This is a genomic window from Deefgea piscis, assembly GCF_013284055.1.
Lineage (GTDB): Bacteria > Pseudomonadota > Gammaproteobacteria > Burkholderiales > Chitinibacteraceae > Deefgea > Deefgea piscis.
In genome coordinates this window covers 3,106,376-3,337,061 of record NZ_CP054143.1, presented here as the reverse complement: position 1 = coordinate 3,337,061, position 230,686 = coordinate 3,106,376, and the positions used below count along the sequence as shown (strand labels likewise).

The following is a 230,686-nucleotide window of genomic DNA, read 5'->3' as shown; positions in this document are numbered from 1 at the left end:
ATTTTGGTCTGGTGGCGCCGGGCTACAAAATGGCGCAAGTGGCGGTCGATCATTTATTGGGCCGTGACAATGCCTTTACCGGCGCCGATATGAGCGCCAAGTTAAAATTATTAGGTGTTTCAGTCGGCAGTATTGGTGACGCGCAAGGGCGCACACCCGGTTGCCACAGCTATGTATTCCAAGACGATCAAGCTGGGATTTATAAAAAAATCGTTGTCTCACAAGATGGCAGCACGCTATTGGGCGCGGTGCTGATTGGTGATGTGGACGATTACGGCCAATTATTGCAAATGATGCTCAATGCAATGCCGGTGCCCGAGCATCCAGACGCGTTGATTTTGCCAGCTTATGCTGGGGCCAAACCGGCTTTGGGCGTGGATGCCTTGCCGGCATCGGCAGTGATTTGCTCGTGCTTTGACGTGAGTAAACAAAAAATTGCCGATGCCGTCGCAGCGGGGCATCACACGCTAGCTGCGATTAAGGCTGAAACGGGGGCCGGTACCGGTTGTGGCGGCTGTGTGCCGTTGATTAGTCAGGTACTCAACGCTGAATTGGCGCGCAATGGCGTGGAAGTAAAAAATCATTTATGCGCGCATTTTCCGCATTCACGCCAAGATTTGTACCACCTGATTAAAGTTGCTGGCGTAAAAACCTTTGACGAGGCGATTGCTCAGTTTGGTCATGGCTACGGCTGTGAAACGTGTAAACCGACGATTGGCTCGATTTTGGCCAGTGCTTGGGGTGAGTATGTGCTTTCGCCAGCCAATACGCCGTTGCAAGACACCAATGATGTGTTTTTAGGCAATATGCAAAAAGACGGTACGTATTCGGTGATTCCGCGTATGGCCGGTGGCGAGGTGACGCCAGAAGGCTTGATGGCATTGGCGGCGGTGGCTAAAGATTATGGCTTGTATACCAAAGTAACCGGCGCGCAGCGCATTGGTTTGTTTGGCGCGCACAAAGGCGATTTGCCGGCGATTTGGGGCCGCTTAATTGATGCTGGGTTTGAAACTGGCCAAGCCTATGCCAAATCATTGCGGATGGTGAAAACCTGTGTCGGCAGCACTTGGTGCCGGTTTGGTGTGCAAGACAGCGTAGGTTTGGGCGTTGAACTTGAGCATCGTTACAAAGGGATACGCACGCCGCATAAAATGAAATTTGGCGTGTCCGGTTGCACTCGCGAATGCGCTGAAGCGCAGGGTAAAGACGTCGGCATTATCGCCACAGACGCCGGTTGGAATTTGTATGTGTGCGGTAATGGCGGTATGAAGCCGCGCCATGCCGATTTACTGGCGTCGGATTTAGACCGTGAGACTTTATTGCGTTATCTTGATCGCTTTATGATGTTTTACGTGACAACTGCCGATAAATTGCAACGCACGGCCAGCTGGTTATTAAGCATGGAAGGCGGCGTGGATTATCTGCGGTCGGTGATTGTGGACGATAAGCTTGGGATTGCCGAACAATTAGAAAACGATTTGGCGACTATCCGCAGCCAGTATCAGTGCGAATGGCAAACCACGTTGAGCGATGCCGATCAATTGGCGCGTTTTGCCCACTTTATTAATAGCGAAGCGCATGATCCGAATGTGCAATTTGTGCCGGCGCGCGACCAAGTTCGCCCAGCACAATTGGACGAGCGCAAGGTCATCGTGATTAAGCCGATTATTTAAGGTACATCTCGCGCAGCAGCGGGGCGTCGATGCCGAAGTTGGGGCGATGCCCTCGCCCTGATTGGCGAGCGTAAGGAGAGAATAATGAATTGGAATGCAGTCTGTGATTTGAAAGCCATTATCCCCGGTACTGGGGTGTGTGCCTTAGTGGGTGAGCGGCAGGTGGCGATTTTTCGGCCGTATGCCGATGAGCAAGTGTTTGCGCTGGATAATATTGACCCGTTTGCTGGGGCCAGTGTGTTATCGCGCGGTTTAATTGCCGAGCACGATGGCGAGCTATGGGTGGCCAGTCCATTAAAAAAACAGCGTTTTCGTTTACGTGATGGCGTTTGCTATGAAAGCACCGAGCGCTCGATTCAAAGCTATCCGGCCCGCGTGGTTGGCCAGCAGGTTGAAGTGCAAATCTAAATTTTAAGCCCCCTAAAAAACCGCCATGCGATTGATGTTGCATGGCGGTTTTTATTTAGGCGATCACTTGGTGGTAGGTTTCCACCTGATACGACTCCACCCATTGCGGCATGATGTGATGGAAATAATGTTGAATGGCCGGTTTGGCGCAATGCTGCTCAAAAGCGGCAAGGTCGACAAATTTTTCGACAAAAGTCATTCGCCGTGGCTCATCGCGGCTGATATTGAGCTCGTAACGAATGCAGCCCGCTTCGCGGCGCGTATCGGCAATCAGGTCAGCAAGGGCGGCCAGTAGCTCGGTTTGATGGCCTTCTTTGGCTAAAAAGCTCGCCACACAAACCAATTGCTGGGCGTTGACGACATAGTTCGATTCAGTTGAGTTAGACATGGTTTTTTATGCGGTGGATTTGAACCTACGCATTGTACGCACACGGTGCAATCACGGCCAATCTAGTGCGTTGTGGCTTGGGTATCTAGCGCTAGGCTTTATATCGAATCGATGTCATCGTTATACCCATCAAACTCATCCGCCTCACCCACGACTTGGTAAATTACGTTTAGGCTAAATCCTCGGCTAGCGAGGTAGCGTAGTTGTTTGCCGCGTGCTTGATGATCGATCGGTGCTGCTTTGAATTTTTTTTGCCACACTTGCCGTGCGGTGTCGATTTCATTATCGATAGCTTGTAGTAAAGCATCGGCAATCAGCTCGGAATTCACGCCTTTTTCTTGCAGTTCATGCCGTAATCTTTGTTGACCATAGCGCTGGCTGCGAAAGTAAACCCATTGTTCAGCAAAGCGTGCGTCCGATTGCCAGCCACGCTCAATAAAGTCATCCAGCACGGCGTTGATTTCTTCTGCGCTGCTTTCTGGATAAGCGATGGCTAATTTTTGCGCTAGCTCTTGTCGGGAGTGGTCGCGCCGGCCAAGGTATTGCAGCGCTTTATTGCGAATTGAAACCATGATGTACTCTTAAATCCTCTTTGCTGGCGCGCTAAAAACAACAGCCCCACCCAAGGGTGAGGCTGTATTGGCGTGCTTGCTGCGAGTTTATTCGCCTAGTTCGTCACCATTATCCATTTCGATGGGTAATGGTGCACCGTTAAGTTTTTCTCTGACTTTGCGGGCGATTTCATCGGCCACTTCAGGATTGTCTTTCAGGTATTGACGTGAGTTTTCTAGACCTTGACCAATTTTATTGCCGCCATAACTGTACCAAGCACCGGCTTTTTCGACGATTTTGTGCGTTACGCCTTGCTCGATAATTTCGCCTTCACGAGAAATCCCTTCGCCATACATGATGTCAAAGGTGATCACGCGAAATGGTGGCGCTACTTTGTTTTTAGCCACTTTAACTTTGGTTTGGTTGCCAATGATGTCTTCGCCTTTTTTGACTGCGCCAATGCGGCGGATGTCGAGACGAACTGAAGCATAAAATTTCAGTGCATTACCACCGGTGGTGGTTTCAGGGCTTTGGCCGGGCATCATATTGCCGATTTTCATGCGCAATTGGTTAATGAAAATAACCAAAGTATTGGTGCGCTTGATATTGCCGGTGAGTTTACGCAGTGCTTGGCTCATTAAGCGCGCTTGCAAGCCAACGTGTACATCGCCCATTTCGCCTTCGATTTCGGCTTTAGGGGTAAGAGCTGCCACTGAGTCGATGACAATGATGTCTACACCACCTGAGCGAACCAGCATGTCACAAATTTCTAGGCCTTGTTCGCCAGTGTCTGGCTGAGAGATCAGCATGTCAGAGACATTCACACCAAGTTTTTGGGCGTAGATAGGATCGAGCGCGTTTTCGGCATCGATATACGCAGCTACACCACCGAGTTTTTGTACTTCAGCCACGACATGTAAGCACAACGTGGTTTTACCAGATGATTCTGGGCCAAAAATTTCGACGATACGGCCACGGGGTAAACCACCGACACCCAATGCTAAGTCAAGACCGAGTGAGCCAGTTGAAACGACTTGCAGATCACTTTCAATTTGATTGTCGCCCATTTTCATGATGGCGCCTTTACCAAACTGACGTTCGATTTGCGCTAATGCGGCAGTGAGCGCTTTGCTTTTATTGTCGTCCATGAAGTGGTTCCCAGTGAATTAGATTGAGTTGGCTTATTATAGAACAATCGTTCTTTTTTGCAAGCGTTCTGTGCGTGATTTATGCCGACTGTGCATTGCGGCTGTCTGGCAAGGTAAAATAAAAGGTCGCGCCTTCGCCTAGATTGGACTTCACCCAAAGATGGCCATTATGGCGGCTGATAATGCGCTGCACGACAGTGAGGCCGATGCCCGAGCTGCGCGGCTCGTGTTGCGAGCGGAAAAACGGTGTGAATAATCGTTTCGATTGCTCAGGGTCTAAACCAAGACCTTGGTCGGCAATATAAAACACCGGCTGGCCGTTGATGGTATTGCAGGCAAATGTAATGTGAATCGCTTGCTCTGGCTTGGCAAATTGCCATGCATTTTCAAAAAAATTGTACAGCGCAATGCGCATTAAATGCCGATCAGCAAAGACCATCATTTCTGCTTGGATGTGAAGGCTGATTTCGCGCTCGGTTTGCAGCAAGCTGAGCTCTTCCATAATATCGTTGGCCATTTCACTTAGATTGATCTCGTCTTGCCGTAATTCATTGCGCGAGAGTTCTTGCAGCATCAGCAAATCATCGATGCGATTGCTCATGGTTTGGGTGCTGCTGCGAATGCGCAGCAGATAATTGCGGGCGTTGCCGTCGAGTTTTTCGCGGTAGTCATCAATCAAAACTTGGCTAAAGCCGTCTATGGTTTTTAGTGGTGAGCGTAAGTCTTGCGCGATCGAGGCCATTAAAATTTCTAGTTCATGATTAACGGTGACCAAGGCGCGAGAGCGGTTTTCAACGACTTCTTCTAAATGGTGGCGATATTGTTCTAGTTGTTGCTCATTGTGTTTACGGGCTTGGATGTCAAATAAAAAGCCCTGTAAGTGCGCTTGGCCATTTTGATCTTGGCTCACGGTGGCAAAAAAATGCACCCAAATGGCTTTGCCACTGGCCGAGAGTAATCGGCATTCAAATTCATAGGTTTGGCCTAGCATCATTTTGTCGGCAAATAGCGGATAGGCGAGGTGTCGATCATCAGGATGTAGATAGTTGCTTAAAAATGCTTCGCTATACCAAACCGCAATCGGAAAGCCTAGTAGTTGCTCGGCTTGCGGGCCAACATAGGTAAATCGCCATTCGTCTGGGCGCGCATCCCAAGGAATAATACGAGTGGATTCCACCAAGCGGCGAAAACGATCTTGGCTCACCCGCAGCGCGGATTCAATTTGTTTGCGGCTAATTAGGTCGGCTTCGAGCTGCACATTTTTTTGCTCTAATGTGCCAATTAAATCATGCAAGGCTTGCCGAGTGCTTTCTAAAGACTGGCCTAAATGCCCTAACTCATCATGGCGACGCCAGATAAATGCTTGATTGAGCTGACGATCTGCCAGTCGTTGCGATTGCTCGGTGAGTTTTTTGAGTGGCCGTAAAATGCGCGAGTTCAGTAAGAATAAAATCAAGCCCAAGCTCAAAACAACTTGCACGATGACCGCGAGTAAGTAAATTTGTAATTTACGCTTGATGTGCTGCGTGCTGATGCCATCAGAAAACTCAACGGTGGCGATGCCAATGGTAGTGCCTTGTTTAATGACTGGGCGCGAGAGCGAGGCGGTATGGCCCTTTTTACGCTCTGGCTGATTGGCCGATAAAAATGGCCCAAGTTTTTGATCGTTAATGGTGATGCTGACGGTGCGCTCGTCGCTCATTAAGGCGTCGAGCAATGGGCGCGCGGATTCTGGCGCGAGATTCCAAAGTGGTTCTTGCATGCCTAGCGCCAGTACGTCGGCGATACGTTGCTGGTCACGCGAGATTTGATTTTGGGCCGCTTGCTGTTCGTACTGCAACCCGATATAGCCGGTGATGGTGGCGGGTAAGCATAAACCCACCAAGATGGCGAGGATGACTGCGGAACGTAAAGGCAGATTCATTAATGCATTTTCTATGGGCGGCTTGCTAATGGCATACAGTTTAAAGCAGACCACTCAGATTACACATGCTTGCAGCATTTTTGCAGTGTGTGTCCAACACTTCTGGTTTTGATCTGCAACATTAAAAATGCACAATCTAACGCTGATGAACGGTAGTACAAGGCATAATGGCTGACAAATATATCGCCTTGGGAGGATGTTTGATGCGTGTCATTATTCTTGGTGCTGGTGTGATCGGTGTAACAACGGCGTGGTTTTTAGCGCAAGAAGGTCATGCGGTCACGGTGATCGAGCGCGCACAAGAGCCCGCGCGCGAAACGAGCTATGCCAATGGCGGACAAATTTCTGTTTGTCATGCCGAGCCGTGGGCCAATCCCAAGGCGCCGTGGAAAACCTTGCAATGGTTGGGAGAGGAAGACGCGCCGTTATTATTTCGTTTAAAACTCGATTGGAATCAATGGCGCTGGGGTTTACGTTTTCTTGAGCAATGTACCAAGGCTAAAGCGAAGGCCAATTTACAAAACTTAGTGCGATTGGGTTTATATAGTCGCGAAACCTTGCAATCGGTGCGGCTGGCCACAGGGGTGGCCTATGATCAACGCACCGAAGGGATTTTGCATTACTACACCGATACCGCTGAGTATGAATCGGCGATTCCGGCCGCAGCCTTAATGCGCGAAGTGGGCTTGGATCGGCAGGTGAAAACGGCGGCAGAGTGCTTGGCCATTGAGCCCGCACTAGCGCAATCTCGTTACCCGATTGTCGGTGGCACCTATACGCCCAGTGATGAATCAGGTGATGCGCGAGAATTTACCAATCAATTGGCCGAGCGCTGCATGGCGATGGGGGTTGAATTTCGCTATGACTGCAGCATTGAAGCCTTAGAGCGGGTAGGGGACGATGTGAAAGCGGTGCGCGTTTTGAGCGCAGAAAACGGCGCGGAACGCTTGGCGGCGGATGCAATTGTGGTGTGTTTGGGGAGTTATAGCCCGATTCATTTGCAGCCCTTGGGTATTACCTTAGATATTTATCCTGCCAAGGGGTATTCAGCCACGATCCCAGTGGTTGACCCGCAGTTTGCGCCGACGGTGAGCTTGACCGATGATGGCTATAAATTAGTTTTTTCTCGTTTGGGCGATCGTTTGCGGGTGGCAGGAACGGCTGAATTTAATGGGTATAACTTAGATTTAAACGCGATTCGTTGTAAAGCCTTGATTGATCGCACCAGTCAAATTTTTCCCGAAGGGATGGATTATCAAGCGGCCGAATTTTGGACCGGTTTACGCCCGGCAACACCGGGTAATCTGCCGTATATTGGCCAAACCCGATTCCCAAGTTTGTGGCTCAATACCGGCCACGGCACGCTGGGCTGGACTGAATGTTGTGGCTCGGCAAAAGCCATTGCCGATTTGATCGCTGGCCGCCAGCCGGAAGTGGATTACCCGTTTGTAAGGGGTATTTAACTCTGAGTATTGCTGCTTGAGGTATAGAGGAAAATACCCCCAACTATTCTGCAAGGTGATATAGCAACGTAAGAAAGTTTAGTTAAGCCAAGCTAAGCGCCGCTGGTTGAGCGCGTAAAAAAACCATCTCAGAATAATGAGATGGTTTTTTTATTACCGAATCAATTAAACCGCAACAGGCGCTTTAATCGCTGGGTGTGGATCGTAGCCTTCGAGGGTGAAGTCAGCAAACTCAAAGTCGAATAAATCGGTTTTAGCCGGATTGAGTTTCATCGTTGGCAGGCTACGAGGCGAGCGTGACAGCTGCTCTTTCACTTGTTCAAAATGGTTGCGATAAATATGGCAATCGCCGCCAGTCCAAACAAAATCACCCGGTTGCAAGTCACACACTTGCGCCAGCATCAACACCAAGGTGGCGTAAGACGCGATATTGAACGGCACGCCTAAAAATAAATCGGCGCTGCGCTGATACAGTTGGCAGGATAATTTGCCGCGCTGATCGGGGTCGTCTTTTTGCGCCGGGGCCACATAAAATTGGAAAAACGCATGGCAAGGCGGGAGCGCCATGTTTTCAATTTCACCGACATTCCATGCCGAAACAATAATTCGGCGTGAATCAGGATTGGTTTTTAATGCCTTGATAACGTCGGCGATTTGGTCGATATGGCGGCCATCACGCGTTGGCCAGCTGCGCCATTGATAGCCATAAATTGGCCCCAAATCACCTTCAGGACTCGCCCATTCGTCCCAGATTTTAACGCCATGCTCGTGCAACCATTTGATATTGGTGTCGCCACGTAAAAACCACAGCAATTCATTGATGATGGATTTGAGATGGGTTTTTTTGGTGGTGACTAAGGGAAAGCCTTCGGCCAAGTTAAAGCGCATTTGATGGCCAAAAACCGAAACGGTACCGGTGCCAGTGCGATCTTCTTTGGCTACGCCGTGATCGAGTACGTGTTGCAGTAAGTCTAAATATTGGCGCATCGCGGCAGCTCCAGCAATAAACCCTGCTGGCGCAGGGTTTTAGGGTAAGTAAATGAGGATGGATTTTACAGGACAGCGGCGTTGGTGTCTGCGTGATCGATTTCGATAAACATCGGTAAGGTAATAATAAAGCGCGCGCCGTGACCAAATTGGCTTTCGCAGCGGATTTCACCATTCATCGCTTCAATCAGTCGTTTTGAAATCGACAAACCTAATCCAGTCGTGTGTTCGCCGCCCGTGGGGCGTGCCGAAAGGCGGCTAAATTTTTTGAATAACAGCACCATTTCATGCGGCGCCACGCCCGGCCCTTGGTCGCTCACGCTGATTTCGATGAGATTGCCGATGCGTTCGGTACTAATGACAATGCTGCTTTCATGCGGGGCATATTTCACGGCATTCGAGATTAAATTATCTAAAACTTGCCACAGCGCCGAGCGGTCAGCGGTGAGTACCAAGTTATGCGCTTGGTAGTGACATTGTTGCTGTTTATGCGCGAGTCGTTCTTGCCATTCATTCATCACATCTTGAATCAAGGTGTCGATGGGGATAGGGGCGAAAACCAGTCGTACCGATCCGGTTTCCAGTGCATTGTGATCGATTAGATTGCCAATGATATTTTGAATTCGCCCTGCTAATTGATTAATGCCGCTCAAGCGATTTTGGATTTTCTCGCTTGGCCATTCGTGTAGTCGATCTTTGAGTAGCACCGACATCCCTTGAATGCTGGCGACGGGATTTTTTAAATCATGCGCGGCAATGGTGAGTAATTCATTTTTTTCATGATTGAGGTATTTGAGCGCTTCATTGGCCGCTTGTAGTTGCAAATTACGGCTGGCTAATTCTTGCGTTCTTTCATTGACCAGTTCTTCAAGATGATGGCGATGCGATTGCACCGTCTGCGCCATGGTGGCAAAACTGCGCGCCAGTTCACCGATTTCATCGTCGCGATGTGTGTCGAGCTCGGTTGAGGTTTTGCCGTTGGCTAAAGCTTGAATGGCATTTTTAAGGCGAGTGAGCGGTTTAATAATGTCGGTTTTGAGTACCCAAGCCAATAAACCCAGCTCTAAGGCGAGGGCGATCATGCCGAGTAATAAAATAATACTGGCTGATATCGCCGCTTTGGTTTGCAGGATTTTTTTGGGGTAGACCGTTACAAATATCCAATTGGTGCTTTTGATTGGCGCAATACCTAGCCAGCTTTCTTGATCTTGGCTTTCAATAAAGCGATCGAGTGGCTGGGCGGTTTTGATCGCCGCGAATAATTCTTTGAGCGGCGTTGTGCTATTGGCAACTTGGAATTTACCTTGTTGCTGCTGAATTTGCTGCATGTAATTGGGATGAGAAATCAGATGGCCATCACGGCTGATAATGAAATTATACGTGCCAGGAATATTCACGGTATTGGTGCGGGCAATTAATTGCGTTAATAACACGTCTTGGCCAACGCTACCGATGTATTTACCTAAATAATCAATCGGCGTAACAATGGAGACCATCCATTCTAAAGCTTGTTTGTCGTAATAAATGCCAGTCCATTGGCTGGTTCTTTGTGGATTCGCTGCCGGCGTCGCAATGATTTCGGGTTCAACGGTTTCGGCAAAATCGGCCACTGAGCCACTACGCGCATAATTGAGCTGCGGCAAATACATTAAATTGGCATCGGAAATATTCAGATCAATGAAGGTATCGTAATAATTGTTACTGAATGCCGGCCCATATTGTGAAAGCAAATCATAGGCTAAAACCACTTGGCGCTTAAATTCGGGGGTGCGTTTGGCGGTGGGTAAGATGGCAATGGTGGCGCGATGTTCAAAATCATCTAATTCATATTTAATGCGCCACATGCCATCTTGATCTTGGCGTAATAACTGATCGAATGCTGCGCTGGCATTGGTATTTTGTTCTAAGCCGTAGCGGCGAATGAATTCATCACGAACCAGCCGCGTATTGCCCTCGGCATTAATAAATAGACTACTTTCAATTTGGCTGCGCGCGTCGATATATTTAGCTAAATGAATCAGCGCTTCTTCTTGTAAACGCTGGTAGCTGTAGTAATAACTAATCGCTGAAATTGCAAACGCCGCTAAGGTGATGCGCAATGCCATATTGCGCAAAACACGACGAAATAAATGACCTGATGATGAATTGAATATCCGCATGGCGCGACAATACAATAGTCTTTTGCATGAGGGAAAACAATTAGAACAATGGCATTGGATATGTTGGTTTTTTACGTAAAAGCGGAGGTATCACACTGCGTCGATGTGCTGATGATGGGGTGTAATCACTTGCTTGCTTGGCATAGCAGCGGCCAATTTATTCTGGGCGGACAATCTCGATATAACGAATTTGAGTGACTTCAAGCTCTTCGACGCCGGCAGGGGTGCGTAATAGCACGACATCGCCTTCTCTGGCTTTGAGTAAAGCTCGGGCGACGGGCGCAGTCCAGCTGATGTGATTGAGGGTGAGATCGGTTTCATCCACGCCGACAATGCTGATGGTTTCGCTGTGACCATCTTCGCGCTCGTAGCTGACAGTGGCGCTAAAAAAGACTTGCTCGGTGTTTTCTCGGGTACAAGGGTCGACGACTTCGGCGATTTCTAAGCGTTTGGTTAAAAAGCGAATGCGGCGATCTATTTCGCGTAAGCGGCGTTTACCATATTGATAATCAGCATTTTCTGAACGGTCGCCATTACTCGCTGCCCAGTTGATGAGGTGGGTGAGCTCAGGGCGCTCTTTGGTCACGAGTTGGTAGAGTTCGTTTTTTAGGCGTTGCCAGCCATGCGGCGTGATGTAGTTTTTGCTGCCTGATGGGATGATTAAATCCGCAGGGATTACGTCATCATCATCGCCAGTGGATTCGGTAGTGAATGCTTTGCTCATAATTTATCTTGGGTATAGTTCGCTAGGCTTTGTAAATTAAAGCCTAGCGTTAAATACTTAGTCTTTTACCTGCCCCATGATTGTGAGGCCAGCCCATTTAGTTGCGGCCAATACTTCGGTTTCAGAGAGTTCATAAAACTCACCGCGCTTAAGGCGGCCCGGCAGACTAAACATACCAAAGCGGATCCGCGTTAGGCGGCTCACCATGATGTTGAAGTGTTCAAACATCCGGCGAACTTCGCGGTTACGGCCTTCTTTGATCACCACGTGGTACCAGTGATTACTGCCTTCGCCGCCACGATCTTCGATGCGAGTAAAGTGCGCTTCACCGTCATCAAGTTTCACGCCTTGGGTGAGCTCTTTCATCTGCTCTGGGGTGAGCTGGCCATGAACTCGAACTGCGTATTCGCGTTCAACTTGAAAGCTCGGATGTGTCATCCGGTTGGCCAATTCGCCCGAGGTGGTGAACAGCAAGAGACCGGTGGTGTTAAAGTCCAAACGACCAATGGCAATCCATTTGCTGGAATAAACGCGGCGTAAACGATCAAATACGGTGACGCGGCCTTCTGGATCATCACGGCTGACCAATTCGCCTTCTTGTTTGTGGTACATAATGATGCGCACCATGCGGTCTGGCCATTTAAGCGCCACACGCTTGCCATCAATACGTACTTCGTCACCAGGGCTGACTTTGCAACCCAGCGTGGCGATACGACCACCGATGGTGACGCGTTCGGCCTCGATGACTTCTTCCATATCACGGCGTGAACCTAGGCCGGAGTAAGCCAAAACTTTTTGTAAGCGATCGTCTTCGATTTCAGTGCTGGCAAGGCGTTTTTCACGCAAAATTTGCTGAAACGCCAGCTCTTGTTGTGAGCCTTGGCGTTGCTTCATGCGTTTGGCGCGTTTGACGTTTTTACCGCTTTTATCACCATGATGAACAACGGTGGTTTGCGTGGTTTCTACCACTTCAGCCGGTGTTTTGATGCCTTGAACTTCGCGAGCGCCAGTGGTTTTGGCGATGGCTTGGGCAATCATGCGGCTCATGCCAACGGTGGAATTGCCGCGTTTACGCGTACCGGTGGCAGGGGTAGAAGAGCGCCCAGTGTCGGGCAAGTTTTTGGCGCGATTACGCGCTGCTTCGCTCGCTGAGACAGGTTTCTTTTTGGTTGCGCCGGTTTTGGCAAAAGGCGTTTGCAACGGTTGAGCAGCGGGTTTACCACGACTGCCCGCCTTATTGGCGCTTCGTTGCTGGTCGGCAGCACGGCCTTCACGGATCGCGGGCTGCGGACGGCGGGCTTTAACTGTTTTCATCGGGCATTCTTTCTTTGTTCTATAAGCGTTAATTATAACTGGTTTACTTTATCGATGCTGATAAATGCCAATGGCCGCGCTAGGCGGCCATTTAACTGGGTTTGCTGCACTTAGTTGGCCGTTTTTAAAGTAAAAAACGCAATGCCGCCTAAGCTGGTTAAGCCAAAATTAAAGACTTGTTGGTCGAGGTTTTCGTCGCTCTCGGCTAATTCGATTTTTCTTTGAATCTCGAATAAAACTTCTAATTCTTTAAACCATTTTAGCAAGCGGGTATTTTGATTGAGGTAGCTTTCAATCTCGAGCTTGTGCGGATGGTCGCCAACGACTTGAATTTTTCCTTCGGCAGCGCTTTGCAGTTGAAAGGCTGGAGGAACTTTCACAGCGGTGTAGGCTTGTAAGTGGCTGGCTAAGTCCTCGCCAAAGCGCCGCACTTCGCTGGTCGCATTTTGGGTTAACTCTGAAAGCTGCATGCCGGTGTCGGCTTCTGGGCTGCTGCTTAGCTGCGCAATATCCAAAAGCGCAGTGCCGAGTTGGTCTCTCATTGCTTGGGGGGTCTCTATAGCCACAATACAATCCTCTCTGCTTAGAATAATTTTCATGCCGTTAATTTAGACGTTTTGCCGCTGCTCGTTAGGGTAAAAGTTTACATTTATTGATCTAAATGAGCGCTTGCAAACGATAAATCAAAGCCAGTGCGTCACGTGGGCTGAGTTCGTCCGCATTGATGTCTTGTAATGCTTCGACAGCGGGATGCAATTCTAGTTCCATTGCTTCGTCATAATGGTTGACGGCAAATAAATCAGCTTGAGGCCCATTTTGTAAGCTATTTTGTTCTAAGTCCAGTAATTTGCGTTTGGCTTGACGAACTACGTCACGCGGCACGCCCGCTAAGCTGGCAACGGCAATCCCATAGCTTTGTGAGGCGGGGCCTTCTTGGACCGCGTGTAAAAAGATGATTTTGTCTTTGTGTTCAACCGCATCCAAATGCACATTGCTCACTTGTGGGTAATCTTGGGCAAGTCGAGTTAGTTCAAAGTAGTGCGTGGCAAACAGGGTATAGCTGCGATTTTTTTCGATTAAGGCGCGAGCGATGGACCAAGCCAGCGCTAAACCATCAAAAGTCGATGTACCACGGCCAACTTCATCCATCAGCACCAAGCTGTATTCGTTGGCATTATTCAAAATATTGGCGGTTTCGGTCATTTCGACCATAAAGGTCGATCGGCCACCGGCTAAATCATCGCTCGCCCCAATGCGAGTAAAAATTCGATCTACTCGGCCGATCTTGGCGCTTTGTGCTGGCACGTAACTACCGATGTGCGCCAGTAAGACAATAAGGGCCACTTGCCGCATATACGTCGATTTACCGCCCATATTTGGGCCGGTAATCAGCAGTAATTTGCGCGCTAAATGAAACTCGGCGCTATTGGGAATGAAGTCGTCAATTTGCGCTTCAACCACAGGGTGGCGACCAGCTTCGATGTGTAAGACCGCATCGTCACAAAAGTGCGGGGCAATATAACCGCTCAGTTCGGCACGCTGCGCTAAACAGACGAGTACATCCAGTGTGGCCACTGCTTGGCCAGCGAGACGCAGCGTGCTCAGGTGAACTTGCAGCGCTTCGATGAGGCCTTCATAAAGTTGTTTTTCCAGCGCTAAAGCCCGTTCATTGGCAGACAGGGCTTTTTCTTCAAACTGCTTTAATTCTGGCGTGATATAACGCTCGGCATTTTTCATCGTTTGCCGACGGCGGTAGTCTTCTGGTACTTGGCTAAGGTATGAGTTGGTAACCTCAATAAAAAAGCCAGCTACGCGGTTATACTCCACTCGTAAACTGCTAATGCCGGTGCGTTCGCGTTCGCGTAATTCAAGCTGAGTAAGAAAGTCGCCGCAGTTGCTTTGAATATGACGTAATTCATCCAGATCGCGCGAATAGCCATCTGCAATCACGCCGCCTTCACGAATTAATACCCCCGGTTCGGCTTGAATTGCCGCTTGTAGCAAGCTGGCAATGGCAGGTTCCGCATTCAGAGCCGCCGCTAAGCCGCGAAATAATCCGTTGTGCGGGAGCTGCGCGGCCAATTGCGGCAATACCTGCAAACTGCTGCGTAAACTCGCCAGATCGCGGGGGCGGGCGCTGCGCAGTGCAATGCGGGAAACGATGCGCTCGATATCAGCGATTTCACGCAGGACTGGATATAGCGTTTCACCGCGCGCTTGCTCAATCAGCGTGCTAATTGCATCTTGTCGTTCGATGATTTTGTGGTGTTGGCGTAAGGGGTGGTGTAGCCAGTGCGCCAATAGTCGCGAGCCCATGCCAGTCGCACATTGATCAAGTAAAGAAAACAGCGTGGGTGCAGTTTCGCCACGAATGGTTTCGGTGATTTCAAGATTGCGCCGTGTGGCAGCATCGAGCTCAATGTATTGCGTGGTGCTTTCTACCCGTAGACCATCGAGTGCTGGCAGCGAGCCGCCTTGCGTGCTGCGAACATAATCGAGCAAGGCGCCGGCAGCGCCGAGTGCCAGCATGTCGTTATTTACGCCAAAGCCGCTTAAATCATGGACGCTAAAATGCCGGCTCAGATTGCGCTGGGCGCTGTCATTTTCAAATTGCCAGCTGGCAATTTTGCGTACTGGAATGCGTAGCTGATCAAGCAGTGCCAGCTCAGTGCCTTCGGGCACTAAGATTTCAGCAGGGCGCAGGCGCTCTAGTTCTGAGCCGATTTTTTCGACATCAGAATCCATCAAAGCAAAATCACCCGATGCCAGTGATAGCCAGGCCATGCCCAGTCGGCCTTTGACAAAACGCAGTGCCAACAGGCGGTTTTCTTGTTTGTCGTCCAGCAGCGCCGCGTCGGTTAGGGTGCCTGGTGTGACCACGCGCATGACTTTGCGCTCGACCGGTCCTTTGCTGGTGGCTGGATCACCAATTTGTTCACAAATGGCAATGGACTCGCCAAGTTTGACCAATTTAGCCAAGTACGGTTCAAGCGAGTGAAACGGAATGCCGCACATTTTGATCGGTTCACCGGCGCTACTGCCACGGGTAGTGAGCGTGATATCGAGCAAACGCGCCGCTTTGACTGCATCCTCATAAAATAACTCGTAAAAATCCCCCATGCGATAAAACACCAACTTGTCGGTGTGATCGGCCTTGAGCGAAAAATATTGCGCCATCATGGGCGTGTGGGTTGGGGCGGCGGACGTTTTGCTGCTTTTGGCCATGATGTGTTCCGTATTACGAGTATATGAGTGGGCGTCTTGCTGGTAATGCTTTAGCGGGCAATACCCTTGTTGGGGTGATTGGCTTGCCAAATCGGCAACCAGCCGATTTGATCGGCGGCAACTTGAAAGTCAGCGTGAACGCCAAGACCGGGAACGGCCGCCAATTGGCCGTTAAGGTAAATCAGCGGCGTGGTTTCGCGTAGCCATGGCGCAATCCCCAGTGCTTGGCAATGGGCTTTGAGCGAGCGCGTTGGGCGATTGGCTGCCAATCTGAGGCTTTCACCGCCAGAGCGACCGGCGATACGGTAACCCTGCTCTAAAAAGCGCGGATCGATGCCGTGTTCTGCTTCAATCCAGCGTAGTTCACCATGCCAATCGGCAATCTGAGGTGCGTCTTGCCATTGGCGATCTAATTGAGGCCCCGGGTTTAAGCTGGCGCGCGTGATATGCAATGCGCCACGATAACGGCGAATCGCAGCATTACGCCAAACGAGTGCTGGGCAAGTGTCGCTGGCCGCAGCAAAAGTGACCCGCAGTAATTCGTCAAATGCACGCAACTCGAGCGTAATGCCGTGGGTGTCTAGCCAATGGTGTAAGGCATTGCGTTGCCGTGCTGGGCTGAGCTGTTGAAATGGCTCGAGCTGCAAAGCCTGATCTTGCACACACCGCACGAGGTCTTCTTGGGCGCGCTCTAATAAAATCGCCGCAGCATCGCCTTGATGTATTGCGCTACGCGCAATAGTTGCTATGGCCTTGGGGTTAATACCCTCAAGTAAAGGGATGAGCTCATGGCGGATTTTATTGCGTTTAAAGGCGGTGTCTTGATTGCTTTCATCTTCCACCCAAGCCAACTGATGGGCATTGGCATAATCCAGCAAGGCCGAACGTGGCAACTGCAACAAAGGGCGTAACACATCGGTATTGGCGTTCAGCGCCCGCAAAGATTTCATTGCGGAGAGTCCCGCTGGGCCGCTGCCACGCAGCAAATTGATTAACAGCGTTTCGCTTTGATCGTTTTGGTGGTGGGCGAGCACGATGGCGTCGCAAGCTTGCTCAGTAAACGCACGATACCGCGCGGTGCGGGCATTGCTCTCAATGCCGAGTCCGGTATTTTGCGATACGTTAACCGGTGTGATCTGGCAAGGGATCTGGAGCGTTTGGCAAAAAGTGCGTGCATGTTCGGCCCAAGTATCGGCATTGGGTGATAAGCCATGATGAACATGAATGGCGCTTAAGCTAAAGCCCAGTTCAGCTTGTTGTTGACTGAGCCAGTGCAGCAGTACGCTTGAATCCAATCCTGCCGAGAAACCCACGCATAAGCGGATGGGGAGGCTGGATTGAAAACGGGGGCGTTGGCCCCCGTTGCAGCAAAAGTCACGAAGGGCGGCCGATGCGGCAAGCCAGCCCTCGTGATTGAACGTCGCTTTAGGCGACGGATTCTTCTTTAAATTTGCCATATTCCATTAGACGCTCAAAGCGATCATCGAGAAGTTGATCAATCGATTTGGCTTGTAAGTTTTTAAGCCCATCGGCAATTGATTTTTTCATTGCGCTCATCATGAGTTGATAGTCGCGATGTGCGCCGCCAACTGGCTCATTAATCACTTTATCGACCAAACCGAGGGTTTTTAAGCGCGTGGCGGTGATGCCAAGGGCTTCGGCGGCATCGGAAGCGCGTTCAGCGGTTTTCCACAAAATGGTGGCGCAGCCTTCCGGAGAAATCACTGAGTACGTTGAATATTGCAGCATTTGTACAATATCGCCGACGGCAATCGCCAGTGCGCCGCCAGAGCCGCCTTCACCGATAATGGTGCAGATGGTCGGTACGCGTAGTTTGGCCATTTCAAATAAATTGCGACCAATTGCTTCTGACTGTCCACGTTCTTCAGCACCGATACCAGGGTAAGCACCCGGGGTGTCGACAAAAGTGATGACAGGAATGTTGAATTTTTCGGCCAATTTCATCAAACGCAATGCTTTACGATAGCCTTCTGGACGTGGCATACCGAAGTTACGCATGATTTTTTCTTTGGTATCGCGCCCTTTTTGGTGGCCGATGACCATAACACTTTGACCATTAAAGCGGGCCAAACCACCCACAATCGCTAAGTCATCGGCAAAAGCGCGATCACCATGCAATTCTTGGAAGTCTGTAAAAATACCGGCGATATAGTCGTAGGTATACGGACGCTGCGGATGGCGCGCCACTTGAGAAATTTGCCACGGCGACAGTTTGGCGTAGATCGTTTTAGTGAGCTCTTGGCTCTTTTTTTCTAAATGCGAAATTTCAACTGAGATATCTACTGCCGAATCGTCCTGCACGTAGCGCAGTTCTTCGATCTTGTTTTCGAGTTCGGCTACAGATTGCTCGAAGTCGAGGAAGGTCGTTTTCATGCTCTTCATACTCCAGAAGCGCCACTTACAAATAGCGCACGCGCGCAACTAGCCAGTATGGCCAGCGCGTAAAATGGCGCAATCATACAGCAAGCACGGCCGCACTCCAAGATGCCAGCGGCTTTGTCACCATCAATTGCCGTGCTTGACAGGTGGTGTTAGGTGTTACGAAAAACAATGTCGGCTTTTACGTCGAGTTTTTGTAAGCCTTTGCGACTTTGCAAATTAATCACCAAAGGCGCATTGGTATTGGCGCTAATGGCTTGGCCTTCAGGGCGCGACAAAATCAAAAACAACTTGGCATCATTGGCCGTGGTTAAATCAATTTGCTGGCATTCCTCGTCCGACAAAGTCAGGGCATAATTGAGTCCCAACCGCTCGGTTTCTACTAAAGTAAATAACACGGCAGCATCGTCAAGTGATTGCAGCCACAGTACTTTAGGGTCGGGTTTTTCTTCGTGGAGTAGTTTGTAATTTTTGCAGTCTTCAAAGCCGGGAATGCCCAGCGGAAACTGAATAATGGTATCGGGATCGACTTCAATTTGGCCAAAACGGCTAGGATAAACTTGCATTTAACGGGCTCCGCCAAGAATATGAAAGGCTAGGGTCTGTTGATGCTGGGTTTGCCACCGCGCTAGAGCACTTTCGCGGCAAACTAAACATGAACTGACCCTAGAATAACGTATTCATTCTTAAAGTGGTTGGCTTGGGTCTATGCTGTTGTAATTTCAGGTGGCTTGTGTTTTAGCGTTTACTGATAAACAATTGAATTACTAAAGAATTTCAAACTTGCGTCGATAATTGGCATAATGGAAGAAATTGAGTGTGCGCCATTAAATTGGCATAGGAAGCAATCATGAAAATTGACAACTCTGGCAAGCCATTGGCGAGCGTGACCGCACGGCCATTAGAGGGGCGCACGGCCGCGAAAACGGAACAAGCTGCGGAAAAAAACAGCGTTAGCATTAATCCTTTGGCCGCCCAGCTCTCTAATGCTGCGGGTGTTGGTAAAAGCGATTCCCCTTTTGATTCAAAAAAAGTGGAAGAAATTCGTCAAGCGATTGCCGAAGGGCGCTTTGCAATCAAGCCTGAGGCGATTGCTGACGGTTTACTGTCTAGTGTGAAAGCTCTGCTTGCTCGCCCATGATGTCTATTTGTGATTTAAACCAAGCCATCACCATTGAGCTGCTCGAAGTTGAGCGGCTTGTGGCGTTAATGCAACGTGAGCAAGATATCCTGACGACACGTCAATTTGATCAAATCAATGATTTACTGATTTTAAAAACGCGTGCAGTTCAGCAATTAGAAATCGCAACGCAATCTCGTATGCAATGCGCGCGGCAATTGAATTTACATACTGCTTCGCAAATGAATGATTATTTGTCGGTAGATAGCAAAATCGCCCCGCAATGGCGGCATTTACAACAGCAAGCCAAGCTGGCGGAAGTGCTCAATCGCAGTAATGCTCAACTGGTGCAATGCCATGAAGATGCTAATCGTCATTTATTAAGCTTGCTATCGCAAGAAAAAAATCAGGAAATTGCCTATAGCGCCAATGGCCGATTACGCCATCAGCAAACTTTAGGCCGCCCACTCGATCGCGCTTAATTGCCGCTTGATTTACCGATGGATTTCATCCCATCTGCTGGTTGAATTCATCTCGGTCATATCCCCTGTTTTGCCAGCTAAAATCAAGCCGTCAGTGCTTGACGGTTTGATCATCACGATATTGTCTTTTGGTTTAACTATCCTGATATTTACGCCGCCCAATTTTTTTTGCGCACATTATCTGAGCGGATATTGCCCCATCAGCATTCATTATTACCATTAATAATTACTGAAATACAAAGTTAACGTAAGTATAAAGTCGTTGCATGCTTTTTGTTATTTTTGTTTTAGCTATTGGGTGGCTGTAAATAATATGCAGCGTGATAGCGCACACGTTCATCGATTTTAAAGTGGGTGTGATGCGGTGATAGCTATTTGATCAACATGGTCGATGATAAAACATCACTCACAATTGAAATAAGGGGTTGGTGATGACGATGACGCCGATGGCACCACGGGTGGCTTTATTTGTACCTTGTTTTATTGATTCGAGCTTTCCTGAAATCGGGGTGGCAACGCTGCAATTACTGGAGCGCTTGGGATGTATTGTTGAGTATCCATTCAACCAAACCTGCTGCGGTCAGCCGCTCGCCAATGAGGGCGATCAAAAAAATGCTGCCGCTTGTGAAGCTTTATTTGTGCAGAACTTTGCGGGCTACGACTATATCGTCGGTCCATCAGCCAGCTGTATTCACCATATTCGGCAACATTTAGACGCCATTGAACAAACCGCTGAAGTGACGCAAGTCAGAACGCATGCGTATGAATTGGTCGAATTTTTGCACGATATATTGCAAATACGCGATTTTCCTTGGGCATCATTCCCGCACAAAGTGGCCTTGCACAATAGTTGTACTTCATTACGCAGTTTGCAGCCACCACTGGCATCCATGTCAGAAATTCGTGGGCCGGTTTTTTCTAAACCGAAAGAATTATTGGCCAATGTACCTGGCATTGAGTGGGTTGAGTTAGAGCGAGCCGATGAATGCTGTGGTTTTGGTGGTTTGTTTTCTATTTTTGAAGAGGGCGTCTCGGCCAAAATGGGGTATGACAAGGTGGATGATCAACGACGAGCCGGGGCTGAATATATCGTTTCTGCCGATATGAGTTGCTTGATGCACCAAAAAGGCTGTGCGCAGCGCTTGGGTTATGGACAGAAGTACATTCATATTGCCCAGATATTGAATGGAGATACCGCATGAAACCTGTAGATCAGTCGGCCGCTGCGGATGAATTTATCGCCGATGTGCAGCATGAACGTTTTCATGACCATCATTTGTGGGACTTAAGAAAAGGGCGGGATCAGGCGCGAGATCACATTCCTGAATGGGAAATGCTGCGCCAGCTAGCGTCTGACATTAAAGCGCATACGCTGACGCATTTGGCGGATTATCTAGAAGAATTTGAACGCAAAGCAACGGCCAATGGGGTGCAGGTACATTGGGCGCAAGATGCCCAAGAGCATAATCGCATTGTTGGCGAGATTTTTGCGGCACGTCAGGTCAAAACCGTGATTAAAAGTAAATCGATGCTCACTGATGAATGTCAGATGCGACCGTATTTGGCCGAGCGCGGTATTACGGTAATTGAGTCGGATTTGGGCGAACGTATTCAGCAATTGGATGATGATCAACCGCCGAGTCATATTGTGGTGCCTGCAGTGCATAAGTTGCGGGGTGATGTTGCCAAATTGTTTGCTCGGACCATCGACTCTGATCCGAATAATGACGATCCTAAAGTTTTGAGTGAGGCAGGGCGACAAAGCCTGCGACCGCATTTTTTAGCTGCCGATGCGGGGATGACTGGTGCTAATTACTTGATTGCTGAAACGGGTAGCTTTGTGGTGTGTACCAATGAAGGCAACGCCGACATTAGCGCCAATTTACCGCCCTTGCATGTCGCGTCAGTAGGCATTGAAAAACTGATTCCGCGGATTGAGGATTTGGGGGTGTTTATACGTTTGTTATCGCGCAGTGCTTTAGGTTCGCCGATTACGCAATATACCTCGCATTTTCGTGCCCCACGTGATGGTGGTGAAATGCATATTGTGTTGGTCGATAACGGCCGTTCTGCGCGGTTGGGGATGGCTGATTTTTGGACTTCACTCAAGTGTATTCGCTGCGGGGCGTGCATGAATACTTGTCCAGTGTATCGGCGTAGTGGTGGTTTGAGTTATGGCAGTGTTTACCCGGGGCCCATTGGCGTGATTTTAAATCCTGCGATTGATTTGCATCGCTATCGTGCTTTGCCTTTTGCATCCACCATGAATGGCAGTTGTACCAGCGTGTGCCCAGTTAAAATCAATATTCACGAGCAAATTTATCAATGGCGGCGAATTATTAGTGAAAAACAAGAGCTGCCACTATTGCGTCGAACCGCGCTGGATGTTGCCGCTAAAGTCTTAGCGAGTCCGGCGTTGTTTCGTCGTGTCATTGCTGGGGTTGATCAAATTAGTCGTGAGTTTCCTCGGGCACTTATTTATAACCCGCTCAATGCTTGGGGTTTGCAGCGTGAAATTCCCGATGCGCCAAAAGCCACATTTCATCAATGGTGGGCTAAAAATCGAGGAGCAGATCATGAGTAGTCGCGATATTATTTTGGCGCAAGTACGCGTCAATCAGCCGCCGGCGAGTGATTTACCTAAAGTACCGTTGTTTGCTGCCGACTTGCCAAGCCCATGGCCGCAGTTTCAAGCGAGTTTGCGACGGATGGGCGGGCAAATATTGGATTGCCCTGATGGCGTGAATTTGAACGCTTTGCTCAGCCAGCATTTTCCGCAGGCTAAAATAATTGCTTCTGTCGTGCCCGAAGTGACGGGTAATTTTAGTGTGTTGCAAGGCGAAGATCCGCATCGCTTGGCCGAGGTCGATGTCGCTGTAGTGCGTGCACGTTTTGCGGTGGCTGAAACCGGCAGCGTTTGTTTTACTGAACAAGAATTGGTGGTGAATGCGCTGGCGTATCTTGCCCAGCATTTGGTGGTGCTGCTGGATGTGAATGAAATAGTTGGCAATTTGCACCAAGCATATCAACGTGCCGAGTTTCAAATGGCCCGATACACCGTGCTACATAGCGGCCCTTCGGCGACAGCGGATATTGAAGGTACTTTGGTGCATGGCGCACAAGGTGTTCGTTCATTGTCGGTGATCGCTTATCAACGCCTTCCCAATGTGGTGTGATTAAACTCTTCACCCAACATCAAAACTTATGCTGATCGCTGTGTTCAGTATTAAGCTGTAATGACGTTTTTATCTCAGCAGACTCTAGGGGACATCATGGATATTGCCAGCTTTTCCGATTTACTGACTGCCGCTCGTTCCCAGCCGACACCACAAAGGCTATTGTTTGTTTTTACTGGGGCGGGATTGCCTGAGGATGCGACTGCAGAGCAAATTGCTCAGTTTTCTGCCCAGCAAGCGGGTGAGTTAACGCCCTTGATGTATGTGGATAAATCGCCGCTGGAGCTAAGTACATTTGCAGCATTGACTGCTGAATCAGAACAGCTCGTCCCCGATTGGGATGTGGTATTTGTTGCTGGTTTAGGTGGCAAAGGATTGCTAGCGCCGACTCATGATGAAATTGAGAGCGCATTTCAACGGATGATGGCTGCAATTCAATCGGGCGCAGTACAGCCGTTTTTAGCCTTTCGCCGCGACGGAGAGATCGTGCAGTTAGTCGTTTAACGGGTGAATAAATGTCCGAAATCATTTCGGACATTCGTAAATCCACAGATTAGTTGCAAAATTGACTAGGAATGACCTAGAAAGTCCAATCTACGTCTTCTTCAATCGAGCAGCATTGTGTTGCGAACATCTGAATAAGTAAGTTTTCATGTGTAGTACTTATGCTTCATTCTGAGCGCCACATTCACTAAAGCAATGAGTACGGGTACTTCAACCAAGGGGCCAATCACGCCCGCAAAGGCTTGATCAGAACTCAAGCCAAACACGGCAATCGACACCGCAATCGCTAGCTCAAAATTATTGCCGGTCGATGTAAACGCTATCGACGCATTTTGATCGTACGGCAAGCCCATTTTCTTGCCGATGAAAAAACTCACAAAAAACATTAGCATGAAATAGATAACCAGCGGGATGGCGATTTGCAGCACGTCCATCGGTAGCTCAACTATCATTTCACCCTTCAGGCTAAACATCAACACGATGGTCGCGAGTAAAGCAATCAGCGTGATTGGCGAAATACGCGGGATAAACACCGTGTTGTACCAATCCTCGCCTTTGGCCGCCACCAACCATTTGCGGCTCAAAAATCCGGCTAGAAAAGGAATCCCAAGGTAAATCAGTACACTTTGTGCAATATCGAGAATCGTAATGTTCAACGTAAACCCTTGCAGGCCAAATAGGGGTGGCAACACAGTAATAAACAACCAAGCCATAACGCTGTAACTCATAATTTGGAACACACTATTGATCGCAACTAAGGCTGCGCCGTATTCCTTGCTGCCGCCGCTAAGGTCATTCCAAACCAGCACCATCGCAATACACCGCGCCAGCCCAATTAAAATCAGCCCGACCATATAGCCCGGCTGGTCACGCAGAAAGGTAATTGCCAGCACAAACATCAAAATCGGACCGACAATCCAATTCATCACCAAAGACAGCGTAAGCGCCTTTTTATCCCGAGTAACTTTACCCAAAAGTCTGTAATTCACTTTCGCCAGCGGCGGATACATCATCAAAATTAGGCCAATCGCTAGCGGAATATTGGTCGTGCCCACTGACATAGCATCATTGAGCTGCGCCACTTGCGGAAAAACCACGCCGATCCCAACACCCACTGCCATGGCTAAAAAAATCCACAATGTGAGGTTGCGATCCAAAAAACTCATTTTGTGTGCCGTTGATTCATCGGCGCAGGCTGTTACATTCATGCTGAATACTCTTTAGTTCGTTCTGTTAGAAAAAGGCTTTATTTCTGACTATGCTCGGCCAGCGCCAACAGCCGCGGCACACCAATCGGCTCGTCTTTCAGCAAGGGCACCACCGCATACCGTTGTGCATGTTGATTGACCACCAAGTCGATTTCGCGCAATTCATTCTGGGCGCGTTGCTGCAATAGTGGCGATTTGGCGCCTGCCATCGCGATACTGTTATTAATCACCCAAGCCCACGGGGTAATCCCCGCGCGTTGCAAATCAGCCTGTAAATTGGCGGCCTCCAGCACCGGCGTGGTTTCCGCCAAGGTCACCAGCAGCACTTTGGTTTGTTTCGGGTCTTGCAATTGCATCATCGGCGTCAGGTAATGCAGCTTGGCCTGATCCATTTTTTTTGCAACTTCACGGTGATATGCGCCCGTGGCATCAAGCAGCAACAGTGTGTGGCCAGTTGGTGCGGTATCCATCACAACAAACTTTTTGCCCGCTTCGCGAATAATCCGCGAGAAAGCCTGAAAGACGGCGATTTCCTCGGTGCATGGTGAGCGCAAGTCTTCTTCCAGTAAAGCTCTGCCTTGGGTATCGAGCTGTGCGCCTTTGCTAGTAAGTACTTGCTGCCGATACTGCTCAGTGACTTCATGTGGATCGATACGGCTCACGGTCAGATTGTCTAAACTGCCGACCAGCGTTTCGCTCAGATGCGCCGCGGGATCAGAAGTGGTCAAATGCACTGGCAACCCGCGATGCGCCAGCTCGACAGCGACAGCAGCAGCGATGGTGGTTTTGCCGACGCCACCTTTGCCCATTAGCATCACCAAACCATGGCCGTCGGCAGCGATTTGATCGACCAATGTCGATAAATTGGGCGCGGCAAAGTCGCTGGTGCTGGCATCAAGGCTCGGCGCAGCACTTTGGACATCGGTAAACAATTGCTGCAAAGCAGGCAAACCGACCAGATTAAAGGGTTTTAGTGCCAACAAATCAGTCGGCAAGTTTTTAAAAACCTCAGGAATATTCGCCAGCGCCGCCTGTTCGCGCTGCGCAATCGTAGCTGCTAGCGGGTCTTGGCGGGCTTCTGATTCTGGCAGCACGCCATTGATTACTAAATATTGCTGTGCCAAGCCAATATCGGCCAAATCTTCATGCGTTCGTGCCACTTCGCGCAAAGTGGCTTGCTGCGCACGCGCAACTAAAATCAGGCGGGTACGAATCGGGTCGGCCAAGGCGTCCACTGCGGCTTTGTACTGGGCGCGCTGTTTTTCCAGCCCGGCCAATGGGCCAAGGCAAGACGCGTCGCCTTTACCTTCAGCCAAAAAGCCACTCCACGCGCCCGGTAATTGCAGCAAGCGTATCGTGTGACCCGTCGGTGCGGTATCAAAAATAATGTGATCAAAATCGGCAGTTTGTTTCGAGTCGATCAGTAGCGCAGTGAACTCATCAAATGCCGCAATTTCCATCGTGCATGCGCCAGAGAGCTGCTCCTCAATACCGCGCACCACGTCATCGGGCAACACGCCACGTACCGGATCAACAATCCGATTGCGATAGACTTGTGCCGCCGCTTGCGGATCGATTTCGAGCGCGGATAAATTGGCCACCGCAGGAATATCGGTGATTTGATTGCCAATCGTAATGCCGAATACTTGGCCGACATTGGATGCCGGATCAGTACTCACCAATAAAATTCGCTTCCCAGAGGCCGCTAATTCAATTGCGCTGGCACAAGCAATCGACGTTTTACCAACGCCACCTTTGCCGGTAAAAAACAGAAAACGCGGTGGATTTTGCAAGAAGTTCATGGCCGTTCCTTAAAGGAATATGCACTAGAAAAAAAACGTCACCAAATAGCCCATCATGATCGCCATGCCTAAAATCACCGTCAGGAAGGCCACAATCATCGGTGTTTTAAACATCGACTTGAGCAGAATGACTTCGGTTAGGCTGGCTCCGGCACTGCCAATAATCAGCGCCATCACCGCCCCGACGCCCATGCCTTTACCTAGCAATGAAGCAGCCAACGGGATCACGGCTTCGGCCCGGATATACAATGGAATCCCAATTACCGCGCTCAACGGTACGGCAAATGGATTGTCTGAGCCTGCGTGTTTGGCAATCCATTCGGCAGGAACAAAACCGTAGATAACAGAACCGAGTAACACCCCAAGAGCAAGAAAAGGCAAGACTTCTTTAAATTGCGTCCATGCATCTAAACTGGCTTGGCGGTAATTCAGCGGCGTATTCGCCGCTTGTGCTTTGCCTTGATCATTGTGAGTGCTAGCTGTTGAGCATGATGAAACTGGCTTGGTGACATTGCAGCAGCTCGACTTGGCGGCGGGTATTTCTTCAATTACAGGGGCTGCGGTGCAGCATGCACTCTTGGTGACCAGCGTTTCTTGAGTGGGCATAGCCACTGCCGCTGCTTTATTGCAAGCGGTGCCCGACGTTTTGGCCTTAATTACATATCGCTCAAAGCCTAACTTATCGAGCAATAAGCTGGCCAGTAGCGACACACCGGCAGCAATAACGATGTAGGTGAGCGTAATTTGCCAGCCAAAACTCACCCACATTAGCCCAACGATAATCGGATTGAGTAAGGGTGATACAAATAGGAAAGTCAGTGTGGGGCCAAAACCGGCCTTGGCCGATAACAAACCGCGTAACATCGGAATCGTTGAGCAGCTACAAAACGGCGTCAGCGAACCCAGTGCCGTCGCAATTAAATAGCCTTTACCTTGGCGTTGTCCAAGTACCTGCTGAATTTTCGCATTCGAAAATTTTTGCCGGGCCAGGGCGACGCCCGCACTGATGATTAAGAATAAAACCGATAACTCGACGGCTAGAAATACAAACATGTTAGATGCGTCTGATAGCATCGTTGCCCACTCATTCATTTCACTTTACCTCTTTGCTGGCATCATCCATTTGCCAGCAATTTAATTCATTAACAACTTCGCGAACCGGAGCAGCATTTTTTTGCTGGCTGAGCAGTAGTCTCAAGTAAATCAAGACCTAAAAAGCGCGCCAATTCTGCCCGAGTCGGATAACGCCCCGCCAAAGCCATTTCGCCTTCCACCAGAACGACAGGGAGTGCTTCAGCGCCAGAGCGCACTAGAAATGCTTTCACAAGCTCATTTTCTGCAAACGCCATTGGCTGCTGCGCTAAATTAAAGCGTTCAATCGCTGCGCCTTGTTGCTTGGCCCAATCGATATCGGCTGAGGCATTCACCAAAGCTTGGTCCACATCTTCACCGCATACGCCAGAGCTACAGCACAGGGCGGGGTCAAAAATTTGTATTTTGCGCATGATTTTCTCCTAAGCGCATTTGTGAAACGCCGTCGACGGATTACTCTGTCTTCGGAGCAGGGCAGCACAGTGGTGGCAAAACAGCGGGTGAGCAGCTCGATTGCGCGCGTAAATCAGCACATTGTTCGGGCTGCCCTTCGCAACATTCCTCAGTCAGATAAGCGATTAAATCCAGCATCAAGCTGAGATTGGCGCGGTAACGCATATAGCGTCCCTCTTGCGCCACCGTCACCACATTGGCTTGCACCATGGCTTTCAGGTGAAACGACATATTGGTTGGCGGTAGTCCCAGTGCAGTCGCAATCTCTCCTGCCACCATGCCGACATGGCCTTGGCGTACTAATAAACGGTAGGCATCTAAACGGATGCCCGATGAAAGCGACTCAAAAATAGTCGTAGCGATTAATTTTTCCATAATTCAACTATACAACAATGTTTGAAATATTGTATTGTTAATATCAACAGTATCAATTTCAATCCGAGGACAGCACAAATGAGCATCAAAGTAGGCATTAACGGCTTTGGCCGCATGGGACGTTTAACACTGCGCGCAGCTTGGGGTTGGCCAGATGTTGAATTTGTGCAGATCAATGATCCAGCGGGTGATGCCGTAACCTTGGCGCATTTGCTGAACTTTGACTCAGTACATGGCCGTTGGGCGCATGAAGCCAGCACGGATGGAGATGACATTCTTATCGGCAATCAGCGTATCAAAACGACGCGCAATACTGCCATTGCAGATACAGATTGGTCGGGCTGTGATGTGGTCATCGAAGCCTCAGGCAAAATGCGTACCACAGCACTCCTGCAAGCTTACCTTGATCAAGGCGTAAAACGCGTCGTCGTTACCGCGCCCGTCAAAGAAGCTGGCGTACTCAATGTCGTGGTGGGGGTGAACGATCATTTGTTCGACCCAGCGATTCACCGCATCGTCACTGCCGCCAGCTGCACGACCAATTGCCTTGCGCCCGTGGTGAAAGTGATTCATGAGCAACTGGGTATACGTCACGGCAGCATGACGACAATCCACGATTTGACCAACACCCAAACCATCATCGATGCGCCGCACAAAGATCTACGCCGTGCGCGCTCCTGCGGCACCAGTTTGATTCCGACTTCGACTGGCTCGGCCACTGCGATCACCGAGATTTTCCCCGAGCTGAAAGGCCGTTTGAACGGCCACGCCGTGCGCGTGCCGCTCACCAATGCCTCGTTGACTGATTGCGTATTCGAGCTAGAACGCGCTACGACGGTGGACGAAGTGAACGGCCTACTGAAAGCCGCATCAGAAACGTATTTGAAAAACATCTTGGGCTTTGAGACACGCCCACTGGTGTCGATCGACTATCGCGGCGACGCACGTTCAAGCATCATCGACGCACTGTCGACGATGGTGATCAACGGTACGCAGTTGAAACTCTATGCTTGGTATGACAATGAATGGGGTTATGTAAACCGCACGGCTGAGCTGGTTCGCCAAGTTGGTTTAGTCGATCAATAAGTTGTAGCAAATACTCTACATGGTATTGCTCTGTATCTATTTAAAGTAAATGGCTACAGGGCAATACCTATCAATTGGACTTGGGTTTTCATCATGCTTTCCAGCCTTTCACCGGCTATTCGCCAATACCTGATCATCACCGGCAACTACTGGACGTTTACGTTAACCGATGGCGCTTTGCGGATGCTGGTGGTGCTGCATTTTCATCAACTCGGCTTTTCGCCACTCAATATTGCGCTGCTGTTTTTGTTTTACGAGCTATTTGGCGTGGTGACTAATCTCGTCGGTGGCTGGTTGGGCGCGCGGATTGGTCTGAATAAGACAATGAATATCGGCCTTGGCTTGCAAGTGATTGCGCTGCTGGCGTTGACGGTGCCGACTGCAATGCTCACTGTGCCGTGGGTGATGGCGGCGCAGGCATTGTCGGGCATTGCGAAAGACCTCAATAAAATGAGTGCCAAAAGCAGCATCAAGACGCTGGTTCCCGCTGGCGCGGAAGGGAAACTCTTTCAATGGGTGGCGGTGCTCACTGGCTCGAAAAATGCGCTGAAAGGCGTTGGGTTTTTCTTGGGCGGCGTGTTGCTGGCGACTTTAGGTTTTGCGGGCGCAATGTGGGCGATGGCGGGGGTGTTGCTTGTGGTGTGGATTGCCAGCTTGATTAGCCTGAAGTCGGACTTGGGCAAGGCAAAAAACAAGCCTAAATTTGGTGAGATTTTCTCCAGCAGTCGCGCGGTGAATATTCTATCCGCAGCGCGGTTGTTCTTGTTTGGCGCGCGCGATGTGTGGTTTGTGGTGGCGCTGCCGGTGTTTATGGCGACGACTTTGGGCTGGGTCGATTGGGCGGTGGGGACGTTTTTTGCTTGCTGGGTGATTGGTTACGGAATCGTGCAATCGCTTGCGCCCTATTTAACGGGCAAAAAATCAGGCAAAGTCCCCGATGGACGCGCCGCGATGTTGTGGGCAATTCCGCTTGCCGTATTAACCGCAGGTATTGCTATAGGGGTTAATCTAGATAATGGCTTAGAGGCGATACTGATTGGTGGGTTGTTGCTATTTGGTGTGCTGTTTGCGATTAATTCCTCATTACACAGCTATTTGATCGTCAGTTACGCCAAGGAAGACGGCGCATCACTTGATGTTGGTTTTTATTATATGGCCAACGCAATAGGGCGGCTGATTGGTACGGTATTGTCCGGCTGGGTCTACCAAACGGCGGGTTTGGCGGCCTGTTTGTGGATATCGGCGGCTTTTATTGCCTTAGCTGCGCTAATTTCATTGGGTTTACCTCGGCATGCAACAGTTTAAATGCTGAGCTGTGCTGCCAAATATGGACGCTAAAGCGAGGTGAAAAAATAGCACGGTAATCCCTTTTTATATGACCTCAATGCCCGAGTCGCTCGGGCCGCAACTCATTATCTCGCAAGCCGCAAACCATCAGGTTGCGGCTTGCGATATTTTGATGTTATGCCGCATTTGCTAGCTCAATCTCAGTTTGCGTAGATATGTCGAGCGCATCACCAACTTCAATACCAAGGTGACGATTTGTGTGCTTTCCGTCTTGGTATGTGCAAGCCACAATTGAATTGCGCGCAAGTTTTTTGTTCGTTTACAAATCAGAGTGACCTTGCTTCTTCGCGTGCTCTGAGTGACACATTCAGTCGGATCCAATCCGATTGGGCTGACCCCGCAATTTACAATGTCGCATATAGTCGAGTTGAAATATGTGCTGACACTTGGCGTAGTCTAATAGGAAGCAAATTCTGGTCAGAATGTCGTTTCGCATGTGAAACCCAAGCGGAAACAGTATCGCGTGTTAGCTTGGTCATTTCAAACTGCACGGGGCCTTGTGTTTTGCTTTGAAAGGTTGAAATTTGGCGGTGCGAGTTTTTGGGCTAAGGAGTGAATTGAATTGTGTCTGAAATAGTCGAATCAGAAACGTGAGGCAATCATGAAGTGCATAACAATAGCTTAAAATAAATGGTGGGAAGAGTGGTGAGGATATTGTTTTTGAATGTAAAAAAGCCCTGAATAATCAGGGCTTTTTTATTAAATGCTGGTGGAGGCGGGGGGAGTCGAACCCCCGTCCGGAAGCACTCTACGAAGAGTTCTACATGTTTAGCCTTATCTTTTGGGTTTTAACTCCCTTTCACGCCGATGGGCAGGCTTGAGGAGAGCGAGTTACCTAAATTTAACCCCAACCCAAGTAACCCGAGTTAAGGCGATTCCATCTTAATGACTCTACTGCTGGTTTGACCCAGCCCACCCGATGGACCCTGTGGTGTAGAGTCTAGCGCGATTAAGCGGCTAGAGCGTAAGTTTCGTCGTTTGCGACTATATAAATACAGTGTTTAACGGGAATCTGCGATCCCGACATGCCCTCACCCGCTTTGCAACCCCCGTCGAAACCATGGCGCCCCCGATCGGTAGTCTTCAAGTTGGACAAGAAGAAGGGCGATTATACCTGCTTATGCTTGCTTTGGGCTAGCAGTTCACGCGCTAACTTATTGGACTTAAGTCTAGGGGTGTTGATATCAAAGGTTTATTTCTTTGTTTGTGTGCATTGCATTGCGAATGAAGCCAAGGTTATATGCGTTTTGTTCGCATTTTTATTGGATTCTTACGTTAGTTTTGCTTTTGTTGACTCCGCCTTGTTGTATTGCTGCCTTTAAAAGTGACAAATTCTGACTACACTATTTAAGTGGTGGTGGTGCTATTCGCTTTGCCGTGTGATTTGATATTTGACATGCCATAGGTGGCTTATGAAGCAGAATATTTTGGCGCTTGAAAATGCGCTTGAGTTACTCGAGCATCTGAGTGTTTATCATGCCGATGGAAATTTTCATGGTGCGATTACTTTGGCGAATTTGCGCTTTAATGGCGATCGTTTAGTCGGTTTGATTGCGCCGCCAGCCTCGCGATCAGAGCTAATTAGTATTGAGGATTTATGTTTTGCATCGCCAGAGCAGGCTGGGCGGATGTGGGATAAAGTCAGTCCGCGCAGTGATTTATATTCAGTGGGTTGTTTGCTGTATACCTGGCTTAATGATTCCCCGCCCTTTGTTGCAAATGATTTACTGGCTTTGGTGCATGCCCATTTGGCGCTACCACCGGCAACCATGCCGAATGCTCAGCATATACCGCCAATATTGCGCCGTATTGTGCTCAAGTTGCTTGAAAAACCAACGATGGGGCGTTATGCCTCTGTTGCTGGATTAAGTGCAGATTTACGAGAGTGTTTGCAGCGTATGCAATCGGGGGTGGTTGAGGATTTTTTGCTGGGTACGCACGATGAATCTGGGCGTTTTATTATTTCCAATAAGTTATATGGACGTGATGCGGATGTGGCGCAGCTTCAGCAACTTTTTGAGCAAGCCTGCCAAGGCAAGGGGGTGTTGTGCACCATTGGCGGCTACTCGGGGATTGGTAAAACCACCTTGGTTCGTAGCTTGCGGACTGCTGTTGCTGCATCGCGCGGTGCTATGGTTGAAGGGAAACATGATCAATTTCGTCGGCAGGTGCCTTATTCCGCGTTAATTGAAACGTTTACCGCTTTACTGCGGCGAATTTTATCGGGAGATCGCGCACATTTAGCACGATGGGGTGAGGCTTTACGTGATGCGCTGGGTGAAAATAGCGCCGTGATTGCTGAGCTCATCCCCGATATTACGCGAATTATTGGTCCACAAGCCAAGCCCTGTGTATTGGAGGGACCTGCTGGTCAGCATCGCTTTAATATGGCATTTACCGCGCTATTAAAGGCATTTGCGCATGCAAATCATCCCTTGGTATTGTTTTTAGATGACGTGCAATGGGCTGATTTTGCCTCCTTAGCTTTAATTCAAAGCTGTCTATCTGAAGGCAATGTTGGTTATTTATTGGTCTTGTGTGCTTATCGCGATAACGAGGTCGATGAGCAGCATCCACTCGCTTTGATGTTTGCAGAGCTTAAAAAGAAAGGCGTGGCGATTCAAACCGTGAGCGTAGGACCTCTTGCTACGGTGCATTTGGCTGAGTTGGTTTGTGATAGTTTTCCTGGCCTAGATGATTTGCCATTGTTTTACGATATGTTAATGCGCAAAACGCAAGGTAATCCGTTCTTTTTACGGCAGTTTTTGCAGGAATTGTATGATGAAAAAATCTTATCATTTCATCCGCAGCGCCGTTGGTGGGTTTGGTCGAAAGAGCGCGCCTTAGCACTCACACACACTGAAAATGTCATTGATTTAATGGTTCGCCGTATTCGGCGTCTACCGCCAGAAACCCGCAATATCTTGAACATGGCGGCGAGTATTGGGAACCGATTTGATTTGGCAACGTTGTCCATGATTGGAGAACTCGATCAGGCGATGATTCTGACGATGTTGGCGCCAGCGTTGCAAGAAGAAATTGTTCTGCCGATTACCGATGGCAAAGATAAGCATGAATTTAAGTTTTTGCATGATCGAGTACAGCAAGGCGCTTATGTTTTAGAGTCAGATGAATACACCAACCAGCTGCATTTGCGGATTGGCCGTTTGATGCTCGAGCGGATGTTGGCGAGTGATATTGAACCTAAATTATTTGAAATTGTTGATCACCTTAATGCCGCACAGCATTTAATTAGTTTGCCCGATGAGCGTTTGCAGCTGGCAGATTTAAATTTCCAGGCTGGGCTTAAAGCTAGGCAAGCCATGGCTTATCAGGCTGCGCTTAATTATTTAGAAACGGGCATTGCTTTGCTGGGTGATGCGTTTTCGGCAAATAATTTTGAATTGTCATTTGCGTTGTATTTAAATGCGGCTCAAGTTTTTGAGCTGGCAGGGTCATTTGAGCGGTTTGCTGATTATATTCAATTGCTTGAGCAATATGCTCAAACTCCTTTGGAGCAAGTCGAGCTGTATTTCTTGCGCATTGCTCATTTAAATCACGATAGCCGCTTAGCAGAAATCAATGAGCTTGGTCGAGAAGCCTTGGCTTTATTTGGCATTGATATTCCGCCGCTCGATGATGCTGCGGCATTAATGAAAAGGTATCAGCAAGAGCTTGAGCAATTTGAAGCGACGATGCGTACGCAATCTTATTCATCACTTGATGATGTGCCGGTCAGTGATGATGCGGCGCATGATGCGATACTTAAAGTGTTATCGCAGGTTTCTGAACCCGCTATTTTTGTGAATTTCCCGTTCTTTTCGGTGATCGCGATTATTGGTGTTAATCGCTCAATACGCTATGGCTATACGCGGGTTTCACCGATGTTTTTTACTTTGCTGGGTATTGCATTAATTGCGCATCATCGCCGATACCAAGATGCCTGCAAAATTGCCGAAGTGGGCATTCGCTTACTCAATAGCAATAGTAAAACCTATGATTTGTATGGTTATGAGCGCTGCTTAGCCTATCACGGTTGGAATATTACGCATTGGGCCGAACCTGCTCAGCGAGCGGTTCCGCTGCTTAATGAAGGTTATAGCGTTGCATTACGTGCGCATGATCCGCTGTATGGTGGCTACATGCTGGTTGGCATACCTTGGGTTAGTTTGTTTTTATGCCGAGACGTGACAGATTTACAATCCACCGCCCAGCGAACACTTAATTTTTGTACCAGCAATGAGCTGCCTTTTGTGAGTAGCTTAAGCTTACCATTTGCTGCAACAGCGGCTGCTTTACATGGTGATACCGCGGGTTTAGGTGTCTTGGATCATAGTGATTTTTCGGAAGCGGCGTTTATTGAAGCATGGCAGGCGGTGCCCATTACCATCGCCGGCCTAAATATTTGTCGCATGATGCTGTATACCCTTGAGGGGCGCTTCGATGATGCGATTCGTTTATATGCCAGCGTGCAAACGGCGTGGCCGGCGACCTATTTATTGAGTTTGCACCATCCGTTTTGGCATGGTGTGGCGTTGGCAGGCAAGGCTAGAGCCGCTGAATCAAATAGTCGGGCAGAGTTGCTGTCTGAATTAAGGACTATTGAAGCCTTTTATCAGTCAGTCTATGTTGCCGGCTGCGCTGAAAATGTTGAAGATAAATTGTTTTTCTTGCGTGCATTATTGGCAGATTTAGATGGCGAAGAAGAGCAAGCCGTGTCGCTATGTCAGCAAGCCATTCACAGTGCACAGCATCATTGCTTTTTGCTGAATCTGGGCTTTTTCAATGAAACATTGGCGCAAATGCACCAGCGTCGGCGCAATGCTGCCGCTGCGACATTAGCTCTCGAGCAAGCGGTACAAGCTTATATTGAGTGCCAAGCTTTGGCATTAGCGCACAGAGTGAAATCTCGCTTGTCGCCAAAAATTGAATTAACGAGAGTCACTAGTACGGTGAGCAATGAATTTGGCTTGGACGCCATTGATGTCTTGGCTATTTTACGCGCAGTGCAGACCATCTCGAGTGAAAGCAAACTCGATGGCTTGTTGTCTCGGTTGTTAAAAATCATTTTGGAATCATCCGGCGCTGAACAAGGTTGCATTGTTTTAGATTTAGACAATCGCTTGTCTATCGAAGAATCTGCTGGCTCTATGCAGGCCGATACGGGCTTGGTCGAGTCGGTGATTCGCTTGGTTAACAACACACGTGAGGCGATTGTTTTAGAAGACGCCAGCCAAGCACTTGAGTTTGCCGATGATCCGCAGATTCATGCCCGAAAAATAAAATCTTTGCTTTGTATGCCGATTGGCCGGCAAGGGAAAACGCAGCGCGTCTTGTATTTAGAGCACGGCTCGGTTGAAGGCGTCTTCTCGGTGAAGCGCTTTCAAGCCATTAGCTGGTTGGCGGCGCAAGCCGCAATTTCGATTGAAAATCTAACCGCGTATGCAGAATTAGATGCGTATAAAAACCACCTAGAAGCCTTGGTTGAAGAACGTACCGGTGAGCTAGAAATTGCCAAAGATGCTGCCGAAGAAGCTACTCGCGCTAAAAGTGATTTTTTGGCCAATATGAGCCACGAAATTCGCACCCCAATGAATGCCATTATCGGCATGTCACATTTGGCTTTAGAGCTGCCGCTCGATACCAAGGCGCGTAATTACGTGGGTAAAGTGAATAAAGCGGCAGAAAATCTACTGGGCATTATTAATGATATTTTAGATTTTTCCAAAATCGAAGCGGGCAAGCTCGATATGGAATTGGCCGATTTTGGTTTAGAGGATGTATTAGACCATTTGGCTAATTTAGTGGCCGATAAGGCATCAGACAAAGGGCTGGAGTTGTTGTTTGAAGTGCCGATGGATTTGCCCATGTCCTTAGTGGGTGATTCATTACGGCTAGGGCAGATTTTAGTGAACTTGGGCAATAATGCGGTTAAGTTTACCGAAAAAGGGCAAATTGTCGTTGGCGTTGAAAAAATTAGCGCCGACAGTGAATTAATTGAACTGCATTTTTGGGTGCGCGATTCGGGTATCGGCATGAGTGCCGCTCAGTGCGACAAATTATTTCAATCGTTTAGTCAGGCCGATAGTTCAACCAGCCGAAAATATGGCGGTACGGGCTTGGGCTTGGCGATTTCCAAAAAACTGGTTGAATTAATGAATGGCCGGATCTGGGTAGAAAGCCAAGAAGGTGTCGGAACCACGTTTCACTTTCATGCCTTCTTTGGTCTACAAGCGAGCCAAAAAGTCCCTAAACGGATGTTTCTCGCCGAAGAATTATCTGGTTTACGCGTGTTAATTGCCGATGACAACCCCACTGCCAGAGAAATTTTAGCGCGTATGGTCGGTAGTTTTGGCATGCAAATTGATCAGGTGAGTAATGGGCATTTGGCGATAGGCATGATTGCCAACTCAATGAGTGGCGGTCAGCCTTATCATTTAGTGCTGATGGATTATAAGATGCCGATGCTCGATGGCTTGCAATGTATTGTGCAACTGCAATCGGCGTTTGCTAGCGGCTTGCCCCCGATGATTTTAATCTCTGCCTATGGCCAAGATGTGACTGCAATGGCCGAGCAGTGTGGGGCCCGAGTGCGCGGTGTAATGAGTAAGCCAGTATCAAGGTCATCTTTATTAGAGGTCATTGGTTTGGCTTTAGATAAAGGGCAGCTGGCTGAAACGCGCCTTGAGCAAAGAGCCGAAACACAAAGTGAGGCGATGCTAAAACTGCATGGCGCTCGGGTTTTATTGGTTGAAGACAATGAACTCAATCAAGAGCTGGCTATTGCGCTACTAGAAAAAGCCGGTATCGAGGTGCGCTTGGCAGAAAATGGTCAAATTGCTTTGGATATTTTGGCCGAACAGTCTGACTTTGATGGAATTTTAATGGATTGCCAAATGCCGATACTGGATGGCTACGCCACCACTAAAATCATTCGCAATCAACCCGCATGGGCGCATTTGCCGATTATTGCCATGACAGCCAATGCGATGGCGGGGGATCGCGACAAAGTGTTGGCCGCCGGAATGAATGACCATATTGCGAAACCACTCAATATTGGTGAAATGTTCGCAACCATTGCGCGCTGGATCAGTCCGCAAAAAAATCGCTTATTAGCAGATCCTGCCGGCGTGGACGACACTGCTGTTCCTACAGCAACTGAGCCACAACGCACCATTTATGATTTGCCTGGGATTGATGCGGTCAGTGGTTTGGCGTGTTGCATGTCCGATGAGGGCTTGTATATGAAGCTATTGCTGTTGTTTTCAAATAGCATTAGTCAATTTGCCACTGATTTTACGGCAGCTCAGGCTGCGAGCGATCCGAATGCGGCAATGCGCTGTGCCCACTCATTAAAAGGCATGGCCGTTAATTTAGGGGCTCGGCAGATTCAACAATTAGCGGGCGAGCTAGAGAAGGCCTGCCTTGAGAAACAGTCGGGAGAAGAGATCGCCGCGCAGTTAGCCATTGTGGTTGATGCTTTGCAACCGGTACTGGTCGGTTTGCGGCAATTACAGGCTACGCAGCAAGAGCGTGAGTTGATTCGCTAAATGGATTTCGCTTAGCGGTGGCGTTGATTCACCGCTAAGTCGAAAGTTATCGCGCTAATTGTAGTGGCGGTAAGTATTTCAGTAGTTCAAGCGGGTGTTCAATTTGAATATCGGCACCCCAGCTTTGCGGCTGATCAGACGCACGTATGTAGCCATAATTGGCCAGTACCGTTGTCATGCCCACATTGCGTCCCGCTTCAATGTCTCGTTCGGCATCGCCAACATACAGGCAATGGGCCGGATCAATGCCCAGTTCGGCCGCAGCGTGCAGCATGGGTTCAGGCGCTGGCTTGGGTATGCCTACCGTATCCCCAGAAATACAGGTTTCTGGCGCTATAGGCAGGGGGAGTAATTGAATCAATGGGTCGGTAAAACGCATTGGCTTATTGGTAATAATCCCCCACGCTAAACCTCGGGCGTTAATCTGCGTGATCAACTCGCTCATCCCATCAAATAACACCGTGTCTTGGCATACATAGTTCTGGTAATGATCGAAAAAACGCGCGAGCAAAGGCGCATATTCGGCATCATCCGGTGTAAAACCAAATCCCAATTCCAAAATGCCGCGAGCACCGTGGCTGGCTAAAGGGCGAATCGCCGCATAAGGCTGCGGCTCACGACCTTCTTCCAATAGTAGTCGATTGAGCGCGCCGGCTAAATCGGGCGCGGTATCGGCGACGGTGCCATCTAGGTCAAATAAAACGGCGCGGATCATGCGTTTTTCTGCGTGGCAACGATGTAATTAACATCGGTGTCATCGCTCAGTTTATAAATGTCAGTGATCGGGTTGTAGGTCATGCCGGTAATGGCGACCGTATTTAAGCCCACGGCGCGGGTCATCCGCGCTAATTCAGACGGTTTAATGAATTTTTTGTATTCATGCGTGCCGCGGGGCAGCATATTGAGTACATATTCGGCGCCAAGCACGGCGAGTAAATAGGATTTTGGATTGCGATTGAGCGTTGAAAAAAACACCCAGCCACCCGGTTTTACCAAGCGAGCGCACGCTTCGATAATGCTGGCGGGCGATGGCACATGCTCCAGCATTTCCATACAAGTGACCACATCAAAGCTTTCAGCTTGCTCGGCGGCAAGTTGTTCAACCGGAATGTTTTGATAGTTAACGCTTAAGCCCGACTCAAATAAATGCAGTTTTGCGACTTTGAGTGATTTTTCTGCCAAATCAATGCCAGTTACTGTGGCGCCGCGTTCAGCTAAGCCTTCAGATAAAATCCCGCCGCCACAACCCACGTCCAGCATGGAGAGCCCTTTGATGCCGGCATATTGCTCAATAAAGCCAATGCGCAATGGGTTGATTTCATGCAAGGGCTTGAATTCGCTGCTTTTGTCCCACCATTTATGCGCAAGAGCAGAAAATTTCTCGATCTCAGCTTGATCGACATTAATATGGGTATCGGTCACAACGGCATTCCTTATGAGGCTTAGATAGCAATACATACCAAAGCGATTTTAAATTGTCGGCAATCATACGGATCAAACACTGGCCGACAAGTTTAAATCGATTGGCGAAAACAAAAGATAGCGAATCGTAGCATGCCTAGGTACGCGCGTGCAGCTTGGCGCAGGGTGGCGAATGCGGTATTTCTTACGGACGTAAAAAAACCGACCTAAAGGTCGGTTTTTCTATACTGCGAAGAGCTAATTACTTAGCTTCAACAGCAGAAGCAACGTCAGAAGCTGCTTGAGCAACGTCAGAAGCTACAGCGTCAACAGCAGAAGCTGCAGTTGCTTCAACAGCAGAAGCTGCTTCAACAACAGCAGAAGCAGCATCAGCAGCTACTTCTTCTTTTTTACCGCAAGCAGACAAAGCAACAGCCAACAAAGCAGCAACGAGTAGAGTTTGTTTCATTTTTAAGACCTTTTAGCTAAAAAGTGAGGGTAATTTCAAAACAAAGCAGCAAAACATTTTGCTGACTTGATTCAAATAAATTTCTTAAGTTGTTCACACAACCGACAGAACGAATTCTAAGCACTGCCGAACAAAATGGCTAGTGCCCAAGCGACAAAAACAGGGGGTATTTAGATTGAATCTCGCTACTTCGTGTAACCGCGTGTACAGCCTTATAAATAAAGGCGTTGCAGGCTATCTGCGGGGCTAGCTTGCTCCCAGAGCAGGGCAAAATCGTGTTGCAGATTCGCTACGACGTGCGGGTTTTCCCCAGTCTCCCCTCGAAAACTCGAAAAATGATGTCTTTGCATAAAAAGTTGCCGGTCAGCAATGACAAAACCTTTTTCTTGTCCGTAAGAAAAAGTCGTGACCTGGCGAATTTCAATTAAATGCGAAAAACGATCACGCAATTGCAATAGGCGCGGGCAGCGCGTGGCTAAAAAGTCGGCGTTTTGCACCAAGATTTTTAATCGCCCGGGAGAGGGCGCGGTAAAAAAAGCCCACAGCGCATCATGGCAAGCGCGACTATCAATATCGCTTTCACAATAGTCGCGCTCACAAAGAATCAGCTCGCGCTGCGCTATCCGTAACACATTAAGCAGTGCGCTCTGATATTCCAGCTTGCGATCAAACGGCGTCAGCGCTGCTCGGTTTGAGGGTGATGTAGCCATATTCATAATAAGTGAACAAGGTTTCTATAAGACCTTCAGTATAAACACCAGCTTCAAGCTGTCTATTATTTGCGAGAGTTTGTAATTCATTGATTGCTTCAGTAGGACACTCTAGTAACTCACCATTAATAAACATGGCCTCGTCGCTGTAGAGCATTTGGCTTTTTAGGTCGAGCATCACGCCCGATGTCGCCACTGCGGCAGCAAAATCATCAAAATCGAGTAACTCTTCAGTTTGATCAAAAAACACATGCGGTGGTGGTTCAGTAAAGTAACGGCCGATGAAGTCTTTAACGCGCTCATCATTCCACTGAATGTTTTGCAGCATTTGGCTGATGCGATCGGTAAATTGCTCGTCAATCCGTGCTGGCACGCTGGTTACTGTGGCATCTGGGTCGGCATACATGCCATCAAGGCAGAGTTCGTCTTGCAGGTACTCTAAAAATTTGACGGCGATTTCTTGTGTTTTGGGCGCGCGAAAGCCAATTGAGTAAGTCATACCCGGCTCAAGTGCCACGCCGTAATGCGCGTATTGTGGCGGCAGATACAGCATATCGCCATGCTCTAAAATCCATTCTTGCTCAGGATTAAAATCTTTTAGTACGCGAATCGGCGCATCTTCGATAAAGCCGCTGGCATCATCGCTGGAAATTTGCCAGCGCTTTTTGCCGCCCACTTGCAATAAAAACACATCATACGAATCGTAATGTGGGCCAACCGTGCCGCCGGGCGGCGCATAAGAAATCATTAAGTCATCAAGACGCGTGTAAGGTAGGAAATTAAAGCGGTACAATAATTCAGAAATATGCGGAACTAAATGATTCACGCTTTGGACCAAAATAGTCCAATCGGTCTCGCCAAGTCGCTTTAGGCGAGACGGGGTAAATGGCCCGCTTTCGAGTTTCCATCGCTCATTTTTGTATTCGATTAGACGAGATTGCACATCGTCGCGCTCGGCCAGTTCGGCTAAACGAGCGTAGTCGATGATTTCAGGGAAATCAGTCCACGCTTGGCGAATGAGTAAAGGTTTTTTTTGCCAATATTCACGTAAAAATTCTTCGGGTGAGATGGCGCCTAATAGTGTTTTACGCATGGCTGATGACTATAACGGAAAATAAGAAGTCTAATTATCGCACTGACTGGAGCATTTATGCTGAATTCTGGAGATGTTGCACCACAGTTTGCTTTGCCGGACGCACAAATGAATACGGTACAACTGGCTGATTTTTTGGGTAAAAAAATTGTTATCCTGTATTTTTTTAATGGCGATAAAACGCCAGGCGGTATTTTAGAAGCGATTGAGTTTTCTGACCGTGTTGCCGCATTCGCGAAATATGGCGCTGTTATTCTCGGTGTGAGCCGAGATGACTGTATGGCACACGAGTCATTTATTGACGAGCACGGGCTTGAATTTGAGCTGCTCTCGGACGCCGAGAGCGAAGTGATTGCCTTGTATCATGCGCAACACCGATGGGAAGCAAAGGGCATGGTAAGATACGGTATTGATCGCTCGACGTTTGTGATTGATCAAACGGGCATCATTCGGCATGCTTTCTACCACGTGACCCCCAAAGGCCATGCGGCTGAAATACTAGAACTCGTCAAACAGATCGAGATTCATTAACTATCAGGACTAAATACAATGCAAATTGCAAAAAATTCCGCAGTGACCATTAACTATGAAATGTACAACGCAGAAGGCGTACAAATCGACAAAACCGAAGAGCCAATTGCTTACTTGCACGGTGGCTACGACAACATCTTGCCTTTGGTTGAAGAAGCTTTGCACGGTAAAGCCGTTGGCGACACTGTTGAAGTAACGATGTCAGCTGAAGACGCTTTTGGCGAATTCGAGCCAGAATTGGTGCGTGAAGAAGACAAAGACGTGTTCCCTCCAGAAGTTGAAGTCGGCATGATGTTTGAAGCTGATGATCCAATCTCTGGCGATGTGATCTTGTTCCGCGTAACTGAAATCAACGACGGCACTGTGACTGTAGATGGTAACCATCCATTTGCTGGCATGAGCATTCGCTTTGTGGCTTCAGTCGTTGATGTTCGTGATGCAACTAGCGAAGAATTGTCGCACGGTCACGTACACGGCGCGCATGGTCATCACCACTAAGATTTAAATGGTTTGGTGAATAATGAGAAAAGGCAGCTTTGGCTGTCTTTTTTTGTGCCTAGGGTGGCCTGAGTCCGGCTCGGTGGCTGAGTCGTTGCTGTTCGTGATGCAACTAGCGAAGCATTGTCGCATGGTCACGTACATGGCGCGCACGGTCATCACCACTAAGATTTAAATGGTTTGGTGAATAATGAGAAAAGGCAGCTTTGGCTGTCTTTTTTTGTGTCTAGCGGTTTGTGGATAGGCATGTCGGATTAGTCTTGTTGCAAACTTGCAACTCGCTGTCTGCATGCTTTTGGTTTGGCGCGTCAATCAGATCAAGGCGCACAAGGATTTTGCTTTTTAACGTCGCCATTGATCGACTAGCACAGAGCAGGCCACTTGCACCAGATCCCCTCTTTACCCTAGTATTTGTGTCTATAAGCAGAAGGCAACACAAGATGTAGTGTTTTCTGCACAAATAACCCACAAAATTATCCACAAGCAGCGTGGCGAGCTTTTTGGCCGCTAGCTGCACGACTGGTGAACGAATGACTGATACAGCGAAACTTTCTCACATCACACTTGATGCCGCGGCCTACGCAAATTATAAAATTATTCGCCGCAATGGCTCGGTGGTGGCGTTTGAGCCATCGAAAATCTCGGTAGCCTTAAGCAAAGCATTTATTGCTGTGCAAGGCAGCCATGCCGCGTCAAGCGCCGCCGTGCGCGATCAAGTGCATCTGCTGACGGATTCTGCCGTGTCGGCCTTGATGCGTCGCAAGCCAGAAGGTGGCGCGATTCATATTGAAGACATCCAAGACCAAGTTGAATTGGCTTTGATGCGCTCAGGCGAGCACGATGTTGCCCGCGCCTATGTGTTGTATCGCAGTGAACGTCAGCGTGAACGCGCCGCTGCCCGTCACGAGAGCGAGCCAGAACACCAGATTAATGTCTTGTTCGAAGACGGCAGCTTGCGCCCACTCGACTTAGACAAAGTAAAAGCCTTAATCGCCTCAGCGTGTACTGGCCTTGAGCAATACACCGACCAAGCCGTGATTTTGGCTGAAATGCTCAAAAACGTTTACGACGGTGTTTCTGCCGAAGAACTACGTAAATCAGCCGTATTGGCCGCGCGTACTTTCCTAGAAAACGACCCAGCCTATGGCTTGGTAACCGCGCGTTTATTGCTCAATACTATTCGCCGTGAAGTATTAGGCGCTGAAACCAGCCACGAAGAAATGGCTGAGCGCTACGCTACGTATTTCCCACAATTTATCAAAAAAGGGATTGCGGCTGAATTACTCGATGAAAAACTCGGCCAATACGATTTAAGCAAAATCGCTGCCGCGCTCGATCACAATCGCGATTACCAATTTGGCTATCTTGGCCTACAAACGCTGTACGATCGTTATTTCTTGCACATCAATGATCAACGCATTGAATTGCCGCAAGTGTTCTTTATGCGCGTGGCCATGGGCTTGGCGCTGAACGAAGTCAATCGTGAAGAGCGCGCCATTGAGTTTTACAACGTGTTGTCGAGCTTTGACTTTATGAGCTCAACGCCAACCTTGTTTAATTCGGGTACTCGCCACAGCCAAATGTCGAGCTGCTACTTAACCACAGTGCCAGACGATTTGGACGGTATTTTTGAAGCGCTAAAAGAAAACGCCTTGTTGTCTAAATTTGCCGGCGGTTTGGGCAATGACTGGACTTCAGTTCGCGCTATGAATAGCCACATCAAAGGCACCAATGGTAAATCGCAAGGTGTGGTGCCATTCCTAAAAGTGGTCAACGACACTGCTGTAGCCGTGAACCAAGGTGGTAAACGTAAAGGTGCCGTCTGCGCCTACCTCGAAACTTGGCACGCCGACATCGAAGAATTCCTCGAGTTGCGTAAAAATACCGGTGATGATCGTCGCCGCACGCACGATATGAATTCAGCCAACTGGATTCCTGACTTGTTTATGAAACGAGTGATGGATGGTGGCGAATGGACTTTGTTTAGCCCATCTGAAGTGCCTGATTTGCACGACAAAGTCGGTAAAGCCTTTGAAATCGCTTACACCGCCTACGAAGCCAAAGCCGCGCGCGGTGAAATGCGCGTTGCTAAAACGATTTCGGCGCTGGGCCTGTGGCGCAAAATGTTGACCATGTTGTTTGAAACAGGTCATCCGTGGATCACCTTTAAAGACCCGTGCAATATTCGTAGCCCGCAGCAGCACGTTGGCGTGGTGCACTCCAGTAATTTGTGTACTGAGATCACGCTCAACACCAACGAAGAAGAAATCGCCGTATGTAATCTTGGCTCGATTAACTTGTTCAATCACTTGAAAAACGGTCAGCTCGACGCCGAAAAACTCTCGCGCACCGTGAAAGTAGCGATGCGTATGCTGGACAACGTGATCGACATTAACTTCTACCCAGTGCGTAAAGCACGCACGTCGAATTTGAAGCACCGTCCAGTGGGCTTGGGCATTATGGGCTTCCAAAACTGCTTGCACGAATTGAGCATTCCATATGCTTCGCAAGCGGCGGTTGAATTTGCTGACGTATCAATGGAAACCGTGGCGTATCACGCTTACTGGGCTTCAACTGAATTGGCGCAAGAGCGCGGCATTTATGCTTCGTACAAAGGCAGTTTGTGGGATCGCGGCATCTTGCCACAAGACTCATTGCGCTTACTCGAAGAAGAGCGCGGCGGCTACTTAGAAGTGGATCGCAGCTCACGTCTGGATTGGACCATGTTGCGTGATCGCATCGCCGCCTACGGTATGCGTAATTCCAACTGCTTGGCGATTGCACCAACCGCAACGATTTCGAACATCGTTGGTGTGGATGCGTGTATCGAGCCGACTTACCAAAACTTATTCGTGAAATCGAATTTGTCGGGCGAATTCACCGTCATCAACGAGCATTTGGTGCGTGATTTGAAAGGCCTTGGTTTGTGGGACGAAGTGATGGTTTCTGACCTGAAATACTTCGACGGCTCAGTCGCGCAAATTGATCGTATTCCACAAGAATTCCGTGATTTATACGCAACTGCGTTTGAGATGGATCCAAAATGGTTGGTTGAAGCCGCAAGTCGCCGCCAAAAATGGATCGACCAAGCGCAATCGCTCAATATCTATATGGCCGGTGCATCGGGCAAGAAATTGGACGAATTGTATAAATTTGCATGGTTGCGCGGCCTGAAAACCACGTATTACCTCCGCACTTTGGCAGCGACATCGGCTGAGAAATCAACCGGTCGCGGTGGCGAATTAAACGCCGTCGCCGTGGATGGCACTAGCCACCCAACGCCAGTGACGCAAGCGGCGGAAGTGGTGGATAACACCCCAGCCACTGATGCGAAGTTCTGCTCGATTGATAATCCAGACTGCGAAGCTTGCCAATAAAACGGTAGGGTGGGTTAGGTCACCAAACCGCGTAACCCACCAGTTCGCGAATGTTAATTGGTGGGTATGTGTTTGTAGGTGAGTTTAAAACCGACTTCTAGTTGTATACCCTCGGCGCCGCTTTGCGGTGCCGATATTTAAATGGATTGATCAGTGCATTTAAATATCGGTCATCCCGAACTCTGTTTTGAAAGGTGTAATGAATGACTGAAACGCTGTCGCTTATTCGGGTGGTGACTTTGCTTTGTGTGCAGCAAGACCGTGTATTGCTGGTGCGTAAACAAGGGTCGGCGTATTGGATGCTGCCCGGTGGCAAGCCCGATGAAAATGAAGCGCCGCTCAAGACCTTGCAGCGTGAAATTCAAGAAGAATTAGGTGTCGATGTTGTTGAGTCTCGCTGGTTTGGGCGCTTTAGTGCGCCAGCGGCCAATGAGGCGGGGTTTACAGTGCAGGCAGAAGTGTATTGCGCTGCACTTACTGGACCAGCCCAAGCCAGTGCCGAAATTGCAGAGGTTTGCTGGTTCGATTTAAATCAGCTCGAATCAGCTAAACTGGCGCCTTTGTTGCGCGAGCATATTTTGCCCGCGCTGGTTTCAAAGCGTAGGGTGGGTTGGGTCGTTAGACCGCGTACCCACCAGCTCGCGGACCTTAATTGGTGGGTATCTGTTTGTAGGTGTCTTTAGAATTAGCATTGAGCAATATACCCTCGGCGCCGCTTTTGCGGTGTCGATATTTAAATGGATTGATGAGTGCATTTAAATATCGGCGATCCCGAATTGAGAATAAATAGGAATGATTGTGAACCAACACCCGCTCGACCAATTGATTATGGCGTTGCCAAAAACCGAACTGCATTTACATATCGAGGGCTCGCTTGAGCCGGAGATGATGTTTGCCTTGGCACAAAAAAACGGCGTGGCGCTGCCGTATGCTGATGTGGATGCGGTGCGGGCGGCGTATCAGTTTGATAGTTTGCAATCGTTTTTGGATTTGTATTACGCCGGGGCGTCGGTGTTGATCACTGAGCAAGATTTTTACGATCTGACTTGGGCGTATGTGCTGCGCGCTCATGCTGACAATATCGTGCACACCGAGATCTTTTATGATCCGCAAACGCATACTGCGCGCGGTATTGCTTTTGCTGTGCCGCTGGCGGGAATTCGCCGCGCTTTGGCCGATGCCTTAACGCAATTTGGCATGACGTCCAAATTGATTTTGTGCTTTTTGCGCCATCTAAGCGAAGCCGACGGCTTTGCCACGCTAGAACAAGCGCTGCCGTATTTGTCGCAAATCGACGGGGTGGGTTTGGATTCGAGCGAATTGGGTCATCCGCCAAGTAAATTTGCTGCGCTGTTTGCCCGTTGCGCTGAGCTCGGTTTGCCTGCGGTGGCGCATGCTGGCGAAGAAGGCCCGGCTGCGTATATTTGGGAAGCGCTGGATTTACTCAAATCAACGCGGATTGACCATGGCGTGCGCTGCACGGAAGACGCCGCTTTGGTGGCGCGTTTGGCCGCTGATCGCGTGCCGCTCACCGTTTGCCCCTTGTCGAATTTAAAGCTGTGTGTGGTGGATGATTTAGCGGCGCATAATCTACGTACACTACTGAATGCCGGTTTGTGCGCGATGGTCAATTCGGATGACCCTGCTTATTTTGGCGGTTATCTCAACACCAATTTGCTCGCTTGCCGCGCCGCGCTGGATTTAAACAAAGCTGAAATCGTGCAATTGATTTTAAATAGCTTTGAAGCCAGCTGGCTCAGCGCCGAGCAAAAAGCCGCTTGGCAGCAAAAAGTGTTGGCCATTGCCGATGCGGCGGTTGGTTGATGTTTTGCTGTTCGGCGGCGTTATAAGCGCACTGCGGTCTGCGGCTAATTCTACGTAGCGTATGCTTTACTGATTGATATCGCGATGCGCTCACGGATTGATCGCTCGCCATCACACTGCGACCCCAAAGGAGTTAAGCCATGCGCCGTCTATTTGCTCTATTTGTTTGTGTCTTATTCACCGCTTGCGCCAGCCCATTGCCATTGCAAGACGGGCGGTTAAATCCACCCGCAGGGCAGGGGATGGTGCTGCTGTCGTTAACCGGGCAAGCCAATTATTTAATGGGCGCGTCGCTGAGCCTTGATATCGCCGGCCCCGCGCCGCAGCAGCTCATTACTCGGCTGGGCACCGATATGATTCAAGCGCCCGGTAGCGAGGAAAACCCCGCCGGTAAACTGTTTGCGCTAACCCTGCCAGCGGGTGAATATCGCACCAGCCAAGTGCGCGGCAGCTTTATTGTGGTTGGCGTGCATTCGGGCGAAGCGCGTTATGTGACTTTGCCACTCAATACGGATTTTCGCGTAGTGGCTGGGCAAGTGGTGTATTTGGGTAATGTCAATGTGGCGCTCAATTTTGCTTCCACACTGCGCTTGAGCAACACCGCAGAGCGTGATTTTTATGATTTAAAACAGCGCGATGGCGTGACCGACACGCGCAATATTTTGATCGAACCTTTGCGCCTCGCGCAGTAAGGAGACGGCCATGTTCAAATCGTTTAAATCGTTCAAATCAATATTCAGTATCGTGCTGGTGCTGCTACTGAGCGCCTGCGCCAATCTGCAGTTGCCGGTGGTTAATGGCCAGCTCACGCCAGCGGCCGGGCAAGGCTTAGCGATTATTGGCCTCACGGCGCAATCGTTTAATAACGACACCGCCAGCGCCAATTTAACGCTGCAAGGCCCTAGTGGTAATATCAACCTGTATACACGGCTAGTCACTGATTTTATTCGTGCGCCGGGCGATACCCCCAATGCAACGGGCAGGTTGTTTGTCGTGCCTTTGCTGCCTGGCCAATATCGCGTCGTTGCGGCCGATGGTCAATGGCGGCGAGACAGTATGAATTTGATGAACATGTACCAATACGTGACCGTGCCGCTGAATCTGCCGTTTCAAGTGAAAGCCGGTGAAGTGGTGTATTTGGGCGACGTTCACCTGAATATGAATTATGACTCGAGCGTGAATTTGAGTAATGATCACGCCCGAGATTTTTTTGATCTGCAAGCCCGCCATGGTGTGAGCAATTTTAGCAATATCGCAATACAGCCGCTCAATCGCGGCCTGAGTCAATAAAGGAAAAGCAATGATTAATTTTGATGACGAAGTGATCGCCAGCCCTCGTGCAACGCCCGCCGCTACCCCAGCTGCGACGACTAAACGCATTAGCGCCGACGACAAACGCGTAATCAATGGCACCACCGACGTCAACCAATTGGTGCCATTCAAGCACAAATGGGCGTGGGAAAAATACCTCGCGCAATGCGCAAACCACTGGATGCCGCAAGAAGTCAACATGCAGCGCGACATCGAGCAATGGAAAACCGGCCAACTGTCGGAAGACGAAATGCGTCTGGTTAAGCGTAACCTCGGCTTTTTTGTTACTGCCGACAGCTTGGCCGCCAACAACATCGTGCTCGGTACGTATCGCCAAATCACCAGTCCAGAATGCCGCCAATTTTTGCTGCGCCAAGCGTTTGACGAAGCCATTCATACGCACGCATATCAATACATTGTGGAATCTTTGGGTTTGGACGAAGGCGAAGTATTTAATGCCTATAACGAAGTGGCCTCAATCAAAAATAAAGACGATTTTTTAATCCCATTTATTAATGTATTGACCAATCCAGAATTCAAAACCGGCACATTAGAAACCGACCAGCAATTATTGCGCTCGATTATTGTATTTGCCTGCATTATGGAAGGCTTGTTCTTCTACGTGGGCTTTGTGCAAATCTTGGCGCTTGGCCGTCAAAACAAAATGACCGGCGCCGCCGAGCAATATCAATACATCCTGCGCGATGAATCCATGCATTGCAATTTTGGTATCGATTTAATCAATACCATTAAAATGGAAAATCCCGAATTATGGACCGAAAGCTTTAAAGCTGAATTGGTCGGTCTATTCCAACGCGCGGTTGAGCTCGAATACGCCTACGCCGAAGACACCATGCCCCGCGGTGTATTGGGCCTAAATGCTGCGCAATTTAAAGAATACCTGCGCTTTATCGCCAACCGCCGCATGCAACAAATCGGCCTCAATGAATTATTCCCCGGCGTCACCAATCCATTCCCATGGATGAGTGAAATGATTGATTTGAAGAAAGAGAAAAACTTCTTTGAAACTCGGGTGACGGAATATCAGACGGGTGGGGCGTTGAGCTGGGATTGATTAATTTTTACAGGAGAGGTGGCGTAGCCCACCTTTTTTTATGAAAACAGATTACATATTTAAAAGAAATAGTTCGATTGGTGCTGCTGATGCAGAATCTGATTCTAAATTTCTTGTTAATTGTTTTGTTGATAATGGTGACTTAGAAGTATTGCAAGACTGTCAAAATCCTAAGCGAATTGTCGTTGGTCGAACTGGTGCTGGAAAAAGTGCTCTGCTGAGCTACCTAAAAGAAATTGAACCACATGTTATTGAACTGATGCCAGAGAGTTTAGCTCTGAACTATATTTCAAACTCAGATGTTATTAAGTTTTTTGAGAGTGCCGGGGTTAACTTAGATGTATTCTATCAATTGTTATGGAAACATGTTTTTACTGTTGAGCTTTTAAAAAAGCATTTCAAAATTTCTCAATATGGCAATGATAATTTTTTGAATTTTCTGGGTGGTATATTCAAAAAAGATAAGAAAAAAGAAAGAGGGATGATGTATTTGCAGCAGTGGGGGAGTGAGTTTTGGCAAGAAACAGAATATCGGATTAAAGAATTTACTACGAAGCTGGAAGCTGATTTAAAGTCATCGTTGGGCAGTGAATTCGGCGGAGTTAAATTTGGGGCAGATGCCGCAAGGAAAATGTCTGATGAGATGAAGGCCGAAGTAGTACATAAAGCACAGAAAGTTGTTAATCAAGTGCAGATACGTGAGTTGATGGAGGTGATTGCTTTACTTTCTGATGATGTTTTTAATGATCATCAAAAACGTTATTTTATTACTATTGATAGGCTTGACGAAAATTGGGTTGATGAGCGATTAAGGTATAAAGTAATTAGAGCTTTAATTGAGACGGTCCGCGTTTTTCAGAAAATAAAATCTGTAAAAATAGTAATATCTATACGCGAGGATTTATTGTTGCGTGTCTTTGAAAAAACGCGTGATTCAGGTTTTCAGGAAGAGAAATATGATGCAATGTTTTTGAGGGTTAGGTGGAAATCAGCGCAGCTTAAAAAACTAGTTGACTCCAGAGTTTCTTATTTGGTTCGTGAGCAATATACAAAGAGAGATGTTTTATTTGATGATGTCTTTCCGAGTGAAATTAGGAAAGTTAAGTCATTTGACTATATGGCAGAGCGAACCCTTTATCGTCCACGTGATATTATTGCATTTACTAATGAATGTTTAGAGCTTTGTGAAGGTAAAGCATCGGTTCCTCCGTCCATGGTACAAGATGCTGAAGCTAAGTATTCCCGTGGTCGATTAAATTCACTAGCTGATGAATGGTATTCTGATTTTCCCAATTTGAGTTCCTATGCTCAAATACTAAATGGTCGAAATTATAGCTTTAAGTTTTCTGATATATTGCAAGCAGATTTGGAAAGTTTATTGGTTGATAGTTGGGCAGATTTAGGTGGTAATGATGGGGTTTATAAATCTTGTCAAGATTGGTTAGATGGTAAGAAAAGCTTGAATAACATACTAGCCTCAATTTTGAAAATACTTTACAAGGTTTCATTAATTGGAATTAAACCCCAAGGTTATGATCGAGTTTTTTGGTCGTATAATGTTGGTGATGTGGTATCTGATGGTCAATATAAATCGTCTTCTATGCTTTATGTCCATCCAATGTTCTGGAGAGTGTTAGGTGTTATTCCTCCTGCAAGAGGCCAGTATAGCCATTGAAGATATTTTGGTTGGCTAAGCTTGCGCAGCCCAACGTTTACCGCGATGAATAAACCGCCAGATTGATGCTGGCGGTTTTGTTTTATGCGGCTGCGCCGCGTGGTTTTGGTGCGCGTTCCGCCGCGCGGGCAGGTTAGGGGATTTGCCTCGCACCCCACAAAGTTTGCAACTTTGCGGGGACCCCGCCATCTGCAAACCCCCTAACAACCCAAAGCAGCCCCGAGCGCGCATCGGTCCCCGATGCCCTCGATTGTCGCGAGCCAAACGATAAAACTGTTCGTCTCGCTCCTCACTCGGTGCGCTTGGACGGGATCACAAGCCCCAGACCCACGATTAAGACGATATAAAGATGTATTGCCATCAAGGCTTTGTAATATATTCGTTTGATGGCAATACCCCGAAGAAGTAGGGTGGAATAAGCAACGCGCATTCCACCGTTTCGTGATGCTCAAGGTGGAATGCACTGCGTTTATTCCACCCTACAACATCAACGTTTACCGCGATGAACAAACCGCCAGATTGATGTTGGCGGTTTTTTACGTCGGTTTGGCACTGGCTGCGGGGGGCAGGGTTGCAAGCAGTAAAAAGCCCACCGATCAGTCATGACGGTGGGCTGGGTTGGGCTTAAACAATCCGGTGATTATTTGCGCTTATCGGCTTCTGCCGGTTGCGCCGTTTCACTGGTCACCCAGAAGTCAGCATCGGCAATGCCGAGTTTAACTGGATCAAACGTTGGATCTAGCCCTTGCGCTTTTTGTGCTTCGTAGTCTTTGAGTGCAATTAGGGCCGGTTTTTGTAATAGCAAAATGGCAATAATATTGAGCCACGCCATCATGCCTACGCCAATGTCGCCTAAGCCCCAAGCCAAATCAGAGGTGCGTACCGCGCCGTAAACCACGGTGGTGAGCAGCATACATTTGAGCAAGAACAGCGCGGTGCCGCTACCACGGCGCTTTTGCAGTAGGTAGGTCACATTGCTTTCGGCGATGTAGTAGTAGGCAATAATGGTGGTGAAGGCAAAAAACAGCAGTGCCACACCGACAAACATCGCGCCAAAGCCCGGAAAAACGCTTTCCACTGCCGATTGCGTATAGCCCGTGCCAGCGGCGATATCCGGTAGACCGTTAAACAAAAATCCGCCTTCTTTGTTTGGATCAACCACATTGAATTTGCCGGTGATCAAAATCATAAACGCCGTGGCCGAGCACACGATCAAGGTGTCGATGTACACCGCAAACGCTTGCACAATCCCTTGTTTGGCGGGGTGAGAAACTTCTGCCGCCGCTGCCGCGTGGGGGCCAGAGCCTTGACCGGCTTCATTGGAATACACGCCGCGCTTCACGCCCCACATAATGGCCAAGCCAATCATGGCGCCAAAGCCAGCATGGAAACTCAATGCTGAGCTTACGATTAGCGTGATGACTTCGGGCAATAGGTGAATATTGAGCGCAATGATGACCAGCGCCATCAGGATGTAACCCAAGGCCATAAAAGGCACCACCACTTCAGCCACGCGGGCGATGCGTTTTACGCCGCCAAAAATGATGGTTGCCAACACCAGTACCACCCCAAAGGCGGTGGTTTCCGGTGGAATGCCAAAGCCGTTACTCAGTCCACTGGCGATGCCGTTGGCCTGCATGCCGGGCAGCAAAAGACCGCAGCCCAAGATGGTGGCCAAGGCAAAGGCAATGGCGTACCAGCGCATTTTTAGGCCGTGCTCGATATAGTAGGCGGGGCCACCACGGAATTGGCCGTCGATGCGTTGTTTGTAAATTTGCCCCAAGGTGCATTCTACATACGAGGTGCTGGCGCCCAAAAAGGCCATCATCCACATCCAAAACATCGCACCCGGGCCACCAAAGGCAATGGCGGTTGCCACCCCGGCGATATTACCAATGCCGACGCGGCCGGAGAGTGTCATCGATAAAGCTTGAAACGATGACACGCCTTCGCTTGAGGCTTTACCATCAAATAGCAAGCTGAACATATCGCGGATGAGTCGCAACTGCATAAATCGCGTGCGGATTGAAAAATACACGCCCACGCCAAGGCAGAGATAAATCAATGCCGGGCTCCAAACGTAACTGTTAATCAGGTTGACCCAATCTTGCATGTGTTTAATTCCCTAGACGGTTTTTTAGTCGTAGCACGATTGTGTGCATCTAACGTAAGTAAGACTATTGGGTATATCGGGTATATTACTTACAAACCGGCTCTGTTAAACGCGGCAATATCATTTGCGCCAGCATGGCTTAGGGTTGGCGCACACGGATAGGCTTTGGGAAGGTTTGCATCGCGACGCGGTGCGCAAACGCTGCAGGCTTTTGCACACCCTGCGGTGGTATTGCTTTTTAAGTATTTGATTTTAATGCTTTGATGAAGATACCTAGTGCTGTAGGGCGTAATCGCCGAAGGCATTACGCCGCATCAATGGGGTTGGTGTATTGCCGCTGCGCGTCGAATACACCCTACTCGTAAGCCATCATCAAGCCGGATTCGATGCAATCGTAGGGTGCAATGAGTGTGAGCGAATTGCGCCGTTTTTTGCGTGGATTGCACAAAAGGCCAGTTTTAAACCGCACACGCTGGTTGCTTCACGCTTGGTTTGGCGCAATTCGCTGCGCTCATTGACGCCCTACGGATTGCATTTCTTACTTTTTCTGAATTGATCGCGCCTTACTTGCTTGCACAAAGCCATAGCCCAAACGCTGGCGATTGGATAAAATCGCCGGCTTAAAAATAATTACATCACTTGAGATATTTATGAACGCATTACGCTGGATTGTCGGGCGGTTGATTTTGATTTTAAATGCCGTTTTTGCCCCGAAAAAAGCGCAGCATCCGGCCGAGCATCAAGCATGGTTGGATCAGCAAACCAAAACACTGGCGCTGTATGAATACGAGGCTTGCCCATTTTGTGTCAAGGTGCGCCGCACTTTGCGCCGCCAAGGCTTAAATATTCAAACCATCAATGCCAAACAAGCTGAGCATAAAGCCGAATTGGCAAAAATGGGTGGCAAGGTACAAGTGCCGTGTTTGCGCATTGAAGAAAACAACCAAGTGCAATGGTTGTATGAATCGAAAAGCATTATTCAATACTTAGAGCAACGCTTCGCCTAAGTGTTGCCGCCGCGCCCTTATTTGGCGCGGTCATACCGATGAGCTCAAAAACCGCCGTATTGATTTGTGGCGGTTTTTTTATGCGCCGCGTTTTAGGTTGGCGCAGCCGTGTTTTACGGCTCGCTTGGCCTAGCTTGCTTGGGTTATGCAAGGGTATTGCGCTGTTGCTGTTTATTGTTAAAGCCTTGAGGCCAATACCCAGTATGTAGATTTATTGTTGGCTGCTTGATTGGGCTGGCTGCTTTTGCCTTGAAATGCATGGCTTAGGCCTTAGAATAAGCCCACCTTATTTTTGTGCTTTGCTCGGTGTTGGCGCTGGTAGGCCAAGCAAAGCATGGCGTGATGCGGTTTTGGACTTAGGTGTTTGATTTATTTTGTTTTAAGTCAGTTAATTATTATTGTATGCACAGGCAAAACCACTATTGTTAGTAATGTTAATGACAATTTGGAGTGGGTAAAATGTCGGCTTTTCAAAGGAATTTATTAGGCTCGGTGTTGGGCTTGATTACTTTGGCTTTGTTGTTTGCCTTTTATGTGATGGCGCAAAACAAAGTCGATCGTGAGAATGAGCTGCGCTACCAATCGTATTTGCTGGCTGATGAGTTGCGGCAATCATCCGATGATTTAACGCGCTTGGCGCGAACGTATGTAGTGAGCCGCGATCCGAATTATGAAAAGCAATATATGGATATTTTGGCGATTCGCAATGGCGATAAAGCCCGCCCCGAGGCGTATAACCGGATTTATTGGGATTTTGTGGCCGCCAATAATAAAGCGCCACGCCCAGATTCATCGGTGAAAGTGCCATTGCTGGACATGATGAAAGCGCTGGGCTTTACCGAGGCTGAATTTGCCAAGCTCAATGAAGCGAAGAAAAACTCCGATGGTTTGGTCAATACCGAAGTTGAAGCCATGGGCTTGGTGAAAAAAACCGGTGAGGGTGCCGAAGAAGGCTATGCCAAGGCGCGAGCGATGATGCACGACGCGACGTACCACAGCAATAAAGCCAAAATCATGCAGCCGATTGATGACTTTTATCAGTTATTTGAGCAGCGCACCCAACAAGCGGTGGCCGATGCGGCTTTTGTGGCGTTGATGATTGAGGTGGGCTTTTTGGCGGTAGGGTTGGTGACGTTGTTGATGCTGTGGCTCACGTATCGCAGCTTGATTAATCTGATTGGTGGCTCGGTGAGCGAGGCCAAAAAACACATTGGCTATTTGTCTGAAGGCGATTTCACCCATCCAATTATTCCAGAGGGCACCGCTAGCGATAGCTTTATGGCCTTAATGGCGGTGATGCAGCAAAAACTCAGCCGCATTGTGTTGCAAGTGACCATGACAGCGCGTGAAATTGAGCAAGGCGCGGTGGATATTAGTTCGGCCTCCAGCGAAGCCGAGCATTTGGTGCAAGGGCAAACCGATTCGATGTCGAGCATGAGCGCGGCAATTGAGCAAATGGTGGTCAGTATTAACCATGTGTCGAGTAATGCCAACAGCGCTTCAGAGCGAACTCGCTCGTCTAATCAAGCGTTAGATCACGGTGAGCGGGTGATTAGCGATACGGTGGATAGTATTCGGGTGATTGCCACCTCGGTGCAAGATGCATCCAATAGCGTCGCCACGCTGACTGGGCAAACGCAGCAGATTTCGCAAATTGTGCAAGTGATTCGCGATATTGCTGATCAAACTAATTTGCTGGCGCTTAATGCGGCGATTGAGGCAGCGCGCGCCGGTGAGCAAGGGCGGGGCTTTGCGGTGGTGGCCGATGAGGTGCGTAAATTGGCCGAGCGCACGGCACTTTCCACGCAAGAAATCACCGAGAAAATCCGCAGCATTCAATCCGGTACCGAGTCGACGGCGGTGTTTATGAATACCGGTGTGAGTAAAGTGGCGGTAGGGGTGGATTTAGCCAGCCAAGCGGGCGGCGCATTTGGCTCAATCCGGCAAGACGCCAATGATGTAATGGGCGTGATTGATGAAATTAGCAGCTCTTTACATGAGCAATCACAAACCGCGAATCAAGTGGCCAATAATATTGAGCAAGTCACGCAAATGGCCAGCGCCAGCTGTACCGCGGTTGAGCGGGCGGCGAGCATTTCGCGGCGCATGGGCGAATTGTCAAAATCATTGACTATGGAAATGAAAAACTTCCAGTTGTCTTAATCGCTTTGCCTGATCGTGAGCCTGCTTGGGTTAACTCAAGCAGGCTTTTTTGCGCTTGTAGCGGCGGATTAAACTCAAAGCTTGCGTGTTGTTGATGGCGGGCTTGCGGTAAAATTCAGCACCTTTTTTGCTGATGGCTGCAATGACACTTCTGCATTTCTTGCCTTTTGCCGCGCTGTTTGCGGCGTCTTTGCTGGCGATTTTGGGCTTTGCTACCCGATATTACCTGCCGATATTGCTCGTCGCCTATGGTGCGGCGGCGCAGCTCGGATTGATCACTGCTTGGGCCGTATTGCCCATGGCTTTGCTGGTTTTAGCGGGCTGGGGGATGTGCGCGCAGCGGCGATCTGTGCGGCTGTTGGCGCATCTGGGTTTTGTAGGTACGGCGTTAGCTTTGATGCTGCATCGCTTTGCTGGCTTTAACAATCCAATGGTATTTGCTCCGCAAGCTTTGTCGGCCGATGCGCTACCCTTTGCGCTGTATTTAAACTTAGATAAGCCGCTGATAGGTTTTAGTTTGTTGTTAATTTTTCCGCTGTTGGCGCAGCGGATGAGCATCCAGAAAACACTGGGCGCGGCGATGGTTCCACTGATTGCGGCCATGGCGGTAATGGTGCCGTTGGCAATCAGTTGGCATGTTGTGGCATGGCAGCCCAAGTGGCCAGAGATGACTGCGCTATGGCTGTTAAATAATTTTTTGCTGGTGTGTATGGCCGAAGAAGTGTTTTTTCGCGCGTATATACAAGGCCATTTAAGTCGCTGGCTGGCACATTGGCCTTATGGCGCGGCGATTGCTGTGTGTTTGGCGGCATTATTGTTTGGCTTGGCGCATATGGCGGGTGGTTGGCTTTGGGTGGTATTGGCCACAATCGCCGGTGTGGCGTATGGCGTGGCTTATCGTTATGGCGGTTTGCTGGCGGCGATGCTAGCGCATTTTGGCCTCAATGCGCTGCATTTTACTTTGCTGACTTATCCGATGCTGCGCAATTAAAACTCATCCCTAGGCCATGATGCGCAGTAGATGTACCAGCATGGTGGCGCTTTGCTCCAGCGCGGCAACGCACCAGTTGCTGACTGCCATGTGGGCAGGGCGAATCCATAGATCGCCCGGTCTTTGTAGCGCCACCCATAAAAAATATCCGACACCGATCCAGCAGCCACGATAAATAAAATGCTCCATTGGGCCGTCAGCTTTGAAAATATTCAAAGAGAATTTTTTGCGGATGGGCCAGAGCAATGGCACGCCCGATGGGGTGAGTAAGTCGCCAATAATGTGCGAAAAATAGCCGATGACCAAGGGCAAAACCGGGATGTTTTGCTGCTCGCGATAGGTCAGCAACAGCCAAATAATCAGCGCGACCATCAAAAAAGAATGCGTAAAGCCGCGATGACCAAACACTTTGGCAATCGGTATCGATATATACGGCACGATACGGCCAAAAGTCGATTTGGGATGATCCAAATCGGGCAGTAGGCCGGCTGCGCCAGCGAGGGCGACTTCATGCACTTGCGGCATCCGCTGCAAAATGCCAACACTGCAGGCCACCATCATCAAGGCGGCAAATGCAATGTGGGTCCGGGCCATCATGGGTAATACCTTGCAGAGCAAACGATGGGTGCCATACCGATATATGGTATTGGCATGAAACCCTTGTAAACAAAGGGGGCTGTGAAGATACCAGAAAAACTCAGCGTTGGTATAAGAAAATGCAAGGGGTTTAACCTTCGGCTTACCGCGCTTACAAATGGCTTTCTATCGCTAGACTGCTTGACTGATTAATCCGCCGATTTGACTGCCTTGTGTGAGCAAAGTTCGCGGTGAAAGAGGCGTTTTTTGTGCTGCAATGGCCCATTGGGCGGCGCTTGCGGCCGATTGGCTGCCCCGCGTCATTTTGGGCGCGCCATTTAATCCAAAAATTCGGCATTTCAAGCGCCAAAACTTCGTTTTATCGCAAATTTACGCAGCACTACCCAAACGGCATACAGTGTAAATCTCTGTCTTTAATTGAGAACGACCATGTTGCCAGTCACCTTACAGCAAGTGAATAAACGCTATCAGCTCGACAGTGTGGCAGTGCCCGCTTTGGCCGATATTAATTTAGAGATTTTGCCGCAGCGGTTTACGGTGCTCTCAGGCCCGTCAGGTAGCGGTAAAACCACCTTGCTGAATTTAGTTGGTTGCATTGATTTGCCCGATAGCGGCCAGATTACGGTGGCCGGCGAAAACGTGCAGCAACTGAGCGATTCGGCCTTGGCCGATTTTCGTTTGCGCCATATTGGTTTTGTGTTTCAAAACTTTAATTTATTGCCGGTGTTATCGGCGTTTGAAAACATCGAATACCCTTTGCTGCTGGCTAAAGTGGCGCGGCCAGCGCGGCATAAACGGGTAAAAATGCTGCTCGACGCTGTCGGTTTAAGCGAAAAAAGCCAGCATTTACCCGGCCAGCTTTCAGGCGGGCAACGGCAAAGGGTGGCGATTGCGCGCGCTTTGGCGACGCAGCCGCAATGGGTGCTGGCCGATGAGCCAACGGCCAATTTAGATAGCCATACTGGTGCGTCGATTATTGCGCTAATGCGGCAAATGCAGCGCGAGTTGGCGGTGTCGTTTATTTTTTCTTCGCATGACCCACAAGTTTTGGCCGCCGCGGATGACGCGGTGCTGATTCGGGATGGTCGTATTGTGGCGATTGAACGCAAAATGGCGGTGGCATGATGAGTGTTGCAACGTTAGCGCTGAGAAATCTATTACGCAATCGCCGCCGCTCTTTAACCACCTTATTGGCGATGATGATTGGCGCGGTGGCGATTTTGTTGTTTGGCGGGTATAGCGGCAATATCAATTTGGGTTTGCAAACCAATTTTGTGCGTAGCGCCGGGCATTTGCAGATTCAGCATCAAGATTATTTTTTATACGGCAGCGGCAATCCAGCGGCGTATGGCATCAAAAACTACGCCAGTTTGATTGAAGTGCTACGCCATGATCCAGAACTCAAGCCACTGCTCACCGTGGTGACGCCAACGCTCAGCCTAGGGGGTATTGCCGGCAACTTTAGCGCTGGCGTGTCGCGCACGGTGATCGGTACTGGGGTATGGGTGAGCGATCAAAATCAAATGCGCCGTTGGAATGAATTTGATTTTCCCGGCGAGCCCAAAACGCTGGCCTTAACCGGCACGGCGGGCAATGCGGTGGTGATTGGCCATGGCGTAGCGCGGGTGTTGCAATTATGCGCGCCGTTGCAGCTTAAAAATTGTCCAGCCAGCCAAGCCAAAGTCAATGCTGGCCCGGCGGCACCCGATGATATTAGCGCCTTGTCGCAGCAAGCCCATGCCGAAAACCCCAAACAGCAAACCAGCGCTTGGCCGCAGATTGAGCTGTTAGCCGCCAATGTGCACGGCGCGCCCAATGTGGCAACTTTGGCGGTGGTGAAAGCGCAAGGCTTTGGGGTCAAAGAGCTGGATGATATTTCAATGATGCTGCATTTACCGCAGGCGCAGCAATTGGTGTACGGCCAAGAAACGCCGCAAGTGACGGCGATTGTGTTGCAGCTTAAACACAGCGCTGATTTAGCTAAAGCGCAAGCGCGCATCAATACGCTATTGACGAGCACACTCAAAGATCAGCCTTTGGCGGTGTATGACTTTGCCACGCTCAATCCATCCTACGGCCAAATTACTGGCATGTTTACCGCGATTTTTAGTTTTATTTCGCTGCTGATCGGGGCGATTGTGCTGTTTACCGTTGGCAATACCATGAGCATGGCGGTGATGGAGCGCACGGTGGAAATCGGCACGCTGCGGGCAATGGGCGTGCGGCGTAATGGCATTTGGCGCCTGTTTGTTTGCGAGGGCGCTTTGCTGGGGGTGATTGGCGCGATTTTTGGGGTGCTGCTGGCGCTGTTATTGGCCTGGGGCATCAATCACGCCGGATTAACTTGGTTGCCGCCGGGCAATACTGAACCGGTGCCACTGACAGTGCGGGTGTGGGGCGAAACGCGAATGCTGCTTAGCACTGGATTGATGTTGGTGGTGTTGGCGGCCATCTCGGCTTGGTGGCCAGCGCGCCGTGCTGCCAGAATGAATATTGTCGATGCACTGCGCCATGTGTAAGTCGCCATGGGTAAACCGGTATGCGTCAATGTCAGAAGGAGAGAATGATGCGACACAAGTATTTTTCTGCGCTGTTATTGGTTGCGCTCGGGCTGTTGTTTTTGGCGCATAACTTTGGCTTTTTACCCAGCTTTGGCCAAATGTGGGCGCTGTGGTGGCCCTTGGTGCTGATTATTGTTGGGGTGAATTTATTGTTTCGCCGCCCGAAAAACAAGGACGACAAAGATGAATAAAGCGATGGAGCAAAGCTTAGGGGCGAAGCCCGCGGTTTGGCGTACCGATCATCACGCGGCCCAGCGCGCTCTTAAAACGCGCTGCCGAGTGTGGGGGGCGAGTCTGTTGCTGGCCTGTTGCGCCGCAGTGGGCGCGGCACCGAGTGCGCAGCAAATTTTAAGTGCTAGCGACGCGATTCGAAATCCTGAGCAACCCTTTGGCGTCACCAGCACTTTGATTGAATATCGCAACGGCAAGCAAGTGCAAACCAGCACCTTGGCGGTGTATGCGCGCGCTGATGCGCAGAGCGGGCAGTTTCGTAATTTAATTCGCTTTGTCGCGCCGCAGCGCGATGCCGGTAAATTGCTGCTGAAAAATGGCAATGATTTATGGTTATATGATCCATCCAGCAAAGCCAGTATTCGCATTTCGCCGCAGCAGCGTTTGCTGGGCCAAGCGGCCAATGGCGACGTGGTCACGGTGAATTTGGCGGTGGATTACACCGCCAGCTTGGTCGGTGAAGAAACAATTGCCGATGGCGAGCGGCAAAATCGCGATACGTATTTGCTCAAACTCAATGCCAAAACACCGGATGTGACGTATCACCGCATCGATTACTGGATTGATCGCCATAATAATCAGCCAGTGAAAGCCAAGTTTTATTCCAGCAGCGAGCATTTATTAAAAACGGCGTATTACCGCCGCTTTCAAAAGCAGCTTGGCGTGTCGCGCCCCACCGAAACCGTGATTATTGATGGGCTCGATCCGCAGTGGGTGACGGTGCTGCGTAGCAGTGATTTTGCCTTTCGCGACGTGCCCGAGAGCTGGCTGCAGCGGGATTTTTTGCCCCGCTTTAAGGCCGAATGATGGCGCATTGGCAAATGGGGCGTGGCACTCGCATGATGCAGTCGACGCTGGGCCGCGAAGCGCTGGCGCCACAGCAATGTAGCGTGGCGGGGATGGTGCTGATCGTGCTACTCGCTAGCCCCGTGTGCTGGGGTGATGATGCCGATGCACTGGCTTTGGCCGATCAAGCGCTAGAGCCAGCGGTGGCGAGATCGGATTGGCAGATTTTTACTGAGGGTATGCTGGGGCATGTCAATCAGCGTGCGCCTTTGGACGATATACGCATTAGTCGTGCCTCGGTGGATGTGTTGCTCGATACGGCGATCAATCCCGAATGGCGCTTTACACTGGCCAACCGCGCGGATTGGCTGGGGCAAGATGGGCAGTATGAGGTGGTGAATACCTTAAAAGAAGTGTATGTCAGCTGGCAGGCGCAGCCCAATGCTGCGCTCGATCTGGGGCGAATTAATCAGCGCAATGGCGTCGCCTTGGGCTACAACCCAAGCGATTATTTTAAAGTCGGTGCTTTGCGCTCGGTGGTGTCGATTGCGCCAGCGAGTTTGCGCGAAAACCGTCTTGGCGTGGGTATGTTGCGCGGGCAATGGGTGTGGGAGGGCGGTGCAGTCAATGCCGTGTTCGCGCCCAAATTGGCAAATCAGCGGCAAAGCGCGGCGTTTTCGCCCGATTGGGGCGCGAGTAATCCGGTGTCCCGCTATTTGTTGACCAGTAGTGTGCAAGTATTGCCGGGCTTTGCGCCGCAGTTTTTACTCTTGGGCGAGCAAGGGCAGTCGCCACAGGTGGGGATGAATGCGTCGATTTTGGCGGGTGACGCTTTAACCCTCTACGCCGAATACAGTGGCGGGCGCAGCGCGGCCTTGTTGCCCGCTGCGCCAGTGGCGTGGCATTCGCGCTTGGCCTCTGGTGGTACGTATACCTTTGCTAATAATCTCTCGCTGAGTTTGGAATACCACTACGATGGCGCAGCACTCAATCAAAGCCAATGGCGCGCTTTGTGGCTTAATCCTGCCGATTATTGGGCGTATCGCAGTGCGGTGTTTAATGCGCAAAGCCTGCCTACGCAACAGGCGGCCATGAGTTTTATTACCTGGCGCGATGCTGGATTCAAGGCGCTGGATTTGAATTGGATGCTGCGACGCGACTTAGTTGATCAAAGCTGGCAAAGCTGGTTAGAAGCGCGTTACCATTTTGAGCGCATGGATTGGGCGTTGCAATGGCAGTATCAAAACGGCGCACCGGGCAGTCAATACGGCGCGTTGCCACAACGGCATAGCCTACAAGCTGTGGTGAAATACTTTTTTTGAGTGATCGATTGATGCAGCCACAACCCCAAACAATGACGTGCCGCTACCAAAAGGATTTGCCGATTTTACTCTTGGTGAATGCGCTGATTGCGGTGCTACTGACCTTGATCGACGAGCGCACTGCGCTGATCGATAATCTAGTGATTTCCAACTGCATCGGTTTTTGTATTTGGCTGTGTAATTGGGCGATGGATCGCATTACGGGTGAGGCTTGGCCACGGCCTTGGCGAATGTTGATCAGTACGCCGGTCGGTTTGCTGGCAGGCTTTACGCTGGCCGCGGCATTCGGCGCGTCCAATGTGATTGCCATCTTGCTGGATGCGCCCAGCCAAGCTTGGCGCTGGGTGGCGATTGCGGTACTGATTTCAGGGTTTGCCAGTGCCTTTTTTTGGCTGTTGTTTCGCGCCCAGCGTGATCGGGCCGAATTAGAAGTGCAGCGCCGTCACGCCGCCGAGGCGCAGCAAGCGCAAACCGCCGCGCAATTGGCGATGCTGCAAGCGCAAATTGAACCGCATTTTTTATTTAATACGCTGGCCAATTTACACAGCCTGATTGCGCGTGACCCCGCTTTGGCGCAAACCATGCTCGAGCATCTGAATGATTATTTGCGCGCCAGCCTCAAGCGCACTCGGCAATCGGCAACCAGCTTGGCCGAGGAGCTTGATTTAGTGGGCGCGCTGCTGGCGATTAATCAAATCCGTTTGGGCGAGCGCTTAAGCTATCAAATTCGCGTGCCCGCTACTTTACGCGGGGCGCAGTTGCCGCCGTTACTATTGCAACCCTTGGTGGAAAACGCCTTGCAACATGGCATTGAACCTGCCATTGCTGGCGGCGTGATTGAGATTGAAGCCGAGCAAATCGGCACGCAATTGTGCCTACGGGTGATCGATAGTGGTTTGGGTTTGAATCTGAATACGCCAACTAAAAGCGGTATCGGTTTAGCCAATGTACGCGATAGGCTGATGTATTTATATGGTAGCCAAGCTACACTGAGTGTCGCTGGCAATACCCCTTGTGGTGTGGTGGCCGAATTGCGGATTCCTTTTGCGCAATCGCAATAATTAGGCCAATCGCCCAGCCGTGCTGTATTGATGCCCGATAAGCATGAATGATGAATATAAAGGTAAAAATCGATGCCTACCGCCCTGATTGCCGATGACGAGCCGCTATTGATGGCGGCATTTGCCAGCCGCCTGGCCGTGGTGTGGCCGCAATTACAGATTGTGGCGCAGGCCAAAAATGGTGTTGAAGCGGTGGCGCTACTGAGCCAATGGCAGCCGGATTTTGCTTTTTTGGATATTCGGATGCCGGGGCTGAATGGCTTGCAAGTGGCGGCCACTTGGCGCGATACGCGGGTGATTTTTGTCACCGCGTATGACGAATACGCGGTAGCTGCTTTTGAGCAATCGGCGGTGGATTATTTATTAAAACCAGTGAGCGAAGCGCGGTTGGCGCAATGCGTGCTGCGCTTGCAGCGCGAGGTTAAGCCCAATGTTGATTGGAGTCAGCTCAGTCGTGAACTGATCGCGCCCGCGCTACCGAGCTATTTGCAATGGCTTACTGCCAGCCTAGGCGACAGCACTCGGCTGATTGCGGTGGATGAGGTGCGCTATTTTCAGGCGACCGATAAATACACCGAAGTGGTGACGGAGAGCGGGCGGTTTTTGATTCGCACGTCGCTGAAAGACTTATTACCGCAACTCAATCCGCAGTATTTTGCCCAAATTCACCGCAGTTATTTGGTGAGTTTGCCCGCCATCGCCAAAATCGAAAAAGACCTACTGGGCCGCCAGCAAATCTATCTAAAAAACAATTTTGCCATCTTGCCACTCAGCCGCAGCCACGCCGCACAGTTTAAACAAATGTAGGGGTATGGCTTGCTAGCTTTTTGAGGGTGTCTTGTCTAGGGCAATACCTGCTTATAAAAAGCGAGTCCTGTAGGGTGGAATAAGCAACGCGCATTCCACCGGCTTCGTGCACAAATTGTTGATCGCAATAGTTCGGCGACCTCTTCTGAGGTGTCTGGTGGAATGCACTTCGTTTATTCCACCCTACGTTTGGGCTTGTCGGGTATGGCTTGCGGGTTGTTTATGAGTGTCGTTCCTAGGGCAATACCTGCTTACAAAAATCGCGAAAGTAAGCGATCGACTCGGATTCGCGATAGGCGAGTGAGGAGTTTTTTTACTTTTTCTGGGTAGTCCGCCAAGGTTTCTAGCTCGGTATAACTCGCGATGCGGCGGGTGTGTTGGCGGATTTGTTGCAGCTCGGCCGCTTTGCTGGTGCTGAGCTCGCCTTGTGGATCGTGAATTAAAAGTGCGTTTTCTAAATCTAAATTAAACGCCCGTGGGTTGAGATTATTGCCGGTGAGCAATTGATAATCATCGTCCACCCAAATGCCTTTAAGGTGAAAGCTATGGCCGATGTCGTGCCACAGTAAAATATTTAATTGCCCAGCTTGCATGGCTTTTTGCTGCACTTTGGCAAAGCGGCGCAAATTGGCTTCGTATAAATACGGTAGCGCGCCGATGGTTTTAAATGGCTCGCTCGGCGGAATGTAAAAATCGTTCGCCGTTTTGTCGCCAATGATTAAATCAATTTGCACGCCTTTTTTGATTAGGCTATTGAGCGCCTTGGTGACGCTGCGTGGCAAATTAAAATACGGCGTGCAAATGACGATTTTGCGCTCGCTGGCACTGATCAATTTTAAAATCAAACGATTAAGCGGATTACGCTGGCCAACGCCAACCCAAGGCGTGATTGCCAGCCCTGTTTCGGTATTGCTGCTGCCTTGCAGTGAGTAGCGCGCTGCTTTTAAGTGCTGGCGGAAGTGGCGAATTTCGCCGCGAATGGCTTTGGTGCTGGGGATGTTGGGCCGATCAAGTCGATGCACTGCGGTTTGGCTCAGTAGTGCCGTTTGAAAAAAATGCACCATGCTCTCAGCGAGCGCAGGGTTGTGTAGCACATGGTAGCGATCGTAACGATAGCGATCGCCAACGTGTAAATACACATTATTCAGGCTGGCGCCGCTATAAATTACCTTGTCGTCAATCACAAAGCCTTTTAGATGCAACACGCCAAGTAATTCACGGCTTTGCACCGGCACGCCATAAATCGGCACTTCGAGATGGTGTTGCTGCGCACGCTGTTGATACCAAGCGGCGTTGCCCGATTCGGCCTTGGCGCCAATCAGGCCGCGCTGTGCGCGATGCCAATCGACAAAAACGGCGATCTCCAGTTGCGGTTGCCGCGCTTTGGCGGCGTATAGCGCCGACAAAATCAGATCTCCCGCTGCGTCATTTTGTAAATACAAGGCGGCAATGTAGATGCGTCGTTGTGCTTTGGCGATGTGCTCGAGCAATTGCTCACGAAATTGAGCGCTCGAGGCTAAAGCTTCAAAGGCGTGAGCGGATTGGGCAAAGCGCGGTAAGGCACTTAAAAATGCGCGAGGAGATTCAAACAAAATGCGAGCCTAAATTTAAAGCGATATTGCTGCAATATGGGGCTAAAGACCGTTAATTCAAGATATCGATCAGCGGTGGTGTTTAAAAGGACGGCTTTAACTTTGCCAGACCTGCAGTGCAATGATCAAGGGTTGTTGACGATTTGTCGATTTTAATTAGCGTTGTACGCTGGTTTTGGTGCGGCTACGGTGCTGTTGTTTTGTTTGTAAGTGTAATTCATGTAATCAATTGGTCAGAAGGTATTTGTTTTAAAGAAAGCAGTAGTGATTTATTGGTCGGCATGTGCTTAAATTTCAACGACAGAAAGGAGTTTGTTGATGCCACCGACGGATCCAATGCAGCAAATATTGCTGGTCGATGATAGCGCTGTACAGCGTCAGTTGATGCGTGCTATTTGTGGCGAATTATCCAATCTACAAATTTTTGAGGCCGCCGATGGCCGGCAGGCGCTGAATCTGATTTATAAGCTGGGCAATATTGATCTGGTGGTGGTTGATTTAAATATGCCGGGCATGGACGGTATCGAGTTGTTGCAGCATTTGGCAAAGCATGCCCAGATTCCTGCGGTGATTTTAATCAGTGGCTACGCGCCCGAATTGCTCGAGAACTGTGGACGTGCCGCCAAAGCGCTGGGTATCGCGTTAATTGCGTATCTGGTCAAGCCGATTAAGCCCGAAGAATTACAGCGTTTGGTGACGGAGCTATTACTATCCAGCAAGCTAGAAACCCATCATCAAGTGAGTGATGCCGTGGTGCCGCTGATTGAGATGGTTGGCGGTTTGGCGCAAAACCAATTTACCGCGTATTTTCAGCCAATTTTTAGTCTAAAAACCGGTGCAATTGTGCAATGTGAGGCGCTGGCGCGCTGGGTGCATCCACAGCGCGGTCTACTCGCTCCTGGGACTTTTATTGATCGGCTAGATCAAGAGGGCTATTTAACGTTGCTCACGCGGCGTGTGGCACAAGCCAGTTTTGATATGATGCAGCGCGCTAAGTTTTCGTCTGAGATGCGCTTGTCGATTAATTTGTCGCGCAATCAATTAGAAGACGCCGAGCTACTCGATTGGATACATAGCCAATTATTGATGCGGCATTTGTCGCCACAGCAGGTGGTGCTTGAGATTACTGAAAATTCGGCATTTGCGAATCTCGGGCATACCATGACGACCTTGCTGCGCTTACGTTTGCGCGGGTTTGGTTTAGCGATTGATGATTTTGGCGTTGGCCATACCACGATGGATATGATCAAAGATTTGCCGATGACCGAGCTTAAATTCGATATGAGCTTGATTAAAAACATTCATCGCGAGCCGCGTTGCCAAAGTATTATCGATGGCATGGTGCGGATTGCCCAAGAGCTCAATTTACGCATGGTGGCCGAAGGCATTGATAATTTGGATGATTTAAATTATTTGCGCCAGCGCTACGCTGGGTTTGATCTAAATTTGCAAGGCTTTTTATTGAGTAAGCCCGTGCCAGCCGATCAACTGGTGTTGCAAATGCAACAAGCCCCAGGTTTGCCAAGCTAAGTGGCGATATCGCGATGAATATAAAAAACGCAGCCATGGCTGCGTTTTTTATATGGCTAAGAATAAAACGCGGCTGATTTAGTCTTTGTCTTGGCGCTGCAAGTCGCTCAGTGCGCCCGCTTGCCCGATTTTTGCGCTGAGCTCAGCCAGCTCTTGCTCAATATCGATGCCGTGTTGACTCAGCCATTGTGGGTTGTAGTAAGAGTGCGCGTAGCGATCACCGCTGTCGCACAACACGCTGACAATACTGCCCGCTTCGCCACGCGCTTGCATTTGGTGGGCCAGCGCTAACACGCCGATCCAGTTGCAACCGGTCGATCCGCCAACACGGCGCCCCAGATAATTCGATAACCAATGTGTTGCCGCCAAGCTCATCCGGTCGGGCACTTTAAACATGGTATCAATCACGTGCGGCATAAATGACGCTTCAACACGCGGGCGGCCAATGCCTTCGATTTTAGAGCCTTGCTGCAAGGTGTGGTCTTTGCGGCCACTGCAAAAAGCATCAAAAAACACCGAGTTTTCTGGGTCAACGCAAGCAATTTGCGTGGCATAACGGCGATAGCGCACAAAGCGGCCCAAGGTGGCGCTAGTGCCGCCAGTACCCGCGCTGGCAACGATCCAGCGTGGAATCGGATGACGCTCTAAGCTCATCTGCGAAAAAATCGATTCGGCAATATTGTTATTCGCGCGCCAATCGGTAGCCCGCTCGGCATAGGTAAATTGGTCGAGAAAATGCCCTTGTGTTTCGTGAGCCAGGCGCTGCGATTCGGCAATCAATTGCGTTGGGTCGGCCACTAAGTGGCAGCGGCCACCATAAAAAGTAATTGCCGCGATTTTCTCTGGGCTGGTGGTGGCCGGCATTACCGCAATAAACGGCAATTTTAGCAAACGAGCGAAATACGCTTCAGAAACGGCGGTCGATCCGCTCGACGCCTCGATCACCGTGCTACCGGCATGCAGCCAGCCATTGGTGAGCGCATACAAAAACAAAGAGCGCGCTAAACGATGTTTTAGGCTGCCGGTAGGGTGGCTCGATTCGTCTTTGAGGTAGAAATCAATATTGGGGTAGGCGGCCAAATGAATCGGGATTAAATGTGTGTCGGCGGAGCGATTAAAATCAGCTTCAATGGTGCGGATGGCTTGGTGTACCCAATCGCGATTACTGGTCATGACGAACCTCAAAAAACAAAAATAGTGCCGTGGATTGTAGCGGCAGTTGTGTATGCCAGCATCGGGGTATTTGCTTAGCTCGTTTGTTCTGGCGCAAGGATTGTGCTGCAAGCTTTGGGGTATTAAGCCCTAGCAATCATATGGCATGGCGCTGGATTAAATACCCCTGTTTAATGGCTGATGCTCAGCTTACGTGTTAAGGGTTTGAAGTGTCTGCCGCACAATTGTTTACAGCAGTATTTGGTTACGGGACACGTTACACCTCAGCCTAGTCTGTTGCCGCATTAAGGCTCGTCCCAAAAACAATCGTTGTCTGACTCTTAGCAACATAGCAAGTAATGCAAAGTATTGAACAAGCATCCTCCAATAGAATTCGTTCGCCGTTGCGCGCGTCATGATGTGCTGACCGCACCGCACCCAGCTGCTACGGACCTCGCTACGCCAGCTTAGTGCTGGGCGATATGGCCTAGGGATGAGCGCAATGCCAAGGCAATGTGATCGCCACAATAAAGATCAAATCAAAGAGGCAAATACCAATGAACCTTGAGCAGAGTACCCACGTTGAACGCGAGCTTATCGATGATAAATTGGTTCACTTTAATTCAAACAATGTCTCTTTTAATCAAAAAGAAGCATTTATAGACTTGTCGTTTTCACTCAAGAATGAGGCCGGTGAGCTGGTTGGCGGGATCAATAGTGTGCTGTATTGCTGGCAGGTTTTATATGTTGATATTTTATTCGTTGATGAGTCTCATCGAGGAAAAGGCTATGGCAAGTTACTGCTGCAGCATGCCGAAAACGCAGCAAGACAGCAAGGTGGTTACATGGCTCATCTGGATACATTTGATTGGCAAGCCAAATCGTTTTATACCAATGCCGGTTACGAGGTCTTTGGTGAGCTGGAGAATTGCCCGCCCGGCCACACTCGATTTTATATGAAGAAAACGCTTCAGCCATAAATGCCCACGCTCAATAAGAATCGGTGAGACATGTTGACCAAGGCCCAGCATGTAATCGAGAAAAAGTGAAAATTGAACGCTAAGCTGATGGATTAATTGCATAAGGAGCTACTCGTGAATGAGATATCTGCAATAGCAACGGTAGCGGCAATTTCTGCTGTGGGGATTTTAAGCCCAGGGCCGGATTTTATTGCCGTTTCCTACACAGCGGTGACCGGCAACCGAAAATTAGCCGCATTGGTGGCCGCAGGCGTCGTGCTCGGAAATGGTATTTGGGCGGGAGCCGCGCTGCTTGGGGTTGGGCTGTTATTTGAATTATTTCCGTCGATGTTCTTGGCAATCAAATTCGCTGGTGCTGTTTATCTGATGTGGCTGGGCTATAAACTGTTGAAAAATGCGCGCACGCCATTGCCAGAAGGGATCAGCACCGAGAACGTTCATTTGCTGGCCGCATTCACTAAAGGTCTATCCACCACAATGGCCAATCCTAAAGCGGCAATTTACTATGCGTCTGCATTATCTACTGCTGCGCCGTCTGGTGCTGGCTGGCCATTGCTTTTTGGCATGCTACTTGCGGTTGTCGTTGTCGCAACACTGTGGTTTTCTATTGTGGTATTTGTTCTTTCCAACCAAAGAGCGTCGTTAATTTTTAGAAAAATGAAGTTGTATTTTGAATCATTCTTTGGGGTGTTATTGCTGTTTTTTGGTTTAAGGCAATTGTTGAAATAGGTCGTCGTGATTTTGCCGGCGCTCAACTGCTTGGTGTAAAGCCTTGTGGAGACATCAATTTAAATTTAGCTTCCGTGCGTGCACGGTTTCTTGATGGCCTCACTTCACCAGCGGTGCGTTTGCGCGAGGTTTTAGCTTCGGCTTGACGCGCACAGCGCATCCGCACCAAGCCACCATTAAATGGGCAACTCTTTTTGCTCAACCACACCTTGGTTAACGTTGACGCTGATTTTTTCGTCGGCAAATTGCACATTGAGTGTGTCACCGGCGCGTACTTCGTTGGCTTGGCGAACGAGGGTGCCATCGGTTCGGCTCACCAGTGCGTAGCCGCGCGCTAACACCGTTTGCGGATTCCATGGGGCGAGTTTGAGCGTGGCTTGCTCGATTTGCTGGCGCTGGCTTTGAATTTGCCCGTGCATGGCGCGCTGCAAGGCTGCGCGCAATTGCGCCAGCCGCAGTTGTTGGCGCTGCAGATCGGGCGCTTGATGCTTCAGGCGCAACGACAGGCGGCTGAGCGCTTCTTGCCGCTCAATCAGTTGGCTGTGAAAACGATGCGTAAATCGGCTGCGTAGTAATTGCAGCTGTGCTTGCTGGCGGGCGAGTTTTTGTCCCGGATGCTGTAGGCGGCGACCGAGCTGATCGACTTGCAGCATTTTATTGTGTAGCTCGCGCTCAAATGCCCGAACTAGCCGTTGCTGCTGGTGATGTAATAAATTGAGTAATTCTTGCCGATTGCGGCTCACCAGTTCAGCGGCCGCAGTTGGGGTAGGGGCGCGCAAATCGGCGGCAAAATCGCAAATGGTAAAGTCGGTTTCATGGCCAACGCCGCTCACCACCGGCATATTGCACGCGGCGATGGCGCGGGCGACGACCTCTTCATTAAACGACCATAAGTCTTCTAAGCTACCGCCACCGCGACACACAATCAGTACGTCGACTTCATCGCGCTGGCTGGCGGTGCGAATGGCATTGGCAATTTGCGGTGCGGCATCCAGCCCTTGCACGGGGGTGGGATATAAAATTACCGGCGTATTGGGTGTGCGGCGCGCCAGCGTCGCCAGCACATCGCGCAGCGCTGCGGCCGCCGGCGAGGTAACAATGCCGATGGCCTTGGGGTATTGCGGTAGTGGGCGTTTATTGTCTTGATCGAATAAGCCTTCGCCAGCGAGTTGCTTTTTAAGGGCTTCAAAGCGCTCAAACAAGGCGCCTAGGCCAGCTGGGCGCATCGCTTCGATGGTGAGCTGAAAATCGCCGCGCGCTTCGTACAAAGTCACAATCGCCCGTGCTTCAACTTGCAAGCCTTCGCGCGGTTGAAAATCGAGTAAACCAGCCCGATTGCGAAACATCACGCAGCGCACCTGCGCGCCCGCATCTTTAAGGCTGAAGTAGCAATGCCCTGAATCGTAACGCTTAAAATTAGAAATCTCGCCAACCACCCAAAGCTGCGGCAGACCAGTCTCTAAAAGCGTGCGTACTTTTCTATTCAGCTGCGTGACAGAAAATACAGCACTTTGTGCTATTGACAAATCAGTTTTCACGCGAATCCAGCCTTAATTAATCCACAAAATCGCCAATCTAAGCCATTTGGCATAATATTTTAAAGTTGTAGTTCATTTGTTGGTGTTAAGTTGTTGATTTGTATGTGTTTATTGTTTTTGCCTAAAATCTAGGCAAACTAAACAAATCAAACCAAAACCACGCTTTTGGCCCCGTTTTTAGCACTTCCCCACAAAATTGTCCACAGAAATTGAGGATTAAAAACGGACTACATTTTGTCAATAAAGTGGTTGCTGAACCGAATCTTTCAGCTGATTCTGATGGCTGCCTTGGTATTTTTGCAACAGCTCCTCGCGGGCATATCAATCTGTGGTGCTAAAAATTGCCCGCGTGGTTTGTTCGTTCTCTCGCTTTTGGCTGAGTCGCTTTGTTAATCAGCAAGAAATTTAGAATATCTATTGTTGGTTGTTTTTCAATTAATCCTAAATTAGGTTACTAAAACGGTAAAAATACCGTTCGTCGGGTATGATTGCTCAATATTGAATTGACATAATTAACTTAGAGCCCCCATTTAAATGACTGACTCCTCAGAACACACTATCTTCTTGCCGATTAATCAGGGCGAACAAGCCAAGCAAAAAAATCGAAATACCCTGCTTGCCCGTGATGTATTTCAAAAAATCGCTGAGCTACTCAAAAACAGTGTTGCGAAGCTAGAGGGGGCAACTAAGTGCGGCGAATTCGATGATCTAGATGAACATCGTGCCCATGAAGCCATTTTGATAGATGGTGGTCGCGGTACCGGTAAAAGCTCCGTGTTGGTTAATTTGCAGATGTATATGGATGGGGAAGACGGCCTCAAAAACAAATTATTGATTTTAAAGCCTGTTGATCCAACGCTGCTGGAAAATGGTGATGATTTATTTCTAAATATTATCGTTGCTGCATTAATTCGGGATACGCAAATTAAAAAGGCCTTAAATAAAGGCGACAGAAAGTCAGAAGAATTTTATGAGCAATTGCAAAAACTAGGCAATGCACTAGAAGGTGTGCAAACACAAAAAGAAAAACATGGTTTAGATAAATTACGGGCTTTTATTGGTAATCATGGTATTGCCGATGAAGTGCATCAGTTATTTAAGTGTGCGCTTGATCTGACAGATAAGAAACTCATTGTATTGCCAATTGATGATGTAGATACTTCTTTGCAGCATGCTTTTGAAAATATGGAGGTAGTGCGTAAATATTTGGCGTCTCCCTTTGTTGTGCCGATTATTAGTGGTGATTTAGATCTTTATCATGATGTAACGTGGCGTGATTTTTATGGACGAATTGTCAAAGATCATAAGGTAGAGTTGATAGATGCAAAAGAACGTTCAAAAGATCTAGCAAATGAATATCAACGAAAAGTTTTGCCGTTTGCTCGACGGATTGATGTTCCAAATATTAATGATTATTTAAATAATAAAGAAATTGGATTGATTGCTGGTGGTGGCAATTCTGTTTTTATGGGTTTGCCAAAGTTAAAGTGTTGGCTTGATGCGCTACTCAATGAAAGGGTTAACGGCGTTGAAAATAGTGCATTTTATTTGCCAATTTTCTCAATTCGAGAGTTGGTGCAACTGATTAGTCAAGTGAAAGATTTGCTTGTAAATCTTGATATAGAGAAATGTAGTGAGAAAGAAATAATAAGAAAGTTGATTTGCGGTGCTGATGTTTTTGTAAAGGATAATGCAGAAAAGTCAAACTTGATGAGTTGGTATAAGGAATTACGAGACTACTTTAATTGTCATGAAGATGGTGCGGCGGCTTATTTGGTGATGAGCACTAATGTTGAGTGGTTAGGCTTAAGTGAAAAATCAGAAATTGGAGAGGTTTTATATGGTGATTTATTTAAACCCCTAAATCATGGACTTCTAAAGTATGGCAGATTTAATTTAATCGATGGTATTCGCGAAACATGGGGCGCGCACGTCGCTGATATACTGCCTAGTAAACAGTGGCGAAGCAAGTTACCTGAACAATGTGCTCTTCCTTACCCACTTTTAGAAAAGGGTGTTTCAAGTGGTGATTTTAATAAAAAAGATTATTTGTTTAATAGTAATGAGCAAATTGAATTTGTTAGACAGCTAATGTTTTATTCTGGATTTTACAATCGAAGTCAAGAAGTTGACTTGATTTTGACGGGGCGTGTTTTTGAGCTTTTGATTGCTAGCTTAATTAAAGATATAACAGAAAAAGATATTAGAGATTTGCTGCTTAGGGCACCTTTTTATTCTGTTTTGGAATTGGCAGGAACTAAAACATTTAACCTGTACGATGAAGAGATCAATGAAAAAAAGGCTGGGGCCACTAAATATCCTAATTTTGATTTAGATGGTGTGATACTCAGTTTAGTCAAAGCTATTAATTTATGGCGCAAAGAGCATTTCTTGTTGTCACGGGAAGTGAAACCGCACGCTTGGTTGATTTACAATGTGATGAACAAGTATTTTAATCAGGTTAGCGTGGGTGATTCTTGGATTTTAGATCAACACGGATATAAGTATGACAATTCAATATTGAAATACACTGCTGATGTGGCAATTCGATCGTTTGAGTCAATTTGCGCAATTTTTGGTAGCTTTGAAAAGAGCGATATATTTGGTGTTGGTAATAAAATTGCGTTTGTAAATGGGAGTGTGGCAAGTAAAGATTTTGAGAAAAATCAATTGTATTTGCAGAATATATATCCGTTTTTAAGGGAAATTGAAAACCCACTGGATTCAGTGGAATTTACTATTCTGAGTTCATTCACTCGTGCACTTTATAGCCATCCGTTGAAGGATTTGTTGAAATCGGCATTCGATGATCTTACTTTATCTGTTCCTGAAATTAAAAATGATAGAATAAATAAGAAAGCAAAATATAAGGAGGTGGAGATTTGGAAATATCTATCACGTGCAGTGTCAAAATTTTTAAAGAAAAAATATCCTGAATCTAAGAATGGAGATGCGATTAAATTATTGGCTATTAACAATGAAAATAATGTTGAATTCTATAATGAATTTGAAAGTTCACTTAATGGTTATGAGTCAATCATGTGGGAAAAAATTAAATCATTGGGTAAGCTTAGTAATACCTCAAATGTGGGTAAGTTCTTTAATCTAATGCCGAAAGATAATGCTTGAACAATCCTTATTTGAGCTAGCCATCGCCACCAGTTTTTCCAGTAAAAGCCTAGCCAATAAATTAAAAGCGCATCTGCTGCATTCGTCTGCCGCGGATTTAATGGATAGCACTCGCTTTGAGTCTGCTTGTTTGCAATTACTCAAAGAGGATCTGGATGCCGATTACGCGCGGCGATTTCGTTTGGGTGATATTGCGCATGCTTTAGAGGTGGTCTGGCCGCGAGGAATGTTTGTCACCGGCGATTTGCCCTGTCTTGAGCATTTGTTTAATACTTTGATGCAAGAGCATGGCGATTATTTGCAGTATCGGGATGGGGGTGAGCAGGCTTATGCCCGGATGAGCGCTCGCTTAGATCCCGCTTTGATGGCCACTTGGCGAATGGTACGGCGTGTGGCATCCAAGCCGGTGCTGGATGCGCATGATTTGCAGCGCATTGTTGCCAGTCAGCAGCCATTTTTTAGCCCCTTACCCAATACAAACGCTGCCGTAGCGGATAACCATGTGCATTTGGGTGGCGTGCAATACGATGGCCTGGTATTGATGGCTGGGATGCTGGATTTAAATGATTCCACAGGCAAACCCGATGTCGATCTTCAAGCCATCACTGAATTACAGCGCGTGGCCATTGCGCTATTGGCAAGGGGTAGTTGGTTGCCTTGCTGTACGGCGGATGAAACGACGCAGCAAGATTTGTCAGCACTACTGCGTAAAACGCTAGGTGGGCAATGGCAAACCAATACGGCGGAATTTTTAGATTGGCCGATGGTGGCGAGTGAATCGCTAGAGGCTAATCCAAAAAATCCGCGTTGGTTGCGTCAGCAAATTGCTCGTAGCATAGCTAAAGCCAATATGAGTCAGGCTTGGCATTGGTTTTTGATTTGGCTATGGACCCATTATCAGCATGAAGAATGCCCAAGGCGATTGCGAGTGGCGATTTTTTATCTGCTCAATTGTTTGATGACCTTACGCAGAAAACTCATTATGGATGGTCAAGGCTTAAGCCGTTTTGTTCAGTATTATGGCCGTCCGCTACGCAATAGTAATGGGCATATAAGTAGCATTAATGCTGCGGGTACTTTGTTTCAGGGGGCGGGGGATGTTGCTGAGCTGAAAGTGACTCAAAGTAAGTTCAGGCCTGAGGTGGTTGCGACTTGGTTGGGGCAATTGGCTCATGCTAGCGGAATTAAGGCGCCGAATGGATTGATGCCGCTAGCTGAAAAAGAGGCCGAAAAATATCGGGCCATGATGGAGCGCTGGCACTATTGCATCCATTTTGTGCGAACTTCCAGCTTTCAAAATAATCCGCAAGCGGTATGGAATGAAGCAAAAACGCTGCTCGACAATATGGATAAGCAAGCTGGTTGGGATAGACCCGAATTATTGGGGCCAAGCAGCAGGGCGCTGAATACAGATCATCCTCGGTTAATTCCTTCGCGATGGGTGCGGGGCTTAGATGTGGCAGGGGATGAAAACCTCGTCAAAACCGAAATCTATGCGCCAGCCTTGCGTTGGTTACGCCAAGGAATGCGGCGTAAATCAAGAGAAGAGCCAGCCAGCAAAGGCCTGCATTTAAGTGTGCATGCCGGTGAAGACTATGGTCATCCGCTATCGGGTATGCGGCACTTGGATGAAACCGTGCAATTTTGTGAGATGCAGGCGGGCGATCGGCTCGGTCATGCGCTGGCACTGGGCATTATTCCTGCTGATTGGTTGGCGCGGCAGGGTGAGATGGTTATTCCTGTTGATGAGCACGTCGATAATTTGGTTTGGGCTTGGCATTACGCCGGATTGATGAGTGAGCATTTGGCGCTTGCGGCGCAAGTGATGCCGATGTTGGAGCGCCGCATCCGGCGAATGCTCCCTTTTGTGCCTTGGGCTCATCCTGCGTGTATTGGTATGGCCTCAATTCATATGTTGCATAAAGGTAAAAAGAACTGTGCTTCTGCAGAGCGGATTGCTCAATTGCATCCTGATGTCTTGTTTAAGGCATGGCAACTACGTCGAAATTGCGCTTATCAGTTAAAACAATGGGATGCTAGTGAGGTGTTGGATGATTTAACGGTTGCTGCCTTGCCAGATAGAGAAATATTAAGCGAATTATGTGAGCGTGACTTATCCAAATTTAAGAAGCAATCAGAGTCTTTGCCCGAGGTGAAATTGTTTCGAACTCGTGCGGATTGGTTGTCATTGCAAAAAGAAGGAAAGCAAGCACCTCAGCTGGCTTGCGAGCACAAGGATGGCATTCGCAAAGTAAAAATTAGTTTAAATACCAGTGCACGTATGGATAGTGGATGGCAAAAAAAAGTCATTAATGAAATGGATTTGCTAGAAGATAATCATTCAATGCAAGAGCTGGAATTTATGCATGCATTGCAAGATTGGTTATTAGATAGTTATGATCAAAAAGGTTTGCTAATTGAGGCTAATCCAACGTCGAATGTTTATATCGCTAAACTCAATAAGCATGCAGATCACCCAATTTTTCGGTGGTATCCGATCGATGATGTCAGTCTAAAGTCTGGCGAAGTCAATAATAAATTTGGCTTGCGTCGTGGCCCAATTAAAGTTTGTATTAATACCGACGACCCCGGCATTATGCCCACCACTTTGCGCACGGAATACGCCTTGCTGCGCGAGGCTGCTATTGAACACCGTGCGACACGAACAGATGCAGAGGCTTGGCTGGAGCGAATACGGCAAGTGGGTTTAAATGAATTTCATCAAAAACATCAAGCCGTTTGGGCTGATTAAAAATAGGATTAATTAAAGTGTGTGAAAAAGCTAATGATTTGTGTAACCCAGCAGGGGTGGAAGAAATCAAAAATAATCTACTTAATGAATTGGATTGTGCAATTGCATGGTATGGTAAAAAGGCCGGTCAACGTGGCCGTTTTGCGAGATGGACACGTCGTGGAATGATTATCCTTGGGGGCGTTTCTGCGCTAATCCCCGTATTAACTCAAATTCCATCGCCGATTGATGTTGTCATTTCACCTTTATATGCTTCAGTGACCATGATTTTTATTGCCACACTTTTTGCCTTTGAGAAGTACGGCGGGAATGCCGAAGCATGGATGCGTTTTGTATTGGCGAAGCAAGACTTAGAAAAATTAAAAAATGAACTTTTAATTTCTTGGTGTAAATTTTCTCCGGCGAATAATTCATCAAACGATGTGAAAAGTGCGCTTGATGAATTACTGCGCATTGCGAATGAAAAGCATCGGATAGTTCAAAGTGAAACTAAGGATTGGATCAAAGAATTTAAAAGCGGTATGGCCTCAACCACACCAAGAACTAATTAAGTATTTATTAAATCTTGGCATTTACTCATCATGATTTCTCTACGAATCTCGGCTGTCGTTTTTCTGCTTTCTCTTGCAACGATCGCCAATGCACAAACGACCACTTTAGCAACGTCAGAGTCGCGGGATGCTTCAATTGCTTATATTGGCGTTGCCAATTTTGTCGTTGGGCGGGTGGGGCGGGACTGTCTGGCTTTGCTGGGGCGGTTAGAGGTACCCAAGGACTTTGTTGCTGTTTGGCAGCAGCGAAACGCAAAATATCTGCAAGCATCACAAAAATACATGGATGCCCGCATAAATGAGGCCGAGGTGAGTGGTGGTGTAGGCCAGCGCAACGCGATTATTGATGCGTTGACTAAGTCTGTTCGTGGTGTCGCCGAATCCACTGTTAAATCATGGCTTAACCAAGCGGATAAGACGGAGGCTTGCAAGCGCTCGGTGGCCATCATTGAGTCAGGTGCTTACGATTTTTCGCCATCCTCGCCCATGTATGGCGAGCTTGAAAGTCTAGCTGCTTGGGCGCAGCGGTAAATGTGGCTTGTTACTTAATGCGCTCTCACGCATGAAGCGCATTAAGTAACAAATGCATCAAACAAATCGACAAGCCCGATTTGGCGATTTTGGCCACCCGCTGCTGCGGGTTTGGCCAATTCATCGATTGAGTCGGGCGTTGTTAGCTGAAGTTGGGTTTGAATAATTTACTGTAGACATGCTGCAAATGCGTGCGCATGGCTTGGCGGGCGGCGGGGGCGTCGCGTTTGACTAGCGCTGCGGTGATGTTTTGATGGTCTAGCAGCATTACTTCCGATACATCATCGGCGCAAAGCGCTTCAAAGCGCGTAAATATCGCGCTGTAACGCTGATTCCATAAGTCTTTGAGTATTTTTTCTAAAATCGTATTGCCCGTGAGTTCGCCAATTAAAAAGTGAAACTTCATGTCTAAATCATGAAATTCACTGCTGTCTTTGGCGTTGTCTTGCATTTGCTGCATCACTTGCTGCAGCGCTAATAATTGCGCGTCACTGGCATTGATGGCGGCCAGTGCTGCGAGTTCACCTTCGATCAGCTCTCGGGCCTTGAGTAATTCTTCAACGCTGATTTCATCAAATTCATTCGGTTCGGCTTGGGCGGGTAGTAAATTTTTAACAAAAACGCCATTACCGGTTCGAATATCGACCCAGCCTAAGATCTCCAAAACGATTAAAGCTTCGCGTACCGATGAGCGACTCACGCCCAGTTGCTGGGATAAGTCTCGCTCGGCAGGTAGCGCTTGTCCGGCAATGAATTTGCCGTCTTTGATTTGTTGAATCAATAGCTTAGAGATTTTTTGGTACAGTCGTTCTGCTTTAATAATAGGTAATGGCATTTACTTCTCCGTCGCGCGAATGCTTTGGCTGCTCCTGGTGGAGTCGGCGCCACTGTATCGATAAAACAAGTGGGATCCACTAGAGGATATCCCTTACTTGCGGTGAGTGTTCGAATCATTATAATCGATTTCATTGAAAATTGGTCTGACCACTAGGCCATCAGGCTATTTAAAGGAGTGCAGTAATGAAGATGACTTTTCGTTGGTACGGTGCAAGTGATCCGGTTTCTTTGGAGTATATCCGTCAGATTCCTGGCATGGATGGCATTGTCTCTGCGGTGTACGACATTCCTGTTGGTGAAGTTTGGCCAGTCGAAAATATTCAAAAGCTCAAACAAACCATCGAGTCGCACGGCCTTAAATTTGAAGTGATCGAAAGCGTGCCGGTGCACGAAGACATTAAATTGGGTAAACCGAGCCGCGATCGTTTGATTGCCAATTACGCCCAAACATTACGCAATTTGGCGCAGTGCGGCTTAAAAGTGGTTTGCTACAACTTTATGCCGGTGTTTGATTGGACGCGCACTACGCTCAGCATGCCTTTGCCCGATGGTTCAAATACCTTGGCGTTTAGCGTGGCTGAAGTGGCCCAGATCGATCCAGATCAAGGGATTTCTTTGCCGGGTTGGGATAGCAGCTACACCCCAGCAGAACTCAAAGCGCTATTGGCTGAATACGCCCCCATTGATGAAGAAACCTTATGGGCGCATTTGAGCTACTTCTTGCACGGCATTATTCCGACGGCCAGCGAAGTGGGCATCAAAATGGCGATGCATCCAGATGATCCGCCGCGCCCAATTTTTGGCTTGCCACGCATTATTAAAAACCGCGCTGATTTGCAACGTTTATTGGCGATTATTGATACGCCAGCCAATGGCTTAACGTTGTGCTCAGGCTCTTTAGGCGCCGATTGCAATAACGATATTGTGGAATTGGTTCGCGAATTTGCCGGTCGTGGCCGAATTCATTTTGCGCATTTACGTAATGTCAAAGTTAATGCCGCTGGCGACTTTCACGAAACCAGCCACAAATCGAGCGATGGCTCTTTAGATATGGGGCAGATTGTTCGCGCTTATTTTGAGGCGGGTTTTGAAGGCTATGTGCGTCCAGACCATGGCCGAATGATTTGGGGTGAAACCGGCAAGCCTGGTTACGGTTTATATGATCGCGCCTTGGGTGCGGTGTATTTGAATGGCTTATGGGAAGGGATTGAAAAAGCCAAACAGGAGCAAGCACAATGAAATTGCCATTTGAAATTGATTTAAACAATAAAGTTGCGGTCGTAACCGGCGGCGCAGGGGTGTTATGCGCTGAATTGGCTGCGGCCTTGGCCAAAAATGGCGCAAAAATTGCCATTTTGGACTTGAATCTTGCTGCTGCAGAGGCCGCAGCGCAGCAAATGCGTGATTTGGGCGCAACGGCGATTGGCGTGGCGTGCAATGTGTTGCAGCGTGAGTCGCTTGATGCGGCAGCAGCGCGAGTGCTGGCTGAGTTGGGGTCTTGTGATTTATTACTCAATGGCGCTGGTGGCAATCACCCTAAAGGCACCACGGGGCAAGAGTATCTGGATGTAGATCGTTTAGACGACCCAGAGTTGACTAGCTTTTTTGATCTTGATCCTGCTGGCGTTGAGTTTGTGTTTAACCTCAATTTCCTCGGTACTTTGCTGCCAACGCAAGTGTTTGCGCGACAAATGCTTGGCCGTAGCGGTTGCAGCATTATCAATATTTCGTCGATGAGTGCGTTTTGCCCATTGACCAAAATCCCGGCGTATAGCGCTGCCAAAGCCGCGGTGAGTAACTTTACGCAATGGCTAGCGGTGCACTTTAGTAAAGCCGGTATTCGGGTGAATGCTTTGGCGCCGGGCTTTTTTTTGACGCAGCAAAATCACAAATTATTGATTGATGAACACAGTGGCGAATTCACCGCCCGCGCGCAAAAAATCATTCAGCAAACGCCGATGGGCCGCTTTGGCGAATCGCACGAATTGGTCGGCACTTTGCTCTGGCTTGCCAGCGAAGAAGCGTCTGGTTTTGTCAATGGCACGGTGATTGCCATTGATGGCGGCTTCTCGGCGTATTCCGGCGTTTAATTTGTTGCTCGGGGTATTTAGATGCAGCTCTTTTTAGAAAAGCCTCATATCTAAATACCCAGTGATTTAAGTTTGAAATTGTAATTATTATGGTTTTGTTGTGTGAGTAAGGTTTGAGATCATCGCTGTCAGCTTGGCGCAGAGCGCGCACGGCACGATGCAGCAACGATTCGCGTTGCGCTTACTTTATGGCAATAAACCCATGCAAGGCATTGATCTGGAATACAGCGGGTCAGTCGCAAAAGGAAAGCATGATGAAATCATTTATGGATCAGGATTTTTTGCTCGATACCGGCGTTGCCCAACAGCTCTATCACGACATCGCTGCCGATTTACCGATTATTGACTACCACTCACACCTACCCCCCGATGAAATCGCCAACCGAAAATCGTGGCGCAATATGACCGAGCTTTGGCTGGGTGGTGATCACTATAAATGGCGCTTAATGCGTAGTGCCGGGATTGATGAGTCGCTTATTACTGGCGACGCTGATGACGAAGCCAAATTTAATGCCTTTTGTTCTGCCTTACCGCAAGCGATTGGCAATCCAATTTATCACTGGTCGCATTTAGAACTACGCCGCATTTTTGGCATTGATACCATAATTAATGCCAAAAACGCACCGCAACTCTGGTCCGACATTAACGCTAAGTTAGCCCAGATGGATAGCTGGTCGATGCTTAAACAGGCCAATGTTGAAATCGCCTGTACCACCGATGATCCGGCGGATGATTTGCTTGACCATCAACGCATTGCCAATTCGTCTTTAACGACTCGAGTATTGCCGGCATTTCGCCCGGATAAAGCCATGCGCATTAATGACGCTGGATTTATCGATTATTTGGCCAAACTGAGCCAATGCAGCGGTGTTGAGATTCAATCGTTTAAGCAATTAATTTTGGCTCTAGCGCAGCGCATCGAGTTTTTCCATTTGCAAGGCGCGCGTATTAGTGATCATGCCGTTGATTTAGCTTTGCCGCCTCAAACTATGAGTGATGCTGAATTAGAAGTTGTTTTCCAGCAGCGCTTGGCTGGGCAATTGCTATCGCCAGCAGCGCAATCGCAATATCTATTTGCCATATTGTCGCAATTGGCACCGCATTATGCCGCCCACCAATGGACGATGTGTTTACACATTGGCGCGCAGCGCAATAATAACCAACGCCAACTCATTCGACTTGGTGCCGATACCGGTTATGACGCGATTTCTGGTATGGATGTTTCATTGGGTTTGGCACATTTACTCGATACGCTCGATGCCCAGCAATGCCTGCCTAAAACCATGCTGTTTTGTTTAAATCCGAATTTAAATGAAGTGCTATCAACTTTAATGGGTTGTTATCAAGATGGCTCGATTGCCGGCAAAGTGCAATTTGGCCCCGCTTGGTGGTTTAACGATCATAAAGAAGGCAATTTGCAGCAATTTATTACCTTGGCCAATCACGGGGTGTTTGGTGCATTTGTTGGTATGGTGACCGATTCGCGTAGTTTTGCTTCCTACCCACGGCATGATTATTTCCGCCGTTTATTGTGCCGCCAAGTCGGCGCGTGGGTGGAATCTGGTGAATATCCGCACGACGAAGCGGCATTAAGCCAAATTATTCGTGGTGTGTGTTATGACAACGCCAAAAAATATTTCTCTTTATAAAAAGTAATCAATCGCCTGCGTTATATCGCTGCGGCATAGTCAATGCATGGTCGATTGCTTATTTAGGGTTTGAGTTGTTTAGATAGTTGGAATGGTATTCTTTAATTAAGGGTGTAATTCAATCATGAAAAAAACATTATTAAGTAAAATGATCGCCTCTGCTGTAATTTTGGGTTTTGTTTCTACGCCAGCGATGTCGGCGGTGAGAATGAAATTAAGCCATAACCAAAGTGTTCAGCATCCAGTTCATATCTCAATGCAGTATTTTGCCGAACGCGCCAAAGTATTATCTAAAGGCGATGTGCTGATTCGGATTTATCCAGATGCTTCATTGGGTGATCAAAAAGATTCATTAGAGCAAGTGCAAAATGGTGCGATTGCTTTGGCTAAATCTAATGCCTCTGAGCTAGAAGTATTCCATAAGCCATACAGTGTATTTAACTACCCGTACATTTTTAATGATAGCAATCACTTTTACAAAACCTTGTTTAGCCCAATTGGTAAAGATATTTTAGCGTCTTCTGAATCCAAAGGCTTTATCGGGATTGCTTATTACGATGCTGGCGCACGCAGTTTCTATGCTAAAAAGCCAATTAAATCGCCAGCTGATTTAAAAGGCATGAAAATCCGCGTGCAGCCGAGTAAAACCGCGATTGAAATGCTGACTGTTATGGGGGCTAATCCAACGCCATTGTCGTTTGGTGAGTTGTATACCTCATTACAGCAAGGGGTGGTTGATGGCGCAGAAAATAATCCAACCGCATTAACATTAAATCGTCATGGCGAAGTGGCTAAATTTTATAGCTTAGACGAACACACCATGGTGCCTGATGTATTGGTGATGTCGACTAAGGTATGGAATAAATTATCGGATGCAAATAAAAAAGCCATTTTACAAGCGGCTGAAGAATCAACCAATAAAATGCGCACACTATGGACTGCCAGCGAAAAGGTTGAATTGGATAAGGCCAAAAAAATGGGCGTGAGTGTGGTGGCTGTAGATAAAAAACCATTCCAAGAAGCCGTGAAACCAATTTTTGATAAGCTCAAAGTGACAGAACCTGCAACTTATGAGCAAGTTGAAAAAATCCGTGCCTTAGGTCGTTAATTTAATAGCGAAGTCAATTAGGGGTAGAGCACAAATACTTTAAAGAATGGATTAAGTATTTGTGCTTTTTTTTCGTCCATTGCTAGATGTAATTAATTACATTTGGCGATCTAAAAATCTGATTAATTCTTTGCTTTATCGCAATTATTGCAACGCATAAATCGTTGATGATTGTGTATCGAGAATTAATTATCTCTTGATAAATTGTTTTGTCATTAAATCGTGCAAAGGTTATCTAAAAACGTGCGCGTTACGATGAGCTCGATACAGAGACGGGTAATGCCAAGATAAGGTTGTACGGTTAGTTGTAAATATATTTATAAGTGGTTAAGGATAATATTATGGAATTGATTAAACGCTGCTTGGATTTTGTTTTATCCAAATTGATTATTTTTTTGTTTTCAATGCTACTCATTTGTATTATTTGGCAAGTGTTGGCACGTTGGATGGGTGTGAACAGTACGTTTACTGATGAGGGCGCTCGGTTTATTTTTATTTGGGTGGGTTTATTTGGTGCTTCTTTGGCGCATGGACAAAAACGGCATTTGGCGATTGACTTATTAACCAGTCGTTTAAGTGGTCGTCGCAAAGTATGGTCTGATCGATTGATTCATTGCTTAGTGATTGTTTTTTCTGTTTCGGTGATGGTAATGGGCGGGTATATGGCCATGCTTAATACCCAAGGCCAAGTGTCTAGTGCGATGCATATCCCGATGTGGATTATCTATTTAGCGATTCCCCTCAATGGTTTAGCCATCACTTTTTATAGCTTGAATGATTTACTTCAAGACTTGAAAGCGCCACAGTTACAAGGAGCATAATCATGGATTGGTTTGCGCTGTCGGTTTTATTTGGTTTGTTTTTTGTTTTGATTTTCTTGGGTTTACCCGTTTCATTTGCCATTGGCTTATCGTCGATTGCCACTTTGGTGTTTGCTGCAGATATTCCGCTGACGTCGAGTTTGATGACCATGGCGCAAAAAATGGCGTCGGGATTAGATAGCTTTGGTTTATTAGCGATTCCATTTTTTATTCTGGCCGGCAATATTATGAATCGCGGTGGTTTGGCGATTCGCTTGATTAATTTTGCCAAAGTGCTGGGTGGCCGTTTGCCTGGTCCTTTACTGCATTGCAATGTGCTGGCCAATATGATGTTTGGTGCATTGTCTGGCTCGGCCGTTGCGTCGGCAGCGGCGGTCGGTGGGGTGATGGCGCCACTACAAAAAAAAGAAGGTTATGATCCGGCGTTTTCTGCGGCGGTAAATATTGCTTCTGCCCCTGTGGGCTTGCTGATTCCACCTTCCAATACCTTTATTGTGTATTCCTTGGTGTCTGGTGGCACATCAGTTGCGGCGCTCTTTTTAGCCGGTTATTTGCCAGGTATTTTGTGGGGCGGTGCTTTGATGGTGATTGCCGGTTTAATCGCGAGAAAACGCGGTTATGTGGCGGAGCAAAAACCAACATTAAAAGACTTCATTTTTTACGGCAAAGCCGCGATTCCATCGTTAATGCTGATTATCATCATTATGGGCGGTATTTTGTCGGGCCTTTGCACGCCGACTGAAGCTTCGGCCATTGCCGTGGTGTATTGCTTGGTGCTGACTTTCTTATATCGCGATTTAAGCCTTAAAGATTTGCCAAGCATTATTTTGGAATCGGCCTTGGTGACCTCGATTGTGATGCTATTGATTGGCGTTTCAATGGGGATGAGTTATGCGATGGTGTTTACTGATATTCCAGCGACCATTAGCGATGGTTTGTTGGCGATCTCGGATAATCCAATCATCATTTTATTAATTATCAATTTGGTGTTTTTGGTGGTCGGTTTCTTTATGGATATGACCCCCGCGATTTTGATTTTTACCCCGATTTTTTACCCGATTGCCGTGGTTGAATTGGGCATGAATCCGATTCATTTCGGGGTCATGATGACTTTTAATCTGTGTTTAGGGATTTGCACACCACCGGTGGGGAGCTCGCTGTTTATTGGTTGCTCGGTGGCTAAAGTGTCGATCGAAAAAGTCATTAAGCCTTTATTGCCTTTATACGGTGCCATTGTCTTGGCATTGTTGGCGGTGATTTTTGTGCCTGAAATTTCAATGTTTATTCCTAATTTGTTCGGTTACGAATAATTCAATTTTCGCTCTACTTCGGCGTGTGGCTGGCTACCGCCGAAGTAATTCAATACACGCTTTGATGGTTTTTTGCGCCAATCTGATCGCGCCAAGGGCAGGTATTGCCGGCAGATTGGTCGATTAACTTATTTTGCAAATAGGTGATGAAAATGAAAGCATTAAAATCTTGGGTTTTGCATCGGCAATTGGATTCGGGTATTGAGCTTTTAGTCGATCAGCAGCACGTATTTTGTATTTCGGTGTTAGAAGAAAAATTATTTCGCGTTTTAATTCAAAAAAATGGTCAATTAGCACTCAATCGTACTTGGTCGATTGCCCCCACTGGCGATGTACCTTGGGCTGGGCGCTCGCGGTTGAGTATGGATGGCTTTAGCCTGCCTGCTTTCCAATTGACACAGTCTGATACCAGTTTGTGTTTAAGTACTTCGCAGTTGCGCGTGACGATTGATCAGCCGTTGCGTTTGGTGTGGGAATACTGTGATGCGGCCGGAGAATGGCAGCATTTGGCCGAAGATCGTGCCCAGCATGCGTATCAAATCAGCCCACAAGGCTCGGGTGTGGCGCATTATCAGCGCCGTTTTGCTGCTGATGATTATTATGGTTTGGGTGAAAAAGCTGGGGACTTAAACCGTAAAGGTCGCCGCTTTGAAATGCGTAATCTCGATGCCATGGGGTATAACGCGGCATCGACCGACCCCTTATATAAACACTTGCCGTTGACGATTACTCGCCATGAAGGCGTGAGCTTTGGTTTGTTTTATGACAATTTGAGCACCACGCAGTTTGATTTGGGCAATGAGCTGGATAATTATCACTTGCCGTATCGCCGCTATCAGGCCGAGGCGGGCGATTTAGATTATTACCTGATGCTTGGGCCGCAAGTGCTGGATGTGACTAAAGCCTTTGTTCGTTTAACCGGTAAAACGCTGTTTGGCCCCAAATGGAGTTTGGGTTATAGCGGCTCGACCATGCAATACACTGATGCGCCTGATGCACAGCAGCAATTGTCGCAATTTATTAGCGGTTGCCAGCAGTATGCGATACCGTGCGATTCGTTCCAATTGTCTTCGGGCTATACCTCGATTGGCGGCAAACGGTATGTGTTTAATTGGAATCGCGACAAAATCCCCGACCCACAGCAAATGAGTGCGGATTTTCATGCCGCAGGAATGAAACTGGCGGCCAATATCAAACCGTGTTTATTACACGATCATCCGCAGTATCAAGACTTAACCGCGCAAGGCTTGTTTATTCAAGATTCAGTGCTCGATCAGCCCGAAATGTCGGTGTATTGGGATGATGAAGGCTCGCATTTGGACTTTACCAATCCAGCAACGATTGCGTGGTGGCAAGACAATGTCACCACGCAATTGCTAGAGCAAGGGATTGATGCCACTTGGAACGACAATAACGAGTACGAAATTTGGGATCGTGGCGCACGTTGTCATGGCTTTGGTCAGGCCATGACGATTGAGCAGATTCGCCCCTTAATGCCTTTATTAATGATGCGCGCCTCGTTTGAAGCACAGCAACGATTTGCGCCGAGCAAAAGGCCGTATCTGATTTCTCGTTCTGGTTGCGCGGGGATGCAGCGTTATGTGCAAACGTGGAGTGGCGACAATCGAACCAATTGGCAGACTTTGCGTTACAACATCCGCATGGGTGTGGGGATGAGTTTGTCGGGCTTATTTAATGTGGGCCATGATGTCGGCGGTTTTTCTGGTTTGCGTCCTGAGCCGGAACTGTTTGTTCGTTGGGTACAAAATGGCGTGATGCATCCGCGCTTTACGATTCATTCGTGGAATGACGACCAAACGGTGAATGAACCGTGGATGTATCCGGCGGTGAGCGCGATGATTCGCGATGTGATTGCACTGCGTTATCGCTTATTGCCGTATTTTTACACCTTGCTCTGGCAGGCGTGCCAAGATGATGAGCCCATGCTGAGGCCGACTTTCTTGGATCACGAGCACGATGCGAATACGTTTGCTGAGACGGATGACTTTATGCTCGGGCGCGATGTGTTAGTTGCCAGCGTGGTGGAGGCGGGGCAGCGCCGTCGTTCGGTGTATTTGCCAGACAATGGCCAAGGTTGGTATTGCTTTTATACCGGCCAATGGTTTGGTGGCGCGCAAACCATTGAGCTGGATGCACCATTAGAGCGTTTGCCGCTATTGGTGCGTGCGGGTGCGGCGTTGCCAATGTCGGCGCGTGAGGCTTTTGTGGCCGCAAAGCTCGATACTGAGCGCGAATTACGCTTGTTCCCGCTGCGTGGTATGGGTTGCAGTGTGGGCGTGGTGTTTGACGACGATGGTGAAAGCCATGCTTGGCAAGACGGCCATGCTCTGCAACTGAATTGGCAAATGCGGTGCGACACGCAATATATTGATGTGCGTATTACGGTGACCGGCGACTATCGACCGGCGTGGACGCAGTTAAATATGGTCCTGCCACAAGGCGAAAAGCGTACGCTACGAGTGAATGGCCAGCTCGCTGCTGCTTTTCAATTGCCGGTTTGATGGTGTGTAGAAAACGTGTTGCTGGTTTGGCTGTTTTCAGTTTTAGGCCGACGAGTGTGGTAGCGCATTTACACTAAAATTGAATGCAGTTATCTTGGGTATATTGATGTGGAACATTAAATATAAAAGGCCTATTGATATACCCACCCCTATATTTATAGCAAGACCTTAGGGTTTGGCTGCGGATTTTTTAAATCAAGTCAGCCTGACACTGCGTTGAAAAACGCTTGCATAGAATGACTATGCCACGCGTCTTTCTCCTTGTTTCAGGCCAAAAGCAGCACAAACGCGATCCGCAAACCAAACGTCAACAGACCCTAGTGCTTGCTTGATTAACGTAGCGTTTTGACGGTGTTTGTAGTGCCGTCGATTTGAATGGAAGTGATCTCATTATGAATAAAACAGCACAAGGTATCGCTTTAATCGGCGAATGTATGATCGAACTGCGCCGCGAGCCCGCGCATTTAAATTATCGCTTTGGTGGCGATACGCTGAATACGGCGATTTATTTGGCGCGTCAGCTCGATGCCGCGTTTGAAGTACGATATGTAACTGCTTTAGGCGTGGATGGCTTTAGTCATGAAATGATGCAAGCTTGGCAAGGCGAGCAAATTTGTACCGATTGGGTGCTGCAAGATCAATGCCGCTTGCCCGGTATGTATTTGATTGAAACCGAAGACAGTGGCGAGCGGCATTTTCATTACTGGCGCAGCGATTCGGCTGCCAAATATTGGCTGCAGCATCCAGCGGCACCTAGCGTGTTGGCTGGTTTGGCAGAGTGCCGGATGATTTATTTGTCAGGGATTAGTCTGGCGATTTTAAGCGCCGCTGATCGCGTGGTGTTATTGGCTGAGCTGCAAAAAGCCAAGGCCGCCGGCAGCCAGATTGTGTTTGATAATAACTACCGCCAGCGTTTGTGGGAAAGCCGCGAAGTGGCGCAAGCCAATTACCGCGCTATTTTGCAATTGGCCGATATTGCCTTGCTAACGCTAGACGATGAAGTGGCGCTGTATGGCGAAGAATCGGTCGCAGCGGTGATTGCGCGAGCTCAAGCGTGCGGCGTAACTGAGGTGGTGATTAAACGCGGTGGTAGCGCGTGTATTGTCGCCACTGCACAAATGCAAATTGAAATCTCGGCCGAGCCCGTCACTAAAGTGGTGGATACCACGGCGGCAGGGGACTCATTTGCTGCGGGCTATTTAGCCGCGCGTTTGCAAGGTATGGATTATTCAGCGGCAGCGATGCAGGCGCATCGTTTGGCTGGGATTGTGATTCAGCACCCGGGGGCGATTATTCCGCGTGAAAATATGCCGAGCGCGCAGGCGGTGGCAAAAGGTTAAACTGTTTGCTGATGTTTTTCGTTCAGAAAACCATGTTGTCGGGTCGGCTTTAGCCGACGATTTAAGGTGTGCGCTCGCTTGAACGTAGCCCCACAAAAATCGGCTAGCGCAGAGACACAAGCAAAAAAAAAGCCTTATCCCGATGGACTCGGGGTAAGGCTTTTTTTAAAGTGTGATCAGCGCTAAGGGCGATCACAACGCTTTAGTGTGCGTCGACCCAGAAAAACTTAAGCGCAAATAAACCCGCCACAATCCATGAGCAAGGGTGGATTTCACGCCAACGGCCAGTGCCGGTTTTCATCACGCAATAGGCAATAAAGCCCATCGCTACGCCCTCGGTAATCGAAAACGTAAACGGCATCATCACGGCCGCAATAAAAGACGGAACGGCTTCGGTGAGGTCTTCCCAATTGACTTTGGCCAGTTCAGAGCACATCAACACACCGACAAAAATCATTGCACCCGCAGCGGCATAGCCTGGCACCATGGCGGCCAGCGGCGAGAAAAACACCGCCAGCAAAAATAACACCCCAACCACAATCGCAGTTAAGCCGGTACGCCCGCCGACAGCAACGCCCGAGGTGCTTTCGATATACGCCGATGTGGCCGAAGTGCCGAGCACCGCGCCGCTGATTGAGCTTAAGCTATCCACCACCATCGCTTGCTTCATGCGTGGGAAACGGCCTTGATCATCGATCATTTTGGCGCGTGTCGTCACACCAATTAAGGTGCCTGATGAGTCAAACAAATTCACCAGCAAGAATGAAAAAATCACCCCCGCCAAAGCAATGTCGAGTGAGCCCATTAAGTCGAGCTGGCCCAATACCGGAGACATGCTCGGTGGTAACGCTACGACGCCTTTAAAGCTCACATCACCCAATAAAAACCCGAGTAGGGTGGTCACGGCGATTGAAAGTAATACCGCTGAATGAATGCCTTTTTGCGCGCAAATGCAAATAATAAAAAAGCCCAAAGCGCCCAAAATACAAGGGATCGACGCTAAATTACCCACGGCGACCATTGTTGCTGGATTAGCCACCACAATGCCGGTGTTTTGTAAGCCAATCAACGCAATCAATAAACCAATCCCGGCGGTAATCCCGACGCGCAAGCTATGTGGAATGTTGACCACCAGCCAGTAACGCACACGCAATAGCGTTAGGATCAGCATGCCCAGCGCGCCCCAGAAAATCGTACCCATACCGATTTGCCACGAATAGCCCATGCCAGTGACGACCACAAAAGCAAAAAAGGCATTCAGCCCCATCGCTGGTGCAATGGCAATGGGTAGGTTGGCAACGGCCCCCATTAAAATGCAGCTCAGCCCTGTCACCACGCAAGTGGCAACAAAAACGGCTTGTGGATCCATGCCGGCATTGGACAAGATTTGTGGATTGACAAAGATGATGTACACCATCGTCAAAAAGGTAGTGACCCCAGCGATGAACTCGGTTTTGGCATCAGAGCCATGGCGCTGTAGTTTAAAAAAACGCTCGAGTAGACTCGTAGACTCGGCGGGAGAGGGCGCTTGATTCATGGGGTTCTCAAAATAAAAACTAAAAATAAAATAAGTCGTTAATCGACTATTTCTTGCGTCGTGCTCCACCCTAACGCACCGGCGATACTGGCTTAAGTGTGTACGGGAACGATGGATTACAGACGTGTTTAATAGACAATTCTAAAGCAATCTGGCGCTAAAGGCTGTATTGAGCATTTACATCGAAGGGGCTTGCAATTTGTGAGTGAGGTTTTTTACGCGTTTTTTTGGGGCTTAATTTTTGACGATGCTAGGGTTTTTGATGTTTGGTTTGCGGATCGCGTTTGTGTGCGGTTTTTGGCCTGAGGCAAGGCACGAAGCGTGCAGCACGGCTGGGAAAATCGCAAATATTGACCTTGGAATCGCATTTCGTTTGCGCGCAGTGTGAATCTTATTTAAATCTTCAGCGCTAACCCTTCCCCTTACACCGTATTCGGGCTAAAGTTACGCGGTTTTTGCCATTCGTCTAATCAAGGTTTTTATTATGCTCGCTATCATCGAGGCCGCAGGCTGGCCCATCTGGCTGATTATCGCTGCTTCTATTGCAACGGTGACCATTATTATTGAGCGTTTGCTGTCCTTACGTAAAACATTGGTGTTGCCGCAAGGTACTTTGGCCAAAGTGGTACAAGAGTATCGTAGCCAAGGCGTGACGGCAGAAAGTTTGAATAAATTGTCAGCGTCTAGCCCCTTGGGCAAGGTGTTGGCGGCGGGCTTGAAAAACGTAAAAAGCTCGCGCGAAATCATGAAAGAATCAATCGAAGAAACCGGCAGCGCCGTTGCTCATGACTTAAATCGCTATTTGTCGACTTTAGGTACGCTGGCCGCGGTGACGCCACTATTGGGTTTGTTTGGTACCGTGATCGGGATGATTGAGATTTTTGGTTCGCAAGCCCCAAGTGGCGCCGGTAATCCAGCCGCTTTGGCGCACGGGATTTCGATTGCGCTGTATAACACCGCTTTCGGGATTATCGTTGCGGTGCCAGCGTTGATGTTTTATCGCTATTTTGCCAGCAAGGTCGATGACTTTATTGTTGAGATGGAGCAGCAAGCGATTAAGCTGGTTGAAATTGTCCACGGCGAACGCCACCAATAAAAAAACGGGCTGCGAAGCCCAAATACGGCTAGCTATGCACTTGCTACGCGGCGAAAAAGCGACTCAAAATCCTCATTTACCTATGTAAACTCCGGTTTTTCGTCGCTTTTTGCCTTGTCTTTGGACTTCTCGCTCCGTTTTGAGCATTGTTAGGGTGAATTGGCATACTGTGTGTGCATCAGTTCCTGCGCTCTTAGCGCCCACTCGAAACGGGCGCTCGCTACTTTAAAAAACGCTCTTTGCAGGCGGTATAAAACATGAAATTCAATAAAGGCCGTCGTGGCCGCATCGATCCGGAAATCAACTTTATTCCCTTGATCGACGTGCTGTTGGTGATTTTGATTTTCTTGATGGCAACGACCACGTATTCCAAGTTTGCCGAGCTGAAAATCAACCTGCCTACGGCCGATGCCGTGAAGCAAGAAGAACAACCGCAATCGATTCAAGTGGGCATTTCGGGTAATGGGCAGTTAATGATTAACGGCCAACCCGCCCAATTTAATAGCCCCGACGATTTCGCGGTACAACTACGCCGCGCTGCGGGCAGCAACGCCGAGCCGATGATCGTCATCAACGCCGACGCGCAAACTAGCCACCAAAACGTCGTCAACGTGATGGAAGCGGCAAGGGTCGCCGGCTACGGCAAGCTGACGTTTGCCACGCAGACTAGTGGGCAGAAGTGATTGGATTGATATTTGAAAACGGCGCTTATGCGCCGTTTTCTTTTTCGTTTCGGGATTATTTAGAGCGTAGTGCAATAGCAGTCAATCAATGGTGCGTTAATGGATAGAGATAAATTTAAGCCGGAGTTTGATTTTGTTTACCAAATCAATCGAGTCTGTCCCTTTGATTTTACCTTTGATTTTAAGATCCTGTTTTAAACCAATCGCACAAATACGAGTTGAAATAATGAAAAAGAAAAACCGATTTGATATTTTTAGTAGCCCATTATTGCGTGCTGTTGAATGCGATGATTTGCCCATGCTAGTTGAAGCGATTGACGCAGGTGAAAATATTGAAGTACTTGACCGAGCTGGCTGCACTCCGTTAATTAGAGCTGCGACTCTTGGTTTTGAGGAGTTAGTGAAATATCTTATTAAGTCGGGTGCTGCGATTAATGCTATGGATGACGACGGCTGGACTGCGCTGCATTATGTTGCGCAAAATGGGCATTCAGCTATTGCTCATTTTTTAATTGCTGAGGGGGCAGAAGTTGATGCAATTAATAAATATGGCAATACGCCGTTATTCAATGCAATTTTTAATTATACGAAAGATGGGAATGAATCGTACCGCGTGTTTCTTGAGGCTGGGGCATCTCTCGATGCTAAAAACAATGCGGGTGTCTCTCCCCGTGATTTAACTGAATGTGATGGAATGGAAGAGCTTGAAATTTATAAAATCAAAGGGGTCAGACTCGATTGATTTCTAGTTTTCCGTGGAATCAATCGAGTCTGACCCCTTTGATTGCTGAATTGGCGGGTTACGCCTTCGGCTAACCCGCCCTACGTGGGTGATGTATTTGCTTGTGGCGCATGTTTGACAAGGCTTAGCGGGCAATACGTCTGTTTTTTTTGTGATGTTCTGCTTGTGTGTTGATGCTGGTTATAGCATCGCAGCATTCCCTCTCCCTTGATGGGAGAGGGTTAGGGTGAGGGTGATACGACGGCGTGTAGCGCAACGCACCCATCCCAGCCTTCCCCCACAAGGCTGCGTCGCGTGACTCACGCCGTGTTGCGTGGCTTGGTTTTATAATCGACGTTGATGCGCTGATCCGCTGTTGTTCTGTCTGAATCCAATTGGCGGGTTACGCCTAAAGGCTAACCCGCCCTACGATGATGTGTTTATGAATATTGAATCCTTTCTCAACCGAATTTGGTATGGCCGCTTAACGATTTGGGCGATTTTACTGTGGCCGCTTTCCATGCTGTTTGCGCTACTCGCTAAGCTCAATGCGCTGCTGTTTCAACTCAAAATCAAACCATCAACGCGTTTGCCGGTGCCGGTGGTGGTGGTGGGCAATATCACTGTTGGCGGCACGGGTAAAACGCCGTTGACGATTTATTTGGCGCAGCAATTAACGCAGCTAGGTTGGCAAGTCGGGATTATTTCTCGCGGCTATGCCCGCAGCGGCGATGATCGCCATACGCCGCTGGCGGTGACGGTTGATAGCGATCCGGCGGTGGTGGGCGATGAGCCGCTGCTATTGGCGCGGGCAACTCAGGTGCCGGTGTTTGTCGCAAGGCAGCGCGCAAGTGCGGGGCAGGCGTTGCTGGCGGCACATCCGGCGGTGAATGTGCTTTTGTGTGACGATGGTTTGCAGCATTATGCTTTGGCGCGCGATATTGAGTTGTGTGTGATTGATGCCGCGCGCGGTTTAGGTAATGGTTTACGTTTGCCGGCTGGGCCGCTACGCGAGCCGCGTGGCCGCTTAGGGCAAGTTTCGGCGGTGGTATTGAATGGTAAGCCAGATTTAGACTTGCTTGGCAAGCCATACCCGCCGCAGTTTGTGATGCAATTGGCGGCAAGTGCTTGCTATCAATTACACCACCCAGAAATAAAGCGCCATGCGGTAGATTTTGCCGGTGAATCGCTGACGGCGATGGTGGGGATGGGCAATCCTGCGCGTTTTTTTGCCACGCTACGCGGTTTGAATTACCAGTTTATTGAGCAAGCAATGCCCGATCATCATGCTTTTTGCGCTGCCGATTTGCCCGCTAGCGGCGCGATGATCGTTACGGAAAAGGACGCGGTGAAGCTCGCTGCCTTAAATTTAATGGCAGACGGTGATAGAATCTGGGTCTTGCCAGTGACAGCGCAGATTGAACCGAATCTGGCGGACTGGCTGCAAGCTACTTTATCTGCAATTACGGAGTATCAAAATGGACGCTAAGCTACTGGAAATTCTAGTGAGCCCAGTTTCAAAAGGCCCTTTGATTTACGATAAGGCCAAGCAAGAGTTGATCTCCAAAGCAGATCGTTTGGCATTCCCAATTAAAGATGGCATCCCGGTGATGCTGGTGAGCGAAGCACGCGAACTTAGCCCAGAAGAGTTTGAATAATGAGCTTTGTGGCGATTATTCCGGCGCGACTTAATTCAACGCGCTTGCCCAATAAGCCTTTGGCCGACATTGGTGGCAAACCGATGGTGGTGCGGGTGGTTGAGCAAGCTTTGCGCTCAAATGCCTCTATGGTGGTGGTGGCTGCCGACGCGATGCCGATTCAAGACGCAGTGACCTCGGCGGGCTACGCCTCGTTGTTAACGCGAGCTGATCATGCGTCTGGTACCGATCGATTGGCCGAAGCGGTGGATCGTTTGGAACTGCCTGATGACGCCATTGTGGTCAACGTGCAAGGCGATGAGCCTTTGATTGATCCAGAACTCATCAATGCCGTAGCCGCAGCGCTGAGCGCTAATCCAAGTTGGGCGATGGCGACGGCCAGCCACCCGATTACTGATGCGGAAGAATTTTTTAATCCCAATGCGGTGAAAGTGGTCTGCGATGCACAGCAAAAAGCGCTGTTTTTTAGCCGCGCGCCGATGCCGTGGCACCGCGATGCTTTTGCTGCTGACAATGAAGATGCCGACTGGGTATTGCCCGCTAATCTAGGCGCGCAAAGACATATCGGCCTATACGCCTATAGAGCGGGCTTTTTACGCCAGTACCGTGATTTAGCCGTGTCACCGCTCGAGCAAGTTGAGGCGCTAGAGCAATTGCGCGTGCTGTGGCATGGCTTTGCTATTGGCGTGCATATTGCCAGTAGCGCGCCTGCCGCTGGGGTTGATACCCCTGAAGATCTAGCGCGAGTGCGCGCAATCGTTGCCCAGCAGGGCTAATCAGCGAGGTTGATATGCAAATTGTAGCTTTCTACGCCGCATTGCTGTGCCTGCTCTATTTGTATTTGACCTTTCGCGTGATTAAGCTGCGGCGTAAATTTAGCGCCGCTTTGGGGGATCAACAACAACCCGAGTTAAATCGGGCCATTCGGGCGCATGCTAATTTTGCCGAGTACGTGCCGTTTTGCTTGCTGTTGTTGTTTTTACTCGAAATGCAAAATGCGGCGCATTTATTATTACAAGGCTTGGGTTTGGCTTTATTATTAGGCCGAATCTTGCATGCTTATGCGATTAGTCAGCTTAAAGAGAAGCTTAAATTCCGTGTTGCTGGGATGGTGCTCACTTTGATGACCATGCTGATTGCTGCGCTGGCTTTGTTTTTTAATACCTTGTTTTAAATATAAGAAATATTCTATTTGCGTTGAGCACTACTGAGTATTCGTACTTTCAAACCACTAGGAAAACACCATGCGATTAATTCTTTTGGGCGCGCCAGGCGCTGGTAAAGGGACACAGGCGAACTTTATCCGCGAACAATTTGGCATTCCACAAATCTCGACTGGCGACATGCTGCGCGCTGCGGTTAAAGCAGGCACGCCCTTAGGGCTAGAAGCAAAAGCCATTATGGATGCCGGCGGTTTGGTGCGCGATGACATTATTATTGGTCTGGTTAAAGAGCGTATTGCACAAGCCGATTGCGCCAATGGTTTCTTGTTTGATGGCTTTCCACGCACGATTCCACAAGCTGAGGCGATGATCGCGGCGGGTGTTGATATTGATTACGTCGTTGAAATCGACGTGCCAGATGCCAACATCGTTGATCGTATGGCCGGCCGCCGTGTGCACGTGGCTTCGGGCCGTACTTTCCACATCAAATACAATCCACCAAAAGTGGAAGGCATTGATGATGAAACGGGCGAGCCTTTGGTGCAGCGTGATGACGATAAAGAAGACGTGGTCTTAAAGCGTTTGGGCGTTTATCACGAGCAAACCGAAGTCTTGGTTGATTTTTACGGTAAATTGGCGGCTTCTGGCCATGGCAATGCGCCGAAATACATCAAAATCGATGGCACGCAAGCGGTTGATGTGGTGCGTGAGCAAACGCTAAAAGCGTTGGGTGCATAAGCGGCGCTGAGCTTGCCGGTTTAAATGCAAAAAACCACTTCGCTAAGAAGTGGTTTTTTTACGTCTGAAAAAAATATTTTTTGAGGTTGCTGTTTTTTTTTGCAGATGCGCTTTAAGTACCGCGATACGCAATCACAATCGTACTGGCGTAGAGAAGGACAGTTAATCGTACTGGCGCGGGGCAAACTGAACCGTGAGGTCTTTGCTGGCTTTACGCGCTAAGCGACTATTTCTCCCCAGTAGTAATTTAAGCTGCCAGATTTTCTCGAGACGTAAGGCTTTGCTTGGCTTGAGGTGCATGGCATTGAGTACTTGCTTGCCGGCGTGCAAAGCGTCGGGCGATTTTTGACAAAAACGCTCTGCCATTGCAGTGGCCGCAATTAACGGCGTTTCATCGACTGCGCTAATTAATCCCAGCGCTTTGGCTTCGATGCCACTCAAAATGCGCCCAGTAAAGGTGAGTTCTTTGGCGACATCACTGGCGATTAATCCGCGCAGCGTTTGTGTAATACCCATATCGGGCACCAGCCCCCAGCGACTTTCCATAATGGATAGTTGACAATCTGGCGCGGCAATTCGAAAGTCAGCCGCTAAAGCGAGCTGCATACCGGCACCAAAACAATGACCATGCAAAACGGCGATCACCGGAAATGGCAGCGTTTGCCAAATTAAAAATGCTTTTTGAAACACGCTTTGCCCCGGCTTAATCAGTTGCCACATTGCAAACCAGCGATTTTTAGCTTGATTTAAGTCGTTCAAATCGATGCCCGCGCTAAAAGACTCTCCTTGCCCTAGAAGGATAACGCAGCGAATTTGCTTGTTTTTCTTTAATTGTTTGGCGGTTTCAATTAAATCCATTAGTAGCGAAAACGACATTGCATTGCGTTTTTCTGGGCGATTGAGTGCAACGTAGGCAATTGGGCCTTTGATCTCTAAGTGTAAATTTGGCATGCGATGACTCTTGGATAAGGGGCGCATTTGCGCCAAATTAGCGGGCCGGGTTGCGTGGCGTACTTGCGTTTTTTGTGTACAAAGATTGTGCCAGAGATCGGTAAAGGAGAAATAAAAACAACTGTTTGAAACGCGTTGGTGTTGTCATTTATGCGACGGTATGCCATCTAGGGTGAGATGGGCGCTCGCTGTCATATTTGCTTTAGGGTGTTAGTGCTGCAAGATGATAGTGAAGGGAATATCAGATATTTATTCGGGATAAATCAAATAAAAATTGAAATTGAATTTATTGCTAATCGTGCACTGAAGCTGAATTTAATGATTTGCTTATTTGTTTTCGTTCGAGGAAATTTGGGATTTTAAGTGAGTAAATAATTTATTTATTCAGCAGCTAGAAAGGATTTGTAAATATCTGGCTGCGGGCAATAAAAAACGGCATGAATGCCGTTTTTTATTGCCCGAAAACTTGAATTACTTCATATGCCGTGATTTGCGATGGCGAGCAGCGAGTAAACCGACCAAGCCAAGCCCCATTAGCGCATAGGTTTCTGGTTCTGGCACAGGTTGAGTGATACTTACCTCTGAGCCAAATCCTTTTAGGTTAGTGCCGGTGTAAGTGCCATAACGAGTTTGTCCGTCAGAGAATTTTGCTGATACTGTGGCGCCAATAAAACCCGCGCCATTAATGCCGTTGCAATCAATGCAGCTAGATAAGTCAGTATCAACACCAAAAATGAATTTTTTCCCGGCAGCGAATGTATTATCCGTAAAACCAAAAGTCACGGTTCGCTTGCCATCTAACGCAGCATTGCTGGGGGCGGTGGCTGAAACACCGCCAGTTGAAGTGTTAATCACTAAGCCTGAATAGCTATTGCCTGGGTTCGCTCCGGTGGTATCAAAAAAACCGCCAATGGGTGTTAAGTCCCAAGTTAATGAGGTGATGTATTCGCCAGCGGTGGAATCATTAAAAAATTGGAATGCATTATTGGTGCTAAATGTGGTGCCGTCGATAATTCGCCCACTTGCGGAGATCTGCGCAAAAGACGAAGTGCTTAGTAGGGCGGCAATAATTGCAAGTTTTTTAAGATGTTTCATAACATGCTCCGTACGCAGTTTAAAGTGGGCAAATCTCAAATCAAGCGATTGAGATAATGCATTAGCACTAGTTTTAAATTGATGTGCGTTACAAAGCAAGAATGAATGTTAATTTTATGGATAAGTGGTAATTAATTAATTCCTTATTTAAGGGTTTTATAATTTATTGTTTTTTACATTTTTTTATTTATTTGTAATTTTTTCTCTATTAATTCAATTGATTTTATTGCTGCATCATTTCTAACGCAGTCAATTAAGTCGCAGTCATCCATGCTACGTAACCACGTGAGTTGACGTTTGGCGAGTTGGCGGGTGGCGGCAATGCCTTTTTCGCGGCAGGTGGCTAAATCATATTCACCATCTAAATGACTCCATGCTTGTCGGTAGCCGACGCAGCGCATGGATGGTAAATCCAGATTGAGCGGGTATTTGGCGCGCAGCATTTGCACTTCGGCCAATAAGCCATCATTGAGCATTTGATCAAAACGCAGCGCAATCCGTTGGTGAAGCACGGAACGATCACTTGGCACTAAGGCAATTTTGAGTAAATCGTAGGGGAGTATCTCTTTGGCGGGCTCGGCTAATATGCTCGACATGGCTTTACCCGACAAAATGCAGACTTCTAACGCACGCTCGATTCTTTGTGTGTCATTGGGGTCAAGCCGAGCCGCGGTGATGGGGTCTAATGCGGCTAATCGTTGGTGCATCGCAGCCCAGCCGATAGCTTGAGCGTCTAAATGAATTTGGGCGCGCAGCTCGGCATCGGCCGTGGGTAGGTCGTGAATGCCTTGTTGCAAGGTGTTGAAATACAGCATAGTGCCGCCAACTAGCACCGGCACTTTGCCACGCGCGATAATGTCGTCCATCAAGGCGCGGGCATCGAGCCTAAATTGTGCGGCTGAATAGACCTCAGTCGGGTCGATGATGTCGATTAAATGGTGCGGCGCCGCCACAAGTTCGGCTTTGCTGGGTTTGGCGCTGCCAATATCCATGTCTTTAAACACGAGTGCCGAATCGACTGAAATGAGTTCAACCGGCAGCCCCAGCTCGATGAGCCGCATGGCCGTCGCCGTTTTGCCGCTGGCCGTAGGCCCCATGATGAAAATAGCAGGAGGAAGTGGATTCATGATTGGGCCGTGGCAAAAGTAGATCGATTAAGTTTGGAGTTGCAGCTTTGCGTCGTGGTCATACCGGATGCAGCACAAAATTCATTACTGCCCCCGCATAAACATTTTATCAAGGTCATTCATGGTGAGGCGAAACCACGTCGGTCGGCCGTGATTGCATTGGCCGGATCGCTCGGTGACTTCCATTTCTCGCAATAAAGCGTTCATTTCCGGTAGCGTGAGCTGACGGTTGGCGCGCACCGCGCCGTGGCAGGCCATGGTGGCCAATAGCTCGTTACGACGACCTGATAGCACTTGCGAGACGCCCACTTGGCGAATATCGCGCAGCATGGCTTGGGCTAATTCAACCGGATTGCTGTTTTGTAACAACATCGGCACGGCGCGAACTGAGAGCTGTGTGGGCGAGGTGACTGAGATTTCCAGTCCTAAATCGGCAAGGTGTTCACCAAAGTCTTCGACGGTGGCGATGTCAAATTTGTCGGCGTTAAATACATGCGGTATGAGCAAAGGCTGCATCGGCATATTGGCTAAGTCGAGTGCCGTTTTGAGTTTTTCATACACTACGCGTTCATGCGCAGCGTGCATATCGACGACGATCAGGCCTTCGTTGGTTTGGCTCAAAATATAAACGCCGTGCAATTGGCCGAGCGCAAAACCCAATGGCGGCGCGCCATTTTCCTCACTCGGTGGTAGCTTGGTGCGCGGTGTTGCAAGCCATGGCGCAGGCTGATCAATGCTAGCGCCGCCGATCTTCGGGCGGTGCTCTGGCTCGGGTGTGCTGCTGATTGTTGGCATAACTGGCGCAGGATCAATCGGTGCACGGTAAGCGGGTGAAGCATCGACGCTGGCGGCACTAGCGGCACTTTGGCGCAAATCGGCAAACATGGTTTCGTAAACTTGCAGCCCTTCACCTGCAATCGGAGCGAGCGGTATCGATTGTTGGCGATACGCCATTTTGGCGTAATCTTGCGGTTTGTAGTTGTTTTCTTGGGGTATTGCTACTGGGGTTTTTATTTCTCCAGTCTCGGTGTCTATACCCTCTGGTTGCTTACCGGCTTTTGTTTGGGCGAGGGCTTTAGATAAGCTGGTCAGCAAAAAGCGATAGATGGCTTGGCTTTCGCGAAAGCGCACTTCAATTTTGGTGGGGTGGACGTTGACATCCACGCCTTCGGGATCGAGCTCTAAAAACAGGCAAAATGACGCGTGCAGATTGTGGTGTAGTACATCGCGGTAGGCTTCTTTAAGCGCATGCATGACCACTTTGTCGCGAACAAAGCGCCCATTCACAAAAAAGTATTGTGCTTCGCGGCTGGTTTTTCCTAGTGTGGGGGAGCCGGTGATGCCATGCAGTCGCAAACTACCAAAACCTTCGTCAACCACAATCCCCGATTGCACAAACTCATCACCGATAATCGCTGCGGCGCGTTTGGCTAAATCACCCGCCAGCCAGCGCTGCTGCGCTTTGCCGTTATGCAACAAGGTGATTTGAATTTGCGGATTAGCCAGTGCCAAGCGCTCAACCATGCTCAGGCAGTGAGCGTATTCGGTGCTGTCGGATTTTAAGAATTTTTTCCGTGCCGGCACTTGCGTATACAGCTCGTGTACTTCGATGGTGGTGCCGCAGGCTAAAGCGGCGGGCTCGGGTTCTAGTAGATGACCATGATCGGCTTCAACCCGCCACGCATGGGCAGATAATTGATCGTTTTCAGTAAAGCGACTGGTTAAACTCAGCCGAGAGACGGAGGCAATCGAGGCCAAGCCTTCCCCGCGAAAACCCAAAGTACCAACCTTGGCTAAGTCATCCATGCTGCTGATTTTGCTGGTGGCATGGCGATGCAAAGCCAGACCGAGATCGTCTTTGGCGATGCCGCAGCCATCGTCAATCACTTTAATGAGCTTGCTGCCGCCGGCTTGCAGTTCAATTTGCAAGCTTGTGCTGCCGGCATCAATGCTGTTTTCTAATAGTTCTTTTAATGCCGACGCAGGGCGCTCAACCACCTCGCCAGCGGCGATTTGATTGACAAGGTGATCAGAAAGTCTTTGGATGCGTGGCATGAATTTGAACTATGGTGGTAAAAGCGAAAGAGGCAGAAGTATACCAGCCAGCCTGATGAGGAATGTAGCTGATGCACAAAAAACCAAGCTGTGTGGTCATTGATGATGATGGAATTTTAAGAAATCTAATGGCCAGTTTGATGCGTAGCCTTGAATTTGAAGTCGTTGGCGAAGCAAGTCATGCGCAAGATGGGTTTCGATTTTGCTTAGATTTACACCCTAAATTGGTGTTGCTGGATATTAATTTGCCCGAGTCAAACGGCATTGATTTACTCGGGCAAATTTTAAAGCTAGAGCCAGCACCGAAAGTCATTATGGTCACCGCCGAGCCCACCGCGGAAAGAGTAAGAACATCCCTCACCATGGGCGCGTCGGGGTTTTTGGTTAAGCCATTTACTGCCGCTAAGTTGATCGCTGCCGTTAATCATGCATTGGAGATGCACTTATAAGCATGTGATTAGTTTTGTGCGATGCGAGTTTTAGCGAGCGGTGGGTTTTTAGCAAAATAGCGTTTAATGCCTTTGTGTAAGGCTTGAGCCATTTTGTCTTGATACGTATCAGAAATGAGTTTTTGTTCTTCATCTGGATTTGAAATAAACGCAGTTTCAACCAAAATCGATGGAATATCTGGCGCTTTAAGCACCGCAAAATTGGCTTGTTCAACGCTCGGTTTATGTAAGCGATTGATCGTACCAATCTCACCGAGCATGGCTTTGCCCAGCTTCATGCTGTCGTTAATCGTTGCTGTCGTCGTTAAATCCATTAAAGTACGTGCCAAATACGGATTTTCAGTTTTGATTTTAATCCCACCAATTAAATCGGCATCATTTTGCGTTTGTGCCAACCAGCGCGCTTGGCTGCTGGTCGCGCCACCTTCGGATAGGGCAAAAACCGATGAGCCATTGGCACTAGGGCGCACAAAGGCATCGGCGTGAATGGAGACAAATAAATCGGCATTGACCGCGCGCGCCTTTTTAACGCGCACACCCAGCGGCACAAAATAATCACCATCGCGCGTGAGCACAACGCGCACATTGGCTTCGTTTTCGAGTAGCGCTTTGAGTTTTTTGGCAATTTGCAAAACGACGACTTTTTCATGCGTGCCAGATGGGCCTACCGCGCCCGGATCTTCACCACCATGGCCAGGATCGAGCACTACGGTAATTAAACGATCTACTTTTAGCTTATTGCGATCGACCGTGTTGTCATTGGCTTTGCTAGGTTCAACGGGCTTGGCGGCTTCGGCCACTTTGGGCTCAACCGGCTTGGCCTGCATCGCGCTGGCCGCAGCGGCGCTTGGATTGTCGTTGAGTAAGGCCAGTAATGGATCGTTTTGCTCGGTCGGATAAAGATCAATCACCAAACGATGCTTGTATTCTGAAAATGGCGCGAGGGTAAACACTTGCGGGCTGACTTGAGTTTTTAAGTCTAAAACCAAGCGCACTGTGCCGGGTTTATTGCGCGCAGCGCGCAGTAATTTGATATACGGATCATCGCCGCCGACCTTACCGGCCAAACTTTGTAATTCATTGTTTAAATCAATACCGTGCAGGTCAATGACCAGGCGATCTGGGTCTTTAATCATAAATTGATTAAAGGGGAGCGGTTCAGACGATTCAATCGTGACGCGGGTATACGCCGCCGAGGGCCAAACGCGAACCGCAACAACGCTGGCAGTACCAGCAAGACTGACTGGGCTTACCGATAAAATCAACGTCGCGGCCGCGGCCCGCAATACGTCGCGGCGATTTAAATTTAATTCGCAATTCATTGCGCTGATTGGACTGCTAAGGTCAAAGCGTTCTGGCATGTTTGGCCTAACTCACTGGTAGCGAACAATAAAATTTTTCGGCCTTCGCCTTCGGGTATTAATTGAATAATCCAATCGGGTGTGGGGAGTTGTCCGCTGGCTTTATCGGCCCATTCAATTAAGCACACTGATTCGGCATTAAAGTAATCCCTAAAGCCGGCGTCTTCCCATTCGCTTGGATCATTAAATCGATATAAATCAAAGTGATAAAAGTATAATTTAGAATCGGCTTTAAGTCCAAGCAAAGGGTAAGGTTCTACTAAGGTATAGGTTGGGCTTTTAACTCGCCCTGTAAAACCCGCTCCACGTAAAATACCGCGCGTTAGCGTGGTTTTTCCTGCCCCCAAATTGCCTTCTAAAAACACCACCATGCCAGCGTGTAATACCTGCGCAATTTGGCGGCCAAAATCCAGCGTAGCGGCTTCATCGTTTAAAAAAGCGCTGAACGCGGTATCATTTGCAATATGACTGAATTTATACATTTACCACTCAATGAACAGGTTATTGCGCAATCAATTAAAGATTGGGCGCACAAGCTTGGCTTTGCCGCTGCCGCTATTGCCAATATTGATTTAAGCCATGCCGAAGCGGGTTTAAGCCAATGGTTGGCCGCAGGGTATCACGGCGAAATGGATTATATGGCAAGGCATGGCTTAAAGCGCGCCAGAGCCGCCGAATTAGTGCCGGGCACTTTATCGGTGATTACCGTTTTTATGCCGTATCTTTCTGGTGGCGTTGACCCAGAAGAAGTCTTGGCCGATACCAATAGGGCGTATATCTCGCGTTACGCCTTAGGGCGTGATTATCACAAAGTTTTGCGTAATCGTCTGCAAGAATTGGCCGAAAAAATTACCGATTTAGTTGGCCCAATGGGGTATCGGGTGTTTGTTGATTCGGCCCCAGTCCTTGAAGTTGAATTAGCCAAACAAGCGGGCAATGGTTGGCGCGGCAAACATAGTTTATTAATTAATCGGCAATATGGTTCGTTCTTTTTTATTGGCGAACTGTTTTTAGATGTGGCCTTGCCTGCTGACCCACCGCTGCCCAAAGAGCATTGCGGTCAATGCACTGCATGCATCGACGCCTGCCCTACGCAGGCGATTGTGGCGCCGTATATCGTGGATGCCCGGCGGTGTATTTCGTACTTAACCATCGAATTAAAAGGCGCGATTCCAATCGAGTTTCGCGCGCAAATTGGCAACCGAGTGTATGGTTGCGATGATTGCCAATTGGTTTGTCCGTGGAATCGTTTTGCCAAAACCAGCCCTGAAACTGATTTTGTGATTCGCCATGGTTTAGATGATGTCAGTTTATTAACGTTGTTTTCATGGTCTGAAACCGACTTTCAACAAAAAATGGCGGGGAGCCCGATTTACCGAATTGGCTATTGGGCGTGGCTGAGAAATTTGGCGGTGGGCTTAGGCAATGCTAGCACCACGCCTGAAGTCGTCACCGCTTTACAAGCTCGGCGCGATATTGACCATGAAATGGTGCGTGAGCATGTGTTGTGGGCTTTGGCTCAGCACGGGGTATTTGATTGAAGTTTAATTAATACGCTGACTAGCGCTATATACCCTTATGGATATAGCCGAGTGCATTGTCGATAATCGGGAGCGCTTTGGCAATATCCAGTGGCTTGGTCAAATAAGCATCAAATCCGAGTTGGATGGCTTGATGAATATCTTCGGCCAAAGCGTCTCCCGATAGAGCAATCACCGGGATATGCCGTGTGGTTTCGTCCATTCTTAATTGCACCAGCAAACTAGCGCCAGTGGCGTCAGGCAGGTGGCGATCGAGCAAGATTAAATCGGGAATTTGCTGTTGCGCCAGCAATAAGCCTTCGGCGGCGGTGCTGGCTAGCGCTAAGGCATAATGGGCACGCTGTTGCTCGAGTATTCGGCTCATTAGTTTTTGTGATAGTTGATCGTCTTCAATGTATAAGATTTGCCGCTGTTTGGCCTCGGTTGAACCGCTGATGATGCTAGGGACCGCTGCTGGGGTGACTACAGGGAAGTCCACCCAAAAATCACTACCCACATTGAGCGTGCTCTTGACGCCGACAGTGCCTTGCATCAGCTGCGCCAGTTTGCGCGTAAAGGCCAGTCCGATGCCGGTGCCTTCAATTTCTTCTTGTTGCTCGCCAACCCGAGAAAAAGCCATAAAGAGTTGGGCTTGATCGCTCTCGCTAATGCCATAACCGGTATCTGAAACCATTAAGCGCCAATTGGCTGATTGGGTTTGGCTGATGCTGAGTGTGACCGAGCCCGCTGGCCGATTGTATTTAACGGCGTTGGAAGTGAAATTTAATAAAATTTGTTTAATTCGGCGCGCGTCACCTTCCACCCAGCAGCTGACGTTGGGGGGGAGATCAATAAAGAGTTGGATGTTTTTTTCTGCGGCTAAATTTTGCATTAATTCGCAGCAGTCGCGCACAATCGGCGCGAGGTCAATGGTTTCGTGGCGTAAGGTGAGTTTTCCGGCTTCGATACTGGCTAAGTCGAGCACTTCATTAATCATGTCGAGTAAATGCTGTCCGGCATTAATAATGTAATTACCCAGTAGGCGTTGCGGATTATCAGTGTCGATGAAAATGAGTTGGGCAAAGCCTAAAATGGCATTGAGCGGTGTCCTCAGTTCATGGCTCATATGCGATAAAAATTCTGATTTGGCATGACTGGCCGCCTGCGCTTTTTGGTGTGCAATACGCAGCGCCGCTTCGCTGGTTTTTATTGCGGTGCTGTCGTGAACGCTAAAAATCCGCCCCTCTGGTGCTTCCCCTAGGCGCTGTGCTTGGCTATTAAAGTCATAAAATCGACCGTCGTGTAAGTGAGCCGCAAATTGAGACTCCAGATAGGGGTCGCTATAGAGTAGATCTAGCCAATTTTGAAAATCTTCGGCATTTTTGAGTTGCGGTTTAATCCATTCAAATAAAGCTTCAGATTGGCGCGTATCCGACCATTGCCAAATTTGCATCATTGCGGCGTTGCAATGGCGAATGTGGCCGTCCAAATCGGTCACCACTATGCCATCGGCGGTGGATTCTAATGTGGCAAATAATAAAGAGGCCGTGAGCGCACTTTCCCGCTCAAGCCGTTTACTCTGGCTGATGTCATAAAAAGAAATCACGCATAGCGCTTGATCTTCCCAGGTGGTGCTGCGTACGCTTTTGCATACTGACAAAAAATAACCTTGTGCATGGCGATAGTCGGTTTCAAGTTGGCTGATGTGGGCATTGCCACCCTTTTGAACGTCATCCCAGAAAAAATGCTCTTGTATGCCGGTTTCAATCTCTAAAATCGACCGACCAATTAATTCCTGTTGGGTGTAACCGAGCAGCAAAGCACTGGCTTGATTGGCAGAGACAATGCGTAAATCATGCGGCGTGACAGCTAAAATCGCTGTGGTGCAGGCATCCAGCAGATTTTGGGCAAGTAAGGTCATGCTGATTCGCTGGCACTAAAAAAATAATTCATGCGTTTACTTGGACTTAAGGCGCGAGCCGCATCTGCGCTCAGTTGATTGGCTTTGATGGATTTGCTGATGTTGATGCCATTTTCGTACTCCAAATCTAAAATAATGGCGTTTTCGCTGCCCGACTCAATGCCACAGACTAAAACCTGCGGTCGTAAAGGGCGCGAAGCATTCACTGAGACCACTAAGCCATAACAGTCATTAGATAAAATAACTAAAGTCCCCGGCGGATAGACACCAAGGCATTTAATAAAGTGATTGAGTGGACCGGGGTCAAATTTGGCTTTGTGTTGTGTAAACATCAACGCCAGTCCTTCATGCGGCGTTAAAGACAACGCTGGATTATTGCGATTGCAGTGATTGTCGTAGGTATTGACCAAGGCCAGAATGCGCGCCAGTGGGTCAATTTGTGCCAATTGCAGGCGCTGTGGATAGCCTGAGCCATCACAGTATTCATGATGTTGGACAATCAGTTTTAAAACTCCCGCGCTTAAGCCGGCACGATGCGCCATCTCGGCACCCCATTTTGAGTGTTGCTCCATCAAGGCTTGCTCAGCACGATTTAAGGCTTCGGTTTTCAGTAAAATACGATCTGGGACTTCGCTTTTTCCGATGTCATGAAATAAGGCCGCCAAACCCAAAGTGCGGATATCATCGCGTGACAACTGCATCGCTCGACCGAGCATTAGGGCTAAAACGGCCACATTTAAAGTATGAAAATAAGTTTCATCGCCCAGCGTATTGCCATTCATTAGGTGAATCGCAATATCATCATCTATCAGCAGTGAATCGAGCATTTGATTAACGAGTTGATCGGCTGCGGCAACGGTTTTTTTGGCATCAATATGGATTTGACTATTTATGCTTCTAACGGTCTTTGCCGCTTTGCCGAATGCTTTTTCGCAGGCATCCAGTTGCGCTTGACGTTGTTCGTGTTGGGCTTGGCGTTGGCGTTTTGCGGCCAATAGCGCCAATACGGCCGGATCAGTCACTTCATTGTGGATTGCGATGGGGGTGGGCTCGGCAGTTGGCGTCAGGGCTGGCGAGGTTGGCGCCAAGGGCTGAATATCACTTTTATTGGGGATGTAGCGAATTTTAGTTAAGCCGAGTTTTTTTAACGTCTCGATTTGATCGATAGATTTGATTTTAAAACTACCAAAGCTAAATGGATGCGCCATCCAGTGCAAATCGAGTTGGATATAGACGCCCACCTGTAGCTGATCGGGGTGAACAAAATAATTGAACTCATTGGTCATGGCATACGCATCGGTTTCAAGCATGAACTTAATTATGGCTAATTTGTTGATAAAATCTGCCTTACCTAGCAACTATATTCAGAAATTTGAAATTTTAAATAATTATTAAATCGACTGTTGTAAATTTGACGTCAGAAATTGTTTGTACTGTTGCCCCTTAGTCGCGCTGAGCGCTGGTTGAGCGGGTTGGTTTTGTTTTTATCTACCACTGGCGAGGTTGCGCTAAAGCGCATCGTTGCCACAAAGGACATTGTTGTGATTGAGCCGGGCGAGTTTCTTGAGTTAAACGCTGATTTTGGTTGCGATCAGGATTTGGATTCGCTATGGATGCCACTGGTGTCTATGGCCAATATCGCTTGCGGCGGACATGCTGGGAGTGTTGATTCTATGCGTGCGGCGGTGCGTTTGGCGCAGCAATACGGGGTTCGTATTGGCGCGGCGCCGAGCTATCCCGATCGCTTGCATTTGGGGCAACGATCACTCTCGATGAATTCCTCGCAATTGGTGTTTAGTATCACCGCCCAATTATGGGCCATGAAGGCGGTCTGTATTGAAGTCGGGGTTGCGGTGGCTTACGTTAAATTGCATGGCGCTTTATATCGTGACGCAGCAAAAAATCCGGTATTGGCCGATCAAATCGCGCAATTGATTTTTGAAATTGATCCGGATTTATCGGTGATGGCGCCACTGGAAAGTGAGCTACTGCACGCTGCCGCAGCGCGTGGTTTGACGACAATTTCAGAAGGGACTATAGGGCATTGCGATGCAGGGTATGAGGCATCAGGTGTGGAGCTCGATACCTCGCAAGCGCTAGACTGGAGCGAGTCACAACAGCAAGCTTTAGCGCTGGTGGGGCAAGTCCAATCTTTGTCGGTGTTTGGTGATAATTACCTTGCCTTGGCGCAAACGCTTGCGATTCGTCAGTTTTTATTGAATTCAGGCGTCCGTCTGTGTGCTGAGTCTGGTCAAGAGGGCGACTGATGCGTTAAGGTAAACGCAAATCAATCATTGATAGCGTGCTTCTATGTCTGCAACACAAGCTCATCCTAAAGGACTGTATCTGCTTTTCGCTACCGAAATGTGGGAACGGTTCTCGTATTATGGCAATCGTGCTTTATTGGCTTTATTCATGATTTCCGCACTGTCGTTTGATAAACATTTCACTTCTGCTTTGTATGGGCAATACACCGGATTGGTTTTTTTAACGCCGCTCATTGGGGGTTATATTGCCGATCGTTACTGGGGTAATCAGCGCTCGATTTTAGTCGGCGGCTTATTGATGGCAGCAGGGCAGTTCTCTTTGTTTTTTGCCAGCACGTTTTACACCAATTTAACTTTAGCGCTGCCGTTCTTTTATTCCGGCTTGGGCTTGATTTGTTTGGGCAATGGCTTTTTTAAACCCAATATTTCCACCATGGTCGGGCAATTGTATGCGCCCAATGATGCACGCAAAGATGCGGCGTATACCATTTTTTATATGGGGATTAATTTAGGTTCATTTTGTGCGCCATTGATTTGCGGCACTTTGGGTGATACCGGTAATCCGGCTGATTTTCGCTGGGGCTTTTTAGCTGCCGGTGTTGGGATGCTGCTGTCGTTGGTGATTTTTCAAGCATTTAAAAATAAATACTTATTGTCGCCCGAAGGGCAAATCTTAGGTTTGCCGCCCAAGCAGTTGTCGGCACTTGAGAAAAGCAAGGTTGATACCTCGTTAAGCACCATTGATATTCAAAGAATGATTGTCATCGGCGTATTGGCCTTTTTTGTGGTGTTTTTCTGGTCGGCATTTGAGCAAGCTGGCGTATCACTCACCTTTTTTGCCCGCGAATCGACTGACCGTGTGATTTATGGTTTTGAAGTGCCGGCATCGTGGTTTCAATCGTTAAATCCGGTGTTTGTGTTGATCTTTGCGCCGATTATGGCGCGCTTGTGGATGAGCTTGTCGGCCAAAGGCAAAGAGCCATCGTCGCCAACCAAAATGGCTTGGGGTTTGATTTTATTGGGCTTGGGCTATGTGGTGATTGCTTTTGGTGTCGATGGCATTGATGCGGGAATGAAGGTGTCGATCTTGTGGTTGGTGTCGATGTATTGGCTGCATACCATGGGTGAATTGTGTTTGTCGCCAATTGGTCTGTCTTTGGTGAATAAATTAGCGCCGGCGCGATTTGCGTCGTTATTGATGGCGGTATGGTTTTTGGCCAATGCGGCCGCCAATTGGTTTGCCGGTATTTTGGCTGGGTTTTATCCCGAATCAGGCAAACCTTTTCCGTCTTTCTTGGGCTGGCAAGTGAGCAATTTGCACGACTTCTTTATGTTGTTTGTCGCTATGTCTTTCTTGGCGGGTGGCTTATTGCTATTTGCCAGCAAGCCATTGCAAAAAATGATGCACGGCATTCGCTAATCGCGGTGTGAGTCGCAAAAAAGCCCAGCTAATGCTGGGCTTTTTTTACATCAACCTGCAGCTTCAATATGGCGATTGGCCGGTTCTAGTCCGTCGGGGTGGCGCAAGGCGCGCTCGATTCGGCGCGCTAAGGCCGGTAGATCAACACTGTGCGTTTTGCTTAGCGCTTGTGCGCGTTGCATGATGGCGCGCGAGTTTGGCGGGAACTTGCCGCCGTTCATGGCTAAAACAATTCGATTGGCGCAACCATCGGCACCGATGGCGATGGCCGCACCATCAAACACGGTGCGAATTCGTTGATAGTAACTGTCAAAGCGCGCGTCGCTACCCCATAGATTGACCACCAACACCCCTTGATCAGCTAAAGCCGCGCGGCAATCGTCAAAAAATTGCGCCGTGGCCAGACTTTCTGGCATGCCGCTTTGGCTATAGGCATCCACCAAGAGCGAGTCAAAAGCCGATTGGCGTTTTAACCACGCCGCGCCGTCAACACAGTCAATTTTGAGTCGGGCACAGTCGTTTGGAATGGCAAAGCGATCGCGCAAGGCAATGACATCGGCGTCGATTTCTGCGACTTTGATGGTGCAGTCTGGCAGGTAATGATGGCAGTATTTGGCGAGCGAGCCGCCGCCGAGGCCAATCATGCCTATATGCTGGGTATTGGCTTGCAGTAGGCAAAATGCAATCATTGAGCGCGTATACCCTAGTATAAGGTCTTGCGGGGTTTGGCGCTTCATTCGGCTTTGGACGGTGGTGAGGTCAAACATGAGTGAGACTTCATCGCCTTCTTCATACACAAATGGTTTTCCGCTTAAGGTTTCGGCAAATAAATCGGCAAAAGATGGGCTGGGCTGCTTGGTCACGCTGGTGGGCACTATTGAAAATGAATCAGCCCGTCATCATCGCATGTTCAACAAATAAAGTAAGTAGTGATCTAGCGCATGAAAATATTACCGATGTAAGGCTACAATAAGAAACATGTTGATCTTCATAGGCCATACATCGTGATTGCTTTGATTGCCGCGCAAAAAGCAGGGCTGCTTGCGCCAAAGAATTGGTTGAGCAATATCGTAGCTGGGGCGATTGTGGGCGTGGTGGCTTTGCCACTCGGGATGGCGTTTGCCATCGCGTCTGGCGTCAAGCCCGAACAAGGGATTTATACCGCGATTGTGGCGGGCTTTATTGTGGCCGTTTGCGGCGGAAGTCGCGTTCAGATCGCCGGGCCAACGGGCGCGTTTATTGTTATTTTGTCCGGCATTACCGCGCAATACGGCGTCGCTGGCTTGCAAGTGGCCACCATGATGGCCGGCGCGATTTTGCTATTAATGGGTTTGGCCAAGCTCGGTGGGGTGATTAAATTTATTCCTGCGCCGGTGATTGTTGGCTTTACCGCTGGGATTGGGGTGATTATTTGGGTCGGGCAGTGGGGGGCTTTTTTTGGTCTACCTGCGGTGCAGGGCGAGCATTTTCATCAAAAATTTTGGCTCACTGTGCAGGCTTTACCCCATTTGCATTGGGCCACCACCGGCTTGGCGGTGTTGAGTTTAATCGTGCTGATTGTTGCGCCCAAATGGCGTTGGACGCAAAAAATCCCCGGGCCATTGCTGGCGATGGTGCTGGCAACAGGGTTGCAGTCGCAATTTCATTTTGCTGGCGTGGCGACCATCGGCTCAGCGTTTGGCGGTATTCCGCAAGGCTTGCCGGAGTTTTCGCTGCCGCAAGTGAGTACCGGGCAATTGATTAATTTGATTGGCCCAGCGTTTACCATTGCCATGCTGGGGGCGATTGAGTCATTGCTGTCTGCGGTGGTGGCCGATGGCATGACGGGTACGCGGCATGATTCAAATCAAGAGCTGGTCGGCCAAGGATTGGCCAATTTAGTCACGCCACTATTTGGTGGTTTTGCCGCCACTGGGGCGATTGCGCGTACGGCGACCAATATTCGCAACGGCGGCAATAGCCCCTTGGCGGGGATTGTGCATGGCATTACCCTTTTGGTTATTATTTTGTTTTTAGCGCCGCTGGCCGCGTCGATTCCTTTGGCGGCTTTGGCCGCGATCTTGTTTGTGGTGGCGTGGAATATGAGCGAAGTGAAGCATTTTCGCCATATGTTGACCCATGCCCCGCGTGCCGATGTGGCGATTTTACTGATTACTTTTGTGTTAACGGTGTTTGCCGACTTGGTGGTGGCGGTGAATATCGGGGTGATTTTGGCCACGCTGCATTTTTTACGCCGGATGTCGATGTCAGTGGAGGTAGTTACGCACAATGAGCAGCAAATCGGCGTGGAATTAATTCAGCAAGGTTTAATTCAACTGCCCGCAGGCGTGTTGGTGTATTCGATTGAAGGGCCGTTTTTCTTTGGTGCAGTAGAAAACTTTGAGCGCGCGCTGGCGGCAACGCATACCGACCCTAAGGTGCTGGTGATTCGATTATTACGCGTGCCGTTTATTGATATTACCGGTTTGCAGGCATTGGACGAGGCGATTGCGCAGTTGCAGCGCCGTGGCGTGCAGGTCTTGCTTTGCGAAGCCAATGTGCGCGTTTTGGCTAAATTAGAGCGTGCTGGCGTGATGGTCACTTTGGGGGCAACGTATTACTGCGCTGATTTGGCGAGTGCGATTGCCAGAGCCGATGTTTTATCGACTGAGTAAGCTGACTTTTTGTGCGCTTACGCTGTTTTCTGTTGGGCTTCAGAGTAGAATCCCGCCTTTGTGTGTTTTGTTGCTAGGCCGAATATGACTTCATTACCGTCGCACCCGATTGGCGTTTTTGATTCTGGGGTGGGTGGACTTACTGTAGTGCGGGCCTTAATGGACCGTTTACCCTTTGAAAACATCATTTATTTTGGCGATACGGCGCGGGTGCCGTATGGCGTGAAGTCCGTGGCGACCATTGAGCACTATACGCAGCAAATTGCGAATTTCTTGCAGCAGCAAGAAGTCAAAATGCTGATTATTGCCTGCAATACGATGGCGGCCGTGGCCGCTGATAAAGTGCGCGCGTCAGCCAATGTGCCAGTGCTGGACGTGATTGAAGCGGGTGCCAAAAACGCAGTGGCCCACACCAAAACCGGTGGGATTGGCGTGATTGGTACGCCGACCACGATTAATTCCAATGCCTATGCACGGGCGATTCACCAGCTCAACCCCGCTTGCCGCGTGTATTCACAAGCCTGCCCTTTATTTGTGCCTTTGGTAGAAGAAGGTTGGCTCGACCATGCGGTAACGCGTTTAACCGCGCAAGAATATCTCAAGCCGGTGTTTGTTGAGTCGATTGACACGCTGGTGCTGGGCTGTACGCATTACCCATTGATTAAGCCGCTGTTAATGGATATTTGTGGCGATCGAATGCAGCTAGTTGATTCGGCGCTGTCGATTGCAGCGCAAACCGCCGAGATTTTGCAATCGCGTGGCTTGGCAAATCCAGCGCATCAAATTCCAGATTATCGTTTCGTGGTTACCGATTTGCCGGTGAAGTTTCAAACCATTGGCGAGCGATTTTTGGGGCGTAGCTTAGGTAAGATTGAGCTGGCTCAGCTGTGATTGCGTTGTCGTTATTTGTCTGTAAAACCAACTGCCTCGACTGTTAAAAATCGAGGCAGTTTCTTTTAGTGCGCTAGGTTTTGATTGAGCTTAATCCATGCAAATGGTGTGCTACCCCGCATTCGATCAGCAAAAGTTTGTTTGGGCTTGGGCATGTGCGTATGTCCGAGTTCGGTAACGCGTACGGTGCTGACAGCAGGCTTATTGTGCATGATTTTGGCCTCTTTAAGGGTGAGAAAGAGATTTGAATTGCGATGAATGACGAATCACAATGATAATCCGATTTCACTTTGTGACCATTGTCACAATTTGATTTGGCGCAAGATTGGCGTTGAATTTAAAGGAATAATTTTTTTGCGTTGATTGGTCGCTGAAGGCGATGCGGCGCAGTATTTTGCTGACGCCGCATGCATTAGATTGTTGACGGTTTTAGCTTAAAACCTGCCATAGTCGGCTGCCGTAGTTGTTGGCATGGGGGTGGGTGAGTAGTAAGTACAGTGCGCCAGCGCTGGCTAATGCACTGATGGGCGTGCCGAAAGTAAACCAGCGATGCGGTGCGCTCAGCTTAAATAGGCGCCACAACATCCAGCCTGCGGTCAGTATCAGTGCCAGCGTCACCATCAATAGCGTTGGGAAATGCATTGCATTGCTTGCGCCAAGCCCGAGGGCCGCACCGGCTAAAATCCCGGGTAAAAAATACAATGGCGACCAAAGCACGCAGGCCAGTATACATGCCGGCATAAAGCGCTTCGGGGGCATGGAGAGCATACCTGCCACCATGGGTAGTACTGGTCGAGTCGGCCCTAAAAATCGACCAACAAAAATACCGATGGCGCCGTGATGGCGCAAAACATGTCGAGCTTGAATCAGTAGCCGGCGATGTTGACGAATCAGCTTGAGTCGTTGTAGTTGGCGGCGATAGCGATAACCGAGTGCGTAGGAAATCAGGTCACCCAAGAACGCGGCGACAAAACCAACGCTACACGCGAGCCAAAAATCCATTTTGCCGCTGCCAATCAATGTACCCATGGTGACCATTAAAATAGTACCGGGGATGATCAGGCCAATTAAGGCGGTGGATTCGGCCAATACAATAATGAATAACAGCGCGAGGGCCAATTCATTGGAATGGTTAATGGCGGTTTGAAGCAAGTCTTGCATGGTCGAGGGGCTTGGAGTGAACGTGCTCATTAGGGCGCGCTCGGCCGATTTAGTTCCTAGGGCTGGCGAACTTGATTAAAACCAGGCGCCGAAATTAACTTGCCAGCTTTCTAGGTTTTCGCCTTTGCTGTAGCTCACGCCGCCACGAAAATCGACATTGCTATTGTGTCCTGCGCGTTGCTGGCCAAAGCTCACGCCGATTTCATTTTGGTGGTTGCTAAATAATTTGGTGCCAGTGTATTGCGTATTAATAAGATAGATTTCCCAGGAGAGGGGATCACCGCTGACTTCCCATTGGCTGTCTAGCGAATAAAACAGCCCGTTTCTAAAAACGGTGTTGGCAATGTCGGGATTAAACGTGCTGTTATCAACGTGCATACTAAAAGCAGTGTAATAGCCGAGCATATTGCCCAGCGTGAGATGCCAGCCATCCCCTTCCCATACATAGCTCGAGCCAATGGCTGCCGAGCCAATCCAGGCCGAGGTGCCCAAATCGTTCGATCCAGTAAAGCGTGCCGAGCCGGTGGCGCCGAGTGTCCAGTTGCTGTTGACAGGGTAGCGATAGCTTAAGCCAAGATTGGCATCGTAGGATTTACTGCCTTCAGCGTCGGTGTAGCCTAGCGGTGCGCTGACAATTAATTCGTGATTAGCTTGGCCCAAGTTGTAGGCGTATGCCAACGGCAAGGTGATGCCGTCACTATTCATGGCTCTGACTTGTGCCGTGGCGCTCGACTGCATGTGCGTGTAATTGATGCCGACCGAAAAGCGCTGCTCATCAGGGGCTGCGTCGCTACCAAACCATAATGTTTGTGCGTCAAGACTTACCCCACGACTCATTAGGCTATTGCTGTTGCCAGCGATTAAGTCAATGGGCGACAGTTCGATCAAGTGCGTGCTCGGTTCGCTGAGTAAGTCTGGCGTGCTGCTGAAATATTTTAAAAACAGCGCTTGGCTTTGTTCTCTAGTGCGACCTTGAAAGGTTTTATTGAGTCCGGTGCTTGGAATGCTAAAAACCAGCTTACTGCCGCCATCGGGGTAAGCAATGATGATGGGTAGGCCGCGAAGGTTTAGCGTGCTGCTTACGGCTTCTTTGCCGGTGTAATTGCTAAATATACTGCCGGGTTTGAGGGCTTGTTTATAAAACAAATTTACGCTCTGGTCGGCGTCGGTATGGCTGCTAGATTGAGTCTGGCCGCCCATTTTGCTACTAATTTCGAAAGGCGCTGCATGCCCATAGGTGCTCAATGCGAGGGCAATTAAAGACAGGATGGGCTTGAAATTAGGCATGGTGCTTTCCGTTTGTCGCAGTCTCTTTTTTTGTAGATGTTGCGATTCGGAAAGCAAGAATTAAAAACAACAGTAAGCGTAAGAAAGCTTGACGTTAGTAATTATTCGTGGATGAACGGTAGGTCGCGCGATAAAGAGAGTAAATTATTTTCAATTAATTCATCTAGCAGAAAGCTAAAGTCAGTTGCGGCGTCAGAAGTGGGGGCAAAATCAAAGATGTTGCTGCCACAACCCACTGCGGCAGCCAGTGCTTCTTGCTCGCGGATTCTGGTTTTAAGCACCTCGCCGGGGAAGTGCTTGGTGAGTTGCCCCGCCACAGTTTCGGCGGTGATTTGATTGGGAATATAGCGGTTTAGAAGGTAGCGCCGCGGTGTTCTGGATTGAAATTTTTCGAGTCCGTATAGCGTTTGCGAAAGTTGCATTGCGCCGTTCAGCGCCAAGTATTCGGAGGCCACCGGTACGAGGATGATGTCAGCGGCAAATAGTGCCGAAAATGCAACAACCCCCAGCATTGGGGTGCAATCGATGATGATGGGTAAGCCACTTCCTGACAGCATTTCGGCGTGTAGGCCGAGTTTGAGGCGCCAAATATTGTCGCGATGCCGTGCTACTTGTGCGTCGATTTTGCCCAGCTCAAGGTGCGAAGCAATAAATTGCACGCCGCTAGGTAAGGGCATAGCAAGGTCAGAAAGTGAGCTTAAACCTTGATAAAACCGATAAATGCTTTTGCTGCTGGGGGTCTTGATGCCGTACATCGACGTTAAATGCGCTTGGGGGTCAAGGTCGATCAGCAAGGGTTCGACGCCATTTTTGGCGATCGCAGCGGCTAAATTGGCGGCAATCGTGGTTTTACCCACGCCTCCTTTCATATTAAAGACGGCGATTACGGTCATTGGACGTGTTCCTGATTGCAATGTCTCGGCGATGTGATGGCATGGCCTGACGTGGATGTGTTGTCAGCCTGTCATACCTTGTCCACTTCTGAAATCGCATTCTACCTGAAGCGGCTTTCTGGCTGGTGATCGATTTGTCGGTGCTGTTGGCTAAAGCCATGCTTTACAATGTGCAGCTTGACCCATTGCTTATGAATTAGGTTTTCTTGATGACATCGATATTTCAGCGTTTAGCGCAAGAATTGGCCTGCCGTGAGCCACAAGTTTTGGCAGCGGTCACTTTATTGGATGAAGGCGCGACCGTGCCGTTTATTTCGCGCTATCGCAAAGAGCTAACCGGTGGCTTGGACGATACGCAGTTGCGTCGCTTGGAAGAGCGCCTACGCTATTTGCGCGAGCTAGAAGATCGTCGAGCGAGTGTACTCAATACCATTCGCGAGCAAGGCCAGCTTACTGCAGATTTAGAGCGGGTATTGCTCGAGGCAGATAATAAACAAACGCTTGAAGACCTATACCTGCCGTTTAAGCAAAAACGTCGCACCAAGGCACAAATCGCTCGCGAAGCCGGTTTGGCCCCGCTGGGCGAAGCATTGCGACTCAATCCTAGCTTGGTACCAGAAACGGCGGCGTTGGATTTTTTGAGTGCTGAGCATGGCGTGAATGACGTGAAAGCGGCGCTGGACGGTGCGCGTGCGATTTTATTGGAAACATGGAGCGAAAACGCCACATTATTAGGCGCTTTGCGTGAGCTAGTGCAGCAAGAAGGGCAACTTAAAACCAGTGTGATCGCTGGGCAAGAAAGCGCCGGCGCAAAATTTAGCGATTATTTTGATTTTTCTGAACGGCTGATGGCAATGCCGTCGCATCGCCTGTTGGCGATTTTGCGCGCTCGCAACGAAGGCATTTTGGCGATTCATTTATTGCTGCCCGAAGAAATCGCTGCCGGTGGCCGCATGGGCGAGGCCAATCGCTGCGAACTGTTGATTGCACGCCATGCCGGCATTGCGGCGCAAAATCGCGCGGCGGATAAATGGTTGAATGACTCGGTGCGTTTAGCATGGCGAGCGAAAATCGCTTTGTCCTTAGAAAACGAATTACTGAGCGCCGCTCGTGAGCGCGCCGATTTGGAAGCGATTCGGGTATTTGCTTTGAACTTAAAAGACTTGCTGCTGGCCGCGCCCGCTGGCCCGCGCGCCACACTGGGTTTGGATCCTGGCTTACGCACTGGCGTGAAGGTGGCGGTGGTCGATGCAACGGGTAAATTTGTCGCGCATGAAACGATTTATCCGCACGAGCCACGTCGGGATTGGGCTGGCTCACTCGCTGTGCTAGAGCGCTTATGTGTCGCGCATCAGATTGAATTGATTGCCATTGGTAACGGCACGGCCAGCCGTGAAACCGATAAATTGGCCACTGAGTTGATTGCTCGATTAGATGGGCGAAAGCCGGCGAAAATCGTCGTTTCTGAAGCTGGCGCTTCGGTGTATTCGGCGTCGGAATTGGCGGCCAAAGAGTTTCCGGACTTGGATGTGTCGATTCGCGGCGCAGTGTCCATTGCGCGGCGCTTGCAAGATCCATTGGCAGAATTGGTGAAAATCGACCCTAAAGCGATTGGTGTTGGCCAGTATCAACATGATGTGAATCAGCATGAGTTGGCGCGGATGCTGGACGCGGTGGTTGAAGATTGTGTGAATGCCGTCGGCGTGGATGTGAATATCGCCTCGGCGGCGTTGTTGGCCAGGGTATCGGGTTTAAGCGCAACCATCGCCAACAACATCGTCACCTACCGTGATAGTCATGGCGTATTTGCCAATCGTAAAGCTTTGCTCAAAGTGCCGCGTTTGGGCGACAAAGCGTTTGAACTATCGGCGGGGTTTTTGCGAATTATGCAAGGCGACCATCCTTTGGATGCCTCCGCCGTTCACCCTGAAGCGTATCCATTGGTCGAGAAAATCTTGGCACGGGTGAATAAAAACATTCGCCAGTTGATTGGTGATCGCAGCGTGTTGCAGCAGTTAGACCCTGCTGGTTTGGTTGATGCGCAATTTGGTTTGCCAACGGTGAAAGACGTATTGGCCGAGCTAGAAAAACCCGGGCGTGACCCGCGGCCAGAGTTTAAAACTGCGACTTTTGCCGACGGTGTTGAGCGCATTCAAGATTTAAAAGTCGATATGGTGCTCGAAGGCGTAGTCAGTAATGTGACTAATTTTGGCGCTTTTGTGGATATTGGCGTGCATCAAGATGGTTTGGTGCATATATCGTGCTTGGCCGGACGCTTTGTGAAGGACCCACGCGAGGTGGTGAAGGCCGGCGACGTGGTGAAAGTGAAAGTCACCGAAGTCGATGTGCCGCGTAAACGCATCGCGCTGACCATGCGCTTAAATGACGCACCGCGCGAATCAGCAGCTACGCAAAGTGCGCCAGCACTGACTGCGCAACAAAGAAAGGCGGTCAAAACGCCGGCACCGCAATTAGGGGCGATGGCCGATCAGTTGGCGGCGTTAAAGCTAAAACACTCACGCTAAGTTGCTTTGTTTGCTGCGCTGCAATCTGGCTGTCACGCAGTAGCGACAGTCAGATTGTTGATGATTGGCTTACTTATTTAGATGGGACGGTCGGCCGTTCATTGGTGTAGCAGCGGCTCAGTAGTTGTTTTTGGTGTAGGCCGCACAAAACCGCGACTAGGCCAAGATTGGTCTTGTCCGTGTTAGGGGCGGCGCTCACAGGGGTTGGTGTTGCTGCGTAGGCATGGGTAAGCATAAGCGTTTTATTGATTAGGAAGTCTTAATTTACCTATCGACGCTTTTGCCTGCAGCTTGAGTGTGAATTGTGTAGAGACTTGAAATATTGGCTTATTTTGTTGGGGGATTGGAGCTGGCTATTCGTTGCTGCGTTTTTACTGCCAGCAAGGCGCGCTACCTAAGCCCACCCATTCGGGATAGTCGGTAATGATGCCATCTATGGCCAATTTACGACACCATTCATGTTCAATCTCATTGGCGGCGCCATAGACAAAATGAGCAAATCCCAGTCGCCTCGCTTCATCAATAAAACTGGGGTCTAGGATTTCAAAATTCCAAATTAAAGTTTTTATTTTGGGTGAGGCATTGCTGATCTCTAGTAGGGTATTGAGTGATAATGGTCGACTAGCAAAGAGTAGGCCAAGATACGTGCTAAGGGTATTTGCGGCTTCTTGAATCAGTGGGTGGTAAAATGAAGAAGCCAAGATGGGGGTTTTATCTTGGACTTTACTCAAAGTGCTCAAAATCGACGGTAAACCTGCCGGCGTTTTAAGTTCAATATTCCAAAATGCATCGGGAAAAGCGTCCAATGCTTCGCTTAAGCTGGGGACGATAAAGCCTGCTTGGTGCGATAATTCTTTACGGGTCAGTGCGGCGACAGCTTGGCCGCGAGGACTGAGCCGGTCGTGATACAAAATAGCCTCACCATCCAAAGACCAGCGTACATCGGTTTCAATGCCGGTAAAGCCCAATGCCAGTGCGCTAGCAAAAGCGGCGAGGGTGTTTTCTGGCTGCTGCCAAGTGCAGCCACGATGTGCGAGTAAATGCATGATGCGATCTTAAAGTGGGTGGAATGAATTTAAATTATAGGACGAAAATGACACGAAAATTGCGCTACCCCAGCCTCAAACAGGCGCTACTTTGCTGGTCTTTATTGGTGTTGACCTCGCCAGTTTGGGCGGAACGACCACGGATTGGTTTGGTGCTGGGTGGTGGCGGTGCGCGAGGCTTTGCCCACGTTGGCGTCATCAAAGTATTAGAGCAAAATCGCATTCCTGTCGATTGTGTGATTGGCACCAGTATTGGTTCATTGGTGGGGGCGGCGTATGCGGCTGGGCGCAATCCCAATGAAATGCAAACGCGGATTGTGCGCGCCAATTGGGATGACTTGATTAGCTCAACCTTGCCGCGTCAGCTCAATACCTTTCGCCGCAAACAAGATGATTTGTATTCATTAATCAATGTTGAGTTTGGTTTGAGTGATGGCGGCGATATCAAGCTACCCAGTGCAGCGATTAGCACGCAAAAAATTGAATTCTTTCTACGTGATCTGACTTTTGCTGGCACGGTCAAAGATTTTGATCAATTGGCCATTCCATACCGCGCTATTGCTACCGATATGGAAGACGGCAGTATGGTGGTACAAGACAGAGGCGATTTGGTCACAGCAATGCGCGCCAGTATGGCGGTGCCGGGGATTTTTCCAGCGGTGAATACCGAAAACCGCATGTTGGTCGATGGCGGCTTGGTGCGTAATTTGCCCGTCGATGTGGCTCGAGAGACGTGCGCGGATGTGGTGATTGCGGTCGATGTTGGCTCGCCGCCCTTAAAGCGCGATCAAATTAAAGACGTGTTTAGCGTGGCCGACCAATATACCCGGTTGATGATGATTCAAAACGTTGCGCCACAATTAAAAAGCTTAAGCAGCCAAGACGTGCTGATTACGCCGGAGTTTGGCGATATTTCGGCCAGTGATTTTAAAAAAGGCGTTGAACTCATTGACGCCGGTGAAGTAGCGGCCAATCGGGTGTTAACGCAATTGCAGCGGTATTCGGTGAGCCCGCAAGAATACGCAGCATGGCAGTCGCAAAGGAATGAATTGCGTTTGCAGCCTAAACCCGTGCAAAGAATTGATGTGGCGCCGACCAATGTCGTTAATCCCGAAGTGCTTAAAAATGCCTTGAATATTGATATCAATCAGCCATTGGCATCGAATGAATTTCATGATCATTTAATGCAGGTGTATGCCAAGGGCGATCATAGCCAATTAGATTATGAATTACGCCAAACCGGTGATGGGGAGGCGGTATCTATTTTACCCATTGAGAAAAGTTGGGGCCCCAATTACCTTAAATTTGGTTTAAGTTTTGCTACTGATTTTAGTGGCTCACAGCCGTGGAATATTAGCGCGCAATACCGCCGAACATGGCTTAATGATTTGGGCGCAGAATGGAAAACCACCGCGCAAATTGGTAGTTCGAGCATGATTAATACCGAATTTTACCAACCCTTGCTATTAAATGAAGCGATGTTTTTATCGACGTATTATCGCTATTTTACTGGGCCACTGTCGATTTGGCAGGGGGACCAGCAATTGGCTGAATATGAGTACAATAAATCATCGGTTGGTTTGGATTTTGGTTCGGTATTGTCAACGCATACTGAATTAAGAATTGGCCCAGTATTTAATGAATATAGCGGTAAGCGCTCGGTGGGGTCTTTGGTTTTTCCGGAGTCGTCTAATTATGATTACGGGATTCGATTTAATGCCTTTTACGATAATCTAGATCATTATTTCTTCCCCAAAAATGGCAGTTATTTTAATGCCTATGGTTATTACACTTTGGGGGTGGGCAAGCAGCAAGAAAATTATGCGCGTTATGGTTTTGTTTATCGCAAAGCGCTGCCGATTGATAGTGATGCCATTCATTTTACCCTCAAAGCGCAAAGCACCTATGGCGAGCAACCGCCATTTGCTGATGTGAAATGGCTGGGTGGGTTTTTGAATTTATCCAGTTATAACTACCAAGAATTGGTGGGGGAGCGCTTTGTTTATGGCTCTTTGCAGTACTTGCACGCGACGTCGTTTTTGTCGGGAAGTTATGTCGGGAGCGCATTAGAAGTCGGTGGGGTGTTTGATACGCAAGATCAGCGCCTTGACGATGCACTGCATTATTCGGCTTCGGTTTATCTGGCTTACGATAGCTTTTTAGGTCCGCTGTATTTTGGCGCGGCGTATGGCGATAATCGTCAGGCACGGTTTTATATGATGCTCGGTAAGCAATTTTAATCGTTGGTCATACACCTGATGGCTTGAAAAACGGCAGTTAAACCGCATCTTTGATGGGCCATCGGCCGTTTGCCCTTGGTCTTATCTTGAGATCTAAAATGACATTGTTTGATCGATTGCTCGGCCGTACGGCCGCAGCGCCTAGCCAAGGAAATCCTGTTGTGAGTGAAGCAAATCTTGAAATTTTACGCCAAACACTGGCCACGCTAATCGATCCGGATACCGGCAAAGATTATATCGCCAGTAAATGCGTTAAAAACTTGCAATGGCAGTCGGGTGTCGTCAGTTTTGACTTGGTTTTAGGCTATCCGGCGCAAAGTCAGTTTGCGGCTCGGCAAGCACAAGTGAGCGCCGCATTATTGCAATTGGCCGGCGTTGACGCGGTGAATGTAAATGTGAGTAGTGTGATTACCGCGCATGCAGTGGCACGTGGTTTGCCGTTGCAGCAAGGCATTAAAAATATTATCGCGGTCGCTTCCGGTAAGGGCGGCGTGGGCAAATCAACCACGGCGGTGAATTTGGCCTTGGCGCTGGCGGCCGAGGGGGCGCGAGTGGGGGTGTTGGATGCCGATATTTATGGCCCAAGCCTGCCAACGATGATGGGCGTTGCTGATCAACATCCAGAAACCAGCGACAATAAATACATCCAGCCGATTTTGCATTACGGCGTGCAAACCATGTCGATTGGCTTTTTGATTGATCCTGAGCAGCCCATGGTGTGGCGCGGCCCAATGGTAACGCAAGCGTTAACGCAGCTACTGAATGATACCCAGTGGGATGCATTGGATTATTTGGTTATCGATTTGCCGCCGGGTACTGGGGATATTCAACTGACGCTGTCGCAAAAAGTGCCGGTGACCGGTGCCGTTATCGTGACTACGCCACAAGACATTGCTTTGCTCGACGCGCGCAAAGGCTTAAAAATGTTTGAGAAAGTCGGTGTGCCGATTTTGGGGGTGGTGGAAAATATGAGCATGCATATTTGCAGTCAGTGCGGCCATATGGAAGCGATTTTTGGTGAAGGCGGCGGCCAAAAAATGGGTACAGAGTATGGTATTGATTTATTGGGTCAATTGCCGTTGGATTTGTCGATTCGTTTGAATGCCGATGCGGGTAAACCTAGCGTAGTGGCCGATCCGAACGGCGAAATTGCCGGTTTGTATAAGGCAATTGCGCGTAAAGTGGCGGTGAAAATCGCCGCCAAGTCGCAGGATTTTTCGAGTAAGTTCCCTAAGATTGTGATCCAAAATACCTAAGTGATTGTTAGCTTGTCAGCAAGTAAACCCAGGCGAGTCCTGGGTTTTTTGTTTGGGGGCGAGGGTCTGTTGACGTTTGGTTTTCGGTCGCTGCTTACGCGTTTTTCGCGGCAGATCAAGGCATTTTATGCGACCAATAACCCGTTATTCGAGCATGAAATAACGCCGAGATGCCGCGAAAAGCGCCCAGCCCTTCGGGTTTGGCTGCGGCTTTTTTAAATCAAGTCAGCCTGACACTGCGTTGAAAAACGCTTGCATAGAATGACTATGCCACGCGTCTTTCGCCTTGTTTCAGGCCAAAATCAGCACAAACGCGATCCGCAAACCAAACGTCAACAGCCCCTAGCGTAGTGGCTTTGATCTGTAAAGTGGACGTTTTACGACTAGGCGAATCCTGACATATATGACAATGTAGCGCGGACAATCAAATGGAGCGGGCAATGGCAAGAAGTGAATGGGGTTCAAAAATAGGGTTTATTCTTGCTGCATCAGGTTCGGCGGTCGGTTTGGGGGCGATTTGGAAGTTTCCTTACGTGGCCGGGCAAAATGGCGGTGGTGCATTTTTATTGGTGTATTTGGCGATTACGTTTTCGATCGGCGTGGCGATGCTATTGGCTGAAATGGTGATTGGCCGCGCCGCAGGGTTGTCGGCAGTCGGCGCGTTTCGGACTTTAGCCGGGCCAGCTTGGGCTTGGGTTGGTCGGATGGGCTTGCTGTGTATTTTTACGATTTTTTCTTTTTATAGCGTAATTGGCGGCTGGACCTTGATGTATATCGGTGAAGCCCTTTCTGGTGCTGCGCTAGCAAAAGATACCGCTTATTTAGGTCAGCACTTTACGTCCTTGATTGCCGATCCAGTGAATTCGATCGCGTATTTGATTGCCTTTGTCGGCCTGACCGCGGCGATTGTGGTTGGTGGCGTGCAAAAAGGCATTGAGTCGGTCAGTAAGGTATTGATGCCATTATTATTTGTATTGATGCTGGTGCTGATTGCTCGGGCACTGACTTTACCCGGCGCAATGGAAGGTGTGATGTGGTTTGTTACGCCCGATTGGAGCAAGGTCAATGACAGTATGTTTATTGATGCTTTGGGTTTGGCGTGTTTTTCTTTGTCAGTAGGCTGCGGAACGATGATTGCCTACGGCTCTTATCTAGGGCGCGATATTCAGCTTGGTGGCGCAGCAGTCTGGGTGGCAGCGTTGGCGGTGATTGCGTGCTTATTGGCGGGTTTGATGGTGTTGCCAGCGGTGTTTGCTTTCGGCATGGATCCTGCTGCTGGCCCTGGTTTGACGTTTATTACCATGCCAGCGGTGTTTGCCAGTATGCCCGGCGGGCAGTTTTTTGCCGTGGCTTTTTTCTGCTTATTGCTGGTTGCCGCACTGACTTCGTCGATTTCAATGCTAGAGCCGATCGTAAGCTTTTTGATTGATGAGTTTCATTGGTCACGCAAAACTGCAGTCATTGTTAGCCTGTGTGCGGTGATTTTGGCGGCGATTCCGGCGGCGTTGTCATTCGGGATTTGGTCTGATGCCAAATTATTTAATCGCACGACGTTTGAGTTGATGGATTATCTGGCGTCGAATTTATTGCTGCCTTTAGGTGGTATGGCCAGTGCAATTTGTGTCGGTTGGGTGATTTGGCAGCGCAGTAGTGCTGAGATTACGCAGCAGGACACGCGCGCACCGTGGTTGCCGGTATTTCGTTTAACCAGCGCCGTGGTGGCGCCCGCTTTGATTGCTTGGGTGTTTGTAAAAGGCTTGTAAACCATTTGCGCTGTTGATGTTTAAGTTCAGATTTCGCCCCAGCAATATGTTGGGGCGTTTTGCTATGCGGCGGTAGTTTGTTGCTGATTTTGGGCTGATGGGCTGTTTGAATGGGCTTGAGCAGGCCTTGATTGGATTTGCGTTGGATCTTTTGCCTCAAGCATTGGATGGCTGAGGTAAAATGCGCTCATTCTGTTGTTTGAAGCTATCGTGCGCCTGACTCATATTAAATTATCTGGTTTTAAGTCCTTCGTTGATCCAACGGCAATCCCTGTTCCGGGGCAGTTGGTGGCGGTGTGTGGCCCCAATGGTTGCGGCAAATCCAATGTGATTGATGCCGTGCGCTGGGTGCTGGGCGAATCATCGGCCAAGCAATTGCGTGGCGAATCGATGCAAGACGTGATTTTTAATGGCTCGACCACGCGTAAGGCGGTCAGTCGGGCGGCGGTGGAGTTGGTGTTTGATAATAGCGCGGGTCTGCTCACGGGGGCTTGGCAGGCGTATGCCGAAATCAGTATTAAGCGGGTGCTGACTCGGCAAGGTGATTCTTCGTATTTTATTAATCAGCAAGCCGTGCGCCGCCGCGATATTACCGAGCTCTTTATGGGGACTGGTGTCGGCAAGTCCGGTTACGCGATTATTGAGCAAGGCATGATTAACCGCATTATCGAGGCCAAGCCCGATGAATTGCGGCAATATCTGGAAGAAGCCGCGGGTGTCTCTAAATACAAAGAGCGTCGCCGCGAGACTGAAAGCCGCATCGCCGATACGCGGGATAATTTAGCGCGAGTGGCTGATATTCAACTTGAGCTACAACGGCAAATCGACACCTTGAGCCGCCAAGCTGGCGTTGCCCAGCAATATCAAACCTTGAGCCAACAAATCACGCAAGCCGAGCAATTGCAGGCTTTGCAAAGAAAACTCGACGCAGCGGTGGCTGCTGACGCCGCGCATATGGCTTTGCTGCAGGCGCAAACGCAATTAGAAGCCGCAGTGGCGCAGGTGACTGCGGCTGAAACTCAGCTTGAATACTTGCGTGAAAGTCATTTTATCGCCAGTGATGTGTTGCAAGCGGCGCAAGCGGATTTATATGCAGCTAATGCCGAAGTGGCGCGAATCGAGCAAACCTTGCTGCATTTAAAGCAAAGTCGTGAGCGGCTGGCGCAGCAAATTGCGCAGTGCGAACAGGACGAGCAGGCGCAGCAGCAATCGCTTAGCGATATTCAATTGGCTTTAGAGCAATGCCATGATCAGCAAGACGATTTGCAGTTGGCTGTCGAGGCCGCCAATATGGCCTTGGCCGAGGCCAGTTTAAGCTTGCCAGATCAAGAGCAAGAGCGACATTACGCCGAGCAGGCGTGGCAAACGCTCAAAGAGCAACTAGCGGCCCAGCACAGTGCTCAGCAGCTGCAGTTGCAAGAGCGGCAATTTGTTCAGCGCCAGATCGGCCAATTGCACAGCCAACAGCAGCAGCTGCAAGCAGAATTAAACCAGTTGGCTCCGGTGGCGCTGACTGAGGATTTGCCAGAACAAATCGACGATTATCGCTATGAATTGGCCGAATTAGAATTAACGCTCGCCGCGCACGCCGAATCACGCTTGGTATTAGACGCGCAGTTGGCGCAGCAGCTGAGTGCCGCGCAGCAGTTGCAAGACGAGGTCACCCAACTGGCCGCGCGCGAGCAAGCCTTGCGCGAAGTATTAACCGTCACCACCAGTGCGGCCTTGTCGCCGTGGTTGGCGCACAGTCAGTTGCAAGATGCGCCGCAGTTGAGTGAATTATTGCGAGTGGCTGCCGGTTGGGAACTGGCCGTTGAAGCGGTGTTGGGGCAAAAAATGCAAGGGATCTTGGGTCGCGTTGATTCGGCGCCGCCAAGTGCCTTATTTGTATTAAGCCCAGCGCCAGTGACGGGCCCAGTTCATCCGCAAAGCCTGTGGCAACATGTGGCTCAGAGTGACGCGCGCCTGCATGCGGGTTTGCAAGCGCTGCTGGGTACGGTGCTGTGCGTTGAGCATACGGCGCAGCTTTGGACGCAGCAATCAGAAATTCCAGAAGGGTATAGCTGGGTATCGATCGATGGCCATATCGCCACCCGATATACCCTCGATTTTTTTGCTGGACAATCGGCAGATGCCGGGCGATTGGCGCGGCAAGCCGAGTTGCGCAAAGTGTCTGCAGCGCTTGAAGTGGCGCAACTGGCGCAACAAAACCATGCGCCGCTATTGGCGTCAACCCAGCTCGAACACGCCGCCTTACTGCAAGCCCAGCAGCAAAGCCAAGCGCAATATGCCCAGCGCGCGCAAACCCTGCCAGCACTAGAAAATGAGTGGCGTCGCCAGCAAGAACAACAGGCGCAGCGGCAATCACGCCTTGAGGCCGTGCAGCAAACCTTGGCGCAAGTTAGTCAGCAATTAACGGAAGAAAATGCCCATTCGGTCGCGTTAGATACTGAGCTTGAGCGGCTTGCCACGTCTTTATTGCAATTGCAAACGCAAGAGCAGCAAGCGAGAGCGAGTAAGGAAGGATTTCAAGCGTCACAAAGCCAGCATAGTTTGCAGCTGCGTGAGCTGGAGCGCTCGGCGCAAAGTGCGCAATTTGCGGTGGTGAATCAGGCGCAGCAGATCCGTGGTTTACAACAACGCCAAAATGATCTTAATCAGCTGCGTGAGCAGCAAAGTCAGCGTAAACAGGCGCTCGAGCAAGAAGCGCAAACCATCCAGATCGATGAGATTGACGCGCAGTTTCAAGTCTTGCTGGCGCGGCGCGCTGAGCAAGAACAGGTCTTAACGCAAGCCAAAGAAGCACTCAATCAATGCGCGACGACCTTGCGTGAACAAGAATTAAACAAGCAAAACGCCGAAAAAGCCGCCGCCACCCAGCGGGATGCGTTGGGGCAAATGCGCTTGGCGGAGCAAGAAACTCGGTTAAATCTGGCGCGCTACGCCGATGAAATGCAGACTTTGGCGGTTGACGAGGCTGCGCTGCAACCTTTATTGGGGCGTAGTGTCAAAGCCTATGCGGCTGAAATCAGTCGATTAAATGGCCAGTTAAGCCAATTGGGTCCGGTGAATTTGGCTGCGATGCAAGAATTGGCGGCCAATGAAGAGCGGCAAAGTTATTTGGCCGAGCAGTCGCGCGACTTGGAGCAAGCCATGGCCACGCTGAGTGCAGCGATTACCCGTATTGATAAAGAAACCCGTAGTTTATTGCAGTCGACTTACGACAGTGTGAATGCCAATTTGCAAGAGTTATTCCCTGCGCTATTTGGTGGCGGTCATGCTGAGTTGACGTTGACTGGGGGTGAAATATTAGATTCGGGCATGAGTTTGATGGCGCAACCTCCGGGTAAGAAAAATGCAACCATTCACTTGTTGTCAGGTGGTGAAAAAGCACTGACAGCATTAAGTCTGGTATTCTCTCTATTCAAGCTCAATCCAGCGCCTTTTTGCCTATTGGATGAGGTGGATGCACCGCTCGATGATGCCAATACGCTGCGTTTTTGCGAATTAGTGAAAAAAATGGCACAGCACACGCAATTTTTGTACATTAGCCACAATAAATTAACCATGGAAATGGCGCAGCAATTGGTGGGGGTCACGATGCAAGAGCAAGGGGTGTCGCGGATTGTGGCGGTAGATATTGAAGCTGCGCTAAAAATGCGTGAGCCTGAATTTAATTAAGAGACGGCTTAATTCATCGTATGGCAGTGGGTGCTAAATCGTGATGGCGCACCGCTGATTTGCGGTGTTGATTTGAGCTAGATCGGTAATTTGCCTTGGTGCAAAATATAATTAACGCGTAAATTAATTACGCCTAAGTAGAGACCTAAATAAAACAATGACTGAGTTGCAGATTTATTCCTTAGTCGGTGCCGGTGGGATTGTCGCCGCAGTGTATGGATTTAATTGGTGGCAAGAATACCGCTTTCGCCAGCAAGCTAATAAGGCGTTTGCGCGCAATCAGCCCGATGTATTGCTCAATACGCCCAAAAATATGGTGCGTAAAGGCGATGGGCAGCGACTTGAGCCGATTTTAGAGCCAACGCTGGCTGCTGAGTCCGCGCCACTTTATGATGAAAATCGCTTGGATCAGGCCGAATACGATGTGCCCGATTTAAGTGAAGCGCAATTGAGCGCAACAGGCAAATCGACGTTAAGCGACGATATGCCCGATGATATTCCGGAAATGCCGCCTGCCTATCGCTCGATGTATACGCCGCCAGCGCCTGTAGAACCTATCGCGCCAGCTTATACCGAGCCAACTTTTTCGCCACCACCGCCGGTTGCCCCCGCTGCGCCGGTTGCGCCCGCCGTGGCCGCTGCGCAGGCGCAGCAGCAAGAAGTGGTCGATGAAGTGGTATTGGCCGGTAGTTTGCTCGACCCAGCTTTAGATTTTATTGCCGAAGTGCATGCGCCGGATGCGATTTCTGCGTCTGAAGTGCCGCCATTCCCAGCGAATAAGCGGATTCAGGTTTTAGGTTTAAACCAAAACAAACAATGGGAAATGCTCAATAGCACCACCCGAGGCCGCTTTAAAGAATTGCGCATTGGCTTACAAATGGCCGATCGACAAGGTGCGTTAACCCAAGAATCACTGAATGCGTTTTGTATGGGCGTGCAGCAGTTTGCCGATGCACTGGATGCTTCGGTGACCTTTCCGCAGCGCGCCGCCAAGCTTAATTTGGCCGCAGAGCTCGACGAATTTTGTGCTTCGGTCGATGTGTTGATTGGTTTGAATATTCCTGCTGGCAGTCGGCCATTGCCGATGGAAAAAGTGCGTATTTTGGCGGAACAAGCCGGATTGGTACGCAATCATGCTGATGGCACGTTCCAATATCGCAGTGATTCGGGCAAAACCTTGTTTGTATTGGCCAATCAAGATCAAACGCCGTTGATGTCGACTTCGCAAGGTTTAACCTTGCTGTTTGACGTGCCGCGCGTAGCGGGTGGTTTGGCGGTGTTTGATTATCTGGCCGATTTTGCACAGAACTTGGCGACGGCTTTGCATTGTGATTTGGTCGATGACAATCAAAAACCATTGAATGCCGCCAGTTTAGCCAATATCCGTAAGCAACTCAGTGGCCTGTATGCCAGCATGGATGATCGCGGCATTGCCCCTGGCTCGATGGCGGCACTGCGCTTGTTTGCTTAGGGACTGGGCGCTTTTCGCGGTGACTCTACGTTGTAGCAAGCTCACATAGAATGCTGTGTATCGCTTACTACGCCTTGATTCGCTGCGAAAATCGCTCCAGCGCGGCGGCAAACCAAGCGTCAACAGACCCTAGATGGTTAAGATGGGCCACGCTGTTGGCCTTGCCGATTTATTCGGTATAGAGTGAATAACGCCGCTTCGGCTGAAGCGGCGTTTGCTATTGAAGCCCCTTATTTGGAAATTGAATCATGCTTGAAACTGCACAGCGCGCCCAGCAATTGCGCGAAGAACTCAATCGGTATGGGTATGAGTACTATGTGCTCGATCAGCCAACGGTGCCAGACGCAGAGTACGACCGGTTGTTTCAGGCTTTGCAAGCGCTAGAAGTCGCGCATCCCGAATTAAAAACCGCTGATTCGCCCACGCAGCGCGTCGGTGGCGCGGTGTTGCCGCAGTTTTTGCCAGTGACGCACGTGGTGCCGATGCTGTCGATTCGCACCGAAACCGATGTTACGGCGCAAGGCGCGTTGGCGTTTGACGCCAGTGTGCGTAAAGAATTGGATTTAAACGCCAGCGAGCCCGCGATTGAATATGCGGCCGAATTAAAGTTTGACGGTTTGGCGATTAGTTTGCGCTATGAAGACGGCGTATTGGTGCAGGCGGCAACCCGTGGTGATGGTGCAACGGGGGAAGACGTAACGCAAAATATTCGCACGATTCAGCAAATCCCATTGCGTCTGCGTGCCAGCCAAGGCACTCAATCTTTGCCGCACTGGCCAAAAGTGCTCGAAGTGCGCGGTGAAGTGTATATGCGGCGCGATGATTTTGAAAAACTCAATGCGCGCCAAAGCGAGTTGGGCGAAAAGACCTTTGTGAATCCGCGCAATACCGCCGCCGGTGCCGTGCGCCAGTTAGACCCCAAAATTGCCGCCGAGCGTCCGTTATCGTTTTATGGGTATGGGCTGGGCGCAATTGAAGGCTGGGATCTGCAGCCCAATACCCATAGTGGGGTACTGGATGCTTTGGCTGAATTTGGCTTTCCGGTGTGCGATATTCGTGAAGTGGTGCACGGCGGTCAAGGCTTGGTGGCGTTCCATCAGCGCGTTGCGCAGCTGCGTGATACGCTGCCGTTTGATATCGACGGTGTGGTTTACAAAGTTAACTCATTAGAACTGCAGCGCCAATTGGGCTTTCGCACCCGCGAGCCGCGTTGGGCGGTGGCACATAAATATCCGGCGCAAGAAGCACTCACCGTCGTCGAGGCGATTGATGTGCAAGTAGGCCGTACTGGCGCGTTAACGCCGGTGGCGCGCTTGGCCCCGGTGTTTGTTGGTGGCGTCACTGTCACCAATGCCACGCTGCATAATCAAGATGAAATAGATCGTAAAGACGTACGCCTTGGCGATACCGTTGTCGTGCGCCGCGCTGGGGATGTGATTCCCGAGGTGGTGTCGGTGGTGATCGAGCGCCGACCGATGGTCGAGGTATCGGGTGCTGATCTATTTGATACGCAGCTTGCAGCAAAATACCCAGCCTATCGCTTGCCCGAGCAATGCCCGGTTTGTGGCTCGCACGCCGTGCGCGAAGCTGGTGAGGCGGTCACGCGCTGCACTGGCGGGCTGATTTGTGCTGCGCAGCGCAAAGAAGCGGTGCGGCATTTTGCTTCGCGCCGCATGATGGATATCGACGGCCTTGGCGAGCGCTATATCGATAACTTGGTGGATTTGGGCTATGTCACGAGCTTAGCTGATTTGTATCGCTTAACGCTGGACGACTTTTTAGCGATGAAGCGCCGCGCTGATGAGCGCGATGGCGTAACGCCGGAGAGTGTTAAAGCGGGGCAAGTCACCAGTAAATGGGCCGAAAACTTATTGGCAGGCATCGCAGCCAGTAAGCGCCCGCCGTTGGCGCGGTTTATTTTTGCGCTCGGCATTCGCCATGTGGGTGAGTCCACCGCCAAAACGCTGGCCGATTGGTTGGGCAGCCTAGCGCGAATTCGCCACGCCCCTGCGCCTTTGCTGCGCGTCTTGCCTGATATTGGCAGCACCGTCGCCGCCGCTTTGGCCGAATTTTTGGCCGAGCCGCATAACCAGCAAGTGATTGATGACTTTTTGGCTTTGGGTGTTGAGCCGCAAGGCGAGCATGCGCCGCATCCGGCTTTGCGCGAAAAACTCACACCAGCGGCGATGTTGGCGGCATTGGAAATCCCTAAATTAACTGCGGCGCGGTGTAATGCGCTGGCTCGATCGTTAACCGATTTGGCTGATTTGCATGGATTTAGCCTTGGCCGCTTGCAAGATGCGGGTTTGCCGCTGGATGTAGCCCAGTCTTTGATGGCTTGGCTGGCAACGCCGGCGGCGCAGGTGTTGGCGCAGCTCGATGCCCTGCGCACCGAATTATTGGCGGCACTGCCTGAGGCGGATGCGGTGGCGCAAGGCGTGTTAATGGGCAAAACGGTCGTGCTCACCGGCACATTGCCGACATTAAGTCGCGATGAAGCCAAGGCGATGGTCGAAGCGGCTGGCGGTAAAGTCTCGGGCAGTGTGTCGAAAAAAACTGACTTTGTCGTGGCGGGCGAGGCGGCAGGCAGCAAATTGCAAAAGGCCGAAGAATTAGGTGTGACGGTGTTGAGCGAGGAAGATCTGATTCAGTTATTAGGCTAAGGTAGAGCTGTGGGGTATCTGCTTGCAGCGCTTTTTTTGATCAAGCTTGCGCTCGTATACCTATTGGATATGTGGGCGGCTTGTGGGCTTATGGTTTGCCAGTAAAAGCAAGCGTATGTCGGCTTGAATCATTCGGCTCGCGCAGTTGTGACTTGAGCAAGTGCACGCAAATTGCCTTATATGGTGACCTTGCTGAGTTTGTCGCTTTATTTTCCGTGCCGGTTTTGTTTTGGTGTTTGAGTTTTGGGCGAATATTGGCTGTGGCACATTGTTCGACGGCAAATACAGCACCAAGCCAGCGGCATGTACATTTTGTTTAAAAAAATAAACAAATTTTAAGTCGATGTAAGTATTGACTTTGCTGTTTAAATGATTAAACATAACGCCATGCGTAAGTCTGAAGCTCTACAATTATTTGGTTCGCAAACCCGTCTCGCCGAAGCTTTGGGCTTGGGGCGTTCTGCGGTTTCGCAGTGGCCGGATGAACTCAATCAAAAACAATCCGATCAAGTGATGGGCGCTGCTTTGCGCCTAGGCTTGATCGCGCCACCTGTTCAACAAGGAAGTTCCATGCAAAAAATCCGCAAAGCCGTGTTCCCTGTCGCTGGCATGGGGACGCGTTTCTTGCCAGCCACCAAGGCCAGCCCCAAAGAAATGATGTCGATCGTCGATAAGCCGTTGATTCAATACGCGGTTGAAGAGGCATTGGCTGCGGGCATTACCGAAATGATTTTTATCACCGGTCGGCATAAACGCAGTATTGAAGATCACTTTGATAAAGCCGGTGAGTTAGAGGCGGATTTAGAAGCCAAACAAAAAACCAAATTGCTCGAGATTTTGCGCGGAATTATTCCTAAATCGGTAACGTGTATTTATATTCGTCAGCCCGAAGCCTTGGGTTTGGGGCACGCGGTATTGTGCGCGAAGCCAGTGGTGGGTGATGAGCCATTTGCGGTGATTTTGGCGGACGATTTAATCGACGGCAATGGCGTGTCTGAAATGAAACGCATGGTCGACGTATTTGACGACACGCATTGCTCGGTGCTCGGGGTGGAAAAAGTGGCAATGGAAGAAACCGGTAGCTACGGCATTGTTGAAGTGTCTGAGCACGCTGGCCGTTTGCGCATTGGCAATATCGTTGAAAAACCAAAACCGGAAGAAGCACCCTCAAATTTGGCCGTTGTTGGTCGATATATCCTTACCCCGCGGATTTTCCATCACTTGCAACACGTGCAGCCGGGCAAAGGTGGCGAGATCCAACTTACTGACGGCATTTTTGCCTTAATGCAAGAGCAACACATCCTCGCCCACAAACTCGAAGGCACCCGCTACGACTGCGGCAGTAAAATCGGCTTTTTAAAAGCGACGGTTGAATTGGGGATGAAACACCACGAAGTAGGTGAAGAATTTACGGCGTATTTGAAAGACTTTTGCCAAGCAAAGTAAATGTGAGTAATGAATGAAACAAAAGGGCGCTACTTCTGGTAGTGCCCTTTTTTATTTAATAAGATGGACTAAGTTTTTACTGGTAGCGATGCAAGTGCTGATTTAATTGGCACAATGCTATGCATGTCGCTATTTATAGGTTAAATGAGGTACTCATGTTTAATAATAAATCGATTCTAATTACTGGTGGTACTGGTTCATTTGGCAAGCAATTTATTCGGACATTACTTACAAATTACCGGCCTGCTCGCGTAGTGGTTTTTTCACGTGATGAATTGAAACAATTTGAAATGCAACAAGAATTAAACGCGCCGTGCATGCGCTATTTTCTTGGCGATGTTCGTGATGCAGAGCGGCTAAAACAGGCAATGCGTGGGGTAGACTTCGTAATTCATGCTGCAGCACTCAAACAAGTTCCAGCCGCAGAATATAACCCAACAGAATGTATACGCACGAATGTAAATGGCGCAGAAAATGTTATTAATGCAGCCATAGAAAATGGAGTGCAAAAAGTAATTGCTTTATCCACCGATAAAGCGTCAAGCCCTGTAAATCTATATGGAGCTACTAAGTTATTATCCGACAAACTTTTTGTAGCGGCTAATAATGTAACAGGAAATCACCCCACTCGATTTTCAGTTGTGCGTTATGGAAATGTTGTTGGCTCGCGTGGTTCAGTCGTTCCATTTTTTCGTAAATTGATTGCGGAGGGCGCTAAAGAATTACCAGTAACAGATGTATTAATGACTCGGTTTTGGATTACTTTAGATCAAGGTGTTGATTTTGTATTTAAAGGATTTGAACGTATGTATGGTGGTGAGCTATTTGTTCCAAAAATTCCATCAGTGCGGATTGTCGATTTGGTAAGTGCAATGGCGCCAAATTTACGTAATAGTATTATTGGTATCCGTCCTGGTGAAAAATTGCATGAAATGATGATTTCCAGAGATGATAGTTTACATACGATTGAATTTGATGATCACTATGTGATAACACCATCAATTCAATTTATCGTTCAAGGCGATTATCTGAAAAATGGAATGGGTGAGGTTGGTCAGCCTGCTATCCATGGTTTTAAGTATACATCAGATACGAATGCTTCATTTTTAACTATAGAGCAATTACGTGATTTGGATCGACAAATAAAATGATCGAATATATCCCTTATGGACGACAAGATATAAACAAGTCTGATATAGATGCGGTTATTGAAGTTTTGCGATCAGATTTTTTGACACAAGGTCCAGCAATTGAAGTTTTTGAGCAAGCTATTTGTGATCAAACAGGTGCGCGCTTTGCTGTTGCACTGTCAAGTGCTACGGCCGGGTTACATTTGGCTTGTTTGGGATTAGGTGTAGGTGTTGGTGATTATGTTTGGACTAGCCCAAATACTTTTGTTGCCAGTGCAAATTGTGCTAGATACTGTGGTGCAAATATCGATTTTATAGATATAGAGATAGACACTGGTAATCTCTGTATTGATTCGTTGAAAAAAAAATTGGAATCAGCCGAAAAAAATAATTGTTTACCAAAAATAATAATACCAGTGCATTATTCTGGGCGTAGTTGTGATATGCAAGCATTGAGTTTTTTGGCAGAAAAATATGGGTTTTTTATATTAGAAGATGCTGCTCATGCAATTGGCGCGACATATCAAGGACATGCAGTAGGTTTATGCAAATATAGCAAAGCTACAATATTTAGTTTTCATCCCGTCAAAATTATTACTACAGGTGAAGGCGGTGCTATTACCACAAATGACGAAGCGTTATACAGAAAATTGATACGGTTACGTAGCCATGGGATTACTCGCGCACAAACAGACATGACTCATGTTTCAGATGGTGGTTGGTATTATCAGCAGCTTGAGCTTGGATTTAATTATCGAATGACGGATATACAAGCAGCATTAGGTTGCTCTCAACTTTTAAGAATCAATGAATTTGTTGCTAAACGACGTGCGTTGGCTATTCGTTATCGTGTGGAGTTGGCAAATCTAAATGTTGATTTGATGCGTGCAGATGCAGATCAAGAGTCTGCTTGGCATTTATTTGTTATTCAAGTGGATGAGACAAAAAGAAAATTAATATATGAGCAATTACGTAGTGCTGGTATTGGAGTAAATGTTCACTATATTCCAGTGTATTTACAGCCGTATTATCTAAAATTAGGCTTTAATATTGGACACTGCCCTGTTGCAGAAAAATATTACCACCGGGTTTTGTCATTGCCAATTTTTCCATCATTAAATGATCAAGATTTTAATTATGTTATCCATAGTCTATCAAATGCACTAGTTAATTAGGAGATTGCTAAATGTCAGTATATATAGGGAAAAGAAAAGTAGGTGATGGTGAACCGTGTTTTATAACATTTGAAGCTGGTCCAACACATGATGGGCTTGAGTCGGCGAAACGTTTAGTTAAGTATGCGGCAGAATCAGGTGCTGATGCCGTTAAATTTCAAATTTTTGATCCTGATCGATTATGTGCAGATAAAAAACAGACATTTTCATATGATGTTCTGGTGGATCGAGAAACTGGAAAATTAGAAACAATAGAAGAATCACTTTATGAACTTTTATGCAGACGATGCTTGACTAATAATGAATGGCGAGTGCTAAAAAAATATTGTGATGATCTGGGGCTGGCTTTTTTTTCAACCGTATCATTCGATGAAGATATAGCACTATTAGAAGAACTTGGTTGTGATTCTATTAAAATTGCTTCAGCTGATATTAATCATTTTCCATTGATTAGAAAAGCTTCAAAAACAGGGATGTGTATTCAAATTGATACTGGAAGTGCATCTTTAGGTGAAGTAGAAGCTGCTGTAGATGTCATAAGGTCAGAAGGAAATGAAAATATTATCATTCATCAGTGCCCATCTGGTTATCCAGCAAGATTATCTAGTATAAACCTAAATATTATTAAAACTTTAAAGCAAATGTTTACATACCCTGTCGCATTTTCAGACCATACCCCTGGGTGTGATATGGACATTGCCGCGCTTGCATTGGGGGTAAATTTGCTAGAGAAGACAATAACAGAAAATAGAATGCAGCGTAGTGTTGAACATGTGTTTTCACTTGAACCATTTGAAATGAATTCTTTTATTCAGACTATTCGCGATGTTGAAACTGCTTTGGGTACTAAAAGAAGAATTTTACATAAAGAGGAGTTAACGCGAAGGCTAAGTGTTAGACGTTCGGTATATATTAAAGAATCAGCAGAAATGGGTCAGCGCCTCTGTGATGTAGCAGTTGAGTTTAGACGCCCTGGTTTTGGTATCTCGCCTGACGTATTCGAAAAAATAAAACACATGCGATTGAATAAAAATTTACATGCAGAACATGCAATAAATTATTCAGATTTGGAAGATTAAATCCTATGAAAAATATTGCGGTAATTCCTGCAAGAGGCGGATCAAAAAGGTTGCACAGAAAAAACATTATTGATTTTTGTGGTAAACCAATGTTGGTACATACAGTTGAAGCGGCATTATCAACTCAATTATTTCAGAAGGTGGTTGTTTCTACTGAGGATTGTGAAATCGCGGATATTGCATATCGAGCTGGGGCAGTGGTTGATATGCGAGCTGCTTATCTTTCATCTGATACTGCCACGGTAGCTGAGGTATGTTTAGATTATTTATCTCGAGAGGCCAGTGCTGGACATGAGTATGACGCGCTATGTTGTTGTTATGCGACGGCGCCAATGAGAACAGCAAAAGATATAGTAGAAACTATGTCACTGTTAGAAGTAGGAAAATGTGACTTTTCAGTTGCAATAACAAATTTTAGTCATTATCCACATCAAGCATTAAATAAAAATATAGATGGATATTTGGTGCCAGTATGGCCTGAAATTGTTCAAAGTCAGGCCAAAAGTATGGGTGAGATATACGCTGGAAATGGTAGCACATACGCAGTTAATGTGAACGCTTTTTTAAAATTCAGTGAATTTTATGGACCCTTAATGAAGGGGTATTTCATGCCATTTATGCGTTCTATTGATATAGATAGTTATGAAGATTATGAGCTTGCATTGGCAATTGCTAAATATACAGGTTTTTCTAAGTGAATATAATATTTCGAGTTAATGCTGGGGTTTTTAATGGTTTAGGTCATTTAATTCGCTGTATGGCTTTAGCTAAGGAATTTACTGATTTTGACGTTAAATGTGTATTTATTTGCAATAAAGAGAATGGATTTCCTTCTGGAATGATTGATGGTTTAGGTTTTGATGTATTTTATATAGATGAATCAATCAGTTTGAATGAAGATGCTCAATTCACAGTTGACTTAGTTGAAGCACTTTTTTGTGAAGTTGTTATAGTCGATTCTTATTTGATTGGGAGTGATTGGGAAACAAAAGTTAAGCATCAGGTTAGTAAATTAGTCGTGATTGATGATTTACCAAATAGGGTGCATGATTGTCATATCTTAATTGACCAGAATTTTAGACTAACATATGATTTTTTGTACTCAGATCTACTTCCTAAAAATGCTAGAAAATTACTTGGGCCTAGTTTTGCAATGCTTAGACCTGAGTTTGTAATTGAAAGAATTAAAGGTTGTGTAGCAAAAAAAAATATTAATCGAGTTTTTGTTTTTTTTAGCGGCGGAGATGATGCTGGTGAAACACTTAAAGCAATAAATGGTCTAAAGGATTGGGTGAATGATTTTAATGTTGCGATAGATGTTGATGTGGTAATTGGAGAGTCTAATTCAGATAAGAAAAAAATCGAAGAGATGTGTATTACAAACTCATGGAATCTTCACTGTAATGTCAGTAATATTTGTGAGTTAATGTATTTGTCTGATATTGCTATAGGATCTGGTGGATCGAATAGCTGGGAGCGTTGTTGTTTAGGTATACCTGCTATCGTATCAATTTTAGCAAGCAATCAAGAAGAGTTGATTAACAATTTATCAATCTATGGCGTAGTCTATTCTTTAGGGTGGGCATCAAAATTAACAAGCAATGATTATTACACGGCATTAGAAAACTTTGACAACGATATTGTTGAGAAAATGTCGAATTTGGCATTGAATTTAGTCGATGGGTTGGGCGCAATGCGATGCTGTAGATCAATTCTTGATATTGAAGAAAGGTAAAGATGATAAGTGAAAAAAACACAATCAAAATTGGAGAGCGCGAAGTAGGTCCTAACTGTCCTCCATTTTGCATAGCAGAAGTTGGTATTAACCACAATGGAAACATAGATTTAGCAAAGGCAATGATTGTTGCTGCAAAAGAAGCTGGCGCTGATGCTGTTAAATTTCAAACATTTCGTGCGGAAGAATTTTGTGGTGATCCTTATCAAATGTTTACTTACCAGTCACAAGGAGAAAATATCACTGAGCCAATGCTCGATATGTTTAAACGACATGAATTTAGTGATGTTCAATGGCTTGAAATAAAAAAATACTGTGATGAAGTTGGAATTACATTTTTTTCAACACCGCAAAATCATTCTGATTTAATGTTGTTATTAGATATTGGTGTGCCTGCTATTAAAATTGGTTCAGATGATCTTACGAATTTACAATTATTAAGAAAATATGCTGAATCAAAAAAACCAATAATTCTATCTTGTGGGATGAGTGACATCGCAGAAGTTCATCAAGCATTAGATGCTATCGGGTGGTTTGCTGGCTACCCATTAGCACTACTTGTTTGTACTTCTCAATATCCAACACCATCAGAAGATGTAAATGCACGTAGATTGATTGCTCTGAAGCATGCATTTCCAAATATAATTCTAGGATTTTCAGATCATACTCAGGGAGTATTAGCCTCTGTAGTGGCCCTTACTTTAGGCGCTTGCATTTTTGAAAAGCATTTCACATTGAGTCATGATTTTGTAGGGCCTGATCATTGGTTTTCTGAAGAGCCAAGTGAATTAAAATGTTGGATTGAATCAATTCACACGGCATACATAATGCAAGGAGAGCAGTTTGTTCGACCCTCCGCAGCTGAGTTAATAATGAGAACTCAAGCTCGTCGAAGTATTGTTGCATTGGAAAATATTCAAGCAGGCACGATTTTGGATGAAAAAAATATTGGCTTACGGCGTCCTGGCGATGGTTTACCTCCGAATTTTCTAGAGTTGGTTATTGGAAAGAAGGCGAGAAAATCAATTCAACTAGGAAATAAAATAAATATTGATGATTTACTATTATGAGTATTAACTTTTCAAAAGAAAGTGCTTCGGAAATATTTTCAGAGCTGACCTCCTTTAAAATCAATCGTTTTCATCCTTTAGTTTGGATAAATGGAGATCCTGAGATTGGTGATGGTACTTTTATAGGTGCAATGTCTGAAGTGAATGCAAAAGGAGCCATGATTAAAATTGGCAATAACTGCGATATCGCTTCTTTTGTTTCAATCAATTGTGCTGATTCGCATAAGCGTTGTCTCGGACTATCTAATGAAATAGATAGAAAAAACATAACTATTGAAAATAATGTATTTATCGGTAGCCATTCAGTAGTTAAAGGTGGTGCAGTAATAGGTGCTTACACCGTGATTGCTGCTGGTACTGTTGTTGATGCGTGTAACATTCCTCCGTATTCTCTTGTATATGGTAATCCAATGAATGTGCGTTCTGGATATTATATTGATAAATTTGCAGAATTAAATGGTGTAGTTGAGTGAAAATTAATAATATCTCACTTTCAGCTCATCAACCGGCTTATCTACCTTGGCTTGGATATTTTGAAAAAATTGCTGCAGTTGATGTATTTATTTTTTTGGACTCAGTTCAGTTTGAAAAAAATAGTTATATAAATAGAAATAAAATTAAAACACCGACTGGATCTCAATGGCTTTCATTGCCGGTATCCAGCCGAGGACATTTTTCTCAGACGTTGAAAGAGACGGTTATTGAGAATAGAGAATTTTGGGTAAATAAGCATTTAAAGTCGATTTATTCAAACTATAGAAAATCGTATTATTTTGATTATTGTTACCCGAGGTTGGAAAATTTATTTAGTAATTCGGATTTAAAATTGTCTGATTTTTGTTTTCGGCAATTAAATTTTTGGTTGAGTGAGTTAGGTATTGATACCAAGGTGGTTAGGTCGAGTACATTAGATTTGCAATCAAAAAAGTCTGACTTAATTATTGATCTTTGTAATGTCCATGGTGCAAATAGTTATTACTCAGGTTGTCTCGGACGTCAGTATATAGATGAGGGATCTTTTACTTCATCAAATATTTTAATTAAGTATCAAAATTATATTCCAATAAAATACCCGCAGTTATGGGGTGATTTTGTGCCAAATTTGAGTGTTGTCGATCTTTGGATGAATTGTGGTCCTGATTCACGTGATATATTTATGGGGGATGTATGAGTTTCTCTGAAGAGTGGGAGTTTTGCTTTAATAAACAAACGCATCAATCAATATGGCCATGGACTGATTTAGTCAGTTTGGTGCATCGTCACATGGATTTGAAGTTAAAAGGGTGTCGTGTACTAGAGTTTGGTTGTGGGGTTGGAGCAAATATTCCATTTTTTCTTCATAATGGTATCGAATATTTTGCAATTGAAGGTAGCGAAAGTGCCATTCAAACAGTAGTAAAAAAATTCCCCAGTTTAATAAATAATATTGTACTCGGTGATTTCACAAAAGATAACAATTTGTTCAAAGATTTAGATTTGATAGTTGATCGTGCTGCAATGACGCATAATACTACTTCAGCTATTTCATGTGGGTTGAAAAATGCCTACAAATACTTAAAGCCAGGTGGTATTTACATTGGCGTAGATTGGTTTTCAACTAAGCACTCAGATTTCAAAAATGGTTTTAAGTTGGCAGATGACTTTACGCGAAATAATTATTCCAGTGGTCCTTTTTATGGAGTAGGGAATGTTCATTTTTCAGATGAAAATCATTTGGAAATGCTTTTTAGCCAGTTTGAAATCTTAAGCCTTGAATACAAGACATATAATTCATACATACCAAGTAAAGCAGGGAATGAAGATATGTCGTTTTGGAATATTGTGGCAAGGAAACCTCATGAAAAATAAAGTACTTGTGATTGCCGCACATCCAGATGATGAAATATTGGGCTGCGGAGCGACAATTGCAAAACATATCTCAGATGGCGATGAAGTCCATGTTGCTATTTTAGCTCAGGGACTTTTAAGTCGAGAGGATGAAGAGAACATTTCTTTATCTGTTTTATATGAAGCGGCGCATAAAGCAAACTTAATTTTAGGTGTTTCTAGTCTGCATTTACATGATTTTCCAGATAATCAAATGGATAGTATTCCTCGTTTGCAGGTAGCAAAAAAAATAGAAGGTTTACTTAATTTAGTTAAACCGAATATGGTTTATACGCATTGGGTTGGTGATGTAAATATCGATCATCAGCGAATTCATGAGGCTGCAATAATTGCATGCCGTCCCTACCCAGGACAATCCGTTAAAAAATTGTTATTTTTTGAAATTGCATCTTCAACAGAATGGCAATTACCTTCTTCTGCTCCTATGTTTAATCCTAATTGGTTTGTTGATTCAACATTACATCTAAAAACAAAAATAGAAGCTTTAGAATGCTATTTTTCTGAGTTAAGAGAATGGCCGCATCCTAGATCGGTTAAAGCGATCACACACATGGCACATTGGCGTGGTGCTACAGTCGGAGTTGACTCTGCAGAAGCATTTATACTCGGAAGGGGTATTCACTAATTAAAGGAGTTATTAATGGCTGAAGATAATTTAATTGAATGGAAAACGGATGCCTGGAAAGACAACGAAATGGTCGCTTGGTATTCTTTACGAATGCGCGAAAATTTTGGAACGAATCGATTAAAAAATAAAATTGAGACTGATATATGTGAAAATTATGTAAGTGGAAAAAAAATTCTCGATGTAGGTATAGGGACAGGCAGGGCAAGCATCCCTTTGCTGAGTAAAGGTTATGATTTGACTGGTGTAGATAGTTCGCAAGCTATGCTTGATGAGTGTCGGCGACAGGCTGGTAACTATAATATTGAACTTAAAGTCGGCGATGTAACTGCATTGCCATTTGATACTGAATCATTTGATAGTTTAATTTCTTTAAATGTAATGACACATTTTCCACATGTCGAAGAGGTTCTTAAGGAGTGGAAACGTGTAACAAAAAAAAATGGAAAAATTATATTTGATCTGTATTCATTAGATCATTTATCTTATGCACGAAATACTGAAGTATGTCTGAATGATTTGTTAAAGCTAGGTCACCAGTCATTCAACATGCATATAAAAGTTGATGAGCTTGTTGAAATATGCAATAAGCTTGGCCTTACCATTAATACAATAATTCCATATGGAAGTTTGTTTAGTGGCGAGTATGTCAGATCAACGTTTAAAAAAACGTTACAGCAGACTAACTGGTGGAGTCGTCAGCTATCTTGGATTTCAATTGATGATGATGTTTTTGACTTTTGCTATTTTTTAGATAGGCATTTATTTGGTTGTTTGCCAGTGGCATACACTGGTCGTTTTATGGTTGTACTAGAAAATAAAAAATCACAAGATAGTAATGTTTTTGTATTTAAATCAATGTCGAATACGATAGTGAGCCGTAACGCTGAAGAAAAAAAGCTGCAGCTAAAAGATATTGAAAGTCGCTTAATGATGCCTTTGAATGAGTGGCGAGATAAATTTAATACATATTTATATAACATAAAAAATAAAACGATAGCATATTTCTTATTGACTTCATGTTTTGGGCGTATAGATGCTGTTGACTGGATGGATTTTTCTCCGACTTTTGGTGCTGAAATTGAAGGTTGGCTTCAAGGGGAGCTGATGGATCAACGAGCAATTGGATTTGCAAGGGGTTGGCATTTTCCATTTTTAAATGATGCTCCATTTTATAATAACGGAGTTAATCTTGCCTCAGGATTAAATTATGAAATGCAAAAAGAAATAATTACAAGCTATAAATTAAATATTGAGGTTGGTAAATGAATAATAAATTGGCTGTTTTTTATTGTCTGTGGGGGAAAAATACCTCTTTTTTAAAGACTTATCTTGAACGAAATCGCCGAGTGATAATTATCCCTGACTATTCTTATTCGGAAGAATTGCGTGATTTAGTTGTGGCACATGGTTCAGAGTTGCTAGTGTTGCCTTTTAGTAATTCTGGTTGTGAAGATGTTGTAATTAAAAAACAAGTTGATAATGCGATTGATTTAATTGTTGGTTACCAATTTCCGGCTATGAATTTGTCGAGTTCTTTAGGCGGAGAAACTGAGAATCAAATAATAAAAAAAATAATAGAACGAGATTTTGGCTTGCTATATTCATGGTTTGAAAAGATGGATAATTGGTTGGCTGGTTATGATTTGGAAATAATCTTATTAAATGAGGATGTGCTGTGTAATAGCAAAATCCTAGCTTTATGGGCACGAAGTAAATCAATACCTGTGCTTCAGCTTGTGCATGGCACTGGGATTGGTAGGGATTACATATTTGAAGAGTATGCGTCTGATTTTTTCGCTGTATATGGCCAGCGTAGTGCGGAATATTATTTAGATGTAGGTATTGATGAAGCCAATATCATTTTGGTTGGAAATCCCGCATGGGATGATAACTCTAATATGATTAAAAACAAGGTTGAATTTAAAAAATATTTTTATAGTAAACATTCAATCGACATATCAAAGCCAATTGTATTGTTTGCAACAACATGGAATGCGAATCTTAGTTTTCTTGATGATAGAGATTTTGTTAAACAAATAGAAATGTTTTTTAATTCAATCTCTAGTTATTTTGGTGCTCGAAGCCAGAGTTTTTGTTTGGTAATCAAAGACAGATTGATTGGCGAAGATTTTTCGGTTAAGCAAAATATCATTAATCAGATGGCTAAAAAATATGATGTACATTCAGACATTATTTATGATGTTGGTGATGCTCGATCTTTAGTATCTATTTCTGATTTGGTGGTGTCTTTTGATTCAAATATTTCAATTGAGGCTGTGTTATTAGAGGTTCCGGCTATTAATGTTTTAACTGAATTTGGGTGTGTTGCTGGTGGTGGATTCGGAGCTAATGACGGAGTCTTGTGTGCTAGTTGGCATGAATTAGCATCTACTATTGATCAGTTGTTATCTAATGATAACTTGCGTTCTTTAATCGTAGAAAATGCAAATAAAAAGAAAGATTATTTTAATTATAAAGATGATGGGCAAGCCGCTGTTCGCCTTGTCGATCTGATACAAGAAAAGTCACGTAGATATGCATCAACAAAAAATGAGTTTTTGTGGCGGAAATGTCTCGATATCGAACATATAGATTCAACTGTATATCATGAGGGGGCACGTGCTGATGTTATCGCAATGTTTAATTCTGAGCCTAGCCATGTTCTTGATATAGGATGTGCAGCAGGTGGTAATGGTGCGCTGCTTAAATCACATTTTCATGGTGCTAAAGTTTGGGGTATTGAAGTTAATGAGGCGGCTGCAGAGATTGCAAAAGAAAAATTAGATCATGTCTTTGTTGGAAAATTTGAAGATATTGATTTCTTAGCTGGCGGGGTTAGTTATAACTTTTTCGATGCTGTAATTCTTGCTGACGTTCTCGAGCATACATACAATCCATGGAAAATCATGGTTGATTTAAAGCCCTATTTAAAGCCAAATGCACAAATAATAATTAGTATTCCTAATGTGCGTAATCTTTGGTTGATGGATTCTTTGGCTGCTGGCAGATGGAAGTATGAAGAGGCTGGTTTGTTGGATATTACTCATATTCGATTTTTTGCTAAAAAAGACTTTGAACAACTAATCTTTGAAACTGGATATGAAATAAGCCATATGAAGTTCGCAATTGATCAAAGATTGCAGGATGTCTTAGCATTGAATTCAGACAAAGAGAATACTGATCTTGAGTTTGGTAAAATAAAAATATCTAATTTAAACCGAGAAGACGTTTATGAGCTTTGTTCACTTCAGTTTTATTACAATTTAAATCCTTCTTATTTGGGTAATGATTCAGATGCCTCATGTGTGAACACTGTAAATAATGGCTTGATTAATGGCCCTAAGATTGCAATTGTACTTCATTTGTTTTACTTGGATCAGTGGCGATTTTTTTGTAACCAATTCAAAGCCTTGCAGTTTTCTTTTGATTTGTTTATTACTACCACAATTAAACTAAAAAGCGTTGTTGTTGACTTAATTAAAATGGATTTCCCTTTTGCAAATGTTTATGCATTTGATAATCGAGGGCGTGATTTTTCTCCATTGGTGCAGCTAATTCAGCTAGTGGATTTTAATAATTATGATTTTGTGTGTAAGCTCCATACTAAAAAGTCACCTCATTTGGATGCAGATTTTGTCGATGATTGGCGAAATGAAATCCTGAGAGGGATTATTCCTGTTCGTAATGAAATATTTAATATATTTTCAATTTTTGATAAGTTTCCAGATGTTGGTGTTATTTCATCTCAAGGTACGCTTGTTTTTGCAGATGCTTATATCCATAATCGTGCTTATCTTGAGAAACTGTCGTTACGTCTTGGATTTGAATTTTCAGAATTAAAGTATGAATACCCTGCAGGAAGTATGTTTTGGTGCCGTGGTATTGTTCTTGATTCCTTTAAAAATTTAAATATTAACATTGAAGATTTTGAAATTGAGCAAGGGCAACTTGATGGTACATTGGCACATGCACTAGAACGACTTGTACCATTGGTTGCTTTTAAGTCTGGCTTAATAACAGTTGATTCAGGTTATCAAGGTGCTATAAAGAATCCTAGATATGTTGTGGAAAAAGACAATTATTTGAAATGGAAAGAAAAAAGGGTTCTCTCTGCTTCAAATGCGTTGTGGTATGAAAATGAGCTAATGAATAAGGCTCATGCAATGTTTTCTATTTGCATAATAGACCGAAATTCAGATTTGAAATTGGTAATTGCTACTATTAAATCAATAACGCAACAGTTGTATAGAAATGTAAATATTTTAGTTATATCTCCATTAAATAATCCTCAGCCTTCGAGTGATATTCAATGGCTTCAAGTCAATTCTAATTTTTATTCTTCTATATTTTCGGTTCAGGGTTTGATTTTAGCCGATTGGGCTGTATTTGTAGATGCTGGTGATTTGCTTTCTATTAATGGTTTGTTGTTAACAAGTGCATATATAGAAAGTAACAAGAGTTTATTGGGTGTTTATACTGATGATGACTTTTTGGATATTCAGGGGCTTGCCGTCAATCCAAGATTTAAGCCAAATTTTAACATTGATATGATGCGTAGTTTTCCATATGCAGATGGATGTTTATTCATTAGGAATTGCCAGGAAGTTAAAGTCATCTTACAAAGTGATGTTGTTGATTCTGCTGAGCAGGTTGATATCTTGCTAAAACTGTATGATTTTTATGGCGCTAATTCAATTGGTCATGTGCCCGAATTGGTCTGCAGTATTAATTTGCCTCAAACTCAAAAAAATATCAGTGAATTAAAATATAAATCTTTTGTTTTGGCTGTTGAATCTCACCTAAATCGAAATAACATCATTCATTCTCTAAGTGAAGGTTTGATTGAAGGTAGTCTTCGAGTTAATTATTTGCATGCGGCATGCCCGTTGGTAAGCATTATTATTCCAACGAAAAATCAGCTAGTGCTCTTGAAGCGTTGTGTCGAGTCTGTTCTAGAAAAAACTCAATACGCTAATTATGAAATTATCATCGTTGATAATCAGAGCGATGAGGCTGATGCCTTGGCATATTTGCAAGGATTGGAATCACTTGGATCGACAAAAATTAGAGTTATACGTTATTCAAAACCGTTTAATTTTTCGGCTATTAATAATGAAGCTGTTAAGCATTCAAATGGTGAGTACTTAGTGCTTTTGAATAATGACACGATGGTTATACAAGGAGATTGGCTCTCTGCCTTGCTTAATCATGCACAGCGTAATGATGTTGGTGTCGTTGGCGCTAAATTGCTGTATCCAAATGGTAGTATTCAGCATGCCGGTGTTGTGCTTGGTTTACGCGGTCCTGCTGATCATCCTCTAATTGGCGCGTCGCCACAATCGACGGGATATATGCATCGTTTGCAATTGGATCAAAATTATTCAGTAGTTACTGCTGCTTGTTTGATGATTCGAAAATCGACTTATATTCGTGTTGGGGGTATGGACGAAGAAGCGTTTAAAGTTTCATATAATGATGTCGATCTTTGTTTGAAAGTAGGTCAATTGGGTTTGCTGGTGGTTTGGACTCCATATTCGGTCTTAATTCATGAAGGTAGTGTCAGTCAAGCAACTGTTGATGCTACCAAGCACGCTGAAAAATTATTGCGTTTCCAGTCTGAACAAAAGCAAATGTATTCGCGCTGGTTTAAGCAAATTGGTAATGATCCTTCCTATAATAAAAATCTGACTCTGAGTGGCAATGGTTTTGAATTAGAGGAAAGACCGCTATTGTCGTGGAATCCGGTTTCATGGGTTGTTGCTCCAAAGATTTTATGTCATCCAGCAGACCAAATGGGCTGCGGTAATTATCGGTTAATTCAGCCATTTTTTGCCCTTGAGAGTGCTTTAAAAATTACCGGTGGATTAACCTTTGAATTGTTACCTGCATTTGAATTGGCAAAATTCAATCCTGATGTAATGGTATTTCAGCGGCAAATTACTGATCAGCAAATTGAATTTATGAATCTAGCTAGAAATTGCAATCCATCATTTAAGATATATGAGCTAGATGATTATCTTCCCAACTTGCCAATGAAGAGCGCGCATCGTGATCAAATGCCAAAAGATATATTACGTACTTTACGTAAGGCATTAACGATGGTGGATCGCTTTGTGGTTTCTACCGATGAGTTGGCAGTGGCTTATTCAGGCTTGCATTCAAATATCCACGTAGTCAGAAATTATCTCTCGCCTAATATTTGGGGTGGGGTATCGTCATCTAGGCGTTGCTCAGAAAAGCCTAGAGTTGGATGGGCAGGGGGTGTAAGTCATACGGGCGATTTAGAGCTCATTGCTGGGGTCGTTAAGGAATTGGCAAATGAGGTGGAGTGGGTATTTTTTGGGATGTGTCCTGATAAATTAAAGCCTTATGTTCATGAGTTTCATACTGGCGTGCCAATAGATCAATATCCTGCCAAGTTAGCAAGTTTAAATTTAGACTTGGCCTTGGCGCCACTTGAGCTTAATTTATTTAATCGCTGCAAAAGCAATTTGCGTTTGTTGGAATATGGTATCTGCGGCTACCCCGTTATATGTACTGATATTGAGCCGTATGCTGGTAATTTACCCGTGGTTCGAGTCAAAAATAAACATAAGGATTGGGTGGATGCGATTCGGGCATGTTGCAAAGATTTAGATTCGACAGCTAAGGCAGGAGATGCTCTAAAACGTGCGGTACAGTCAGATTGGATGTTGCAAGATGGAAACCTTGATCTTTGGTTGAAGGCATGGACGCCGACATAAGTAGACCGATGCCTGTTGCATGAACTTTATGATTATTTGATTAAAGTTCCTCGGTTCTTAACCGATATCTAGAGCAAGGGTGGGTTCTAGAACTGACCTGAAACTCTAGATATTTGAATAGAACTTAAAGTTAGGCGCGCAAGGAGATTTATCATGCAAGTCATTAATACTAACGTACCTTCGCTAACGGCCCAAAATAACTTAGCAAAGTCGTCATCAAGCCTGAATACCTCTTTGGAGCGTCTTTCTTCGGGTTTACGCATTAATAGTGCAAAAGATGATGCTGCCGGTTTAGCGATTTCAGAGCGTTTCACGTCGCAAATTCGCGGTATGGATCAAGCGAAACGTAATGCCAACGATGGCGTTTCATTGGCGCAAACGGGTGAGGGCGCGCTATCGCAAATGGGTAACATTTTGCAACGCGTTCGTGAATTGGCCGTTCAGTCTGGTAATGCAACGAATTCAAACTCAGACCGTGCTGCATTGAATGCTGAGGTTTCGCAGCTGGTTTCTGAGTTGGATCGTTTTTCAACTTCGACCGAATTTAACGGTCAAAAATTGTTTGACGGTAGTTTTTCTGCATCGACTTTCCAAGTTGGTGCCAATGCCAACCAAACCATTACTGCAAATACTGCGAATTTGCGCACCAATCAATATGGTACTTACCAATTGGGTGTAGGTAATGGGACTGGCACAATTGCAACGACTAATAGTGTTTCTGGTACTGCGACAGTAACTGCTGGTGCTACTGGTACAGTGAACGTTGCGGGTGCTTCAGTTGCCTCTTCGGGTACATTTAGTATTAATGGTACAAGTATCACAGTGTCGGGCACTGATATGGCGCGTGATATCGCATCAAAAATTAATGCTGCTGGCACTGGTGTGACCGCATCAGCGCGTACGGAAGTGAACTTAGGCTTGGGTTCGGGCTCTTTTAGCTTAACTGTTGCCTCAAAAAGTAGTACGTTTGAGGCGGTCGCCTTTAATGTGACCGATTCTGATAGTGATGGCACTGTAGAGGCAGATGATTATGCACAAGCAGTAGCTGCATTTAATGCAAAATCATCAAAAACTGGCGTAACAGCCCAATTGGCTCAGTTTCAAGATTCTACTAATACCACAAAATATGCACTGAAACTTGTTGCTGATGATGGCTCTAATATTTCGATGAGCTCTGTTGGTGCCAGTGGTTTCGGTGCTGGCGTAACGTTATATAGCCGCGACAATACAAACTCAACAGGCAACACGCAGTATGTTTCAAGTGGTGCTGCTGGCGCCATTTCATCGACTGCCGCAGGTTCGGGTGTAGTAACGTTTGGTGGTCAAGTTACATTGAATTCATCAAGCTCATACTCGGTTTCAACTAGTGGTGCCTCATTTACTTCGGGTACTATGGCATTGGGTGGGTCTTCGTCGACTGTCGCTTTGGCTTCAGGCTCATCTTATTCTTCAACACTTAAAACAGTTGAAAAACTAGATATTTCTACTGTCGAAGGCTCTGTCCAAGCATTGCGGGTCGTTGATGATGCTTTGGCTGCGGTGAATGATCAACGTGCTAAATTCGGTGCATTGCAAAGCCGCTTCCAAGCTACGATTAATAACCTATCTACTACATCAGAGAATATGAGTGCGGCACGTAGTCGAATTCGAGATGCGGATTTTGCGACTGAAACCGCTTCGCTGACTCGAGCACAAGTATTGCAACAAGCGGGTACTGCGATGTTGGGTCAGGCTAATGCTCTTCCAAATCAAGTACTTAGCTTGCTAAGGGGTTAATAGGTAATTAGATTGGCACAATGAAATATAAATTGTGTAGCCCCAGTGATTATGTGATTGCTGGGGCATTTCTACAGGAGTGATGATCATGCAAATTCAATCCAATTTAGCCGCTCAGTCCTTGATCGTACCGGCGATGAAAGTAGCCGCAACAGATGCTGCGGTTGTTCAGTCGACTCAGCAAACCACAGTTGCAAACTCTGCTGCATCGACCACTATGACGAGTTCAACGTCATCTGATCCTCAGTTGTTGAATCAATCGGTTGATAAACTCAATAAGATGGTTCAGGGGCTAGCCAATGGTTTGCAATTCTCGGTTGATGAAGAATCAAAAGTGCCGGTGGTTAAACTTGTCGATTTAGATACCAAAGAAGTTATTCGACAAATTCCAACAGAAGAGGCAATATCTATTGCACAAGCTATTGATCGTTTTCAAGGGCTATTAGTAAAAGAAAAAGCATAACAACGGTGGTTATTTGTTTAAAAGGGGATTGCCATGCCATCAATTACATCGTCGGGATCTGGTTCAGGTATTGATATTAATGGTTTAATTACCCAATTAATGACTGCTGAAAAAATGCCGCTGCAAGTCTTGGATAAAAAAGAATTAACATTTCAAGCTAAGATTACAGCACTTGGTACTTTAAAAGGTGCTATGTCAACATTCCAGACCGCTGTTCGTGGTCTGTCGGATGTTAATAAGTTTAAAAGCACCAATGTCTCAATTGCAGATGCAACCATTGGTACCGCCAGCTCCAGCACTATTGCTCAAGCAGGGACATCAACCCTTGAAGTGAGTCAATTAGCTCAGAACCAAAAATTAACAACGGGTGTATACACATCAGTTAATTCGCCGGTTGGTACCGGCAAAATTACTTTGCAATTTGGTACTGTAGATTCAAAAGATACGCCATCAAATACCGATGATACGTTTACAGTTAATTCAGCAAAAGCCTCGATTACTATTGATATTACAGCGTCGAATAATTCGCTTGCCGGTGTTCGCGACGCAGTGAATGCTGCTAATGCTGGCGTAACGGCTAGTATTTTAAATGACGGCTCTGGAAATCGTTTGGTTTTAACCAGCAAAGACTCGGGTGCTGCCAATTCAATGCGATTAGTGGTTGAGGATACTGATGGTAATCAAACAGACACCAATGGTCTGTCGGGGCTTAGCTATGATCCAACGGGTACACGCAATTTACTTGAAACGCAAACGGCAAAAGACGCCAAGCTAAAAATTGATGGGATTAGTGTATCTAAGCCTTCAAATACAATTAATGATGCAATTCAAGGTGTTACGCTTAATTTATTGAAAGTCACCACAACGCCAACAACCATCACGATTGGTAATGATGCGAGTGGCATTAAAACTTCGGTGCAAAGTTTTGTTAAAGCATTTAATGAGCTCAATAAATCACTCAGTGATCTATCAAGCTATGATCCTAAAACGGGTAAGGCTGGTATTCTGAATGGAGAAACAGCCATTCGTTCGGTACAACAAGAACTGCGCGCGGTATTAAATCGTCCTTTGGGCTCGGGGAGCTTTTTTCAATCTTTATCTGAAGTTGGGATTAGTTTAGATAAAGCCGGAGCAATGACTTTAAATGAAACTAAGCTTCAGCAAGCGATTACCTCCAATCCCGGAGCCGTTGCGAACCTATTTACCGTCAATGGTATTTCCAGTGATCCGAATATAAAATATATTTCATCGACAAATCAAACGGTTGCCGGTAAATATCCGGTATCAATTACTTCGCCAGCAACGCAGGCTAAATTTTCGGGTAGTGCGTTGCCTTTTATGAAGATCGATGGCGCCAATCAATCTGCGTCAATTAGTTTGGCAGGCGCTTCGTCGAGTATTTCGATTGATACTGGCAATTACACCTCGCAGCAACTTGCGGATCAAATAAAATCTAAAATCACGGCCAACACTGATTTGTACACGAGTGGTGATACAGTTAGTGTTGATTATAATGCCTCCACCAAATTATTCGATATCAAGCATGTTCGAGCGGGTACGCCTACCCCAACGACTACCTCAATGTCATTAAATGTTGCCAATACAAGCCAGCCTTTAACCATTGACGCAAACAACGACTCGATCATGGTGGCGATTGATGATATTTCTAGCTCAAGTATCAAACTTAAGCAGGGGGCATATGCTAATCCTGCTGATTTAGCTGCAGAATTGCAGTCGAAAATCAATGGCGATGCCAGTTTAGTAAAATCAGGTAAATCAGTGATTGTTAACTTTAACGAGAAAACAAGCAGCTTTGAAATTTTATCTTCAAGTTATGGTTCTAAATCAAATGTGCAAATTAGCAGCGTAGGCACCTCTTCATTGGCAACATTGGGTATTAATATTGCAGGAATAGCTTCTGGCCGTGATGTAGTGGGTACCATTGGTGGCGAAGCTGCTACTGGAGATGGTCAGCTATTAACTGGTACAGGTAAGGCTAGCGGCATGGTGGTAAATGCGAGTGCGAGTACGGCGGGTGATTTTGGATCTATTAGTTTTAGTCGTGGTTTTGCATTTAATTTAGATAAAGCATTGGATGCGATGCTATCGAATCAAGGTGCAATCGCCAGCCGTGTTACTGGGGTGAATAAATCAGTCGAGGGAATTACTGAGCAACGTATTCGCCTGAATCGACAATATGAAATGACTGAAAAATTGTATCGTCAGCAGTTTACGGCGATGGATATCGCAATTTCAAATATGAAAAATATTAGTAATGGTTTGACTTCACAATTGGCAAATTTACCAAAGTAAGATAGCGCAGTTTGAGGTTAAGATAATGAGTATGATGAAAAAAGCAATTTCTGCGTATGGACAGGCGAGTATTGATTTAGTTGTTGAGAGTGCTAGCCCACATCAGTTAATTGTTATGCTGTATGAAGGTGCAATTAAGTCTGTTGTCACTGCCCGGTTTCAAATGGAACAAGGAAAAATCGCAGAAAAAGGTGCTGCAATTTCAAAAGCAATTGCTATTCTTGATGATGGTTTGCGTTTGGCTTTAGATCATGAGCAAGGCGGGGAGTTGGTTGAAAATCTAGATCGGCTGTATGAGTATTTAAGCTTTCAGTTATTAACTGCAAATATTAATAATGATGTTAACGCATTGGTTCATGTGATCGAAATCTTAACACAGCTAAAAGATGCTTGGCAGTCCATTGGGCCGAATCAATTAAATGCGGGTTTAGCTGTTTCGCAAGAAAAAGGAGAGGTTGCTCGCGATGCTGCAAGCTATGGAAAAGCCTGATTTAGCGGTATATCAACAGCTGTGCCAGCTTTCGAACGAGGTATTACTTGCTGCTGAAGAAGAGGATTGGGATAAATCATTGTTAATTCAGCAACAATTGCATGATGCCTATCAAAAATTACCTGCCTTAGATTTGAATTTGATACCTGAAGAATCACGTGATGATTTGCTGGCATTGTTGGGTCGAGTGAATGATAATTTAAAGCGGCTCGATGCTCTGTATATTGAGCGCCGAGCATTTCTAGCTGAGTTTTTACAAGGTGCAAGTAACTTACACAAAGTAAATAAAGCTTATTTTAGTGGGTGATAGAATAGGGGCGGCGTTATGTTGGTGATTACATGGCCTCAATTATTATATGTTAGTTTAATTGTTGTATTGTTTTATATTGGTGAATTGGTTTTTTTCTTTTTTAAGCAAAAGAAAATAAACGCCAGTTTTTTGCTTAAAAATCAAAGTGCTGAGATTTTAGGGCTAAAGCAAGAGCTTGAACTGATTAAAATTCGATTGGCGGCGTTCGCTGCTTCGCTACCCGCTGAGCCCCCGCTAGTCAATGCTGAACCGAGTCATCTCGCGAGTGAATCCCCCTACGCGCACGCGATTCGGTTAGCGCAGACCGGTGCGGATGCGCCAGAGGTGGCGGCTTCTTGTGGCATTTCTCGCGGTGAAGCCGATTTGATTGTCGCGATTTATCGTAGCGCGGAACGCAACTAATGCTGCCGGGCAATATGGCCACGACCTTGTTGTCGCAATATTTGCGGGGGCAGCAAGGTGTTTTAGAAGCGGTCAAACTCTCCCCTGATGATATCCGCTTGACGGTAGGGGAAAAAGTTCAAGCGACGGTGACTAATCTGTTACCCAATGGCCGCTTTGCCGTACTGATTAAAGATCAATTGCTGGATCTTAACTTACCTCGCAATACCCAACCGGGTGAAACGCTGGATTTAACGGTGTTGGCTAAAACGCCAACGTTAACGTTTAGTCTGGCTCAAGCTGAAGCCAAGCCGACTTTAGCACCGCCACCCAATGTGGCATTAAGTAAAGGTGCTGCGATGCTTAGCGCCGTATTAAATGCACCAACTGATGGTAAAACGGCGGTGTTGCAACAGGCGCAGCCTTTGTTTGTGGGATCGCCAAATTCGGCACAATTGGCAGGCCAATTGGCGGGGCGTTTAGCAGAAAGTGGTTTGTTTTATGAATCGCATCAAGCCGAATGGGTCAGTGGACAGCGGCCTTTACAGGCCTTGTTGAAAGAACCTCAAGCGCAATTTAATTTAGCCGCAGACAATGAGCAGAGACTAAAGAGCGATCAGCCTTTAGCGCGTCAAACCACGGCCATGGCGGCAGATGCCTTGTTGTTGAATAAAAAAAATGATGATATACCGCCCGAGCAAGCGATGCGTCAACTGGTGCGCCAGCAAGTCGATTTACTTGAGCAGCGGCCTTTGATTTGGCAAGGGGCGGCGTGGCCCGATCAGCCATTGCGTTGGGAGTTAGAGTTAAAAAACGAGGGCGAGGCGCATAGCGAGCACAATCTTGCGCAGCAGCAATGGCAAACCAAGCTGGATTTGACTTTACCTAAGCTGGGCGAGTTGGGCGTTGTTGCTAGCTTGCAACATGGACAGTTTCATTTGCGATTTAATGCGCTGAACGCTGAAACCGCTGATTTACTCAAGCAGCAGCAAGCAAGTTTACTCGAGCGCTTTGCGGCAGCCGGCCTCAATGTCGTGCAATATCAGGTCAGCAATGAGCCATAAACCGTTATCACGCGCGGTGGCGTTGGCTTATCGAGAAGGCAGTAGTGCGCCGCGCGTGGTGGCCAAAGGGCAGGGTTTGCTGGCCGAACGCATTATTGAAAAAGCCAAAGAGGCCGGTATCTTTGTGCATGATTCGCCAGAAATGGTGTCTTTACTAATGCAAGTTGATTTAGATAGCCAGATTCCCGCGCAGCTGTATCGTGCTGTGGCAGAATTGCTGGCGTTTATTTATATGCTCGAGCGAGGTGATGCCGTCACCGCGCCTGATTTTAGTCATTTATCTGCTTTAAGCGAGCCGCAGGCTGCGCCTTTAGTTATTGATCCGACGGATTCCTTGTGATTATTTCTTCAGTTTCTTTACGCCGCAGTCAGCTGGCGGTGGCCTCTTTATTTCTGGTTTTGGGGTTTAATTTTGGCACTTGGGCTTCTCGCATTCCTACGCTGAAAATGCAATTGAATTTAAGCGCCGCTGAGGTGGGGATTTTATTGTTGGCCAGCGGCCTAGGTGCGGTGTTTTCTTTTCCAATTACCGCCACTTTGCTGCATAAACTTGGGTCGAGAAAACTCTGTCTGCTTGCTGGTGCATTGATTCCTTTGATTTTGATTGCTTTGTCTTTGGCGCCGACCTTTCCGTTGGCGATGGCGGTGATGGCGCTGGAAGGTATCGCCGTGGCGTGCCTGAATGTTGCGATGAATTCACAAGGTGTGGAGGTCGAGCTGGCGGGTAAGCAGGCCATTATGTCGCGTTTACACGCCGTGTTTAGTTTGGGCGGTTTGTTGGCGGCATTGTTTGCTTCTGCGTTGACCTTGGTGACCGACACCTTATGGATTCATTTTGTTTTAGCCGCCGCTTTATTGTGGTTAGGTGTCGCTTTTGCCAGCAAGGGCTTATTGCCCGAGCGAATTAAAGATGCGCAGCCGTCGCAGGGGCGGCGCTTTGTGATGCCCACAGGTGTGGCGCTGTGGTTGGGCTTGATTGCGTTGTGCGGCACGGTGGTTGAAGGCTCGATGTCGGATTGGTCGGCACTGTATTTAAAAGAAATGGCTGGCGCTTCACCGCAATTGGCACCGCTAGGGATTGCCTGTGTCTCCGGTACGATGCTGATCGCGCGTTGGCTGGGCGATGGTTGGCGCACGCGCTGGGGCGCTGAGCGCTTGTTAACCGTTGGTGGTTTATTGGCTGGGCTGGGTTTGGCGATGGCGCTATTGGTTGGCGGCATTGTTCCGGCATTAATTGGTTTTGCTTTAGTTGGTTTGGGTGTTGCCGCAGTTTCGCCTTGCGTGTACGCCGCAGCGGCTCAGCACGGCGCTGTTGCTTTGGCTGCCGTGACCACGATGGGCTCGATCGGTGCGTTAATGGGGCCGCCTTTGATTGGTTTTATTGCGCATGCGAGCAATTTAGCGTGGGGTATGGCGGTGATTGCGCTGGCGGCTGCGCTGATTTCAGTGGTGACTCGGCAGCTTGATTGGCGCTGATAGGTGCAGCACAAAATGCATTGCTGCACTGAATATACTTTTGCCTGCTTCGGTGTATGGTTTTGTATGCTTAGTTGGCTAAAAGTGTCGCTTAATCGAGACTGGGTGATTAACCCTAATAGTCTTGCGATGGCGATCTAAGCTAATGTCATTCAAACGATCGTTTGGAGACCGCAGTGCCTTTATATCCGCATTTATTTACCCCGCTTGATCTTGGTTTTACCACGCTAAAAAATCGAGCCTTAATGGGCTCGATGCATACCGGTTTAGAAGAGCATGAGGATGCGCCTGAACGATTGGCGGCTTTTTATGCCGAACGTGCTGCGGGTGGGGTGAGCTTGATCGTCACTGGCGGTATTTCGCCCAATCCGGCAGGTTGCATGTATGTTGGCTCATCGATGCTCAATGATGCTAGTCAACTGGCCCGGCATATTCCAATCACCCGTGCGGTGCATGCCAATGGCGGTAAGATTGCACTACAAATTTTGCATACCGGTCGCTATGGCTATCATGCTGATGCGGTCGCGCCTTCGGCGATTGCATCGCCCATTTCTGCTTTTACCCCACGTGAACTCAGCGCCGCTGAAATCGAGCAAACCATTGCCGATTTTGCCAATACCGCCAGTTTGGCGCAGCGCGCTGGCTATGATGGCGTTGAGATCATGGGCTCTGAAGGCTATCTGATTAATCAATTTTTGGTTGAACGCAGTAATGTCCGCCAAGATGCATGGGGTGGCAGTGTTGCCAATCGGCAGCGTTTTGCGATTGAAATCGCTAAAGCGGTGCGTGCGGCCTTGGGCCCTAATTCAATCGTCATTTTCCGCATCTCCTTGCTCGATTTAGTCGAGCAAGGCGGTACATTGGCTGAAGCCATTGAATTAGCGCAAGCGCTGGAATTGGCTGGGGTGACCTTACTGAATACCGGTATTGGTTGGCATGAAGCCAGAATTCCAACCATTGCCGCCACCGTACCGCGTGGGGCGTATAGCTGGGTAACGCGGGCGCTAAAACCGCATGTAGGTATTCCCTTAATTGCGGTGAATCGGATTAGCACGCCAGAAATCGCCGAGGCTATTTTGGCGCGTGGCGATGCCGATATGGTGTCCTTGGCGCGCCCTTTATTGGCCGATCCAGAGTATCTGCTTAAAGCCCAAGATGGACGTGCGCTAGAGATCAATACCTGCATAGCCTGTAATCAAGCTTGTCTTGATCATGTGTTTGAAGGGAAGCCTGCATCTTGCTTGGTGAATCCGCGCGCGTGTAATGAGACTGAACTGAATGTCGTCACAAGCCAACAGCCGAAAACCATCGCCGTCGTTGGTGCTGGGCCGGCTGGATTGATGGCGGCGTTAACTGCCGCGCAAGCTGGGCATTACGTAACGCTATTTGAAGCTGGCCCAGAAATGGGTGGGCAGTTTGGCTTGGCACAAAATATTCCAGCCAAAGCCGAGTTTAGCGAAACATTGCGCTACTTTACGGTGATGCTGGCCAAGTTTAACGTTGAAATTCAACTCAATCAGCGTGTGACTGCTGCGCAATTAGCGGGCAAGTTTGCTGAGGTGATTGTTGCGACTGGCGTCGTGCCTCGTGTGGCAAAGATCGAAGGGATTGATCACGCTAGTGTGGTGAGTTATCCCGATTTAATCTCCGGCAAAGTGCCGCCAAAACAAAAAATCGCCGTCATTGGGGCTGGGGGTATTGGCGTCGATGTCGCTGATTTCTTAGTTAATGGCATGCATACTGAACGGGAGTATTTGGCTGAGTGGGGGGTTGATACTACATTAAGCCACCAAGGTGGTTTAGTTGCACCGCAAGTACACGATAGTGGGCGTGAAGTTTGGCTACTTAAACGCAGCAAAGGTAAACCTGGCGCAGGGCCCGGCCGCACCACCGGTTGGATTCACCGTATTGGTTTGCAGCGCAGCGGCGTGCATTTATGGGGCGGCGTTGAATATTTAAAAATCGATGACGCCGGTTTGCATGTGCGCCATGATGGCGTTGAAAAATGCTTGCCAGTCGAGCAAATTGTGTTGTGCGCCGGGCAAGAGTCAGTCAGTGATTTATATACTCAGCTGCAAGCTTTACAGCAATCCGTGCATTTGATTGGCGGTGCGCTTGAGGCGGGAGAGCTCGATGCCAAGCGGGCGATTGAACAGGGCTTTAAACTCGCGTTAACGCTGTAGTTATCGGTTTGGCGTATAAAAAAACAGCCTAGTTAGCGTCATGCCGTTCACTCAACAAAAACCTTTTGACGCAGAGACGCAAAGGCGCAGAGAAAAGCCAATTCAGAACTAAATTCCAGTAAAAACGACGATTTAAGCGGTTATTTACTGATGTTTTGCGCTGGTTTTCTCCGCGTCTCTGCGCCTCTGCGTTGGCTTTTCAAGTCTTAGTCAAAGTAAAACCGCCTTTGCTTCGCTGAAGGCGGTTTTACTTTGTGGCGTCGGCGAATAAATGGCTTAGGCTTTTTGTGTTTCGCCGCCTAGTGCTTCAACCAATTCAGGAATAAATCCACGTAGCTCGCCAATCAACAGCGCCATTTGCGACTCGAATAGCGCGTCTTGCGTTTCGGCGTCCATGTCTTTGACTTCGTCTTTGAGCACGTCAAGCATCGCCAGTGATTTGATTTCGAGCGCTTCGGTGAGTGTAAACGTTAAGCGTTCGCCAAAGGCCAAAGCCAAGCGTGTGGCAATTTTGCCGGCTTCTAAATGTTGGCGAACTTCTTCGCAGTCCATGACTTGGCGTTTAAAGCGGGCAATTGAGCCTTCGTCGCCCGGTACTTTAAGCTCGGCATCTTGGCCGATGGTAAACGCTTGCGGCGGTTCGCTGGCTAGCCAATCGGTCATCGCCATTGCTGGGCTGATTTCAGTGTCAATCAAGCGCGTTGGCAAGCTGCCCAGTGTTTCGCGCAGGGTTGAGAGTAGGTATTCGGCTTTGGCGGCTGATGCTGCATCGACAATGACTAAGCCATTGGCTAAATCAAGCAAAGCGCGATTGGTGCGGCTGCGGGTAAAGGCGCGTGGCAATAGCTCGTCGGTGATGCGCTCTTTCATTTCGCGCTGTTCTTTACGGCCCACTTTGCGGTTTTCTTCTTGCTCAATGTGTAAAACGCGCTGATCGAGCTCGTCTTTAATCACGGCAGCAGGCAGTACTTTTTCTTCGGTTTTTAGACTGATCAATACGGCATCTTGACGTGCTAGCGCGAATTCTTCTGGCGCATGACGGGCGGGTGCAACCCAGCCGCAACTTTGCATATCCATGCTGCCGCAAGGTACAAACGGGCGTTTGGCCAACTCGGAGCCAATAGATTCGCTGGTGAGCGCATGATCTGCGCTCAGGCGATAAATTTGTAAGTTACGAAACCAAAGCATAGGGCATTCCTTTATCTGGGTGGCCGATTGTAGCGCTGCTAGCGGCAGACGCAAAATATAAGCGCAAAAGAGTCGGTTTGCTTGGTATATGATATTGAGAATGATTGCTATTGTGTGCTAAAGTGAGTCAACTTTACTTACTTTTTGGCATGATCATGATGAAACGCATCGCACTCTCTGCTCTTACTTTGTCTTTGCTGTCGGGTTTTGCCCAGGCTGAAACGGTGACTGTGTATAGCGCCCGCAACGAGCAATTGATTAAGCCTTTGTTTGATGCGTATACGCAGCAAACTGGCGTTGAAGTCAAAGTGTTGACCGATAAAGAAGGCCCATTGATGGCGCGTTTACAAGCCGAAGGCAGCAATACGCCAGCGGACATGCTGATTACGGTGGATGCGGGTAATCTTTGGCAAGCATCGAATTTGGGTTTGTTGAAAACAGTGAACTCAAAAGTACTCGATGCCAATATTCCAGCGCATTTGCGTGATCAAAAAGGGCAATGGTATGGCTTGTCAGTGCGCGCACGCACCATGTTTTACAATCCAGAATTAGTCAGCGCCGATCAACTCTCGACGTATGAAGATTTGGCCGATCCAAAATGGAAAGGCAAATTATGCTTACGCACCAGTAAAAAAGTCTACAACCAATCGCTCGTTGCGATGATGATTGCGCAGTATGGTGAAGCCAAGACCGAAAAAATCGTTCGTGGTTGGGTGGCGAATTTAGCAACCAATGTGTTCCCTGATGACACTAAATTGCTTGAAGCCATTGCTGCTGGTCAATGCGGAGTTGGGATTGCCAATACCTACTATTACGGCCGAATTGTAGAAAAAAATCCGAAATTTAACGCCAAGCTCTTCTGGGCTAATCAAAAAGCCGAAGGCGTGCATGTGAATGTCTCGGGTGCGGGCGTGACGCGTTACGCTAAAAACGAAGCCGGTGCGTTGAAATTGATCGAATGGTTGTCGTCGCCAAAAGCGCAAAATATCTACGCGGATAAAGACATGGAATTCCCGGTTAATCCAGCGGTTAAACCGGATCAATTGGTCGCTTCTTGGGGTCCATTCAAGCAAAACTTAATCAATATGAGTAAAGCCGGTGAATTGCAATCACAAGCAGTTAAATTGATGGATCGCGCAGGGTATAAATAATTACAGCGGCAGTACGCGTCCTTAGGCAGCAAAACACGATGTGGTTTTCGTTTTAGTGTGTTTTGATGTTTTTTGATAAAATTGGGATGTCGTACTTCGCTATCATTTTATTGTAATCAAAACGTGGCATATCGCTCGCGCCCGATTACAATCGATAGGCAGCCGTTAATCGGCTGCCTTTTTCATATTTTTGGATCTTTATGCGCTTGATGTCTCCACGCGGTGCGGTATTGCTATTGCCAATAGCCTTGCTGACACTGATTCCGCTGTTGGTGGTTATGGGCTCTTTTTTGCATCCCGAGCCTGAAATTTGGCAACATTTATCTGAATATGTGCTGCCGGATGTACTCAAAAATACCCTGATCTTAATCGTGGGGGTGGGGGTGGGGGTATTGTTCTTAGGGGTGCCGCTCGCTTGGCTCACCGCCGTATGCCAGTTCCCTGGAAGAAAATTCTTTGCTTGGGCTTTAATGCTGCCTTTGGCCATGCCAGCCTATGTACTGGCTTTTGTGATGGTGGGATTTTTAGATTTTACAGGGCCAGTGCAAACGCTATTGCGTGAATGGACGGGCTCATCAGCGTGGTTTCCGCGCATTCGCAGTACCGGTGGCGTGATTTTGGTGATGTCATTGGCGTTTTATCCTTATGTGTATTTGCTCGCCAGAAATGCATTTTTAACCCAAGGTAAGCGCGCACTCGAGGCGGCGCAGATGTTGGGCATGTCACGACCTCGGGCGTTTTTTGCTGTGGCTTTGCCCATGGCGCGCCCTTGGCTCATTGCCGGTGTGACGTTGGCGCTGATGGAAACACTGGCTGACTTTGGTACTGTGTCGATTTTTAATTTTGATACCTTTACCACCGCAATTTATAAATCGTGGTTTTCATTATTTAATCTGACTGCCGCGTCGCAATTAGCGTCTTTACTGGTGTTGTTGGTGCTGCTGATGCTCGGGCTTGAGCGTTGGGGGCGGGGTGCTCGCCGGTATCATGGCCGCATTGTGGCGCGGGAGCGGATTATTTTGACGCCGTCGCAAGGTCGTTGGGCCACCGTGGCTTGTACCTTGGTGTTGTTGCTGGCGTTTTTAATTCCGATGGCGCAATTGCTGGTTTGGTGTGCCGAGGTTTGGCGTGAGGATTTTGATTCACGCTATCCGGGGTTTATTTTGCGCTCGATTGGCATCTCTTTACTGGCTGCGTTGATTGTTACTGTGTTGGCATTGCTGATGGTGTATGTGCAGCGCCGCTACCCCGCAAAAATCACCTCAGCCTTGGTACGAATCGCTACCGTGGGCTATGCCGTGCCGGGGACGGTGCTGGCCGTTGGCGTGTTTATACCGATTGCGTGGTTAGACAACCAATTGCTGCCCATTGCCCATGCTTTGGGCTTTACCACGTTTCAGATTTTAAAAGGTTCAGTCGCGGTGATGCTGCTGGCTTTGGCGGCGCGCTTTATGGCGGTGGGCTTTCAGCCGATTGATAGTGCCATGCAAAGGATTAGTCGTAATCAAGAAGACGCGGCGCGAACCTTAGGTGTGAGCGAGCGTGGCTTATTATGGCGTTTACACCTGCCTTTGCTGCAAGGTGGCGTATTGACGGCGATGTTGATGGTGTTTGTTGATGTGATGAAAGAAATGCCGATCACCTTGATGACGCGCCCATTTGGCTGGGATACCTTGGCGGTGCGGGTGTTTGAAATGACATCTGAAGGCATGTGGCAAAACGCGGCCTTGCCAAGTTTATTAATTGTAATCAGTGGCTTATTGCCAGTGATTTTGTTGGTTAGAAAATCAGAGAGTGAATAATGGCATTGCTACAAGTTGCTGCGCTGGCAGTTTCGTTTGCCGGGCGTAAAGTCGTTGAGGATTTGTCGTTTGAGCTACTCGAAGGTGAAATTGGCTGTTTGCTCGGCGCTTCAGGCTGCGGCAAAACCACGGTTTTACGCGCGATTGCAGGCTTTGAATCCTTGCTTGGCGGACAAATTGTTTTGGCTGGACGGCAAGTGGGCTCGGCGCAAGGGCAAACGCCGGTGCAAGAACGCGGCATCGGCATGGTGTTTCAAGATTATGCCTTGTTTCCGCATCTGACCGTGTCGGCCAATATTGCGTTTGGTTTGCCGAATAAAGACGCCAAAAAAATCGCTGAACTGCTGGAATTGGTCGGTTTAAGCCATGTGGAAGATCGCTATCCGCATCAATTGTCGGGTGGGCAACAGCAACGGGTGGCTTTGGCACGCGCATTAGCACCTAAGCCGCGGTTGCTCTTGCTTGACGAGCCGTTTTCAAATCTAGATGTTGAATTGCGTGAGCGTTTAGGCCAAGAGGTTAGGGCGATTTTAAAAGCCAGCGGTACCACCGCGATTTTAGTGACGCATGATCAGCGCGAGGCTTTTGCGATGGCCGATCGCGTGGGGGTGATGCACGACGGGGCATTGCGGCAATGGGCTGCGCCTTATGATCTTTACCATGAGCCTGCGGATCGTTTTGTCGCCAATTTTATTGGTGAAGGCGTGATGCTGCCCGCACGTTTAAGTGGACCCAATTGTATTGAGTTTGAACTCGGTGAAATTTGCCGTACGGTGCCAATTGAATGCGGTATTGGTGCAGAGATGGAAGTGCTAATCCGGCCAGACGATATTGTTCATGTTGATCACAGTCCGCTCAAAGCCGAAGTGGTCTCGAAAGTGTTTCGTGGGGCGCATTTTTTATACACTTTGGCACTACCTTCAGGGCATAAGGTGCTGTCTTTGGTGCCGAGTCATCACAATCATGCCATTGGTGAAGCCATTGGTATTGAGGTGGAGTGCGAGCACGTGATTTACTTTAAAGCCGAATAGTGTTCGATTTGTTGTTGCTGGCGATTTGTCTAGGTGAATAGTGCCGTATTAGTTAAAATTAATATAACTATTTAATCTTTTTGCTGGATCTCAAATGTTGCACTTAAGCCGGATGAGTTTAAGAACAAAAATCTTGTTGTTTACCACTGTCGCCATTGTGATTGGTTTTTCGGCGATGATTTTAATTATTGCCAGCAATGCGTATCAATCGGCTAAGGCGCAAGGCTTATTGCGGTTGCAAGAACAAGCGCGTGCTTATGCTGATCAAGTTGAAGGTCAGTTTACTGCCGCATATCAATTGCCCATCAATTTAGCGCTGGCAATGACCGGGATGCAAGCGACTGGTGTTCCTGAGCGTAAAGTACTCGATAACGTTATGATGAGTATGTTGGCCTCGCAGCCCTTGGCTTCCGGTTTGTATATGGTGTGGGAGCCCAATGCGCTAGATGGTAAAGATGATGGGTATCGGCAAGACTGGCCCAAGCATGATCCTACAGGACGATATACCCCCTATATTGTTCGTAGTGAAGGCAAGATTATTCAAGACACATTATTGGGCTCGACACAAAAAGCTGCCGCTGAGCCATTCCGAAATAACCCCCAGCAATATACCGCGCCATATGAAAGTGCCGGTTGGGGTGACTTTTATTATGTTCCTAAGCAGCGCCAGCAAGACACGGTGACTGAGCCAACGTCGTACGATGTAAATGGCCAGCAAGTGTTGCTGTCTTCCTTGGTGGTGGCGATTAAAAATGCCGCCGGACAATTTTTAGGCGTTGCCGCCGTTGATTTGCCTTTGGCCTCTTTGCAGGCCAGCATCGGTCAAGCCAAGCCTTTTGGTGTGGGGCATGTGAGTTTGATTTCAAACGCGGGCCTGTATGTGGTTGCGCCAGACGCGGCAAACGCCGGTAAAAAACTCAACGAGGCTGATTTTCCGGCTGGATTTATGACCGATTTACGTGCCGGTAAAGCGGTGCATTTTGAACGTGATGGTTTGTTGTATGAATATCAGCCGATCAAAATGGGCAATAGCCAGCAACCATGGTCTGTGGGTGTGGTCGTACCTGAGTCGGTGGTGGTGGCCGAAGCAGTTTCGGTGCGTAATTGGGCGATCGTGGTGGGCTTGATTGCCATTATTTTGATTGTTGCGGTATTGAGCGTGGTGCTTAATGTCTTGATTGCCCCACTGCGTCGTTTAGCCGTGGCGATGGAAGAAGTCTCCAGCGGTCAGGGCGATTTAACACGGCAATTGCCGATTCATGGCCAAGATGAAATTGGCCGTACTGCGCAAGCGTTTAACCAATTTGTCGTTACGCTGCGCGGGATGTTTTTAGATGTTCGCTCGCAAAGTGAAGCAGTGAGCCATGCCAGCCAGCAATTGGCGGGGCCGGCTGAAACGGTGAAAACCTCGTCAATTCATCAGGCTGAAGCGGCTACCTCAACCGCTGCAAGCGTCGAGGAAGTCACTGTTAGTATTCAGCACATTGCCGATTCAGCGCATGATTTTGAACAAACAGCACGTGAGACCGGTAAAGAAACCTCGGCCAGTCAGTTTAAAGTTGACGAAGTAGCGAAAGAAATCGCGCAAATTCACGAAACAATGGCGCACTTAGTGGCGTCGATGCAAAGCTTGAATACACAGTCTTTGCAAGTGAATCAGATTGTACAAACGATTAAAGAAATTGCCGATCAAACCAATTTACTGGCACTGAACGCAGCGATTGAAGCGGCTCGCGCTGGGGATATGGGGCGCGGCTTTGCGGTGGTGGCCGATGAAGTGCGAAAACTAGCAGGGCGCTCGGGCGAAGCAACGATTGAGATTTCTAAAATCGTGAACACGATTCAAGGCGAGATCCATAAAGCGGGCGATCATATGCAAGTGACCCAGCAGCAGGTGGGGGCGAGCGTGCAGTTGTCGCGCCAAGCTGCCGAATCAATGAATACGGTTCGAGCTGGTACAGAGCAGATGCTGGTCAATATTGGCGACATTGCCAATGCCACGCGTGAACAAGCGGCGGCCAGTACCGACATCGCGCAAAACATCGAAACCATCAGCAATATGTCGCAACGCAATAGTGATGCAATGTCTGAAGTGGGGGCGTCGGTGAAAGATCTGGAGCAAATGGCCTTACATCTAAAAACCATTGTGTCTGGATTTAAGCTCTAGTCTCGATGGTAAGTTGTCGATGCTAAGTACAAAAAAGCCGTTCAGTATTTGAACGGCTTTTTTGTTTGGCCTATTGGAATTACTGGGTATCTCTCTATGGGGTTTTATTGGCTTGTCCTGCAGTTAAATACCCAATTAATAATGGCAATGTTCCCATTACGTGTTGATGGTTTTAAGTGCCTGCGGCACGGTTAATTACAGTCGCAGTCAGTGTCACCCCTCTTTCTTTGACTCGCCAAAGAAAGAGGGGGAAAGAAAGGCGCTTTTGATCACGCCCAGCTCCGCTGTGCCCTCGATCGTCGTGAGCCAAACAATATAGCTGTTTGTCTCTGACTCACTCGGTGCGCTTAGACGGGTTTTTAAGCCCCTGCTCGATGAGCGCGGCAAAGCATCCATACCAAATCTGAACATTGCCTTAATTAATGCTTAGACATCTGACTGGCTGTTGATGTCATGCCACAGCCACAGAATGCCATTCGCATCTTGTTTGAATAAACCCTCAATTAAATACTGAAATCTTCCTCTGCGGGCTCGCTCAGCGTTTTGACGGCGATGTGGGTGGAGAGGAAAATCGGTCGGGCTAGTTCCTTCAGCAATGCGCTGTGTTGCAAGGTGTTTTGTACCTGACGTTTAACTTCGGCTAGATGCAGGGTGATGCCTTTTTGTGCCAAGGCCTTACGAAAATCTCGCAAAGCTTCGATTGCGCTCACATCGACTGAATTGACCGCCGATAACACCAAAATTAAATCTTTAGCGCGTGGGTAATCCAATAAATAGCGCTCACATTGCTCAACGACTTGATTGCAATTACCAAAGTACAGACTCTCATCAATTCGAATCGCCACAATCTTTGCGGGCATTTCCACTTTAAAAAAACGTGTATTACGAAAGTGCTCGCTGCCCGCAATGCGACCAATCACCGCCAGATGCGGCTTGCTGGTGCGTAAAATAAACAGCAATAAAGAAACGCCCACGCCAATGGCGATGCCATTGATGGGGCCAACCAGTAGAACGCAGCAAAAAGTCAGTAGCCATGCCGCACCATCGCGGCGATCAATTCGCCATGCAGCGCGTAAAGAGGCTGGGCTGAGCATACGCAATGTGGCTAAGACAATAGTCGCTGCCAATAAAGGCAGCGGTAAGAGGGCGATCACGTCTTTAAGAAAAAACAGGCCCAATAACATCCAAATGGCGGTCATTACACCGGCCAGTGGCGTGTGGGCCCCTGCGCTGGCATTGACCGCAGTGCGAGAAAACCCACCGCTCACGGGCATGCCGCCGACAAACGCCGCCGCAATATTGCCGCCACCGAGGGCGATAAATTCTTGATCGACTGAGATTTTCTCATTGCGCTCAGCGGCAATGGTTTGTGCGATGGTGATGCTTTGTAAAAATCCAGCTAAACCAATTAACAGCGCGGGCAGCCAAAGCTGTTCCAGCGCATTGAGTGTGATTTGTGGGGCAACGGTGCTAAAACCAGCGCTTGGTAGCGTACCAATAATATGAATTTGGGGCTGATCAGATAGGCCAAATTGCAATACTAAACCCGCCAAAATAAGCACAAACAAAGGTAAAACTCGGCTAATCAGTTGCGCTATTTTGAAGCTTATTCCCCAGCGTTGCAGTAATGAAATCGTTGGGGTTCCACTGGCCCACAATAAGGCCAAACCCATCAGGCCAAATAATGTCGGGATTACGCTGAGTTGTTGTAATGCCGCTGGTGCGGCAATCAGCCAGTCAATGAGATTGCTGCTGTGCCATGAAACGCTCAGTAAGGCGCCAATTTGTGTCAGCGCAATCAATAGTGCCGTCCCCGCACTAAAGCCTTGAATCACCGGAATCGATAAAATCCGCGTGAGTTTGCCAAGTTTAAAGCTGCCAAAAGACAGCATAAATAAACCCGAAATTAAGGTTAAAGTGCTGGCCAGCGCGATATAACTGGCGCTGCCGGCTGGCGCGAGTGGGAGCAGCGCAGTGGCCGCCATTGCGGAAGTGATCGCCATTGGCCCTACTGATTGGGTCATGCTGCTGCCCAATAAGGCATAGATCAAGACGGGGGCAATGCTGGCATAAATACCCGCTAGCGCGGGTAAACCGGCGAGTTGCGCATAGGCCAAACCTTGCGGGATCAGTAGTAAAGCCACAATAATGCTGGCGCCAAAATCGCCGTAAGCTAACTCACGGCGATAATTGGGTAGCCACTGCAAGATGGGTAATTTCATCTCGCTTGCAGCCGATCAAACAGCAGCATGCCCGCCCACATGGCCGCAAAGAAAATTATCCCGCCGATTGAGCCTGCGCCGACGGCCACCAAGGCGGGGCCGGGGCAAATGCCGGCTATGCCCCAGCCGGCGCCAAAAGCGACGCTGCCAAGTATCAGTCGAGCATCAATGGTTTGGTTATTGGGTAATTTCATTGCCTCATGCGTGACGAGGGTGGTTTGACGTTTTTTGGCTAGCGTAAAAAAAATCACCGCTACGCTAATGCCGCCCGCCATGACGAAGGCCAAACTTGGGTCCCATAGCCCGGTAATATCGAGAAAACCCTGTACTTTTGCTGGGCTGGCCATGCCAGCCAATAACAGGCCCAATCCAAAAATAAGGCCAGTAAGCAGGCCGATTACATTTAATTTCATCTTTAATGCCTAAAGAATGTGTTTGATCAGGTAAACGCTCACAAAGCCGCTACTCATAAAGGCCAGCACCGCAATCAATGAGCGCAATGAAAACCGTGATAGTCCACAAATACCATGGCCGCTAGTGCAACCATTGGCATATCGGGTGCCGATGCCGACCAGTAATCCGGCCATGATGAGGCCTGGGATTGAGCTCACCATCGTCAACGACGGTAGTGGGGCAAATATTTGCCAAATCCAAGGCGAAATCAGTAGACCCAGCACAAATAAGGCGCGCCAAGTGCGATCTGGCGAATGGTTCACTAAACCGCCCAAAATACCCGCAATACCAGCGATTTTGCCAGCGAGTAAAATGAGCAGCCCTGCTGATAAACCAATCAAGGCGCCGCCAGCGAATGAAGCCAGCGGGGTAAAATTTGCATAATCAATCTGCATGCAATTGCTCCGAAGTGTTGCTACTGAGGTCGATAGGACAATACAGCTCGTACAAAACGCTGATTAAATGCCGAACTTCGTCACTGGCCAGCGAGTAATAAATTCGTTTGCCGTCGCGGCGTGTATTTACCAGCCCCGCATTACGCAGTACGGTCAGTTGCTGCGATAAAGTCGGCTGGCGTATGTCGAGTAGCTCTTCAAAATCAGAGACGCATTTCTCTCCGGTACCCATTTGGCACAGTAATAAGAGCCGATCTACATTGCCCATGATTTTTAAAGTTTGCGTTGCTTGATGGGCGGCAAGGCGCATGGCATTCATTGCTTGTGGGTCCATTGTGTCACGCGAGGAATATTGTTTGACTTTATGATATATAAAATAATATTATATGTAAATAAATTTTATTGGGGCGTGGCTATGTCGCAATCATTGGCGCAGGTTTTACCTTTTTTTGATCCGAACAGTTTTACATTGAGCTATCTGGTCTACGATGTGGCCGGTGGACATGCGGCGGTGATTGATCCGGTGCTCGATTTTGATGCTAAATCGGGAAGAACGGCGAGCACTCAGGCGCAAAAGATTGTCTCTGCCGTTCAGTCGCTGGACCTCACGGTTGATTGGATTTTGGAAACGCATGCGCATGCCGATCATTTATCTGCAGCAGTTTGGTTGCAACAGCAGTTGGGCGGCAAAATCGCCATCGGCCAGGGTATTGAAAAGGTTCAGCAAATATTTAAACCGATTTTTGGTTTCGAGCCGGAGTTTGTGACCGATGGTCGGCAATTTGATTATTTATTTGCTGCCGATGAAGAGTGGCGTATTGGTCATCTAAGCGCTAAAGCCGTGTTTGTGCCGGGGCATACCCCTGCAGATATGGCTTACTTAATCGGCGATGCGGTATTTGTGGGGGATACCATTTTTATGCCCGACGTGGGTACCGCGCGCTGTGATTTTCCGGGTGGTGACGCGGCAACGCTCTACGATTCGGTGCAAAAATTGTATCAATTGCCTGATGCGACGCGCGTGTTTGTTTGTCATGATTACCTGCCTGCAGAACGTGAGCAATATCAGTGGCAAAGCAGTATTGCGGAACAAAAAGCGCACAATATTCATCTGCCATTGTCCTGTACTCGTGATGAGTTTGTCGCACTACGTCAAGCGCGTGATGCCACGTTGGCAGTGCCCAATTTAATTTTGCCTTCAATTCAGGTCAATATTCGCGCTGGGCATTTGCCGCCAGCAGATGAGCAGGGACGACAATTTTTAAAAATACCGTTGAATATGATTTAGGGAATCAAAATGAGCCTCATCCTAGCGTGCCCACATTGCCAAACTCAAAATAAACTGCCCGTTGCGCGGTTGAGTGAGCAGCCACAGTGCGGCGCTTGTCATCAGCCTTTGTTGTCCGGTGCGCCAATTTCGGCAAGCAGTGACAATTTAAGCCTTCTTTTAAAACACAGTCCTTGGCCAGTGGTGATTGATTTTTGGGCGCCGTGGTGCGGACCTTGCCAGAGTTTTGGGCCTACTTTTGCCGCTAGTGCGGCAGCGATGGCGGGGCAGTTATTGTTTGTGAAGGTCAATACCGAAGCGTATCCCGCACTGGGGCAGCAATATCGTGTACGCAGTATTCCGACGCTGTTGGTAACAGAAGGTGGAACTGAACTTGAGCGAGTGTCTGGTGCTTTATCGGCCGGACAGTTTAAGGCGTGGTTGCAGCAGTTTTTATAAACTGAAGGAGAAGAATCATGAATGTCGGTGGTTTGGATCGTACTCTGCGGGTGCTTGTTGGTGGCGTATTAATTTTGGCGACACTATTGGGCTGGATCGGTGTGTGGGGTTGGATTGGCGTTGTGCCTTTGGCGACGGGGATATTTAGGTATTGTCCTTTGTATCGACTCTTTGGCTTTAATTCTTGCCCACTAAAGCAAAAATAATTGGGCGTTAGCTTTGAGCCGCTAGATCTATTTTTGCGTTACAAAATAAAAAGCACCAATATAAATTGGTGCTTTTTATTTTAAAAATTTAAATTATCCCGCGCGTAATTTGGCCAACGGGCTGGTTTCAATCCATTTACGAATACGCTGGGCATCGCCAATTCGGGTGTATTTACCACTCGAATCCATCAGTACAATCACCACGGGTTTACCATTAATCATAGCCTGCATCACAATGCAGCGGCCCGCTTCATTAATAAACCCAGTTTTAGAAACGCCAATATCCCAATCGCTATCTTTAACTAAAGGGTTGGTGTTGCGAAAAGTCATCATGCTGCCATTTTTATTGGAAACAAAGGTGTATTCGCTGGAGGTTGAAAATTGATGAATTTCAGGATAACGCTGCGCGGCTTTAACCATTAAGGCCAATTCCCGCGCCGAAGACACATTGCTTGGTGTCAGGCCGGTTGAGTCATAAAAGCGCGAGTTGCGCATACCCAACTGCTGGGCTTTTTCATTCATTTTGCGAATAAATGCATCTTTGCCACCAGGGAAGTGATGGCTCAGTGTCGATGCGGCACGATTTTCTGATGACATTAGTGCTAATAACAGCATTTCGCCACGGGTCAGTGTGGTGCCTACCGAGAGTCGTGATGTGGTATTTTTGAGCGTATCGATGTCCGCTTCGGTAATACTAATTAATTCATTGAGTGGTAAACGCGCATCAAGCACGACCATTGCTGTCATTAATTTGGTAATAGAGGCGATAGGAATGATGCTATCGGCGTTTTTTTCGTACAACACTTCACCAGATTGCTGATTTAATACCAGTACACCACTGGATTGAACGCCAGGATTATCGGCATCCATACGTGCGGCAATGGTGCGGGTGACTTGAACATCTTGCCGCGCATTGGCAATCGCTAATTTTGAAACATTGGATTTGCGACTGGTGTAGGTGACTTTGGATTTGTTCGTTTTATTAGATTTAGCGCTGTTGGTTTTGGTGGTTTTTTTGTTAGAAGCTGTTGTTTTTGATGGTTTTTTTTGGGTGCTAGCGGTGGTTTTTTTTGTGGTCTTTTTTGCGCTGCTCGAAGGGGTTTCTTTGGTTTTTTCTGCGCTATGAGCAAGCGGGGTGTAGGCAATTACACTGGCACTAATCAGCACACATAATGATTTTATAAGCTTAGACATCAATCTTCCCCAACCTATTCGGGTTGTGCATTAGTAATCGGTAATTTATTTTACTGAATAGAATGAAAAATGTCATGTTAAATCAAGTAGTAGTCGTGTTTTTTCAAAGCAACAACTGAGGAGTAGCAAAGCTTGCAAACTTTGTTAGACTACGATAATGTTGCATTGCAATAAAATAGACCGTGTCAATTAATCTGCAGAATAAATTCGGAGCAATACACTGTGTTAAATAACCCCGCTATGGACACTTTTTTTCAGCAAATTACTGAAGCACATCGCCAGTGGACCCAAAACTGGGTGAATTCGCAGCCGAATGCCGAGACGATTGATCCGATGCATGCGATGAATGATTTGGCGCAAAAAATGAGCCCAGTGCATAGCGCATGGTTGGGCACGCAATCACAGTTTTATCAACAACAGCTTGATTTATGGCTGGGTTTAATTGGCGCTAAGCCGGTAGCTAAGGTCGCGGAACTGGAAAAAAATGATCGTCGCTTTAATTCGCCAGAATGGGATGCGCCATTATTTGACTATATCCGCCAAAATTACTTAGTAACGTCTAAATGGTTGCTGGAAATGGTCGGTGCCGCCAATAGCGATGAGGCCAGTAAAGAGAAAGCCGCATTTTTTACTCGGCAGTATTTAGATGCCATGAGCCCGGCTAATTTTGCCTTTACTAATCCAGAAGTGATGAAGCTGGCGCTCGAAACGAAAGGTGAAAGTTTGCAAGAAGGCATGAAAAAACTCATGGCGGATATGCAAAAAGGCGCTATTACCATGACCGATGAAAGTCAATTTGCCATTGGTGAAAATTTAGCCATGACACCAGGTGAAGTGATTTTTGAAAATGAATTATTTCAACTGATCCAATATACCCCCACCACAGCTAAAGTTTATAGCCGTCCTTTGTTGGTGATTCCGCCGTGCGTTAATAAATACTACATTATGGATTTGCAACCGGCTAATTCGATGATGGCTTATATTGTGAGCCAAGGCTATAGCACGTTTTTAATGTCTTGGAAATCGATTGAAGCCAATCAAGGGTATTTGCAATGGGATGATTATATTGAGTCGGGCGTTATTAAAGCCACCGAGGTGGTGCGAGCCATTAGTAAAGCTGAAAAAATCAATGCCTTGTCATTTTGTATTGGTGGCGAATTATTGACCACGGCGATGCCGGTATTGCAAGCACGTGGCCTAGATTGGTTTGAGTCGATTACTTTGATGACCGTAATGCTCGATCATACTGATCCGGGTGAAATTAAACACTTTATTGATTGGAATTTAATCCGTCAGCGAGAGTCTCAAGTTGAAGGCGTGATTGATGGTAAAGAATTGGCGAAAACATTTTCGGCGCTGCGCTCAAATGATTTGATTTGGAATTATGTGGTGAACAATTACTTGAAAGGTAAAAACCCACCGCCATTTGATTTATTGTACTGGAACAGTGATTCGGCCAATCTATCATTGCCGATGCATACTTTCTTTTTACGCAATATGTATTTAGAGAATAATTTAACTAAACCTAATTCATTTAGTCTGTGTGGCACACCGATTGATTTAACAACCATTAAAGTGCCAGCATATATTTTTGCTGCGCGTGAAGATCATATCGTGCCTTGGCATTCTGCTTTTTTAAGTACTCGTATTTTGCAAGGGCCAAAGCGTTTTGTGTTAGGTGCATCAGGGCATATTGCCGGTGCGATTAATCCCGTTTCTACCAATAAGCGCAATTATTGGGTGAATGAAAATACCGATCAAGATGCCGATGCGTGGTTAGAGCAAGCCGAATCTCGTCCGGGCAGCTGGTGGCAAGATTGGGCTGCTTGGTTAGCACCACAATCGGGCACACAAGTCGCCGCGCCTAAAAAATTGGGGAACACTCAATATAAAATGATTGAAGCTGCGCCTGGCCGTTATGTGAAGGCACGTGTGGTATAAATTTGATTTTTCTAACGAGCAAGGCGGTTCGTCTTGCTTTTTTATTGCATATTGCCTTACAAACTTACTTGCAGATAATCTAAATTAACGAGGTTTTTATGACAGAGGTTGTTATTGTTGCTGCCTATCGCACTGCGCTAGGCAATTTTTCGGGTTCTTTAGCAAAAGTGTCGGCTCCCGAATTGGGCGCAACTGTGATTCGGGGTCTACTGGCCAAAACCGGTTTGGCTGCTGAGCAAGTAAGTGAAGTGATTTTGGGGAATGTATTAACCGCTGGGTTGGGACAAAATCCTGCGCGTCAGTCGGTGCGTCTTGCTGGTTTGCCCGATGCAGTGCCGGGGTTGACGATTAATCAAGTGTGCGGCTCTGGTTTGAAAGCGGTGGCTTTAGCGGTGCAAGCGATTTTGGCCGGTGACAGTGAAATCGTGATCGCTGGTGGTCAAGAAAATATGAGTGCAACGCCGCATTTACTGAACGGTAGCCGAGATGGCTTTCGGATGGGCAATGCCAACTTAATCGATAGTATGGTGTATGACGGTTTGACCGATGTTTACAACCAATACCATATGGGCGTAACCGCGGAAAATATTGCTAAAAAATACGCAATTAGCCGTGAAGAGCAAGACGCGTTGGCGTTAACCTCGCAACAACGTGCTGCTGCAGCGCAAGCCGCGGGCCGTTTTGCCGATGAAATCCTACCGGTGAGCATTCCACAACGTAAGGGCGATCCGGTTATTTTTGATCAAGATGAATTTATTAAACCGGCGACTACGGCCGATTCTTTGGCTAAATTGCGTGCCGCTTTTGATAAAGCCGGTACGGTCACTGCGGGCAATGCATCTGGCATTAACGACGGCGCAGCTGCGGTAATGCTGATGACGCGTGAACGTGCTGATGCTTTGGGCTTAAAGCCAATGGCAGCGATCCGTGCTTCGGCTAGCACTGGCGTTGATCCAACGATTATGGGTATGGGGCCGGTTTTGGCGAGCCAAACTGCACTCAAGCGTGCCGGTTGGGATTTAGATAGCGTTGACTTGATTGAAGCCAATGAAGCATTTGCAGCGCAAGCTTTAGGCGTGGCGCGTGAAATGAAATGGGATATGAGTAAAGTCAATGTCAACGGCGGTGCAATTGCGCTGGGGCATCCTGTTGGTGCTTCAGGTTGCCGTGTGTTGGTGACTTTGCTGCATGAAATGGTTCGCCGCGACGCAAAACGCGGTTTGGCAACGCTGTGTATTGGCGGTGGTATGGGTGTTGCGCTGTGCGTTGAACGTTAAAAAACGCTGCAGCGATGCGCTGCAGCGTTGTTCTTAATGATGGGTATTTATCGCTAGGCTTTTGTAAATAAGGTCTAGGGTCTGTTGACTTTTGGTTTCCCGCCGCGCTGGAGCGATTTTCGCGGCGAATCAAGGCGTAGTAAGCGATACATAGTCATTCTATGTGAGCTTGCTACAACACAGAGTCGCCGCGAAAAGCGCCCAGCCCGCAGGGTTTGGCGGCTTTTGGCCTGATGCTGCGTTACAAAGCGCTGGCGTAGAATGACTACGCTGCACGCTTCGTGCCTTGCCTCAGGCCCAAAGCCGCACAAACGCGGCTGGCAAACCAAACGTCAACAGCCCCGAGCTTTAAATACCTATTTTTTTAACGAGTCACGAATTTCGCGCAACAGCACAATGTCTTCTGGTGTTGCGGCTGGTGCCGCTTCAGGCGCGGGCTTATTACGATTAATCTTGTTAATGGCTTTAACCACCATAAAGATAGCAAAGGCCACAACGATAAAACTAATCAGCGAGTTTAAAAACATCCCTAAATTCATGGTAACCGCACCAGCGTCTTGCGCGGCTTTGAGCGTGGCATAGGGACCCGCAATCTTGCCATCGGCCAAGGTGACAAATAAATTGGTGAAGTCGACTTTACCGATTAAAAAACCAATCGGCGGCATAATGATATCTTTGACCAGTGAGTCGACAATCTTACCAAAAGCCGCACCAATCACCACACCAATCGCCAAATCAATCACATTGCCACGCATGGCAAATTCACGAAACTCTTTAAACATAAGCTAGCCCCTAAAAAGAAAAGGATTTGTACCACAGTTTGATGTAAGAACACATGGTTTTGGCATAAAACTGTGGCGTGCCTGCTTAGTTTAGTCTTTCACTGCGGTGAGATAGCAAGTGATTTCTTCGCGATCATGAAATAATTGCTTGGCCGTGATTTTATAAGTGATGTCGGCTTTCTTTAATTTTTGATCAATCAAAGCAAAGCATTTCTCAACTTCGAGATGGCGCTTTTTCATTGGCAGTTTCAAATTAAAAATAGCGCGGCGTGCGTTGCCTGATGCGACCCATTTGGCAATTAAATCCGCGATGCGAATCGGTTGCTCAACCATGTCACACACTAGCCAATCGACGGGGTTTTTCGGGCGGTATTTAAAGCCATCGTCACGAACATGCTTTACTTGATGGTGACCATCCATACTGCCTTTCATCGGGCCATTATCGACGGCAAACACTTTTAAGCCCCGTGCAACCAGCTGATAAGTCCAGCCGCCCGGTGCTGCTCCCAGATCGACCGCGGTCATGCCTTCACGGAACTTGCGTTCTGGCTCATCGACCAATACTAAAATGGCTTCGAGCATTTTAAGTGTCGAACGGCTAGGGGCGTCAGACGGCATGCGTAAGCGTGGAATGCCATTGAGCCAATCGGTAGCGCGAACCGGGCGCGAGGCGACCATAACTTCGTTTTGTGCTGGAAAAAATAAATGCAAACGTTGGCGAGACGCTTGAGGTTGCAGCCAATCGTGAGCAGTCATGGCTTTGGCGACGTAATCACCAAATTTACGCGTAAATCCAGACAGCGATTTACCTTCGTTGCTATCGGGATGCTCTAACCAAACATCACTAAAAACTGTATTTTGGATTTTTAACGCATCGACAATCGGCGTTAAGCGATCTTTGCTGCCCAAACTAAGGCGCTGATGAACTTGTAGTGTTTGGCGTGAAAAAATTAAATTTAGCGCGAGTAGATCACGCAATACTTTTTGGCAGCCATTTTTTTCGCTGGGGGTAAATACCACCCAGCCATCGCCGCGTTCAAATTTACCTGGGGCGAGTGCGCGATCAGCAATCTCTTCAGCGCATTCTGGCTCAAAACCGGGGCGGCAGTAGGCAAGAAGGGCGTAGGGCAATCCGGTTTGAGTGGTGGTCATGGCTCTGGCTCGTTGCAAAAGGCGCAAGCATACCCAAAATTACGGCTTTCACCAATGCCGCTGGTGTTTTTGACGAAGTTGAGCGTGGTATCAAAGCGGTTTTATGGGGTGAATTAAGCCGATGTTTCCGATGCTTCACTGGCTTCTTTGTGTTTTGGCGCGATATGCGGAAAGGTCATATTAAAGACGGTACCTTTACCCACGGTGGATTCAACGTTGATATGCCCGCCCAAAGTTTGCGTGACTAGATTAAATACAATATTGAGCCCTAAACCGCTGCCACCATTGGCGCGTTTCGTGGTGTAAAAGGGATCAAAAATCTTGCCAATGACGCTGTCGTCAATGCCGTGGCCATTGTCACTGACTTTCAGTGATACGGTTTGCTGGTTTTGCTCGGCAATAATATGCACTTGTTTTTTTATGTCGCCTGAATTGGGTGTGCCGGAGAATGCATGTAGCGCTGCGTTATTAATTAAATTACTAATGATCTGCGAAATTGCGCCTGGATAGCCTTCCATGTCGATTTCATCTGGGCAGTCAATCATGATAGCAATTTGCGAATGCTTGAGCGCAGGGCTAATGCTGGTAACGGTTTCGTGCAGATATTGGCTTAATTCAAAATCACGGCGTGCTTCTGAAGTTTGATCGACGGCGACGCGCTTAAAGCTTTGGATTAACTCAGCGGCACGTACTGCATTGCTAATAATGAGTGCCGAAGATTGTTCTGCTGTTTGGCTATAACTCACCACTTCGGATTTTTTCATATTGCCGGATTCTACTTTGGCAGAAAATGCCACCGAATCATCGTGTAAGACCGAGGCGCTGGTTAAGATAATGCCCACTGGGGTATTGATTTCATGCGCGATGCCTGCGACTAAGCCCCCTAAAGATGCCATTTTTTCCGATTGAATAAGGCTGGTTTGCGCCTCTTTGAGTTGGTGTAGTGCCGTTTCGGCATCCTCTTTGGCGGCACGCATTGCTTGCTCGGCTTGGCTGCGGGTGGCTACGTCAGCTTTGAGTCGTTTGATAATACGGCGAAATCCATCAGTTAGATCAGAAAAGTCTTTGTAAGGATTGTTGGGTAGAGCGATGGTTTCTAAGTCTTTATCTGAATCTGCGGCTTGGCTGAGTTTTTTGCCGAGTAAGGATAATGGATTGATCACAAAGTACTGCAATACCATCGTGAGTGTCAGCATTAACAGCGCATCAAGTAGGATGATTTCTAGGGCTTTTTCTATCACCATTTGCTGTAATAATTGGTCGATGCGTTGCCGTGAAATCGTAACGACGATTTTACCGATGGGTTTTTTCTCGTAATAAATTTCGGCACTCTCGGTTTCTGGGCCAAGCAGCGTTTTAGGCGCGTTCAGTACCACGATTTTATCATTTTCGCGAATTCGCCCGGTGAGAAAGGCATCTGTGCCAAATACTTCAATCGATTGAATGTCGGGAGAGCGCATTTCAGCGTTTAAAATGAGGGCCAATTGTTGGTCATCAAAATTCCACATCACGCTGGGCAATACATTTTGTAATTGAATAGTGAGTGATTGCTTAAATTCACTGAGTTCGTGTTCTAGCTGTGCTTGTGTTCGGTAATAGGACAGCGCGCCAGACAGCGTGAGCACAATGGTCACGATGGCAATAAAAATTAAATTCAGATCGGTGCGGATTTTGCGCATGTCAACGAGTACTTTTGCTGGTTTGCTTGCAACCAATTTAGCAGAAGATTACGGTTTGTGCAGGTATTGACTATCTTTAAAGCTACTTACTGTGCCGGGAGACCACACCACCAGTAAGCTAATGGTGAGTCCGGTAATAAACGCCTCTGGCCAAGCCATTAAAAAATAAACCGGCAGTACTGAATTGAGTAGAAAGTCGCCAGAGTAAATCGCCAGCAAGGCATATAAAACGCATTGGCTGATGCCATGCACTAGCATGCTCAAGCCTGCGGCGGCAAAAGCGTTAATAAAAATATAAATAAAGTAATTATGTGGCAATCGGCGCTGCGTGAGCTGCAGCAAGCCTTGCGTAGTGGCGATGGGCAGGACCGCGGTGAGTAAAAAGCTTAGGCCAAGGCTGCTAAGGGCGCTGCTCAGGTGTGGCGAAAAAACAGCGGTGAGGATCAGTAATGCCGCCATACTCAGTAGCGCTCGCCAAGGGCCGGCGATAAGCGTGAGTAAGGTGGCACCTAATAAATGAAAGCTGATGCCCGGATTGACGCTGGCCTGCCATTGCCAGCTGATCAGTACCGCAATGGTGTAAATTAGCCAGCTGCGAGTTTCAACCGGAGTCAGTGTCGACCAAGCTTCATGCCGTACCGCGTACCCGAGTAGCCACATTGCAGCAAGATTGCTGCCAATCAGTAGCGAACTCGAGAAAAATTCCGCGGGTAACAGCATACGGCCTAACGCCAGGCTGCGTGGACTAAGTCGGCCAGTTGCGTGAGGCGGCCATGGAAAAAATGCCCAACACCCGGCGCAACGATAATGGGTAGTTGCTGCGGGCGAGCCCAGTTCAATACCGCTTCGAGCGAAATGACTTCATCTTGCTCGCCATGAATCACTAAACTGCCTTTGGGCACATTGGGGAAGGCGTAGCGGCTGACTGCTGGGCCAATCAAAATCATTCCTTCGATTTCGTCGTCACCGAGGCGCGCGCGTAAGCAGCTTTGCACATACGTGCCAAATGAAAATCCTGCCAAGGTAATGCGCTTTAATTCAGGGTGCTGGCTGCGGGCAAAAGCCAGCACAGCGGCCATATCGTCCGGTTCAAACTCACCGTAGCTATGACTGCCTTCGGACTCACCAACACCACGTAAATTTGGGCAGTAGGCAATATATCCTAGTCGCGACAGTGTTTTGGCCAACGTGTGCACGATTTTATTATTAAAGGTGCCGCCTTCGGTGGGGTTGGGGTGCGCCACCAAGACGATGCCAATTGGCGTTTCGGTGGCGGCATCAAGGCGTAAACATTCAAGGCGACCGGCTGGGCCAGCGATATTGATGGGTTCGAAACTGGGTGCTTTACGGGGTATCGTCATTGGGTGCTTATTGAGTTTGGTCTTGAGGTAGATACATCAATTATTTTTACTGATTGTTGGCAGAGTGGGATTGTTTTGCCGCTAAAGTCGATTTCAATTGCAGCGTCGATCAAATGATGACGGCAAAGGGTGAAGGCCGCGTGCCGCATGCCTTCACCGTAGCCCATTACTCGGCAGTTTGGCTGCGCGGCGGGATCAGTAGTCGCTCAACAATACGGCCATGCAATAAATGCTCGTTGACGATTTCGTCAATGTCGTCTTTATCGATATAGGTATACCAAGTTTCTTCGGGATAAATCACGATGACCGGACCTTCTTCGCAGCGCTCAAGGCAGCCGGCTTTGTTGATCCGCACTTTGCCGTCGCCATTGAGTTTAAGCGCTTTAACACGCTCTTTGGCGTAGGCCCAAAGTTGATCGGCGCCGCAGCTATTGCACGATTGGCGCTCGCCGGGCTCGCGCTGGTTCAGGCAGAAAAACACATGGTATTGATAATGACTCATCGCCAAGCTCCTTTTATTGCAATGCCGGTGCTTTGGTGTGCGGCGTGATAAACAACGGCAAACCATCGGTATCGAGCACCGCCTGTACCCCGTCAACAAACACTAAATCCGTCATCCGGCATTCGAGCATTAATTCTTGGATGTATTGCGCAATCAGCTCGACATGGTCTGACGGCAAGAGTGGCCACACATAGCCTTCCCAGCGCTCGACGTCTTCTTTGCTGGCAAAGGTGATGCGAATTTCATTGTTTTCATGGGCGGCAACGGTAACCACTGGGGTGCGACCTTTGCTGCGAATGCTACGTAGTGCATTGCTGGTCATCACTTGCAGGCGCGTTTCAAGTTGCGTGACGCGGCCAACATCTTGTGCGCTAAGCCAAGGTAGCGGTGTGCGTGGAATTGGGAATAACGTCACGCCATCGGTTTTGAGCGTCTCGCCAATCAGATTGGCCAGTGGCATGCCCCAGCTGCCAACTTGTCCGCCTAGGGTGATCGCGGCGGGTTTGCCGGTGCGTTCAATGGCAACGCCAATCAGATAACGTAAAGCAACCGCTTCGTCTTTAAATTTAATCGCACTGCCTGCCGAATCAATCGGGAAGTCGCTTGCGCTACTCAAGGTGGCGCGCCATTCGGCCAATTGCGCTGGGCTGATGGCCGCTAAAATATCGGGACCAAGCAAGGCACCTGACAACCAAGCATCAGCATCGGCGGCAATCACACCGTGTTCGCGCAAAATGGCCAGTGCTGCGTCGCCATCGATTTCGCTCGGCAGCGTGGCTTCACCTTTGCAGCCTGCGACCAAAACCACCGGAATCGCAAACAAGGTCGCTGATTGTTGGGCGTGCTGGCTCGGGCTTTCTACTTCTTGACGCAGCGCATGCCATAGCGTCATCCATGCATCTTGCGATGGGGCTTGGGTCAAGGCGCCATTAAGGGCGTAATGATCTTTGGCCATGAGTAATTCGGCCATTAGTTGTTGCAAACCGAGGCGTTTTTGCGCCACTTGTGCGGCATCGCGCTCAGTCAGTAATGACATCAACTGACGAATAATCGGATTTTGCGGGTTGACGCGAGGGTATAGACGAGGATCAGGCAGGTTCATGGCAGGCGCTAAGTGAAACCAAAACGGCAATTATACCCATCTCCTTGCAATCTGTCGGCATCAAGGCGCGGTCAAGGCGGATTCGGAACGAGTGAACTTGCCGCGCTTGTCTAAGCGTATGGTTTGTTGGGTTTTTAGTGTCGGGCGGGGATGTACTTGTTGTTCAATTGCGGCATTTTTTGTCGCTGGCCATGGGGCTTGGCGGCTTTGTACTTGGTGTCCGCTGCGGATTTATTGCATGATGCCTTACTTTCTTGCTGAGTACTGTTATGCCAACTCGTTTTATCGACCAGAGTTTATTGTCTGAATTGCTGTGTGCTGCTGAGCAAACACCACGGCGGCGTAAAAATTTTAATTTTCACACCGCTGACGATGCCAGTTGTCATCGCTTGCTCAACGCGCTGCAACCCAATAGCTATGTCCAGCCGCATTGTCATTTATCTGTGGATAAGGCTGAAACCATGGTGGTGCTGACCGGTCGAATGGGCGTGCTTATTTTTAATGCCGAGGGTGAGGTGATTGAGCAAAAGGTGATTGCGGCGGGGAGCGATTGTCTGGGGATTGATATTGCGCCGGGGGTGTTTCACAGTTTGGTGGCGTTAGCGCCGACGGTGTTTTTTGAGGCTAAAGCGGGGCCGTATATTCCAGTGGCCAGCCATGAGCGTGCGACTTGGGCCCCTGCCGAGGGTGAAGCTGGCGCAGATGAGTATCTGGCTTGGATGCGTTCAAGGTTTGAGGTATAGCTCATTAAGTCTTTGTATTTATGGGCTAGGACGAAATACCTTTCATCATTTTTTACCGCGCGCTATCCATTGAGCCTGTAATGATTCGTGCTGTGCCATATGGCTTGATTTGATACGGGCAAAAAAATGCCGCGCCAGAAGGCGCGGCAAGTGGCTGCTTACGTGGTTTTACTTCACACGCATGCCCGGTTTGGCACCTTCGTGTGGCTCTAAGATATACAGACCGCCGTCACCGCCAGCCGCTAATACCATGCCTTCCGACAAGCCAAACTTCATTTTTCTCGCCGCTAAATTGGCGACCATCACCGTGTGCTTGCCGATCAAGTCTTCAGGCTTGTAAGCCGACTTAATCCCCGCAAATACATTGCGTGTTTCATTGCCTAAATCCAGCGTGAGTTGCAGTAGTTTTTCTGCGCCGGCAACGTGCTGAGCATCAGCGATGCGTGCAATGCGTAAGTCCACCTTCATAAAATCATCAATGCTGATGGTTTCGCTGATGGCTGGAATTTCGTAAGCGGGCGCTGCCGGAGCCGGTGTCTCGACCACTTGGACATTGGCTTCGATCATGGCCGCAATGTTTTTCGGGTCGATTCGCACCATCAAATGGCTGTAGCTGTTAATGGTGTGATCGAGCAATAAATGCTGAGCATCAGACCATTGCAGCGGCGCAATATTTAAGAACGCTTCAACGTCATTGGCTAGTTTCGGTAATACAGGCGATAGGTAGATTGTCAAAATGCGGAAGGCATTAATCAAGAAGCTACATACCGCATGCAAATTGCCGCTTTGCTCTGGATGCTTGGCCATTTCCCATGGTTTAACGGTATCGACGTATTGATTCACTTCGTCGGTCAACGCCATGATTTCACGGATGGCGCGGCTATATTCTCGTGCTTCAAACAGGCTGGCAATGGTGTCGCTAGCGCCTTGTAGTTTCTTTTGTAGCGCGACAATGGCGGGCATCAGCGCATAGGTTTCTGCTTCAAACACACCGCTGTGCAAGCGACCTGCAAAACGTTTGCTGATAAAGCCAGCGGCGCGGCTAGCGATATTGACGTATTTACCGATCAGATCCGAGTTCACCCGCGCAGTAAAGTCTTCGAGGTTTAAGTCAATGTCTTCGGCGGTATTCGAGAGTTTGGCAGCGTAGTAATAGCGCAGCCACTCGGGGTTCAGGTGGTCTAAGTACGATTCGGCGGTGATAAAAGTACCACGCGATTTACTCATTTTGGCGCCGTCAACGGTCAAAAAGCCGTGGCTGTAAATGGCGGTTGGCGTGCGGTAGCCCGAGTATTCGAGCATTGCTGGCCAAAATAGCGAGTGGAAATACAAAATATCTTTGCCAATAAAATGATACAGCTCGGCGTCAGAATCTTTGCGCCAGTAGCTATCAAAATCCAAGCCTAAGCGATCACACAGGTTTTTGTGGCTGGCCATATAGCCCACAGGGGCATCGAGCCAAACGTAAAAATACTTGCCCGGTGCATCAGGGATTTCAAAGCCGAAATACGGCGCGTCGCGCGAAATATCCCAATCGGTTAGACCCGATTCAAACCATTCCTGCATTTTATTGGCTGCTTCTTGCTGCAATTTGCCCGGCGTGGTGGTCCATGACTTTAAAAAGTCTTCGCATTCGCCCAGCTTAAAGAAGAAATGTTCTGAGTCACGCAGTACCGGTGTTGCGCCTGATACGGCAGAGTATGGGTTTTTAAGCTCGGTTGGCGCATACGTTGCGCTGCATACCTCACAGTTGTCGCCATATTGATCTTTTGCGCCGCACTTTGGGCATTCGCCTTTCACAAAGCGATCGGGCAAGAACATCTGCTTTTCTGGGTCAAACAATTGTGAAATGGTTTTTTTGGCAATCTTGTCGTTGGCTTTGAGCTTGCCGTAGATGTCGTAGGCAAAATCACGATTTTCTGGGCTGTTGGTGCTGTAGTAATTATCAAATGCAACGTGAAAACCGGTGAAGTCACGTAAATGTTCGCCGTGTACGCGGGCAATCAGCGCTTCTGGCGTAATGCCTTCTTTTTCTGCGCGCAGCATAATCGGTGTGCCGTGGGTGTCGTCAGCGCAGACATAGTGGCATTGGTGACCGCGAGATTTCTGAAAGCGTACCCAGATGTCGGTTTGGATGTATTCAACTAAATGACCAAGGTGAATGGCGCCATTGGCGTAAGGTAGGGCAGAGGTAACGAGTATTTTGCGGGTCATGGTCGGCCAAAATATGCAAGAAAATGATCTCGATTATAACGCAGACTTGGCGATGACGGTTTGACAGAAAAATAGCCATGCCTCGACTATAGTGATTTCAATTTCCATACAAATACTTGTCGACAAATGTCAACAACAAAGCAAAAAATTCAACATTTGAATGATTTTCGCTTACTGGCGGTGGTGGTCGTCGGCGTTTTGCTGTCGATTTTTGTTTGGCAGTTTGCGGCAATTAAACTTAAACAGCAGACCGATATTCAATTTGAGCGGCAGACCGAGCCTTTGGTGAACGGCTTAAAACTGCGTGTGCAAAGTTTGGCTGTGGGTTTGTATGGCGCGCGAACCGTGCCTTTGATGACGCATGGTGAATTAAAGCCGCAGCATTTTAAGCAATATGTGGCGCAATTAAATTTAGAAGATGTGTTTCCTGGTGCCCTGGGGGTTGGCTTTATTCGCCGTGTTGAGCCGCAAGATGTGGCGGCATTTGTTAGCGATCAGCAGCACTATCGGCCTGAATTTCAAGTGCGCGATCGAGGCCCTAATGCTGGGGCAAGATTCATTATCCAATATATTGAGCCGATAAAAGGCAATGAAGTGGCCATTGGATTAGACATTGCCAGCGAACCAATTCGTAAGGCTGCCGCAATGAATGCTATGAATTCGGCTGATATGGCGATGACTGCACCAATTCAATTGGTGCAAGACGGCAAAAAGACCCCGGGTTTTCTAATTTTATTGCCGTATTACTTGCCAAAAGAAATGGGTGGCTCAATTGAGTTGGCCAATGAACGGACGGCGTCGTTAATTGGCTGGGTTTATGCCCCCGTACTGATGTCCAAATTGGTGGCCGGCTTAAGTGATGTTCAGCATAAAACCCTCGATTTTGAGGTGTACTCGGGACGCGTGCTCAAACCAGAATTTTTGTTGTATGACAGCGACTTGCACTTAAGCCAAGGCGCAAGTCAGCCGCAATATCGAAATTTACGGCGACAAGTCGAGATTGAATTGGGGGGGCAGACTTGGACTGTGGTAATGAGCTCAAATGATAGCTTTGCTGCCCGTTTAGAAAGCTGGCTGCCTTTGGGTTTATTGTTATTTGGTTTGAGCCTGACGGGTTTGATTGCAGTCACCTTATTAAATGCCGCGCGCTTAAAAGAAAAAGCACAAACTTTGGCTGAGTCAATGTCTTTACATGCTCGGCAGCGTGAAGTTCAGCTCAATGCCGTGATTGATAGTACGCCAGATGCCATTGTGACGGCGAATCAGCAAGGTACCATACTGGGGGTGAACCGATCGGTAACGAGTATCTTTGGTTATGCTAGCGATGAGGTGATCGGGAAAAGCATCAAGATCTTTATGCCTGATGAGGTGGCGAATAAGCACGATAGCTATGTTGAACGCTATCAACACCAAAATGGCGGCGCGGCAATGGGCAAAGGGCGTGAACTTTGGGCGCGGCATGCCAACGGCAGCCTGATTCCGATTGAGGTTAACTTGAATCAATTTCACATTGATCAAGAGACTTTTTTGGTGGCGCAGATACGTGATGTCAGTGTGCGCTTGGCCAGTGAGCAGGCATTACGCGCTAATCAGCGGCAATTGTCGATGATTGTCGAGGCGTCTGGCTTGGGGATTTGGGATCTGGATTTACGGACCGGCGAGTCGTATTTTGGGGGTATGTGGGGTGAGATGTTGGGTTTTGTCACTCAGGAGCTTATACCTAGTGTTGAGACGTGGAGGAGCTTATTGCATCCCGAAGACTTACCCTTGGCCGAAGCCTCATTGACCGCGCATTTGGCTGGGCTTTCGGCGATCCATAGTTGTGAATTAAGAATGAAAACCGCGCAGGGGACATGGAAATGGGTGCATGCAATTGGGCGGGTGTATGAGCGTGATGAGCATGGCGCGCCGATTAAAATTGCCGGGATTCATCTCGATATTGATGCGCGTAAAAATAATGAATTAATGCTGATTGAGCAAGATGCCGCGTTAACCCATTTACAGCAGCAATTACGCAGCGTGGTGAATTCGGCAACTGAAATTTGTATTATTGCAACCGATATCGCGGGTGAAATTCAGCTATTTAATGTCGGCGCCGAAAAAATGCTCGGTTATCCTGCCGACGCAGTGATTGGCGTTTTAACTCCCGAAGTCTTTCATGATGCCAATGAGTTGGCGAGTCGAGCGCAATATATTGCCGCGCAAACCGGCGTGTGTGTGAGTGGGTTTGAAGTGTTGGTGTATATGGCAAGGCAAGGGGGGAGTGATACCCATGAATGGACTTATATTTGCCAAGACGGCTCGCGGTTAACGGTCAATCTGATTGTCACGGCTCGTTATGATGATGCGGGTGAATTGCTTGGTTATTTAGGCGTAGCTACCGATGTCACCGAGCAAAAACACATTAATGCCGCACTGGAAATCGCTATTGATCAAGCGGTGGCGGCCAGTCAGGCGAAAAGTGATTTCTTGGCCAATATGAGCCATGAGATTCGCACACCAATGAATGCAGTGATTGGTTTTTCAACCTTGCTATCAGACACCCCTTTGAGCGCGGTGCAGCTTGAGTTTGTGGGTGCCATTCAGCAATCGGGTGATGCTTTACTGAGTTTGATTAACGATATTTTAGATTTTTCTAAGATTGAAGCGGGGCATTTGCAGCTCGAACATATTGAATTTGATGTGCGCTATTTGTTGGAAGGCGCTTTGGATATTGTGGCGGAAAAAGCCGCCAAACAGTCACTGGATTTGGCCTGCATTATCAATCCCAATGTGCCGTTACGTTTGATTGGCGACCCGAGTCGTTTGCGGCAGGTGGTGCTTAATTTACTCAATAACGCGATTAAATTTACTGCGCAAGGCGAGGTGGTGGCGCGGTTGGTGGCGCTGCCAAGCTCGAATGATGAGCGCTGTGCGTTGCGCTTTAGCGTTAAAGATTCCGGTATTGGTATGAGTGAGTCGGCGCAAGTTTCTTTGTTCCGACCGTTTTGTCAGGCCGATGCTTCGACCACGCGTCGCTTTGGTGGCACGGGCTTGGGGCTGTCGATTTGTAAACGCCTAGTCGAAGCCATGGGTGGTGAGGTTGGCGTGGTGAGCGTGTTGGGTGAAGGATCTGAGTTTTGGTTTGAGGTGACGTTAGCTGTTGCCAAAGTCGAAGCGCCGCCACCCGATGTTGAGCTGGCTTTGCAAGGCTTGCGCGTGTTGGTGGTGGATGATTTTGCCGCCAATCGTGAGCTGATTGCTTTGCAGTTGACGTCTTTCGGTATGGAGCCGGTTTGTTTTTACTCGCCACAAGATGCATTAAGCGCTTTGGCACAAGCGCCGACGCACTTTGCTTTGGCGTTGATTGATTTGCAGTTGCCTGGCATCGATGGGTTGGAATTGGCGCGGCAAATTCAGGCGTTGGTTGGTGAGACGCCATTGCCTTTGGTGTTGTTGACCTCGATGGCGGTGCCTGGGTTGGCAGCAGAAGCAAAAGCGGCAGGATATTCTGCATTTTTAACTAAGCCGGTCCGACAAACACAATTGCTCCATGTTATTGAAGAGGCTTTGAAGATGCAGCAATTTCCGCGTGGGACGCAAAACCTAGTGACAGCGCATCATTTGGCCGAGCAGATTGCGGCGAGTAAGCCTTATTTATTATTAGCTGAAGACAATCCCATCAATCAGAAGGTGGCGGTGTTGATGTTGGAGAAGTTTGGCTGTCGAGTGGATGTGGTTGAAAATGGCGCATTGGCCGTCGCCGCGGTAGAGCAGCGCCGTTATGATTTGGTATTGATGGATTGCCAGATGCCAGAAATGGATGGCTTTGTGGCCACGCAAACGATACGTGCATTGCCACCAGAGCAAGCCGGTGTTTATATTGTCGCGTTAACCGCAAATGCATTTCAATCGGATGTCGATCATTGTTATGAGGTGGGAATGGATGATTTTGTCGCCAAGCCCATTCATATGGCAGAAATTTCATTGGCTTTGCAGCGTGGTTTAGCAAAATCAGGGCGTTTGGCGCGCTTAGAGCCGCAGATAGAAGAGCCGGGGGGCGATATGCAAGTGGGCATTAGTTTAGAGTTGCAACAAGAGTTGCTCGATATTGATCGGATGTTTAATGAGCTGAAACAGGCCGTTGGTATGGATATGAAAGATGAGTTGCTGGCTTTGTTTTTTCCTACTTTGGATGAGTGCATCACGGGTTTGTCGCCTGCTATTGCGGCCGGTGATTCAGTTCAAGTTGTGAGCTTGGCGCATAAGCTAAAAGGCGCTGCTGCACAGTTAGGCGCGACAAAAATGGCAACGTATTGCAAGGCGATTGAAATGGCCGCCAAAAACAATGATTTTGAGTCGGCAGCAGCACAATTTGCGTTGGTGCAGCCTTTGGGTGTAGGTTTGACGCAGCAATTGCGCGTTTAAGCGCAGTGGCAGGGTGTGCACCTTGCTGCCCCATGAATGACGGTCTGAATAGCCATTAAGTTAGGAATGAATAAATATGTTGCCAGATGTTGCGCAATTACCGCACTGGCTGAGTCAGCAATTGGCGAATTCGTCACGAATAAGTGGTTATGACTACCAGCATCAATCTTCTCGAACTGCCGCAGTTTTGATTCCCATTGTGCTGCATCCTGATGGCGCGACTGTGTTGTTAACCGTTAGGGCTGAACATTTATCGCAGCATGCTGGGCAGATTAGCTTTCCGGGTGGGGCCACTGAGGCTGGCGATCAAGATGCTGTTGCTACCGCCTTGCGTGAAACGGCAGAAGAAATCGGTTTGGATTGTGATCGAGTGCAAATTGTGGCTTGTTTGGGCGAGTACCATACCATTAGTGGCTATTGCGTAACGCCAGTGGTGGGGGTGTTGCAGCCCGGGTTTTCGATTTGCCCTGACCCGAATGAAGTTTCAGATGTATTTGAGTTGCCCTTGTCGGTGCTACTGAATCGTTCACTGTATGAGAAACGATGGGTAAGTCGGAAAGGGGTACGCGGTGCAACGCATTTTTTAGAAGTTAATCAGCGCGTTGTTTGGGGTGCTACTGCAGGTATATTGCTCAACTTCGCACTGGACTTGATGTTGGATGGTATACCTAAAGATATGACCATTGAAACGGCCAATGGGCAGCACGTATCGTCCTCGTCGCCGTAAATTGCAGTTGGCTGGTAGATGGGGGCTGATTTCATTGGCGATTAGCGCTTTTAATCGTGCTGCAGGTGCAAATGAATCTGCCGTTAATCAGAGAATTCCCAATAAAAATCAGCTTTACTCGCCAAAGTCATTGACGAGTTCACAGTTTTTTCATTAAGGCGTGATACAATCCGCCACTTTCGCAAATAGCCCACAGTCCAAACATGACCCGTGCACTTCGTAACGTCGCCATTATCGCCCACGTCGATCATGGTAAAACCACGCTGGTAGACCAGCTTTTACAACAAGCCGGTACTTTCCGTGCTAACCAAGCGGTTGTTGAACGCGTAATGGATTCTAACGATCTTGAAAAAGAACGCGGGATTACCATTTTGGCGAAAAACACGGCCATCGAATACGAAGGCACGCATATCAATATCGTTGATACCCCAGGTCACGCGGACTTCGGTGGTGAAGTTGAACGTGTATTGGGTATGGTTGACGGCGTATTGCTGCTGGTTGATGCCGTTGAAGGCCCAATGCCACAAACGCGTTTCGTGACTAAAAAAGCTTTGGCTTTAGGTCTGAAACCGATCGTTGTAATTAATAAAGTAGACCGTCCAGGTGCACGTCCGGATTGGGTTCACGATCAAGTGTTTGACTTGTTCGACAAACTCGGTGCGACTGACGAACAGCTCGACTTTAAAATGATTTACGCTTCAGGTTTGAATGGCTTTGCCAAACTGACTTTGGAAGAAGAGTCAGACAATATGCGTCCATTGTTGGACTTGTTGGTAGCAACAGTTCCTAGCCCTCCGGGCGACGCTGATGCGCCATTGCAATTGCAAATTTCTGCCTTGGATTACTCTACATTTACCGGCCGTCTTGGCGTAGGTAAAGTATTGAATGGTCGTATCAAGCCAGGTCAACAAGTTGTGGTGATGAACCATGATGACCAAGTGTCTAGCGGCCGTATCAATCAAGTTTTGGGCTTTAAAGGCCTTGAGCGCGTACCTGTTGAAGAAGCTGAAGCTGGCGACATCATCATTATCTCTGGTTTGGATGAGATCGGTATCGGTGTCACCATTTGTGATCGCGATCAACCTGTTGGCTTGCCAGTGCTTGGCGTTGATGAACCAACGTTGACCATGGACTTTATGGTGAATACATCACCACTCGCTGGTACTGAAGGCAAGTTTGTAACTAGCCGTCAAATCCGTGAGCGTTTGACTAAAGAATTGTTGGTTAACGTTGCATTGCGCGTTGAAGATACTGACAACACGGATATTTTCCGCGTTTCAGGTCGTGGCGAATTGCATTTGACTATTTTGCTCGAAAACATGCGCCGTGAAGGCTTTGAATTGGCTGTGGCAAAACCACGTGTCGTTTACAAAGACATCAACGGTGAGAAATGTGAGCCATACGAAAACTTGACCATCGACTTAGAAGATGAGCATCAAGGTGGCGTGATGGAAGAAATCGGTCGTCGCCGTGGCGAATTGACCAATATGGTTTCTGACGGTCAAGGCCGCACACGTTTGGAATACCATGTTCCAGCGCGTGGTTTGATCGGTTTCCAAGGTGATTTCATGACCTTGACTCGTGGTACTGGTTTGATGAGTCACGTGTTTGATGACTACGCCCCAGCTAAGCCTGATATGCCAGGTCGTCATAACGGCGTGTTGATTTCTCAAGACAATGGCGAAGCAGTTGCTTACGCATTGTGGAAATTGGAAGATCGCGGTCGTATGTTTGTTAGCCCAGGCGACAAACTGTACGAAGGTATGGTTATCGGTATCCATAGTCGTGACAACGATTTGGTTGTGAACCCAATTAAAGGTAAACAACTGACTAACGTTCGCTCTTCTGGTACTGATGAAGCAGTTCGTTTGACTACCCCAGTTAAAATGACTTTGGAGTCTGCTGTTGAGTTTATTGATGATGATGAATTGGTTGAAATCACACCAAAAACCATCCGTATCCGTAAGCGCTTCTTGACTGACAACGAACGTCGTCGCAATAAAGTTGCTTAATTGCTGCTTTTAAGTGCCCCAAAAAACGCCAATCAATTGATTGGCGTTTTTTTATGCCTAGCGTTGTGATTGGTTGCGCCAAAACAAGCAACTCAATAGTGCGCCGATGCTGGCAAGAAGCATGTCTTTATGTGCGTCCCAGATGTCGCCCTGTTGTCCGTTATAGCCTTCGGCCTCTTGTGCGGAGAGAATGATGGATACGCCCCATTCGAACCATTCGTAGCACAAGCTGCTGGCCATAATCCAGAGTAAAGCCAAGTGCCAGCTGCTTGTTTTTTTGTGGCCTTGTCGCTGAAAAATTTCCGCAAGTGGCAAGGAAAAACACAGTCCATAAGCAAGGTGTACCATGCGATCGTAATGGTTGCGCGTCCAGCCAAATAGTTGCTGTGTGTCGGTGCTGCAGCACGCTCTTAGCCATGTGTCGTAAGGTACATTGGAATAAAGCCAGCGTGCGCCAAAAATATGCAGCAAGATAAAGACGGTAATTAAGCTGGTGCTGCGTAGTGATAATGGATATTTTTTTTGAATAAAAAACCATGTGACGATAAAGCCAATAGTCAGGCTGTGCTGTAGTAGTAATTCTTCAGGCCATGGTGCTTTAATGCATGAAAGTAAGGTGATCGTAATTAGACTGCATAGCAAGAAGTTAAAGCTCGAGCAAGAGGGGCGTGTTGACATGGCTGGACTTGTGGTGCGTTGATGCGGTGGATGAAAAAAAACGCCATCGAGGATATGGCGTTTTTTAAGTATATTGCTACAGGCATTGGCCAGTAAGGCTTGCGACGAATTACCCTGTTTATCTCAGGGTTTCTAGGTATTTATCTGCGTCCAGTGCTGCTTGGCAGCCGCTCGCTGCGGATGTCACGGCTTGGCGATAGATGTGGTCTTGCACGTCACCGGCAGCAAATACCCCAGCAATGCTGGTTGCTGTCGCGCCGCCGTTGCGGCCGCCTTGGGTGATGATGTAGCCCGTGCTGTCCATGTCGAGCTGGCCTTTGAAGATGTCCGTGTTCGGCTTGTGGCCGATGGCAATAAACACACCCATCAAGGCTAAGTCTTTGGTCGAGCCATCGACAGTTGATTTCAGGCGTGCACCCGTTACGCCTGTTGCATCGCCCAAAACTTCATCGAGTGTTTGGTTGGTTTCAAGGGTGATTTTGCCTTCGGCGACTTTTTCCATTAGATGGTCGATCAGGATTTTTTCTGAGCGGAAAGTGTCGCGGCGGTGAATTAAGGTTACATGCTTGGCGATGTTTGATAGGTAGAGCGCTTCTTCAACAGCGGTATTGCCGCCGCCAACGACGGCAACATCTTGGCCGCGATAGAAGAAGCCGTCGCATGTGGCGCAGGCGGAAACGCCGCGGCCGGAAAATGCTTCTTCAGAAGGCAGGCCTAAGTATTGGGCTGATGCGCCGGTGGCAATAATCAGCGCGTCGCAGGTGTATTCACCTGAGTCGCCCACTAAGCGGATTGGTTTTTCAGTTAAATGCGTCGTGTGAATGTGATCAAACAGCATTTCGGTGCCAAAACGTTCGGCGTGCTTTTGAAAGCGCGTCATCAACTCTGGGCCTTGGACGCCGTCAAAATCGGCTGGCCAGTTGTCAACTTCAGTGGTGGTCATGAGTTGGCCACCTTGTGCCATGCCGGTAATTAATACAGGCTTTAAATTGGCACGTGCGGCATAGACGGCGGCAGTGTAGCCTGCAGGGCCTGAGCCCAAAATGAGTAAACGATGATGTTGGCTTGCCATGTCGATTCCTTGCTGTTGGTCTAAATAATGCTACTCAATGGGCTTGAGTGTAATGGTTTTTTAAGAAAGCTTCTAATCTAGCTTTTAAATCGGTGCCATAGCGTAAGGCTTGTTTTTAATGTTGGGGGCGATGCATGGCAATATCAAGTGTTGCTGCCGCTAGGATTGATGGATGAGTCGGAGTGGGAAATTGTTTACAATTGTAATTCTAATTTTTGATGGTGTACGGATCATGCAAAAAGGGCTGGCGCATTGTTGCTTATCTTGAAGCGGTTTTTAAATCATTTTGCTGCTTTAGCGCGCCCACCCGTGAGGCGAGTGCTGTTAAAGCAAATTTATTTTACCGCCAATGAGGCGGTTTGGTTGGTGGCGATTACAGGTTTTGCTTTGGGTGCGACGGTTGTGGTGCAGTTGCACGAAGAATATGGGCAAAGTCGTGATGCAGCGTTGCGGCTTTTGGGGTCTTTGAGTTTTGTCGAGTTGTCGCCCTTGTTGGCGTGCTTGATGATGGTGGCGCGCTCGGCGTCAGCAATGGCGATTGAGTTGGCGTCGATGCGAATTTCAGGAGAGGTTGCTGCGTTACGACGCATGGGGATTTCGATTGAGTCTTATTTGTTGTTGCCTCGAGTATTGGGGATGACGCTGGCGGCCGTGGTTTTGGCGGGCGTCATGTCGCTGGCGTCGGTGTTGGGTGGTGTATTGTTTGCAACTGGCTGGGATGCAAGTTACCAAATTTTCGCTTTGGAGCGAATGCTGCGCTGGCATGAGGTGCTGATTTGTTTGTTAAAAGCGGCTAGTTTTGGTTTGGTCGCAGGGGTGGTGTCGATTTATGCTGGGTTTTCGGTGCCGCTGCAGGTGTCCGAAATTCCTAAGGCGGCATCGCGAGCGGTGCTTCGAGGGTTGTTGGCTTTGTTTGTGTTGGATTTTTGTTGGGCGCTGGTGTTATGACGCAAGGTATTTTGAGTGTTGATTTGAGTCTCGCGTCTGGACAGTTTTGGCTGGAATTGGCTACCGCTGACGATTTTTTGTTGTGGATTGATCGTATCTCAGAGGATTTAAATCGTTCGGCTTTTAATTGCTTTGGTATTTTAGAATCTAGGCCAGTTTTGATTAGCAATTTGCGAGTGTGGGAAAATATCGTTTTGCCGCATTGGTATCATGGTGCTGGCGATTTGTCGGATGCTGAGTTGGCGCTGCAAACCATTTTGCAACAGGCGGGCTTAGATGTTGCCGCGCAGTCAGCCATGTTGGCGATGTTGCCTGATCGATTGGATGTGATGCAGCGCCGATTGGTGGCTTTGCTGCGCTTAGCTTTGCAAGGCGCGCGAATTTGGGTGATCGAGGAAGCGTGGTGGCGTTGGTGGCATGATCCGCTGTGTGCTGAATGGCCTTTGGTAAAGGTTTTGTTGCAATTGCCGAAGCCGCAGGTATTGCTGGTGATCGCTGCGCAGCCCGCGCCAGCGGGGTTTGAGTGCGTTACCTTGGTAAAGAGTCGGGATAATGAAGAATAAAGTGCAGTTATTAAAGGATTACGATCCTCGATTTCGTTGGCTAACTTGGCGGGTGGTGTTGTTGGCAACGTGGGTTTTTGTTGCTTTTGCCGTACTGCTGGTGGTTTTAGGGCAGCGGCAGGGGTTTTTTAGTAGTAAGGAAAAAGTACATTTTGTTGCCGAAAATGGCAGTGGATTGACGCCAGGAATGCAGGTGCGATTGTCTGGGTTTCGTATCGGGGTGACCGATAAAGTGAGCTTGAATGAGCAGGCGAAGGTGGATGTTACTTTATTGATTGAGCAGCAATATATGCAGTGGGTGAAGGCCGATTCGATTGCGATTTTGCAGCAAGAGGGTTTGATTGGGGATCATTATATTGAGATTGCCGGAGGCTCAGCGGTGGCGCCGCGTTTGCCCGAAGGTGGGGTGCTGGTGTTTGCGCCGGCCTTGGGTCTTGCTGATATTGCGCAAAATCTAAGCAATCGTACTTTACCGATGATTGATTCGATGCAGCAAACATTTGATTATTTGAATGATCCTAAAGGGGATATTCGTTTGGCGTTGGCCAATGTGCGGCAGCTGAGCGTCGAAATGCGTGAAACGCGCCAACGACTCGATCAATTATTGGCTCGGGTTGATGGTGTGGTGGATGTTGAGGCGCGTAGCACATTAAATAGTGCGGATCGCTTGTTGACGCGAGTGGATGGGGTGGCCGCAGAGTTAAATACACAATTGTCGCCGGTGCTGCTCGGGGCGGCATCGATTGTGGTGAGTGTTGATGCTGCCGCCAAGGACGCAAGCGCGACGGCGGCCGTAGTGCGCAAGGCGATTGAATTGTCTGCGCCAAGCTTGCCTGGCATGGTGCGTCATACTGATGAGTTACTGTATGGTGGCCGGCAAACCTTAGAGGCAGTGAATCAAAGTTGGCCAATCAATACCATGCTAACGCCTTTGCCCTTGCAGGCTCCTGTGCCGGAGAGTCGGCGATGAATCGAGTTTGGGTGTTTTTATTTTGCGTGGTGCTCACGGCATGCGGTACGGCCCCAGTTGTGACTTCGCCGGCACGTATAGCCGCTGAGCGCTCGCATCGCATGGCTTTGCAAGCAATACAGGATGGACGTATTCAAAGTGCAGAGGGTGAATGGCAGCAGGCGCTGCGTGGATATCAGGCCATAGATGATTGGCGTGGACAGGGAATGGCAAGATTGGGTTTGGCGCAGGCAAGTCAGCGTTTAGGGCGAAACCTTCAGGCTGAACAAACTTTGTTGCCAATGCTGCAAGATGGGTATTTTTTGCCAGAGCAGCAGGTGCAGGCCGCTTTGCAGTTGGCGCAATTGATTTGGCGACAGGACTTGCCGCGCGCGCAGCAGTTGCTAGCTCAGGCGCGTTTAAATTGCGCTGCGCCTTGTTTTGTGGCGGTGCAGATGGATAATTTGGCGGCGCAGATTGCGCTTGAGCAAGGTGATGTGTCTACTGCGGCGCAATTGGCCGCTCAGGTGCTCGATTTGGCAGCAGAGCGCCCAGCTGAGCGCGCATTTGCGCTGCGCTTATTGGCTGAGGTGGCGTTGCGGCAAGGGCGTTGGTTTGATGCTGAGCGTGCGCTGATGCGGGCGATTGATTTAGATCGTCAAAGTGCCGAGCCCATGTGGTTGCTGGACGATTACCGTTTGTTGTTAAGCATTGCGAAGCGCAAAGGCGATGTGGCGTTAGAAAAGAAAGCGCAGGCGCATTTGGCGTCTTTGTGTGCGGCAATTGAATGTTCGCCTTGAGTCAAATTTGGATTTCCTATATAATCTTTGGCTTGCTATGTTTGTGTTGTTTTAAAATAGCGTCGTAAGCACAGCTAAAATCCCGTTCGCCCTGTCAGGGGTGCGCTTCAAATGGTTTGAAGTGTCCCGAGCGAATGGAAGACCTAACCCTAAGACACATTGGAGAATTAAATGTCTGTAAGTATGCGCGATATGCTCGAAGCTGGTGTCCACTTTGGTCACCAAACCCGTTACTGGAACCCAAAAATGGGTAAGTACATCTTCGGTGCACGCAACAAGATTCACATTATCAACTTAGAAAAAACACTACCATTGTTTGAAGACGCGATGAAATACATCCGTCAATTGTCTGCAAACAAAGGCAATGTAATGTTTGTTGGTACAAAACGCGCTGCTCGCGAAATTATCGCTGAAGAAGCAGCACGTGCAGGCGCTCCTTTCGTTGATCACCGCTGGTTGGGTGGTATGTTGACTAACTTTAAAACAGTTAAGCAATCAATCAAACGCCTGACTGAAATGAAAGCTGTTCTGGAAAATGCTGAAGGCAGTGGCTACGGCAAGAAAGAATTGTTGATGATGAAACGTGATGTTGAAAAACTAGAGCGTTCATTGGGTGGTATTAAAGAGATGGGCGGTTTGCCTGATGCGATTTTCGTTATCGATACTGGCTACCAAAAAGGCGCGATTGTTGAAGCCGTTAAATTGGGTATCCCAGTAATTGGTGTTGTTGATACCAACAACAGCCCAGAAGGCATTGACTTCGTAATTCCTGGTAACGATGATTCTTCACGTGCAATTCGTTTGTACGCTCGTGCTGCTGCTGATGCAGTGCTTGAAGGCCGTAACCAAGCAACTCAAGCTTTGGCTGCTGCGGTTGCCGAAGCTGCTGCTGAGTAAGTAGCCCATCGCTGAAACCAAGAAAAAGGGGCGTCTGCCCCTTTTTTGTAATGTTTACCGAATAAACTGAAATCCCTATTCAGGAGAATACATAATGTCTATTACTGCAAAAATGGTCGCTGAGCTACGTGAATTAACCGGCCTTGGCATGATGGAATGCAAGAAAGCTTTGGTTGAAGTTGAGGGCGACATCAAAAAAGCTGAAGAATTGTTGCGTATTAAGTCAGGTAACAAAGCATCTAAAATGGCTGGCCGTACTGCTGCTGAAGGTGTAATTGCATCGTTCATCTCTGCAGACAAAAAAGTTGGCGCGGTTGTTGAAGTTAACTGCGAAACTGACTTTGTTGCTAAAGATGAAGGCTTTGTCGCTTTTGCTAAAGCCATTGCTCAAGCTGCTGCAGAATCTAATGCTGCTGATGTTGAAGCTTTGTCTGCGGTTCAATTGGCGACTGGCGAAACCGTTGAAGAAGCACGTAAAGCATTGATCGCTAAACTTGGCGAAAACATGACTGTACGTCGTTTTGCCCGCTACGAAACTGAAGGCGAGTTGGCTACTTACTTGCACGGCGCAAAAATCGGCGTGTTGGTTAACTTGATCGGCGGCGACGAAGTTTTGGGTAAAGATATCGCGATGCATATCGCTGCTGCTAAACCAAAAGCATTGGATGCTAGCGGTGTTGATCCTGAGTTGATCGAAACTGAGCGTCGTGTTGCCATCGAACGCGCAAAAGCAGATAACAAGCCAGAAGAAATGTTGACTAAAATTGCTGACGGCACAGTGAACAAATTCTTGAAAGACGTTGCTTTGGTAAACCAAGTGTTTATTAAAGCTGATGATGGCAAACAAACCATTGAGCAATTGCTGAAATCTAAATCAGCTTCTGTTGCTGGTTTCACCATGTTTGTTGTTGGTGAAGGCATTGAGAAAAAAGTGGTAGATTACGCTGCTGAAGTTGCAGCAGCTGCACAACTTTAAGTCTAGTCTTAGGCTTTGAAATGACGCCGCACGGTGACGTGCGGCGTTTGTACGACCACGACCACGCACTGTAAAAGGATAAATACATGAGTCAAACCACAAAATACAAACGCATTTTGTTGAAGCTCTCCGGTGAAGCCTTAATGGGTGATGATAGCTACGGCATTAACCGAGCGACGATCGACCGGATTGTGCAGGAAGTGAAGAGCGTTGTTGATTTGGGCGTTCAAGTCGCCATCGTTATCGGTGGCGGTAATATTTTTCGCGGTGTTGCGCCTGCAGCATCGGGTATGGATCGCGCCACTGCTGATTATATGGGCATGCTGGCTACGGTGATGAATGCGCTGGCATTGCAAGATGCAATGAAGCGTGCGGGCATTATTTCACGCGTTCAATCTGCGCTGACTATTGCTCAGGTTGCTGAGCCTTATGTTCGCGGCAAGGCTATTCAATATCTGGAAGAAAATAAAGTTGTTATTTTTGGTGCCGGTACTGGTAATCCATTTTTTACTACTGACACTGCAGCGGCGCTGCGTGGCATGGAAATGGGCGCTGATATCGTAATCAAAGCCACCAAAGTGGACGGCGTTTATACTGACGATCCTAAAAAGAACCCAGATGCAGTTCGTTATCAGACCGTAACGTTTGATGAAGTGATTGGCCGCAATTTGAAGGTCATGGATGCGACAGCATTTGCTTTGTGCCGTGATCAAAAAATGAATATTTGCGTATTAAGTATCTTCAAAGCTGGCGCATTAAAGCGTATGGTACTTGGGGAAGACGAGGGTACGCTGGTACACTGCTAAGCGTGTTGATTCGCAGGGCGACGGGCGGAGCGATGTTCCGCCTGTTTTTTATTGCAGCAAGAGGTAAATGATGATTGCAGATCTAAAGAAAACCACCGAAGCCAAAATGCAAAAAACGGCTGAAAAACTACGCACGGACCTAGCTAAGGTACGTACTGGGCGTGCTCATACGGGCTTGCTAGATCATGTACAAGTGGATTACTGGGGTAGTATGGTGCCAGTGAGTCAGGTTGCGAATGTGACACTGATTGATTCACGCACGATTGGTGTACAGCCTTGGGAAAAACCGATGGTGGCTAAGGTTGAAAAGGCCATTCGTGATTGTGATTTGGGCTTAAATCCTGCTTCGCAAGGTGACTTGATTCGTGTGCCGATGCCGATGCTAACTGAAGAGCGCCGCAAAGATTTAATTAAAGTGGTTCGCAATGAAACCGAAGAAGCTCGGGTTGCAATGCGCAATGTTCGTCGCGATGCCAATGATCAAATGAAGCGTGCGCTTAAAGATAAAGAAATTTCGGAAGATGAAGAGCGTCGTGGTCAGGATGAAGTGCAAAAGCTGACTGACAAATATATCGCTGAGCTTGATAAGCAGCTTGCAGATAAAGAAAAAGAACTTTTGACGGTATAAAAGTCGATTTGATTAGGCGGTAAGAAACGTGGCTTTATTCTCTCGCGAACGCGAAGAACCCAATGTTTTAGCGGGTAAAATTCCTCAACATATTGCGGTCATTATGGATGGTAACGGACGCTGGGCGAAACAGCGGCTGATGCCTCGAGTGTTTGGCCATAAGAAAGGGGTCGATTCTTTACGCGAAGTGATTAGCACTTGCAAAGAATTGGGCGTGCAATGCCTTACTGTTTTTGCTTTTTCAAGTGAAAACTGGCGTCGTCCTGAGGAAGAAGTCACGTTTTTGATGGGTCTGTTTTTGCAAGTTTTGCAAACTGAAATTGAGCGGATGTATCGCAACAATATTCAATTAAAAATCATTGGTAATCGCAGTCATTTTTCTGCTGAATTATTACAAATGATTGAAAATGCAGAAGCTAAAACGGCAGGCAATGATGGTCTGGTGCTGACAATTGCTGCCGATTACGGTGGTCACTGGGATGTACTGCAAGCTACGCATCGTTTGTTGGCCGATTATCCTGAGCGTGCTTGCGAGTTTGGCGAAGAAGACCTGAAGCCTTACCTTGCAATGGCCTACGCGCCCGATCCTGATCTATTTATCCGAACTGGCGGTGAGCAAAGAATTAGTAATTTTTTGCTATGGCAATTGGCCTACACCGAACTTTATTTTACTGATTTGCCTTGGCCGGACTTTGGTCGTGAGCCTTTGCTGGATGCTATTGCATGGTATCAAGGGCGAGAGCGACGCTTTGGCCGTATCAGTGAACAACTTGATGTATCAAAATAAATAATTATATATGCTGAAAACCCGTGTTTTAACTACGTTACTGTTGTTGCCGCTGGTTTTAGCAGCGCTGTTTTTATTGCCGCCAATGGCTTGGACTTTGTTTTGTGGCCTCCTTATGGGGTTGGCCGCTTGGGAATGGAAAAACCTAGTCGGTATGCATGGCCGTTTTTCTATGTGTTATCCCTTGTTAACGGTCGTTTTGTTTTTGCTTTGTTCTCGTTTTGCGCCAATTTACTTTATCTATGGCCTATTATTGGCATCGCTATTCTTTTGGCTGTTTTTAGTGCCATTCTGGCTCAAATTTAAATGGCCTTTAAACTCTGTTGGTAATTTAAATGCCTTTAGCGGCTGGGCCTTACTGATTCCCGCTGGTCTTTCAATGATTGTATTGCGTGGTAATGGTTGGCCGTTATTGTGCGTGATGGCCATTGCTTGGGTTGCTGACTCATTCGCGTATTTTTCAGGTAAGAAGTTTGGCAAAAAAAAGTTGGCGCCAAATATTAGCCCTGGTAAAAGTTGGGAAGGGGTATATGGTGGAGCACTTGCTGTTGTATGCTATTCCCTGTTAATACCCAAGCCATTTTTATTGCTGCCAAGTATTGTTGTTTTACAAAGTCAAACAGCACAAATGTTTGTCTGGGCTATTTTTGCGCTGGTACTCACTGCAGCAAGCGTGATGGGTGATTTACTTGAGTCACTGTTAAAGCGACAGCGCGGCATCAAAGACAGTAGTCATTTATTGCCAGGACATGGCGGCATCTTGGATCGTGTTGACAGTTTATTGGCCATCTTACCCATCTCTGCAGCGATTTACCTACTCCACCTTATGCCTTTGTAATAAAGCGATCGGATAACCATGCAGCAACAAATTGTAACTATTCTCGGTGCGACTGGCAGTATCGGTAGCAGCACATTGGACGTGATCGGGCGTCATCCTGAGCGTTATCGCATTTTTGCGCTGAGCGCAGCAACGCAGATTGATAAGTTACTTGCTGCCTGTGAAGTGCACCGGCCGCTACATGCTGTGGTACTTGATGAACAAAGTGCCGAACGCTTGAAAAAAGGTTTGCTTGCGCGTGGTTTAAGTACTGAGGTGAGTTATGGTGCTGAGGCGTTGGTGCAAATTTCAACCGCGCCAGAGGTAACGACGGTAATGGCGGCGATTGTGGGTGCTGCCGGGATGTCGGCGACGTTAGCCGCGGCGCAAGCAGGCAAGCGAGTCTTGCTGGCCAATAAAGAAACCTTGGTTTTGGCCGGTCAGTTATTTATGGATGCCGTGGCACGCTCAGGGAGTGTGTTATTGCCGATTGATAGCGAACACAATGCGATTTTTCAATCGCTTCCTACTTTTTATCGCGAGAATCCTTACGCATATACCTTGGCCGATGCTGGGATTGAAAAAATTCTACTGACTGCATCAGGCGGCCCGTTTCGTACCCGCGAGCTCGATACCTTTTCGCAAATTACAGCCGCTGAGGCGGTCAAGCACCCGAATTGGTCAATGGGGCGAAAAATTTCGGTTGATTCGGCCAGTATGATGAATAAAGGTCTCGAAGTCATTGAAGCGCGTTGGTTATTTAATGCGCCAGCAGAGCAAATCGAGGTCGTAGTTCATCCACAAAGCGTGGTTCATTCGATGGTGCAATACCGCGATGGATCCGTGATGGCTCAATTGGGTTCGCCCGATATGCGTACGCCCATTGCATATGGTTTGGCTTATCCAGAACGTATTGCTGCCGGCGTGAAAGCTTTAGATTTATTTTCAGTAGGCCGGCTGGACTTTTCTGCACCGGATTTTGAGCGTTTTCCATGTTTAAATTTGGCTTATGAGGCGCTTAAAGCGGGCGGTGCTGCGCCCGCTGTACTCAATGCGGCCAATGAAATTGCGGTAGCCGCATTTTTAGAATCGACGATTTTGTTTACGCAAATCCCGCAAGTCATTGAAAAAACACTCAGTCAATTGTCGTTGCAGCCAGCCGGTAATATTGAAGAGTTGCTCGATGTTGATGCTCGGTCGCGGTGTGTTGCGCAAGAAATCGTCTTGCAAATGGGCCGTACATGCTAACGCTATTTGCATTTATTGTTGCGATTGGTCTGCTGGTATTCATTCACGAGTTCGGTCATTACTGGGTTGCAAGGCGATGCGGGGTAGGGGTACTGACCTTCTCCATTGGTTTTGGTCGACCTATTTACCAGTGGCAACGCGGGCAAACAACTTGGCAAATTGCGCTAATTCCTTTGGGTGGCTACGTCAAAATGCTCGACGAATCCGAGGGTGAGGTTGCGCCTGCATTGCGACAATTTGCCTTTAATACCCAGCATCCAGCAAAAAAAATGGCGATTGCATTTGCTGGTCCGTTGGCCAATTTGCTATTGGCATCGTTCATTTATGCTGGGCTATATGCTTATGGTGTCGTAACGCTAAAGCCGCTAGTGGCGACGGTTGCGATGGACAGTATTGCGGCCAAGGCAGGTTTGCGCGCTGGCGATGTATTGCAGCGGGTTAACGGCGATGCAGTGCAAAGTTGGGATCAGGCGCAGGTGAGTATTTTTGGTGCGGCAAGTCAAAAAGAGCTCAAGCTTGAGGTGGCTACGCCACAGGGTGAACGATCATTTACTTTAGATTTAAGTACATTAAATAGTGATGATTTCGATCAGCATATTTTAAGTCGTCTGGGTTTGTCACCATACGCAACGACCAATCAAATTGCCTATGTGCAAGAAAAAGGTGCTGCGGCACGTGCCGGCCTTCAGGTGGGGGATGTGGTGTTGATGCTGAATCAGCAGCCATTAACCTCTTGGTTGGAATTTCAGCGTTACATTGCGCAAAACCCAAGCCAGCCTTTTGAGTTGCAAATTCGACGCGGCGCACAAACACAAAATTTAACGATCACACCGGATGTTGTTGATCAAGACGGTAAAAAAATAGGTCGAATCGGCGTAAGTCCTGCCAATGACGCTGCTTTATATCAAAGCATGCAGCAAACCATTCGTTTGTCTCCGGTGCAGGCGTTGCTGGGCGGGATTGAAAAAACCTATGATCTATCGGTTTTAACGGTAAAGATGTTTGGTAAAATGCTGGTTGGCGCTATTTCTCCCAAACAAATTAGTGGTCCATTGGGCATCGCTGAATTTGCTGGTCAGAGTGCCGCAATGGGCTGGGTGGCTTATCTGCAATGTTTAGCCTTGATCAGTGTCAGCTTGGGGGTTCTCAATTTGATGCCAGTACCGATTTTGGATGGCGGCCATTTGCTGTATCATGGCTACGAATGGCTAACTGGACGTACCATCCCGGCGTGGCTGGCTGTGGTATTGCAAAAAATTGGCATTTTTTTATTGCTCATGTTAATGGCGCTGGCGTTATTTAATGACGCTCAACGCTTCTTGTTTGGCTTAGGCTAATCTCTAACCTGTTGACGAATCGACCGATGAAATTTAAACCTATGTATGCGCTGGTCGCAGCGGCGTTTGCCAGCATCAGCCTTGCTGCTCAAGCTTTTAACCCTATCACTGTTCAGGATATTCGAGTCGAAGGGTTGCAAAGAACCGACCCAGGGACGGTTTTTAATTACCTCACTGTCAAAGTGGGTGATAAATTTGACGAAGCCCAAGCCAGTGAAGCAATTCGCGCCTTGTTCGCGACAGGTTTTTTTGATGACGTTCGTATCGAAGTCGATAAAAACGTGATCGTCATTACGGTTGAAGAGCGGCCAACAGTGGCGCAAATCAATGTCAATGGCGCCAAATTATTAGAAAAAGATCAAGTTAAGGCTGCATTTAAAGGACAAAACTTAGCCGAAGGACGTATCTTTCAGCAAGAAGTCTTGGATGCAGCGGTTAACGAATTAAAACAACAGTATTACGCACGAGGTCGCTATTCGGTTGATGTGAAAGCGACGGTCACAAAATTGGATCGTAATCGCGTTGGGGTGCAAGTTGATATTTCTGAAGGTGATGTCGCTAAAATTAAATCAATTAATTTTGTAGGTAATAAAGTTTACTCGCAAGATGATTTAATTAGCCAAATGTCACTCACTACGCCAACTTGGATGACTTGGTATACCAAAACCGATCAATATTCAAAACCAAAGTTTGGTGCTGATTTAGAAGCCATTAAGTCGCTTTATTTAGACAATGGCTATTTAAATTTTGCGATTGAATCGACGCAAGTTGCTTTGTCAGAAGATAAGGCAGATGTGTTTTTAACGATTAATTTACGCGAAGGCGATTTGTACCATACCGGTGATATTAGCTTTGCTGGTAATTTTGATTTGCCAGAAGCGGAATTGAAAGCCTTGGTTGCAGCTGAACCAGGTGAAGTTTTTTCTCGTGATACGATTAATAAAACCACTGCAGCAATCTCAGATCGCTTGGGTAAAGAAGGGCACGCCTTCCCGAATGTAAATGCAGTGCCAACGATTGATGAGGCGAAAAAAACCGTCGCGTTTACTTTCTTTGTTGATCCAGGCAAAAAGACATCCGTTCGACGTATTAACATTTATGGTAATAATTTAACTAAAGACGAGGTATTACGCCGTGAAGTGCGCCAAATGGAATCGGCTGAATATAATTTAGCGGATATCAAGCGTACGAAAGAGCGGTTGCAGCAGCTAGATTTCTTTAGTGAAGTTAATATTGATACGCCAGTCGTTCCAGAAAGTTCTGACTTAGTGGATATGAACATCAATGTAGTTGAGAAAAAAACTGGCAATTTAAATTTTGGTGTTGGTTATGGGCAAGGTGAAGGTGCTTTATTCCAAGCCTCGGTTTCGCAGGCCAATTTTTTGGGTACTGGGAAACGGTTCTCAGCTGAAGTAAATACCAGTCAAGCTTCTAAAGTGTTGGCTTTTGGGATGAACAATCCATATGCGACACCCGATGGTGTGTCGTTTGGTTGGACTGCTTATTTGCGCGATACAGATCCGGGCGTAATGGATTTAGGGCAATATCAAACGCAATCAAAAGGGATCGGTTTTAATTTTGGCATGCCAACCACTGAGTACAATTCAATTGGGTTGGGTATCAATGCTGAGATCATGGATTTCAAAGTATCAGAGCTCTCCCCAGATTATGTGCTTGATTACATTAAAGAGTACGGCGAAAGTGCGGCGATTTATTCTTTAAATGCCAATTGGGCTACTGATTCTCGTGATTCTGCGGTATTTCCAACTAAAGGCTTTTTGTTTAAGACATCTGCTGAGTTAGGTGTTCCGCCGTCAGATATTAATTACTATAAATTAAATTTGCAGAGCCAATATTTCTACTCCCTGCCAACTAAAAAACCATTTACATTTATGTGGAATATGGAAATCGGTTATGGTGGGTCTTATGGTGGATCGAATGAATATCCATTCTATAAAAACTTTTATGCTGGTGGTGTAAACTCAGTTCGTGGTTATAAATCAGGTAGCTTAGGACCGATTGATAATACTGATAACAGCATGGGTGGTTCGACTCGATTTGTGAATAATTTTGAAGTCTTTGCACCAGTACCGGGTATGAAAGACGATAAATCAATGCGCTTAAGTGCGTTTTATGATGCTGGTAATGTTTGGGGCTATGATCAAGATATTAATTTTGGCTCTATCCAGCATTCAGTCGGCGTTGGCTTTACCTGGATATCGCCGATTGGCCCGTTGAAATTAATTTATGCACATCCAATTAATCCATCAGCGACAGCAAAAACTGAATCTATTCAGTTCCAAATTGGTCAGCTATTTTAAAAGAGATGAGAACAATGAAGTTGATAAAACTATGGCCGATATTTTTGATTTTCGCTGTGGCGAATGTTTTTGCGGACACCAAAATTGGCTTTGTTGATACACAGCGAATTTTGCGCGAAGCTTCGCCAGCAGTACGTGCGGCGAAAAAACTTGAAAAAGAGTTTGAGCCACGACGCGCTGAAATGCAAAGAGTCTCAGCCCAAGGCAAGTTGTTGCAGCAGGTTTTGGATAAAAACAATATATCGGAAAGTGACCGTCGAATTAAAGAGCGTGAATTGATTAAATTGAATCAAGATTTTCAGCGTATGCAGCGTGAAATCAATGAAGATTTAAATGCTCGCCGCAATGAAGAATTGGCTGGTTTACAAGAGCGAGTTAATTTGGCAATTCGTACGGTTGCAGAGGGTGAAAAACTAGATCTAGTGGTTCAAGATGCTGTTTATCGTAATCCAAAGATTGATGTTACTGATAAAGTCTTGAAACTATTGGTAGATAAATAATCGTGGTTGAAACAATCAAATTGTATAAATTATCGGCATTAATTAACGCTTTTGGTGGTGAGTTACGCGGAGAGGATATTGAGATCTCCGCGGTTTCATCTTTAGATTCTGCAGTTGCAGGTTGTTTGTCATTTTGTTTAGGAAATAAATTTCTAAATCAGGCGAAGGCATGTCAGGCTTCTGCTTTGGCGTTAAGAGAATTTGAACCTGAATTACAATGCTCACAAATCATCATTAAAGACCCGCAGTTGTTTATTGCGCGGGTATTGTCTTTATTGCATCCAGCCCCTAAAGCACAAGGCAAGATTCACCACTCAGCGATTGTTGCTGATGATGCGGTTGTTGATCCAACCGCAGAGATTGGCCCCTTGGTGGTCATTGAGTCGGGGGCGGTTATTGGTGCAAATACCTTGATTCAAGCCGGTACGGTCATCGGCCAAAATGCAAAAATTGGCGCGCATTGCTTATTTCATGCCCGTGTGGTGGTCTATGCCGATACTGAAATTGCCGATTATGTTGAAATCCATAGTGGTGCAGTGATTGGTTCGGACGGATTTGGTAATGCTTGGGCAGGTCAGCGCTGGGAAAAAATCCCACAAATTGGCCGGGTACAGATAGGCTCACACGTTGAAATCGGCGCCAATACCACGATTGATCGTGGGGCTTTAGATAACACGGTGATTGCCGATGGCGTGCGTTTGGATAATCAAATTCAAGTCGCGCATAATGTAAAAATTGGCGCGCATACTGCAATTGCAGCATGTACTGGTATTGCTGGATCAACCACCATTGGCGCCAATTGCTTGATTGGCGGCGGCGTATTGATTGCCGGCCATATTGACATTGCGGATCGGATTACTTTATTGGCTGGAAATGGCGTGCCGTCTTCATTAACTGAGGCGGGCGTTTACGCTAGTGGTGTACCGGTGATGCCTTATGCATCATGGGCAAGAAATGTATTGCAGTTTAGGCGTTTAGATGAAATGACTAAGCGTGTAAAAAAAATCGAGAAACAATGCTTAGCTAAAGATTCTGAGCAGTAAGGAGAAACAAATGGAACCTATTGATATTGTCGGCATTATGAAACATTTGCCACATCGCTATCCTTTTTTATTGGTAGATCGTGTACTTGAGCTAGAAAAAGGAAAGTCAGTTGTTGCATTAAAAAATGTATCAATGAATGAGCCTTTTTTCCAAGGTCATTTCCCTAAATATCCAGTGATGCCAGGCGTGTTAATTTTAGAAGCATTGGCCCAAGCTGCAGGTATTTTGACATTCAAAAGTATTGAACCTGCGCCATCAGAAGATACCATTTTATTTTATGCCGGTATTGATAATGCACGTTTTAAGCGTCAAGTTGTGCCGGGTGATCAATTGATTTTAAAAGCTGAGATTGTGGCCAGTAAGCGTGGTATTTGGAAGTATGTTGCCAAAGCTTATGTTGGCGATGAACTCGCTTGTGAAGCGGATTTAATGTGCGCTCAGCGCGAAGTTACACCTAATAATTAAGAAATATATGCCAAGAATTCATCCTACTGCGCTGGTCGATTCAAATGCTGTACTGGCAGATGATGTGACTATTGGTCCATATTCTATTATTGGGCCAAATGTTAAATTATCTGCAGGTACCGTTGTTGAAGCGCATTGCGTGATTGAAGGTCACACCCAGATTGGTGAAAACAATCTATTTCATTCTTTTTGTTCTGTTGGCTGTGTGCCGCAAGATAAAAAATATAATGGTGAGCCGACCCAATTAACGATCGGGGATCGAAATACATTTTTTCAAAATGTGACGATTTCAGTGGGTACAGCGCAAGATCGTGGGCACACTATTGTTGGCAATGATAATTGGATCATGGCCTATGCGCATATTGCGCATGATTGCATTGTTGGTAATAACGTGATTTTAGCCAACAATGCAACATTGGCAGGGCATGTTTCGATTGGCGACTTTGTGATTTTAGGTGGGCTCACTGCGGTTCATCAATTTTGTGTTATTGGCGATCATGCCATGGCGGGTGGTGGTTCGATTATTGTGCAAGATTTGCCACCATTTGTGATGTGCGAAGGTAATCGCGCTAGTGCTCGAAGTATCAATATTGAAGGCTTAAAACGCCGTGGTTTTAGCGCTGAAGCTATTTCTGCAGTTAAAAAAGCTTATAAAATTTTGTATCGAGATGGCGTTGCATATAATGATGCAATGGCACAAATTCGTGAAATGGCAAAGACAGAATCTGCTCTAGATTGCTTCGTTAATTTCTTTGATCAAGCCAAACGTGGGATTGTTCGTTAATACTTATGAACGATCAACTGTTTACCGCAGCGAAAGGGCCGCGTATTGCCATTGTTGCCGGAGAAGCTTCGGGTGATTTATTGGGCGCGGCCTTAATTAAAGCACTACTACTTCATTTTCCAACTGCTCAATTTTCCGGTGTTGCTGGCCCTAAAATGTTAGCTGCTGGCGCTAAAACCATTGAGCCTATGGAGACATTATCTGTTGGAGGTATTGTAGAGGTATTGCGGCATTTGCCTAATTTGCTCAAATTAAGGCGACGCTTAGTCCGTGCAATTAAAAAGGAAACACCGGATTTATTAATTACGATTGATGCCCCTGATTTTAATATTGGATTGGCGCGTAAAGTAAAACGGTCAGGCATTCCTACGGTGCATTACGTCAGTCCTTCAGTATGGGCTTGGCGTCCTGAGCGGATTAAAGCAATTGGCAAAGCGGTATCGCATATGTTGCTTATTTTGCCATTTGAAAAATCAATTTATCAGCAAGCCAATATTCCCGCTACTTATGTTGGTCATCCTTTGGCAGATTTAATGCCTTTGATCGATGAGCAATCTAAAATGCGTGAAGTATTAAATGTTGGATCCGCAAAAAAAGTAATTGCTGTTTTGCCAGGTAGCCGTCAACGTGAAGTGAAAGTAATGGCGTCTATTTTTGTTAAAACCGCATTACGATTGTCTGAAGTGCAATCGGATATGGTTTTTTTAGTGCCTTTTATTACTCGCGAAACTAGACAAATCTTTGAGAGTGAAATCTGGCTACAAAATGCGCAGGCACTGGATTGGCGTTTAATGTTTGGTCATTCACATGAAGCAATGATTGCATCTGATGCAATTTTATTGGCTTCTGGTACTGCGGCATTAGAAGCAATGCTCGCCAAAAAACCGGTTGTCGTTGCGTATAAAATTAGCCCGCTGACGTATAAAATGGTCAAAAGAAAGTTCTTATTGCCCTATGTAAGCTTACCTAATATTATTGCCGGTCGTTTTATTGTTCCTGAATTTTTACAAGATGAAGCGGTGCCAGAAAACTTGGCGCAGGCATTAAATAATTATTTGCTGGATAAAAACTTGGCGAGCGATTTAGCTGCAGTGTTTACCAGCCAGCATGAAACGTTGCAATGCGATGCTGCTGCGCGAGCGGCAGCGGCTGTGGCGCAGTTGTTACCTAAAAGAGCGCAGTTATGCTGATATGTGGCGTTGACGAGGCAGGGCGTGGCCCCCTTGTTGGATCGGTATTTGCTGGTGCAGTGATTTTGCCCAGCAACCACACGATTGAAGGGTTAAATGACTCCAAAAAGCTATCAGAAAAACAACGTGATCGTTTAGCTGTATGCATTAAAGAGCAGGCGATTGCTTGGGCTGTAGCCAGTGCTACTGCCGCTGAGGTCGATGAGATTAATATTTTGCAAGCGACTATGCTCGCGATGCAGCGCGCAGTTGGCGCTTTATCGATTACGCCATCTGAAGTTTTAGTTGATGGCAATAGGACGCCAGTATTGGCAATGCCTAGCAGGGCGATTATTAAGGGTGATGCCACTGAGGCATGTATTTCTGCCGCCTCAATCTTGGCCAAGGTGAGTCGTGATGCCGAAGCGTATGCCTTAGATTTACGCTATCCGCAGTATGGTTTTGCTCAGCACAAAGGCTATGGCACAGCACAACATTTGGCGGCGCTGGCCCAATTTGGCCCCATCCCAGAGCACCGCACCTCGTTTGCACCTGTTCGAGCTGCATACGCGCAACGTCAGTTATTTTAAACGTTGTCGTGGTCTGTTGTAACTTCTATGATGTAATGTAGTAATTTTCTTTGCGTGATCGCTAACTAGGAAGCTGGCTTATGTTTGTCATTATTGGCTACATTTTTATGTGCGTCTGTATTTTAGGGGCATATGTCTGGCATGGTGGTCATTTGGCAGTGTTTTGGCAGCCGTCTGAAATTATTATTATTTTCGGTGGTGCAATTGGCGGCATGATTGCCGGTTCCAGTGCGAAAGGATTGAAATTATTCACTAAAGCTTTACCGACAATTTTTAAAGGCTCGCCTTTTAATAAAGCATTTTATATGGATTTATTTGCTTGCCTATTTGAATTGCTGGCTAAAGTGCGCAAAGAAGGCTTGATGTCCATTGAAGGCGATGTGGAAGATCCGCACGCCAGTCCTATTTTTTCTAAATACCCCAAAATTGCGCATGACCATCATGTCACAGATTTTATTTGTGACTATTTGCGTTTAATGGTCGGTGGTAATTTAAATGCATTTGAAATCGAAAATCTGATGGATATCGAAATCGAAGCCCATCATAACGAAGCCCATGTGGCAGCAGGAATGATGGCCAAATTGGGTGATGGTTTGCCGGCATTTGGTATTGTGGCTGCGGTGATGGGGGTGGTGCATGTGATGGGGTCTTTGCACTTACCTCCGTCTGAATTAGGTAAATTAATTGGTGCTGCGCTGGTTGGTACCTTTATGGGTATTTGGTTGGCCTATGGTTTTGTTGGGCCATTGGCGAATGTATTAGAAACTAAAATGGCTGAAGGGCATCAAGTCTTTCTCACCATTAAAGTGACGTTAATTGCCAGCCTAAATGGCTATGCACCGCAAGTTGCCGTTGAATTTGGGCGTAAGGCATTGGATTCAACCGAGCGGCCTTCGTTTAAAGAATTAGAAGAGTTTGTAAAAAACGCTAAATCTAAATAATGCCGTCCTTAAGGGTTGATAAATAATGAGCGATGACTCTCAGCGCCCCATTGTTGTAAAAAAAATTAAAAAAGGTGGTGGTGGCCATCATGGTGGCGCATGGAAAATTGCGTATGCCGACTTTGTAACGGCAATGATGGCATTTTTCTTATTGATGTGGCTGCTGGGCTCGGTATCTAAAGGGAATTTAAAAGGGATTTCGGATTATTTTAACAACCCTTTAAAAGTCGCTAACGCCGGTGGTTCGGGATCCGGTGATGCTGATTCGCTGATTCAAGGCGGTGGTAATGACATTACCAAGCAAGCTGGGCAAGTCAATAAGGGGGCGCCACCAGCGCAAACCGAGGCAGCAAAAGACAAAAAAAGATTGAATGAGTTAAAGCAAAAGTTTGAAGCCTTAATGGACGATAAAATAAAACAGAACACCAATTTGGGGCAGTACAAAAATCAAATTAAGCTCGACATGGTGGCAGAAGGATTACGGATTCAAATTGTTGATGAGCAAAATCGCCCAATGTTTAAATCCGGTAGTTCCGAATTAGAGGATTATGCGCATGGTGTTTTGCAAGAAATCGCGCAATTACTCAATGAAGTGCCTAATACCGTTTCATTAGCCGGTCATACCGACGGCACGCAATTTGCGGGTGGCGCGGCTGGATTTACCAATTGGGAATTGTCGTCAGAGCGCGCTAATTCTTCGCGTCGCGAGTTGATTATTGGTGGCTTAGATCCAGAAAAAGTATTACGAGTGAATGGTTTTGGCGATGTGATCCCACTCGATAAAGGCAATGTCTATAACCCAGTGAATCGTCGGATCAGTATTGTGGTTCTCAATCGGGATGCAGAAACGGATATTCGTCGTCAAGCGGGGCAAAGTGAAGATGCCGTTGAACCCGTAGCGTCGGCGCAGGAAGGTTTTGTTAATCCAATTAAAAAACCTGTGCAATAGCATGTCAGTGACAAATTGGCCGCAAAGCGCCATTTTTTTGTTGATCACTTCGGCTTCTTTGCTGCTTCTTTATCCCATCTGTCATTTTTTTAGCCCTTTGCTGGCGACGATGATCATTCCAATGGCGGCGTTTTTAGCCGCTTATTTATTGCATGATCGCTTCTGGTGGAAATGGATGCATTTATGCTTTTTGCCATTACTGCTGCTGTTTTCTCAGTTAAATATTCAATCGTATTGGTATTTATTCGCCTTGCTGCTGTGTTGGTTTATCTTTGGCCGGGTGATGATCTCGCGAGTGCCGTTGTATTTAAGTAATCGCTCTGCTTTACAACAACTAGCAGGTATAGTGCCAGAGCAGGCGCGTTTCTTAGATATTGGTGCTGGTACCGGTACTGTTTTGCACTACTTAGCGCAGCATCGCGAAGACTTAAGCCTAAGTGGTGTGGAGTATGCCAAAGGGCCATGGCTAGTCGGTAAAGTTCGATTGCCTGCCAATGTAGCGTGGCTCAATACCGATTACCAAAACGTTGATTTAGGCGCTTTTGAATGCGTGTATGCTTTTTTATCCTCTGCGGCAATGCCGGATTTGTGGCAGCAAGCGGTAGCGCAAATGCGTCCTGGTACTTTGTTTATTAGTAATACCTTTGTGGTTCCAGAAGCTCCTGCGGATCAAGTGATCGAATTAAATGATTGGAAAGACGGTAAGCTTTTCCTATGGCGAATGTAAAATCAGTAAGTAATGCTTGGCTGCAATTTTGGGATCGCCGTGCGATTCCTATCTTGCAAGAGTCTCGCAATCAATTGATGGGGATGATTCGCCGTGCTGACCTGATTCGGCCCGGTGAAGTGGCCGAAATTGTCGCACGTGATCCATTACTGACCGCACAAGTGCTCAGAATGATGAATCAGCGGCAAAAAAGCAGCATGTCGGCAGATGTGGTGGCGATTGAGTCTGCAATCCTGTTAATCGGTGTGACGCCATTTCTGGAACGTTTTGCTCGCGCACAAACGGTAGAGAGTGTCATGTTGCCGACACATCAGGCGGAGTACGGGCAACTACTCAAACGTGTTTTTGAAGCGCGCTTGGCACGGCGCTTAGCTACGGTTTTTGCCAACAAACGTTTTGATGCCAAAGTAGGAGAAATCCAAGCCGCTGCGGTGTTGGCTAATTTGTGTGAGTCATTGGCAATCATTAGTCCCCATCTTGATGAGCAAGCGCCTGCAGCATCTTTGGATTTGTTGAGCTTGCTCGAACAATGGCAAATGCCCACCGCCATTTTGGATCTCATTCGGGTTGATGCTGAGCCCGCAACGCGCAGCGTGCTACAGCATGCAGTAGTGCCCTTATCGCGGCAATTAGAGCGAGGGTGGTGGCAAGACGAAATTCAGCAGCGGTTACTGACCATTGCTGGCGTGTTGAACTTCCCCGCCGAACAAGTTTGGCAATTGCTGACTGAGCAGTTGCTCGCCTTTGCACGTAAAGAGGGCAAAAGCAGTCAACTGTATACACCAGCACGTTATTTGGTCATGTTGCCCGGTGCTTGGCCGGCGCCCGCGAGCACCGCACCTGCAGCCAATCTGGCTGCTGCAATTCCAGCGAAGGATATCTTGGCTGAACGAATGCAAGCTTTGCATTTGGCGGGCGTGCAAGGGGTGCCGACGAATCAAGTTATGGCTTTAGCCGTTCGCGCCTTGGCCGAAGGCCTAGGCATGCAGCGCATTGCATTTACTTTATTGATGGCGGCGGAAAATGCGCTACGCGCTCGGTATGTGCAAGGTGTTACCCCGACAGACCCATTGCATGCATTACGAATTTCTTTAGAAAAGCAGCATATTTTTACCAAGTTATTGCAAAAACCACAGAGTTTTTGGCTTAATGCGGATAATTACACTCAGTTTTCGCCGCATTTACCGCCAGAATTGGTCGCGCAAATTGGCGCAAAAAGCTTCTGTGCGATGTCCATTTTTGTGGGAGCGCAACCTGTGGGTTTAATTTATGCCGATTCAGGTTTGGATGGCACAGTGAATGAATTTCACTACACGCATTTTAAACAAATATGTATTTTGGCGAGCAAGGCCTTGGCGCATAACGCTCGCCGCTCTTCAGTGTGAAATCAATGGAAATTATTACCTCATCGCAAAACAGCCTTTTTAAACAAGTGATGAAGTTATCGCAAAATCGGCGTGAGCGAATTAAAACGCAACAAACCCTGCTCGATGGCAGTCATTTATTAGCCGCATGGCTCGATGCGGGCCATCCGATTGAAAAAATCATTGTTTCCGAGTCTGGTTGTCAACGTAGTGAAATTCAAGCCTTGTTGGCGCGCAGTCCAGCGCATGTGGTTTGTTTTGCCAACGCATTATTTAATCAGCTAACGGACTTACCCAGTGCCAGTGGCGTATTGACCGTGGTGGCGATTCCTGCTGCACCAATTGCGCAATATTCGGGGTTTGTGTTGTTGCTTGACGGCGTGCAAGATCCGGGCAATGTCGGCGCGATTTTGCGTACGGCACAAGCGGCTGGTGTTGAGCAGGTATTGCTCTCTAGTGCCTGTGCAGATGTCTGGTCGCCGAAGGTACTCAGGGCGGGTATGGGGGCGCAGCTGGCTTTGCCGATGATTGAAAACGCCGATCTTTGCCTGTTTGCTAGCCAGTTTAAAGGACAAATCGCCGCCACTTTACTTGATGGCGCAGTTGATCTTTATGATGCTCCGCTGACTGGGTCTTTAGCGCTGGTTTTGGGCTCAGAAGGCGCAGGGGTGAGTGAAGCATTGGCTAAAATGGCCACGCAGCGGATTAAAATTCCGATGCAGCAAGGCATTGAGTCGCTCAATGTCGGTCATGCGGCAGCGATTTGTTTATATGAAATTAAGCGACAAAATCGCAGTACTTAATGCGTAAACGCACTTTAAAATAATGGCATGGCGATAACGCCGATTTTGCCGCGCTCGCAATTTGTGAGCGCGGTTTTCGTTTACCAGTGCATTCATTCCTTATTGCTCTTGCTGAGTGGCAATGAATGATGTGCGATCAAGAATAAAAAGCGGCTGCCGCCTTTAAAAAAACTGAGGCGATACAGCCGTTTAAAAAAACACTTCAATCGGTTAAATTAGCGAAATATTCGCTAATTATTTTTTAATCAGTCCTTGGTAAATGGTGTCGACTAATTCAGCATCGGCGCTGTCTTGCGACAATTCCCACGCCATAATACCGCCGAGTTTTTTCTTTTTAACGAAAGCAATTTTCTCTTTTAATAATTGCACATCGTCATACACCCAAACGTCTTTACCATTCACTTTCCACACTGCACGCGTTTTTTCATCGCGATGCACCGTGCCGGGCAAGGTTTTTAAGTAAGAATAAGGCGCAGAACCCGCTTCAAGTGGACCTTTGGCTTTAGCGATTGCCGGTTGGTACAGGCCGTTGTTCTCTAAGCTATTTACGGTCCAGCCATAGCCATAAAATGGCACGCCCAACACGATTTTATTGGCAGGTACGCCGCGGCCGAGGTATTCATCAACGGTGCTATCCACTGAAACTCGGTCTTTTGCGCCGCCGATTAAAGTGGCATGGTGTCCGGTGGTGGCAGACCATGGGCCGGTGAAGTCATACGTCATGAGGTTGATCCAGTTTAATGACGGAATGACTTTTTCTAGCTCGATTTTTTCTGATTTTGAGCTGGCCGCAGGCGTGGCAATCGTGAGTAGCAGACCGGGTTGAACTGCATCGATTTGCTTACGGAACTCAGCGAGTAGCGCGGTATAGTTAGGGGTGTCTTCTTCGCGAACGATATTGCCATCATTGCCGGCGGAACCTGGGTATTCCCAGTCGATATCAAAGCCATCAAATACCCCAGCGGCAAGGCCAGGTACCACTTTACCGTTTTTATCCGGCACATTGCCTTTGATGTAGGCATCAACGCAAGACTTAACAAATGCTTCTCGATTGGCCGGTAGCGCCGCATCTGAAAAGTGTTTCGACCACGTCCAACCGCCCAAACTGATGACCACTTTTAAATTCGGGTATTTTTTCTTTAATTGCTTAAGTTGATTCCAATGGCCGTATAAGCCTTTGTCGCCTTTATCTTCTAAACCATTGAGCGTTTTATCGGCTGCTAACGGTAGCCAGTAATCGTCACCGGCCGTGCCTTCGCCAGCTTGATCAACGCCAACCACACAACGATTGTTTTTTACATTACCAAAGGCGTATTCAAGCACGGTGATTTTGCCGGCCGCGCCGCTGGTTTCGAGGTTTTTAACGTTAAAATCGCTGCTGTGTTTACCCCAAGAGGTGAAATACATCACCGACTGTGGGCTGCTTGGCCCCGCAGCCCCGCTGGTAATCGGTTTGACTACGCTGGCAGCACTGGCGGCGGTATTGTCAGCATCAAGGCGAATGAGTTTGAGGTTGTCAATAAAGGCATCTTTGCCTTCCCCTTTGGCTGAATCCCATTGTTCCCACTTCAAATGGAAATCAAATTTAGCCTTAAATTCGATTTCATAATGTTCCCATTTTTTGGTGTCTTTCAGGCGATTGGGAAATCCATTGGCGGTACTGGCAATCCATTGTTCTTTGCGACCGGGTTTGCCTTCATCCAAACCGAGCGTTGCGCCGCAATTGCTGCCGCACATCCCCAAATAATCAAAAACAATTTTATATTGGCCGGCTGGAAATTGCTTACGGCTAAAAATATCGCCAATATTAACCGGTTTATTAAAGCGCGCAGCTTTGTTTTCAGCATTGAGCGGATCGGGCTCAATCGAGGTGTATATTGGCGAGGTTTCTTCTCCGCCTAGGCCAATCCATTGACTTAAATCTTGATTGAAGTTGTCTTCCATGACCGGCGTCTCGGCGTGGGCAAACGCGGTAACAAGCAGTAATGGTAATAGTTTTTTTCTCATTATTATTCCCCCTCAGTAAGGCAAAAAAAGCCAGTGCTTAGCTTACTGGAAAGGGGGCGCGACATACCAATTTATATGCCGTTGTGTTTGATTTGTAGCGATTAAAAATGAGCTACAACAAGATCAGATGCTGTGTTTAATTTAGAACTTTTATCGGGAGGGAATGAACGATGGATACCAATACACATACCTTGGCAGTCTTGTTTGCCCAATTGGGTTTGCCTAATGAGCCGCAAGCGATTGAGCAGTTTTTGGCCGCACATCCATTGCCTCGAGGCGTGCCGATCGCGCAAGCTTCGTTTTGGACGGCCAGCCAAGCTGCTTTTTTACGTGAGGCTTTAGAGCAAGATGCGGAATGGTCCGAGTCGATTGATATGCTGGCCAATTTGTTGAGCAATTAGTCGCTCGGCGTATTGGCGGGCTCTAAAAATAAATAGCCCAGTTGACTCAATTGTTGCTGTAAAAAATCAATTGCCGTTTGGCTGTCGTGCACATCGCCTTGCACGCTAAATTCGATATGCGCTTGCTGGCAATGGGGGTTGCCAAAACTAGGTAAGCTAGAAAAAGTCAGTTGCGGCCATTGATCGACAACGGCTTGCATAACATCAATCAAATCACCTTCTTTAGCGTCGAGCACGGTCAAGCTGCGGCGAGTGGCCAGAGTGCCGGCGGTGTAGTACTGATCGAGTAGCCATTCCACCATCGGCCAAGCCATCGTGGGAAAGCCCGGCAGCAAATAATGCTGTGCAATCGCCGCGCCCGCCACTTGGTTGACTGGATTGGGGATGATGCTTGCGCCTTGGGGGAACTCCGCCATTTTTATGCGATGCGGATACGCATCATCCCCAAAGCGCTGCTCAATCAGTGCCGCTGCTTGCGGTTGCAGTTGTAATGGCACATTGAGCGCGCTAGCGAGGGCGGCACGCGTAAAGTCGTCGGGCGTAGCGCCAATGCCGCCGCAGCTAATGACGTGGCGCTTTTCGGCCAAAGTGCGCTGAAAATGTGCGATCAGCGTCGCCGGATCATCCGGTAAATAATGCACGCTGCTTAAGGTATGGCCGCGCGACTGCAGTCGCTGCAAAATCGCCGCAAAGTGCTGGTCGACACGCCGGCCGCTTAAAATCTCATCACCAATAATCAATACAGTAAATTGCGCCATTGTGCCGGATCCATAAAAGTATTTTCTGTGGGTATATCCATGTAGCTTTTATACTCTGTACGCTACATGAATATACATTGCAAAGTAATTAGCTGCTTTCTTCGCTTAAAGTTTGTAGGGTTTGAAACATGTTTTGCAAAACTGCCGGCACAGCTTGGCGGCCTTTGATTTCGGCGGCTTCGGCGATTTCGAGCGCCATGCCCGGTTTGGAGTGATGGCGTAGCGCGCGGCTGATGATTTCTTCATCGTTGAGTGGTGGCTGTTGTTCTAGTGCGGCACGGTAATAGTGATTCATTTCGCCGCGTGGTGCAGCAGCTTGGCGATAGGTGTCGGCAAAGCCGTTATCCCACAAAAAGTGCTCGATGTCGCGGCAGTTAAGCATCGTAATGTGCTGCTCTTCTGGACGATTCCCTAGTAGGCTGCGGGCGCGTTTTTGGTATTTCATGCCAGCGTCGTCGCCGTCGCAAATCACATGCCAATGAATGCCCAAATGATCGGCAAATTTAATCAGCGGCGCTAAGCCCGCTTGGGCAAACTCAACGCAGCGTATGCCTTCGAGTGGAAAATTAACCCCGCAAATTCGCGCAAGTTCCGGTAATAACCAAAACTCAGTTTCCCCCTCAACCAATAGCCAAACTCGGGCAAACATGCTGCTGGCGCGATTGCTGCGAATATGAAAAGCGACTTTTCTGGCGTCAGACATCGATAGCGCGTGATCGGCCAATTGATAAACGTGTACGTGATTACTCCGGCGCACTAAGCGGCGCAGCGCGTGCTGCGCAAAGCTGCCAAGTAAGTCGCCATTGTTGGTGGTGATGATTTTTTGTAAGGTGAGTTGCTCGATTAAGCCCCAAATCATCGCCAATTGAATTGGGTGCAGATGGGTTTCGGGGTCTTCCATCACCATAATGGGTTTGGCATCGGCGTGAAGTGGGTTTTCGCCACGTGCGGCCAATAAAGCACCGAGCAACATCAGCAGCGTCACGCGGCGCGAACTCGAACCAGAACGATTGGCGATTTCAATTAAAGTGTCGTCGTCACGAAAATTAAGCGGCGCAGCAGCGATTTGTTCTGCCAGCCGTTGTGGTGGCTCTTTGCCTTGTAATAAGTGTGCTTGTTCGTGAAACAGCGCTTGCATTGCGGCTAAACCCGCGGATAACTCTTGCGGGTGCAGCTGATGCGGCAACGTTAGAATTCGCTCAAACACGGCGCGCACCGCGGCACTGGCGGGCAGTAGCGGGTCGTCATCGTGAGCTTGACTGGCTAGGCGCGGATGGGTGAGCCAATCGGTGAGTTGCATATCGCGAAAGCGTAATACTGGATGCAATTGAATTAATTGCGTAGCGAGCGCATCGCTATTGGGGTGCTCAATTTCGTTGCCATCGGCGCCAATAAAGCTGCGCCGAGCGCGAATCTCGGTGTGACCAAAGCGCTCAGCAGCAAAGCGCAGCGCCAAGGTGCTCACCCCATTGGCATTGGGCCAAGTCAGTGCCCCCCAAGCGTTGGGTGTATGGCACTGAAAAACCAAAGTAATGTGTAGGCGGCGCGCAATACTGGCGCGCGAATTGGCGATGCGATGAAAGTCATCATGGGTAAATAAAGTGGCAATCGGGGCTGGGCTAGAGAGGCAGCGGCAGAGGGCGCTAATGAGGCTGGTTTTTCCCCAGTTATTTTCGCCAAAGAGCGCTGTTGCGTTGGCATTCAATGCTAAGTCGATTTGACTAATGCCACGAAAATTGGTGATTTGAAGCCGAGCCAGTTGCATTGTCGATTACCGAGTCAAGAAAGGGCGTCACGTTGATCAATGCAATCATAACATGCACTTGTCAATGTTCGTCAGCACGCATCAAGTGCTTTGTTTTTCTGCCTCTTGTTCGTTGTCTAGCCATTGATGACACGCCAAACGTAAGCGCTCTGCACCGGCGGTAAGTTGTTTTTCTGCATGCCACACAATAAAAAATCGCCGCTCCAAAGCATGGTTTTTTAAGTGAATGGTGGCAAAAGTGCCTGCCGCCAATTCGCGCTTGATCGCGCGGCGTGAGCCGCAACTAATGCCCATATTCAGTCGTATTGCTTCTCGAATCGCTTCGCCACTACCTAATTCAAGCACCACATTGATGGTGCCTAGATGGGGCAACAGCATGGTTTCTAAACTTTGCCGCACGCCAGAGCCCGGTTCGCGCAAAATCCACGCGCATTGCGCTAGTTCAGAGGGGTTGGGTGTCGTTCCCGCCAATGGATGGTCAGGATGACAAAAAATAACCATTTCATCTTTGAGCCAGAGCTCGCACATTAAATTACTGTGGGTGAGCGGCGCTTCGATCAGGCCAATATCGGCTTTGCAGTCGAGCAGCATTTTCATGACTGCCGGTGAATTGCCGATTTCAACTTCGTAGCGGGTGTTCGCAACTTGCATTAAAGGCGCGAGCAGCGCCGGTAAAACATAATTGCCGATGGTTAGACTGGCGGCGATTTTAAGTCGGCTGGGCGCCCCTTGCTGGTAAATGGTTTCTAAATCATTGGCTTGTTGCAGCATATTGAGTGCCCGCGGCAATAAATAGCGGCCGTGTTCATTGAGCGTGACTCGGCGGCCGATTCGATCAAACAAGGTCACGCCTAAGCGGCGCTCTAATTCGCCAATCGCGCCACTCATTGCCGATTGTGAAAGCCCAAGTGCCGCACCCGCTGCAGTAACTTGCCCCGCTTGGCTGATGGCGACAAACACTTCGAGCTCTCTGAGGGTGATTTTTAGCATGGTATTTTCGCTTAATCGGTTTTTCCGATGATTATAGCCTGAAAATACGGTTTATCTTGATGTAGGGGTGGGGGATATAGTGGCGTTGTCCGCAAATAAAAACATCACTGGATCAACTTATGACCTTCATGAATCAACTTAAATCCTGTGCACCCGGTTTGGCCGTGGTTTTGGGTTTGACGATTATTTCAACCCTTGTCGGTAATGCATTTCCACTCATGGGTGGCGCAGTAGTTGGGATTTTACTGGGTATTATCATCCGCAGTCGTACGACAATTGCACCGCAATTTAGCGCGGGGATTCAATTTTCATCCAAGCAAATTTTACAATGGTCGATTGTTGGCTTGGGCTTTAGCTTACCGATTGCCGATGTGATTAAAACCGGCATGAGCTCGTTAGAAATCACTTTTGCCACCATTACCGCCGCGGTACTCAGTGCCATTATTTTTGGCCGCTTATTGAAAATTCCACTTAAATTGTGTGTATTAATCGGCACCGGCACGGCGATTTGTGGTGGCTCAGCCATCGCTGCGATTACCCCTGTGGTCAAGCCCGATGAGCACGATACCGCGTTCGCGTTATCAACGATTTTCTTATTTAATATTGTCGCCGTGCTGGTATTTCCTGCGATTGGTCAGATGCTGGGCATGAGCGACACTGGTTTTGGTATGTGGGCCGGCACTGCAATTAATGACACCTCGTCAGTGGTCGCTGCCGCGTATTCATGGAATGACAATGCCGGTGACTATGCCACGATTGTGAAGTTAACTCGCGCCATGTTGATTATTCCAGTGACGTTGATTTTTGCTTTCTTATTTGGCATGACCCGTCGCAAAGAAACCATTAGCGAAGAAACCGGCTCAGTGTGGAAAGCGGTGCCTTGGTTTATCTTGTGGTTCTTATTGGCTTCTTTGTTTGGCAGTATGCTGCCTGATTGGATGATTAAAACCGCGCAGTTTATTGCCCCAGTGATGATTACGATGGCTTTGGTGGCGATTGGTTTGTCGACTGATTTGGGCCGGATGCGTCAAACCGGCTGGCGTCCAGTGGCTTTAGGTTTGTTGGTGTGGGTCAGTGTCGCCAGCACCAGCTTGGTGGTGCAGCATTTGACGGGTCGTTGGTAAGTTTTATAAAAATATCCATGAAGGGCTTACCAGCCCTTCAACGTTGACTCTAATCATCTTCATCCTACGGCTGTTTTGCTGAGTGGGTCTGCAAAACAGCATGTACGGCCCCAGTGTTTATAAATACTGATCTTATAAAGAATAAACTTTTTATCCTGAGTTTGATTTTCTCTCCGTATAGCTGTAAATGCAGCAGTCTCTTTTGATGTGCGCTACATTTTTTAGCAAAGCCAGTTTCGATATTGCGCGTTGCTTGTGTGTATGTTGGCACTCAATTTGAGGTGTATTCGCTTGTGCAATCAATGGCATTCATTTCCTTACTTCTCGCGTTTTATATGCATTTTTTGCAATGCTTGCTACGTTCAATATCTAGCGATGTGCTGCGGTTGAAGTTGCAGTCAATAAATTTTTTTGCTTAATGTCGATGGGAAAATGCGGTGAAACGAACGGATACTCAATCTTTGATCGGCGCGGGCATGATTTACCTCTTGCTGATGCTTGTTGCACTCAGTCTATGGCCTACTTTTGTGAGCGCTCAAAGTGGCGGCGATTTTAGCGGTAGCCGCATTGAATCGGTTCATGTTCAATTTGCGGATGGGCAGCAGGGAACGTCAACTTATCGTGATGCGATTTTGAAAGCCTTTTCAGTCGCCCCGGGAAGTCAATTTGATCCAGTACGCAGTAATTTAAAACTCAATCAGGTACGCCAGCTTAAATTTGTGCAAAAAGCCGGCTATCAGATAGAAACCAGTAGCAATGGTAATGTTGTGCTTACGCTTGAAATTACGCTTAGCGATGCGGCCAAACCGCTTGCCGAATCTGCGATGGGCGTGCTTGCTAATGGCAATTGGGCTGAGTTTCCAACCTTGTATGCCGATGAATATTCGGTGTTGCAAGCCAAGTTAGAAAACAAATCAATGGTGTTTTCGAATTCAAATGCTTTTTTTGGCCGTCCTGACCTTCTGACGATGGGTAACCCGCTCGCAATATCACCGTCAGGAAAGGGGGCCGATACGTGGGTTGAAAGCAGTGTTGAGCTCGGGTTGTATGGCCTGAATGCGCTTACCGAGCAAATTTC

The 230,686-nt window shown here is 47.7% G+C and carries 194 protein-coding genes and 1 other RNA gene (2 of these 195 cut by a window edge); 131 read left to right on the top strand and 64 right to left on the bottom strand.

All coding sequences use genetic code 11. From position 1 onward, the window contains the following. Positions 1-1,673: the 3' portion of a nitrite reductase large subunit NirB gene (gene nirB, locus HQN60_RS15450; protein ID WP_173534505.1), read on the top strand. 868 nt of this gene lie to the left of the window's left edge; the window shows 1,673 of its 2,541 coding nt (coding positions 869-2,541); its start codon lies beyond the left edge, outside the window; its stop codon occupies positions 1,671-1,673. A gap of 84 nt (positions 1,674-1,757) precedes the next feature. Then, a complete protein-coding gene (gene nirD / locus HQN60_RS15445; protein ID WP_173534504.1) occupies positions 1,758-2,081 on the top strand; it encodes a nitrite reductase small subunit NirD in 324 nt (107 codons plus the stop codon). Between the two features lie 55 nt (positions 2,082-2,136). On the opposite strand, the gene HQN60_RS15440 is transcribed toward nirD, so the two are convergent. The 4 genes from HQN60_RS15440 to HQN60_RS15425 all read right to left on the bottom strand — a co-directional run bounded on the left by HQN60_RS15440 (position 2,137) and on the right by HQN60_RS15425 (position 6,093). Further along, a complete protein-coding gene (locus HQN60_RS15440) occupies positions 2,137-2,469 on the bottom strand; it encodes a putative quinol monooxygenase (protein ID WP_173534503.1) in 333 nt (110 codons plus the stop codon). Between the two features lie 98 nt (positions 2,470-2,567). After that, positions 2,568-3,041 carry a recombination regulator RecX gene (gene recX / locus HQN60_RS15435; RefSeq protein WP_173534502.1) on the bottom strand — a complete coding sequence of 158 codons (474 nt, stop codon included), beginning with the start codon at positions 3,039-3,041 and terminating at the stop codon, positions 2,568-2,570. Positions 3,042-3,128: 87 nt separating this feature from the next. Further along, entirely contained in the window at positions 3,129-4,169 is a 1,041-nt protein-coding gene (gene recA / locus HQN60_RS15430; RefSeq protein ID WP_173534501.1) for a recombinase RecA, read from the bottom strand. A 79-nt stretch (positions 4,170-4,248) separates the two neighbouring features. Next, positions 4,249-6,093, bottom strand: coding sequence for an ATP-binding protein (locus HQN60_RS15425; RefSeq protein WP_173534500.1), 1,845 nt, complete (start codon positions 6,091-6,093; stop codon positions 4,249-4,251). Positions 6,094-6,296: 203 nt separating this feature from the next. On the opposite strand from HQN60_RS15425, the gene HQN60_RS15420 reads away from it, so the two are divergent. After that, positions 6,297-7,556, top strand: coding sequence for a D-amino acid dehydrogenase (locus HQN60_RS15420; protein WP_173534499.1), 1,260 nt, complete (start codon positions 6,297-6,299; stop codon positions 7,554-7,556). Between the two features lie 165 nt (positions 7,557-7,721). Here HQN60_RS15420 and HQN60_RS15415 read toward each other — a convergent pair whose 3' ends face one another. The 9 genes from HQN60_RS15415 to fliW all read right to left on the bottom strand — a co-directional run bounded on the left by HQN60_RS15415 (position 7,722) and on the right by fliW (position 18,931). After that, complete coding sequence (locus HQN60_RS15415; protein WP_173534498.1) at positions 7,722-8,543, bottom strand: thymidylate synthase; 822 nt, start codon at positions 8,541-8,543, stop codon at positions 7,722-7,724. A 65-nt stretch (positions 8,544-8,608) separates the two neighbouring features. Beyond that, positions 8,609-10,702, bottom strand: coding sequence for an ATP-binding response regulator (locus HQN60_RS15410; RefSeq protein WP_173534497.1), 2,094 nt, complete (start codon positions 10,700-10,702; stop codon positions 8,609-8,611). A 157-nt stretch (positions 10,703-10,859) separates the two neighbouring features. Further along, a complete protein-coding gene (gene greB, locus HQN60_RS15405) occupies positions 10,860-11,426 on the bottom strand; it encodes a transcription elongation factor GreB (protein ID WP_173534496.1) in 567 nt (188 codons plus the stop codon). 57 nt (positions 11,427-11,483) lie between these two features. Next, entirely contained in the window at positions 11,484-12,740 is a 1,257-nt protein-coding gene (locus tag HQN60_RS15400; protein ID WP_173534495.1) for a pseudouridine synthase, read from the bottom strand. Between the two features lie 110 nt (positions 12,741-12,850). Then, a complete protein-coding gene (locus HQN60_RS15395; protein ID WP_173534494.1) occupies positions 12,851-13,282 on the bottom strand; it encodes a hypothetical protein in 432 nt (143 codons plus the stop codon). Positions 13,283-13,397: 115 nt separating this feature from the next. Next, positions 13,398-15,965 carry a DNA mismatch repair protein MutS gene (gene mutS, locus HQN60_RS15390; protein ID WP_254456645.1) on the bottom strand — a complete coding sequence of 856 codons (2,568 nt, stop codon included), beginning with the start codon at positions 15,963-15,965 and terminating at the stop codon, positions 13,398-13,400. Positions 15,966-16,015: 50 nt separating this feature from the next. After that, positions 16,016-17,260: a tRNA lysidine(34) synthetase TilS gene (tilS, locus tag HQN60_RS15385; RefSeq protein ID WP_173534493.1), complete on the bottom strand. Its 1,245-nt coding sequence runs from the start codon at positions 17,258-17,260 to the stop codon at positions 16,016-16,018. A 130-nt stretch (positions 17,261-17,390) separates the two neighbouring features. Next, entirely contained in the window at positions 17,391-18,359 is a 969-nt protein-coding gene (locus HQN60_RS15380) for an acetyl-CoA carboxylase carboxyltransferase subunit alpha (RefSeq protein ID WP_173534492.1), read from the bottom strand. Between the two features lie 158 nt (positions 18,360-18,517). Then, positions 18,518-18,931: a flagellar assembly protein FliW gene (gene fliW / locus HQN60_RS15375; protein ID WP_173534491.1), complete on the bottom strand. Its 414-nt coding sequence runs from the start codon at positions 18,929-18,931 to the stop codon at positions 18,518-18,520. Between the two features lie 284 nt (positions 18,932-19,215). Here fliW and flgM point away from each other — a divergent pair, with 284 nt between their 5' ends. The 6 genes from flgM (at position 19,216) to HQN60_RS15345 (ending at position 23,647) form a co-directional block, all read left to right on the top strand. Next, complete coding sequence (flgM, locus tag HQN60_RS15370) at positions 19,216-19,506, top strand: flagellar biosynthesis anti-sigma factor FlgM (RefSeq protein ID WP_173534490.1); 291 nt, start codon at positions 19,216-19,218, stop codon at positions 19,504-19,506. Continuing rightward, a complete protein-coding gene (locus tag HQN60_RS15365) occupies positions 19,503-19,967 on the top strand; it encodes a flagella synthesis protein FlgN (protein WP_173534489.1) in 465 nt (154 codons plus the stop codon). Before flgM ends, HQN60_RS15365 begins: the two co-directional genes overlap by 4 nt. A gap of 431 nt (positions 19,968-20,398) precedes the next feature. Beyond that, on the top strand, positions 20,399-21,169 hold the full coding sequence (locus tag HQN60_RS15360; RefSeq protein ID WP_217390166.1) for a (Fe-S)-binding protein: 771 nt from the start codon (positions 20,399-20,401) through the stop codon (positions 21,167-21,169). Then, positions 21,166-22,551 carry a lactate utilization protein B gene (locus HQN60_RS15355; RefSeq protein ID WP_173534488.1) on the top strand — a complete coding sequence of 462 codons (1,386 nt, stop codon included), beginning with the start codon at positions 21,166-21,168 and terminating at the stop codon, positions 22,549-22,551. The genes HQN60_RS15360 and HQN60_RS15355 overlap by 4 nt, the downstream gene beginning before the upstream one ends. Next, the gene (locus HQN60_RS15350; protein WP_173534487.1) at positions 22,544-23,143 is read left to right on the top strand and encodes a LutC/YkgG family protein; all 600 of its coding nucleotides are present in this window, start codon (positions 22,544-22,546) and stop codon (positions 23,141-23,143) included. Before HQN60_RS15355 ends, HQN60_RS15350 begins: the two co-directional genes overlap by 8 nt. 96 nt (positions 23,144-23,239) lie before the next feature. After that, on the top strand, positions 23,240-23,647 hold the full coding sequence (locus HQN60_RS15345) for a ribonucleotide reductase subunit alpha (RefSeq protein WP_173534486.1): 408 nt from the start codon (positions 23,240-23,242) through the stop codon (positions 23,645-23,647). Positions 23,648-23,793: 146 nt separating this feature from the next. Here HQN60_RS15345 and arsB read toward each other — a convergent pair whose 3' ends face one another. The 5 genes from arsB to HQN60_RS15320 all read right to left on the bottom strand — a co-directional run bounded on the left by arsB (position 23,794) and on the right by HQN60_RS15320 (position 28,577). Then, on the bottom strand, positions 23,794-24,855 hold the full coding sequence (arsB, locus tag HQN60_RS15340) for an ACR3 family arsenite efflux transporter (protein WP_173534485.1): 1,062 nt from the start codon (positions 24,853-24,855) through the stop codon (positions 23,794-23,796). Positions 24,856-24,893: 38 nt separating this feature from the next. Continuing rightward, positions 24,894-26,657: an arsenical pump-driving ATPase gene (gene arsA, locus HQN60_RS15335; protein ID WP_173534484.1), complete on the bottom strand. Its 1,764-nt coding sequence runs from the start codon at positions 26,655-26,657 to the stop codon at positions 24,894-24,896. Positions 26,658-26,681: 24 nt separating this feature from the next. Then, the gene (locus HQN60_RS15330; protein ID WP_254456644.1) at positions 26,682-27,710 is read right to left on the bottom strand and encodes a permease; all 1,029 of its coding nucleotides are present in this window, start codon (positions 27,708-27,710) and stop codon (positions 26,682-26,684) included. Between the two features lie 89 nt (positions 27,711-27,799). After that, positions 27,800-28,162, bottom strand: coding sequence for an arsenite efflux transporter metallochaperone ArsD (arsD, locus tag HQN60_RS15325; RefSeq protein ID WP_173534482.1), 363 nt, complete (start codon positions 28,160-28,162; stop codon positions 27,800-27,802). A 40-nt stretch (positions 28,163-28,202) separates the two neighbouring features. Continuing rightward, on the bottom strand, positions 28,203-28,577 hold the full coding sequence (locus HQN60_RS15320; protein WP_173534481.1) for an ArsR/SmtB family transcription factor: 375 nt from the start codon (positions 28,575-28,577) through the stop codon (positions 28,203-28,205). Between the two features lie 78 nt (positions 28,578-28,655). On the opposite strand from HQN60_RS15320, the gene HQN60_RS15315 reads away from it, so the two are divergent. Further along, positions 28,656-29,663 carry an ArsJ-associated glyceraldehyde-3-phosphate dehydrogenase gene (locus tag HQN60_RS15315; protein ID WP_173534480.1) on the top strand — a complete coding sequence of 336 codons (1,008 nt, stop codon included), beginning with the start codon at positions 28,656-28,658 and terminating at the stop codon, positions 29,661-29,663. Between the two features lie 93 nt (positions 29,664-29,756). Continuing rightward, complete coding sequence (arsJ, locus tag HQN60_RS15310; protein WP_173534479.1) at positions 29,757-30,968, top strand: organoarsenical effux MFS transporter ArsJ; 1,212 nt, start codon at positions 29,757-29,759, stop codon at positions 30,966-30,968. A gap of 749 nt (positions 30,969-31,717) precedes the next feature. On the opposite strand, the gene ssrA is transcribed toward arsJ, so the two are convergent. Next, positions 31,718-32,081: a transfer-messenger RNA gene (gene ssrA / locus HQN60_RS15305) on the bottom strand. A 341-nt stretch (positions 32,082-32,422) separates the two neighbouring features. Here ssrA and HQN60_RS15300 point away from each other — a divergent pair. Then, complete coding sequence (locus HQN60_RS15300) at positions 32,423-38,560, top strand: ATP-binding hybrid sensor histidine kinase/response regulator (RefSeq protein ID WP_173534478.1); 6,138 nt, start codon at positions 32,423-32,425, stop codon at positions 38,558-38,560. A gap of 46 nt (positions 38,561-38,606) precedes the next feature. On the opposite strand, the gene HQN60_RS15295 is transcribed toward HQN60_RS15300, so the two are convergent. The 5 genes from HQN60_RS15295 to HQN60_RS15275 all read right to left on the bottom strand — a co-directional run bounded on the left by HQN60_RS15295 (position 38,607) and on the right by HQN60_RS15275 (position 42,233). Continuing rightward, positions 38,607-39,275, bottom strand: a complete 669-nt coding sequence (locus HQN60_RS15295; RefSeq protein WP_173534477.1) for an HAD family hydrolase — start codon at positions 39,273-39,275, stop codon at positions 38,607-38,609. Continuing rightward, complete coding sequence (gene ubiG, locus HQN60_RS15290) at positions 39,272-39,982, bottom strand: bifunctional 2-polyprenyl-6-hydroxyphenol methylase/3-demethylubiquinol 3-O-methyltransferase UbiG (RefSeq protein ID WP_505625242.1); 711 nt, start codon at positions 39,980-39,982, stop codon at positions 39,272-39,274. The genes HQN60_RS15295 and ubiG overlap by 4 nt, the downstream gene beginning before the upstream one ends. 241 nt (positions 39,983-40,223) lie before the next feature. Next, the gene (locus HQN60_RS15285) at positions 40,224-40,430 is read right to left on the bottom strand and encodes a hypothetical protein (RefSeq protein ID WP_173534475.1); all 207 of its coding nucleotides are present in this window, start codon (positions 40,428-40,430) and stop codon (positions 40,224-40,226) included. A 212-nt stretch (positions 40,431-40,642) separates the two neighbouring features. Beyond that, positions 40,643-41,146 (bottom strand): DUF7931 domain-containing protein, encoded by a 504-nt coding sequence (locus tag HQN60_RS15280; RefSeq protein ID WP_173534474.1) that lies wholly within the window; start codon positions 41,144-41,146, stop codon positions 40,643-40,645. Further along, positions 41,097-42,233, bottom strand: a complete 1,137-nt coding sequence (locus HQN60_RS15275; protein ID WP_173534473.1) for a cupin domain-containing protein — start codon at positions 42,231-42,233, stop codon at positions 41,097-41,099. Before HQN60_RS15275 ends, HQN60_RS15280 begins: the two co-directional genes overlap by 50 nt. Positions 42,234-42,290: 57 nt before the next feature. Between HQN60_RS15275 and HQN60_RS15270 the strand changes: the two genes are divergently transcribed. The 9 genes from HQN60_RS15270 (at position 42,291) to HQN60_RS15230 (ending at position 52,524) form a co-directional block, all read left to right on the top strand. Continuing rightward, a complete protein-coding gene (locus HQN60_RS15270; protein ID WP_173534472.1) occupies positions 42,291-42,764 on the top strand; it encodes a peroxiredoxin in 474 nt (157 codons plus the stop codon). Positions 42,765-42,782: 18 nt separating this feature from the next. Further along, the gene (locus HQN60_RS15265; RefSeq protein WP_173534471.1) at positions 42,783-43,262 is read left to right on the top strand and encodes an FKBP-type peptidyl-prolyl cis-trans isomerase; all 480 of its coding nucleotides are present in this window, start codon (positions 42,783-42,785) and stop codon (positions 43,260-43,262) included. 530 nt (positions 43,263-43,792) lie between these two features. Beyond that, entirely contained in the window at positions 43,793-46,639 is a 2,847-nt protein-coding gene (locus HQN60_RS15260) for a ribonucleoside-diphosphate reductase subunit alpha (RefSeq protein WP_173534470.1), read from the top strand. A 203-nt stretch (positions 46,640-46,842) separates the two neighbouring features. Beyond that, the gene (locus HQN60_RS15255) at positions 46,843-47,322 is read left to right on the top strand and encodes an NUDIX hydrolase (protein WP_173534469.1); all 480 of its coding nucleotides are present in this window, start codon (positions 46,843-46,845) and stop codon (positions 47,320-47,322) included. 145 nt (positions 47,323-47,467) lie between these two features. Beyond that, entirely contained in the window at positions 47,468-48,463 is a 996-nt protein-coding gene (locus tag HQN60_RS15250) for an adenosine deaminase (protein ID WP_254456725.1), read from the top strand. A 140-nt stretch (positions 48,464-48,603) separates the two neighbouring features. Next, positions 48,604-49,155 (top strand): hypothetical protein, encoded by a 552-nt coding sequence (locus HQN60_RS15245; RefSeq protein ID WP_173534467.1) that lies wholly within the window; start codon positions 48,604-48,606, stop codon positions 49,153-49,155. A 10-nt stretch (positions 49,156-49,165) separates the two neighbouring features. After that, a complete protein-coding gene (locus tag HQN60_RS15240; RefSeq protein ID WP_173534466.1) occupies positions 49,166-49,753 on the top strand; it encodes a hypothetical protein in 588 nt (195 codons plus the stop codon). 10 nt (positions 49,754-49,763) lie between these two features. Beyond that, positions 49,764-50,849, top strand: coding sequence for a ribonucleotide-diphosphate reductase subunit beta (locus HQN60_RS15235; RefSeq protein WP_173534465.1), 1,086 nt, complete (start codon positions 49,764-49,766; stop codon positions 50,847-50,849). A gap of 40 nt (positions 50,850-50,889) precedes the next feature. Beyond that, the gene (locus HQN60_RS15230; RefSeq protein WP_173534464.1) at positions 50,890-52,524 is read left to right on the top strand and encodes a P-loop ATPase, Sll1717 family; all 1,635 of its coding nucleotides are present in this window, start codon (positions 50,890-50,892) and stop codon (positions 52,522-52,524) included. Positions 52,525-53,164: 640 nt separating this feature from the next. Here the strand turns inward: HQN60_RS15230 and HQN60_RS15225 are convergent. Next, entirely contained in the window at positions 53,165-54,637 is a 1,473-nt protein-coding gene (locus HQN60_RS15225) for an alanine/glycine:cation symporter family protein (protein ID WP_173534463.1), read from the bottom strand. A gap of 650 nt (positions 54,638-55,287) precedes the next feature. Here HQN60_RS15225 and HQN60_RS15220 point away from each other — a divergent pair. From HQN60_RS15220 to HQN60_RS15210, 3 genes are all read left to right on the top strand, one after another. Next, positions 55,288-55,644, top strand: coding sequence for a glutathione S-transferase N-terminal domain-containing protein (locus tag HQN60_RS15220; protein WP_173534462.1), 357 nt, complete (start codon positions 55,288-55,290; stop codon positions 55,642-55,644). A 459-nt stretch (positions 55,645-56,103) separates the two neighbouring features. Next, positions 56,104-57,807 carry a methyl-accepting chemotaxis protein gene (locus HQN60_RS15215; protein WP_217390164.1) on the top strand — a complete coding sequence of 568 codons (1,704 nt, stop codon included), beginning with the start codon at positions 56,104-56,106 and terminating at the stop codon, positions 57,805-57,807. Between the two features lie 142 nt (positions 57,808-57,949). Further along, positions 57,950-58,798: a CPBP family intramembrane glutamic endopeptidase gene (locus HQN60_RS15210; RefSeq protein ID WP_217390162.1), complete on the top strand. Its 849-nt coding sequence runs from the start codon at positions 57,950-57,952 to the stop codon at positions 58,796-58,798. A gap of 9 nt (positions 58,799-58,807) precedes the next feature. Here the strand turns inward: HQN60_RS15210 and HQN60_RS15205 are convergent, their stop codons facing one another. Then, on the bottom strand, positions 58,808-59,395 hold the full coding sequence (locus tag HQN60_RS15205) for a metal-dependent hydrolase (protein WP_173534461.1): 588 nt from the start codon (positions 59,393-59,395) through the stop codon (positions 58,808-58,810). Positions 59,396-59,609: 214 nt separating this feature from the next. Here HQN60_RS15205 and HQN60_RS15200 point away from each other — a divergent pair, with 214 nt between their 5' ends. From HQN60_RS15200 to HQN60_RS15165, 8 genes are all read left to right on the top strand, one after another. Continuing rightward, positions 59,610-59,798 carry a hypothetical protein gene (locus HQN60_RS15200; protein ID WP_173534460.1) on the top strand — a complete coding sequence of 63 codons (189 nt, stop codon included), beginning with the start codon at positions 59,610-59,612 and terminating at the stop codon, positions 59,796-59,798. A gap of 26 nt (positions 59,799-59,824) precedes the next feature. Then, on the top strand, positions 59,825-60,520 hold the full coding sequence (locus HQN60_RS15195) for an ABC transporter ATP-binding protein (RefSeq protein WP_173534459.1): 696 nt from the start codon (positions 59,825-59,827) through the stop codon (positions 60,518-60,520). Continuing rightward, a complete protein-coding gene (locus HQN60_RS15190; RefSeq protein WP_254456643.1) occupies positions 60,517-61,914 on the top strand; it encodes an ABC transporter permease in 1,398 nt (465 codons plus the stop codon). Before HQN60_RS15195 ends, HQN60_RS15190 begins: the two co-directional genes overlap by 4 nt. A gap of 44 nt (positions 61,915-61,958) precedes the next feature. After that, positions 61,959-62,147, top strand: a complete 189-nt coding sequence (locus HQN60_RS15185; protein ID WP_217390160.1) for a LiaF transmembrane domain-containing protein — start codon at positions 61,959-61,961, stop codon at positions 62,145-62,147. After that, entirely contained in the window at positions 62,140-62,994 is an 855-nt protein-coding gene (locus HQN60_RS15180) for an outer membrane lipoprotein-sorting protein (RefSeq protein ID WP_254456642.1), read from the top strand. Before HQN60_RS15185 ends, HQN60_RS15180 begins: the two co-directional genes overlap by 8 nt. Further along, positions 62,991-64,295, top strand: coding sequence for a hypothetical protein (locus HQN60_RS15175; protein WP_173534458.1), 1,305 nt, complete (start codon positions 62,991-62,993; stop codon positions 64,293-64,295). Before HQN60_RS15180 ends, HQN60_RS15175 begins: the two co-directional genes overlap by 4 nt. Before the next feature lie 11 nt (positions 64,296-64,306). After that, a complete protein-coding gene (locus HQN60_RS15170) occupies positions 64,307-65,356 on the top strand; it encodes a sensor histidine kinase (protein ID WP_173534457.1) in 1,050 nt (349 codons plus the stop codon). Positions 65,357-65,428: 72 nt separating this feature from the next. Then, a complete protein-coding gene (locus HQN60_RS15165) occupies positions 65,429-66,163 on the top strand; it encodes a LytR/AlgR family response regulator transcription factor (protein WP_173534456.1) in 735 nt (244 codons plus the stop codon). A gap of 251 nt (positions 66,164-66,414) precedes the next feature. Here HQN60_RS15165 and pssA read toward each other — a convergent pair whose 3' ends face one another. Then, the gene (gene pssA, locus HQN60_RS15160; RefSeq protein ID WP_217390158.1) at positions 66,415-67,755 is read right to left on the bottom strand and encodes a CDP-diacylglycerol--serine O-phosphatidyltransferase; all 1,341 of its coding nucleotides are present in this window, start codon (positions 67,753-67,755) and stop codon (positions 66,415-66,417) included. A 318-nt stretch (positions 67,756-68,073) separates the two neighbouring features. On the opposite strand from pssA, the gene HQN60_RS15155 reads away from it, so the two are divergent. Further along, on the top strand, positions 68,074-69,285 hold the full coding sequence (locus HQN60_RS15155) for an EAL domain-containing response regulator (protein WP_173534455.1): 1,212 nt from the start codon (positions 68,074-68,076) through the stop codon (positions 69,283-69,285). Between the two features lie 78 nt (positions 69,286-69,363). Here the strand turns inward: HQN60_RS15155 and HQN60_RS15150 are convergent, their stop codons facing one another. Continuing rightward, on the bottom strand, positions 69,364-70,458 hold the full coding sequence (locus tag HQN60_RS15150) for a PLP-dependent cysteine synthase family protein (protein ID WP_173534454.1): 1,095 nt from the start codon (positions 70,456-70,458) through the stop codon (positions 69,364-69,366). Between the two features lie 536 nt (positions 70,459-70,994). Here HQN60_RS15150 and HQN60_RS15145 point away from each other — a divergent pair. Then, positions 70,995-71,417 (top strand): GNAT family N-acetyltransferase, encoded by a 423-nt coding sequence (locus HQN60_RS15145; protein ID WP_173534453.1) that lies wholly within the window; start codon positions 70,995-70,997, stop codon positions 71,415-71,417. 114 nt (positions 71,418-71,531) lie between these two features. Next, positions 71,532-72,146 carry a LysE family transporter gene (locus HQN60_RS15140; protein WP_173534452.1) on the top strand — a complete coding sequence of 205 codons (615 nt, stop codon included), beginning with the start codon at positions 71,532-71,534 and terminating at the stop codon, positions 72,144-72,146. A 176-nt stretch (positions 72,147-72,322) separates the two neighbouring features. On the opposite strand, the gene xseA is transcribed toward HQN60_RS15140, so the two are convergent. Beyond that, entirely contained in the window at positions 72,323-73,684 is a 1,362-nt protein-coding gene (gene xseA / locus HQN60_RS15135) for an exodeoxyribonuclease VII large subunit (protein WP_173534451.1), read from the bottom strand. A 534-nt stretch (positions 73,685-74,218) separates the two neighbouring features. Between xseA and rdrA the strand changes: the two genes are divergently transcribed. Genes rdrA through HQN60_RS15115 form a run of 4 tightly spaced genes read left to right on the top strand, consistent with a single transcriptional unit; the run spans position 74,219 to position 80,647 of the window. Next, complete coding sequence (gene rdrA / locus HQN60_RS15130; RefSeq protein ID WP_173534450.1) at positions 74,219-76,813, top strand: antiviral RADAR system adenosine triphosphatase RdrA; 2,595 nt, start codon at positions 74,219-74,221, stop codon at positions 76,811-76,813. Next, positions 76,806-79,565: an antiviral RADAR system adenosine deaminase RdrB gene (gene rdrB / locus HQN60_RS15125; protein WP_173534449.1), complete on the top strand. Its 2,760-nt coding sequence runs from the start codon at positions 76,806-76,808 to the stop codon at positions 79,563-79,565. The genes rdrA and rdrB overlap by 8 nt, the downstream gene beginning before the upstream one ends. Positions 79,566-79,582: 17 nt before the next feature. Continuing rightward, entirely contained in the window at positions 79,583-80,116 is a 534-nt protein-coding gene (locus HQN60_RS15120) for an SLATT domain-containing protein (protein WP_173534448.1), read from the top strand. Positions 80,117-80,146: 30 nt separating this feature from the next. After that, complete coding sequence (locus tag HQN60_RS15115) at positions 80,147-80,647, top strand: hypothetical protein (RefSeq protein ID WP_173534447.1); 501 nt, start codon at positions 80,147-80,149, stop codon at positions 80,645-80,647. 142 nt (positions 80,648-80,789) lie between these two features. Here HQN60_RS15115 and HQN60_RS15110 read toward each other — a convergent pair whose 3' ends face one another. Further along, a complete protein-coding gene (locus HQN60_RS15110; protein ID WP_173534446.1) occupies positions 80,790-81,482 on the bottom strand; it encodes a FadR/GntR family transcriptional regulator in 693 nt (230 codons plus the stop codon). 185 nt (positions 81,483-81,667) lie between these two features. On the opposite strand from HQN60_RS15110, the gene uxuA reads away from it, so the two are divergent. From uxuA to kdgK, 8 genes are all read left to right on the top strand, one after another. Beyond that, entirely contained in the window at positions 81,668-82,723 is a 1,056-nt protein-coding gene (gene uxuA / locus HQN60_RS15105; RefSeq protein ID WP_173534445.1) for a mannonate dehydratase, read from the top strand. Continuing rightward, positions 82,720-83,574, top strand: coding sequence for an SDR family oxidoreductase (locus HQN60_RS15100; protein ID WP_173534444.1), 855 nt, complete (start codon positions 82,720-82,722; stop codon positions 83,572-83,574). The genes uxuA and HQN60_RS15100 overlap by 4 nt, the downstream gene beginning before the upstream one ends. 251 nt (positions 83,575-83,825) lie before the next feature. Beyond that, on the top strand, positions 83,826-85,223 hold the full coding sequence (gene uxaC / locus HQN60_RS15095; RefSeq protein ID WP_217390157.1) for a glucuronate isomerase: 1,398 nt from the start codon (positions 83,826-83,828) through the stop codon (positions 85,221-85,223). A 124-nt stretch (positions 85,224-85,347) separates the two neighbouring features. Next, positions 85,348-86,331, top strand: coding sequence for a TRAP transporter substrate-binding protein (locus HQN60_RS15090; RefSeq protein WP_173534443.1), 984 nt, complete (start codon positions 85,348-85,350; stop codon positions 86,329-86,331). A gap of 341 nt (positions 86,332-86,672) precedes the next feature. Continuing rightward, positions 86,673-87,152 carry a TRAP transporter small permease gene (locus tag HQN60_RS15085; protein ID WP_173534442.1) on the top strand — a complete coding sequence of 160 codons (480 nt, stop codon included), beginning with the start codon at positions 86,673-86,675 and terminating at the stop codon, positions 87,150-87,152. Between the two features lie 2 nt (positions 87,153-87,154). Beyond that, positions 87,155-88,462: a TRAP transporter large permease gene (locus HQN60_RS15080; RefSeq protein WP_173534441.1), complete on the top strand. Its 1,308-nt coding sequence runs from the start codon at positions 87,155-87,157 to the stop codon at positions 88,460-88,462. Between the two features lie 152 nt (positions 88,463-88,614). After that, positions 88,615-90,984 carry a glycoside hydrolase family 31 protein gene (locus tag HQN60_RS15075; RefSeq protein ID WP_173534440.1) on the top strand — a complete coding sequence of 790 codons (2,370 nt, stop codon included), beginning with the start codon at positions 88,615-88,617 and terminating at the stop codon, positions 90,982-90,984. 392 nt (positions 90,985-91,376) lie between these two features. After that, the gene (kdgK, locus tag HQN60_RS15070) at positions 91,377-92,324 is read left to right on the top strand and encodes a 2-dehydro-3-deoxygluconokinase (RefSeq protein WP_173534439.1); all 948 of its coding nucleotides are present in this window, start codon (positions 91,377-91,379) and stop codon (positions 92,322-92,324) included. Between the two features lie 202 nt (positions 92,325-92,526). On the opposite strand, the gene HQN60_RS15065 is transcribed toward kdgK, so the two are convergent. After that, a complete protein-coding gene (locus tag HQN60_RS15065) occupies positions 92,527-93,861 on the bottom strand; it encodes an NCS2 family permease (protein WP_173534438.1) in 1,335 nt (444 codons plus the stop codon). Between the two features lie 484 nt (positions 93,862-94,345). Here HQN60_RS15065 and HQN60_RS15060 point away from each other — a divergent pair, with 484 nt between their 5' ends. The 8 genes from HQN60_RS15060 (at position 94,346) to adk (ending at position 99,920) form a co-directional block, all read left to right on the top strand. Then, positions 94,346-94,957: a MotA/TolQ/ExbB proton channel family protein gene (locus tag HQN60_RS15060; protein ID WP_173534437.1), complete on the top strand. Its 612-nt coding sequence runs from the start codon at positions 94,346-94,348 to the stop codon at positions 94,955-94,957. Positions 94,958-95,214: 257 nt separating this feature from the next. Continuing rightward, the gene (locus HQN60_RS15055) at positions 95,215-95,640 is read left to right on the top strand and encodes an ExbD/TolR family protein (protein WP_173534436.1); all 426 of its coding nucleotides are present in this window, start codon (positions 95,215-95,217) and stop codon (positions 95,638-95,640) included. Between the two features lie 226 nt (positions 95,641-95,866). Beyond that, positions 95,867-96,382, top strand: a complete 516-nt coding sequence (locus tag HQN60_RS15050; RefSeq protein ID WP_173534435.1) for an ankyrin repeat domain-containing protein — start codon at positions 95,867-95,869, stop codon at positions 96,380-96,382. Between the two features lie 421 nt (positions 96,383-96,803). After that, positions 96,804-97,850 carry a tetraacyldisaccharide 4'-kinase gene (gene lpxK / locus HQN60_RS15045; RefSeq protein ID WP_173534434.1) on the top strand — a complete coding sequence of 349 codons (1,047 nt, stop codon included), beginning with the start codon at positions 96,804-96,806 and terminating at the stop codon, positions 97,848-97,850. Next, on the top strand, positions 97,840-98,019 hold the full coding sequence (locus tag HQN60_RS15040; RefSeq protein WP_173534433.1) for a Trm112 family protein: 180 nt from the start codon (positions 97,840-97,842) through the stop codon (positions 98,017-98,019). The genes lpxK and HQN60_RS15040 overlap by 11 nt, the downstream gene beginning before the upstream one ends. Beyond that, complete coding sequence (kdsB, locus tag HQN60_RS15035; RefSeq protein ID WP_373281562.1) at positions 98,016-98,795, top strand: 3-deoxy-manno-octulosonate cytidylyltransferase; 780 nt, start codon at positions 98,016-98,018, stop codon at positions 98,793-98,795. Before HQN60_RS15040 ends, kdsB begins: the two co-directional genes overlap by 4 nt. A 14-nt stretch (positions 98,796-98,809) precedes the next feature. Continuing rightward, a complete protein-coding gene (locus tag HQN60_RS15030) occupies positions 98,810-99,193 on the top strand; it encodes an MAPEG family protein (protein ID WP_173534431.1) in 384 nt (127 codons plus the stop codon). A gap of 70 nt (positions 99,194-99,263) precedes the next feature. After that, the gene (gene adk / locus HQN60_RS15025) at positions 99,264-99,920 is read left to right on the top strand and encodes an adenylate kinase (RefSeq protein WP_173534430.1); all 657 of its coding nucleotides are present in this window, start codon (positions 99,264-99,266) and stop codon (positions 99,918-99,920) included. Between the two features lie 162 nt (positions 99,921-100,082). Here adk and HQN60_RS15020 read toward each other — a convergent pair whose 3' ends face one another. The 4 genes from HQN60_RS15020 to mutL all read right to left on the bottom strand — a co-directional run bounded on the left by HQN60_RS15020 (position 100,083) and on the right by mutL (position 105,148). Next, positions 100,083-100,871 (bottom strand): crotonase/enoyl-CoA hydratase family protein, encoded by a 789-nt coding sequence (locus HQN60_RS15020; RefSeq protein WP_173534429.1) that lies wholly within the window; start codon positions 100,869-100,871, stop codon positions 100,083-100,085. Between the two features lie 471 nt (positions 100,872-101,342). After that, complete coding sequence (locus tag HQN60_RS15015) at positions 101,343-101,966, bottom strand: PEP-CTERM sorting domain-containing protein (RefSeq protein WP_173534428.1); 624 nt, start codon at positions 101,964-101,966, stop codon at positions 101,343-101,345. 173 nt (positions 101,967-102,139) lie between these two features. Continuing rightward, a complete protein-coding gene (gene miaA / locus HQN60_RS15010) occupies positions 102,140-103,093 on the bottom strand; it encodes a tRNA (adenosine(37)-N6)-dimethylallyltransferase MiaA (RefSeq protein WP_173534427.1) in 954 nt (317 codons plus the stop codon). Between the two features lie 84 nt (positions 103,094-103,177). Next, a complete protein-coding gene (mutL, locus tag HQN60_RS15005; protein WP_173534426.1) occupies positions 103,178-105,148 on the bottom strand; it encodes a DNA mismatch repair endonuclease MutL in 1,971 nt (656 codons plus the stop codon). Positions 105,149-105,219: 71 nt separating this feature from the next. On the opposite strand from mutL, the gene HQN60_RS15000 reads away from it, so the two are divergent. After that, the gene (locus tag HQN60_RS15000) at positions 105,220-105,597 is read left to right on the top strand and encodes a response regulator (RefSeq protein ID WP_173534425.1); all 378 of its coding nucleotides are present in this window, start codon (positions 105,220-105,222) and stop codon (positions 105,595-105,597) included. 8 nt (positions 105,598-105,605) lie between these two features. Here HQN60_RS15000 and HQN60_RS14995 read toward each other — a convergent pair whose 3' ends face one another. Both HQN60_RS14995 and tsaE read right to left on the bottom strand, forming a co-directional pair. Then, the gene (locus HQN60_RS14995) at positions 105,606-106,919 is read right to left on the bottom strand and encodes an N-acetylmuramoyl-L-alanine amidase (RefSeq protein ID WP_217390156.1); all 1,314 of its coding nucleotides are present in this window, start codon (positions 106,917-106,919) and stop codon (positions 105,606-105,608) included. Further along, positions 106,916-107,422 (bottom strand): tRNA (adenosine(37)-N6)-threonylcarbamoyltransferase complex ATPase subunit type 1 TsaE, encoded by a 507-nt coding sequence (gene tsaE / locus HQN60_RS14990; protein ID WP_217390406.1) that lies wholly within the window; start codon positions 107,420-107,422, stop codon positions 106,916-106,918. The genes HQN60_RS14995 and tsaE overlap by 4 nt, the downstream gene beginning before the upstream one ends. On the opposite strand from tsaE, the gene queG reads away from it, so the two are divergent. Continuing rightward, positions 107,423-108,499, top strand: coding sequence for a tRNA epoxyqueuosine(34) reductase QueG (gene queG, locus HQN60_RS14985; RefSeq protein ID WP_173534422.1), 1,077 nt, complete (start codon positions 107,423-107,425; stop codon positions 108,497-108,499). 25 nt (positions 108,500-108,524) lie between these two features. On the opposite strand, the gene HQN60_RS14980 is transcribed toward queG, so the two are convergent. Then, entirely contained in the window at positions 108,525-110,399 is a 1,875-nt protein-coding gene (locus HQN60_RS14980; protein WP_173534421.1) for a PAS domain-containing hybrid sensor histidine kinase/response regulator, read from the bottom strand. After that, a complete protein-coding gene (locus HQN60_RS14975) occupies positions 110,396-111,709 on the bottom strand; it encodes a cyclic di-GMP phosphodiesterase (protein WP_173534420.1) in 1,314 nt (437 codons plus the stop codon). Before HQN60_RS14975 ends, HQN60_RS14980 begins: the two co-directional genes overlap by 4 nt. A 231-nt stretch (positions 111,710-111,940) precedes the next feature. On the opposite strand from HQN60_RS14975, the gene HQN60_RS14970 reads away from it, so the two are divergent. After that, a complete protein-coding gene (locus HQN60_RS14970; protein WP_254456641.1) occupies positions 111,941-112,666 on the top strand; it encodes a LamB/YcsF family protein in 726 nt (241 codons plus the stop codon). 43 nt (positions 112,667-112,709) lie between these two features. After that, positions 112,710-114,086: a peptide MFS transporter gene (locus tag HQN60_RS14965; RefSeq protein ID WP_173534419.1), complete on the top strand. Its 1,377-nt coding sequence runs from the start codon at positions 112,710-112,712 to the stop codon at positions 114,084-114,086. A 50-nt stretch (positions 114,087-114,136) separates the two neighbouring features. On the opposite strand, the gene HQN60_RS14960 is transcribed toward HQN60_RS14965, so the two are convergent. After that, complete coding sequence (locus HQN60_RS14960; protein ID WP_173534418.1) at positions 114,137-114,949, bottom strand: fused MFS/spermidine synthase; 813 nt, start codon at positions 114,947-114,949, stop codon at positions 114,137-114,139. A gap of 141 nt (positions 114,950-115,090) precedes the next feature. Here HQN60_RS14960 and HQN60_RS14955 point away from each other — a divergent pair, with 141 nt between their 5' ends. Both HQN60_RS14955 and murI read left to right on the top strand, forming a co-directional pair. Beyond that, positions 115,091-116,740 (top strand): SulP family inorganic anion transporter, encoded by a 1,650-nt coding sequence (locus tag HQN60_RS14955; RefSeq protein ID WP_173534417.1) that lies wholly within the window; start codon positions 115,091-115,093, stop codon positions 116,738-116,740. 84 nt (positions 116,741-116,824) lie between these two features. After that, on the top strand, positions 116,825-117,631 hold the full coding sequence (gene murI, locus HQN60_RS14950) for a glutamate racemase (RefSeq protein ID WP_173534416.1): 807 nt from the start codon (positions 116,825-116,827) through the stop codon (positions 117,629-117,631). 429 nt (positions 117,632-118,060) lie between these two features. On the opposite strand, the gene HQN60_RS14945 is transcribed toward murI, so the two are convergent. The 3 genes from HQN60_RS14945 to HQN60_RS14935 form a co-directional block, all read right to left on the bottom strand. After that, a complete protein-coding gene (locus HQN60_RS14945) occupies positions 118,061-118,792 on the bottom strand; it encodes a DedA family protein (RefSeq protein WP_173534415.1) in 732 nt (243 codons plus the stop codon). 75 nt (positions 118,793-118,867) lie between these two features. After that, positions 118,868-120,079, bottom strand: coding sequence for a hypothetical protein (locus HQN60_RS14940; RefSeq protein ID WP_173534414.1), 1,212 nt, complete (start codon positions 120,077-120,079; stop codon positions 118,868-118,870). A 101-nt stretch (positions 120,080-120,180) separates the two neighbouring features. Further along, the gene (locus tag HQN60_RS14935; RefSeq protein WP_173534413.1) at positions 120,181-120,972 is read right to left on the bottom strand and encodes a ParA family protein; all 792 of its coding nucleotides are present in this window, start codon (positions 120,970-120,972) and stop codon (positions 120,181-120,183) included. Between the two features lie 209 nt (positions 120,973-121,181). On the opposite strand from HQN60_RS14935, the gene HQN60_RS14930 reads away from it, so the two are divergent. Then, entirely contained in the window at positions 121,182-123,497 is a 2,316-nt protein-coding gene (locus HQN60_RS14930) for a Tex family protein (protein ID WP_173534412.1), read from the top strand. Between the two features lie 371 nt (positions 123,498-123,868). Here HQN60_RS14930 and HQN60_RS14925 read toward each other — a convergent pair whose 3' ends face one another. Beyond that, a complete protein-coding gene (locus tag HQN60_RS14925; protein WP_173534411.1) occupies positions 123,869-124,543 on the bottom strand; it encodes a glycerophosphodiester phosphodiesterase in 675 nt (224 codons plus the stop codon). 47 nt (positions 124,544-124,590) lie between these two features. Here HQN60_RS14925 and HQN60_RS14920 point away from each other — a divergent pair, with 47 nt between their 5' ends. The 29 genes from HQN60_RS14920 (at position 124,591) to HQN60_RS14780 (ending at position 164,966) form a co-directional block, all read left to right on the top strand. Next, complete coding sequence (locus HQN60_RS14920; protein WP_173534410.1) at positions 124,591-126,783, top strand: patatin-like phospholipase family protein; 2,193 nt, start codon at positions 124,591-124,593, stop codon at positions 126,781-126,783. A 98-nt stretch (positions 126,784-126,881) separates the two neighbouring features. Next, a complete protein-coding gene (apbC, locus tag HQN60_RS14915; protein WP_173534409.1) occupies positions 126,882-128,039 on the top strand; it encodes an iron-sulfur cluster carrier protein ApbC in 1,158 nt (385 codons plus the stop codon). A gap of 440 nt (positions 128,040-128,479) precedes the next feature. Further along, positions 128,480-129,802, top strand: coding sequence for a sodium-dependent transporter (locus tag HQN60_RS14910; RefSeq protein WP_173534408.1), 1,323 nt, complete (start codon positions 128,480-128,482; stop codon positions 129,800-129,802). A gap of 210 nt (positions 129,803-130,012) precedes the next feature. After that, entirely contained in the window at positions 130,013-133,483 is a 3,471-nt protein-coding gene (gene smc, locus HQN60_RS14905; protein ID WP_173534407.1) for a chromosome segregation protein SMC, read from the top strand. Positions 133,484-133,640: 157 nt separating this feature from the next. Further along, positions 133,641-134,954, top strand: coding sequence for a cell division protein ZipA C-terminal FtsZ-binding domain-containing protein (locus HQN60_RS14900; RefSeq protein ID WP_173534406.1), 1,314 nt, complete (start codon positions 133,641-133,643; stop codon positions 134,952-134,954). A 248-nt stretch (positions 134,955-135,202) separates the two neighbouring features. After that, positions 135,203-137,617, top strand: a complete 2,415-nt coding sequence (ligA, locus tag HQN60_RS14895; protein ID WP_173534405.1) for an NAD-dependent DNA ligase LigA — start codon at positions 135,203-135,205, stop codon at positions 137,615-137,617. Positions 137,618-138,187: 570 nt separating this feature from the next. After that, positions 138,188-139,063: a UTP--glucose-1-phosphate uridylyltransferase GalU gene (gene galU, locus HQN60_RS14890; protein WP_173534735.1), complete on the top strand. Its 876-nt coding sequence runs from the start codon at positions 138,188-138,190 to the stop codon at positions 139,061-139,063. A 155-nt stretch (positions 139,064-139,218) separates the two neighbouring features. Further along, positions 139,219-140,214, top strand: a complete 996-nt coding sequence (gene pseB / locus HQN60_RS14885; RefSeq protein WP_173534404.1) for a UDP-N-acetylglucosamine 4,6-dehydratase (inverting) — start codon at positions 139,219-139,221, stop codon at positions 140,212-140,214. Then, complete coding sequence (gene pseC / locus HQN60_RS14880; RefSeq protein ID WP_173534403.1) at positions 140,211-141,368, top strand: UDP-4-amino-4,6-dideoxy-N-acetyl-beta-L-altrosamine transaminase; 1,158 nt, start codon at positions 140,211-140,213, stop codon at positions 141,366-141,368. The genes pseB and pseC overlap by 4 nt, the downstream gene beginning before the upstream one ends. 11 nt (positions 141,369-141,379) lie before the next feature. Continuing rightward, positions 141,380-142,447 carry an N-acetylneuraminate synthase family protein gene (locus tag HQN60_RS14875; RefSeq protein WP_173534402.1) on the top strand — a complete coding sequence of 356 codons (1,068 nt, stop codon included), beginning with the start codon at positions 141,380-141,382 and terminating at the stop codon, positions 142,445-142,447. 5 nt (positions 142,448-142,452) lie between these two features. Further along, entirely contained in the window at positions 142,453-143,145 is a 693-nt protein-coding gene (locus tag HQN60_RS14870) for an acylneuraminate cytidylyltransferase family protein (protein WP_173534401.1), read from the top strand. Further along, positions 143,142-144,182 carry a UDP-2,4-diacetamido-2,4,6-trideoxy-beta-L-altropyranose hydrolase gene (gene pseG, locus HQN60_RS14865; RefSeq protein WP_173534400.1) on the top strand — a complete coding sequence of 347 codons (1,041 nt, stop codon included), beginning with the start codon at positions 143,142-143,144 and terminating at the stop codon, positions 144,180-144,182. The genes HQN60_RS14870 and pseG overlap by 4 nt, the downstream gene beginning before the upstream one ends. A 2-nt stretch (positions 144,183-144,184) precedes the next feature. Further along, on the top strand, positions 144,185-145,252 hold the full coding sequence (locus HQN60_RS14860) for an N-acetylneuraminate synthase family protein (RefSeq protein ID WP_173534399.1): 1,068 nt from the start codon (positions 144,185-144,187) through the stop codon (positions 145,250-145,252). After that, entirely contained in the window at positions 145,249-145,725 is a 477-nt protein-coding gene (locus HQN60_RS14855) for an acyltransferase (protein ID WP_173534398.1), read from the top strand. Before HQN60_RS14860 ends, HQN60_RS14855 begins: the two co-directional genes overlap by 4 nt. Continuing rightward, entirely contained in the window at positions 145,722-146,423 is a 702-nt protein-coding gene (locus HQN60_RS14850; protein ID WP_173534397.1) for a WbqC family protein, read from the top strand. Before HQN60_RS14855 ends, HQN60_RS14850 begins: the two co-directional genes overlap by 4 nt. Then, a complete protein-coding gene (locus tag HQN60_RS14845; RefSeq protein ID WP_173534396.1) occupies positions 146,420-147,100 on the top strand; it encodes a class I SAM-dependent methyltransferase in 681 nt (226 codons plus the stop codon). Before HQN60_RS14850 ends, HQN60_RS14845 begins: the two co-directional genes overlap by 4 nt. Further along, positions 147,090-147,764 (top strand): PIG-L deacetylase family protein, encoded by a 675-nt coding sequence (locus HQN60_RS14840; RefSeq protein ID WP_173534395.1) that lies wholly within the window; start codon positions 147,090-147,092, stop codon positions 147,762-147,764. Before HQN60_RS14845 ends, HQN60_RS14840 begins: the two co-directional genes overlap by 11 nt. A gap of 15 nt (positions 147,765-147,779) precedes the next feature. Next, the gene (locus HQN60_RS14835; RefSeq protein WP_173534394.1) at positions 147,780-149,033 is read left to right on the top strand and encodes a class I SAM-dependent methyltransferase; all 1,254 of its coding nucleotides are present in this window, start codon (positions 147,780-147,782) and stop codon (positions 149,031-149,033) included. Continuing rightward, on the top strand, positions 149,030-154,510 hold the full coding sequence (locus HQN60_RS14830) for a rhamnan synthesis F family protein (protein ID WP_173534393.1): 5,481 nt from the start codon (positions 149,030-149,032) through the stop codon (positions 154,508-154,510). The genes HQN60_RS14835 and HQN60_RS14830 overlap by 4 nt, the downstream gene beginning before the upstream one ends. Positions 154,511-154,663: 153 nt before the next feature. Beyond that, positions 154,664-156,286 (top strand): flagellin N-terminal helical domain-containing protein, encoded by a 1,623-nt coding sequence (locus tag HQN60_RS16395; protein WP_217390154.1) that lies wholly within the window; start codon positions 154,664-154,666, stop codon positions 156,284-156,286. Positions 156,287-156,374: 88 nt separating this feature from the next. Continuing rightward, entirely contained in the window at positions 156,375-156,749 is a 375-nt protein-coding gene (locus HQN60_RS14820; RefSeq protein ID WP_217390153.1) for a flagellar protein FlaG, read from the top strand. 33 nt (positions 156,750-156,782) lie between these two features. Beyond that, positions 156,783-159,062, top strand: coding sequence for a flagellar filament capping protein FliD (fliD, locus tag HQN60_RS14815; RefSeq protein ID WP_173534392.1), 2,280 nt, complete (start codon positions 156,783-156,785; stop codon positions 159,060-159,062). Positions 159,063-159,093: 31 nt separating this feature from the next. Then, positions 159,094-159,552 (top strand): flagellar export chaperone FliS, encoded by a 459-nt coding sequence (fliS, locus tag HQN60_RS14810; RefSeq protein WP_217390151.1) that lies wholly within the window; start codon positions 159,094-159,096, stop codon positions 159,550-159,552. Then, positions 159,539-159,859: a flagellar protein FliT gene (gene fliT, locus HQN60_RS14805; RefSeq protein WP_173534390.1), complete on the top strand. Its 321-nt coding sequence runs from the start codon at positions 159,539-159,541 to the stop codon at positions 159,857-159,859. Before fliS ends, fliT begins: the two co-directional genes overlap by 14 nt. Positions 159,860-159,877: 18 nt before the next feature. After that, a complete protein-coding gene (locus HQN60_RS14800; protein ID WP_173534389.1) occupies positions 159,878-160,264 on the top strand; it encodes a DUF2802 domain-containing protein in 387 nt (128 codons plus the stop codon). After that, positions 160,264-161,307, top strand: a complete 1,044-nt coding sequence (gene fliK, locus HQN60_RS14795) for a flagellar hook-length control protein FliK (RefSeq protein WP_173534388.1) — start codon at positions 160,264-160,266, stop codon at positions 161,305-161,307. Before HQN60_RS14800 ends, fliK begins: the two co-directional genes overlap by 1 nt. Beyond that, complete coding sequence (locus HQN60_RS14790; protein ID WP_173534387.1) at positions 161,297-161,647, top strand: EscU/YscU/HrcU family type III secretion system export apparatus switch protein; 351 nt, start codon at positions 161,297-161,299, stop codon at positions 161,645-161,647. The genes fliK and HQN60_RS14790 overlap by 11 nt, the downstream gene beginning before the upstream one ends. After that, positions 161,644-162,783: an MFS transporter gene (locus HQN60_RS14785; RefSeq protein ID WP_173534386.1), complete on the top strand. Its 1,140-nt coding sequence runs from the start codon at positions 161,644-161,646 to the stop codon at positions 162,781-162,783. The genes HQN60_RS14790 and HQN60_RS14785 overlap by 4 nt, the downstream gene beginning before the upstream one ends. 176 nt (positions 162,784-162,959) lie before the next feature. Beyond that, positions 162,960-164,966, top strand: coding sequence for an NADPH-dependent 2,4-dienoyl-CoA reductase (locus HQN60_RS14780; protein WP_173534385.1), 2,007 nt, complete (start codon positions 162,960-162,962; stop codon positions 164,964-164,966). Between the two features lie 276 nt (positions 164,967-165,242). Here the strand turns inward: HQN60_RS14780 and HQN60_RS14775 are convergent, their stop codons facing one another. Next, entirely contained in the window at positions 165,243-166,154 is a 912-nt protein-coding gene (locus HQN60_RS14775) for a recombination-associated protein RdgC (RefSeq protein WP_173534384.1), read from the bottom strand. A 155-nt stretch (positions 166,155-166,309) separates the two neighbouring features. Between HQN60_RS14775 and HQN60_RS14770 the strand changes: the two genes are divergently transcribed. From HQN60_RS14770 to HQN60_RS14755, 4 genes are all read left to right on the top strand, one after another. Then, a complete protein-coding gene (locus tag HQN60_RS14770; RefSeq protein ID WP_373281534.1) occupies positions 166,310-167,305 on the top strand; it encodes an extracellular solute-binding protein in 996 nt (331 codons plus the stop codon). A 200-nt stretch (positions 167,306-167,505) separates the two neighbouring features. Next, positions 167,506-169,107 (top strand): ABC transporter permease, encoded by a 1,602-nt coding sequence (locus HQN60_RS14765; RefSeq protein WP_173534383.1) that lies wholly within the window; start codon positions 167,506-167,508, stop codon positions 169,105-169,107. Next, positions 169,107-170,138, top strand: a complete 1,032-nt coding sequence (locus HQN60_RS14760) for an ABC transporter ATP-binding protein (protein WP_173534382.1) — start codon at positions 169,107-169,109, stop codon at positions 170,136-170,138. The genes HQN60_RS14765 and HQN60_RS14760 overlap by 1 nt, the downstream gene beginning before the upstream one ends. 94 nt (positions 170,139-170,232) lie before the next feature. Further along, positions 170,233-172,305 (top strand): methyl-accepting chemotaxis protein, encoded by a 2,073-nt coding sequence (locus tag HQN60_RS14755; protein WP_173534381.1) that lies wholly within the window; start codon positions 170,233-170,235, stop codon positions 172,303-172,305. Between the two features lie 503 nt (positions 172,306-172,808). Here the strand turns inward: HQN60_RS14755 and HQN60_RS14750 are convergent. From HQN60_RS14750 to HQN60_RS14735, 4 genes are read right to left on the bottom strand one after another with little or no spacing between them, the layout of a single operon-like run. Then, complete coding sequence (locus tag HQN60_RS14750) at positions 172,809-174,527, bottom strand: SulP family inorganic anion transporter (RefSeq protein WP_173534380.1); 1,719 nt, start codon at positions 174,525-174,527, stop codon at positions 172,809-172,811. Next, a complete protein-coding gene (locus tag HQN60_RS14745; protein ID WP_173534379.1) occupies positions 174,524-174,940 on the bottom strand; it encodes a DUF6691 family protein in 417 nt (138 codons plus the stop codon). Before HQN60_RS14745 ends, HQN60_RS14750 begins: the two co-directional genes overlap by 4 nt. A 9-nt stretch (positions 174,941-174,949) precedes the next feature. Then, complete coding sequence (locus tag HQN60_RS14740; protein ID WP_173534378.1) at positions 174,950-175,375, bottom strand: YeeE/YedE family protein; 426 nt, start codon at positions 175,373-175,375, stop codon at positions 174,950-174,952. Then, positions 175,365-175,709: an ArsR/SmtB family transcription factor gene (locus HQN60_RS14735; protein ID WP_217390149.1), complete on the bottom strand. Its 345-nt coding sequence runs from the start codon at positions 175,707-175,709 to the stop codon at positions 175,365-175,367. The genes HQN60_RS14740 and HQN60_RS14735 overlap by 11 nt, the downstream gene beginning before the upstream one ends. Before the next feature lie 81 nt (positions 175,710-175,790). Here HQN60_RS14735 and HQN60_RS14730 point away from each other — a divergent pair, with 81 nt between their 5' ends. From HQN60_RS14730 to HQN60_RS14720, 3 genes are read left to right on the top strand one after another with little or no spacing between them, the layout of a single operon-like run. Continuing rightward, positions 175,791-176,663, top strand: a complete 873-nt coding sequence (locus HQN60_RS14730; protein ID WP_173534377.1) for an MBL fold metallo-hydrolase — start codon at positions 175,791-175,793, stop codon at positions 176,661-176,663. A gap of 9 nt (positions 176,664-176,672) precedes the next feature. Further along, a complete protein-coding gene (gene trxC, locus HQN60_RS14725) occupies positions 176,673-177,101 on the top strand; it encodes a thioredoxin TrxC (RefSeq protein ID WP_173534376.1) in 429 nt (142 codons plus the stop codon). 17 nt (positions 177,102-177,118) lie between these two features. Further along, entirely contained in the window at positions 177,119-177,307 is a 189-nt protein-coding gene (locus HQN60_RS14720) for a YgaP family membrane protein (protein WP_173534375.1), read from the top strand. A 93-nt stretch (positions 177,308-177,400) separates the two neighbouring features. On the opposite strand, the gene pbpG is transcribed toward HQN60_RS14720, so the two are convergent. Beyond that, complete coding sequence (pbpG, locus tag HQN60_RS14715; RefSeq protein WP_173534374.1) at positions 177,401-178,501, bottom strand: D-alanyl-D-alanine endopeptidase; 1,101 nt, start codon at positions 178,499-178,501, stop codon at positions 177,401-177,403. A gap of 240 nt (positions 178,502-178,741) precedes the next feature. Here pbpG and HQN60_RS14710 point away from each other — a divergent pair, with 240 nt between their 5' ends. Next, positions 178,742-180,442, top strand: coding sequence for a PHA/PHB synthase family protein (locus tag HQN60_RS14710; protein WP_173534373.1), 1,701 nt, complete (start codon positions 178,742-178,744; stop codon positions 180,440-180,442). 98 nt (positions 180,443-180,540) lie between these two features. Next, positions 180,541-181,719 carry an acetyl-CoA C-acetyltransferase gene (locus HQN60_RS14705; RefSeq protein WP_173534372.1) on the top strand — a complete coding sequence of 393 codons (1,179 nt, stop codon included), beginning with the start codon at positions 180,541-180,543 and terminating at the stop codon, positions 181,717-181,719. A 356-nt stretch (positions 181,720-182,075) separates the two neighbouring features. Here the strand turns inward: HQN60_RS14705 and mscL are convergent, their stop codons facing one another. The 7 genes from mscL to HQN60_RS14670 form a co-directional block, all read right to left on the bottom strand. Further along, on the bottom strand, positions 182,076-182,501 hold the full coding sequence (gene mscL / locus HQN60_RS14700) for a large conductance mechanosensitive channel protein MscL (protein ID WP_173534371.1): 426 nt from the start codon (positions 182,499-182,501) through the stop codon (positions 182,076-182,078). A 90-nt stretch (positions 182,502-182,591) separates the two neighbouring features. Continuing rightward, positions 182,592-183,653, bottom strand: a complete 1,062-nt coding sequence (gene rlmM / locus HQN60_RS14695) for a 23S rRNA (cytidine(2498)-2'-O)-methyltransferase RlmM (RefSeq protein ID WP_173534370.1) — start codon at positions 183,651-183,653, stop codon at positions 182,592-182,594. Positions 183,654-183,766: 113 nt separating this feature from the next. Then, on the bottom strand, positions 183,767-185,332 hold the full coding sequence (locus tag HQN60_RS14690; RefSeq protein ID WP_173534369.1) for a sensor histidine kinase: 1,566 nt from the start codon (positions 185,330-185,332) through the stop codon (positions 183,767-183,769). A gap of 48 nt (positions 185,333-185,380) precedes the next feature. Further along, positions 185,381-186,052 carry an energy-coupling factor ABC transporter permease gene (locus HQN60_RS14685; protein WP_173534368.1) on the bottom strand — a complete coding sequence of 224 codons (672 nt, stop codon included), beginning with the start codon at positions 186,050-186,052 and terminating at the stop codon, positions 185,381-185,383. 5 nt (positions 186,053-186,057) lie between these two features. After that, positions 186,058-186,693, bottom strand: coding sequence for an alpha/beta hydrolase (locus HQN60_RS14680; protein ID WP_173534367.1), 636 nt, complete (start codon positions 186,691-186,693; stop codon positions 186,058-186,060). A 166-nt stretch (positions 186,694-186,859) separates the two neighbouring features. Further along, complete coding sequence (locus HQN60_RS14675; protein WP_173534366.1) at positions 186,860-187,195, bottom strand: (2Fe-2S) ferredoxin domain-containing protein; 336 nt, start codon at positions 187,193-187,195, stop codon at positions 186,860-186,862. A 13-nt stretch (positions 187,196-187,208) separates the two neighbouring features. Beyond that, a complete protein-coding gene (locus tag HQN60_RS14670; protein ID WP_173534365.1) occupies positions 187,209-188,297 on the bottom strand; it encodes a hypothetical protein in 1,089 nt (362 codons plus the stop codon). Positions 188,298-188,566: 269 nt separating this feature from the next. On the opposite strand from HQN60_RS14670, the gene HQN60_RS14665 reads away from it, so the two are divergent. Further along, the gene (locus HQN60_RS14665; protein ID WP_173534364.1) at positions 188,567-189,040 is read left to right on the top strand and encodes a WbuC family cupin fold metalloprotein; all 474 of its coding nucleotides are present in this window, start codon (positions 188,567-188,569) and stop codon (positions 189,038-189,040) included. 168 nt (positions 189,041-189,208) lie between these two features. On the opposite strand, the gene metG is transcribed toward HQN60_RS14665, so the two are convergent. After that, positions 189,209-191,254, bottom strand: a complete 2,046-nt coding sequence (metG, locus tag HQN60_RS14660) for a methionine--tRNA ligase (RefSeq protein ID WP_173534363.1) — start codon at positions 191,252-191,254, stop codon at positions 189,209-189,211. A 126-nt stretch (positions 191,255-191,380) separates the two neighbouring features. Here metG and HQN60_RS14655 point away from each other — a divergent pair, with 126 nt between their 5' ends. From HQN60_RS14655 to typA, 3 genes are all read left to right on the top strand, one after another. Further along, the gene (locus HQN60_RS14655; protein ID WP_173534362.1) at positions 191,381-195,661 is read left to right on the top strand and encodes a PAS domain-containing hybrid sensor histidine kinase/response regulator; all 4,281 of its coding nucleotides are present in this window, start codon (positions 191,381-191,383) and stop codon (positions 195,659-195,661) included. 76 nt (positions 195,662-195,737) lie between these two features. Beyond that, positions 195,738-196,388 (top strand): CoA pyrophosphatase, encoded by a 651-nt coding sequence (locus HQN60_RS14650; RefSeq protein ID WP_173534361.1) that lies wholly within the window; start codon positions 195,738-195,740, stop codon positions 196,386-196,388. A gap of 203 nt (positions 196,389-196,591) precedes the next feature. Next, positions 196,592-198,400, top strand: a complete 1,809-nt coding sequence (gene typA / locus HQN60_RS14645) for a translational GTPase TypA (RefSeq protein ID WP_173534360.1) — start codon at positions 196,592-196,594, stop codon at positions 198,398-198,400. A gap of 57 nt (positions 198,401-198,457) precedes the next feature. Here the strand turns inward: typA and HQN60_RS14640 are convergent, their stop codons facing one another. Continuing rightward, on the bottom strand, positions 198,458-199,078 hold the full coding sequence (locus tag HQN60_RS14640) for a DUF2238 domain-containing protein (protein WP_173534359.1): 621 nt from the start codon (positions 199,076-199,078) through the stop codon (positions 198,458-198,460). Positions 199,079-199,196: 118 nt separating this feature from the next. After that, positions 199,197-200,150: a thioredoxin-disulfide reductase gene (gene trxB, locus HQN60_RS14635; protein ID WP_173534358.1), complete on the bottom strand. Its 954-nt coding sequence runs from the start codon at positions 200,148-200,150 to the stop codon at positions 199,197-199,199. 318 nt (positions 200,151-200,468) lie between these two features. Between trxB and HQN60_RS14630 the strand changes: the two genes are divergently transcribed. The 24 genes from HQN60_RS14630 to HQN60_RS14515 all read left to right on the top strand — a co-directional run bounded on the left by HQN60_RS14630 (position 200,469) and on the right by HQN60_RS14515 (position 222,563). Next, entirely contained in the window at positions 200,469-201,098 is a 630-nt protein-coding gene (locus tag HQN60_RS14630) for an ABC transporter permease (protein WP_173534357.1), read from the top strand. Beyond that, positions 201,095-201,661, top strand: coding sequence for a hypothetical protein (locus HQN60_RS14625; RefSeq protein WP_173534356.1), 567 nt, complete (start codon positions 201,095-201,097; stop codon positions 201,659-201,661). Before HQN60_RS14630 ends, HQN60_RS14625 begins: the two co-directional genes overlap by 4 nt. Then, the gene (locus HQN60_RS14620) at positions 201,651-202,631 is read left to right on the top strand and encodes an MlaD family protein (RefSeq protein WP_173534355.1); all 981 of its coding nucleotides are present in this window, start codon (positions 201,651-201,653) and stop codon (positions 202,629-202,631) included. The genes HQN60_RS14625 and HQN60_RS14620 overlap by 11 nt, the downstream gene beginning before the upstream one ends. Further along, the gene (locus tag HQN60_RS14615) at positions 202,628-203,410 is read left to right on the top strand and encodes a tetratricopeptide repeat protein (RefSeq protein ID WP_173534354.1); all 783 of its coding nucleotides are present in this window, start codon (positions 202,628-202,630) and stop codon (positions 203,408-203,410) included. The genes HQN60_RS14620 and HQN60_RS14615 overlap by 4 nt, the downstream gene beginning before the upstream one ends. A gap of 171 nt (positions 203,411-203,581) precedes the next feature. Further along, positions 203,582-204,307, top strand: a complete 726-nt coding sequence (gene rpsB / locus HQN60_RS14610) for a 30S ribosomal protein S2 (protein WP_173534353.1) — start codon at positions 203,582-203,584, stop codon at positions 204,305-204,307. A gap of 91 nt (positions 204,308-204,398) precedes the next feature. Beyond that, a complete protein-coding gene (tsf, locus tag HQN60_RS14605) occupies positions 204,399-205,283 on the top strand; it encodes a translation elongation factor Ts (RefSeq protein ID WP_173534730.1) in 885 nt (294 codons plus the stop codon). 86 nt (positions 205,284-205,369) lie between these two features. Further along, a complete protein-coding gene (pyrH, locus tag HQN60_RS14600; protein ID WP_173534352.1) occupies positions 205,370-206,089 on the top strand; it encodes a UMP kinase in 720 nt (239 codons plus the stop codon). A 70-nt stretch (positions 206,090-206,159) separates the two neighbouring features. Next, positions 206,160-206,717 (top strand): ribosome recycling factor, encoded by a 558-nt coding sequence (frr, locus tag HQN60_RS14595; protein WP_173534729.1) that lies wholly within the window; start codon positions 206,160-206,162, stop codon positions 206,715-206,717. 28 nt (positions 206,718-206,745) lie between these two features. Continuing rightward, positions 206,746-207,504, top strand: a complete 759-nt coding sequence (uppS, locus tag HQN60_RS14590; protein ID WP_173534351.1) for a polyprenyl diphosphate synthase — start codon at positions 206,746-206,748, stop codon at positions 207,502-207,504. A 10-nt stretch (positions 207,505-207,514) separates the two neighbouring features. Further along, positions 207,515-208,342 carry a phosphatidate cytidylyltransferase gene (locus HQN60_RS14585; protein WP_173534350.1) on the top strand — a complete coding sequence of 276 codons (828 nt, stop codon included), beginning with the start codon at positions 207,515-207,517 and terminating at the stop codon, positions 208,340-208,342. A gap of 18 nt (positions 208,343-208,360) precedes the next feature. Continuing rightward, a complete protein-coding gene (ispC, locus tag HQN60_RS14580) occupies positions 208,361-209,569 on the top strand; it encodes a 1-deoxy-D-xylulose-5-phosphate reductoisomerase (RefSeq protein ID WP_173534349.1) in 1,209 nt (402 codons plus the stop codon). Next, positions 209,563-210,906 (top strand): RIP metalloprotease RseP, encoded by a 1,344-nt coding sequence (gene rseP, locus HQN60_RS14575; RefSeq protein WP_173534348.1) that lies wholly within the window; start codon positions 209,563-209,565, stop codon positions 210,904-210,906. Before ispC ends, rseP begins: the two co-directional genes overlap by 7 nt. Positions 210,907-210,932: 26 nt before the next feature. Continuing rightward, positions 210,933-213,227, top strand: a complete 2,295-nt coding sequence (gene bamA, locus HQN60_RS14570; protein ID WP_254456640.1) for an outer membrane protein assembly factor BamA — start codon at positions 210,933-210,935, stop codon at positions 213,225-213,227. 14 nt (positions 213,228-213,241) lie between these two features. After that, positions 213,242-213,727: an OmpH/Skp family outer membrane protein gene (locus HQN60_RS14565; protein WP_173534347.1), complete on the top strand. Its 486-nt coding sequence runs from the start codon at positions 213,242-213,244 to the stop codon at positions 213,725-213,727. Positions 213,728-213,729: 2 nt separating this feature from the next. Continuing rightward, positions 213,730-214,770, top strand: coding sequence for a UDP-3-O-(3-hydroxymyristoyl)glucosamine N-acyltransferase (gene lpxD, locus HQN60_RS14560; protein WP_217390147.1), 1,041 nt, complete (start codon positions 213,730-213,732; stop codon positions 214,768-214,770). Between the two features lie 10 nt (positions 214,771-214,780). Further along, positions 214,781-215,236: a 3-hydroxyacyl-ACP dehydratase FabZ gene (gene fabZ / locus HQN60_RS14555; protein ID WP_173534346.1), complete on the top strand. Its 456-nt coding sequence runs from the start codon at positions 214,781-214,783 to the stop codon at positions 215,234-215,236. A 7-nt stretch (positions 215,237-215,243) separates the two neighbouring features. Next, positions 215,244-216,020, top strand: coding sequence for an acyl-ACP--UDP-N-acetylglucosamine O-acyltransferase (gene lpxA / locus HQN60_RS14550; protein ID WP_173534345.1), 777 nt, complete (start codon positions 215,244-215,246; stop codon positions 216,018-216,020). A gap of 5 nt (positions 216,021-216,025) precedes the next feature. Next, the gene (lpxB, locus tag HQN60_RS14545; RefSeq protein ID WP_173534344.1) at positions 216,026-217,210 is read left to right on the top strand and encodes a lipid-A-disaccharide synthase; all 1,185 of its coding nucleotides are present in this window, start codon (positions 216,026-216,028) and stop codon (positions 217,208-217,210) included. Beyond that, a complete protein-coding gene (gene rnhB / locus HQN60_RS14540; RefSeq protein ID WP_173534343.1) occupies positions 217,204-217,779 on the top strand; it encodes a ribonuclease HII in 576 nt (191 codons plus the stop codon). Before lpxB ends, rnhB begins: the two co-directional genes overlap by 7 nt. Before the next feature lie 80 nt (positions 217,780-217,859). Next, the gene (gene motA / locus HQN60_RS14535; protein WP_173534342.1) at positions 217,860-218,720 is read left to right on the top strand and encodes a flagellar motor stator protein MotA; all 861 of its coding nucleotides are present in this window, start codon (positions 217,860-217,862) and stop codon (positions 218,718-218,720) included. Between the two features lie 25 nt (positions 218,721-218,745). Next, a complete protein-coding gene (motB, locus tag HQN60_RS14530; RefSeq protein ID WP_173534341.1) occupies positions 218,746-219,669 on the top strand; it encodes a flagellar motor protein MotB in 924 nt (307 codons plus the stop codon). Position 219,670: 1 nt separating this feature from the next. Then, positions 219,671-220,396: a class I SAM-dependent methyltransferase gene (locus HQN60_RS14525; protein WP_173534340.1), complete on the top strand. Its 726-nt coding sequence runs from the start codon at positions 219,671-219,673 to the stop codon at positions 220,394-220,396. Further along, positions 220,384-221,781, top strand: a complete 1,398-nt coding sequence (locus HQN60_RS14520; protein WP_173534339.1) for a GAF domain-containing protein — start codon at positions 220,384-220,386, stop codon at positions 221,779-221,781. The genes HQN60_RS14525 and HQN60_RS14520 overlap by 13 nt, the downstream gene beginning before the upstream one ends. Before the next feature lie 5 nt (positions 221,782-221,786). Further along, positions 221,787-222,563, top strand: coding sequence for a TrmH family RNA methyltransferase (locus HQN60_RS14515; protein ID WP_173534338.1), 777 nt, complete (start codon positions 221,787-221,789; stop codon positions 222,561-222,563). A 234-nt stretch (positions 222,564-222,797) separates the two neighbouring features. On the opposite strand, the gene HQN60_RS14510 is transcribed toward HQN60_RS14515, so the two are convergent. Beyond that, on the bottom strand, positions 222,798-224,570 hold the full coding sequence (locus tag HQN60_RS14510; RefSeq protein WP_173534337.1) for a glycoside hydrolase family 18 protein: 1,773 nt from the start codon (positions 224,568-224,570) through the stop codon (positions 222,798-222,800). Positions 224,571-224,740: 170 nt separating this feature from the next. Here HQN60_RS14510 and HQN60_RS14505 point away from each other — a divergent pair, with 170 nt between their 5' ends. Then, positions 224,741-224,971: a DUF2789 domain-containing protein gene (locus HQN60_RS14505; protein WP_173534336.1), complete on the top strand. Its 231-nt coding sequence runs from the start codon at positions 224,741-224,743 to the stop codon at positions 224,969-224,971. On the opposite strand, the gene HQN60_RS14500 is transcribed toward HQN60_RS14505, so the two are convergent. The 3 genes from HQN60_RS14500 to HQN60_RS14490 all read right to left on the bottom strand — a co-directional run bounded on the left by HQN60_RS14500 (position 224,968) and on the right by HQN60_RS14490 (position 228,484). Continuing rightward, complete coding sequence (locus HQN60_RS14500) at positions 224,968-225,729, bottom strand: competence/damage-inducible protein A (protein WP_173534335.1); 762 nt, start codon at positions 225,727-225,729, stop codon at positions 224,968-224,970. The genes HQN60_RS14505 and HQN60_RS14500 overlap by 4 nt on opposite strands. Positions 225,730-225,817: 88 nt before the next feature. Next, entirely contained in the window at positions 225,818-227,494 is a 1,677-nt protein-coding gene (locus HQN60_RS14495) for a DUF2813 domain-containing protein (RefSeq protein ID WP_173534334.1), read from the bottom strand. An 81-nt stretch (positions 227,495-227,575) separates the two neighbouring features. Next, positions 227,576-228,484, bottom strand: coding sequence for a LysR family transcriptional regulator (locus tag HQN60_RS14490; protein ID WP_173534333.1), 909 nt, complete (start codon positions 228,482-228,484; stop codon positions 227,576-227,578). Between the two features lie 119 nt (positions 228,485-228,603). Between HQN60_RS14490 and HQN60_RS14485 the strand changes: the two genes are divergently transcribed. Together HQN60_RS14485 and HQN60_RS14480 are read left to right on the top strand one after the other, a co-directional pair. Then, a complete protein-coding gene (locus HQN60_RS14485; protein WP_173534332.1) occupies positions 228,604-229,608 on the top strand; it encodes a YeiH family protein in 1,005 nt (334 codons plus the stop codon). A 437-nt stretch (positions 229,609-230,045) separates the two neighbouring features. Beyond that, positions 230,046-230,686, top strand: the 5' portion of a protein-coding gene (locus HQN60_RS14480; protein WP_173534331.1) for an alginate export family protein. The gene runs 1,096 nt beyond the window's last position; only the first 641 of its 1,737 coding nucleotides appear in the window; the start codon lies at positions 230,046-230,048; its stop codon lies beyond the right edge, outside the window.

Excerpts from the sequence above, each read along its gene's own strand:
- nirD (WP_173534504.1), top strand. The coding sequence starts at position 1,758 with ATGAATTGGAATGCAGTCTGTGATTTGAAAGCCATTATCCCCGGTACT.
- HQN60_RS15440 (WP_173534503.1), bottom strand. The coding sequence starts at position 2,469 with ATGTCTAACTCAACTGAATCGAACTATGTCGTCAACGCCCAGCAATTG.
- recX (WP_173534502.1), bottom strand. The coding sequence starts at position 3,041 with ATGGTTTCAATTCGCAATAAAGCGCTGCAATACCTTGGCCGGCGCGAC.
- recA (WP_173534501.1), bottom strand. The coding sequence starts at position 4,169 with ATGGACGACAATAAAAGCAAAGCGCTCACTGCCGCATTAGCGCAAATC.
- HQN60_RS15425 (WP_173534500.1), bottom strand. The coding sequence starts at position 6,093 with ATGAATCTGCCTTTACGTTCCGCAGTCATCCTCGCCATCTTGGTGGGT.
- HQN60_RS15420 (WP_173534499.1), top strand. The coding sequence starts at position 6,297 with ATGCGTGTCATTATTCTTGGTGCTGGTGTGATCGGTGTAACAACGGCG.
- HQN60_RS15415 (WP_173534498.1), bottom strand. The coding sequence starts at position 8,543 with ATGCGCCAATATTTAGACTTACTGCAACACGTACTCGATCACGGCGTA.
- HQN60_RS15410 (WP_173534497.1), bottom strand. The coding sequence starts at position 10,702 with ATGCGGATATTCAATTCATCATCAGGTCATTTATTTCGTCGTGTTTTG.
- greB (WP_173534496.1), bottom strand. The coding sequence starts at position 11,426 with ATGAGCAAAGCATTCACTACCGAATCCACTGGCGATGATGATGACGTA.
- HQN60_RS15400 (WP_173534495.1), bottom strand. The coding sequence starts at position 12,740 with ATGAAAACAGTTAAAGCCCGCCGTCCGCAGCCCGCGATCCGTGAAGGC.
- HQN60_RS15395 (WP_173534494.1), bottom strand. The coding sequence starts at position 13,282 with ATGAGAGACCAACTCGGCACTGCGCTTTTGGATATTGCGCAGCTAAGC.
- mutS (WP_254456645.1), bottom strand. The coding sequence starts at position 15,965 with ATGGCCAAAAGCAGCAAAACGTCCGCCGCCCCAACCCACACGCCCATG.
- HQN60_RS15380 (WP_173534492.1), bottom strand. The coding sequence starts at position 18,359 with ATGAAAACGACCTTCCTCGACTTCGAGCAATCTGTAGCCGAACTCGAA.
- fliW (WP_173534491.1), bottom strand. The coding sequence starts at position 18,931 with ATGCAAGTTTATCCTAGCCGTTTTGGCCAAATTGAAGTCGATCCCGAT.
- flgM (WP_173534490.1), top strand. The coding sequence starts at position 19,216 with ATGAAAATTGACAACTCTGGCAAGCCATTGGCGAGCGTGACCGCACGG.
- HQN60_RS15365 (WP_173534489.1), top strand. The coding sequence starts at position 19,503 with ATGATGTCTATTTGTGATTTAAACCAAGCCATCACCATTGAGCTGCTC.
- HQN60_RS15360 (WP_217390166.1), top strand. The coding sequence starts at position 20,399 with ATGACGATGACGCCGATGGCACCACGGGTGGCTTTATTTGTACCTTGT.
- HQN60_RS15355 (WP_173534488.1), top strand. The coding sequence starts at position 21,166 with ATGAAACCTGTAGATCAGTCGGCCGCTGCGGATGAATTTATCGCCGAT.
- HQN60_RS15350 (WP_173534487.1), top strand. The coding sequence starts at position 22,544 with ATGAGTAGTCGCGATATTATTTTGGCGCAAGTACGCGTCAATCAGCCG.
- HQN60_RS15345 (WP_173534486.1), top strand. The coding sequence starts at position 23,240 with ATGGATATTGCCAGCTTTTCCGATTTACTGACTGCCGCTCGTTCCCAG.
- arsB (WP_173534485.1), bottom strand. The coding sequence starts at position 24,855 with ATGAATGTAACAGCCTGCGCCGATGAATCAACGGCACACAAAATGAGT.
- arsA (WP_173534484.1), bottom strand. The coding sequence starts at position 26,657 with ATGAACTTCTTGCAAAATCCACCGCGTTTTCTGTTTTTTACCGGCAAA.
- HQN60_RS15330 (WP_254456644.1), bottom strand. The coding sequence starts at position 27,710 with ATGTTTGTATTTCTAGCCGTCGAGTTATCGGTTTTATTCTTAATCATC.
- arsD (WP_173534482.1), bottom strand. The coding sequence starts at position 28,162 with ATGCGCAAAATACAAATTTTTGACCCCGCCCTGTGCTGTAGCTCTGGC.
- HQN60_RS15320 (WP_173534481.1), bottom strand. The coding sequence starts at position 28,577 with ATGGAAAAATTAATCGCTACGACTATTTTTGAGTCGCTTTCATCGGGC.
- HQN60_RS15315 (WP_173534480.1), top strand. The coding sequence starts at position 28,656 with ATGAGCATCAAAGTAGGCATTAACGGCTTTGGCCGCATGGGACGTTTA.
- arsJ (WP_173534479.1), top strand. The coding sequence starts at position 29,757 with ATGCTTTCCAGCCTTTCACCGGCTATTCGCCAATACCTGATCATCACC.
- HQN60_RS15300 (WP_173534478.1), top strand. The coding sequence starts at position 32,423 with ATGAAGCAGAATATTTTGGCGCTTGAAAATGCGCTTGAGTTACTCGAG.
- HQN60_RS15295 (WP_173534477.1), bottom strand. The coding sequence starts at position 39,275 with ATGATCCGCGCCGTTTTATTTGACCTAGATGGCACCGTCGCCGATACC.
- HQN60_RS15285 (WP_173534475.1), bottom strand. The coding sequence starts at position 40,430 with ATGAAACAAACTCTACTCGTTGCTGCTTTGTTGGCTGTTGCTTTGTCT.
- HQN60_RS15280 (WP_173534474.1), bottom strand. The coding sequence starts at position 41,146 with ATGAATATGGCTACATCACCCTCAAACCGAGCAGCGCTGACGCCGTTT.
- HQN60_RS15275 (WP_173534473.1), bottom strand. The coding sequence starts at position 42,233 with ATGCGTAAAACACTATTAGGCGCCATCTCACCCGAAGAATTTTTACGT.
- HQN60_RS15270 (WP_173534472.1), top strand. The coding sequence starts at position 42,291 with ATGCTGAATTCTGGAGATGTTGCACCACAGTTTGCTTTGCCGGACGCA.
- HQN60_RS15265 (WP_173534471.1), top strand. The coding sequence starts at position 42,783 with ATGCAAATTGCAAAAAATTCCGCAGTGACCATTAACTATGAAATGTAC.
- HQN60_RS15260 (WP_173534470.1), top strand. The coding sequence starts at position 43,793 with ATGACTGATACAGCGAAACTTTCTCACATCACACTTGATGCCGCGGCC.
- HQN60_RS15255 (WP_173534469.1), top strand. The coding sequence starts at position 46,843 with ATGACTGAAACGCTGTCGCTTATTCGGGTGGTGACTTTGCTTTGTGTG.
- HQN60_RS15250 (WP_254456725.1), top strand. The coding sequence starts at position 47,468 with ATGGCGTTGCCAAAAACCGAACTGCATTTACATATCGAGGGCTCGCTT.
- HQN60_RS15245 (WP_173534467.1), top strand. The coding sequence starts at position 48,604 with ATGCGCCGTCTATTTGCTCTATTTGTTTGTGTCTTATTCACCGCTTGC.
- HQN60_RS15240 (WP_173534466.1), top strand. The coding sequence starts at position 49,166 with ATGTTCAAATCGTTTAAATCGTTCAAATCAATATTCAGTATCGTGCTG.
- HQN60_RS15235 (WP_173534465.1), top strand. The coding sequence starts at position 49,764 with ATGATTAATTTTGATGACGAAGTGATCGCCAGCCCTCGTGCAACGCCC.
- HQN60_RS15230 (WP_173534464.1), top strand. The coding sequence starts at position 50,890 with ATGAAAACAGATTACATATTTAAAAGAAATAGTTCGATTGGTGCTGCT.
- HQN60_RS15225 (WP_173534463.1), bottom strand. The coding sequence starts at position 54,637 with ATGCAAGATTGGGTCAACCTGATTAACAGTTACGTTTGGAGCCCGGCA.
- HQN60_RS15220 (WP_173534462.1), top strand. The coding sequence starts at position 55,288 with ATGAACGCATTACGCTGGATTGTCGGGCGGTTGATTTTGATTTTAAAT.
- HQN60_RS15215 (WP_217390164.1), top strand. The coding sequence starts at position 56,104 with ATGTCGGCTTTTCAAAGGAATTTATTAGGCTCGGTGTTGGGCTTGATT.
- HQN60_RS15210 (WP_217390162.1), top strand. The coding sequence starts at position 57,950 with ATGACACTTCTGCATTTCTTGCCTTTTGCCGCGCTGTTTGCGGCGTCT.
- HQN60_RS15205 (WP_173534461.1), bottom strand. The coding sequence starts at position 59,395 with ATGATGGCCCGGACCCACATTGCATTTGCCGCCTTGATGATGGTGGCC.
- HQN60_RS15195 (WP_173534459.1), top strand. The coding sequence starts at position 59,825 with ATGTTGCCAGTCACCTTACAGCAAGTGAATAAACGCTATCAGCTCGAC.
- HQN60_RS15190 (WP_254456643.1), top strand. The coding sequence starts at position 60,517 with ATGATGAGTGTTGCAACGTTAGCGCTGAGAAATCTATTACGCAATCGC.
- HQN60_RS15185 (WP_217390160.1), top strand. The coding sequence starts at position 61,959 with ATGATGCGACACAAGTATTTTTCTGCGCTGTTATTGGTTGCGCTCGGG.
- HQN60_RS15180 (WP_254456642.1), top strand. The coding sequence starts at position 62,140 with ATGAATAAAGCGATGGAGCAAAGCTTAGGGGCGAAGCCCGCGGTTTGG.
- HQN60_RS15175 (WP_173534458.1), top strand. The coding sequence starts at position 62,991 with ATGATGGCGCATTGGCAAATGGGGCGTGGCACTCGCATGATGCAGTCG.
- HQN60_RS15170 (WP_173534457.1), top strand. The coding sequence starts at position 64,307 with ATGCAGCCACAACCCCAAACAATGACGTGCCGCTACCAAAAGGATTTG.
- HQN60_RS15165 (WP_173534456.1), top strand. The coding sequence starts at position 65,429 with ATGCCTACCGCCCTGATTGCCGATGACGAGCCGCTATTGATGGCGGCA.
- HQN60_RS15155 (WP_173534455.1), top strand. The coding sequence starts at position 68,074 with ATGCCACCGACGGATCCAATGCAGCAAATATTGCTGGTCGATGATAGC.
- HQN60_RS15150 (WP_173534454.1), bottom strand. The coding sequence starts at position 70,458 with ATGACCAGTAATCGCGATTGGGTACACCAAGCCATCCGCACCATTGAA.
- HQN60_RS15145 (WP_173534453.1), top strand. The coding sequence starts at position 70,995 with ATGAACCTTGAGCAGAGTACCCACGTTGAACGCGAGCTTATCGATGAT.
- rdrA (WP_173534450.1), top strand. The coding sequence starts at position 74,219 with ATGACTGACTCCTCAGAACACACTATCTTCTTGCCGATTAATCAGGGC.
- rdrB (WP_173534449.1), top strand. The coding sequence starts at position 76,806 with ATGCTTGAACAATCCTTATTTGAGCTAGCCATCGCCACCAGTTTTTCC.
- HQN60_RS15115 (WP_173534447.1), top strand. The coding sequence starts at position 80,147 with ATGATTTCTCTACGAATCTCGGCTGTCGTTTTTCTGCTTTCTCTTGCA.
- HQN60_RS15110 (WP_173534446.1), bottom strand. The coding sequence starts at position 81,482 with ATGCCATTACCTATTATTAAAGCAGAACGACTGTACCAAAAAATCTCT.
- uxuA (WP_173534445.1), top strand. The coding sequence starts at position 81,668 with ATGAAGATGACTTTTCGTTGGTACGGTGCAAGTGATCCGGTTTCTTTG.
- HQN60_RS15100 (WP_173534444.1), top strand. The coding sequence starts at position 82,720 with ATGAAATTGCCATTTGAAATTGATTTAAACAATAAAGTTGCGGTCGTA.
- uxaC (WP_217390157.1), top strand. The coding sequence starts at position 83,826 with ATGATGAAATCATTTATGGATCAGGATTTTTTGCTCGATACCGGCGTT.
- HQN60_RS15090 (WP_173534443.1), top strand. The coding sequence starts at position 85,348 with ATGAAAAAAACATTATTAAGTAAAATGATCGCCTCTGCTGTAATTTTG.
- HQN60_RS15085 (WP_173534442.1), top strand. The coding sequence starts at position 86,673 with ATGGAATTGATTAAACGCTGCTTGGATTTTGTTTTATCCAAATTGATT.
- HQN60_RS15080 (WP_173534441.1), top strand. The coding sequence starts at position 87,155 with ATGGATTGGTTTGCGCTGTCGGTTTTATTTGGTTTGTTTTTTGTTTTG.
- HQN60_RS15075 (WP_173534440.1), top strand. The coding sequence starts at position 88,615 with ATGAAAGCATTAAAATCTTGGGTTTTGCATCGGCAATTGGATTCGGGT.
- kdgK (WP_173534439.1), top strand. The coding sequence starts at position 91,377 with ATGAATAAAACAGCACAAGGTATCGCTTTAATCGGCGAATGTATGATC.
- HQN60_RS15065 (WP_173534438.1), bottom strand. The coding sequence starts at position 93,861 with ATGAATCAAGCGCCCTCTCCCGCCGAGTCTACGAGTCTACTCGAGCGT.
- HQN60_RS15060 (WP_173534437.1), top strand. The coding sequence starts at position 94,346 with ATGCTCGCTATCATCGAGGCCGCAGGCTGGCCCATCTGGCTGATTATC.
- HQN60_RS15055 (WP_173534436.1), top strand. The coding sequence starts at position 95,215 with ATGAAATTCAATAAAGGCCGTCGTGGCCGCATCGATCCGGAAATCAAC.
- HQN60_RS15050 (WP_173534435.1), top strand. The coding sequence starts at position 95,867 with ATGAAAAAGAAAAACCGATTTGATATTTTTAGTAGCCCATTATTGCGT.
- lpxK (WP_173534434.1), top strand. The coding sequence starts at position 96,804 with ATGAATATTGAATCCTTTCTCAACCGAATTTGGTATGGCCGCTTAACG.
- HQN60_RS15040 (WP_173534433.1), top strand. The coding sequence starts at position 97,840 with ATGGACGCTAAGCTACTGGAAATTCTAGTGAGCCCAGTTTCAAAAGGC.
- HQN60_RS15030 (WP_173534431.1), top strand. The coding sequence starts at position 98,810 with ATGCAAATTGTAGCTTTCTACGCCGCATTGCTGTGCCTGCTCTATTTG.
- adk (WP_173534430.1), top strand. The coding sequence starts at position 99,264 with ATGCGATTAATTCTTTTGGGCGCGCCAGGCGCTGGTAAAGGGACACAG.
- HQN60_RS15020 (WP_173534429.1), bottom strand. The coding sequence starts at position 100,871 with ATGCCAAATTTACACTTAGAGATCAAAGGCCCAATTGCCTACGTTGCA.
- HQN60_RS15015 (WP_173534428.1), bottom strand. The coding sequence starts at position 101,966 with ATGAAACATCTTAAAAAACTTGCAATTATTGCCGCCCTACTAAGCACT.
- miaA (WP_173534427.1), bottom strand. The coding sequence starts at position 103,093 with ATGAATCCACTTCCTCCTGCTATTTTCATCATGGGGCCTACGGCCAGC.
- mutL (WP_173534426.1), bottom strand. The coding sequence starts at position 105,148 with ATGCCACGCATCCAAAGACTTTCTGATCACCTTGTCAATCAAATCGCC.
- HQN60_RS15000 (WP_173534425.1), top strand. The coding sequence starts at position 105,220 with ATGCACAAAAAACCAAGCTGTGTGGTCATTGATGATGATGGAATTTTA.
- HQN60_RS14995 (WP_217390156.1), bottom strand. The coding sequence starts at position 106,919 with ATGAATTGCGAATTAAATTTAAATCGCCGCGACGTATTGCGGGCCGCG.
- queG (WP_173534422.1), top strand. The coding sequence starts at position 107,423 with ATGACTGAATTTATACATTTACCACTCAATGAACAGGTTATTGCGCAA.
- HQN60_RS14980 (WP_173534421.1), bottom strand. The coding sequence starts at position 110,399 with ATGACCTTACTTGCCCAAAATCTGCTGGATGCCTGCACCACAGCGATT.
- HQN60_RS14975 (WP_173534420.1), bottom strand. The coding sequence starts at position 111,709 with ATGCTTGAAACCGATGCGTATGCCATGACCAATGAGTTCAATTATTTT.
- HQN60_RS14965 (WP_173534419.1), top strand. The coding sequence starts at position 112,710 with ATGTCTGCAACACAAGCTCATCCTAAAGGACTGTATCTGCTTTTCGCT.
- murI (WP_173534416.1), top strand. The coding sequence starts at position 116,825 with ATGACTTCATTACCGTCGCACCCGATTGGCGTTTTTGATTCTGGGGTG.
- HQN60_RS14945 (WP_173534415.1), bottom strand. The coding sequence starts at position 118,792 with ATGCAAGACTTGCTTCAAACCGCCATTAACCATTCCAATGAATTGGCC.
- HQN60_RS14940 (WP_173534414.1), bottom strand. The coding sequence starts at position 120,079 with ATGCCTAATTTCAAGCCCATCCTGTCTTTAATTGCCCTCGCATTGAGC.
- HQN60_RS14935 (WP_173534413.1), bottom strand. The coding sequence starts at position 120,972 with ATGACCGTAATCGCCGTCTTTAATATGAAAGGAGGCGTGGGTAAAACC.
- HQN60_RS14930 (WP_173534412.1), top strand. The coding sequence starts at position 121,182 with ATGACATCGATATTTCAGCGTTTAGCGCAAGAATTGGCCTGCCGTGAG.
- HQN60_RS14925 (WP_173534411.1), bottom strand. The coding sequence starts at position 124,543 with ATGCATTTACTCGCACATCGTGGCTGCACTTGGCAGCAGCCAGAAAAC.
- HQN60_RS14920 (WP_173534410.1), top strand. The coding sequence starts at position 124,591 with ATGACACGAAAATTGCGCTACCCCAGCCTCAAACAGGCGCTACTTTGC.
- apbC (WP_173534409.1), top strand. The coding sequence starts at position 126,882 with ATGACATTGTTTGATCGATTGCTCGGCCGTACGGCCGCAGCGCCTAGC.
- HQN60_RS14910 (WP_173534408.1), top strand. The coding sequence starts at position 128,480 with ATGGCAAGAAGTGAATGGGGTTCAAAAATAGGGTTTATTCTTGCTGCA.
- HQN60_RS14900 (WP_173534406.1), top strand. The coding sequence starts at position 133,641 with ATGACTGAGTTGCAGATTTATTCCTTAGTCGGTGCCGGTGGGATTGTC.
- ligA (WP_173534405.1), top strand. The coding sequence starts at position 135,203 with ATGCTTGAAACTGCACAGCGCGCCCAGCAATTGCGCGAAGAACTCAAT.
- galU (WP_173534735.1), top strand. The coding sequence starts at position 138,188 with ATGCAAAAAATCCGCAAAGCCGTGTTCCCTGTCGCTGGCATGGGGACG.
- pseB (WP_173534404.1), top strand. The coding sequence starts at position 139,219 with ATGTTTAATAATAAATCGATTCTAATTACTGGTGGTACTGGTTCATTT.
- pseC (WP_173534403.1), top strand. The coding sequence starts at position 140,211 with ATGATCGAATATATCCCTTATGGACGACAAGATATAAACAAGTCTGAT.
- HQN60_RS14875 (WP_173534402.1), top strand. The coding sequence starts at position 141,380 with ATGTCAGTATATATAGGGAAAAGAAAAGTAGGTGATGGTGAACCGTGT.
- HQN60_RS14870 (WP_173534401.1), top strand. The coding sequence starts at position 142,453 with ATGAAAAATATTGCGGTAATTCCTGCAAGAGGCGGATCAAAAAGGTTG.
- HQN60_RS14860 (WP_173534399.1), top strand. The coding sequence starts at position 144,185 with ATGATAAGTGAAAAAAACACAATCAAAATTGGAGAGCGCGAAGTAGGT.
- HQN60_RS14855 (WP_173534398.1), top strand. The coding sequence starts at position 145,249 with ATGAGTATTAACTTTTCAAAAGAAAGTGCTTCGGAAATATTTTCAGAG.
- HQN60_RS14845 (WP_173534396.1), top strand. The coding sequence starts at position 146,420 with ATGAGTTTCTCTGAAGAGTGGGAGTTTTGCTTTAATAAACAAACGCAT.
- HQN60_RS14840 (WP_173534395.1), top strand. The coding sequence starts at position 147,090 with ATGAAAAATAAAGTACTTGTGATTGCCGCACATCCAGATGATGAAATA.
- HQN60_RS14835 (WP_173534394.1), top strand. The coding sequence starts at position 147,780 with ATGGCTGAAGATAATTTAATTGAATGGAAAACGGATGCCTGGAAAGAC.
- HQN60_RS14830 (WP_173534393.1), top strand. The coding sequence starts at position 149,030 with ATGAATAATAAATTGGCTGTTTTTTATTGTCTGTGGGGGAAAAATACC.
- HQN60_RS16395 (WP_217390154.1), top strand. The coding sequence starts at position 154,664 with ATGCAAGTCATTAATACTAACGTACCTTCGCTAACGGCCCAAAATAAC.
- HQN60_RS14820 (WP_217390153.1), top strand. The coding sequence starts at position 156,375 with ATGCAAATTCAATCCAATTTAGCCGCTCAGTCCTTGATCGTACCGGCG.
- fliD (WP_173534392.1), top strand. The coding sequence starts at position 156,783 with ATGCCATCAATTACATCGTCGGGATCTGGTTCAGGTATTGATATTAAT.
- fliS (WP_217390151.1), top strand. The coding sequence starts at position 159,094 with ATGATGAAAAAAGCAATTTCTGCGTATGGACAGGCGAGTATTGATTTA.
- fliT (WP_173534390.1), top strand. The coding sequence starts at position 159,539 with ATGGAAAAGCCTGATTTAGCGGTATATCAACAGCTGTGCCAGCTTTCG.
- HQN60_RS14800 (WP_173534389.1), top strand. The coding sequence starts at position 159,878 with ATGTTGGTGATTACATGGCCTCAATTATTATATGTTAGTTTAATTGTT.
- fliK (WP_173534388.1), top strand. The coding sequence starts at position 160,264 with ATGCTGCCGGGCAATATGGCCACGACCTTGTTGTCGCAATATTTGCGG.
- HQN60_RS14790 (WP_173534387.1), top strand. The coding sequence starts at position 161,297 with ATGAGCCATAAACCGTTATCACGCGCGGTGGCGTTGGCTTATCGAGAA.
- HQN60_RS14775 (WP_173534384.1), bottom strand. The coding sequence starts at position 166,154 with ATGCTTTGGTTTCGTAACTTACAAATTTATCGCCTGAGCGCAGATCAT.
- HQN60_RS14770 (WP_373281534.1), top strand. The coding sequence starts at position 166,310 with ATGATGAAACGCATCGCACTCTCTGCTCTTACTTTGTCTTTGCTGTCG.
- HQN60_RS14765 (WP_173534383.1), top strand. The coding sequence starts at position 167,506 with ATGCGCTTGATGTCTCCACGCGGTGCGGTATTGCTATTGCCAATAGCC.
- HQN60_RS14760 (WP_173534382.1), top strand. The coding sequence starts at position 169,107 with ATGGCATTGCTACAAGTTGCTGCGCTGGCAGTTTCGTTTGCCGGGCGT.
- HQN60_RS14755 (WP_173534381.1), top strand. The coding sequence starts at position 170,233 with ATGTTGCACTTAAGCCGGATGAGTTTAAGAACAAAAATCTTGTTGTTT.
- HQN60_RS14750 (WP_173534380.1), bottom strand. The coding sequence starts at position 174,527 with ATGAAATTACCCATCTTGCAGTGGCTACCCAATTATCGCCGTGAGTTA.
- HQN60_RS14745 (WP_173534379.1), bottom strand. The coding sequence starts at position 174,940 with ATGAAATTAAATGTAATCGGCCTGCTTACTGGCCTTATTTTTGGATTG.
- HQN60_RS14740 (WP_173534378.1), bottom strand. The coding sequence starts at position 175,375 with ATGCAGATTGATTATGCAAATTTTACCCCGCTGGCTTCATTCGCTGGC.
- HQN60_RS14735 (WP_217390149.1), bottom strand. The coding sequence starts at position 175,709 with ATGGACCCACAAGCAATGAATGCCATGCGCCTTGCCGCCCATCAAGCA.
- HQN60_RS14730 (WP_173534377.1), top strand. The coding sequence starts at position 175,791 with ATGTCGCAATCATTGGCGCAGGTTTTACCTTTTTTTGATCCGAACAGT.
- trxC (WP_173534376.1), top strand. The coding sequence starts at position 176,673 with ATGAGCCTCATCCTAGCGTGCCCACATTGCCAAACTCAAAATAAACTG.
- HQN60_RS14720 (WP_173534375.1), top strand. The coding sequence starts at position 177,119 with ATGAATGTCGGTGGTTTGGATCGTACTCTGCGGGTGCTTGTTGGTGGC.
- pbpG (WP_173534374.1), bottom strand. The coding sequence starts at position 178,501 with ATGTCTAAGCTTATAAAATCATTATGTGTGCTGATTAGTGCCAGTGTA.
- HQN60_RS14710 (WP_173534373.1), top strand. The coding sequence starts at position 178,742 with ATGGACACTTTTTTTCAGCAAATTACTGAAGCACATCGCCAGTGGACC.
- HQN60_RS14705 (WP_173534372.1), top strand. The coding sequence starts at position 180,541 with ATGACAGAGGTTGTTATTGTTGCTGCCTATCGCACTGCGCTAGGCAAT.
- mscL (WP_173534371.1), bottom strand. The coding sequence starts at position 182,501 with ATGTTTAAAGAGTTTCGTGAATTTGCCATGCGTGGCAATGTGATTGAT.
- rlmM (WP_173534370.1), bottom strand. The coding sequence starts at position 183,653 with ATGACCACCACTCAAACCGGATTGCCCTACGCCCTTCTTGCCTACTGC.
- HQN60_RS14690 (WP_173534369.1), bottom strand. The coding sequence starts at position 185,332 with ATGCGCAAAATCCGCACCGATCTGAATTTAATTTTTATTGCCATCGTG.
- HQN60_RS14685 (WP_173534368.1), bottom strand. The coding sequence starts at position 186,052 with ATGCTGTTACCCGCGGAATTTTTCTCGAGTTCGCTACTGATTGGCAGC.
- HQN60_RS14680 (WP_173534367.1), bottom strand. The coding sequence starts at position 186,693 with ATGACGATACCCCGTAAAGCACCCAGTTTCGAACCCATCAATATCGCT.
- HQN60_RS14675 (WP_173534366.1), bottom strand. The coding sequence starts at position 187,195 with ATGAGTCATTATCAATACCATGTGTTTTTCTGCCTGAACCAGCGCGAG.
- HQN60_RS14670 (WP_173534365.1), bottom strand. The coding sequence starts at position 188,297 with ATGAACCTGCCTGATCCTCGTCTATACCCTCGCGTCAACCCGCAAAAT.
- HQN60_RS14665 (WP_173534364.1), top strand. The coding sequence starts at position 188,567 with ATGCCAACTCGTTTTATCGACCAGAGTTTATTGTCTGAATTGCTGTGT.
- metG (WP_173534363.1), bottom strand. The coding sequence starts at position 191,254 with ATGACCCGCAAAATACTCGTTACCTCTGCCCTACCTTACGCCAATGGC.
- HQN60_RS14655 (WP_173534362.1), top strand. The coding sequence starts at position 191,381 with ATGTCAACAACAAAGCAAAAAATTCAACATTTGAATGATTTTCGCTTA.
- HQN60_RS14650 (WP_173534361.1), top strand. The coding sequence starts at position 195,738 with ATGTTGCCAGATGTTGCGCAATTACCGCACTGGCTGAGTCAGCAATTG.
- typA (WP_173534360.1), top strand. The coding sequence starts at position 196,592 with ATGACCCGTGCACTTCGTAACGTCGCCATTATCGCCCACGTCGATCAT.
- HQN60_RS14640 (WP_173534359.1), bottom strand. The coding sequence starts at position 199,078 with ATGTCAACACGCCCCTCTTGCTCGAGCTTTAACTTCTTGCTATGCAGT.
- trxB (WP_173534358.1), bottom strand. The coding sequence starts at position 200,150 with ATGGCAAGCCAACATCATCGTTTACTCATTTTGGGCTCAGGCCCTGCA.
- HQN60_RS14625 (WP_173534356.1), top strand. The coding sequence starts at position 201,095 with ATGACGCAAGGTATTTTGAGTGTTGATTTGAGTCTCGCGTCTGGACAG.
- HQN60_RS14620 (WP_173534355.1), top strand. The coding sequence starts at position 201,651 with ATGAAGAATAAAGTGCAGTTATTAAAGGATTACGATCCTCGATTTCGT.
- HQN60_RS14615 (WP_173534354.1), top strand. The coding sequence starts at position 202,628 with ATGAATCGAGTTTGGGTGTTTTTATTTTGCGTGGTGCTCACGGCATGC.
- rpsB (WP_173534353.1), top strand. The coding sequence starts at position 203,582 with ATGTCTGTAAGTATGCGCGATATGCTCGAAGCTGGTGTCCACTTTGGT.
- pyrH (WP_173534352.1), top strand. The coding sequence starts at position 205,370 with ATGAGTCAAACCACAAAATACAAACGCATTTTGTTGAAGCTCTCCGGT.
- frr (WP_173534729.1), top strand. The coding sequence starts at position 206,160 with ATGATTGCAGATCTAAAGAAAACCACCGAAGCCAAAATGCAAAAAACG.
- HQN60_RS14585 (WP_173534350.1), top strand. The coding sequence starts at position 207,515 with ATGCTGAAAACCCGTGTTTTAACTACGTTACTGTTGTTGCCGCTGGTT.
- ispC (WP_173534349.1), top strand. The coding sequence starts at position 208,361 with ATGCAGCAACAAATTGTAACTATTCTCGGTGCGACTGGCAGTATCGGT.
- rseP (WP_173534348.1), top strand. The coding sequence starts at position 209,563 with ATGCTAACGCTATTTGCATTTATTGTTGCGATTGGTCTGCTGGTATTC.
- bamA (WP_254456640.1), top strand. The coding sequence starts at position 210,933 with ATGAAATTTAAACCTATGTATGCGCTGGTCGCAGCGGCGTTTGCCAGC.
- HQN60_RS14565 (WP_173534347.1), top strand. The coding sequence starts at position 213,242 with ATGAAGTTGATAAAACTATGGCCGATATTTTTGATTTTCGCTGTGGCG.
- fabZ (WP_173534346.1), top strand. The coding sequence starts at position 214,781 with ATGGAACCTATTGATATTGTCGGCATTATGAAACATTTGCCACATCGC.
- lpxA (WP_173534345.1), top strand. The coding sequence starts at position 215,244 with ATGCCAAGAATTCATCCTACTGCGCTGGTCGATTCAAATGCTGTACTG.
- lpxB (WP_173534344.1), top strand. The coding sequence starts at position 216,026 with ATGAACGATCAACTGTTTACCGCAGCGAAAGGGCCGCGTATTGCCATT.
- rnhB (WP_173534343.1), top strand. The coding sequence starts at position 217,204 with ATGCTGATATGTGGCGTTGACGAGGCAGGGCGTGGCCCCCTTGTTGGA.
- motA (WP_173534342.1), top strand. The coding sequence starts at position 217,860 with ATGTTTGTCATTATTGGCTACATTTTTATGTGCGTCTGTATTTTAGGG.
- motB (WP_173534341.1), top strand. The coding sequence starts at position 218,746 with ATGAGCGATGACTCTCAGCGCCCCATTGTTGTAAAAAAAATTAAAAAA.
- HQN60_RS14525 (WP_173534340.1), top strand. The coding sequence starts at position 219,671 with ATGTCAGTGACAAATTGGCCGCAAAGCGCCATTTTTTTGTTGATCACT.
- HQN60_RS14520 (WP_173534339.1), top strand. The coding sequence starts at position 220,384 with ATGGCGAATGTAAAATCAGTAAGTAATGCTTGGCTGCAATTTTGGGAT.
- HQN60_RS14515 (WP_173534338.1), top strand. The coding sequence starts at position 221,787 with ATGGAAATTATTACCTCATCGCAAAACAGCCTTTTTAAACAAGTGATG.
- HQN60_RS14510 (WP_173534337.1), bottom strand. The coding sequence starts at position 224,570 with ATGAGAAAAAAACTATTACCATTACTGCTTGTTACCGCGTTTGCCCAC.
- HQN60_RS14505 (WP_173534336.1), top strand. The coding sequence starts at position 224,741 with ATGGATACCAATACACATACCTTGGCAGTCTTGTTTGCCCAATTGGGT.
- HQN60_RS14500 (WP_173534335.1), bottom strand. The coding sequence starts at position 225,729 with ATGGCGCAATTTACTGTATTGATTATTGGTGATGAGATTTTAAGCGGC.
- HQN60_RS14495 (WP_173534334.1), bottom strand. The coding sequence starts at position 227,494 with ATGCAACTGGCTCGGCTTCAAATCACCAATTTTCGTGGCATTAGTCAA.
- HQN60_RS14490 (WP_173534333.1), bottom strand. The coding sequence starts at position 228,484 with ATGCTAAAAATCACCCTCAGAGAGCTCGAAGTGTTTGTCGCCATCAGC.
- HQN60_RS14485 (WP_173534332.1), top strand. The coding sequence starts at position 228,604 with ATGACCTTCATGAATCAACTTAAATCCTGTGCACCCGGTTTGGCCGTG.